Genomic DNA, 230,686 nt, shown 5'->3' on the forward strand with positions numbered 1-230,686 from the left:
CTTCCATATAAATGCTGCTAATCCCGTGACGCACAGCGTCCTGCACCTGATCCATGCGCTTGGTGATATGAGCGCCAAGAACACGCGCGGCCTCTTCCGCATCCCGTTCCATCAACGCCTGCATAACTCGCTTATGCTCCTCTTTTGAACGTTGCACCCGGTCCATACTCATGGAAATCCAACGGATATAGCGAATACGCTCATTGATCCGCGTCAGGGTATGCAACAGCTCCATATTGCCTGACAGTTTGGCAATCCCAAGGTGAAACGCCTCATCCCGGCTGACTGCTTCTTCGACGGTCAGACCAGTGATATCGATGCCCGTTGAGTAAAGCTCATCCCGCAGATTCTGCAGGTCTTTGTCAGAGGCCTTGGAACACGCCGCACGCGCGGCGGCAGTTTCGATAATCTGGCGCAGTTCAAACAGGTCAAACACGCTTTGCGCATCCAACGGACGACAAAAAAACCCTTGCCCCGGGCGAAAATCAAACAACCGTTCTGCAACCAACCGGTTCAATGCCTCTCGTAAAGGGGTCCGGCTGACGCCCAGGTCCTTGGACAGGGCAACTTCGTTCAGGCGATCCCCAGGGCGCAGACGGAACGAGACCGCCATCGCCTTAACCTGATCATAGATGTCGTCGACCCTTGGACCCGCCATTAACCTGCCCTTCCTCTTGTTTGCCACAGGTGCCATAGGCAGCGCTTGAAATCAATATACAAAACTGTATACAGTTCTGCGTACAGCGTGGAATCGAGAGGCTCGTAGATCATGACAGGGACGAATTATCTGACCGGGGCAGAGGCTATGGTGCGTATGCTCGAGGCGCACGGCGTGAAGCACATGTTCGGCCTGTGCGGCGATACCACCTTGCCGTTCTATGACGCTCTGGCGCGCATGGATCACGGTATTCAGCACATTCTGACACGGGATGAACGGCACGCGGCCTATATGGCGGACGGTTACGCGCGTGTGACTGGGAAGCCCGGTGTCTGCGAAGGTCCCTCGGGCGGAGGTGCAACTTACATTCTGCCCGGCGTTGTAGAAGCCAATGAAAGTTCTGTTCCGATACTGGCGATCACCTCGGACGTCGCGACAACCAGCCGGGGCAAATACCCATTAACTGAACTGGATCAGCCCGCCCTCTTCAAGCCCTTAGCCAAGTGGAATACCACGCTGGACGACGCCGCGCGGCTTCCGGCCATGGTGCGGGCAGCCTTCCGGGCAATGACAACAGGCACGCCGGGCGCCACGCATCTGGCCCTGCCGTTCGACACGCAAAAAGCGCAGGTGGATGAGGCCGAAATCTGGGCGGATGACAGACATCGCAGCTATCCTGCCGAACGCTCAGCCCCGGACATGGATGCGATCGAAGCGGCGGCGGATATTCTGGCACGGGCCAAATCCTCTGTTGCTGTCTGTGGCGGCGGGCCGGTTCTTTCAGGCGCAACCGAAGCATTGCGACAGGTCGCAAATTTGTTGGACATGCCCGTTGCCACAACCGTTTCCGGCCAGGGTTCCATCGCCGAAACCGACCCTCTGGCTTTGGGCGTTATCGGGTCTAACGGAGGTGTGCCCGCGACACGTGCTGTCGTGGATCAGGCGGATGTTGTCCTGTTCATTGGCTGTCGCGCCGGCTCGGTCACAACCGAACGGTGGAGAAGCCCTGGGCGTGATGCCACGATCATTCACATCGACAGCGATCCCATGGTGATTGGTGCAAACTACCAGACGGAAGTGGCTATTTGCGCCGATGCCCGACTGGCGCTGGAAGCTCTGGCCCGCGCATTAGAAGGTCGCAAGGATCTGAACACACAAGGCGGGGCGGACAAAGCCCGCGCCGCGTGGGATGCCAAGCTGGCCGCTTTCGCGCCACTGGCCGCAAGTCGTGAAATGCCGATCCGACCCGAAGCTGTCATGGCTGCGTTGATGGATATTCTGGATGACGACGCAATTGTTGTGGCTGACCCCGGCACCCCATGCCCCTATTTCAGCGCGCATTACCGGTGGCGGACATCGGGACGGCAGTTCATCACCAACCGAGCCCATGGCGCTTTGGGCTATTCATTAGGTGCAGCGATGGGGGCACATGTCGGGCGTCCGTCGGTAAAGACCCTGGCCGTCATGGGCGATGGCTCGTTCGGCTTCACATGTGGCGAGTTTGAAACGATGGTGCGGCACAAAATGCCCATCACATCGATTGTCTTCTCAAACGCGGTCTTCGGCTGGATCAAAGCAGGTCAAGATGCGGGCTTTGGTCAAAGATTCTACAACGTTGACTTCAACCGCACAGATCATGCCGCAGTGGCGTCAGCCTTTGGTGTGAAATCATGGACGGTCAAAGACCCCGAAGACCTGCCAAAAATCCTGAAGCAAGCTATCGAACATGACGGCCCCACACTGGTCGATATCCATTCCCAACAACTTCACGAAGCTGCTGCGCCAGTATCTGAATGGGTTGCGTAAGAGGCGATTGACGGGATCAGTTGGTCCAGAAACTCCTGAGCGATCCTGGATAAAGGGCGACCTTTGGCTGTGATGATTGCAAGCTCCAACATGACCGCTGGCTTGAAAGGGCGGGTCTGATATCCGCTCTCTTCATCAAATGTAACGGTAAAGGGATCGATCATGGCGACCCCCATGCCTTGCTTCACAAAGCTCAGTAGGTTTTCAGACAAGTGCGTGTGAATCTGTGTGCGCCATATGCGCCCGGCACGCTGAAAGATGTCACGGGTTTTACGATGCGTCTGGTGTTCCGGCCCCATCACAATAAAAGGCTCGTTCTCCAGAGTTTCCGGCGTCAGAACGTCATACGCCACCAACGGGCTGCCTTCCGGGAAGGTTGCTAGAGTTTCGAACTGAAACACCTGATAATTCAACGTGTCGTGCAGGATCGGCATCTCGACAATGCCGATCTCAAACAAGCCAGACGTCACCCATTCTTGAATCTTGGACGAGTATTGCGACTGAAAGCTAACGGACAGGTTCGGGCGGCTTTCGGCAAACCGCGCGATCTCACGCGGCATGAAACCGAAGGACAACAGATGCGGCGCGGCGACCTGTAACTGACCCGGATGCTTGTTCTGCAAATCTGTCACCGCCTGTGCAACGTGATCCAACCCGCGCACAACCGTGTCGACCTCGCGGTACAACAGCTCGGCTTCGGGCGTGGGCAACAGACGCCCCTTGTTGCGTTCGAACAGAGGTAATCGCGCCTCGCGCTCCAATTGCGCCAAAAGGTTGCTGATGCCGGGTTGCGAGATGCCAAGAACTGATGCCGCGCCGGTCACGGTTCCCGTTTCCATGATGGCGTGAAAAGCTTGAAGCTGACGAAAGCGCAATGACATAGGTATAGTATCATTTTTTCTGATGAACTGTTGAAGATATTGTATTTGAAATGATAGTTCGGTCAAGGCAGGCTGCTGCTCATCCACAGGGGGCGGAATGAGCGATCTGTCACAAAAAATCACTGGCTATGACCTATGGCACCTCAAGCTGCCAGTGACCTCGCGGCGGGATCACGGCATTGGATCCGTCGAAGGCGTTTGTGAAATTGTTATCCTACGGCTGACATCCGAGGACGGCTCTCAAGGGTTTGGCGAAGCATCGCCTTGGTCAGTTTTTACCGGCACGCCAGAGGCAACCTTTGCTGCGCTCGATCGGTATCTGCGCCCACTTGTTTTGGGCGCAAAAGTCAGCGATAGATCCGCGATCATGGCGCGTGCCGCTTACGCTGTGGCGCACTGCACTGAAGCCAAGGCCGCACTGGAAACCGCGCTGCTGGATCTTTCAGGCCGGATCAGCAACGTGCCCGTTTGGTCTTTGTTGGGCGGCAAATGTCGGGATGCAATCCCCCTGAGCTGTTCCATCGCCAACCCTGATTTTTCGCAAGACATCGACCTGTTGGCACGGTTGCAGGACGATGATGTCCGTATCGTGAAACTCAAGACCGGGTTCAAGGATCACGCCTTTGACATCATGCGGCTGGAATACCTGGCCCAGAACTGCCCCGAGTTTTCGGTGCGCGTGGATTATAACCAAGGGCTCAAAATCGAGGATGCACCGGCACAGGTGCGTGACGTCGCCCGGTTCGATCCCGATTTCATCGAACAGCCAGTGCGCGCTCATCACTTCGGCATGATGGCCAAGCTGCGCCAAATGACCGATGTCCCATTGCTGGCAGACGAGAGTGTGTTTGGCCCCGAAGACATGGAGCGTGCAGCCCGCGAAGGGATTTGCGACGGTGTTTCCGTCAAAATCATGAAATCCGGCGGCCTGACACGCGGTCAGACTGTTGCGCGTATTGCGGCGGCTCACGGCCTGACAGCCTATGGCGGCGACATGTTCGAGGCCGGCCTGGCCCATTTGGCCGGCACGCACATGATTGCCGCGACACCAGAAATCACTTTGGGCTGTGAGTTCTATCAGGCGTCATATTTCCTGAAAGAGGACATATTGGAAGAACCGTTCCAGATCAGGAACGGGCAAGTCTGCGTGCCGGATGGTCCTGGGCTTGGCGGCAAACCAGACTTGGACAAACTGAACCACTACGCAGTTTCAAAGGCGGTGGCGGCGTGAGCGAGAAGAAGACCATAGCCATCATCGGAGCTGGAATTGTCGGAGTCTCCGCGGCTATCTGGCTGCAGCGCGACGGTCACGATGTGATTTTGATCGATAAGGCCGGGCCTGGCGAAGGAACCTCTCACGGCAATGGCGGCGTGCTTGCGTCATGCTCTATCGTGCCTGTAACAGTTCCCGGACTACTCGGCAAAGCACCAAAGATGCTTTTAAGCCCCTCTCAGCCGCTGTTCCTGAAATGGGGGTACTTACCAAAGCTGTTGCCATGGCTCAGACAATACTTAAGCCACGCAAATGCCGCAGACGTGGAACGGATCGCTGCGGCCCTGACGCCCATCGTGGGCGACAGCCTGAACGACCACAAGGCGCTGGCCGCCGGAACTGGCGCTGAGAAATGGATCGTTCCAAGCGACTATCTGTTCCTCTATGAAAACCGCGCCCATTTCGAAAGTGATGCCTTTGGTTGGGGCATTCGGCGTAAGCATGGCTTTGCGTGGGAAGAGTTGGAAGGCAAGGCATTCCACGATTACGATCCAGTATTCAGTCAGGATATCGGGCTCGCGGCCAAGCTGTCAGATCATGGTCACATCACCGATCCGGGGCGATATGTCAAAGACCTAGCTGCACATGTTGAGGCGCAAGGAGGTCGGATCATCCAAGCCACCGTCGAAGACGTCACGCGCGAAGGCGGAAGCGTCACAGGCGTTCGCACAGGTGGCGAAACCATTGCGTGCGACACAGCCATCGTGACGGCAGGCGTCTGGTCAGGACCTCTAGCGAAGCGATTGGGTGTTTCTGTCCCACTTGAAAGCGAACGCGGGTATCATCTTGAATTGGTGGAACCTTCTGACATGCCGCGCAGCCCGGTCATGGTCGCATCAGGTAAGTTTGTTGCAACACCCATGGATGGGCGCTTACGCTTGGCAGGCATTGTAGAGTTCGGAGGGCTGGATGCACCGCCCTCTCGCGCGCCGTTTGAATTGATGCGCAAGAATGCCCGGGCGGCTTTCCCGGGCATAACATGGAAGGAGGAAGTGGAATGGATGGGGCACAGGCCCGCCCCGGCTGACTCGATCCCGATCATTGGCGACGTACCCGGCATCAAGGGGGCCTATATGGGCTTTGGGCACCATCACATCGGCCTGACAGGCGGGCCAAAAACCGGACGCCTTCTGGCCCAAATGATCGCGGGCAGAACCCCAAACGCGGATGTCAGCGTCTACGCGCCGTCACGCTACTCAACATAAGAACAAGCTGATGAGAAACATCGGCGTTTCAAAATCCAATAGGGAGAAAACGATGAAAAAACTGACAAACCTTCTGGCAGCGACAGCTCTGACTGCAGCTGCAGCCGCACCGGCCATGGCCGAAAAATGGGACATGCCGATGGCTTATTCGGCGTCGAACTTCCACTCGGCCACAGGCGCGGAATTCGCCAAATGCGTGACCACCGGTACAGGTGGTGAGATCGAGATTGTGACGCACCCGTCCGGCTCGCTTTTCAAAGGTGCCGACATCAAACGCGCGATCCAGACCGGGCAGGCCCCGATTGGTGAGCGTCTATTGTCTGGCCACCAGAATGAAAATGCCCTGTTCGGGTTTGACTCAATCCCATTCCTCGCGACCTCTTTCGACGACAGCGCCAAGCTTTGGGAGGCCGCCAAGCCATCTATTGAAAAAGTATTGGCTGAACAGAACCTAACACTGCTTTACGCTGTGCCGTGGCCGCCTCAGGGCTTGTATTTCAAGAACGAGGTAAACTCGGTCGCTGACATGAAAGGCATAAAGTTCCGCTCGTACAACAATGCAACCTCGCGGTTGGCTGAACTGACGGGGATGCTGCCGGTGACAATTGAAGCCGCGGAAATCAGTCAGGCCTTTGCGACGGGTGTGGCGGATTCGATGGTGTCATCGGGATCGACCGGATATGACCGCAAGGTTTGGGAAAGCCTGAACTATTTCTACGAAGTCGATGCCTGGTTGCCGCGCAACTATGTGATGGTCAATTCTGATGTCTGGTCTGGTGTATCTGATGTCAACAAGAACATCATCAAGGGCTGCGCTGAACTGGCAGAATACGCGGGCAATTGGCGCGCCAAGGAATACACCGGATTCACCCTGCAGGGTTTGCGGGATGGCGGGATGACCGTTGGCCCGGCTTCTGAACAGATGACGAATGAGCTGAAAGAGATCGGCGTGACCATGACCAATGAATGGCTGGAAGCTGCCGGTGACGAAGGCAAAGCCATCGTCGACGCGTTCAACGCGTCACAGTAACCTTTTTGATTTGGGCGGCGGGTCATCCAGCCGCCCTTTTCGCATCCAATCAAAACACAGCGGGGACAGCATGGCGGTTTTGCGAGGGCTTCGGTCCGTACTGGACTTTATATATCTTGCGGCAGGGGTGCTTGCGGCTCTCAGCCTCATTGCGATCCTGCTTTTGATCGTCGTGCAGATGCTGGCCCGCTGGACCGGCGAGGTCTTTCCCGGAGCGCCCGACTATGCTGGCTATGCCATGGCCGCCGCTTCCTTTCTTGCCTTTGCCAATGCGCTGAACAGGGGCAGCCACATTCGCGTGTCAATCCTGTTGAACGCTGTGCCTGATGGTGTCCGCCGCATATTGGAAGTCTGGTGTTTTGCAATCGCCACTGCCGTCATGTGGTATTTCTGCTGGTACGCTTATCGCTTTGTCTACTGGAGCTGGAAATTCAACGATGTCAGTCAGGGGCAGGACCGAACCGCCCTTTGGATCCCACAATCCGCGATGCTGCTAGGCGCGGTCATTCTGGCCATTGCTCTGACTGATCATTTGATCCACGTGCTTTTCAAGGGCGAACACCGCATCGTCCGCGATCTGGCCGATCAGAGTCACGGAGAGTAAATCATGGAAAACCTCTCTGTCATCATTCTCTTTCTTTTTGTTCTCTTCACCTTGCTGGGCACCGGCGTTTGGGTCGGCTTGGCTTTGATGGGCGTTGCCTGGGTCGGAATGGAGCTCTTCACCACCCGCCCCGTCGGGGATGTGATGATCACCACCATCTGGTCGGCGTCGTCTTCGTGGACCCTGACCGCACTGCCCATGTTCATCTGGATGGGTGAAATCCTGTACCGAACGCGATTATCGGAAGACATGTTCAAGGGTCTGTCCCCGTGGATGGCCCCTTTGCCGGGCGGATTGGTGCACACCAATATCGTGGGTTGTACGGTTTTTGCAGCTGTCTCGGGCTCTTCAGCAGCCACGCTGACAACTGTTGGAAAGATGTCGATCCCCGAACTGCGCAAGCGCAACTATCCCGAGCGGATGATCATCGGGACATTGACCGGGGCCGCCACACTTGGGCTGATGATCCCGCCCTCGCTGACCTTGATCGTCTACGGTGTGACGATCAATGAATCCATCACCAAGCTGTTCTTTGCAGGGATTCTTCCCGGTCTGGTACTGGCCGGGATGTTCATGGGCTACGTGGCGATCTATTCCAAACTCGGCAAAGACTGGAGCCCCAATTCCGAAGCCAAACTGAGTTTCTCAGAAAAGATCAAGAACTCTCGTTTCCTGCTGCCTGTAATCCTTTTGATCATGGTCGTGATTGGGTCGATGTATCTTGGATATGCCACCGCAACCGAGGCCGCGGCCTTTGGGGTCATCGGCGGGCTGCTGTTGGCGGCGGGACAAGGGTCGCTAACCTGGAAGACCTTTACCGAAAGCCTGATGGGCGCCACGCGCACCAGCGCGATGATTGCCCTCATTCTTGCGGGCGCTGCGTTCCTATCGCTGTCCATGGGCTTTACCGGCCTGCCGCGCGGTTTGGCCGATCTGATCGCCGGTTGGGAACTGACCCGGTTCGAGCTGCTTATGGTGTTGTTGGTTTTCTACATCATTCTGGGCTGTTTTCTGGATGGTATCTCTTCGGTCGTGCTGACCATGGCCGTGGTCGAACCCATGATCCGCGACGCCGGGATCGATCTGATCTGGTTCGGTATCTTCATCGTTGTTGTTGTCGAGATGGCGCAGATCACGCCCCCGATCGGGTTCAACCTGTTCGTCATGCAGGGCATGACCAACCACGAGATGAGCTATATTGCGCGGGCCGCCATTCCGATGTTCCTGATCATGGTTCTGATGGTCTTCATCCTGATCTGGTTCCCCGACCTTGCAACTTGGTTGCCCGAAAACCTGCGACAAAGTCCGGGCGGATAAGGCGGTTTTGAACCCGCTTCATCTGGCCGGGCGTCATGGCCCTTATGTTCTGATCTGCGGCTTGGCGGCAGGTCTACTTTTACCAGCTCTGGCGGAGCCAATGCGGGATTTGCTTCCGCCTTTGGTGGTGCTTTTACTGTTCGTGACTGTGCTGAGGATGGACCCCAGGACCATTCTGGGATCACTGAGTGACTTGCACAAAGTTGCGTTTACGGTTGTTGGATTTCAGCTGGTGACGCCGATGATCATCGTTGCGCTCGGATACGTGTGCGGATGGATCGGGACTCCCGTGCTTTTGTCCCTTCTTATCATGGCGGCAGCGCCGTCCATCTCGGGCAGTCCGAATATGTGCCTGATGATGGGCCACGCGCCAGAACATGCGATGCGACTGATGGTTGTCGGTACGGCCCTGTTACCTTTGACCGCCTTACCCATCTTTCTCGTAATGCCGCAGTTGGGCGACGTACAATCTGTCTTATGGGCTGGCGTGCGACTGTTGCTCACGATCTTATGCGCAACTGGCGCAGCCATATTTGTAAGGCGCACGGTTTTGCGCAACCCTTCACAATCCATGCTGATGAACCTTGAGGGGATGGGAACACTCACACTGGCCGTATTTGTCATCGGCCTGATGCCGTCGGTCAGCGCAACGGCGCTGGAGGACCCAGCTTTGGCTGCATTCTGGATCGCCTTTGCCTGTCTGGCCAACTTTGGCGCACAGATTGTCATGTTTCGCTTTACACAGGGCAAGCTACCTGCTGCGCAGGCAACTGCGGTGTCATTGATTGCTGGCAACCGCAACATCGCGATCTTTTTTGTGGCTCTTCCAACAGAGGTCACTGCCCCGATAATGGCCTTCATCGGAGCCTATCAAATTCCGATGTACCTGACCCCAATGATAATGCGCCGCCTCTACCAAAAGAACGCGCCATCGTGATCATTGATTGTGTGTGCCTCTGTTTCGTACTGTGCTCTGCCAATCCCGTTTTTGTAAATCGGAACATTCAGGTGATGATCACGGCTGATGGGACTTTTAACAAAAAGTACTTTGATGGGGCGGCAAAACGAAGTGGCGCGAACCGCCAGAGTTGTAAGTCAGGTACAGGATACCTCCCCTCTCAGAGCAGCTACCGCGCGTGCCAATCATCGCATGCATGTGCCAGGATCAGTTGTTTCGCGGTGATTTGAACAAATCTTTTCGCAGTGTCATCAACGCACCGGGGTCGATTTTGGCTTGAATAACCGTTGTTTCATTTGATGCGATTGCTTGTTCCAGCGCAGGACCAACCCCGCCTGGCCCATCGACCCATATACCTTTCCCACCACACAACTCGGCAAACTTGTCGAAACGGGGCGAGCGAATTTCGGCTCCAAGCAGACGGCCTCCGTAAAATTCCTGCTGATAGGCTTTTTCAGCCCCCCAAGCTTCGTTATCCAGAACGATGATTGTGATCGGCAGATAGTGTTGAATGGCGGTCTGTATCTCGATCATCGTATAGCCGACAGCCCCATCGCCCATAATCGCCACGACAGGGCGATCCGGTGCGGCTGCCTTGGCTCCAATTGCAGCGGCAAGGCCAAACCCGACAAGGCCGAAATCCAATGGCGTGATCAAAGACACCGGCGCGTAATGCGCCAACCGGTCTGCCGCCTGAAGACATGTGTTACCGGTGTCCAATGTCACAATAGCATCTTCCGGCAGCGTCGCGCGGATTTCGGCCAGCGCACGGCGTGGGTGCATGGGCAAGCTCTCAAGCTCTGCCTCTGCTGCGCGCTCGGCTGCCAGGGTGGCCATATCGGACCGAAACGCTTCGCGCCACGGGTCGCAATTAGGACGCATTGTGGCATCGATCAGGGCCTCGGCAGTCAGGCGGGCATCGCCTTGCGCTGCGATCTCGGCCGGGAAGTACCGCCCAACCGCCGCGCCTTCGATGTCCACATGGGCGATACGGGTATCAGCACCCACATATTCATTGGAATGAAAGGTCGAGTTGAACCCAAGCCGAGCACCCAATACCACCATGACATCCGCTTCACGGGTTAGCCCGCTGGCGACCACATTGCCCCGTGGGCCGGCCTGCCCGGCAAACCAACGATGCCCATGAGGCATGACGTCGGCATGGCCGGTAGAGGCGACGACCGGTATTTCAAGCTTTTCGACCAGTACCGTCAACGCATCGCGCCCTGCCCCCCATTTGAATCCCCCTCCGGCAAAAATCACCGGTCTTTCGGCCTCTGACAACAGCTTGGCAATGGCGGCAATATCGGCGGGTGCGGCAGGACCGGGGCGCGCGATATTCACCGGTGCAGGCTCAATCGCCGGAATATCGGCGGCAAGCAGATCACGCGGAACATGCAGAACCACCGGCCCCCGTCGGCCTGTGTTGGCCAACCGGATGGCGTCTTCTAGCATCGGCGCCAACCGCGCTGGGTCTGTCACCATCACCGAGCGTTTGGAAATGGGCGCAAACAGCGCCACCTGATCGATTTCCTGAAACGTGTCTTTGCATTGATCGGCGCGAGTGATGGCACCGGCGATCACTACGAGCGGAGAATAGGCCAATTGCGCTTCGGCTACTGCTGTTACGATGTTGACCACGCCGGGGCCGGCCTGCGCACCCAGAACCACACCCGGCTTGCCCGTCATCCGCGCCCAGGCATCAGCCATGTGGCCCGCGGCACGTTCGTCGCGCGCCCCGACATAAGCGATCTGACCGCCCTGATACATGGCGTCATAAAGTTCGAGCATCGAACCGCCCAACAGGCCAAAAACGGTGTCGATGCCGTTGGCTTTCAGAACGCGATAGACGGCTTCTCCGCCAGTGATGGTGGTCATGTTCAGTCTCCGGAAATTTGACGTTCAATCTGCCGGGCAAAGCGCAGCAGCCGGGCGTCCGATCCTTTCGGACCGGTGATGTGAAGGCCCACGGGCATACCGTCCGAAGAACGGCCCAGTGGAATGGAAATCGATGGAAGCTCCATCGTCGGTGTCAGAGTCACTGTACGCCAATCTTCGGTGATTTCTCCATCACGCAGGTCGGCGCTGAACGGCAGGCCGGTGGCGGTGGGCCAGAGGGCAAAATCGTAGTGATTGAAGAATGTAGCGACAGAGTCCCAGACATGACGGCGGATCGTCTGATAGGCGATCAGATCGGCAAGGCTTTGCTCTTCGCCCTGTGCGCAGGCCGTGCGATAGCTTTCGGTGGCCTGTGTCATGTCGGGATTGAGCGCCGCGCGAATTTGCAGAGCGCATTGACCCCGAATGATATCGCCATATGCAAGCAGCGGAACAAGGTCCGGGGCCGTGTCTTCATCGACATGCCATCCCAAATCTCGGCAAAGATCAGCGATCGGTGCCAAGGCAGCCTGAACCGATGGGTCAACACTTGCACCGAGAGGCGAAAGGCTCAATGCCACGCGTCCGGCAGTCAGCGGAGCATCAAGCTCGACCGGGTCCGGGTAAGCGCCGATGAATGCCAAAGGTTGGTTGGGCGTCGGTCCTTGCATCACACTCAGCATCAAAGCGAGGTCCGAAACCGTACGCGCCATCGGGCATGGCACGGACAAACCGTCGAACGGGGCCGGGTTTGGATCCATGGGCACCAATCCCGATGTTGGCCGCATACCGACAACGCCACACCATGCAGCAGGTGTGCGGGCACTGCCACCAAGATCCGAGCCATCAGCAAGGGCAACCATGTTGGTCGCCAGCGCGGCTGCAGCGCCACCAGAACTGCCCGCAACCGTCTTTTCGGGGTTCAATGGATTGCGCGTCGTCCCCGATACAAAGTTCGTGGTCTGGCCAGAAAACGTGAACTCGGGCGTGTTTGTCTTACCAATTATAATAGCGCCGGCCGCCCTCAGACGCGCAACGTGGAGCGCGTCACTGGATGGGACATGATCAGAAAAGCTTTTTGACCCGTGTGTGGTGCGCAGACCGGCGGTATCAAAGCAATCCTTGATTGCGATGGGCAGCCCGTGCAGTGGCCCGGCAATCTGCCCGCACGCGGCCATCTTGTCCAATTCTTCGGCGCGGGCAGTGGCGGCGTCCCAATCCAGCGTGACAAACGCATTCACCCCAACTTTGTCGTCTTCGATGCGGGCGCGGTGCGCGCCCAGAACTTCGGCACTGCTAAGGGTTCGGGCGCGTAGATCAATCGCAAGTTCGGTCGCCGTTTTCTGAATGATATTGTTTTGTTGCGGCAAGTGTCACTCCTCGGATCGCGGTCGCAAATTCTGCGGATCGAAGAGCGCATCTTGATGTACCGTAACCGGGATGTCACGATTCAGAATCCGAACGCTGAGGCCTGTTTGCAGGGTGCCCTTGCGAACGAACAACCACCCCAGGGACTTGCCGATCGTATAGCCATACCCACCCGATGTGGTTAGGCCCACAGGCTCACCTTTCAGCAACACCGGCTCGCCACCATGAATGTCGATGTTTTCTGAATGCAGTTCCGCATAGAATAGCTGCCATGCCGGATCTCGGCTGAGCAGCGCATCGCGGCCCAGAAAATCGCGTCCTTCGCTCACGACAAAGCGTTCGAGGCCGACGTCAAGCGGGCCGACATCCGTGGTCAGTTCCCCGCTGGCGCGATAGGCCTTTTCCATACGCATCCCGTTGAACGCGTAAGAACCCAGATCGGTCAGACCATGTTTGGACCCGGCTTCGAAAAGCGCGTCGTAGATTGCGCCAATCTGATCCAGCGGCGCGTGCAATTCCCAGCCCAATTCACCGACAAACGAAACGCGCAGGGCATAGCAAAGAATGCCTGCCACGCGGATTTCCTGCCCCGACAACCAAGGGAAAGCGCGATTGGACAGATCAACGTCTGTCAGTTCGGACAGGATACGGCGGGTCGCGGGGCCTGACAGCGCCAGCATCCCCCAATCTGCCGAGCGGTTGATCATCGTCACATCCTCGCCGGGTCGGATATGGGACTTGATCCAATCGAAATCCGGTGTGGCGCGGGCAATGGGGGAACCTGTGAAAAACCGGTCTTCGGCCATGCGCCAGATCGTGATTTCTGTCTCGAACCTGCCCTGCGCCGTCAGCAAATGGTTCAGGCTCATCCGCCCGTCTTTCGAAGGTATTCGGTTGGCCGACAGCCGGTCCAGCAAAGCGCCCGCATCCTTGCCCGAGATCTCGAACTGGGCAAAAGCGCAGAGATCTATGACACCCGCGGCATCGCGCGTCGCTTTAGCCTCGGCCGTCGCGTTTGCGTGCCAAGGCTGATGTCCCCAGCCGATCTGTTCAGCCTCGCCTGCTTCTCCGAAATAGCGTGGGCGCTCCCAACCGGCGACTTCTCCGAAAACTGCACCCTTGGCGGCAAGGCGGTCATACAGCGGGTGCTTTTTCAGCGGTCGAAGGCTTTGGAACTGCTTACCCGGGCAAGGCGTATCATGACGGCGCATGAACTCGTCTTTGGTGCGCTCAACTATGAAATTGTCCGACGCAAAGTCCCCATAGCGGCGGGGGTCGAAACCACGCGTATTGATCTCGGCCTCTCCGTGCACCATCCAATCGGCCAATACCTTGCCCGCGCCGCCGCCCCAGGCCAACCCAATAGACGAGCCGCAGGACAGCCAGACATTCGGCGCGCCCGATGGCCCGACCAGCATTCCGCCATCAGGTGTGTGCGTGATGGCCCCGCGCACGACCCGCTTGATACCAAGCTCGGCCAGGATCGGCATCTTGTCGAAAGCAACCATCAGGAAATCGCCAATCGAGTCGTAGTCGGCCTGAAATAGCTCATTCTCCGCTGCCCAAGGCGCACCTTCGGGCATTTCCCAGACCGTCGGACAGACATGGCCTTCGTAAATACCGATCAAGCCGGATTTCTGCTCCTGCCGGATGTACCCGCCATAAGCATTGTCTCGCATCACTGGCAACTCGGGCCTGTCGGCGAACTGAGGGACGGTATCGGTCACAAGGTAATGATGCAAACAGGACACCGAAGGGATTTTCAACCCGAACCACTCTCCCACCTGATTGGCGTAGGACCCAGCGGCAATCACCACATGTTCGGCCAGCACATCGCCTTTTTCGGTGCGCAACAGCCACATATCGCCTTTGCGGGACGCCCCCAGTACCCGGTTGTGCCGTTCAACCCGGGCGCCGCGCGACCGGGATGCAGCAGCCAGCGCCATGGTCACGCTTGAGGGGTCAATGTGACCATCCTCGTAGGTGCGCACCGCAGCTCTAACGTCGTCGACCTTGTAGAAGGGATTAACCTGCGCCACCTCTTCCGGGCCTATCAGATCCATCGGCAGATCCAACAGCTTGCCCACGCCCATGATAGACTTCATCCAATCGACTTCATCGTCGGTGGTCGCAATCCGGATGCCACCGACTTCGTGCCAGCCGATGCTTTGCCCGGTTTCGGCCTCGACCCGTTTATAGGTTTCGATCGAGGTTTTGTTGATCCATCCCATAAGGCGGCTGCCCACCGCATGGGCGATCTGACCGGCCGCGTGCCATGTGGACCCGCTGGTCAATTCGGCCTTCTCGAACAGGATCGTGTCAGTCCAGCCGTTTTCCGCCAGCTGAAACTGCGCGGCCACGCCCATGATGCCGCCCCCAATGATCGCCACACGTGTCGTTTGGATCGTATCGCTCATGCAAAAGCTACCTTTGCGGGTTTGAGAGAAGCTTTGGCCGTGTAACGGGCGCACGCGATTTCGACTTCGAACCCGTCCAAAACGTCTTGCGTTTCAAGCAGGTCCAAAGGCGCTTTGATCAAGCCAAGCGCCACGGAACGACCAAACCGGTAGCTCCATCCGGCTGAGGTGATCTGCCCCACGACCTTGCCGTCAAAGTAAATGGGTTCATCGTGCAGCGGGATCGCTGCGGGATCGTCGAACAGAATCGAAACGATGCGCCGTTCAGGCTTGTGGTCCCGCAAGGCGTCTGCGCCCACAAAACCCGTGCCCATAGCGCAAAACGCACCTAATCCGGCTTCAAGCGGCGTGGTGCCCGGTGTGAGTTCGTGCCCGAACGCCCGAAAACCGCTTTCGATGCGCAACGATCCACTTGCGTAAAGACCTGCATGGCTTGCACCTGCCGCGACCAGCGCCTCATAGGCGGCCATGGCCATATCGGCAGGGATGTAAAGCTCAAAGCCTTCTTCTCCGGTAAAGCTCAGCCGACCTGCCCAACCTCGGGCCAAACCAATCTCGACGGGTGCAAAACAGAACCGCTTGAGGTCCGGGACAGCTGCGTTTGTCGTGGCCTGAAGCACGTCTCGAGCCCGCGCACCAGCAAGGCCCAGAATGGCATACCCGCTGGTAACATCCGTGAACTCAGCGTGGAAGCTGCCCTTCATGCCTCGCATTCGCTGCATCACACGGACGGTCTCATTGGCACCGACAACCAACAGGTAAGCTTCGGACCCATGCCGCTGAACGGTCAAATCGCTTTCTACACCACCGCGCGCATTCAGAATCTGAGTGTAGGCGATACGGCCCTCGGGCACATCCATCTGCGCGGCGCAAAGCCGGTTTAGAAAAGCGCAGGCATCCGGCCCCTGCACCATGATCTTGCCGAAGGCGCTTTGATCCAGAATGGCCGCACCGGTGCGACAAGCTTCAACCTCATGCCCGACCTGTTCGCGCCACGAGGGAACGCCAAAGGTCAGCGGCAGATGGGCGGCCTCACCGCCAAAGTGCACGGCGCGCTCCCAACCTCCGCGGGCTTCGAATTGCGCGCCGGCGGCCACCAACCCAGCATGAATGGGCGAGCGGCGTTGACATCGCGCTGACTGCATCGAGCGTCCGGGAAAAGGGTTGTCATAGTGCCGACCCAGCACTTCAGGTATGCGGGCTTCCAATGCCCCCAAAACGTTCAGTTCGGGGCTGAACCGCCGAATGTCGGCCTCGTTCAACTCCATCGTGGGTTCTCCAGCGATGATCCATTCCGCCATAGCCTTGCCCGCGCCACCTGCCAAAGCGATGCCGGTTGAATTCATCCCACCCATCAGGAACAACCCCGGCACTTCTGGGCTTTCGCCCAGCATGAATTGACTGTCGAGCGTGAAGCTTTCCGGGCCGTTCAGCAACATCCGAACCTCGGCCTGCTCCAATGCAGGAATGCGGCGTAGGGCGTTTTCCATCATCGGCATGAAATGGTCCCAGTCCTCGTCCAACAGATCGAACGAGAATTCGGCCGGCAACCGATCTAGCGGCAAGCCTTTGGCATGGGGTTCGAACGAGCCAACCAACAGCCCTTCGACATCGTCCCGGGCATAAAGGAACGCATCCTGATCGTTCAGCGTTGGCAAGTGCGCGCCCTTGCCCAGGGCCTGAACCTCGGGCAAAGGCTTGGTCAGAATGTAGAAATGTTCACAGGCATAAAGCGGCATATGCGCCCCGGCCATGGCCGCCACCTCGCGCGACCAAAGCCCACACGCAATCACAACCTCGTCGGCTTCAATAACGTGATCGCTGACCTCAACGCCCGATATCCGTCCACCTTTCTTTTGCAGGCCAGTCACGCGCGTGTCTTCAAAGATCTGAACCCCACGCGCCCGCGCGCCCTTTGACAACGCCAGGGCCACATCGGAGGGGTTGACCCGTCCATCCGACGGCGACCAGACCGCGCCGATCACATCATTAACGTTGATCAGCGGCCAAAGTTCCTTAGCGCGGGCCGCATCCACAACCTCGGCCTCAAGCCCAAAGGCACGGCCAAGCGAGACCTGGCGCTTGATATTGGTCAGCCGGTCCTGGTTGGTGGCCAGCGTCAGCGAGCCGGTTTGGGCCCAACCCGTGGCTTGCCCGGTTTCACGCTCCAGTTCGCCATAAAGGTCAATGGAATAGTTGATCAGCTTGGTAAGGGTAGCCGACGGGCGCAAGCGCCGCACCAAGCCAGCCGCGTGCCATGTGGTGCCGCTGGTCAGTTTCGAGCGTTCCAGAACAACGATGTCCTTCCGCCCTTCGCGGGCCAGGTGGTATGCTATCGAGCAGCCGATGACGCCGCCGCCAATGATGACGGTGCGGGCATGGGTGGGCAATGTCATGACAGTACTCCGTCGCGGACCAATTCTGAAACAGTGTCGCTGAAAAGTGCGACCGCCTCGTCGATCAGATCAGGCGTATGCGGCAGGCCAGTGACGCAGGAAGTGAAGGACATGAAATCCACGCCTCTCTCCAGCAACCCGTCACGCAAGCCCTTGACGACGGCAGGCGGCGTTTTTCGAATTGCCGCGGCATCGAGCCCTTCAATGGATCGTCCACCAAAATAGAGGTGACAGGTCGAGCTGTCGCCATAGGCCAGTGCCTGCACGTCAAGCGCCCGGAAGGCTGCGTTGAAGCCATCCCGCAGACGCACGGCCATTGCGTCGGCATGGGCCTGCACGTCACCGGTCGACAAGATCTCCATAGCCTTGACCGCCCCCGCAGCCACCAAGGGGGCCGCGTTGAAAGTTCCCTTGTGGCTGACAGGAGGTGAAAGCCCGTCTCGGGTTTTTCCGGGGCTGAGCAGATCCATGACGTCAGCCCGACCAACAACGGCCCCGCCCGGCAAACCGCCAGTGACGATCTTGGCCAATGTTGTCAGATCCGGCGTCACCCCATCACGCGCCTGACGGCCACCCGGCGACCAGCGCAGACCCGTGATCACCTCATCAAAAACAAGCACATGACCTGTTCTTTCGGTCAGGGCCCGCACCCCCTGCAAAAACCCGTCCGGCAGCGGGACCGAGCCGTAATTTGCGCCGGATGCCTCGACAAAAACCGTTCCGATCTGGAGGTCGCTGTCCAGCAGTTCGGCGACAGTATCCAGATTTGGGGGGGATATCACTGTTAGGTCGGTGACGGCGTGGGATATGCCCAAACTCGGCACTGTGTTGGTGCCTGGTTTGGCCCCCTTGATCAGCATGTCATGCCAGCCGTGGAAATGGCCGTCGATGCGTAGCACTTTGTCCCGACCCGAATGCGCACGGCCCAGCCGCAGGGCCAGCATCGTCGACTCTGTACCGGACCCAGTGAAACGTACCCGCTCAGCTGACGGAAACAAACGATTCAGCCATTCGGCCCATTCGACCTCAAGCGGATGGCAGTCGGCGGTATAGGGCATCCGCGCCATTTGTTGGGCGACAACTTGCGCGATTTCGGGATGGGCGTGACCTAGTATCTGACTGGCCGCGCCCAGTTTGAAATCGATATAGCGCTTGCCGTCCACATCCCATTTCTCGGCCCCTTCGGCCCGTTCGAAATAGATCGGATGCGGAGTTTTATAGCGCAACTCGTGGCTGACACCGCCGGGCATCACGGCTTGCGCGCGAGCGCTGAGGTTTTGACTTTTCATGAGAACCTGCCGGTTTGCTTTCGAGTCAAACGGATATCGAAGCGCGCGCGCAACGCCCGGTCAACGTCATCAGGAATGTGCTGTGGGAACTGGCTGGACAAAATCTCGCGCGCTTTGTCCCGCGCGATGTCGCCCACTGGTCGACTGCCGTCTTCGTGCCATTCCCGCGGAGTTCTGCGATCTCCGATTTCAGGGTAAAAGTAATCGGATTTCATCCGGTTGAATGTATGCTGTTCGCCCAGATAATGCCCTTCGCCCCGACAAACCTCGGCGATCAGATCTGCGGCGATATTCTCTGGCGTGGCCTCGACCCCGCGCAGGGTCCGCAGGATGTTACCCAGCATGTCATTGTCGCTGACATAGGCCGCGTGGCTAACGCCCAATAAACTGGCCTGCATTCCCGCAGCTTGTGTGACGATGTTCGAGCCCGCATGGGCGGCCATGGTCACAGCCAGCGATTTCTCGGCCCCATATTGCGCATCCAGACACTTGGCATCGGTAATGCCCGCGATGGAAGAGGTCGGCAGGTCAAAGTGCCGCCCCATCTGTGCCGCACCGGCCATCAGGATCGCCTGCTCCCCTCCGCCGCCGCACATCGATCCGGTGCGCAGATCTGCCACCAGCGGTTTTGGGGCAAAGATTGCCTTGACCTCTGGATCGACGAGGCGGGCGAACACAAGCCCAGCCAGCGTTTCGGCCACAGCTTGCACCAACGATCCGGCAATGGTGGCAGGACTGGTTGCCCCGGCTTGTCCAGCGCTTATCAATTGAACCGGGAAGCCTGCCAAAATTGCGGCCTCGAGCACTTCACACGCCTCTTCGGCAAAGCGCATGGGTGGAACGACATGGCACACCATCACGGTCAGGAAAGGTCGGGCGCGAAAGGCCTCTTCACTTCCGGCGACGGCATAACACAGCTGGGCAATTGCGGGCACATTTTCAGGCTCGCTGATCGAGATCGACACATGTTTGGACGTGCCCGCCAGACAGGCATAAGCGGTGTTGAGATCCATCACCGCATTGTCTTCGATATCCCGGGCGACAACCGAACGGCTGAAATGGTGGATGTTGTCCATCTGGTCGACAATGCGGGCTGCATCGTACAGGTCGGCCAGGGTTGAATCCCGGTAGTTGCCCGTTTCCAGATCAAACACGCCGGGGGCCGCACCGCCACTGGACATGTGCACGCGGGCTTGGCTGATGTCCAAGTCATGTTCAGGGGTTTGACCGCAAAGGGAAAAGTTTCGCTTTGCTTCAGTGATGGATTGTTGCACCAGCGCGCGGGGGAACAGCAAACGATTGTCGCTGGACAACGAGCCGCCCGCTACAAGTACCTTGTCGATCATCGACGGAATAGCCTGGCTCAGACCAAGCGTTTCCAGCAGCGTCAGCGCCGTTTCTTCAACCAGCGCCACCTCCTCGGGCGAAAGCGGCTTGAAACGCCCACCGTAGACACCCGGCCAAACGGGCGGGTTCGATACGGGTTCGGTTGTTTGGCTCAGACGCTGCTTGCGGCCGCGCCTGCGGGCGGTAGAGGTCATTTTCCATGAGTCCAGATTAACTACCTACAATGATTGCAGCCATAGTGGCCTATTTACAAATGGTCTTTCCTCAGCAACTAGTGAGTTGAACTCATCATTGAGGCTTCCATGCTTCCATCTCTATCCGCGCTGCGCGCATTCGATGCTGCGGCCAAGACTGGCAGTTTTCGTGCTGCGGCCGAGCGCCTTTCTGTGACACCAACAGCCATCAGCCACCACATCCGAGGATTGGAAGAACAACTGGGCACGTTGCTGTTTGAACGCGTAGGGCGCGAAGTCAAACTGACCGAAGACGGAAAGCGTCTAGCCGAGACAACAGCGCGCGCCTTTGGAATGCTGGAGGACACGGTCGGGCGCTTGCGCAGAACGTCACGCAAGGTTGTCCGTTTAGCAGCCGGACCCATTTTGACGGCCCGATGGTTAATGCCGCGCATCAGCGATCTTTGGCAGAGTTTCCCCGGGATCGAACTTGAGGTTGTTCCCTCATACCGCCCGCGCATGGGGGATCAAACGCATGCCGATATCGTCCTGAGCTGGCATCGCCTAGCGGACATGCCACGAGGAGCGCTCAAGTTGCTGGAGCTGCGACCTGTCGCCATCGCCAGCGCGCAATATTTGGACCAATATGGACCAATTAACACTCCCGCAGATCTGCTGGACAAGCCTATTCTGCACCAGCGCAATCACTGGGGTTGGCTGGACTGGTTCGCCGCGATGAACGTGCAGCCCGCATCGCCCCTGATAGGCGTTGTGTTTGAAGATGCAAATATTCTGTTGCGAGGTGCGGCCGAGGGACAAGGCGCGGTGGTGGGCTGGCTGCCGTTGATTGATCAGGACTTAAGAGAGGGGCGTGTGCTGCGCCTGTTCGACCAAGACATCAAACCAACGCATGGCTATTTTGTCGAGGCGCAGGACGGAAGCCGCGACAGACGAGAAGTCCAGAACGTCATCGATTGGTTGGTGTCTCAGAGTTGAAGCTCTGATCAGATGTGCTTCGCAATTCGGTTTGAATGCGCGCTGCCTTTCGCAGTGCGCTGTTTTTGAGTTCAAATATTGACATGCCTCGGGGGTTAGGCGGGCCCATTAGGACTGTGCCTGCGCCAGGACTAGTTGCGAAGCCTGCCACCATTGGGATCGAACGGGGCTTCGGCCAGTACCCGCCCGGTATGCGGTTTACCAATGACCTGAATGATCACCTCATCCCCGGGTTTCGTCACCTCGGGGTTGCGGAACCCAATAGCCAATGATTTCCCGACTGAATAGCCAAACGCCCCAGACGTGACCCGGCCCACTGGCCTACCGTCAGGTGTAAAGATCGGCTCACTACCGGTCGCGTCCGCGTCCTCGGCCACGTCCAGTTCGAAGACGGACAAAACCTCGCGCGGGGCATTGTCCTTGATCGCCAAATAGGCATCCTTGTGCAGGAAGTCCTTGTCCAGTTTGATCAACCCCGCCAATCCAACTTCTTGCGGCCAATATTCCTGAGAATACTCCCGCCCCCAGGACCCATAGCCCTTTTCGATACGCAATGATCCCAGAGCACGCCCACCGACCGGGCCACCACCGCAGTCATTGGCAGCTTCCAGCAACGCGGTGTAAAGTGCGACCTGATCAGCCTCGGCGCAGTGCAGTTCCCAGCCCAGATCGCCGGTAAAACTAACACGGATGGCCAGGCAATCTATTCCTGCAACCGTGATTTTCTGGGATCGCATGAAACGGAATGCTTCATTGGACAAGTCCGCATTGGTCAGACGCGCCAGTGTCTCGCGTGATTTCGGGCCTGCTATGTTGAACCCGGCGATACGATCAGTCGCGACCTCCAGTGTAGTTCCCTCGGGCATTTCGACCATTTGAAAGAAGCGTTGATGGTAACGTTCGGCCATTCCTGACCCGATCATCATGTATTCGTCTTCAGCTAGCTTGGTGATGGTAAAATCACCTGCCACGCCACCGCGAACCGAGATCAGAGGCGTCAGGCAACTGCGCCCAACTTCGGTTGGCACACGGTTGGCCACCAGACGGTCCAGCCAGTCATAAGCACCTGGCCCCTTGATCACGTAATTTGCAAAGTTCGAGATATCGATGATACCCACGCTGTTGCGCAGCATCTTTACCTCGCGCCCAACCGGATCGAACCAGTTTTGGCGGGTAAAGCCGATAGTCTCTTCAGTGTCGGGTTCGTCGGCAAACCATAGCGGGTGTTCCCAGCCGCAGTTCAGACCAAAGACGCAACCCATCTGCTTCTGCATCTCGTATGCGGGGCGCACGCGGGCCGGACGGCCGGCGCTGCGCTCTTCGTTGGGAAAGTGAATCTTGAAGCGATGGATGTAGGAATCCTGCACGCGCGCTTTGGTGAACTTCTTATCGGCCCAGTCGCCAAAACGGGCTAAATCCCAAGCAAACATGTCATATTGCGGCTCGCCCTCGATCATCCATTGCGCCGCCAAAAGGCCCAAACCGCCGGACTGCGAAAAACCGGGGATCAGACCGCCAATCAGGAAATAGTTCTTCAGCTCGGGCACCGGCCCCCACAACATGTTCGAGTCAGGCGACCAGATCATCGGCCCGTTGATGACTCGTTTTACACCGGCGGTTGCTGCGACCGGCACACGCTCTGTCGCGCGGATGACGTTTTCCATGATCCGGTCCAGATCGTCGGGAAACAGGTCATGCGCAAAGTCCAGAGGCGTGCCGTCTTCGGCCCAGAACTTCATGTCTCTTTCATAAGCACCAATCAGCAGCCCGTTGCCCTCCTGTCGGAAGTAATATTCGCCATCCCGGTCCGCGATCGAAGGCAAACGGCGGCCCAGATTGGCAACCTCATCAATGGCTTCGGTCACGAAATACTGGTGCTCGGTGGGTTGTAGCGGCAGGGTTAACCCCGCCAGTGCTGCCACTTCACGACCCCAAAGGCCCGCCGCGTTGACCACCCATTGCGTGTGAATGTCGCCTTTGGGCGTGTGCACGATCCAGCTGCCGTCCGCTTGTTGTTCGGTCCCCGTCACAGGGCAAAACCGTTCAATGGTAGCCCCCATGGCACGCGCTCCGGCGGCATAGGCATGGGGTACACCAGAAGGATCCACGTTGCCGCCATCGGGTTCATACATGATGCAGCGGATGTCATCGAACTGCGCCAGCGGATGCAGCTCTTTTGCTTTTTCACGGCTGACTTCGTGGAAGTTCAAACCGTAAAACCGCGCTTTCGCCTCTTGAAGGCGCAACTGCTGCTCGCGTTCTTCAGTTTGGGCCAGATATAGTGACCCGGGCTGGAACACACCGCAACTTTGACCGGTTTCCTTTTCCAGCTCTTTGTACAGGTTCATCGTGTAATGCTGGATACGGGTGATGTTGTTGTTGTCGTGCAGACCGTGAATGTTGGCCGCCGCATGCCAGGTTGAACCACTGGTCAATTCGTCCCGTTCCAGCAGGATGACATCGGTCCAACCAAGCTTGGCGAGGTGGTACAGAATCGAGGTGCCGGCAAGACCACCACCAATGATTACAGCTTGTGCGTGGGTTTTCATGAAAGGGTTTCCCTGGATGCGGCGCGGCTCAGGCGGCGAATTCTTTCCTGGCGGCGAGGAATTTGGCAACCTCGACTGTTGAGTTGTGTCGGCACATCGAAACCCGCACGCAGGAGACGTAGCCCGACGGAGTAAGAATATTTCCTGAAAAATGATCTTTCCTGCGCAAACGGATGCGGATTTGATCTGGCCGGTCTTCGGATATCTGGCTCATGACAGATGGTGCTTTGTGTTGACTGCGCAGGGTATCGCACAGACCCTAAGACGGTTGTCCCCTCAAGACATGCAAAAAAAACGGGCCCATTGTGGTCGAATTTTCTGCGCCAACCATAAGCCCCGGCTGGCATGGAAACGTGCAGGCGGCAAAGACAACACAGGCCCAAGAGTGAGCCAATCAATCCATCGGGCTCTCTGTTTCGGTTGCCACTTTCAATAACCAGTTCTGGAACAGTCGAACCGCAGGCGTGGCATTGACCTCTCGGAGATTGACATAATAAGCCCAAGGGCTTTCCAGATTCAGATCAAAGGGCTCAATCAGAAGCCCCCGCTCTACATAAGGTTGCGCCAACGACTTCGGGATCGCTACACACCCCAAGGATTTTGATGCAAGCTCAAGCGCTAGGTTCGAGACGTTGGTTCTTGGACCTTCATTCTGGCCAAGATTTTCAAGCCCGAACTCAGCGGCCACCTTGTCCCAATATGCCGAGCGACCCAGAATGTGGATCAGTTGCGCATCGTGTAATTGTTGGGGATCGTTCAATGGTTGATTGCCCACGGTATAGCCCGGAGAGCAGACCACCGTCAGCTTTTCCACCCATAATCGTTCCAGACCTTCAGACGCGTCATCTATGTGATTGATCGTAATCGAGATATCCGAAACATTTGGGTCCACATCCGTCCAGATGGTACCGTGTACAGTCACGGAAATATCCGGATGGCTTTCTGAAAATCCCTGAATGACGTTGGGCAGCCAATTTCCCGCCAGGCTAACAGGGCACGAGACGACCACGGTTTTGGTATGGGGCCGCAGCACAAGCGACTGGGTGGCAACGTCAATTTCCTGCAACGCGTGGCGCACTGAGGGCAAGTACGCTTTGCCAACATCCGTAAGGGACAGAGACCGGGGGTGGCGCACAAAGAGCGGGCGCTTCAGAAATTCTTCAAGCGACCGGACATGATTGCTGACGGCTGATTGCGTGCAGTTCAACTCTTCCGCAGCACTTGTAAAACTAAGATGGCGGGCAGCGGCCTCGAAAGAACGCAGAAACGACAGGTGCGGTAGATTCATCATATGCAAATGTCCCGGGCGATCCACCTGTCGAGTATGGCGTAACTGACCCGGCCTCTTGTTCTTTTGCGACACAAAGACTGTTACGTAAGCGACATGTTTGACTTTGGACCCACAAAAATTCCTGTACCATTGCCCAAAGATTGTTTTCGTGCCGCACAAGTGAATTGCGCCTACCATTCCCACTAAGACCGGTAACAGACTTCAATTGCAAGCAGGCGAACCGTGGCGGACCGATTTCAGAAAATTGCTCACTTTACCCTTGAAACACGCGCCGAGGATATACCGGATAGCACACTAAGGGCCGCGGCCCGGATGACGCTGGACACATTGGGTATCACAATCGGTTCCGGGCCCATGTCAGCCGGAGTAATTGCGCGCGAAACTGCGATGGCATTGTACGGTGCGGGTGACACGGCGTACAGCGCGCGCATGATGTTTGATGGTCGTCGGGTCAGCGCTGCAGGTGCGGCTTATGCCGCTGCAACTCAGACAGACAATTTGGACGGCCATGACGGGTACAACCCAACAAAGGGCCATATTGGTGTCGTGGTCATTCCCGCACTGGCCGCAGTGGCGGAAACGATAGGAGATTTTACGGGACCCGAGGCGCTGGCAGCTATTACCGTCGGCTATGAGATCGCCGGACGGGCCGGGGTTTCGCTGCACAACACCGTCAGCGACTACCATACCTCGGGCGCGTGGAACGCCTTGGGCGTTGTGGCCGTCGCTGCACGTTTGCGTGGGCTGAGTGAGGACCAGATGCGGCAAGCCATGGGGATCGCAGAATATCACGGCCCCCGCAGCCAGATGATGCGCGAAATCGCCAATCCTACTATGTTGCATGACGGTTCTGGCTGGGGGGCATTGGTCGGGATCTCTTCGGCGGTATTAGCCGAAAAAGGCTTTACCGGCGCACCCGCCATCACCATCGAAGCGGACGATGTCGAGCCATATTGGACGGATCTGGGCCAGTTCTGGCAGATGGAGCATCAATATGTGAAGCCCTATCCGATCTGCCGATGGGCGCACGCCCCCATCGACGCCACCCGCGCCTTGATGCGGGATCATAGTCTGTCGCACAATGATATTGCGTCGATCCGGGTCAATACCTTCCATGAAAGCGCCTGCTTGTTTCAGGGGATGCCAGACGACACATCAAAAGCGCAGTATTCTCTGCCTTTTGCCGTCGCCACCATTGCCGCCTATGGGCGGATAGGCGTCGAACACATCACCGGGGCCGGGTTGTCGGACCCTCTCGTCGCGTCGATTGTGGATCGTATTTCCGTTTGTGAAACCGAACGACACTCCAACCGTTTCCCGAAAAACCGAATGGCAGATGTATCCATCACACTAAAAGACGGGCGGATTCTTGAATCGGGCGATGTTCACGCCCGAGGGGGGCCTGAGTCGCCCATGGAGGATGCTGAAGTGGACGAAAAGTTCATGGACTTTGCTGCCCCCTCGCTGGGCAGCGCCCGCGCATCGACCATCCGCGATGCCGTGTGGGGGCTGTGCCAGCCGGGGTCCAAGTTCTCGCACCTTGCCGAGCTGCTCTATGATGCACCGAAAACATAGTCGAGGCTTTTGTATGCTGTTGATGGTGGAATGCGCACGACGTTTGGATGTTGATTTGTTGAACTTCGCCTTTGCGGTTTCGAGATTTAGCATCGCCGAACCGAAAGCCCGTCAAGTGGTCTAGGAATTGAAGAAAGAGACTGCACTGTGAAATCTCCCATTTCCGTTTTGCATGCCGACAATCCCGTTGCTTCGAAGGCCCTGCTGGCTGCCCGTCACCCCGAACGAGGATCCTGACATGGCACGAGAAAGACGCAGCGCGCGGGGAGGCGGTCGACGCGGCAAAAGTGATCGCAGCAGCGCGGCAATTCAGCAGCTGCCCTGGCAGGCTGTAGTCAACACCTCGCCCAAGATGGAATTGCTGAGCGAAGATCAACTGGATCAGCTGCACGCCACTTCGATGCGTATCCTCTCTGAAGCAGGCATTCGTGTCATGGGTGAAAACGTCTTGGCCCTTTTTGAACAGGCAGGAGCGTTGGTAGACCGAGACACCAAAACCATTCGGATTGACGAAAGCATCGTTAACGAGGCGCTGAAAACCGTCCCGAAGACTTTTACCCTAACCGGACGCAACCCGGACAAGCGGATCACTTTGGGTGGGAACAACGTCAATTTTGGCCTCGTCGCCGGTCCGCCGAACGTACACGATTGCATCAACGGGCGACGTCCGGGCAACTATGAAGACTATTGCAACTTCATCAAGTTGGCCCATCACTTCAACGCAATACACCTGATCGGCAATCAAGTTACGGCTCCGCAGGAAATGCCGGCCAATAATCGACATCTGGACACCTACAACGCAAACCTCAGCTATTGCGACCTCAGTTTTCACGCCACAGCGATTGGCCGAGGGCGGGCGATAGATGGCATCAACATGATGGCCATCGCTCGGGGTATCTCTTTGGATCAGATGCGCGCCGACCCGGGACTGATCACCATCATTTCCGTGAACTCGCCCCGCCTGTTTGACGACGCGATGGGCGACGGCCTGATCGCAATGGCCGAGCACGGCCAGCCGGTGACGATCACACCCTTCACTTTGATGGGCGCGATGACCCCCGTCACCCTTCCCGCCGCTTTGGCCCAGCAGAATGCCGAGGCCCTGTTCGGGGTGACGCTAACCCAACTGGTCAATCCGGGAACCCCGGTGATGTATGGTGCGTTCACGTCGAACGTCGACATGCGCTCGGGTGCGCCTGCCTTTGGAACACCAGAAAACACCAAGGCCAATATGATCAGCGGTCAGCTGACCCGCCGTTATGGCATTCCCTATCGAACTTCGAACGCCAACGCCTCGAACGTGGTCGATTTGCAGGCGGTCTATGAGACGATGATGGCCACCTGGGGCGCGGTGTTAGGTGGGGCCAATCTGGTCTATCACGCAGCCGGTTGGCTCGAAGGTGGGCTGACGGCATCTTATGAGAAGCTCGTCATGGATGTGGAAATCCTGCAAAACATGATGGAGTATCTGAAGCCTCTGAAATTTGACGAAGGCGAACTCGCGCTGGACGCGATCAAAGATGTGCCCACTGGTGGCCATTTCTTTGGCACTGAGCACACGATGGAACGCTATGAAACAGCGTTTTATTCCCCCATGCTGTCAGACTGGCAAAATCATGGCGCGTGGGAAGCAGCGGGGTCCAAGACCGCGCTGACCCGGGCGACCGAAATCTGGCAGCAGACTTTGCGCGAATACGAAGAACCGGTAATGGACCCGGCGATCCGCGAGGAGTTGGACGCTTATATTGCCAAGCGCAAAGAAGAAATCGGTTCCGACGAGCCTTAAAGAAAAGGCAGGGTTATCAGGCCCGACCTTTGTTTACAACAGATCGAACAAGCGTCCCGGCACACTGCCTTGTCGGGGCAAGCACAAAGCCCGCATTAGCGCAAACATCATGGCCTGATTGGACGTCACCACAGGTTTGCCCAGCGTGGCTTCGATCCGGTCAACGGCCTCGACCGCGCGCATGTCGGTACAGCTGAGCACGATGGCTTCGGCTTCTGGATGATCGGCCTGACAGGCCAGATCGAACACTTCATCCGGGGTTAGTTCACCCTGCCCGTAATTCCCAAGTTCACGACCAATATCAGCGCATTTGACTGTTGTGATCTGGTTTTTCGCCAGAAAATCAACTGCCTGCGAGTTAATCTCGCCCAGATAGGGTGACGAGAACCCCACTTTGGTTACGCCCAAAGCCTTGATTGCATGGATCAATGATCCGGCGGCGGTAAAAGACAGTGCGCCTGACCCTGCCTTAATGTCCTGTGCCAATTGCTCATCAAATGACGGGCCGTGTGTCAGAGTGGCAGACGTGCAGCCATAGAGCACCACATCAGGCCGCACACCTGCTATCATCTTCAGATCATGGCTGATGTCCGAAGCCCCAAGACCCGCCATTTGATCCGAGCCCGGAATTTCATCGACGTCATACCCGCCCATGCGCTGGAAATGCACGGTCGTGTCCGGGCAACGCATCAGCATCATGTCTGCCTCAAGGTTGGTGTTGGTGAACGGCACCAGCACACCGATCTTGGCCCGTGTTCGGGTCTCATGGGTCATGACGTCACCTCTTTCAAAACGGTCAGGCACCGATCCATTACGGGTTCTTCACAAATGGTGGCGCGCAGACAATCGCCCAGACCATAGCCCCCCATGCCGCGCATCAGTAACCCTTGGGCACGCAGGGCAGCATCTGCCTTTTGCGCCATCTCCACGTCGGCAAAACGGATCAACACGAAATTCGTATGGCTCAGCGCAACCGCCAGCCCCAGAGCGCAGCACCCATTGGCAAACTGATCCCGAATGGCAGCGGTTTTGGAAACCGTATCCAGCATATGATCCTGATCCCGCATCGCTGCGGTCGCCATGGCCTGCGAAGGGATCGAGACATTGTTCGGGTTCAACAGCTTCCGCACCTCACCGGCGATAGAGTCGGGGAACAGACCCCAACCCACGCGCGCGCCCGCCAATCCGTAGGCCTTGGAAAAGGTTCGCATGACCACAGTGTCGCCGCGATCTACCAGCGCGAAGACTTCGTCCGGGTTTTGATCCTGATCGGCGAACTCGGCATAGGCCTGGTCGACCACCAACAACACGTCCGCCGGCAACGCGTTGCGCAGGCGCAGAATTTCGGCATTCGGGATCAGAGTCCCGGTGGGGTTGCCCGGGTTACAGACAAAAGCAATCCGCGTTTGAGGCGTGACAGCGGCCAATATGTCATCAACCGAAACGGTCAAATCCACCTCGCGCGCTTTCACGTAATCGGCCTGCACTTGCGCCGTTGCAGAAGCAACGTAAGCATAGCCATAATCCGTGCCCAGCACCCGATCGCCCGGCCCGGCGAATGCCCGGATCAGGCATCCGATCAACTCCATCGATCCCGCGCCGCACAGGATGTTCCCGGCCTCAACACCATGGGTTTCAGAAATTGCACTGCGCAGCTCTGGCCAGTCTGGGTCGGGGTAAAGTGGCATTTGATCCAACGCCGCCTGCCCTGCCGCAACAGCCGCGGGACTGGCGGGAAAGGCACTTTCGTTTTGGGCCAGAGACACGGTCTCGGGCCCACCCAAATCCGCCAGCGCGTAAGCTGCCATCTGGCGGACATGCTCGACTGCGCGGATCATGATGACGTGTCTCCATAGGCTTTCGCGCCTGCTTCGGTCACAAGGCCGCGTTTGAGATCCAGCGCCAAGGCCTTTGGATCCCGTTCTGACGGATCGCCAAAGCCTCCACCGCCCGGCGTGTCGAAGATCAGGTAATCATCGCCCTCCACCCGCAGTTCTCCTTTGCCGGGTATATCGTCGTTGCCATCGCGGAACCGGATGCGCCCCGGGGCACCGGGCTGGCCGCCCATTCGGCCCAAGGCTGGGAACTTCAGACGCTCGACCGAGAGGAAAACGATGAAAGGCGCGTTATTGGACGAGGTCATCTCAATCCTTTGTCCGAGACCTCCGCGATATTTACCCGCTCCACCTGAATCCGGCAGCAGTTCCCGCCGCCACATCACGACTGGTGCGACGCTTTCAGTGATCTCGACTTGCGAACCGAACACACCAGAAGGATATGCAGTTGCAGACAATCCGTCTGCGTGGGGTCGCGCGCCGGTGCCACCATTGTGGACTGGTTCGATCGCAAATTCCCGCCCTCCATTGGCCGCCACTTCGGGCGCATGACGCATGGGCAGATCGAACATGCACGATGCACCCTCGGCGGGAACCTGATCCGGCAGTGCCTGGTGCAAGCACCCCAGGACCAAATCCGGTGTCACCTGTCCCAGCGTATGGCGCATCGCAACCGGCACCGGGCGTTGCGCATTCAGGATGCAGCCCTTTGGTCCATCGACTGTGAAGGGCTCCAGCGAGCCAGCATTGTTCGGAGTGTCCGGGCCAACGATGCAGCGCAAGGCAAACACCGTGTAAGCCGTTGCATAGTTCAAAGGAACGTTGATACCTTTTTTCGAACAGCCCGATGTGCCGGTGAAATCCACGTGCATCCCGTCCTTGGTAACGGTCAGCGTGGCGTGCAACTCCAACTCATTCTCGTAGCCATCCATCCGCAGAACGTTCTTATAGACGCCTTCGGGCACCTCGGCGATGGCCTCCAGCGCGCCTTTACGCGAAGTGTCGATGATATAGCAGCCCAAAGTGTCCAGATCGTCGATCACGAACTCGTCCATCATTGCAACCAACCGGTTCACCCCGGCCTCACAACAAGCGATCAGGGCATAAATGTCGCCCTCGTTGGCAATGGGTTCGCGCGAGTTGGCACGGATGATGTCCATCAACAGCGCGTTGGGCGTGCCTTCTTCAACCAGTTTGCAGGGCGGGATCAACAGGCCCTCGTCATAGATGTCCGACCCCTCGGGGCCCATACCCAAACCGCCCAGATCCACCAGATGCGAGGTGCAGGAGGTAAAACCAACAACCTTGCCATCCTTGAACGCTGGCATCATCAGCAGGAAGTCGTTCAGGTGCCCCGAAGCCAGCCAGGGGTCATTGGTCATATAGATGTCGCCGGGTTTCATGTCCTGCACCGCAAATCGCTCGCGCAGGTGAAGAACGGCTTCGGCCATAGTGTTGATATGGCCAGGCGTACCGGTCACGGCCTGCGCCAGCATACGGCCATTGACGTCAAAGATACCGGCGGAAATGTCGCCACATTCGCGTACAATGGGCGAGAAGGCGGCACGGATCAGAGTCTGACCCTGTTCCTCGACCACCGCAAGCAGGCGGTTCCACATCACTTGCAAGCGGGCAGGAGAGAGTTTTGGGGAAAGCTCAGCGCTCATTTTGCGCCTCCTTTCTGATCCTGAATCAAGACAAGATTACCAATGGCGTCCAAATGGGCCGAGAAATCGGCAGAGACCAGCGTCGTCGTTTGCGGTTCATGAATCAGCGCTGGTCCCCGAACGCGGTCACCGGGTTTCAAATCAGCGCGGGCGACAAAAGCTGCGTCCTTCGCAGTTCCATCTACGTCGCACGTGACGGGTCGCGTTTCAGAGACTTTAAACACAGAAGGTTCAGGCGTTTCCGGAACTGGTGGAACGGAACGTTCCGGGGTGGCGACACGAACAGCCCAATTGAGAATCTCGATCTGCATACCCGGGACGGGGCGCGAGAATTGCTTGCGGTATTCTTCCTCAAACGCGGCGGTCAAAGGCGCGATATCCTCGGGCGACAGCGCGCGATCCGGTAATGAGATTTCGATCTCGTGCCCTTGTCCGTTGTAACGCATAAAGGCAGTGCGTAGGACTTCGGTCGGCGCATCACCTGCGCCTTGGGCGACAACCTCTTTTGCCTCGGCAATCATTGTGTCGAACAGAGCATTCACATCGTCCATATCCAAGCTGTCCAGCAAAGAATAGCGAGAGCGGACGATCTCAAACGACACAGACGCAAACAGGAAACCAACTGCGGATCCGACCCCCGGATTGGGTGGGATCACGATACGCGACACACCGGCAGATCGCGCAACCCGGCTGGCGTGCAGCGGCCCATTGCCACCAAAGGCAATCATCGTGCGCGGACCCAGATCTTTGCCACTTTCTACGGCATGCATTCGCCCCGCGCTGGCCATGCTCTCATCCACGATCCGACTGACCCCATCTGCGGACCCAATCGCATCCAGGTTCAACCTCTCACCAATCACGCTTTTCAGAGCCGCCTTTGAGCCCTTGGGGTCGAGCTTGATATGTCCCTCGGCAAATGTGTCCGGGACAATGTAGCCGAGTGTGATGTCGCTGTCGGTGACTGTCGGTTCTGTGCCACCGCGCATGAAGGCAACCGGCCCGGGTTCCGATCCGGCCGACTTCGGGCCAACGGTCAGGCGCCCCAGCCGATCGACGCCTGCAATCGAACCGCCGCCCGCACCGATTTCAATCATCTCGATCACCGGAATACGCACAGGCATACCCGAACCTTTGATGAACCGCGCGGCGCGCGCGATTTCAAAGGATCTGGAGGTCTGAGGGCGCGCCTTGTCGATCAGACAAAGCTTGGCTGTGGTACCGCCTACGTCAAACGACAACACCTGGTCCAGCCCGGAGCGCGCCGCAATCCTAGCAGCCAGAATGGCTCCACCCGCCGGCCCGGATTCAACCAGCCGGATGGGGAAGCGTGCCGCAGTTTCCACTGTGCACATCCCTCCGCCCGCAGTCATCATCAGGATCGGGCAATTCACACCCTGAGCTGCAAACTGCTTAATAAACCGGCTCAGGTATGACTCCATCAGCGGCTGAATATACGCGTTCGCGACTGTGGTGCAGAGCCTGTCGAATTCTCGCGCTTCGGGGCTGACGTCGGACGAAATCGAGATTGTAAGATCAGGACGATGCTCGGCCAGAATATCGCGCAAGCGTTGTTCATGCGTGGGGTTGGCGTAAGAGTGTATAAGGCAGATCGCCACCGCCTCTGCCCCGCTGGCGTCAAGTTCAGCCAGCAAGCGTTTTACTTGTGTCTCATCCAAAGCGACCAGGACCTCTCCTTCAGCCGACATACGTTCGCGGATTACAAAAGACCGTTCCCGCGGGACCAGAAGATCAGGTTTCTCCAAATTGATGTCGTACTGGGAATAGCGTCGCTCGTACCCGATATCGAGGATATCTCGGAACCCTTCGGTGCAAATCGTGGCCACAACCGCCCCACGCCGTTCAATCAGCGCGTTGGTCGCAAGTGTGGTTCCGTGGATAAACCCGGTGACCTCCATCAGTGACCGACCCGCCTGCGCCATGACGCGTTCAGCGCCTTCCATGGCACCTTCGGCGGGATTTTGATGCGTGGTCAGGGTTTTCGTTGACGCAAGTACCGTCTCATCCCCAGAGACCAGAACTGTGTCAGTAAAAGTGCCACCAATATCGATGGCCAGGCGTAACGCGGTTGTCATTTAGTATTCCGTTGTCGTCTGAAATCATGCCGTCAGTACGCCCCACAGGGCGATTACTGGCGCGGCGTTACCAGATCACACCCGGTCGCACGGCGATCCAGTCGATTAGGAATACAAAACCGAGTCATAGTGTTTTTTCTCGCATCATCGAGGAACATGCTAGCAAGTTTGCGACATGCGCGACCGCCAGCGACACAAACGATTTTGAGCCAAAGGCGTCAGCTTACATCCATCTCGCGCGCTTGGTGAGTTGGAGTCGCAACCAGGTTGTCGGCAAGCAAGTCATCAACAAAAAGGCTCAAAAGTTGAAGGCGGCCTGATACTCCGGCCTTTCGATAAATTGATGCACATTGTGCCTTGATCGTACCTTGTTTCGTGTCCCGGATTTCGGCGATTTCCGCAATCGCAAATCCCTTGATTGCCAGAATAGCGACATCCCGCTCTGCCTGCGTCAATGACCATGACTGAAACCGCGCCTCAAGCACCTCACCGAACGCGCCCGAGGCGACTTTCATTTGATCCTCGAGCTTGGACTGACGGTTCAGCATGCTGCGCAGCTCGATAGTAGTGAAGGCCAAACCACCAATCAGTGCAACCGTGACCAAAAGTTCAACAAGATCACTTTCCGCCAGAAAGAACGAGGAATTGGGCCAGAAATCCAACACGATATCCAAAAGAAAATAAACGCTGCAAAGAGCTTGCACCGCGAATAAGGACCATAAGAGTGTGGCACGTGTCATAGTTTGGCTTTCGGATTATGCGGGGCGCGTCCAAAGCCGGACACGCCCGTTCATGTCAGCTGTCGTCTTCGTCGTCGGCTAGTTCGATTTCAATAACCGCACCGGTTTCGGGAGAAACTTCGATCTCGTATTTCTTGCCGTTAAGGAAGGCATAGATCTCGATCTCGTCCTGTTCGGTTTCCACCTCGGAAATGGTATATCCTTGGGCCTCCAACGCCGAACGAATGTCAGCTTCTGAGGACCCAAGCACATGGCCTATATTGATCTGCGCCATCGCCAAGCCAGGAGTTACACAAGCCGCCAACACTGCCAGTTTACCAAATTTATTCATTTGCATTCCTTTCATGGATATCAGCCACCGCGAGACTGCGGTTGCCCTGATCTGTGAGGCTTGCAGGAACAACAAAATTGGACTTTTGGCAGAATTCAACCGGCTTAGGCCAAAGGTTTATGCGAAAAATGCCCGGCCTAAGGTTACAAAAACCGTTGAGAAACTTCGAAAAAAAATAAAAAAGCTATGAATATCAAGAAAAAAAGCCCCCGTTTGAAACAGGGGCCGAATTCAGGTTCGTCAAGTCTTACGCTGGGGTGGACAGACCCAGTTGTTCAACGACCGCGCTTGCGGATTTGATCCAGCGCTCGCGTAGGGCACTGTTTTGGGTGTGGCGCAAACCGATCGATGTCAGAAACGCGAACCGTTTCGGATCATCGCCACCGAAAGACAGTGCAACACGCGGCCACCAATAATCCACAGCGCTTTGCATCTGCCTGGCCTCTCCGCCTTCTGCCAGCTTCATGGCACCTTCTAGCGCCAGGGTGCCGTGATGCGCTTCGACAGGGGCGATTTGACGAAAGACTTCTGCGAGAGGCTGATAAGAAACAGTCGAAAATTCGTCCAGCTGCTCGGCCACAGCGCGGCTCATCAAAAGGTTCATGATCACAGCGTCGGTCCAACCCGAGATCGGATAGTTGAACACAGCAAGCCGCATGTCATGCGCGCTGCGCGTTGCGCCGATATCGTCATCGCGATCCAGTCGCGCGGTCCATGGATGGTGCGTGGCGTATCGTTCGGTATCTGCGCCAAACTCGCCCATTATTTTAAGAACGCGATCTGCATGATCGGTTTTCTCAAGCACTATTTTTGCTGCCGCGATCCGTTCCTTGATGCCCGGCCCATGATTGATGATATCCGCAAAACCCGCGGCGCCTGCCAATTCGCTGTCCACAAAGGTAGCCATCAGCTTCATCAGTTCGGCGCGGTAGCGTGGCGGCACATTGGTCGGGTTGGTTAGTACCCCGCCTGCGGCCAGGTAGCTGTCGAGTGTCATGGCTTCGGTCATTGATCCTCTCCCTTTACTGGTCGTAGTCCACGGCCACACGGTCGGTCACCGGATAAGCCTGACAGCTCAGCACATAGCCCTTTTCGACCTCGTAGTCTTCGAGCGCATGATTGGCGAGCATCTCGACCTCCCCCTCGATCACGCGGCAACGGCAGGTAGAACAAACCCCGGCCTTACACGCGTATGGCGCGTCCATGGCGTTTTCCAAGGCTGCGTCCAAAATGGATTGATCCTTGGGCAGGGTCACGGTTTGGGTAGAGCCGTCAAGCGTGATCGAAGCGCTGGTCTGGTTCGCCTGCGTGCCCGTCTCTGCCATGTTTGCCGTGCGCTTTGCCCGGCCAGGTTGGGCGCTGGCAAAAAGCTCGAACTTGATCTGGCTGTCCTCAATCCCATGCTCGCGCAGCGCGGCGGCTATCCCCAGCATCATCGGCTCTGGTCCACAGATAAAAGCCGTATCCACGTTCTTGATGTCGATCCAGTGCTTAAACAGTTCGCCGCATTTTTCCTGCGTCACAAGCCCCGTGAACAAGTCGATCTCCTGCGCGTCGGTCTCAAGAATATGGATCACGTTCAGGCGACCCATATAGAGGTTTTTCAGGTCCTCCAGCTCCTCTCGGAACATGATCGAGTTGATGCCCTTGTTGGCGTAGATCAGCGTGAAGCGGGACTTGGGTTCGCGCGCCAGCGTTGTTTTCAGGATCGAAAGGACGGGTGTAATCCCCGATCCACCTGCAAAGCCGAGGTATTGTTTTTCCGCGCCCGCTTCGATTGGCACGTGAAAGCTGCCCATAGGCGGCATCGCTTGAACAACGTCACCAACGCTCAACTCTGCGTTGGCCCAGCTTGAGAAAGCACCACCTTCGACGCGTTTAATGCCAACTTGAAGAACGCCGTCATCCTTTCCCGCGCAGATCGAATACGAGCGGCGCAGTTCTTCGCCGTCAAAATCACGCCGGAAGGTCAGGTATTGACCCGCGGTGAAATCGAACTGTTCCGCTGCGCCATTCACAGGCTCAAGCGTCACAACAACCGCATCGCGGATGGTTTTGTGGATGTCGGTGACTTTCAGGTCATGAAAACGTGCCATCCGGTGCTCCTCCTCAGATGCACTTGAAATAGTCAAAAGGTTCCAGGCAGTCAGTGCAGCGCCAGTGAGCCTTGCATGGGGTCGAGCCGAACTGGCTGACTTTTTCAACAGCCTTGCTGCCGCAATGCGGACACCGTTCTGGCCCGCCCGCCGGTTGCGGTGGCGCAATGCCATAGTCTTCCAGCTTGGCGCGGCCTTTTTCACTTAGCCAATCGGTGGTCCAGGCGGGCGAAATGCTGGTTTCGATCCTCACTTCGCTGATCCCATGGTCTCGCAGCGCGGTTTCGATATCCATGCTGATGACGGAAGTCGCCGGACAGCCTGAGTACGTTGGTGTGACGGTCACAACCAACGTTCCGGCGTCCCAACGCACACCGCGAACGATTCCCAGATCCACGACCGAGATCACCGGTATCTCGGGATCGGGAACAGCATCCAACCAACTCCAGATCTGATCAGTCGAGGATTGCATCCGCTCTCACCACTTGGCTCCGGGATAGGCGCGTTGCAGCCATTGCATCTGCGTCAGCAGATGACCCAGATGCTCGGTATGCATGCGCCCGTCACGCCCGCCCTTATGGGCAAACTGGCTTTCTGGAATGCTCAGTGTTGCCTGGGTCAGTATCCTTCCGACCAAAGCGTCATATTCTTCTCGCAAGTCAGTCGGATTGGGTGCGATACCTGCGGCGACCATCTGGGCGTCGACTTCATCGCTTGCGAACATCTCACCGACATAGGGCCACAGATAATCGAGAGCTTCCTGCATACGGGCATGGCTTTCCTCTGTCCCGTCGCCCAGCCCCACTACGGTGTCGCCCGAGCGTTCGAGGTGATAGGCAACCTCTTTGCTGGCTTTGGCGGCAATGGCAGCGACACGATCATCCGCGGATGTCATCAAGCGCCCCAGCATAATCGAATGCCATGCGTCGAACAGAAACTGACGCATCAGTGTACGACCGAAATCGCCGTTGGGAACCTCGACAAGCAGTACATTGCGGAAATCCCAAGCGTCGCGCAGAAAGGCCAGATCGTCAGCGCTTTTGCCACCATCAATCTCGCCCGCAAGACCAAGCCACATCTGGGTCTGTCCGATCAGATCCAACGCAGTGTTGGCCAGCGCGATGTCTTCCTCCAGAACCGGCGCGTGCCCGCACCACTCGCTGACCCGGTGGCCAAGGATCAGCGTATTGTCCCCCATCCGCAGCAGGAATTGATGCAAAGCGTCGTTGGAAACAGAAACACTCATTACATCGCCCCCACTTCTTCGGGGATATCGAAGAAAGTTGGATGGCGGTACACTTTGCTTTCGCTGGGTTCGTACAGCGGGCCTTTATCACTGGGCGATGAGGCCGAGATGTTGTTTGCCTCGACAACCCAAATCGAAACACCTTCGTTGCGGCGTGTGTAAACATCGCGCGCGTTCTTGATTGCCATTTCGGCGTCCGGGGCGTGCAGCGATCCAACATGTCGGTGGCTCATACCGTGTTGGCCGCGGATAAAGATTTCCCACAGGGGCCATTCGTTGTTCATCGGGTTTCCTCCTTGGGTTTACTCTGCTGCCAGATTGCCGGATTGCTTCTTGCGGGCGTGCGCCAAAAGACCGTCACGCACCCATTTCCCGTCATCCCAGGCCTTGTTGCGGGCTGCCAGACGATCCACGTTGCACGGCCCGTTGCCTTTGATCACGTCGAAGAATTCCGACCAGTCAGGTTCTGAGAAATCGTAGTGCCCGCGTTCTTCGTTCCATTTCAGGTCTGAGTCGGGAATGGTCAGGCCCAGATACTCGGCCTGCGGCACGGTCTGGTCGACAAACTTTTGACGCAGCTCATCATTTGTATTGATCTTGATTTTCCACGCCATCGACTGGGCAGAATGAACCGAGTCCTTGTCGGACGGGCCGAACATCATCAGGGACGGATACCAGAAGCGGTTCATCGCATCCTGAGCCATCTTGCGCTGCTCGGGCGTACCTTCGGCCATTTTGCGGATCGCGTCGTAACCTTGCCGCTGATGGAAGCTCTCTTCCTTGCAGATACGGATCATGGCGCGCGAGTATGGTCCGAAAGATGTCCGCTGCAGCGGAACTTGGTTCATGATAGCCGCCCCATCCACCAGCCATCCAACAGCACCAATATCGGCCCAGTTCAACGTCGGATAGTTGAAGATCGACGAGTATTTCATACGCCCATCAAGCAGCATCTCGGTGATCTCGTCCCGGCTGACACCCAGCGTCTCAGCTGCACAGTAGAGGTAAAGTCCATGCCCGGCTTCATCCTGCACCTTGGCCAGCAGGATCGCCTTGCGCTCCAACGTCGGTGCGCGGGTGATCCAGTTGCCTTCGGGCAGTTGACCTACGATTTCAGAATGCGCGTGCTGACCGATCTGACGGATCAGGGTCTTGCGATAAGCCTGAGGCATCCAATCTTTTGGTTCGATCTTGATATCGGCATCAATCCGCGCCTGGAACTCTGCCAGTTTCTCCGGATCTTCGTTTGATGCTTCGGATTTAACCATCTGAGCATACATGTCCCGTCTCCTCCGTTACACGCGTTCAAGAATGAGGGCCGCGCCCTGCCCGACGCCCACACACATGGTGCAGAGCGCATAGCGACCCCCGGTTCGCTTCAATTGATAGGCCGCGGTCAGCACCAGACGCGCACCGCTCATGCCCAGTGGGTGGCCCAAAGCGATGGCCCCTCCATTGGGGTTCACGTGGGACGCATCGTCCGGCAGGCCCAACTCGCGCAGGGTGGCAAGGCCCTGAGAGGCAAACGCCTCATTCAACTCGATCACGTCCATCTGTTCGATGCTCAACCCTGCTCGGGCCAGAACCTTGCGGCTGGCGGGCACCGGGCCGATGCCCATGACACGCGGCGCAACACCCGCAACCGACATGCCCACCACACGGGCCATCGGGGTCAGACCATTCTTGACCGCCGCCGTCTCATTCGCCATCAGAATGGCTGCCGCGCCATCATTTACACCTGAAGCATTGCCCGCTGTGACGGTCTTTTCCGGTCCGTTCACCCCTTTGAGACCCGACAGCTTTTCTGCTGTGGTTCCCGGACGCGGGTGTTCATCCGTATCCACAATGATCGGGTCGCCTTTTCGCTGTGGCACCGAAACCGGAGTGATTTCATCGCCGAAAACACCCGCCGCATGAGCGGCCGCCCACCGGGCCTGGCTGCGTGCAGCAAAGGCATCCTGATCTTCACGACTGATGCCATAGTCCTCAGCCACGTTGTCGGCAGTCTGCGGCATGGAATCCACGCCGTAGTCCTGCTTCATCTTCGGGTTCACGAAACGCCATCCGATCGTGGTGTCGTGCACCGCGTTGTTGCGAGTGAACGCCGAAGTTGCCTTGGGCATCACAAACGGTGCGCGGGACATGCTTTCCACGCCCCCCGCAATGGCCAGATCGTAATCGCCTGCCTTGATGCCACGGGCTGCCATTCCAACGGCATCCATACCGCTGGCGCAAAGACGGTTTACCGTTGTTCCCGGAACGTCGATTGGCAACCCGGCCAACAAGGCCGCCATTCGCGCAACGTTCCTGTTGCTCTCTCCGGCCTGATTGGCATCACCATAGATCACATCGTCGACACTGGCCCAATCGACCTGAGGGTTGCGTTCTTTCAACGCCGCCAGTGGCAAAGCCGCAAGATCATCCGTGCGAACCGAAGACAGCGCTCCGCCATACCGCCCAATCGGTGTACGCGTCGCGTCGCAAATGAATGCGTCCATGTCCGAGGTCTCCTGTTCGCGTCAGTATTCATTAACCGTCTGGTCGGTTTTTATTAAAGTAACCGATTCGAGGCAAGCTTTATGTTACCTTTCTTTGACCACGTTCACCATTTTTGTAACATATAAAGTCAGAACTTTATCGTTGCGATATTCGGGGCCGCCTAAGGCGGTGATCCAAACAATACTTAGCTGACCGGGCGACGCTCACGTCCCGCTCGGAATCAATCGTCTAAAACGGCTTCCAGCGACGCAAGGTTCGGGCGAGGCAACCTGTCTAACAGCTGCACCACGGACTGTCGGCACTCCGCACCTTTCCAGTCTTCTGGCAGAAAGGCAGGTGGCAAAGGGGGATGGCGTAGGATAAGCCGCCGCCACCCATGAACGATCAGAACACGCAGAACGGCAGTTTGCAGGGGGTCTTCCATCCCCTTGGTGGGCAAATGATGCTCGACGAACTGAAGAGTGGTCCAGAACTGACTGTAAGCGTCTTTCAGAGGTTCAGGCCCACACAAATCTCGCATCCAATCGGGCACTGATATGGCACTGCTTTCAATCCCCAGCAGGTCTTCCAGCCCATCAGGGGCCGGGCCCGGTGCCATGGCCGTAGAGGCATTGACTGAGATATAGTCACCAATGAGCATCAGATCTGACAGTTCTTTGCGGGAACTTTCAGAACCGCTGGCGATCAGCACATGCCAGATGTCCGGCTTGTCGGTCTCACGGGAATAGATACGCGGCGCGGCGGCGGCACTTTGGCTGCGACCAAAATCCGTCAAGCGGTGCACGCTGGTGCGCCCCACCCGCGTACTTTCGATCCAACCTTCTTTCCGCAGCCGATGTAGTGCAACACGCGTCGCCTCAGACTTGATTCCGGCCAGACTGGTGAGCGCCGTGATCAAGCTGCCACTGACCCGGTCCGATCCGCTGGGCGCCAAATCTCCAAATATCGTAACCAGCACTGACCACACCCGCTGTGTGCCGGTGTTGGTCAGTTGACTGACACAGGTTTCGAACCAATCAGGGCTGATGTCTTTCATACACGAAGTATAATCGGGCCGAAGGGAATTACCATCCGGCCCATCGCAAGCATCCAAGTGGCTAGTAAGCAACCATCGTCAATAGCTCATATTCTGCGACCTGTTCGTCATCTTGCTGAGTCAGCGTGACGTGCCAACGAACTTCGCCATATTCGTCATTGCGCTTAGTTTTGGCCTTGACCGTCAGGCGCACTTTGATGCTGTCACCGGCTTCAACCGGCTTCATAAAACGCAACCCATCCAGACCGGTATTGGCCAGCACCGGCCCTTCATTTGGTTCGACAAACAATCCAGCGGCAAATGACAGCAACAAATAGCCATGGGCGACGCGACCCGGAAAGAACGGGTTCCGCTCCGCCGCCGCCTGATCCATATGGGCATAGAAGGTATCGCCTGTGAAAGTGGCGAAGTGTTCAATGTCTTCCATTGTTATGGTGCGCGGTTCCGTGTGGATGGTCTCGCCAATCGCAAGGTCATGAAACCTGCGCGTGAACGGATGGGCGGGGCCTTTGACCTCGGTCGCGCCGGGCACCCATCTGTTTCCAATCGCGGTCAACAGATCAGGTGAGCCCTGAATGGCGGTCCGTTGCATATAGTGTTTAACACCACGCACGCCGCCCATCTCTTCGCCGCCGCCAGCGCGTCCGGGGCCGCCATGCACCATATGAGGCAAAGGTGAACCGTGACCGGTGGATTCTTTCATCGAGTCACGGTTGTTGAAGTACAAACGCCCATGATACGCCCCTGCCCCAATGGCGACCTGACGCGCCACGTCAGGATCATGCGTGATGACCGACGCCACCAAAGATCCTTGCCCCCGGTTTGCCAGTTCAATCGCATGGTCGAGATCGCGATAGCCCATGACCGTGCTAACCGGCCCAAAAGCTTCGGTATCGTGTACACGCTGCGCCGCGTCAGGGTTGGCACAATGGTAAAGCATCGGCGGCAGGAAGGCCCCTTTTTCAGGATCTGCTCCATCGACCGCAAAATCATCCGGGTTGCCAAAGACACGCTCGGCCTCTTGGCCAATGATCGTCGCCTTTTCCAGAACGTCACGTTTCTGACCATTCGAGACCAATGCGCCCATGCGGGTGGTTTCAAGCCTTGGGTCGCCGATAACGGTTTTGGCCAGCCGCGCGGACAACGCCTCGATCACGGCTTGCACCTGCACCTCTGGCGCGATGATCCGACGGATTGCGGTACATTTCTGACCAGCCTTCGCCGTCATCTCGCGCTGGACCTCTTTGACGAAAAGGTCGAACTCAGGCGTACCCGGCTTGGCATCTGGACCAAGTATCGAGCAATTAAGGCTATCCTGTTCCGCCACAAACCGCACAGAGTTTTCAAGGATCACGGGGTTGGATCGCAATTTCAACGCCGTATCTGCCGAGCCGGTAAAGCTGACCACATCCTGCAGGGTCAAACGGTCCAGCATGTCGCCCAAACCGCCCGACACCAACTGAAGCGCCCCGGCGGGCAAAATACCGGAGTCCAACATCAACCGCACACACAGCTCGGTCACGTAGCAAGAATTCGTCGCCGGTTTAACGATGGCCGGAACACCGGCCAACAGAGTTGGCGCCAGTTTCTCCAACATACCCCAGACCGGAAAGTTAAACGCATTTATGTGAACCGCCACGCCGTGCAACGGGGTGCAGATGTGCTGGCCCAGAAACGTCCCGTTGCGCGATAGTTGCTCAACATCACCGTCCAGATAGACATGCCCGTCCGGCATTTCCCGGCGTCCCTTCGAGGCAAAGACAAACATCGTGCCAATGCCGCCATCGATGTCGATCATATGGTCCGACTGCGTCGCGCCTGTGTTGAAAGACAGATCATAGAGCGCCTGCTTGTGCTGGCCCAGATGCAGCGACACCGCCTTGAGCATCTTGGCCCGCTCATGAAAGGTCATCTTGCGCAGGGCCGGCCCACCGACGTCGCGCGCATAGTCCAGCATTCCTTGCACGTCCAGTTCCGCGTTGCCCGCAGTTGCAATCACCTCGCCCGTTACGGCGCTGGCAATATTGCGCGCCCCGGCACCAGGCGGCACCCATGCACCGGCGGCAAAGCTGGATATCTGTTGGATGGTCATGAGCGTCTCCTCATCAGTGTCTGGATCCTCACATCACCTAGCCGAACGTGTGAGGTCATATCTTTAACCGTACGGTCGGTCGTTATTTTTGCACAGCAACAACATAAACCGTACCCTTCAAAACTGCGCGGGAAGTCGCGCGAAACCCCGAAACCGGATACGGCCACCGCGTTCAGCACCATCGGTGATGCAATAATTCGGGAAGCGAGCCAGAAAACGCCCGACCGCCACGCGGCCCTCCATACGGGCCAAGGTCAGGCCAACGCAGGTGTGGGGTCCACCAGCAAAGGCGTGATGTTTATTGCGGCGTCGGTCCAACTTCATTTCATCGGGCCGCTCAAACTGTCGCGGGTCGCGGTTGGCGGCTCCGATGCAAAGATGGATATCTGTTCCGGCGGGAATGGTTTGGCCGTGGAAGATGACATCCTCGGTGGTCAAACGGTTGCCGAATTGGTTGGGGCTTTCCAACCTCAGAAACTCGTCCACGGCTGTGTTTATGAACTCTGGGTCGGCCAGCAACTCGGCCCGCTTGTCACGGTGCCGGTCCAGCAACTCCAGCGCGTTGCCGATCAGATTGGTCGTGGTCTCATGCCCAGCATTCAGGATGAAGATGCAGTTTTGGTACAACTCGACCTCGGTCAACCCGCCATCGGTGTCATCCTGCATCAATCGTGTCAGCACGTCCGTTGACGGGTCACCTGGATTGGCGCGACGATCATCTATGATGTGGCGCAGGAATGCTTTGAAGTCAGACACCGCACGGTTGCCCCAGTCTTCTTGGTCCGGAGTTAACTGAGGCTCCAGCGCGCCCAAAATGGCCAGAGACCAATCCCGCAGGGGCCCGCGCTCGGATCGGGGAATGCCTAGTAAGTTGCCGATAATCTCAATCGGGATGGCCCCGGCAAAATCCCCAATCAACTCAACGGTGCCCTTGGCCTGCATCTGGTCCAGCAAGCCGTCGACAAGCTGCACAAGGCCAGGCTCCATCTGCGCCAGTGCCCGCGGGTTCATCGCACCGACCATCACCTTACGAACACGGGTGTGCAAAGGCGGATCATTGAACACCAAACTGGTCGTGTGATGTTCGTATAAAGGGCTGTCGACCCCGTATTTCGGCCCGAAAACCGCCTTCTTGTCCGAAATGAACCGTGTCGTGTCCCGATACACCAGATCCAGATCGTCATAGCGCGAAAGGATGACAGACCCATCGGCTTGAAAGCAGACAGGCGTGTCTTCGCGCAGCGCGGCATAGGCCGGGTAAGGGTCCGCGTGAAAACCGGTTGGAAGTTCGGTCAGAGAGAACATCAGTGACCCATCGCTCCCATATGTTCCGGCAGAACCAGCACCAGCCATGGCACCAGAACGATCAGCGCCAGGCGGAAGATATCCGCCACCCAAAACGGCGTGACGCCCTTAAAGATGGTCCCGGTTGAGACATCCCCCACCACACCTTTCAGAATGAACACGTTCAAACCGACCGGGGGAGTGATCAAGCTGATCTCAGTCACGACAACGACAACGATGCCAAACCAGATCGGATCATAACCCAGCGATGTCACCAGCGGGAAAAAGATAGGCACTGTCAGCAGCAGCATCGACAGCGATTCAAAGACACAGCCCAGAATGATGTAGATCCCGAGGATCATCAGGATCACCATAAACGGCTCAACCTCATAGGCCGTCACCAAAGCGATCAGTGCCTCGGGAAGGCCAGCCAAGTTGATGAAATTCGAAAAGATCTGAGCTCCGATCAGAACCGAGAACAGCGCCGCAGCAGTGAAACTAGTCTCTTTCAACACTTCAAAGATGGAACCAAGGGTTAGCCCACCCCGAGACAGCGCAATCAGGAAGGCACCCATTGCGCCCATGCCAGCTGCCTCGGTCGGGCTGAAGGTCAGGTTCAGCGGATAGAAGTCAAACACCCCGTACAACCCGCCGATCACAAGGAAGAACAGCAGCAGCACGGCCCAGACCGAGCGCAGAGCCGAAAGGCGTTCGCCCCAGCCATGCCGCTCTCCTGCTGGTCCGGCGTCGGGTCTGCGCCAAACGGTCCAACGCACCGCCAGCAGATAGAACAGGATGCCCAACACGCCGGGAATTATTCCCGCAACGAAAAGCTTGCCAATCGAGGTTTCGGTCAAAAGGCCATAGATCACCAGTATAACCGATGGCGGGATCAGAATGCCCAGTGTTCCACCCGCAGCAATCGACGCCGTCGACAACTCATCCGAGTAACCGTAGCGGCGCATTTCCGGCATCGCGACTTTCGACATCGTTGCCGCTGTGGCCAGCGACGAGCCACAAATGGCAGAAAACCCACCACAGGCTGCAACCGTGGCCATGGCGATGCCGCCGCGGAAATGGCCCAGGAAGGCATTCGATACCGCATAAAGTTCACGCGCAAGGCCACCCTTGTTGACGAACAGGCCCATCAGGATGAACAGCGGCACAACAGACAGCCCGTAATCCTGCGCCGTATCGGTGATCTGGCGGCCTACCATGGACATCGCAGCCTTCAACCCACGTTCGGACAGGATGCTGCCGCCGCGTTCATATGCAAAGCCAAGCGTCCCAACTAGCCCCATCGCAAACACAATGGGCAGGCGCAGCAGCACAAGAACAAGGACAAGGGCGAAACCGATCAAAGCTGCAGTCATCAGGAGTGCTCCGACAAGGCTTGGGGGGCAAAAATGTGCAAAATCCCGGTGATGATCATCGCGATAGCAGTGATCGCGGTGAAGGCAGCGATGAACCAACCCACGTAGAAGACAGGAATCGACAGGTATTCGGTGACATCGCCGTAGTCCCGCGCCCGCTCTGCCAACACCCAGACACGCTGAATTGGCCAGATCAGCATGATGCCGGATACCAGATACACAATCGCGTCCCGCACCCGGCTCAGCCGCAGACGTGCGAAAATCCCGTCTGTCAGGTCCACGGCGATCTGTCCGCGTCCGGCCGATATTATGGGCAGGACCGAAAAGACAAGGATCGCCATCAGAATACGTGTCAGCTCAGTCGCAGCCTCGATTGGCGCGTTGAAGACAGAACGCAAGATAACGTCGAAAAAGGTCATCACCATCAGGATGAACAGCGCCACACAGGCCAGCTGCGTCGGAACGACACTGATGCGTCGCGCAAAGGTCACGAGTGAGTGCATGATTGGTCCCCGTCGGGTGAAAAGGGCTGGCGGGTCATGCCCGCCAGCCGGGCTGCATTACTGCGAAGCCATTTCATTTACGATCATGTCATAAGCGGCTTGAGCGTCGATGCCCGCGTCGTTGACTTCGTCAATGACCTTGGCGCGCACGTCGACGGCAATCGTGTTGAATTTCTCAAGATCTTCAGCAGATGCCGCGTTGATCGCGTTGCCCTCGGTGGTTTCGGTTGCTTCGCGACCGATGGCGTCGATCTCGTCCCAGATTTTGCCAATCTCGCGGCTCAGCGGTTCACCAAAGACGTTCTCTTCCAAAGCAGCCTGCAGATCTTCGGGCAGATCGGCAAAAGTGTCTTCGTTCATGATGAAGGCAAACGATCCGCGATAGAGACCACCTGGAACTTCGTAAACATTCTGTGCCACTTCCGTGAGCTTGAAGCCCTTGCGGGATTCAAAGGGCATCACAACCCCATCAGCAGCTTTCGAGGCCAGGGTTTCATAGACTTTCGGCGCAGGGACCTGAATGCCGGTCGCACCCAGAGCCGTGCCAACGTCCCCCCCAACGCCACCCGGGATACGCACCTTGAGGCCCGACACCTCATCCAGCGTGGTCACAGGGCTGCTGGAATGTAACTGGGCAGGGCCATGCGTGTGCAGAGCGATCACCTTCACACCGCGATGTTCGTCTGCCTCTTTGAGGAACTTGTCATATGTGCGCCAATAAGCGACCGAGGCGTCCTCGGCCGAACCCTCGTATCCGGGCAGTTCGATCATCTTGGTGGTGACAAAACGACCGGGTTGATAACCATGGAAGATGATCGACGCATCAGCTGCACCATCCATGATCAAGTCCATCTGCGCCGGTGGCGGCGCAATGCCCAGCTTGAGTTCTGCCGTAACCTTACCGTCTGTCGCCTCTTCAACCATCTCCACGAATTTCGGCCACATCTTGGCGTTGATGCCATGGGTCGGCGGCGCCCAGCTTGAAATGGTCAGCGTATAATCCGCAGCCAGTGCCACTGTGCCCGAAACGGCCAACGCGGCCGACGCCAATAATGTGCTTAGCTTGGTGAATTTCATGGTTCTGTCTCCTCCCTGTGAAACATGACTCGAGAATGCGTTAATGGTCGCTTTTGTAACCATCAACATATTAAAGATCCCCCGAATGGTCCGCGATCCTCCAAGAGCCGGGGTTTTCGTTCGCAACTGTCAACATCGTTGCACGCGAAATTGCGATGCCGATTTCCTTGCTGTAGTTCATTGGCCCGCCACGCCACCGCGGGAATCCATATCCATGGATTTGCACCATATCGACAGATTCCGCGTTTTCCGCGATGCGTTCCTGAACGATTAAAGCGCCCTCGTTGGCCAGAACCGCTAGAATACGCGAGGAAATGTCCTGCTCTGTAAAGCTTCGGCGGGTTATGCCCTGTTCGGCCGAGTAGGTTTCGATCAACGCCTCAACTTCCGGGTCGCGGACCGGTTTACGGTTGCCATCTTCGTACCGGTACCATCCTTTGCCCGTACGTTGGCCAAGCCGCCCCATCTCACACAATTGGTCGGCGATGGTGACATAGCGTTCATCAGGGTTTCGTGTTTCGGCGTTGCGCTTGCGGTTGGCCCAGGCGATCTGAAGACCGGTCAGATCCTGCAGCTCATAAGGTCCCATGGGCATCCCAAACGCGCGCATCGCTTGATCCACCTGATAAGGCAGCGCCCCATCGGCCAGAAGATAATCAGCCTCGCGCCGATACGCCGCCAGCATGCGGTTGCCTATGAATCCATCGCAGATACCCGAAAGAACCGACACTTTCCGCAGCTTTCTGCCCAAGGCGAAACCTGTGGCCAAAACTTCGGGCGACGTATCAGGCGTATGTACGATCTCAAGCAGCTTCATCACATGGGCCGGGCTGAAGAAATGCAGGCCAATGCAGCGAGCCTTGTTTTCTACGTCCTCAAAGATGTCTACCGGATCTAGGTAGGACGTATTCGTGGCCAGGATTGCATCCCGGTGCATATGGCTGGCAAGCTCCGCAAACACCGATTGCTTGACGGACAAATCCTCAAATACAGCCTCGATTGCCAACTCGGCATCTGCAGCAACGGCATAGCTCTCGGCAGCCTGAAAACTTGTCAGACGATTACGCAACTGCGCTTCAGAAATCTTGCCCCGTTTGACGGCCCCGTTCAGCAGAGATTCAACCCGCTGCTGAGCGGCCGATGCAGCCTCAGCGTTTTGCTCAATCAAAGTGACCGACAGCCCGCCATTCAGCGCGGCCGTCGCAATGCCTGCACCCATCAGCCCACCGCCGACAACAGCTATCCGAGTGATGTCACGGGCTGTAGAACCCTTGATCAAAGCAGGCTTGGATACGGTGCGTTCAGCAAAGAATGCGTGACGTAGCGCCCTGCTTTCAGCGCTTTGGCGCAAAGCCAAGTGGCGGGCGCGTTCTTTCGGTTGCCCCTCGGCGAATGGCTCAACGGACCAACCGAGAGCGCTCAGGTTTTCCAGCGGCGATGGCTGCCCTTTGGCGCGTTTCCGCAACGCCAGACGGCTTGTTTCAAACAGATCGGGCGCAAAGTCCGGTACAGTGCGCTGACTGACAGGCAGTGGACGTTCAGGCAAGTCGGCAACAAATCCCGAAACTGCATCCAATAGGTCGTCGGCGATCAAATCAATGCCCCCGATTTCCGCCAGCGCTTCAGCTTTCATGATCTTGCCGGAACACGCCATGTCAATTGCAGCTTGCATCCCCACAAGACGCGGCAAGCGTTGCGTGCCACCTGCCCCGGGGATCAGTCCCACATTGACCTCGGGCAAACCAAAACCGGTATCCCGCGCTGCGATCCGCCACGCACAGGCCATCGCTATCTCAAATCCGCCGCCCAGCACGTTGCCGTGCATACAGGCGACAAATGGCACTTTGCTGTCTTCGATCTTCTGAACAACATCCGGTAAATGCGGCTCAATCGGCGGCACATCAAACTCGGACATGTCACCACCAGCGATGAAGGTCCTGCCAGCGCAACACAACACCGCCACGCGCGCGCCCTGAACCGCATCAACAGCGTCGGACAGCCCCTGTCGAACACCGGTCGAGGTCGCGTTCACTGGCGGGTTGTTGACCGTGACCCAAGCCACGTCACCCTTTAATTCAACACTTACCAGCGACGACTGCAACATCGACAACCCTTTTGATCGATCCAGATTCGGTACTGGTTTATATATTGACCAACCGTTCGGTTAATGCAATGATTAAGTTGGAACGAGGCCGGAAGAGAACGTCATGAGCGATACAATACTTGTAGAAAACAACGGGAACTGGGTTGAAATTACCCTGAACCGCCCAGACAAGTTGAACGCGTTCAATGAAGACATGCACGCGGCCCTGCAAGACGCATTGAAGACCGCACGCGACAACGGGGCCCGCGCAATACTGCTGACCGGTGCCGGGCGCGGGTTCTGCGCAGGTCAAGACCTGGGCGATCGCGATCCATCCAAAATGGATGGCCCTCCGGATCTGAGCAAAACGGTACGAACGTTTTATGCGCCTCTGGTCCGGTTGATCCGGTCCTTGGAGTTCCCGGTCATCTGTGCCGTAAACGGAGTCGCCGCAGGCGCAGGTGCAAATCTTGCGTTGGCCTGTGACATGGTTGTGGCTGGGGAAAGTGCCAAATTCATTCAGAGCTTTTCCAAGGTCGGCCTGATACCGGATACGGGTGGCAGTTGGCATTTGCCGCGCCTGTTAGGTGAAGCACGCGCTAAGGGGTTGGCTCTGACCGCCCAACCCCTTTCAGCCAAACAGGCAGAGGATTGGGGACTGATCTGGAAAACACTGCCCGACGATCAACTGATGAGTGAGGCACGCACGCTTACCGCGCAGTTGGCGAACGGCCCAACACTTGGGCTGGGCCTGACAAAGCAATGCATTCAATCTGCGGCCACCACATCGCTTTCGGATCAGCTTGAGATTGAGGCGGACGCGATGAAAACCTGCGGGGAAAGCGTGGATTATGCCGAAGGCGTATCCAGTTTCCTTGAAAAACGCGCGCCAAACTTTCAGGGGCGGTGACGATGACACCAAAGGAACGCGCCGAAAAATCCGCCGCTGCAATGTGGGCAAATGACGAGGCAAGCAAATGGTTCGGCATGGAGCTTGTCGAGATTGACGAAGGCCACGCAGTTCTGGCACTGACCGTCGCCAGCCATCACTGCAATGGTCATGGCACATGCCATGGGGGCGTCACCCACGCTCTGGCCGACAGCGCCTTTGCCTTTGCCTGCAATAGCCGAAACAAGGCAACCGTCGCGCAACACACAATGATCAGCTTCCTCGCCCCCGGAAGCAAAGGCGACCGCCTGACAGCCACCGCGACAGAGGTCACTGTGTCCGGACGCAGCGGTATCTATGACGTTCGCGTCACAAACCAAGACAACACTCTGATCGCCGAGTTTCGCGGCATGTCCCGCGCAGTGGGCGGTCAGAATTTTCAAGAATAGCTTCGCGACTGGAGGAGTGACGCGATGGAAGACCTTTCCCCAAACAAAGCGGATCTTGACCCGATCGAGATCGCCTCGATCGACGAAATTCGCGCCACACAGCTTGAACGGCTCAAGTGGTCCGTACGCCACGCATACGAAAACGTTGCGATGTACAAACAGCGGTTTGACGAAGCCGGTGTGCATCCCGACGATCTGCAGCAACTGACCGACCTTTCGAAGTTTCCGTTCACATACAAAAACGATCTGCGCGACAATTACCCTTTTGGCTTGTTTGCAGTTCCGCGCAGCGAGATCATTCGTCTTCACGCGTCCTCGGGCACGACTGGTAAACCGACCGTGGTGGGTTACACCAGGAATGACATCGACAACTGGGCGGATTTGGGCGCGCGTTCTCTGCGTGCTTCGGGACTGCGCAAAGGCGACATGGTCCACAATGCCTATGGTTATGGGCTGTTCACCGGCGGGTTGGGCGCCCATTATGGGATTGAACGCCTTGGCGCGACCGTTGTTCCCATGTCCGGGGGGCAAACCGAGAAACAGGTTAACCTGATCAACGATTTCCAGCCTGACGGGATCATGGTGACGCCGTCCTATATGCTCAATATCCTAGAGCAGTTCCACAAGGCCGGTCTCGACCCCCGAGAAAGCTCTTTGAAAGTTGGTGTGTTTGGTGCTGAACCCTGGACTGATGCGATGCGGGCCGAGGTCGAAGCCGCGTTTGATATGCATGCGGTCGATATCTATGGCCTGTCCGAGATCATGGGTCCTGGGGTGGCCAATGAATGCGTTGAAACCAAAGACGGTCCGGTGATCTGGGAGGATCACTTCCTGCCGGAAATCATCGACCCCGTGTCCGGTGAGGTCCTGCCCGATGGCGAAACTGGTGAATTGGTGTTCACAACCCTGACCAAGGAAGGGCTGCCAATGATCCGTTATCGCACGCGCGACCTGACATGCCTGCTGCCGGGAACTGCACGTTCCATGCGCCGGATGGCAAAGATTACAGGTCGCAGCGACGACATGATGATCCTGCGTGGCGTAAACGTCTTCCCCAGCCAGATCGAAGAACAGGTCATGGCGACGGGCGGGCTTGCCCCGTATTATCAGATCGAATTGTATAAGTCGGGCCGCATGGATGCGATGCGTGTATTTGTTGAATCCTCAACCGATTCCACCGACGAACTCTCCAAAACTGCGGCGGCGCGAATGCTGACCAAGCGGATCAAGGACGTTGTTGGCGTTTCAACGGAAATTGTTGTAGGTGACCCCGGCGACGTCGAACGCTCTCAGGGCAAGGCGAAGCGCGTCGTCGACAATCGCGATAAGGAATAGACCGTGGCCCGAACAATCGCCAAAGACCACGACCAAAAGCGGGAGCAGATCCTGAAAATGGCGGCCAAAGTGTTTGCCGATCAGGGGTTTGATCGCGCATCGATGACATTGCTGGCCAAAGAATGCGGGATCTCGAAGGCCAACATCTATCACTACTACGACAGCAAGGATGCCATCCTGTATGACATCCTTGAAACATACCTGCGCGAGTTAAGGGATCGGATCTGTAACGTGGATCTTAGCGGTTTGAACCCCGAGCAGAAGCTGCGCACAGCGGTGCGCGAAATCCTGTTTGCTTATCAGGGCGCAGATGACGAGCACCGCGTACAGATCAGCGGCATGAGCGCGCTGACAGACGAGCAGCAGAAACTCCTGCGGGGCTATCAGCTTGATTTGGTGAATTTTGTGCGCGACATCCTCAAAGAGTTGTCTCCCGAAGCTTTCGACGATGCCAAAGACAAGTTGCGCGGTGCCACGATGTCGGTCTTCGGGATGCTGAACTGGTATTATATGTGGAATACCGGCGCGGGCCCCAAAGCCCGCGAAGACTATGCCGATCTGGTCAGCACGCTGACAGTGCATGGCGTGCAAAAGCTTTAGGCGCACAACGCTGCACACAAAACGTTATGTCGCGGCTTTAGACCTATCCAGATAGGCTTGCTTTGCGATCATGACATCCTCGTCCGTCATGTCTGATCGGTTCAGTTCTAAGAAATGTTCTGAGGCCCCAACCGGTTGAACATTCAGGTTGCGGACGGGTGTCAGATCATCCGACCGTACATTCAAAATCGAAAGCACCTTGGTGACGGGAAACAAACGATCGCTCAGACCCGAGGTGTTCAGAGAGATAACGTCAGCTCGTGAAGACATATGCTCGGCGACCCGAGCCACCACGCCATCAAGGTCCGCGCCCGGGTTCAGCAGTTCAGTGTATTCGCACAGGTCTTCTTGTATTCTGTTTCCGCGAATGTTCTGCCAATACACGCTTTTGATCCAATCAGTAGTATCTCTGGTCGTGTAAAAGAATGTGATCCGCGCCTTGTTGTCTGTGAGTCTGTTGATTTCCTCACAGATAACTTCGGCAAGGATGTGCGTTTGGGCATAGGACCACACACCCTTGCGTCCCGGGATCATGCCTGCAAACTCTTCGCTGCTGATCAGCAACGGCAAGTCAGAGTGGCCATCCAACGACAGCAGAACCTGACGGAATTTCATGCGAAATTTTTCAAGCGTTCTTTCTTCCGATACCACTGAAAAACGGCGCGCGGCAACGCCAGCGTCTTTCAAATTCCGTGGCACTAAAGCATTGACTCGGGTCTTTAACCGGAAACGGTTCCTGTACAGCATCGTTTGCAGGGTTCTGGTTCCGGTTTTGTGAAACCCCTGATGGACAACAACCTTCAGCATCGAACCTACGACTCAATCAACGTGCAACTTCGGAAGTTAGAGCCACCGCATCGAAAACTTCAAGCGGTCCAATCGATGCTCAGTTCTTCTCGAAAGGCAAAGCGGGTCAAATGCGCCTCGATCACCTTTTGCCAACGACGCAAATCGCCACGCGGGCCGGTTGTGGCGGTCACCGTCAAAGTGGTTGCATCTGCTGTCAATGTCACCCGATCGCCGTCAGGGAAAGACGCGCTGCCCTGCGTTCCATCAAAGGAGACCTCGGCCTTGTGCGACCAATGTTTGCAGAGCTGCTGCAGGTATTTTGAGGCCGCGCTCGTTTGCGCAATGCCTGTTGCGGTCTGATCAGGCAACAGGCTCAGACCCGCGACAGCGGCAGACCGGATTGATTTGGCAAACAAGGTCACGTCAATGTTGGTGGCCACAAACGTCGCGCCGAGATCCAGACACTTACGTTGAAGGTCTGGATCCAGCGTCAAAATCCCGGCCGCTTTACCTGCTGCCACGATGCGGCGGATTGCATCCAGCACTGCGGCAACCACCTCAGGGTGGTTCGCATCCCCTAGATGGCCCATGTCAGCGGCGAGGTCGGCGGGACCGATAAACACACCGTCCACATCAGTCGCCAGAACATCGTCCAGCGCGTCCATGCCCTTGTTGCTCTCGACCTGCACAAGCAGGCAAATCTGTTCGTCGGCGGATTTCAAATAATCGGGTATCGCAGCGAAGCGTGACGCCCGCGCCAGCGATGATCCAACCCCACGAACGCCATGCGGCGGATATTGCACGGCCCGGACCAGTTCGCGCGCCTGATCGCCGCTTTCGACCATCGGCACCAGAATATTCTGCACTCCTGCGTCGAGATATTGCTTGATCATCCAGGTTTCGCCAATCGGCAGGCGTGCGACCGGCACACTGCCGGACCCCTCAATCACGCGCACCTGCTCCAGGATCGATTGCAGATCGTTAGGCGCGTGTTCGCCATCGACCAGCAACCAATCGAACTGCGCTGTGGCAGCGATCTCGGCCGCATAGGCATTGGCCAAACCAACCCAACATCCGATCTGCGGAGAGCCGGCCGTCAGCGCAGCCTTGAATGCATTTTGTGGCGCAGGCATTAGTTTTCCTTTCAGGCGAAATTGATATCGACTGAGCCAAACGGCCCGAAATCCGCGTGAATTTTGGTGCCCGAGGGGCATTCGACGGGGCGGATGAAACTGCCGGACAAAATGATCTGCCCCGGCTCGATGCTCTGACCGTATTGCGCCATCCGACGTGCCAACCAAACCACACTTTCGACAGGGTCGTTCAACACACCAGCACCTAATCCGGTTTCCTCAATCTCGCTATTGCGGAAAGCAATCGCCCCAACCCAGCGCAGATCAAGAGCATCCATAGAATGACGCTCTGCACCCAAAACGATGCCTGCATTGGCGGCATTGTCGCTGATCGTGTCAAAGACCGTGCGCGCTTTGCCGGTTTCAGGGTCCACTCTTTGAATACGAGTATCCAGAATTTCCAGTGCAGGGGCGACATAGTCCGTAGCGGCGATAATATCGTCGCGAGATACGTTTTCGCCGCCAACGGCGGACTTCATAACAAAGGCGATCTCGGCCTCAATCCGGGGCTGAATGAAACGGCCTGCCGGAACGGTCGCGCCATTGTCGAACGCCATGTCGTCAAACAAAATTCCACTGTCGGGAATGTCGATGTTCAAGGCATATTGCATCGCCTTCGAAGTCAGCCCGATCTTCCACCCGATCACCTTGCGCCCTTCGGCCAGTTTCTGGCGATAGATGGCGTTCTGAATCTCATAGGCATCATCCATACCCATCTCGGGGTGGCACAGACTAAGCAGGCCGATCTGTTTGCGCCGGCGTTCGGCCTGCAGCAGTTCGGCGGCGGCTCGGGCGTGGTCTTCGGGCGTCATACCTGTTCGTCCTCCACCGTGTTGCGCAGGGTTCCGATACCTTCGACGGACACCTCGACAACATCTCCGGGCATCAGGTACTTCGGCGGGTCGAACCGTGCCCCTGCCCCGGTTGGTGTACCAGTGACAACAATGTCGCCCGGCTGAAGCGTCATAAAGGTCGAGATGTATTCAATCTCGCGCCGGATCGGGAACATCATGCGGTTCAGCGTGTCGTCCTGCCGAAGCTCACCGTTCACGCGAGTTTGGATGCGGGCATCATCCAGTTGGGCCGCGTCCGTAAACGGCACCAGCCATGGGCCAATGGCCCCCGACTTGTCCCAGTTCTTGCCTTGCGTGACATTGAACTTTGCGTGCCGCACCCAGTCGCGAATGGTGCCTTCATTGCACAAGGTCAGCGCGGCGATGTGATCATAAGCGTCCTCCTGCGAAATGCGGCGACCAGCCTTTCCTATCACGATGGCCACCTCGCCTTCGTAGTCCAACGTATGGTTTTCAGGCGGTCGGATCAGCGGGCGGTCATGGCCGGTGAACCCACTGGCAAAGCGCGGAAAAAGCGACATGTACTTGGGCTGTTCGCTGCCGTCCTTGTATTCTGCATTCCGGTCAGGGAAGTTCACGCCGACACACAGGATACGGCGCGCATCCGGCATTACCATGTCATAGGTGAACTCAGTGTGGGTGACAGGTTTGCCCTCGGCAGCTTTTGCCAGTCGATCGAACGCCCCGTCGGCGATCACCTCGTACAGGCTGTCATGGTCCGGGAACACTTGGTTCAGTGCTATTGCACCGTCGTCAGTGATTGCTCCGAAAAACCGTTCCTCACCCGCTAAGAAAGTTCCAAACTTCATTCAAGTGTCTCCCACACGTCACGAATCACGTCGGCTGCTAACATCACGTCGTCCCGAGAGGTATCGAACTGCCCAACCTGAAAGCGGATGATCTTGCGGCCTTTGAACATGCCTTGGGTGAGATAAATCCGCCCATCATCGTTCAACGCGTCGACTAAACGCTGCTGCATTGCATCGTCTCCCGGACACCGGAACGAAAACAGGCTTAAGATCGGGCCGGTCGTGATTTCGAACCCTTCCATCGCTCCGATCCGATCAGCGAGCTCCTGTGCCCAAGTCACATGATTGCGGATGCGTTCGCGCAGTCCTTCCAATCCGTATGAGCGCAACAGAAACCAGATCTTTAACGCCCGGAACCTGCGCCCCAGAGGGATCGTCCACTCCGAGTAATTCGTCACCTCTGCTCCGGTTGTCTTGAGGTATTCCGGCTCGATCTTCAGCGTGTTGAGCTGTGGTGCTGCATCCCGCAAGAACTGGATGGCGCAATCGAATTGCGCGCCCATCCATTTATGCGGGTTGAAGACAATGCTGTCATAGCGGTCAGCACCCCTCCAAAGGGCTTCGCGAAATTCGGGGCAGATCATGGCTGATCCGGCCCAAGCTGCGTCGAGATGGGTGTAAAGGTCGTGTTTTTGCGCGATATCCGCCACGGCCACCAAGTCATCACAGGCCCCAACACCGGTTCCACCTGTGATCGCAATAATACCGGCCGGAACATGACCGGCTGCGATATCGCTTTGAATGGCGGCTTCAAGTGCAGAGGCATCAATCGCAAAGTTGGAACCCAAGGTCGGCAGCTTGACCAGATTGTCCTGTCCAATCCCCGCGACCCAGCAGGCCCTGTCGATGGACGAATGCACTTGATCCGAGCAATAGATCCGCAGCGCGCCCTTGGTGTTCAAACCTTCGCGGTTGCCGGTAAAGCCCGTGGCCCGTTCCCGCATGGTCAGAACCGCCGATAACGTGGCGGATGAGGCGCTGTCCTGAATAACTCCGGTCATACCTTCGGGCAGTCCAAGTGACTGCCGCAACCAGTCAACCATGACGCCCTCGACTTCAGTCGCGGCGGGCGAGGTTTGCCACAACATGCATTGCGCCGCGATTGTTGTCACCAGCATCTCGGCCAGCATCGACGGAGGAGCAGCATTGGCTGGAAAATAGGCAAAGAAGCGTGGGTGTTGCCAATGGGTGATACCTGGCATCACGATCCGTTCAAAATCGGCCATGATGGCATCCATCGGTTCACCCGCCTCGGGTGGGGTTGCCACAAGCTGGGCTGCAATTTCCCCCGGTGCGGTCTGCGCGCGCACGGGGCGTTCCGCAAGTGTCTTATGGTAATCGGCCGCCCATTTTGAAATGTACTGACCCCAATGCGAAAACGTGTCCCAATCCATGCGTTAACCTTTTGTTGTCGCTGAAAGATCAGCCCGCCCGGTCCCCGCAAGATGCAGCACCACAACGAACGAATTTTCTATGTTATAAAACAGTTCCGATTGTCCGATGTCAGACCGAGAAACTGACATTCGCCTGACCGGTGCCGGAACTGCCGAAATATGGGGTATAGATGTCGATTTTGCCCTTGTAGCTACCCCAACCCAGCGCTCCGAACAGCAGGGCGGTGTCGTTCATGGCACATTCTCCGGTGCATTTCTTGGCGTAGTCAGGCAGCATTTCAAGGAACTCTTCAAAACGGCCCTGTTCCCATAATTCCAACACGCGCATGTCCATCTGGCGGTTGAACTCGCCATTCACCGCGTTCAGCCCCTCGACCGATCGTTCATTCGGGGTGAAATCATGGCTGAGAGACCCTGATGCCAGAACAGACACATTGCGGTCAGAACGCCGGATGCCTTCGGCAATGGCCTCACCCCAAACCCGGTTTTCCGCAATCGATGAGAATTGATTGACAGCCACAGGCAAGACCCGCGCATTCACCCCTTCGTTGATGAAATGCATGGGCAACAGGGTTCCGTATTCCATACCCATATCCGGGTGCGAATGACCCAGAGCACGCTCTCCACGCTCGCGCAGCACATCAAGGATCGTTTCCCCCAACTCATGATCGCCGCGATAGTCGAACTCCATATCAGCCAACATATGCGGCAGCTCGTGGCTGATGAAGCGACCTGTGTGATGCTCTTTTGTGTTCAGGTGAAAGCCCTGATTGGTGATCCAATGGGTATCGAACACAATGAAGGTCTCGACTTCGCGGTCTATCGCGTCCTGACGCAGGCGGGCATACCCATCAATGGCAGATTGCCGGATACCTTTGTATTTCGGCATCGTGTGGGACATCCAGATGCTGGGTACATGCGTTATTTTCGCGGCCTGTACGATCTTTCCCATGACGGTTCCTCCTAATGCGTTCTGGTGGTCCCAGTTCGGGGGAACCACCTGAGGCGATTATTTCCCCAATTGCATGATCTTGTGCTGACCGGTTGCGAAACCGATGTGCTTTTGTTCCATATAGAACTCAAAGCTCCAATCCCCGCCGTCGCGCCCGATTCCAGACGCTTTGACCCCGCCAAAGGGCGTAGGCAGGTGACGCACGTTTTCTGAATTCACCCAAATCATCCCAGCCTCCAGCTTGTCTGTAAAGCGCAAGGCACGGGTCAGGTCATTGGTCCAGACATAACCCGTCAAACCATAGGGCGTGTCGTTGGCAATCTGAAGCGCCTCGTCCTCGGTTGCGAAGGGGATCGAGGTCAGAACAGGGCCAAAGATCTCCTCGCGCGCGATGCGCATCTGGTTGGTGGCGTTGGTGAACAAGGTCGGACGGATAAAGTAGCCTTCATTGCCCACCTTGACCCCACCGGCAGCGACGGTTGCACCGTCCTTTTTGGCGATGTCGAAGTAGCTGGTGACTTTGTTGTAATGCTCCTCGGTCACCAATGGCCCAATCTCGGTCGCCGGGTCCAACGGGTGGCCCACCTTGATGTTGTTCACACGTTGGACCAGCTTTGCCTCGAACTCTTCTTTGATCGTATCCTGCACCAGCAACCGCGAAGATGAGGTGCAGCGCTCGCCATTGATCGAATAGATCATGAAGATCACCGCATCCAGCGCGCGATCCAGATCGGCGTCATCGAACACGATCACAGGGTTTTTTCCGCCCAACTCCAGATGGTTGCGCTTGTGCGTGTCCGCGCCTTGCTTGACGATCAGACTGCCGGTGCGGCTTTCGCCGACAAACGCAATCGCCTTGATCAGCTTATGTTCGCACAAAGCTTTGCCTGCATCAGGGCCAAACCCATTTACCGTGTTCAGCACGCCTTTGGGCAGCCCGGCCTCTTCGGCGATCTCCACCAGCAGGCGGGCCGTCAGCGGAGAGTCTTCAGCAGGCTTGTGAACCACCGTGCAGCCCGCAGCCAATGCTGGTGCGATTTTCCAGGTCGACAGCATGAACGGTGTGTTCCATGGGGTAATCACACCGACCGGGCCAATTGGAACGCGCGTGGTGACGTTCATCAGCGTCGGGGATTTCAGATGTTGCCCGTCGCGCGCCTGAACCACCTGATCTGCAAAATACCGAAAATTCTCTGCCCCGCGCAACGCGGCCTTGGACATGAAGCGAAGAGTCTGGCCCGTGTCCCAGCATTCACACAGCGCGATTTCCTCGGCCCGCGCTTCGATGGCATCAGCAACGCGCAACAAGATGCGGCGGCGTTCGGTGGCAGACATGTCGCGCCATTCAGCAAACGCGGCATGGGCGGCCTTGGCCGCCGCATCAATATCATCAGCCGTGCCATGTGCAACGTCGCAGATCACAGATTTGTCGACAGGCGAAGTGGATTGGAACACACCGCCAGACCCGTCCCGGTCTTCGCCAGCGATACGATTGAGAATGCCGGCTTCCTTGAACCGGGCCAGAAAGCTCGTCAGTTTTTCAATATTCGTATCCAGCGCACTCATATTTCAGGTCTCCTGCGAAGTCGCGGCCAGATGGTCGCGGATCGTGCCGGTCTTGGGCGAAAGCTTTGGGTCAATGTCGCGCATCTCAAGCGACAGAGCGATGGAATGCTGCGAAAGAGCCGGCGCCAGATAGGCTTTGACCGCGTCAAATATACGCCGCGTCGCGTCCTGCTTGACGTCTTCCGACCTCCCTGCACGCAGGCGGATCGAGATATCAACAAACCCATGGCCCGGATTTCCATCCGCAATGGCATAGTGGTCCACGCGCGTTGCGCGCACGCGAATGCCCGGCATCGGAAAGGTGTCGATCTCGGCAGCTGTTGCCCTTATGCATTCGCACAGGCCACCCATGTCGATCTTGCCTTCCAGGTTCCCGGAATATTCGACGTGGAAATGTGGCATGATTCCTCCTCTATTACTTAACATGTTTAGTTTTTTGCCAGCCTCACGTCAAGAGATTGCTTTGTTAATCTTTGCAATTTCCGAACCACCGCTCTAGAAGACCGCATGACCACTCAAAGCCATACCAAAAGCACCGCCCGATCCCTTCCTATCGCGCTGCTGCGTGCCCGTGAAACCGTCATGGCCCCGATCCGGGATATGCTGCAAGGCATCCAGATAACCGAACAGAAATGGCGCATCTTGCGCGTCCTGGATGAGCTGGGCGAAGTGGAGCAAAGCACTATTGCGCACGAGGCTTGTCTGCTGCTTCCAAGCGTGACCCGCATCTTGCGCACAATGGAGGCTGATGCCCAGATCACCCGCCGCCAGGACAGTGACGACAAGCGCCGTACCATGGTCACGATCACGGATGCAGGCCGGTCGATCCTTAGGGAAAACCTGGCCACGTCACTTGCGATTTCCAGCAATATCGAGGCTCAGATGGGTCGTGAAAAGCTGGACCAATTGCTGGACCTGCTAGAGGAATTGCAGGCGGTTAAAGTCTGACCCTGCCTTCAGTCGACAGGGCAGACCTAAAGCTCAAAGAGTCGACAGACCAGTATCCAACGCTGACAAAATCTTGGACACATCGTCTGAGGTGATAACCAGCGGGGGCGACAGAATGATGTTGTTTCCGGATACTCGTACCATCACGCCATCTTCGTAAGCCGCTTTTTGAACCTGCAACAGCAGGTGCTTAGCGATGGGAGCTTTGGTCGCCCGATCGGAAACCAGTTCCAACGCGCACATTAATCCCTCGCCACCGCGTACGTCGCCGATCGCGTCGTGTTTCTCGGCCAGCTTCCGCAACCCGGCGAATAATTCACCCCCTCGCGCTGCGGCGTTTTCCCAAACCCGCAGCCGGTTGATCTCGGACAGAGCAGCCAGTGCCGCCGCTGCCCCAACCGGATGACCGGAGTAGGTGTAGCCCTGATCGACCGATGCCAGCCCCGTAGTGTCCTTTTCGAAGACTTCAGCGACAGAGCCCGAAATCATTGCCGCGCCGAACGGAAAGTACCCGTTGGTGATCGCTTTTGCTGTTGTCATGATGTCCGGCTGAACGCCCCAATGTCGCGCGCCGCTTTCGCTGCCAGTTCGACCAAATGCGGTAATGATTTCGTCAGAGATCAAAAGAATACCGTGTTTGGCACACACCTCACGCACCATGGGCATGAAGCTTTTGTGCGGTGGGATCACACCCCCTGCCCCCAGAACCGGCTCCATGATAAACGCCGCAACCGTGTTCGCCCCTTGAAAGGCGATCTCGGCCTCCAACGCATTGACGCAAAGTTGCGCCAGACGCTCGGGGTCCGCCTCATCAAACGGGTTGCGATAGGTCCAGGGTGCGGGCACGTGGAAACAACCCGGCATCATCGGCTCATAGACCGCGCGAAACTTTTGATTGCCGTTGACGGATGCAGCCGCGAAATGTGTGCCGTGATAGCCCTGCTTAAGGCTGATGAACTTGGTGCGACCGGCATCGCCCCTCACCTTGTGATATTGCCGTGCAAGCTTCAGCGCAATTTCGACAGAGTCCGATCCACCCGACGTAAAGAACGCGCGGGTCAAACCGTCAGGTGCGAAAAACTGCGCCAGCTCATAAGACAGCTCAATGGCTTTGTCATTGCTGGTTCCGCGAAAGGTCGAGTAATAGGGCAACGCGTTCAATTGATCGGCAATGGCCTGTTTCACCGGTTCGCAGGAATAGCCCAAATTGACGTTCCACAGCCCCCCCACGGCATCCAGCGCTTTGTGACCATCAACATCGATAATGCTTACACCTTCACCGCCATTCAAAATGGTCGGCGGGTTCTTTTGACTGTCGGCAGGATGTGCCATCGGGTGCCAGAAATAACGGGCGTTGTTTTCCTTCAGAAAGTTCGAGTCTTTCATGGTGCGGGCCTCCGGAAGTATCGCTTACCCTGGGTCACGGGTGGAATTCGGTTGGAAAGGTGTCGGGCAACTGACCGCCAAAATCTGCGGTCAGGTCCGTCGAAAGATTGTGCAATGCAGACAGAATGGATGGCAGGCGGTCGTCGGTGGCGCGACCTTCAGGCACAGCAATTGCAATGGTCCCCAGAGCGACTTGATCAATGCCAAAAATCGGCGCGGCGTACCCAAAGACGCCCTCTTCATAGCTGCCGTTGCTGTTGGCCCAGCCTAAGGCGCTGATCCGCGCAACCCGTTCTTTGATGATTTCAGGATCAATGAGCGTGGCGTCCGTGAAGCGCGCCTGCTCTTTGTGATCCAAATCTTCCATCAGACTGGGTGGGCCAAAACTGAGCATACAAAGACCCGAGGCCGTTGCATTGATCGGCAGGATCTCACTGGGGTCAAGGCTGACGCGCACGCTGTGCCGCGTTGTTTCAACCACCAATGCGGTTTGCAGCCCGGTCTTTTCCAACAGTGACAGATGCAGACTTTCCCCAACGCGTTGCATCGCCATTTGCATTTTCTGGCGCGCACTTTCGATGCCTGGCCGCGCGATTTCACGCAGCGCTGCCAGGCGCAAGGCCGCCGGTCCGATAGCATAGGACTTGGTCATAGGATTCTGTTCGATCAGACCGTATTCCTCAAGCGCACGCAGGTGGCGCAGCGCGGTTGCCTTGTTCAATCCGGACAGTCGCGCAAAGTGACTCAGCCCGATTTCCGGTCGCGCGCTTGAAAAGTAATCCAGCATTTTTAAGGCATTAAGGGCTGTGCCCATTTGTTTCACTTCCTCTTACTCAGGGAATACTTGACAGAACTAACTTAACAAAGCAACATAATTATTGTTAACGCGGATCAAATAATGAACCATGTATGGGAGGAGTCAATGAAGAAATTTCTTACTGCTGCGGCTTTAGTGGCATCAGCTACCGCTGCACTGGCCGAGTACCCCGAAAAGCCGGTCAGCTTTGTGGTGCCGTGGCCTCCGGGCGATCTGGAAGATGTTCTGACGCGAATGATCGCCGATGAATTTCAAGCCATGTACGGCGTTCCAGCCGCTGTCGTGAACAAACCCGGTGGTGGCGGTGGTCCGTTCCCGGGTGCCGTCGAGGTGGCAACCGCCCCTGCGGACGGCTACACCATCGGGTCTTTTGTCATCGGCGTGCCGGTCATTGGTCCCGAAATCGGCATCCCCGAACTCAACCCCAACCCGTTTGATCCCATCGGGATCTTCCTGACCTATCCCTTCGTGATCGCAGCCAGCAAGGATGCGCCTTTCTCAAGCTGGGAGGAGTTGGCGGAACACGGCAAGGAAAACGACGTCGCACTTGGCCATTTCGGTTCCGTTTTACCACCGACCCAGGTGACCTTTGCCGCAGCCGTCAGCAGCGGGTTCGATTTTGCCAGCGAAGCGGCGTTTGATGCGCTGGACTGCAACACTTTGGCATCGGGCGACGTCGACGTGATCAACACCACCCTTCAGCTTATCCTGCCCTGTCTGGATCAGGTGAACGTCCTTGCCAGCATCGGCGGCGAGCGGATTTCGCTGGTGCCCGATACACCAACAGTCGTGGAACTAAACCCGGATCTGCCTTTGGCCCTGTGGAACGGATTGTTTGTCCACAAGGACACCCCAGCGGACGCCCGCGAAAAGATTTCGGCGGCGGCTCAAAAGGCGCTGAGTTCTGACAAGGCAAAACAATTGGCCGAGGAAACCGGTGCCCTGATTTATTGGCAGGATCCGGATGCCTCCAACGCTCAGATCGAGCAGGACAAAGCCTCGTTCGCCAAGATCGAAGAGATCCTGGGCGAATAAACCGGAACGGGCCCGGCACATTTAACACTGCCGGGCCTATTTCCATCCAACAGGAGGCCACGATGATTGCAAAGACCTTGCAAGACATGTTCCGGCGCTATCGACGCCCCGGGGACATCGTGTTTGCCACTATGTTCTTTGTGTTCTCGCTGTTCCTTCTCAGCCAGCTTGGAAGCGAAACTCAGGTCGTCAAACGGACAAAGTGGTTTGCGCAGCCTGCTTTGTGGCCAACTATCGCGATCTGGGGCATGGTTGTGTTCAGCGGTCTGCATTTGCTGAGCTCATTCCTGTCACCACGTATTCCAGGCCGTTTGCGAGAGATCACGTTTTGGCTGAAATCGCTCGAATATGTTGTCTATTTTCTGATTTACGTTGTTGCTGTTCCATGGCTTGGGTACCTGCCCTCCACCATGCTGTTCGCCGCCCTTTTGACGGTCCGCCTAGGGTTTCGCTTGCCCGGGGCCTTTTGCATTGCACTCATCTTCGGCGCGGTGGTCGCAATCGTCTTTCGGGCGCTGCTGCAGGTGAACATCCCCGCGGGTCGCGTTTATGAATACCTGCCCGACGGGCTGCGCGCCTTTGCGCTGACCTATCTATGAGGCCGCAATGGACGATCTGATTTCCGGCTTTGCAATTCTTGCCCAGTGGCAAGTCATGGTGGCGCTGATTATCGGCTCTGTCGGGGGCGTTATCATTGGCGCCTTGCCCGGCGTGGGCGCCGCCGTGGCCATCGCGATCCTTCTGCCTGCTACATTTGCTTTCGAACCCATCGTAGGTCTAACCCTTCTGCTGGGCATCTACGGGTCGTCCATGTATGGCGGCGCAATCCCGGCCATTCTGATCAACACCCCAGGCACGGCCGTGAACGCCCTGACCACCTATGACGGCTATCCCATGACCAAACGCGGCGAAGGCCATCGGGCCTTGTCGCTGGCCTATTCAGCGTCGTTCTTTGGTGGCATTTTCTCGATCCTTTGCCTGATCGTCCTTTCGCCCGTTCTGGCCTGGGTTGCCCCGCATTTCGGCAGTCGCGAGATTTTTCTGGCCGCTTTCATGGGTATTTTACTCGTGATCCTGGCCCATCGCGGGCAGACTTTTTCCGCCGCCATGCTGGCGTTTTTCGGAATTTTTCTGAACACGGTGGGGCTTGAGCCTGTCAAATACACGCGACGTTTCACCTTTGACCAAACCTGGTTATCGTCGGGCGTCGATCTGATCGTTGTTGTATTGGGCCTGTTTGCCATCAGCCAGGCGCTGCTTTTGCTGGTCGACAAGGAACACGCCCCCGGCGAAGCACATGTTCGCGGCAATATATTTACCGGCCTGAAAGAGCTTCTGGGCCTGAAGCGCATCGCCACCGTGTCGTCATCACTGGGCGTTCTCATGGGTATGGTGCCGGGCACCGGCGAATTCACGTCCCAGTTCCTGTCTTACACCTACGCTCAGAAGACTTCGAAAAATCCCGATGCGTTTGGCAAAGGATCACCCGAAGGCCTGGTGGCATCTGAGGCCGCCAACAACGCCGTTCCGGGGGCTGCAATGATCCCGCTTTTGGCTCTGGGTATTCCAGGTGAGGCACTGACGGCGATGATGCTATCGGTTTTCTACGTTCACAACGTGATCCCAGGCCCTCAACTGTTTGCAGAACAGATGGATTTTGTCATGGCGCTGTATATGGCGTTGATCCTTCTGAACGTGGTCGTTCTGATCTTTTTACTGTTTTCAACCAATCTGCTGCTGAAAATTATCCAGATCCCTACCCGATTTCTGGGCATTATGATCCTGACCCTTTCATTTGTGGGCGTGTACAGCCTGCGAAACTCGATCACGGACTGCGCGATTGCTGCCGGGTTCGGTGTTTTCGGCCTGATCCTGAAACGCCTGAACCTGCCGATCGTGCCCATCATTTTGGGTATGGTTCTGGGTGGGATCATGGAGGTCAAACTGCGCAGCGCCATGGCTCGGGTGAAATCACCGCTTGATTTCATCGACCGGCCCATAGCGGCAATCCTGTTTGTGATGATCCTGGGGATCATTCTTTTGCACATCCGCTCTCTGATCCAGGAACACAAAGACCGCGTCAAACCGCAACCGGTTCTCGACGAAGACACTACTCAGCAAGGATAACGCCTCATGGATCAGTTCTCGATTGACGCGCTGCGCACTCAGGAAATCACTCCGCGCGGACATTTCATAAACGGCCGCTTTCAGCAAAGCGAAACCAGCGCCCAGCATCAAGTTCATTCACCGATCAACGGTCAGCCACTGGCACTGATCGCCGAAGGCAGTGCCGCAGATGTCGACGCCGCCGTACGTGCGGCGCGGGTATCGTTTGAAGATGGGCGTTGGTCACGAATGGCCCCTGCGGGCCGTAAGAAAGTGCTGCTGAAGCTTGCTGATCTAATCGAATCCCAAGCGCTGGAGATTGCTGTTCTGGGTGTTCGCGACAACGGGACCGAGATCAACATGGCCTATAAGGCCGAGGCGCTCTTGGCTGCGGCAACGTTCCGGTATTATGCCGAAGCCATCGACAAACTGTACGGCCAGATCGCCCCCACGGGCGACGACGTTCTGGGTCTGATACATCACGCACCCGTCGGCGTTGTCGGCGCGATTGTGCCGTGGAATTTCCCTTTGATGATCGGTAGCTGGAAAATTGCCCCGGCGTTGGCGGCAGGCAACTCCGTGGTCTTGAAACCCGCAGAAAGCGCTTCGCTCAGCCTGTTGAAAATCGCCGAACTGGCAGCTGAGGCCGGGGTGCCAGACGGCGTGTTCAACGTGGTGACGGGGCGCGGGCCAATTGTGGGCGAAGCGTTGGCGCTGTCGATGGATATCGACATAATTGTCTTCACCGGGTCCGGCGCGACAGGAAGGCGGCTTTTGGAATATTCCGCACGCTCCAACCTAAAGCGTTGTTATTTGGAACTGGGGGGCAAATCGCCGAACATCGTCTTTGCCGATGCCCCGGACCTTGCCGAAGCGGCCAAGGTTTCAGCCGCTGGTATATTCCGCAATTCGGGCCAGGTCTGCGTCGCCGGATCGCGCCTGTTGGTCCAACAGGAAATTTACGAGGACTTCGTCTCCGAAATCACCCACCACGCCTCAGCCTTTCGCGTTGGCGATCCGTTGGACCTGAACAGCCAGATCGGCGCGGTTCACAGCCTGTCCGAGTTGCAGGCCAATCTGGATTTCGTGACCAAAGCCGAAGCGGAAGGCGCTGAGCGCCGCACAGGTGGCGCCCGTATTCTGACCGAGACTGGTGGTTATTACATGGCGCCGACCGTCATGGCCGGGGTGAAAGAAACTGACACGCTGTTCCAAAACGAAGTCTTTGGCCCTGTTCTGGCCGTCACGCCCTTCAAGGACGAAGAAGACGCGATCCGTCTGGCAAACGCGACCGTTTACGGGTTGGCTGGTGGGGTCTGGACCTCGAACTTGGGCCGCGCACATCGCATGGTCGCAGGCATTCGTGCCGGGGTTGTCCATGTGAACACCTATGGTAGCGCAGACCTGACTGTTCCCCTTGGTGGCGTGCGCCAATCCGGCAACGGACACGACAAGTCGCTGCACGCGATCGAAAAATACTTCGACCTGAAAACCGCCTGGATCAAACTCTGATCGCTGAGGGGTAAGGGAGGCACAAATGACAAATAAGACTATCCTGTTGATCGGCACCTATGACACCAAAGAACCCGAAATGCGGTTCATCGAAGAGGCAATTCAAACGCAGGGTGCCGATGTGTTGACGATGGATGTGTCCGTTCTGGGAGACCCCTCTGCGCCAGTTGACATCTCAAAACATGACGTGGCCGCGGCTGGTGGCATGACAATTGATGAGGTCATCGCCCAGGGAGACGAAAACAAAGCCTTCCGCATCATGTCTGCCGGGGCCGCTAAAGTGGTTGCGCGGGCCTATGCCGACGGACGGTTTGACGGGATGCTGGCCACCGGTGGCACAATGGGCACCGACCTTGCGCTGGATTGTGCGCAGGCGCTGCCGATGGGTATGCCGAAATACATCGTCTCAACCGTCAGCTTCTCACCGCTTATCCCACCACATCGGCTGGCACCCGATATTCAGATGATCCTTTGGGCGGGCGGCCTCTACGGCATGAATTCAATCTGTCAATCTTCGCTCAGTCAGGCGGCTGGAGCCGTGGTCGGCGCGGCAAAGGCTGCGATCGTACCGGACCGCAGCAAGCCGCTGGTTGGCATGACCAGCCTGGGATCATCCTGTCTTCGGTACATGAAGACCCTCAAACCAGCACTGGAAGAGCGCGGTTTTGAAGTGGCCGTGTTCCATTCCACAGGAATGGGCGGCATGGCCTTTGAAAAACTGGCCAGCGAAGGCGCGTTCGCCTGTGTGATGGATTTCTGCATGCAGGAATTCGGAAACCTGATGGCGGGTTCTGTCGTGTCCAGCGGTGAGGACCGGGTTACCAATGCCGGGCGCATGGGTATCCCGCAGATGGTCGCCCCCGGCGCGTTGGACTTGCTGGATTTTGCGGGCTGGCAGGACATCCCCGAACACTATGCCGATCGCCCTTTTCATGAACACAACCGGTTGATCAAAAGCTCGGTCTTCAACGGGGCCGAACGGCGTGCCTGGATTCGGGAACTTGCCAATCGATTGGGCGCGGCCAAGGGGCCTGTGCATTTCTTTTTGCCGCTGCAAGGCATCGAGGCCTGGGACAAGAAAGGCGAAGAGGCGCATGACCCACAGGCCCTGGCGGAAATGATCGACGAAGCTCGCCAAGTGATGCCGGATCAGGTGCCAATGACTGAACTGGAAGCCCATATCAACGATACGGCGTTCTGCGACGCCGTTTTGGCGCTTTTCGATGAGTGGGTCGAACGTGGCATCGTGACATCCTCGCCTTAGCCTTCACGACCAACGCAAGTGCCTAGACCACTGGTTTGATGCAGTTTCGCTGGCGATCAGGCCCTTAAAGCACACGCCCACTTTGCATGAAATTCATTCACAAAAATCGGCTAATAATGGAATTGAGCTAAAACTTGACCCTTTCTAAGATGCGCGGGAAAACACCTTATCTAGGACGCGCTTATGCGGCGAACACGATCAAGAAGGGCCCCCGGTTCCGAAACTCCAAAGCTGACAACGCCGCCCGTCGGAGGGCGGTTCATGCCACTGGACAACAGCAAACTGGCCCATATCACCGATACGGCGTTTGATATTCTGGAACGGATTGGTGTGTCCGGTGCGCCGGAGGACATTCGCGTATTGGCGTTGGAGCATGGCGCAACGGAACGGGACGACGGGCGCATCACCTTTTCGCGCTCTTTGGTTGAAGACATAATCGCGGGGGCGTGTAAACGCGTAGAACTGCCCGGATTCATTCGGGATCGCGGGATCGAGATTGGAGGCGGCCGCGTCCATATCGGTACCGGCGGTGCAGCGGTGCAGGTGCTGGACGCCGCTACAAATTCGTTTCGCGACAGCACGTTACAAGACTTGTACAGCCTGATGCGCATCGTTGATGCCTGCAACAACATCCATTATTCCCTGCGTCCCGTTGTGGCGCGGGATCTGGAAGACCCGCTGACGCTGGATATCAACACGGCATTTACCGCGATGAAGGCGACTTCGAAACCTATTGGCACAAGTTTTTTCGAGCCCGCCAACGTGCCCTCCGTGGTTGAAATGTTCGACGCGGCTTTGGGCGGCGACGGAGCCTTCAAGGCGCAACCCTTCTGCTTTGCGTCCGTCTGCCACGTGGTGCCACCGCTGACGCTGGCCGAGGAAGCCTGCGGGGTGATGCGTGAATGCGTGCGACTTGGAATGCCGCTACAAATCTGTTCCGCAGCGCAAGCTGGGGCCACAAGCCCGGCCGCGCTGGCTGGCGCCTTGGCGCAGGGTTTGGCGGAATCCTTGGCCGGTCTGGTGCTAGTCAACATGATGCAACCGGGCTTTCCCTGCATTCTGGCCTTCCTGCCCTTTATCTCTGATCTGCGCACCGGCGCCATGACCGGCGGTTCGGGCGAGGCTGCGGTCGCCAACGCTGCTGCGGCGCAGTTGCTATTGAACCTTGGCCTGCCTTCGACCGTGTCAGCAGGTATGACAGATGCCAAGACAGCCGATGCACAATCGGGCTATGAAAAGGGATACACTATCGCGCTCGCGGCACAGAGCGGAGCCGATATGATCAACCTGTCTGTTGGTATGCTGGGCTCGATCATGGCCGCCAGCAATGAAGCACTGGTCATAGACAACGACATGTGCGGGGCCATCCTGCGATCGGTGCGCGGCGTGGAAATGTTCGAAGGCTCGATTGATCTGGACATGATCGAACAGGTCGTGACCGGCGAGGGGCACTTCCTCGGCACTGCTCAGACCCTGGATCTGATGACCAAGGAATACGTCTATCCGTCTTTGGGCGACCGCCAGAGCGTCAATGACTGGCTTGAAAGTGGTGCGCAAACTGTCTGGGACAAGGCCATAGCCCGCGTTGCCGAGATCGAAGCACAGCCCGCACCGTCCCATCTGCCCGCCGACATCGAGGCCGCCCTGCGCGCCCGCATGCCTATCCACTTGAAAGACTAAGCACATGAAAAGCCAAGCCAAAGTTGTGATCATCGGGGGCGGCGCGGTTGGTGTCTCGACCCTTTATCATCTTGCCAAAGCCGGGGTGACCGACACACTGCTGATCGAAAAGAACGAATTGACCAGCGGGTCGACCTGGCACGCAGCGGGCAACATCCCCACCTATGCCAACAGCTGGGGCGGGATGCGCGCGGGCAATTATGCTTGGCGGCTGTATAAGGATCTGGCGGAAGAGGTCGATTATCCGATCACCTACCGCCACACCGGCGCGTTCTGGCCCGCCCACACGCCCGAACGCATGGACCTGTTCCGCCATCTTGTCGGGGTTTCCAAGGGTCTGTGCTATGACATGGCGATGCTCACCCCGTCCGAAATGGATGACATGCACCCTTATTTCAGTTCAGGCGACAGCATCATCGGCGGCATCCTTGACCCCTATGAGGGCGATGTGGACCCTTCGCAACTGACCCAGGCCCTGGCCAAAGGCGCTCGGGATAAGGGCGCGGCGATTGCGCGGTTCACCACAGTCACCGGCATCTCACGCCGCGCTTCGGGCGAGTGGGAGGTTCAGACGGACAAGGGCAATGTTGTCTGTGACATCGTGATCAACGCCGGGGGCTATTACGGTCGCCAGGTGGGTGAGATGGTCGGCCAGAAACTGCCCGTCGTAACGCTGGAACACCAATATTTGGTCACCGAAAGCCTGCCGGAACTGGAAGCGAACCCGGAAAACTTCCCCCTCGTCCGCGACCCGGACATCATGTATTACCTTCGGCGCGAGCGGAACGGGTTGCTGCTGGGCTCTTACGGACACGAAGGGCGGCCCGCGTGGCTGGACGGGATGCCCGATTGCTTTGCCAACCAGCTTTATCCCGACAGCGTCGACGACATCGCCGAAATCCTCGAAGCCGCGCTGGAACATGTGCCGTTATTGGGCGAGGCCGGGGTCAGCCGCTTCGTGAACGGCCCGATACCTTACAGCCCCGATGGCGCGCCGCTCTGTGGTCCGGCCTTTGGTCTGCCGAATTTCTACCACGCTTGCTGTTTCCCGGTGGGTATCACCCACTCAGCAGCAGCGGCGAAAACCCTGACCGAGTGGATTACCGAGGGCGAAACCGAATGGGACATGTCCTTCTGGGATCCCCGCCGCTTTGGCAAGGAATGGGCGACCTTCGATTACACCGTCAAACGCTCGAGCGAGTTGTACGAACATCAATACGCGATCCCCTACCCACATCGTATGTGGAAATCGGGTCGTCCGGTGCAGACCACGCCGCTTTACGATACGCTCAAAGACAAAGGCGCTGTGTTTGGGCAGATTGCCGGATGGGAACGCGCTTTCTGGTTCCAGACAGATCAAATCAAGAATGACGGGCAGCTGGGTTTCCATCACGAGGTCTGGCACGATGCGGTCAAAGCTGAATGCGAAGGCGTGCGGGACCGGGTTGGTGTGATGGATCATGGCGGCTTCACTCGGTATGAAGTCGAAGGACCAAAAGCCACCGAGTTCCTGAACTACGTCTTCTGTGGTGCAATGCCTGGCGTGGGCCGGGTCAAGCTGTCCTATATGCTGACGCCCAAAGGCAAGATTTGGTCCGAAGCCACCATCGCGCGGCTGGATGAAAACAAATACCTGCTCTGCGGCCCGACTCTGGCCGATCAGCGCGATCACGACTGGATGTCGAAATTCCTGCCGGGCGTGGGCGTGACCCTGACCCGAGGTTCGGATTTTGACGCTGCCCTAATGGTCATGGGGCCAAAATCCCGCGACGTCCTGCAACCCCTGACCCAGGATGATCTATCAAAAGAAAACGCGCCTTGGATGTCAGTTCGCGAAATCACTGTTGCGGGTGCTTCGGTCATTGCCCTGCGCGTGTCTTATGTCGGAGAGCTGGGTTGGGAGCTGCACATGCGCAACGCCGATCTGGTCCGCGTCTACACCGCCATAATGGATCAGGGCACTGAACACGGTATTGTCGAGTTCGGCTCTTACGGGCTGAACGCCATGCGGCTTGAGAAAGGCTATCACGGCTGGCGCGCGGATTTCGGTATCGAATACACCGCCTTTGATGCAGGGCTGGATCGTTTTGTCAGTAAAAAGAAAAACAGCTTTGTTGGACGCGACGCGTTTCTGGCGCAGGCTGAGCAGCCGAAGGATTACCATTTCACCGCCTTCGTACTCGACGGCCACGGCGCCGACGCGCTGTCTTCCGACCCCATCTGCCGCGACGGCAAGCCCGTAGGCTATGTCAGCTCGGGCGGCACCGGGTTCCGCATCGGCAAGCGGGTCGCTCTGGGCTATTTGACCGAGGCGGCGCAGCCCAGTGATTTATACCAGATCGAAGTGCTTGGCGTTCCGGTCAATGCGACTGTGGCGACCGTGCCGTTCTACGATCCTGAAAACGACCGGTTGCGGGGATAAAACCCATGGCGAAATCTCTTCCGACGGACGTTCAGGTCGCCATCATTGGCGGCGGCATTGTCGGCTGCGCGACCGCTTATCACCTTGCCAAGGCAGGCTGGTCCGCCGCCTTGTTCGAGCGTAAGAAACTGACCAGCGGAACGACATGGCACGCCGCAGGTCTGGTCAGCGAAACGCAGGGGGTTCCGGTCACGTCGGCGCTGGCGAAGTATGGCCTCGACCTGATGGAAAGCCTTGAGGATGAGACCGGGCAGAAAACCGGTTTCAAGCGCAACGGCTCGATGACCGTGGCGCTGACCGAGGCGCGTATGGAGGAGTTGCGGCGCAAGGTCGACTATGCCCATGGATGCGGGTTGCGCGCAGAAGAGATCAGCCTGACCGAGGCGCAGGATCGCTGGCCTCTGCTGTCCGTCGACGGTGCAAAGGGCGCGTTCTGGTTTCCCGGCGACGGCTATACCAATCCCATCGACACGACGATGGCTCTGGCCAAGGGCGCGCGGGCCCACGGCGCGCAGGTTTTTGAAGATACCAAGGTCACCCGCGTTGTGATCGAAGGCGGTCGCGTTGTCGGCGTTGAAACCGCCGAAGGTCTGGTCAGCGCCGAGCATGTGGTCAACGCCACCGGCATGTGGGCGCGCGAGTTTGGCCTGACTCATGGGGTGCAGATTCCGCTGCATTACACCAACCATTACTACGTTGTGACCGACCCGATTGAGGGTGTGACCGGTGACTTGCCTGTCCTGCGGGTGATGGACGAATACGCCTATTACAAGGAAGAGGCGGGCAAGCTTCTGATCGGTTGTTCCGAGCCAAACGCAACACCGTGGCTGCCCAAGGACGGTTTGCCCGAGACGTTCGAATTCGACGAACTGCCCTGCGATGAGGAACACCTTTTTCCCATCCTTGAAGCCGCGATGGAGCGGGTTCCAGCCTTGGCTGAGTCCGGTATCCGCAAGTTTTTCAACGGGCCGGAGTGCTTTACCCCCGACGCCAAACACTATCTGGGCCCGGTTCCGGATGCGGCGGGCTATTGGGTCGCCGCGGGTTTCAACTCAACCGGAATCCAGAACGGCCCCGGCGCGGGCATGGCGCTGGCCGAATGGATCATGGCCGGTCACATGACCATGGACCTGACCGATGTGGACAGCCGCCGCATCGTGCCGGGCCTGAACGCGCGCAGCTATACCGCGACCAAGGCGGCCGAAACGCTCGGCCATGCTTATGAGATGCATTGGCCCTACTTGCGCAAAACACAGGCGCGCGGTCTACGCCGGACGCCTTACTACACCCACCTGCGCGACGCGGGCGCACAATTCGGCAGCGCCAATGGCTGGGAACGTCCGCTCTACTATGGGCGCGAGATGACGGATGGCTTCGGATGCGAGCCGTGGTTCGACGATTGGCAGGCCGAACATCAGGCTCTGCGCACTAATCTGGGCTGCATCGACCTGACCTTTGGGCGGTTCATCGTCGACGGGCAGGATGCCGAGGCACAGATGCAGCGGCTCTGCGGGGCTAATATGGCCGTGACACCAGGCGCGCTGGTCTACACCCATATGTTCAACCCGCAAGGCGGGATCGAGGCAGACGTAACCGTCGCACGCCTGAATGCAAACCGCTACATGGTCATGGCCTCGGCCGGGGCTGAGCCTCAGACGGACTACTGGCTGAAAAAGCAGCTGGCAGGTACGGATGTATCCGTGGTCAACGTGACCTCGTCCGAGGCAACACTGGCCCTGATGGGACCGCGCGCGCGGGACTTTTTAGCCAAGCTGACCGATGCCGATTTGTCGAACGACACGTTCCCCTTTGGAACATGGCAGGCATTGAATGTCGGTCATGCTCCGATCCGGGCACAGCGGATCACCTATGTAGGTGAGCTGGGATGGGAGCTGCATGTCCCTGCCGAGTTCGCCCAGCAGGTGTTCGAAACAATCATGGCTGCGCCCGATGCACCGCGCTTATGTGGCGGCATGTCAGTTGACTCATGCCGCATCGAAAAGGGCTTTCGCCACTGGGGCCACGACATCGGACCACATGACAGCCCGGTCGAAAGCGGCCTGACCTTTGCCTGTGACTTCGCCACCGAGTTCACCGGCAAAGCCGCCATCGAAGCCCGCAAATCTGCGGGGTCTGCAAGCCGGTTGCTGTCTTTCCGGTTGGAAATCCCAGAGGCGCTGGTCTTTGGCAAAGAGCCGATCCTGTGCGACGGCCAGATTGTCGGGCGTTTGACCTCGGCCAGCTATGGGTGGACCGTAGGCGGTGCGATTGGCATGGGCTATGTCACACGTCCCGACGGGATGGCCATGAAAGAGCTTGCCAAACGCAGCTATCAAATCATGGTTGCAGGAAAAACCATCGCCACAACGGCGAGCCTGCGCGCACTTTATGATCCCGGAAACGAAAAGATGCGCGGTTAAGGAACCGCGCATCTCCAATATCTAACGCTGTAAACCTGTGGTGTCAGCCGTCCTGACCCATCTCTTTTACGGCAGCCAGAAGGCGCGCGATCTCTTTTTCGGTGTTATAATGGCAGAACGAGATGCGGATACAATCCGGCAAACCCAGCGGATTCAGTACGTTGCCGGAATAATGATCGGCCTTGCGCACATGGGTTCTGATACCCTGCGCGTTCAGAGTGGCGACCACATCCTCGGATGAATGGCCATCAACAACGATCGACACCAGACCTTCGCGCGCGGGGTTGTCCGCTCCGGCCAGAATTGTGACGTGATCCATATCGCGCAGACCTGGCAGGTTGCCAGTGCCATTGATGGCAGTGTTGGTCAGATGCGTTTCGTAGGCATGGATGGCTCGACCCGCAGCTTCGATCCGTTGGCGGGGTTCGGTTTCATCCGAAACCTCTCCACCCAGCCAGTCGAAATACGACACGACATCAGAAACAGTAGCATAAGAGCCGGTGTCTCGTGTGCCGAACTCCCAACCGGTTGCAGGAGCGTCGATCAACATGTCGTGCGGAACAGCACTTAGCTTGTCGGAAATCCACGCAATGCCATATCCGTGGCGTGAGAAAACTTTGTACGGTGAAATCGCATAGCCATCGACATTGTAGGCATCCAGATCCAGCTGCCCATGAGCTGCGTGCTGAATGCCATCCACGATGATCAGGCAATCCGGCGCAACTGCGCGAATCGCGCTCGAGATTGCGGCAACATCCATACCCATACCGGTCACGGGCGACGCATGCAGGATCGTTGCAACCGCCACGTCCGGAGTCATGAGTGCAGCATAGTCCTCGGGCGTGACCAAACCGGTATCGTCGTCATGTGCAACATTGACATAGTCCAGCCCGGCGATCCCGGCCCACCGGCGCGCAGCACTGCGAGTGGCGGGGTGTTCGATGGACGACCCGATCACCTTTGCCCCCTTTGGAGCGGTCAAACAGGCGGTTCGGATCAAGCGGAACAAAAGTTCTGTCCCGCTTTCCCCTGCAAAGAACTGACCCGATGACGCGTTCATGAAGACGGTCAGGTCTTGCTTGGCCTTGTTGATCACGTTCTGGGTACCCTGCCCCGCCGGGTTGATGCGACCTGGGTTGTCGGGGATTGCGGCATAAAAGGCTGAGGTTTCAGCCACGGATTTCAATGTCAGCGCACCACCAGCGTTTTCGAAGAAAATGCGCTCGCCCTGAAACGGGCAGCTGTCGACATGAGCAAAACGGTCACGGATTGCGTCGATAAGGGCGGGATTGTCTTGGATCATAGTTTAGTCCTGTGAGTTGTCAGAGCGCGCGGCTCACGATCGTGCGGCAAAGCTCGGCCACCGCGACATGGCTTTGGCGGGGAAACCCATCGACGCTGTCGTCGACGATCCCGTGGGTTGAATTGATCAGGCCGTTGGAGACCATGGTGTCCAGCAGAAGGGTTTCTCGGTTTGGTGTGTGCAGAAGTTTGGCGTTGCCCGCACGCGCTGCCATGGCAGCAGCAATCGCGGTACAGCCCCAATTGGAACAGGCAGCCGTCACCAATACATCACAGCCTGTCACAGCGCCGATCCCACCACCGCAACCACATTGGCATGTGTCTCCGTAGGGGACATGTGCCTTCACATGGTCGGCGACCTTACCCATGCCGATTTCGTTGCCACCATCGCCAACCGCCACTACTGGAATGCCGCGCTCAAGTGCCAGATCGAACAGGAAATCGACACGCGCGCGACCCATGCCATAGTCGATACCGCGCATTGAGTGATAGACGCCAAATTCATTGCGCCCGACACGCTCGGTCGAGAACAACAGATCAGGGTTCAGCTTGGCCAGAAGGGTCTCGGCCTGCGCCTTCCCGTCCGCATCATCGGTGGCGTAGGGAAGCATAACAATCGTGGCAAGGCTTTTGTCTGCCTTCGCAATCGCCGCCTGTTCCACCGTGACGGGAAAAAGCCCGGCAGCCTGACAGGTGTTCTGGATCGCAGGCAGCAGAGTTTCCTCGCACAGCATGACGCAGGTCACATTGCGGGCCAGTACCAGCGCGCGCGCAATCGCTGCCGCACCCGAGGGGCCATCGTTTTCACCCAGATCAGGCGTGATCCAGGCCCGCGAGACCGATCCGGTAGTCAACACAACTGTTCCACCCTCTGGCACTGCCATCAGCGCATCCGCAGCCGCCCCAACCAGCGACCGGCCTTCCAGCGCACGGGCTGCCTCGAACAGGTGCTCAAGGCCGCGTTCGCCCATATCGATGTTCACAAGCTGTTCCAGTCGATTATCCAGCCGGGTGATCAAAGCCGTATCGGCCATTCACGTGTCTCCAAACAGTGTTGCCGCAAACCATTTCTTGTCGTGCAAATGCCGCGCAGTCTGGCGCATTGCCGACATCAAACAGTCAGCCACCGCCATTGCACCCCCAGCCCTCGCCACAGCACCCGATGTCGGTTTGAGCCGGATCGAGACACGCCCGCCGGGTTGCCCATGGGTGTTGACCGTGACAATCCCTTTGCTCTGCAGCATTAACATACCAATGGCCGCGGTCACCTCGGCTGGCACCAATTCTGACCTGTCGGCCCCGGCCATGCCCAGAACAATCTCCATCGCTTCCTGTTCATCGATCTTTGGACCAAGAGCCGACCGAGTGATGCGCCCTTGCCCCAGCACGCTGTCCAGCGCGTCGGCCAGGTCCTGACCATCCCGCGCCTCTTGCAGCAACAGATCGGGGGTAAATCCTTGCAGACTACGCATTGCACCCACGGCGACGGGGGCACGAGCCTCCATCCCAAGCTCACTCGCTTTCGCTTGCACAGGAACCAACGCCGCAGCCTCACCACACAGGACACCAGCGCGCGGGCCAGACAGGCCAGCCTTGTCTGCATTGGTGATAATCAAATCAGCCCCAAAGGACAGCGACGCTCCACCGCCGTACAGCACCGGGCGGAACCGCGCACCATAGGCGTCATCCAGGAACGTGACACAGCCCGCCTTGTTCCCAGCCGTAGCGGCGTCGCGGATCAGATCATCGCCAAGCATCGACAGTTCCGAGGTGACAGGCGTGATCACGAATAGCGCCGGGTTGTCTTCTGCCAGAGCCTTTTGCACTGCGTCCAGATCATGAACCTCTCGCACCGGCACGCCAGCCAGCCGTGCCCCGCGCAGAAGCGAGGCATGGCTGCGGTCGCCTGCGGCCACCAAAGAAAGCACCGGGTTGCCGCCTGAATGCGCCAACACAGTCGCCACGATCCCCGCGCTAGTGCGATTGACCACTGCCGCCGCCTCATGCCCCTGTCCACCCAGATGCGCGATAGCAGCCTTGCGCAGCTCTTCCCCGAACAGGCCAGGACCAATCCATTCCTCACACAGCAGGCTCAGATCGTCCGGTGTGGCGGGAAAAAACCGCAGGTTACCGGTACAGATAGCGATCTTGTCGATGCCTTCGCGGGCCACGAAATCTCTGGCCACGCGACCGGCCTGCGCCAACCTGCGCACCTCATCCCCCGAGCCCCGCAGCAGCGCCCCCCGAGCATATCCCACGCCCGGGTCAATTGCATTGCCGAACCGGTCCGTGCTCACGCGCCGCCCTCGATATTGATTGTGACGCATTTGCGGTATGTATATGCCTCTAGCGCTCCCTCAATCGAGTATTCGCTGCCCATACCCGACTGCTTGGTGCCCCCGTAAGACATCCCAGGGATTTGCCCGCCGCCCTGATTTACCTGAATCCAGCCTGCATCGATAGCGCGCGTCAGGCGCGTTATGCGGCTGACGTCATGGGTGAACAGGAAGGCTGCAAGACCATAGTGAGTGTCATTGGCCATAGCGATCACCTCCTCTTCGGTCTCGAAGGGGATCGCGACCATCACCGGGCCGAACACCTCTTCACGGGAGATGCGCCAATTGTTATCAACGCCGGTGATGATGGTGGGGTTCGGGCAGAAACCCGCCGGGTCTTCCGCTGGCGTTTCGCCGATCAGGAAGGTGGCCCCTTCTGCCTCAGCTTCGGCCACATAGGCGCGGATTTCACCATAGCGTTCCGCGTTAACCACCGCGCCCATATCCACGTCTGGATCCAGCGCATCACCCACTTTCAAAGCTGCCGATTTCTCGGCGACCTTCGGCATCAACTCATCCCAGATATCCTTGTGCACAAACAGGCGCGATCCGGCGGTACAACTTTGGCCCTGCCGCATGAACCGCATCGCGTTTGCCACCTGCTGCGCGGTGCTGTCCAGACGGCCATCGGCGATGGCGTCAGGGAAGACGATGGTCGGGGATTTCCCGCCCAGTTCCAGAGTAAGTTTTGCAATGCGATCAGCCGTGGCATGGCCAATTAACTTGCCCACATCGCTTGAACCGGTAAAGGACACCTTGTCGATACCCGGATGCGAAGCAAGCGCTGCACCAGCTTCCTCTCCCAACCCAGTGACCACATTAAAAACACCCGGTGGAAACAAGCCATCCGCAAGTTCAGCCAGTTTCAGGATTGCCAGGGGCGCATCTTCGGCAGGTTTCAACACCAGGCAGTTGCCGGTGGCAAGCGCCATCGAAATCTTCACCGCACCAAGCTGCAATGGAGAATTCCAGGGGATGATCGAGCCCACAACCCCATGTGGCTCGCGCGTCGAATAGCTCAGCAGTCCCGGGCCGAGCGGCAGGGTTTCGCCCTTTTGCTCAACCGCCACACCACCATAATACTTCAGAACGCCCGCCGCGCCCAATGCCTCTCCGCGTGACTGGGTTTTGATCGCATTCCCGCTTTCAGCAGCCAGCACGCGGGCGACTTCTTCGACATTTTCTTCCAGGCGACGGCCGAGTTCGGTCAACAGTTTGCCACGCTCGCTTGCCGCCAAAACGCGCCACGCTGGGAGCGCGGCACGGGCGGCTTCGACGGCCAAGTCGACCTCGGTTGACGTGCCGCGACCAACCTCGCAGATGGGTGCGCGACGCGAGGGATTTTCGACCACTAGTCGCCCTTCGGGCCAGTGCCATGCCCCGTTGATATAGCTTCCGGCCAAACCCGCTTCGGGCAGTTTCGGTTCCAGGTGTGTCGTCATCCCTGTTCTCCTTGGCAGGCTAGAGGTATTTCAGAATAAGTCGCGCCGCCTGGAGGGAGTTCAGCGGCGCAGCGACCGGGTGAGAGCTTGGATCTGACCCTAAAGCAAATCAGATCTTGGTGCGGACCACGGCCCACGCGTCGTCCAACGCGCCCTTGAACCGTTCAGTCGCAACATCAATCTCATCCTCATTGATGATCAGCGGCGGCATAAAGCTCATCCGGTCGCCAATCGCCCGCAAGTACAGACCCCGATCATGGGCAAAGTTCTGCACAAGTTCGCCCACTTTCCAAGAGGGATCGAAAGGTTCGCGGGTTTTGGCATCCTTCATCAGTTCGAAACCGCAGAACAGGCCAACACCCCGCACCTCGGCCACAAGCGGGTGATCCGCCATAGCGTGGCATTTTTCCAGGAACCGGGTCGAGACCCTGCGGACATGGCCGACCAGATCCATCTCGTCGTATATATCCAACGCCTCAAGCCCGACGGCAGCACCTACCGGGTGTCCGGCATATGTGTAGCCGTGACCGAACGTGCCAACCTCATCCGAGTTCTTCATCATGTCGGCGTAAATCTCATCCTTGAACATCAGCGCCGAGATCGGGAAAAACGCCGCCGACAGCGCTTTGGCACACGAGATCATGTCAGGCTCTAACCCCCAGGTCTGCGAGCCCCACATATTGCCGGTGCGACCAAAGCCGCAAACGACCTCGTCGGCCAGGAACTTGATGTCGTATTTACGTAGAACCGCCTGCATTTCTCGCCAATAGCCTTCGGGCGGCATCAGTGCACCACCGCCTGAGATGGCCGGTTCGGCAAAGAATGCCGCCACGGTTTCAGGGCCTTCCGCTAAAATCAGCTCTTGAAACTTGGCCGCCATTCTGGCCGAGAACTCTTCTTCGCTCTCACCGTCGATGTGGAAGCGGTAGTAGTTTGGCAATTCGGTGTGCTTGAATTCGGACAGCGGCAGGCCAAATTTGGCATGCATATGCGGTTGGCCCGACAAGGACACGGTGGCTATCGTGTTGCCATGGTAACCGCGTACGCGGCCAATGATCTTACGGCGATTGGGCTCGCCTTTGGCGGTGTTGGCGTACCACAGCAGCTTGATCGCAGTATCGTTCGCCTCGGACCCGGAACACTGGAACATTACCCGGTCCATGTCGACCGGAGCCATACCAATCAGGCGCTCACCCAATTCCGCAACACGTGGGTGCGAACGGTTGTAGAAGGTCGGTGCAAAAGGCAGAACATCCATCTGGCGTTTGGCCGCGTTGGATAGGCGCTCGTTATGGTAACCCAACGAGACGCAACCCAGCCCGGAAAACCCGTCGATGATCTCATGCCCTTCGCTGTCGTAGATGAAGACGCCCTTACCATGGGTGATCATGGTCGGGCCATTCTCGGCATGCTGACGCAAATTAGACTGCGGATGGACGTGATGCGCCTTGTCCTGTTCAATCGCGCGTCGGGCGTCAACGTTCATGGCGTATGCTCCAAAAGAAAACCTGCCGGGACTTCACCTTGTTATTGACTGAATTTCAATTTCGAAGTTTTTTGGTTTTTGTGAATATTTTTCAGGCTAAAAACACATGAAACCTCTCCTCGATCTGCGCCACCTGCAATTGATCCAAGCCATCAATGAAACTGGCCGGATCACTGATGCCGCCAAAAAGCTGGGCGTGACACCTTCGGCCCTGTCGCATCGTCTGCGAGAGGCCGAGCGCAGACTGGATGTGCCTCTGTTCACCCGAATGCACAAGAAACTGCGCCGGACGCCCGCTGCCGACTACATGGCAATCGTGGCCGAGCGCATCCTGACCGATCTGAGCCGCGCGGAAGAGGACGTGCGGCGCATGAATGCCAACGTACAACATGTCGTACGTCTGTCGGTTGAAGCCTACAGCAACTATCGCTGGCTGCCCTCGTTCATCAAGTTCATGAAGGCGCGCACCGACGGGATTGATATCCAAATCATGGCTGGCGCGCGCAGCGACCCGCTGAGCGGGCTACTAAACCGGCATCTGGACATCGCGATTACCTCTGGCACGGTCTCGCAAGCCGGGCTCAGCAGCATCAAACTGTTTGACGACCCTTTGCTTTACATCATGCCACCGTCACATCGTCTGGCGGATCACCCATATGTGGAAGGGTCTGATATCGTGGGTGAGCCATTTATCACCTATACCAAGATCCCAGAGCCTGACCGCGAATTCGCGCTGTTGTTCCGCCCGACGGACAGCTACCCGAAATGGGCTGCAACTGTCGAATTGCCCGAAGCGATTGTCGAGTTGGTTGCCTCGGATCTGGGTACCAGTGTGCTTTCGAACTGGGCGCTTCAGTCAGCGCTCAAAGAAGGCCGCATCGTTGGCGCTCAGGTTACTCGGGACGGTATTTCCGTGCCGTGGCACGCAGTATTAAGGTCAGAGGATATGGAAGATGGTGATCCGATTTTACAAATCGCCAAGTTGTTGTCGGAATGGTGCAGCCTGCCTGACTGTGGGTTTCACATAACCTGACCGCAATAGGTCTAAAGTGCGATGTCAGCTAATGACACAAGGGGTTTCTCGTTCTTGACATGACGGTCAATGAGTTTCCGTTGCTGTTTGCCCGTCGGGATGAACCCGGCAGGCTCTGGCAACACATCCGTTTGTTTCAGTTCTGGGAACAGCACGAAAATCTCTTCTCGCGCCTCAGCGCTAATCGCCTTGAGCGCTTCGGGCCCGGTAAACAGGCTCTCTGACGGCGCGCCTTCAGCAAAGATGATCTCGTGCCGGTCAAACAGCAGGTGGAAGTATTCGACTTCCTGGACAGTCTTGTCCACGTAAACCCCAGGAAGGCTTGTCAATTTGATAGCCGGGACAAGAACCTCTGGGACGCCAAACATGCGTTCGGCAATGGACGAGCGGACAAGCATTCGATGCTGCCGCGATATCAACAGATCCCTCTGCGGAAATCCGTTTCCCAGAGACCCGGCAAGAATTCGAACCGGGTATAGCTTTGGGTTGGCATGAAGCTCTGATTCAGCGACCCGCCGTCTGCCAATCCATCGCACAGGTTGAGGTCCATGTTGACGTGTAAGGACCAGATCCGACAGTGTAATCTGTTCGACCCGCTCTGGCCCGGTCGTCGTTGAAATCAATGTTGACCCGGTGAAACAAGGTACCAGACTGCTCTCATCGACAGGCGGCTGTCCCGAAGACCCTGGCCCTTCTGCGGATGAGATAACCTCAAGCGGCACTCCGCGCGGTGGGAAACTACCAACAAAGGCCACACCTTCGGTGGTGCCAAACGAAGGAGAGGAATTGTTAATGTTGACACCAAGAACCTGATAGGTTTGCCCGGTGCTGTTGTCACGCAGCGTGATGCTGTATTCAGCCTCGATACGCGTCCCATCGGCATAGGTCGTACCATCAAAGCTCTGAGCACCGTTTAAGCGCTGGTTCCCGTCATTGTCGTCAAAATCGGAGTCCGATCCGGCGTCTGACACGTTTAGATCCGTCAGCGGGCCATTGCCGATCGTTATAAATTGACCGACAAGGTTTGACCCATCACCCTGGGTGATACCGCTCAGGCTTTCACCTCCAGTGATCGAGACCTGGCTGGCAGCCAAAGCGTGTACGATATAGTCAGCCATGTCCCCTCAGCTCACTTGCGGAACGCTTTTTCAGGCTAAAGGATTGTCGGCTTCTTGCAAACAGGCACAACAGATAAACATTGACGGATTCGCTATTGACGGACATTTCGCCCAAAGCAGCGCTACGTGAAAAGAGTTACAATCCACGGTCTGGTATGCTGCGGGCAAGCACATTCTCCAGCGCCTCAGCGGCAGCCTCCAGATTAGTGCAGGCAATGACCCCGATCTCGGTCAGCTGATCGGTCACATCCACAGGCAGGCTTGTATTCGTGCCTTCTGGTATCTCGTTCAACCGACCGCCGATCAGAACCGGCACATCCAACCCGGCCTCTTCCAACTTTTGCAACAGTGTTTTTGAGTACCGCAACGCCACGCCATTATACGTGCTAAGTGCAATGGCATCGGCCGCGTTTTGTTTGACCAAGGCCACAATGTGATCCGGGTCGCTTGAAACGCCACCATCTATGACAACAAATCCTGCTTTGCCGAACACCAGATCCAAAAGCATCTTCCCATGCTCGTGCACATCTGTGGTTGCAGTCAGAATACGGGCAGAAGACTTGGCCAAATGGGCCACTGCCCGACCGGCTTCAGAGGACATGAAACGCGCGGCGGCTTCTTCTAGTTCGCGATATGTTGTAGCGCTTACAATGGGGGTTCTGCGACGCGGCGCATCTGGCCTTTCTTCACCTCCGCCAAAGGCTTGCTCCAAAGCGCGCCCACCGATGCGACGCAGGGCCAGCAGCATCTCAAAGGGATCGTCTGTATTGATGCCACCTTTTGACAATCCAGCAAGAACCCGATCTGCAAAACGCTGACCTTCGCGTAGCAGCATATCGCTGATCCGATCAATCTCAGTCATGTCAAACAGGGGCAGATACCCCTCTGCCAGCTCGGTCAACCTGCTCAAATGACATTGTGCGTCGCAAATCTCGGTCACGTCGGGGATGCGCTCATTCTCGCTTACTGGAACCGGGTTCAGCGCGTGCCCGCTTGGTCGCAACCGCTGCGCCACAATATCGGACAAAAGATACGAGGACAGCCCTGCATAGTTTTCGGCACGCGATCCTTTGTAAAGCACCGTTGCGCCATAGATCTGCGACCCCGGAACCCCATCGCTGATCTGCGCCAAGGCGCGTTGAAATGCCAGACGCGTCAGGGGTTCGGTAAAGTGATGGCCATAGCAAACAGCATAAGGCGCGCCGATCAGCCCGGTTACAATGTGCTTCTCAAGCAAAGCCTGACCCAAGACCGAGGTCAGGTCCTCGAATATTGCGGCGTATCCGTCATCCAGATTTGAGTGCACCAATACAGGAACAGGTTGCGCGGCAATCAGGCCAAGCGCCTTAACGGTAGCTTTTGTGGTCTCTATATCGTCTTGGTAGCCCGGCAGACGAAACGTGAAATACTGCCCCAGATTGCCGATCGTTGTGGCCCCAGCCGCAAGTGCAGCGCATGTGTTTTCCAGAGCTGCCGGAAACCCCAGCATGAAATCACCGAAATGCATCGCCGCGGGGCTGGCTTGTGTAAGACGCGCAAACGCGTCCGCGTCCTTTAGGATAACACCTGTTCCACGCACGTTTTCGGTTCTTTGATGTCTCGGAAACCCCATCGACCAATCCAGACACATACCAAAGCGATCAACCCGTGCACCGCGCTGGGCGCAGGTATCATACACCCTTCGGATGGCATCAATACTGTGGGACACGTCCCGAAATCCAAGATGCGCATGCTGCATAACCTGCCCGGACCGGATCATGGACTTCTTGTAGTCAATCTCGTTCTTGTACCCGGTCGCGACCTGGAAAGCACTGCTGCCGACACGCCAGTCCGACACCATTTTTTTACCACAGCTCAACAGCTCTGGGCCGCTGATCAGGTCCTGCTCTGGCAGAAGCGCCGCTCTGTCAATTCTGAGGTTTCGATCGTCCATTTCGCCACAATGGCCAATTCAGTGCAGCAGGCAAGTCTATTAACCCCAGCGATTTCCGGTGACGAAGGCACCTAGATACTCTCCCAAGGGAAACTGTCCAACCGTTCAATCCCTGTTTCGGTTACCAGCACCTGAGTTTCCAGTTTGACACTTTCCGAGCCCTCTTCCCCAACAAGACTTTCGACGCAGACGACCATTCCCGGCTCGATTACGCCCGACATGGCGGTCTCATCGAAATCGACATGCAACGGGATGACAGGCCATTCATCTGCCATGCCCACGCCATGGACCGCCAGCGAATATCGATAGTCAACATGCCGTTCAGGAATGCGCCAGCTTCTTTCGTTAAACTCGGCAAATGTCATCCCCGGCTTCAACACATCCAGGTTATGGTAGATCTGATCCACAGCCGTCGCATAGATCCGCCGCTGCGTATCCGTCATCGGGGTATAACCACAGGTCCAACTGCGGCTGAGGTCCGCGCAGTAACCGTACGGGCCAATCATATCTGTATCAAACGATATCATTTCACCCAATCGGCATACCCGGTCCGAACATTCTTTGTACCAAGGGTTTGTATTAGGACCGCAGGTCAAAAGCTTGGTTTCAAGCCAATCTCCGCCCGAACGTGCATTCTCAAAATGAAGATGGGCCCATAGCTCGCGTTCGGTTACGCCGGGAACTGAATGTTCGTAGATACGTGCCATCCCAGCTTCGCAGACGCGAATGGTCCAACGCATCAGTTCGATTTCGTCAGGGGACTTGATCGAGCGCGCGCGCTCCGTCAATTCACCCCCTTCCACGAAAGTTAGACCGCGCTTTTGAAGCGCGTGAAGTCCCGGGCCGTCCAGCCTGTCTGCAGCAAAGCGGCGATTGCCACCACCATGTTGGCGGATTACGTCAGCTATTTCATCAGCCCAACCTTCAACGCCAACAGGGGCTTTGTCGCCCTTTGTCATGAACATCCATGACACGGCGGTTCGAATTTCGTCGATACCGGGCAAACCATTGTTCAGGTGTTCACAGCCCTTGAACTCCCACAGGATTGCTGGGCCGCCCGCCAGGATCATCGCATAACGAACCGGATTGTGGCCCGTCCAAATCTGCATGTTCGAGCTGTCGACCGCATAGCGGATATTAATCGGATCATAGAGCAACAGACCTGCCACATCATGCTGTGCCATCTGCTGTCGCAATCGGGCCAATCGATAGGCACGGGCCGCATCCAGAGTGGCCTGTGGGACTGGGCTGATCAGCGGCTTATCCGCACCGTCGCGGTTCAGGTAGGTTAGCTTGCGCTCATCCTTGAAGGCAGGGCGCACCTGAGTCATGACACGGAACGCCCATAGAAACCAATTTGTTCTTCGGCGGAAAAATAAACGCCAGGGGTCTCATAAAACGAGAAAATCGCGATCACGCGTTCGGTGTCGCCTTGAACAGGTACAACACGGTGCGGTGTATTCACCCCACGGAACACATTAAGCGCGCCGGGCAACGGCATGATCCGTTTTACTTCCGGGTCCTTCCCGGCCAGAACAGCGACAACACCTTCATAGTTTTGGTCATCCGGCGTGCGCAGGTCTTTGCGATACTCAAGCTCACCGCCCACCTCAGGGGCCTGCAACAAGATCGTCGTCGTGAATTCCGAGCGGTCGAAATGCCAGTTCAACCCTTCGCCATCCCGTGTTGCCTGCACGTTCACACGCGCCATGGGGTCATCCATCTGATACAGCTTTTCTTTGCCCATTGTTGCAGCCAGAAAGTCGGCGAAGGGTTGCCATTCGTATACATCGATCACCGGGTTGCCCTCTAGCTGATCGGCGCACAGTGTATGGTTGACAGTCTGCGATTTGACCATCGCCGGATGCGCATCGTCGATGCCGGGCATATCATCTTTGAAGTAGACGTTGTGTTTACGCGCATGCCTGAATGAGACTGTGTCCAACGCGGGTTTCGCCGCATCTGCAGCTTGCTGTGCGATGCCAGGCTTAAAAAATCCTGGCAGGTTGAACATGCCGTCAGATGCCAGGTCTGCCCGACACTTTTTCACCAGTTTCTCGTATTCCCGGCTGTCAGGTCTGTGCAAAGGGTATTTTTCAAGATCCAGCAAGTGCTTCATCGCGCGTCCTCCTTTACTTCATTGAAGTTCAGTTTATGACAAAAGCAACCAGGAAAATTATTGGGTATCATAAGTTTTACTATGGGCTATGGGCACACTCTTCCGCCTCTGACCGCGTTGCGCGCCTTTGAAGCCGCAGCCCGATGTGGCAGTTTCGTATTGGCTGGGAAAGAACTGAGCGTCAGCTCGGCCGCGATCAGTTTACAGATCAAAACCCTTGAGGATCATCTCGGCAAAAAACTGTTCGTCCGCAAAGGCAACCGGATTTCGCTGACGGATGCGGGTGAAATGATGTACCCCAAGCTCGCTCGTGCCTTTGAGGAAATGTCTGAAGCCGCTCGGATCGTACGCAGCGATACGTCAACCCGGCAGTTGGTTGTCAGCGTGCTGCCGGCATTGGCTGAGTTGTGGTTTCTGCCCAAAGCCATCACGTTTACCGAAGAAACCGGAATATCGCTGGATGTTCGCGTTCAGGAAGACCCGATCGACTTTGAACGTGAAGCCATCGACATACGTCTGACCTATGGCTCGGCGCTTTATCCGGGTTACCGGGAAACTCGCCTGTTTTCAGATGTTGCGATACCGGTCTGCGCCCCCTGGTTCTGTGAAGCATATCCCAACATGGATGAAGCACTGACAAATGTCCCGGACAACAAATTCATCCACAACAAATGGGGCTCAAACTATGCAAGCGAGCCACTTTGGTCGGATTGGAGGCGCCAGGTCGAGTCTGATGCAACGCCGTTTTCTGATGCGGGTTTGACGATCAACGATTTGACCTTCGCCATCGCAACAGCCAAGCGGGGGGCCGGTATCGCGCTGGTGCCTTCCGTCCTGGCCAAAACGGACCTTGCATCGGGGCTACTCGTTATCCCGTCGAAACATGCCTTGAAAATGAAAAAGGACTATGTTTGCGTGATCCCGCATGCGCGTTTCGATACCTCTGCCGTCCGTCAGTTCAGCGCGCATCTGGCACTGAATTGGGCATGAGCGAGCACCGGCACACCGCTAGTTAATCAACGCTTGATCGCTTAGATGATGGTCTTTGCCCAGGGCAAGTCCCTGAGTATTTGTTTCGAATGTCACGTTCATAGCGCACAAAGGCAGAGGCTGCTCAGCGCGGCTGACCACCGATTGCCAATGTAATTTCGTGCGCCGCCTCAAGGACCATTTCGCCGAAGTAAGCAGCGTTCGCTTTGTTGATCCGCGCAGTGGGGCCAGAGACGGAAATACCCGCACATGCAACGCCAAATTGGTTTTGAATTGCCGCTCCGGTGCAGGACATTCCCTCGTAACGCTCCTCATCATCAAAGGACCAACCGCGTTGTCGGATCAGTGTAAGATCTTCAAACAGAGACGCCGTCGATCTATGCGTGCGATCTGTGTAAGGCTCAAACGTAAGGTCCGACGTCAGCCTGCCCAAGGCATCCTGGCTAAGCTCGGCCAGCAATGCCTTTCCGGTCCCCGACGCGTACATCGGCGTCCGCGCGCCGGGCGGGAAAAAGGCCCTGATCGGATTGCTGGTTTCGATCTGATTGACGAATACCACATGGCTTCCATCTGGCATTGCCATATTCGCCGTCTCACCCGAGTCGCGCATAAGCCTGCGCAGGATCGGTCGACCAATCTCAACCACGCTGTTGCGGTTCAGATAAGACGCACCAGTCCGATACGCCTCGATCCCGATCATCCATTCCTGGCGTTGCTCATCAAAACTGACATAGCCGCGGTTGGACAGCGTCGTCAGTATGCGATGCGTCGTAGCCGTTGGCACGCCCGTCTCGCGACTGAGGTCGCTCAGCGTGCAGCGTTCCAGCGTCGCCAGGGTCGTCAATGTCTCCAAAGCCCGGTCCAGGGATTGCAGTGTTCCGGCTGAACTTTCCTTGAACAGTGACTTGGGCCTGCCGCGCGGCTTTTTATGATTCTCCATGGGGATTTTCCTATGTGGTCCACAGCTCGCTTTTAGGCTTCGCTGCAGAATTTTTCAAATTTGAAAAATTTCCTCTCCAAAGTGAAAAACGATCTTACCCATGTGTTTCAATGCGCTAGGTAATTTTTTCGCTATGTGAAAAACATTTTCGAGAAAATTGCAAACCCCAAGCATTGGTAACATCATATTACCAAAGAGGAGGGGCAAGCCATGTCTCAACAAAACCCAGTTTTTATTCCGGGGCCCACAAATATCCCCGATCGTCTGCGTCTTGCGATGCAGGTTCAGACGCAAGACCATCGTGCGCCCGATTTTGTTGAAACGTTTGCCCCTGTGTTGGAAGACACCAAGCGGGTATTTGGGACAACCTCGGGCCAGGTCATTACCTTCCCGGCCAGCGGGACAGGCGGTTGGGAGGCCGCGATGACCAATACGCTCAGCCCTGGCGATGCCGTCCTCGTGGCGCGCTATGGCATGTTCAGCCATCGCTGGATCGACCTGTGTCAGCGTCACGGGCTGGATGTCCGGATCATCGAATGCCCATGGGGCAGCGGTGCTCCGGCGAACAAGTTCGCCGAGGCTCTGGCCGCCGACAAGGCCCATGAGATAAAGGCGGTTTTGGTCACCCATAATGAGACGGCGACTGGCGTACGTTCGGATATTGCAGCGGTACGTAGGGCAATGGATGCCAGCACTCATCCGGCGATGCTGTTTGTAGATTGCGTCAGCTCGCTGGCCTCGATGCCCTTCGCGTTTGACGACTGGGGCGTTGATATCGCGGTCTCGGGCTCGCAGAAGGGCTTCATGCTGGCCACCGGAATGGCGATCTTGTGTGTCAGCCCCAAGGCGCTGGCGGCGATGGAGACGGCACAACTGCCGCGCACCTTCTTTGACTTCCGCGACATGATGAATGCCAACGCGTCGGGCGGCTTTCCCTATACCCCGCCGCTGCAGCTGATCTATGGCATGCGCGAAAGCCTGAAAATGCTGTTCGAGGAAGGCTTGGACAATGTCTATGCCCGCCACTTCCGTCTCGCCGAAGGTGTGCGCAAGGCCACCTCGGCCTGGGGGTTGGAGCTGGTGGCGCAGTCGCCGGATCTCTACTCTGACACCGTCAGCGCGATCTATGTACCCGACGGCTTCGACAGCAATGCGCTGACGGATCATGCCTTCAACACATATGGTGTCAGCTTTGGCATCGGGTTGGGCGAGATGAACGGCAAGGCCTTCCGCATCGGCCATCTGGGCAGCCTGACGGACGTGATGGTTCTGTCCGGTCTGGCCACGATCGAAATGGCCATGGCCGATCTGGACTATCCGATCGAGCTGGGCCGCGGCGTGGCCGCAGCGCAGGAATACTTCCGCGCGGGCCGTGCCACACCCATGCAATCTGCAGCGTAAGGAGGCTCTGATGTTGGATGCAATGACCACAGCCGATTGCCTGACCATCGCCGATATGCGCGAGGCGCATGAGCGGATCAAACCCCATATCAACCGCACCCCGGTGTTGCGGTCGGAGTATCTGGACGATCTGACCGGCGCGCAGCTGTTCTTCAAATGCGAGAACTTCCAGGAGGCGGGCGCTTTCAAAGTGCGCGGGGCCTGCAATGCGGTCTTTGGCCTGAATGACGAGGCCGCCGAGCGCGGCGTCTGCACGCATTCTTCCGGCAACCATGCGCTCAGCCTGTCTTATGCGGCGGGCCGCCGGGGCATTCCCTGCAACGTGGTGATGCCGCGCACGGCACCGCAGGCCAAGAAGGACGCGGTGCGCCGCTATGGCGGGATCATCACCGAATGCGAGCCCTCGACCACCTCGCGCGAGGTGGTGTTTGCCGAGGTGCAGGCCCGCACAGGCGGCGAGTTCGTGCACCCGTATAACGACCCGCGCGTGATTGCGGGGCAGGCGACCTGTTCGGCGGAGCTGCTGGAACAGACCGACGGGCTGGACGCGGTGGTTGCGCCCATCGGCGGCGGTGGCATGATCTCGGGCACCTGCCTGACCCTGTCGAACCTGGCGCCCGAGGTGCAGATCTATGCCTCGGAACCGGAACAGGCCGATGACGCCTATCGCAGCTTCAAGGCTGGTCACATCATCGCCGACGACGCACCGATCACCATCGCCGACGGGCTGAAAGTGCCGCTGAAAGAAAACACCTGGCACTTTGTGTCGAACTTTGTGCGCGACATCCACACCGCCAGCGAAGACGAGATCATCGCCGCGATGAAGATCACCTGGAAATACCTGCGCATCGTGATGGAGCCCAGCTGCGCCGTTCCGCTGGCGACGATCCTGAAACACCCCGAGGTGTTCAAAGGCCAACGCGTCGGCGTGATCATCACGGGTGGCAACGTGGATCTGGACAAATTGCCCTGGACCCAGGGCTGAGGAGGAAGTGAGATGAATATGCCTGTGAATATCGACCAGCTTGAGGTTGGCTATGACATCCCCGCCGCCATCGGCATGGACGCATCCGAGATTCAAACCCCGGCTCTGGTGCTGGATCTGGACGCGCTGGAGCGCAACATCAAGAAGATGGGCGATTATGCCAAGGCCCACGGCATGCGTCACCGGGTGCATGGCAAGATGCACAAATCTGTCGACGTGGCGCAGCTGCAGGTCGAGCTGGGCGGGGCCTGTGGCATTTGCTGCCAAAAGGTCTCAGAGGCCGAGGTCTTTGCCCGTGGCGGCATCAAGGATGTGCTTGTGTCTAATCAGGTGCGCGACCCGGCCAAGATCGACCGTCTGGCGCGGATGCCCAAGCTGGGCGCGCGCACGATCTGCTGCGTTGACGATATCGACAATGTCGCCGATCTGTCCGAGGCCGCGCAGCACCACGGCACCCAGATCGAATGTCTGGTCGAGATCGACTGCGGCGCGGGTCGATGCGGCGTAACCACCACGCCAGAAGTGATCGCGATTGCCAAGGCCATCGACGCGGCCCCGGGGCTGAAGTTTGCGGGCATCCAGGCCTATCAGGGCGCGATGCAGCACATGGATCTGTATGAGGACCGCAAAGCCAAGATCGACATCGCCGTGGCGCAAGTCAAAGACGCCGTGGGCGGGCTGGCCGCCGAAGGGCTGGACTGTGACATCGTCGGCGGCGGCGGTACCGGGTCTTATTACTTCGAGAGCACTTCGGGCGTGTATAACGAACTGCAATGCGGCTCCTACGCCTTCATGGATGCCGATTATGGCCGCATCCTGGATGAAAACGGCAACCGCATCGACCGGGGAGAGTGGGAGAACGCCTTCTTCATCCTCACCAGCGTCATGAGCCATGCCAAGGCCGACAAGGCCATCGTGGATGCCGGTCTCAAGGCCCAATCCGTGGACAGCGGCCTGCCGGTGATCTTCGGGCGCACGGATGTGGAATATGTCAAATGCTCGGACGAGCACGGCGTGGTCGCCGACCCCGACGGTGTTCTCAAGGTCAATGACAAGCTTCATCTGGTGCCCGGTCACTGTGACCCGACCGCCAATGTGCATGATTGGTATGTGGGTGTTCGGAACGGCAAAGTTGAAGCGCTTTGGCCGGTCTCCGCGCGCGGCAAGGCTTACTAGCCGCCGCACATGCGTCCCGGGCGGCAGTTATCCCTTCCCCTGCCGCCCGGACCTGCACCCCAAAGCTCAAGGAAAAGGTCATGAAAGATATGACAGACAAACCCCTGCTGATCGTTGGAGAAGACCTCTGCCAGCAACTGGTCGGACGCCGCGAGGCCTTCGACGCGGTTCAGGACGTCTTTGCCGCCATGGCGCGTGGCGACGCCTATAACTTCCCCGTCATTCGTGAGGCAATCGGATATGCTGATGCGCTTTATGGCTTCAAATCCGGCTTTGACCGAGCCGGTCAAGTGCTGGGTGTCAAATCCGGCGGCTACTGGCCCGGCAACATGGACAAGGGCTTGACCAATCACCAGTCCACCGTCTTCCTGTTCGACCCCGATACCGGACGGCTCTCGGCACTGGTCGGCGGCAATTACCTGACCGCCGTGCGCACCGCTGCATCCTCGGCCGTGTCGATTGCCCATCTGGCGCGCAAGGATGCCAAGGTGCTGGGCATGGTCGGCGCAGGCCACCAGTCGACCTTCCAGCTGCGCGCCGCCGCCGAGCAGCGCGACTTTGAAAAAGTCGTCGCCTGGAACCCACACCCCGAGATGCTGCCCCGCCTGGGCGCGGTCGCAACCGAGCTGGGTCTGGAGTTCGAGGCCGTCAGCCCAGAGGACCTGGGTGCACAGGCGGATGTCATCATCACCATCACCTCGGCCTTCGAGCCACTGCTGATGAAAGACTGGATCAAACCCGGCACCCACCTAGCCTGCATGGGCACCGACACCAAAGGCAAACAAGAGGTCGACGCCGCGCTGGTCGCAGCCGCCACAGTCTTCACCGACGAGGTCGCACAGTCCATCACCATCGGCGAGGCCCAGCACGCTATTAAGGACGGCACTCTTGCCGAAGACCGGATCACCTCAATAGGTGCGGTCATCAACAATGATCATCCCGGAAGAACTTCCGAAAACGAAGTCACCCTTTTCGATGGCACTGGCGTCGGACTACAAGACCTCGCCGTCGCCAATGTCGCAGCTCGGATGGCGGAAGAGACAGGAAACGTAACACGCGTGGTACTTTGAAATAGGCCCGATTACGCCTCTTCAGCCGCGCGTTTCGAGGCGATCATGTCCAAAAGTTGTTCTTTGGTTCGCCGTATGTGGCGGACCAAAACATCGCAGGCTTCATCAGTTTTGCCTTCTTGCGCCAACTGCAGCAGGTCGCGGTGGTCCTTCTTTGCCGGTTCACGCTGTTTCATCACACTCAGATGCATACGAACATAACGGTCAGATTGAAGATTGATGCGGTCCAACAATTCATTGGTCAGTTTACGTTGCGAGGCGGCGTAAAGCGCCGAATGGTATTTGTAATTCAAAATGCCCCACTTACCCACGTCGTTTTCGTCATAAGACGCTTCCATCTGGGTCAAAATCTCATCGCACCGCGCGAAATCAGCGGATGTCATATTCGGAATGGCACGGCGAAACAGATCCACTTCGATCAGGATGCGCAAATCGAAAATCTCGCCTATTTCACTGAGGGAATGCTTGGTGACTGAACCGCCTCGGTTGTTGGCCCATTGCACCAGACCTTCGGCATTCAGACGTTTAAGCGCTTCACGGATCGGCATCCGTGAAACATCATATTCTTCGGCCAGAGCTTCTTGCCGGATCGTTTCACCCTCGGAGAGATCACCGCTCAGGATGCGTTCACGCAGGTCATTTGCAATAACCTCCGGTAAGCTCTGCTTGGTGATTGCGCGTTTACCTGCCATTTCAGATTTTGCCCTGCAGTATTTCAGATAGGGGTACCCATTTTTTGCAGCCTCTCCAAGCCGAACCAAAGAACTGGCATCGGCGGGACGAATCCGCGTGAACGGATACGGGATCGGAGATTGCGCATTCAAACACCCCAGGTATCCGACAAACGATACCCGCCTGGCCACGGGTCGTCGGGATCAAGCATGTGCTGATGAATACCAGTGATCCAACCGCGCCCGCTGATCTCTGGTATGATCGCCGCGCGATCCCCAACCTGCGCCGTGCCGACGATCCGCCCGGTGAAGCGCGACCCGATGATCGAGACCGCTTCGAAACTCTGACCAGGCTTCATCAGCCCTTTCGCCGCCATCAGCGCCATCCGTGCCGACACCGCTGTTCCCGTGGGCGAGCGGTCAACCTTACCCGGCTGGATCGCCACCGCAGACTTTCCGGAGAGGCCCGTTTCGATTTCACTGAGCGGGCCGCAAAAGGCGCAGAACGAGATATGGTCCCAATCCGGGTTCTCGGGATGCGAAAACCCAAGCTGTTCATTTGCGGCATTGGTGATCTTTACGCCCAACCGGGCGATATCGCGGGCTTCGTGCTCAGCGATTTCAAATCCCAGCGCCTTTGCGTCGACAACTGCGAAACTGTCGCCGCCATAGGCTGTATCCACGATGATCGTGCCCATCCCCGGCACCTCAAGCGGGACCGACAGTTTGTCGGCGAAACTGGGCAGGTTCTGCACGAAAATGCGCTGCGCCTTGCCGTTGCTGCATTCCGCCCGCACCCGGACCAATCCACCCGGGGCCTCAAGCACCATGTGCGTTTCGGGTTCCTGCATCGGAATGATCCCGCCATCCAGCAACACAGTCGAAACGCAGATCGAGTTCGATCCGGACATGGGTGGCGTGTCTTCGGGTTCCATGATGATCCACGCAGCATCAGCTTCGGGGTGTTTCGGGGGCACCAGCAGATTGACATGGCGGAACACACCACCCCGCGGTTCGTTCAGCACAAAGTTGCGCAGGGTTTGGTCCTGCGCAATGAAACTGCGTTGCGCCCAAACCGTGTCGCCGGGTGGCGGGCTGACGCCCCCAACAATCACATCCCCCACTTCGCCTTCAGCATGAGCCGAGATCACATGTATCGTTTTGCTGCTACGCATTTGGTTCCTCAGTCATGGTATGCGACAGGCGTTCGGCGCCTCGAATTCGAATTGACGGCAATCGCCCATCTTCCGGGTCAAAACCGTGTGGATGCATAAGGCGTCACATCAAGCGACGGTTTCCCATCAATGGCCAGATCTACAATCAGCTCAGCCGTGCCTGCGGATTGAGTAAGCCCCAGATGGCCATGGCCGAAAGCATAAAGGACCTGCGGTGCCCGCGCCGCGCGGTCGATAACCGGCAGGCTGTCAGGCAGAGACGGACGAAAACCCATCCATTGCTTGCCCCCTTCCAAGTTGAGCTTGGGCAGGAACCGTCCGGCTTTGGCCAGCAACGTGTCGGCGCGTTTGTAATTCGGGGCGAGTTTCAACCCTCCGAGTTCGACCGCACCGCCGACACGCACACCGTCGTTTATCCGTGTCACAACAAATCCGTGCCCGCCAAACGTTAGATGCGTACGCAGGTCAAAGGCTCCTTTGGGCAGGGTGGTATTATACCCGCGCTCTGTCTCAAGAGGAATGTGATCCCCTAGCGTCTTGGCCAATTGATGTGACCACGCCCCTGCCGCCACGATCACCTGATTGGCTGAAACTTCACCGCTGGCAGTTGTCAGGCGAACCCCCGCTTCGGTTGGCGTCAGAGAAGTGACACCTGCAATCTCAACACGACCTCCTCTCGCGGTGAACTTCGCCGCCAGATGGCTGGTCCAAAGGGCCGGATCGACCGTATTCATCCAGGTGGGCGTAAAACCTGCATGGGTAAACCGATGATCAAGACCGGGCTGAATCTCGGCAATTGCATCCGGACTGTCCAACAGATCAAAGGGAATGCCATGGTCCCGGCGCAAGTCCCAAGTGGGCAAGCTGGCACGGAACTCGGCTTCGCCTTCGAACAGCTGCAACTGACCATCGCGCTGCATTAGCACCTCGCCATCCACGTCTTTGATCTGACGCTCCAGCGCCGCCCGGCAATGGTCCATCAGCGCAGCTTGCGCCGACAGCGACGCGTCGTAGTGGTCCCGACAACTGGCCCGCCAGAACCTCAGCATCCAGGGTGCGATATTCAATGCATAAGCGGGCGGCACCGACAGCGGACCCAAAGGATCGAGCAGCCATTTCGGCGCTTTGCGCATGATCCCGGGCGTGGCAAGCGGCACGATATCGGTAAAGGCAAACGCCCCGGCATTGCCTTTCGACGCCCCTGCCCCGATACCTTCGCGGTCCAGCATCAGAACCTGCTTGCCGCGCTTTTGCAGCTCCAGCGCAGCGCTGATTCCGACGATACCCGCGCCGATTACAACAATATCCGCTTTTATGTCTTGCTGCATGGCCAGATGTTCTCAAATCTTGCTTCATGTCCGGGGACCGAATTACACCGGTCCCCGGTTTTTATGTCACAGGTAGATCCCAGCGCAGAACGGATCGTTCTGAGCGAAGATCAATTTACCCTCAGCCATGACATGGGCCTGCCCCGTCAGGGTCGGGATGACTCCACCGTTAGGACCGGGTTGGTAGCTCAGCCGGTAGGGGCTGCCGATCACACTTTCCTGTATGATCTCCTCCCCCGGAGCCAGCACCCCATCAGCAGCCAAACAGGCCAGACGCGCCGAACTGCCCGTGCCGCATGGGGACCGGTCGTATTCATCGTCCGGGCACAGCACAAAGTTGCGGCTGTGAATACCTTGCGATGGGGATTTGCCCTGCAAGATCACGTGATCCACGTCTTCTCCGTTCTCGCCGGTCACACCCTGCGCGATACAGGCTTCGCGGATGGCAATGGTCAGATCCGTCAGAGCGCGGATGTTGCCGGTCTCAACCGCAATCGGGCTGGGGTCGACAATAAAGAACCAGTTTCCGCCATAAGCCAGATCACCCGTCACCTGACCGTGGCCTTCAACTTCAATCGAAACCGACGCCCGAACTCGGCGGCTTTCAATATTGGTGACCCGTACAGTATTGGCGTCCAGCAGTTCGACCGAGATCAGACCCGCCGGAGTTTCGATCCTGTGCGTGCCCGGCGTAATCCGACCCAGATGCGCCAGCGTCACCCCCAGCCCGATGGTGCCATGTCCGCACATGCCTAAAACCGCGTCGGCATCGAAATAGATCACACCGGTTTCACAGTTCGGGTCTTCGGGGGGCACCAGAAGCGCGCCCACCATTCCGGGTTGTCCACGTGGCTCCAGCAGAACCGATTTATAGAACGCCTCATGCTCGGTGGCCAACAGACGGGCACGCTCGGCCAGCGGCCCCGATCCCAGATCAGGGCCACCATCCAAAATCACCCGTGTGGGCATCCCACCGGTATGGCTGTCGATCACATGCATTCAGCAATCACCCCACCCTGGCTTGACCAGTCGGCAAACCAGGTGCGGAAAAGGTTGTATTGCTGTTCGCAATAATTGCGCTGCGCATCCGACAATTCATCGGTTTCAACAAAATGCAGGCGGTATTCCTCTTCCCCGTTCAGAACCAGCAGATGCTTGTAATACAGCACCAGATCAGTGCCCTCGTCAAAGCTGGCCAACACACCAAAGGCTTCTTCCAACTCGCGCGCACGCTGACGGGCGTCGGCATGACCGGCCGCTGCTTTCTGGCACAAGGCGGCCAATAGCAGCGCCTCTTTCGGCAGCGCCGTTCCAATCCCGGTGATCGAGCCGGTGGCCCCGCAATTTACAAAGCCATGATAGACTTCGGTGTCTACACCCACCATCAGCGTAACCTGATCGTCTTGCGAGGTGATATGCTCTGCCGCATAGCGCAGGTCATCCTTGCCACCGAATTCCTTGAACCCTACTAGGTTAGGATGTTCGGCCCGCAGGGCAAAGAACAGATCGGCCCTTGTGGCAAATCCATAGACCGGGCTGTTGTAAATGATGGCCGGAACGTCGGGTGCTGCGGACAGTATGGCCTTGAAATGATTGCGCTGTGCCGCGACAGAGGACCCACGTGACAGTACGCGGGGGATAACCATAAGCCCCGCCGCGCCCACCTTTTGCGCGTGCGCTGCCAGTGCCACGGCGGATTTCGAGTTGATCGCGCCTGTGCCGACAACCACCGGCAGACCGGCATCGACCAAACGTTCCACGCCTTCCATCCGTTCAGCATCAGACAGCAAGGGCCAGTCACCCATTGAGCCGCAATACACCACGGCAGACATGCCTGCCGCAATCATTTCCTTACCCTTTTTAACGAGGCTATCGAAATCCGGCGTTCGATCCGTTTTGCACGGGGTCATTAGGGCGGGCATGGTACCAGTGAAGATGTTTTGAGACATGAAGATAACGTTCCTCAAGGTTGTAGGGGTGTGAGCGCTTTGCGCGTGTATGCTTGGTGTTTACAGGTGGCTGAGACATTTCCCGTAGGTTTCATTGGCTCAAGCGAAATGTAAAATGCGACCCCTTTCGAACATGTCCGAAGGCTCGGAATTTGTGGCACAAGTCTTGGGTCACTATAGCCGCAGGGTTTCAAACGCAGTCCTCCTGAATCATCTGACAGTGATGCCGTATCGGATTTTGTATCCAAAATCCAGTTCTGTTTGACCGAAGGAAGCCACATCCTGGAATTCAGCACAGGTAAGCACGTTGCGTTTCGTGAACAGGCTTGGAGCAGTCATTGTAATTAAGCCCATGGCTGTCCATTAAGTTCTGCAACCAGCGCCCCGTGCACCCGAATAGTCAGTTCCGACGGACTGGAAAAAATGCCGCCCATCGGCAACAGGCTTTTTTTGTCGGTGAACTCCGTAACGCGACATGGACAGCATCAGGCAAATAATGAGACAACACCGCAAACCGGTACCTAAGACAATCCACCTGGCAAAAGCCTGTGTTCTTTCGGCTTTGTCGGATTGGTCCCAAAGATACCTTTTGTGGAGCGCGCCATCCAAAAACGCGGCTTCGGATGAATTGACATTGAAGGAGAGACCGATGGAAATCAGGCCTTTCGGCGTTGAGATGTGGATGAATGAGTTCGAAACCAAGTGCGATCTCAACCTGGCAGAAACCTGTGTGGAGTCCATCACACTGGGTGAGCTGTTTGAGATGGCTGGCCAGCATAATCATATTCTGAATGATCTGTCGGCCCTAAAGATGACATATGGCGCAATCGAAGGATCTCATCGTTTGCGTGACGCTATCTGCAGTCTGTATGAAAATCAGACCCGCGACAATATCCTGACGACCCATGGAACAATCGGGGCCAATTCACTGGTACATCAAACATTGGTTTCGCGCGGCGATCATGTGATTTCGGTGATCCCAACCTATCAGCAACATTACTCGATCCCCGAAAGCATCGGCGCTGATATCGAACTCTTGCACCTGACACCGGAAAACGCGTTTCTGCCCGATCTCGACAAGCTCCGCGCTATGGTTCGACATGACACGCGGTTGATTGCAATCAATAATCCGAACAACCCGACCGGCGCTTTGATAGACCGCACCATGCTGGAACAGATTGTCGAAATAGCGCGCAACGTCGATGCGTGGCTCTTATGTGACGAGGTGTATCGCGGCACCGATCAGAAGGGTGATGGATTTACGGCCGCCATAGCCGATCTTTATGAAAAAGGGATCAGCACGGCGGGTATGTCCAAGGCGTATTCGTTGGCAGGGTTGCGGGTCGGTTGGATCGCGGGACCGAAAGAGATGCTGCATGACGTGATGATCCATCGCGACTACAACACTATCTCGGTTGGGAAGGTTGACGAATTGCTCGCGGCCATGGCGCTTGAGAACCGTGACAAGATTCTGGCCCGTGCCCGACGGATCACCCGTGAGAACCTGCGTATCGTAGAAAATTGGATCGCAAACGAACCATTGCTGAGTTGGGTACCGCCAAAATCAGGTACCACCGCGCTACTCAAGTACGACCTGCCGATGTCTTCACGCGACTTGTGTGTTACGCTTTTAGAAGAAGAAGGCGTGATGCTGACACCTGGCAGCGCGATGGATATGGAGGGCTGGCTGCGGCTTGGCTACTCCAATCCGACGGCGGATCTTAAAGCAGGGCTGGAAAAGTTCTCAGGCTTTTTGGCGCGCCACAGCACGGCGAAAGATGCAGGGCACTGACGGCGCTTGGCATGGCTGGCTGTTCGGCGACCCCTGGATAGTACGCCCCGACGCATTCAGCTTTCGGACTTCCTGGCGCTTTTGCCGACGGAATTCCCCGGAGCGATAGAGAAAAGCTGGCGGCAACGTGGTCTTAGCGCAACTCGCTCATTAGCCGTTGTTGCATCGCCAAGCCGATCATTTTCGGCCCATTTCGCATTCCTGCTGGTGTCCAGGCGATGTAACTGTTTCGATCGCCTAGACACGTTACTCGGGTTGTAACGAGCCAAATGCTTAAGCAACAAGCCCATTTGCCCGGTTGCACAAAGCCCGCCCTCAAGCTCAGCGTTACCGTTTACCCGCAACAATGCGATCCAAGATCAGCGCACAGAACAAGATTGCAAGGCCAGCAAGAATACCCTGTCCCGCCGCCGCGTATTGCAAGGCTTCCAATACGTCTTCGCCCAAGCCCTTTGCCCCGATCAGGGAAGCAACGACAACCATGGCAAGTGACATCAGAATGGTTTGGTTAACACCAGCCATGATCGTTTTGTGGGCCAGCGGCAAATCCACACGCCAAAGCAGGTAGCGAGGCGTTGCGCCAAACGCCAGCGCTGCTTCTCGAACAGTTTCTGGGACCTGCTGAAGACCCAGCACTGTAAAGCGGATAACCGGTGGGCTACCGAAGATCATGGTTGCAACAACGCCCGCGGGCTTGCCCGATCCGATGAAGGCCACAACTGGGATCAGATAAACGAAGGATGGCATCGACTGCATGAAATCCAGAATGGGACGAACGATGGCAAAGGCACGTGGGCGACGAGCGCAATAAATGCCCAATGGAATTCCCAGGGTAATCGAGATCAGCGCCGCCGCGCCCAGCAGGGCAATCGTGGTCATCGCTTTTTCCCAAAAATCCAACAGACCCAGATAGGCAAGCGCAGCACCGGTAAAGATGGCGACCCGGGGACCGGCTGACAGGTACGCCAGCATGATGATCACCAGCGCGACCACCGGCCAGGGGGTATCAACCAGTACAACCTCGATCCAATCCAGAAGGGTGCGCATTCCATAGGTCAGTCCATCGAAAAAGCCGCGCCCGGCGGTTTTGGTCCATTCGAACACCGCCTGCACCCCGTCACCCACGTTCAAACGCCAGTCGCGATTGGTCGGGAAGGTCTTGAGCACAGCCAACGCGTCCGGCTGGGCAAATTTGATCATCGACAAAATCACAACCACAGCGGTCAGTGCCGTGGCAACAATCAAACGTGTACCAGACCAACCATGCGCCACGCTGGGATCAGAACGCCATCGTGCAAATTGCCCCTCCAATGTCCAGTTGGCTAACGACGCGGCAAGGAACTTGACGGCCAACAGAAGGACGACCCCGATAATCAAGTAAGTTATACCGGTCGAATCCGCCGTGCGTGCCGCCTCCTGCGCATTCGCAAGAGCCCCTTCAAGAGATTCCGATGCCCGTTTCAGGGAGTCCAGCGAGGCCGAGCCGGATTGTTCTGCCGCAGCAATTTGCTGGCGGCGCAGTTCCAGCGTCTGCTCGATCTGTTGCGCGCGCTCGCGGAAGTCCCGTCCGAGATCGCCAAAAAGTCCAAGCCCAATCTGGATAAATGCCAGCGTTTCCAGCACCAAGAACCCCAGAAACCACGACCAAAGGCCGCGTGCCCCGAACCAGATAGGACCCAGAATCGCTGCCGCTTTGTTCAGTGTGAAACGATAACCGGGGGCCTGCATCATATAGGCAAATGTCTTTTGGTAATAGGACTGCCCCTGCCCTACAAAATCGCCGATCAGAGCGTTCAGACGGTCGGCGGTTTCCGGTTGGATCTGTTGCACATCAACATGTTTCATATCGGTCCCCCTATGCCTGACTGTCCTGAATCGCGCGGATCAGACCCGCACGGTTGATTACGCCCACGGTCTTGCCATCCTGCGTTACAGCCACAACACCGTGGCCGTCGACACATAGGTTCATCAGATCGGAAAGGTCCATGTCTGGATGCGCTTCTTTGGCGTCGTTGGGAATTTCGCCGTGATGCGCCTCGAACTCGTCCACAGGTTTCATCACCGCATGGGCGAAGATCATGTTGAGCTTGGAAATCCCCGCCACAAAGTCCGCTACATAGTCGTCTGCTGGGTTTAAGATAATCTCTTCTGGCGTGCCGATCTGAACGATGCGCCCGTCCTTCATAATCGCGATGCGGTGTCCGATGCGGATCGCTTCGTCAAGGTCATGAGTGATGAACATCGTGGTCTTGTTGAGCTTATGGCTGAGCTCCATGAACTGATCCTGCAACTGCTTTCGGATCAGCGGATCAAGGGCCGAAAACGGTTCGTCCATCAACAGGATTTCCGGGTCTGCAGCGATGGCGCGGGCCAGACCCACGCGTTGCTGCATCCCGCCCGAAAGCTCGTGCGCGTACTTATCTTCCCAGCCGTTCAACTCGACCAGTTCGAGCACCCGGTCCGCCTCTTCCCAGCGACGGGCCTTGCCGGTGCCCCGGATTTCCAGCGGCATCGCCACATTGTCGCGGACAGTGCGGTGAGGCATTAGGCCAAAGTTCTGAAACACCATCGCAACGCGCCGGTTGCGCAGATCTCGCAGGCCCTCGTCATTCAAGCCCATCACGTCTTCACCATCCAGATAGATATGGCCGTCTGTGGGTTCCAGAAGGCGGTTCACATGGCGCACAAGGGTCGATTTGCCCGAGCCCGACAGGCCCATGACGCAGAACAGCTCACCCCGCTCGATCTCGAAGCTGGCATCGGCCACGCCGACAACGCAGTTGAAGCGCTCCAGTACCTCGGCCTTGCTCAGCCCTTCGCTGTGGATGGCGTTTAACGCCTCCTGCGAGCGTGCACCAAACACTTTCCACACGCCTTTTGCGTCGATTGCAATATCCGCTGTCATATTGGCCTCACCGCTGTAGATTGTGTTGAATGGCGCCCCTGCAAAACAGGGGCGCACAGGCTTCAGTTGGTGGCCAGTCCCAACCAGCTGTCGACAGTATCGCCGTTTGCCGCGATCCATTCTGCCACGACCTCATCTGTGTCGCGACCCTTGACCACGACCTCATAGGTCAGAGCGCTCAGTTGCCCTGCATCCATGTCGATATTGGCAAGGAAAGATGCCGCTGCTGGGTTGCGCTCTTCCAGTGATTTTGAATGCGCCACGGTCACGGTTTTGACCGGCTCGCCCGTGCTGACATGGGATTTGTTATACCAGTCGGCATCTTGATCGGGCTGCACCATTTTATAGGTGGCCGCGTCATGTTCTGGCTCTTCCAAGATGGTCACATCGTAGAGCGCATGGACGTAGTGCGGCGCATAACAATAAAAGGCTGCACCTTTCTTCTGGTCAATCTGATCCTTCAGTCGCGAATAGAACACAGTTTCGTCTTCGGTGGTCGGCGTTAGGAAAGTCTCAATCCCGTAATCCCGAACCCGCACTTTAAAGGTGTTGGTCGAGGCCCATCCCGAAGCACCAACCCAAACCTCGCCCAGGCCGTCGCCATCCGAGTCGAACAGTTCTTGCGCTGCGGGTGTGGCCAAATCGTAGATTGAGCGGATGTTGTGATCCTCAACCATGTAATTCGGCACGCAAATCCCGGCACGACCCTCATAGCTGCCCGAAGACAGTGCGACAGTGCCCTTTTGATCCACGTATTCGTCCGTGAATGAGGATTGGTTCGGCAGCCAGACATCCGGGTGAACGTCGATATCGCCACGTCCGCCATCCATGGCCGCAAAGATCACCGCGTTGGCACCGGGGGCATAACCAGCCTCTCCTCCCAGACGAGTTTCGATCACCTGCCCGATCACCCGGCTCATGATTTTGGCGCCAGGCCAACTGGGCTCACCCACCATGACCTTTTCCTGCGCCATCGCAGTTGTTGCACCCAGCGCCAGCGCCAAGGTTGCGGTAAATGTCAGTTTCTTCAAGTCTATTCTCCCTTTGCTGTGAGTTACTTACACCGTCAGGCGCGCGCCCGCTTTCGTTGCGGGTCTAAGAAAGGTGTGTCCGAGACAGTGGCGCGCAGTCGTTTCATCCGCCCGTCAAGCTGGCCAACATCCAATTGAGTGCCGTTGTCCGCGTGTTCAACGGAAAGCCGTGCCATCGCGATCGCGTGTTCCAACATCGGCGAACGTGTCGCTGAGGTGACCACGCCCACTTGTCGCTCGCCCGCATAGATGGGTGCACCGTGGGCGGGCACATCATCACAGCCGATCAACAGCCCCTTGAGCACTCGGCGTGGTTCGCGGGCATTGCGTTCCAGTGCGGCCTTGCCGGTGAATTCGGTTTTGGTCAGATCGACGGCAAAGCCCAAGCCTGCCTCGAACGCATCTACACCCGGTGCAAATTCTGCGTTGGCAGCAGCCAGCCCCGCCTCGATCCGAATGATATCCAACGCCGCAGAACCCATCGGGGTGATCCCGAATTCTTCGCCGGCGGCCATCACCGCATCCCAAATCGCGACCGCATCGGATTTGGTACAAAAAATCTCGTACCCCAATTCGCCGGTATAACCTGATCGCGACAGCATGAAAGGCGCGCCCTCACGGTCATTCAGACGCGCAATGGTGACACCAAACCATTTCAGATGATCCAGACTTGGCACATGCGGCTGTGTGAAGGCGATCTTGCGCAGCAGGTCGCGGGATTTCGGGCCTTGAATGGCGAGGTTCGGCATCGCACCACGCAGCGCATGAACCCGTACTTGCAATCCGCGTGAATCTGCCAGTTCCTGCAAAGCGCGCCCGCTTTCCTCCGATCCACAGCACCAGCGGAAAATTTCAGGCGCGAGGCGGAACAAGGTGCCATCTTCGATGACCGAACCGCTCTCGTCACACATCAGCGTGTAAGAGCCGCGCCAGACCGGCAGTTTCGCCACGTTGCGTGTCGTGGCCAATTGCATCAAAGCCTCGGCATCTGGGCCGACAATGTCGAATTTGCGCAAACCGCTCATGTCCTGCACAGTCACGGCCTCACGACAGGCCCAGTATTCACCCAAGCTGCCATAAGCGGGGTAACTGACGGGTGCCCACAGATCACGCGCCGGGGCGAAATGCTGTGTCAGCGGGGATAGCCGCTCGTGAAAGGCGGATTCCTGACTGATCGACATGGGGGCGTCTTCCTTTTCGCGATAAGCAACCGCTCGGCGGATCGGTGTTTCAGGGCGGTATATACGCACGTGCACGTCCGTTGGGTTCCAGCCATTGATCGGATCGATATCATCAGGGCAGGCCGTCGAAACACAGACCAAGTCCTCAAGCGCCCGCAATGCAACATAGTCACCTGAGCGCGAGTAAGATTCTTCGGTCAGAATGTGATGTGTGACCGGATCAATCCACGTGTTCCAAAAGAAATTGATCGCAGGCCAAGCCGCCCGTCGCGCCACCCCATATGGCGCCAGCGCATTTGTCATGTTGTCCGAGCAATTGAGATGGCCGGGGAAGCCTCGCTCTTCATAGCCGCGTGCGGTGCAAGCCAACCCGAAGGTATCGTGCCGCCCACATGTGTCTTGAAGCACATTAAGCAACGGACGCATTTCACGGTCAAAAAACTTGTCCAGCAATCCCGGCCCCGGATAAGACCGCCGCACCATCGATCGGGTCGCGGTCGAGTCGATCATCCACTCGTGTCCACATTCCAACCCATCAGCTCGCAGCGCCATAAAATCAGAGCATTGCTGACCTTCGACATCAATGATCTGAACAAACTCCCCGGCCTGAAGCTCATAAGCAATCGCGCTGCCGCTCGGCACAGTGAATTCATCCCGTGTGTCCCCCAACAAAGGCGGCAACTGCGGCGTTTGGACTTTCGCAACTTTATGTAGAACCGTAATGCTTCCGGTCGCCCTGCCCTGGATCAGTTCGTCGATGTCGGAGACGTGAATCACCCAAAGCGTAATCGCGTGATCCGCTCGTAGAATCAGGCAATCCGACGTCTTGTCCAACCGGCAACAAGGAACCCGCTCGTCTCCGCCTCGAGCAGCGATCCAGCCTGCAAGTTGAGCGCTGTCAAATGCACCCCAGTTGACCGCCCCGTTCTCTGTCAGGTTTAGCGCCGCCAACATCGGTTGCCCATCATCAGCGAGGGCCACCACGTCCAAAGGCTGTGACGGCCCAAGCCCTTCTATCGAAAGCAAATCTCCTGGCTTCACAATCAGGCGGACAGCCTCGCGCGGGGCAAGTGTATATGTGCAAGCACCAGAGGCTTTTGGAAAACCCGGAAACAGGCGACCCGGGCCGTCGAGCCCTGCGTTGTTGAACGTATGTAATACAGTTGATCCCTGCATTTCGCCGAAGGAGTCCCGAAATGTAACTAGTTACAGAGGTTGATGAAACTAGTTACATATGTCAACTCTTTCTTAAGGAACCTGAAAAATGGACCGAAAAAACAGAAATGCAAAAAGCCTCGGAGCCTAAGAAACGCGCAAACCTCAGAGATGTGGCAAAGGCTGCGGGCGTGTCTGTTGCCACTGTGTCTCGCGTCTTGAATGAACCAGGCTTGGTTAAAAAGGACACATTAGAGAAAGTTCAGGCTGCCATTGCCACGCTGAAATTCGTTCCCAGCGCCGCGGCCCGAGCAATCAATTCCGGCCGAACCCGATTTGTCGGCGCTCTGATCCCCACGTTGGACAATGCGATCTTTGCCCGGTTTCTTGCGGCGCTTGAACGAAAACTGTCGGAGCACCAATTATCGTTGGTCGTGGCAACAACAGATTCGAATCCCGACACCGAGGCAGAGAAAGCAAAAAGTCTGATCGATATCGGAGCGGAAGGCTTAATTGTCACCGGAGCTACGCATTGCGCAGCTATGCACGACTTGCTCGAGCGTACTATGATTCCGACCATCATCACGTCTTTCTATGAGTCAGATAACGCCCTGCCAACGATCGGATACGACAACGCGGCCGCAGCGCAACTTGCATTGCATCACCTGGCCGAACTTGGGCACAAAGACATCGCTGTAGTTCACGGGCCAGTTCGCGACAACGACCGAACAAGAGCGCGCCTTGATGGCCTTAAGACCTATGTGTTTGACGGCAAGCTAACAACGTTTGAAACTCAGATCAGCCATCAGGGCGGGGCGAACGTTGCCGATCACATTTGCAGCTTACCTCGTCTGCCGGACGCCATCTTATGCCTTTCCGATGTTGTGGCATTAGGGGTATTGCTCGGCCTGCAAGCCAGCAAGATTTCAGTTCCAGAGCAGGTTTCGATGATTGGCATCGACGACCTACCAACCTCGGCTGTCACGGTACCACCTTTGACCAGCGTGCACCTGCCCGTGTCCCAGATGGGTGAACGTGCTGCAGATGGATTGGCGCAATGGATCACAACGCAACAAGCGCCTCATTCCGAAAAACTGCATGCCCGCCTCATCGTCAGGAACTCCACCCGGTCCCTGCTCTGACTAGCTTCAATGCCACTGTGCCATTCGGTCAGATCTAGCAGCCCTAAAAGCGGCGTCTTTTTGTTCAAGTTCTGTTCAATTCGCGAATTAAACGCCTGCGCGCCGATAGTCTAAAGGCAGCACCTTGCGACGCAGTTGTTTGGATAGCTCAACCCGGTGTGGAGACGGTCTGAGAACCAGGGGTTACGGTTTATAGAGAAGTCACTTCTTCTCTAGCCGCGGCGCATTTCAGCGCCAGTTTTCACGCAGGGTCAATACAGCACAAACGCTCTGTGAGTGCGTTGAGGGTATCAGCGTGCACGGCTCAACGTTTGATAGTTCTTGTTTCGCGAACAACGTTAACCGAACATGAACAATGTATTCTCAGTGTGTTCAACCAAGATTAGGCATAGTGACCATGTTGGATCGAACGAAGTGTGTTTCGTTTGGTTGAAATAAGGGGAACAGCATGAATAAGCCTGCCTTTATGACTGAAGACTGTGGCGCAACAGCTGCGATGCAGACTTCTGGCAAATACGCTGAAGAACGTCTGCAAACCAAGATGAAACCGAGCAATGGTCGCTTCCCTCCTATTGAAAATGCACTAACAGAAATCATAAAAAACAAGCGGCTATCCGAGGCTCATAGCGCCGTCTGAAGGCAAGTCAGCTGGCGCCCCCGAACAATTCTCGATATTCGTCCTAAAGATCAGAATTGTAATCGAAATCCCGCCCCATTTTGGGGCGGGATTATTTTTTGAAAGCCGCAATGATCGAAACGGCAGATCAATTTAATTTGGGCCAGCCGCGTTCACGTCGGTGATACGGCTGGCCCAGCTTCAATACGTCCGCGAGTGATCGATAGCGCGTGAAGCCTAATATTAAAGTCCCAGAAGCGATTTTACTTTTTCTTCGACCTCGTCAGTGACAGGCTTGTTGGCTGCAGCTTCAAGCGCTTCTCGCTCAGCCAAATCTTGCTCTTCAACACGCTCCGCCAGTTCTCCCAGGTCTTCGACGGCCTCGTTGTAGTCGATAGCAGCCTGTTTTTCGTCATTCAGATCTTTAGCCGCATCAACTGAGGTATCCAGGTCCGCTTGCGCCTCTTCCAGGTCTGCTTCTATGTCTGGGTCCATGCCACCGGCATCTTCCAACGCCTGCTCAAGCTCTTGAACCCTATCGCGATTGTCCTGAACTTCACCCAAAGCGGCCTCCAAATCATTCTCGATTTCCGACAACGTTCGCTCTGGCGGATCCAAATCTTCAAGTTCCTCCAGTTGTTCGGCCAAATCCTCACGCAAGGCCTCTCCGGCAAGTACAGTGTCCCGATAGGCGGCAATTCTGCCGACTCGGGAATTCGGAGCGGCATTTTCCAGCGCAGTCGGGCTTGCATGGGCCGCATTCAGTGCACCCAGCTCAGAGGGATGAGCTTCAAGCTCTTCTTCGACATGGTAACGTTTGGGGCGGGTGACCGGGCGTTTGGACTCTTCCACACTCGTGGACCGATGAGCCGTCTTGGTGTTGTGCGTGCCGCTTGTTGTTACACGTTTTGGCGAAGACGCCGATTTGCGTTTGGTCCCTTTTCCAGTGAACAGGCCCTTCAGGGAAAACCCGCCACCCTTATTTTGTCCGGAGTGGGCAGATTGCGATTTTGATTTGCCACTACCAGATTTCCCGGCTCTGGTGCTGCCACGGTTTGAATCGGCTTTGTTCCCACGGCTGCTGTTTCCGGCCGCGCTGCGATCACCGCTATCTCCTTTCGCGCCGTTACCATTGCCGCCGCCGTTGCCACCACCATTCCCGTTGCCTTTTCCGCCACCGTTACCACCGCCATTTCCTTTGCCTTCCTTGGCATAGGCAAAATCAGGAGCTGCAACTGTGGCAACAACGGCCGTGGAGCCCAATAGGGCAATCGCAACTGTGGAAGCCTTAAGCAATCCGCGACTGGTGGTTTTCATGACAATCTCCTCAAGTCATGTGCGAACAGCTTACCAAGGCTGGCCGCCGCATTCTATTAGCTCGAACCGCAATCGAATCACTGATCGTTCTTGCCATTTGACTTGAATGCACTTGAACGCAGGGCTAACTGCTTGTTCATCATCGGTTCACGTCCACCCATGTAATCTGGTTCGAAACTGTTTGAGAGTCCGATGCAGACCAGAGCTATAATGTTGGTAGCGGCGTTACTAACCGCTTTATCCGCCGGGAAAGCGGCGGCTGACGCACGCGAACTCAAACAGACCGAGTTGCGCAAGGCGACGTTGTCAGGAAACGCGATCCGACTGAAGCGTGTCATCAAGGGTGTGGAAAGTGCATTCGGCGGAACGCCAGTTGACGCGCGAGCGTTCAAATCAGGCGACATATACTACCGCATTCTGGTGAAGAAACCGGGCGGAAAGATCGTAAGTGTAATCGTTAATGCCAGGACCGGCACGGTGGTCTCGAACCGCTCGAGTGTTGGCCAACAGATCTCCGAGGCCGCGCGCTCCAGTTCGACCAGAACAAAAAGCAGCCAGAGCGCTTCGACCACCCGTGGAAACAGCGAAAACCGTGGTAACGGTGGCGGCAATGGCGGCGGCAACGGTGGCGGCGGCAATGGCGGCGGCAATGGCGGCGGCAACGGTGGCGGCAATGGCGGCGGCAACGGTGGCGGCAATGGCGGCGGCAATGGCGGCGGCAATGGCGGCGGCAACGGTGGCGGCAATGGCGGCGGCAATGGCGGCGGCAACGGTGGCGGCAATGGCGGCGGCAACGGTGGCGGCAATGGCGGCGGCAGAAAATAGTGTGATTTCGATATCAGATTGGCTGTAGTCTCTGGTTATGCGAATCCTTCTTGCTGAAGATGAACCTCAGCTTTGCGAGCAAATCAAAAAGCTATTAGTGGCGGAAAGCCACGTTGTGGATGTAGCCCATAATGGCTCCGACGCCCTGCATCTGGGAGCGACTGAACCCTACGACATGATCATACTGGATATTGGCCTGCCAGAGCGTGACGGTATCTCGGTACTCCGCGAATGGCGCAGCGCAGGCGTTACGACTCCTGTATTGATCCTGACTGCCCGAGATGGCTGGAGCGAACGCGTCGACGGCTTGGACGCAGGCGCGGATGATTACATGACCAAGCCCTTTCACATGCCGGAATTGGCCGCACGGGTTCGAGCAATCCTGCGGCGGCAAAGTGGCCAGTTGAACCCGGTGATCGAAATGGGCGATGTGTCTCTGGATACGCGGAACGGCAGGGTCAGTATCGGGGGCATACCTGTCGATTTGACCGCGCAGGAAATCGCGGTTCTGACCTATCTGGCGCATAACATCGGTCGTATGGTGTCACGCACCGAATTGTCCGAACACATCTACGAATATGACGGGGACAGGGATTCCAACACAATCGCAGTGTTCGTCACCCGCCTACGCAAGAAACTGAGGCCAGATCTGATCACAACTGTCCGAGGGCGTGGCTACATGATTGATACGGCCTGATGCTATCGCTTCGTCAACGTGCGTTGCTAGGTGGCCTTGCATCCGGCGCGTTGTCCGTGGGTGTTGGTACCCTGGTTGTTTTCTCATACATCAACACGCGCGTTCTGGATCAGTTTGACGGTGCGTTGCGAGACCGGCATACCCAGCTTGTCGTTGGTCTCAGCGCCACTACGGATGACCCCGAATCTTTGCGCGAATTGATATTCGACCCGGCTTATAGCACCCCGTATTCTGGCAGATATTGGCAAGTGACAGACGGCGACGGAGCCGCTTTCACCTCAGCCTCGCTTTTCGACGAAACGATTGCAGAGCCTTCACAGACCAGCGACGAGGCAACAGTTTGGAATACCACGGGCCCGGACAATGAGGGCGTTCGCAGCGTCTATCAGAAGATCACATTCGAAGACGGAACAGAATGGGGCGTAACCGTCGCCGAAAGCAGGCAGGTACTCATCAATGAACGCAAAGATGCGCAAAGCAACTTGCTTCCGGTTTTTGGGTTGGTCGGCTTGATCGGAGTGGCCAGTTCCCTTTTGCTGATGTCGGCCATCGTCGGCCCCCTCAGAAAGCTGCGCGCGGATGTGGCCCATCGCTGGGACGAGGGCGACGACCTGACCCCCGAAGATTATCCGGAAGAGGTTTCGCCGCTGGTAGAAGACCTGAATCAATTGCTGCACAGAAACCGAGAGATTGTCTCCAGTTCCCGACGGCAGGCGGCGGATCTTGCGCATGCGCTCAAGACACCCACGGCCATTCTGCGCAACGAGCTGACGGACTTATCTCAAAGCGGTGCACAAACCGAACCCGCAGAAGAGGCACTCAGCAGAATTGACGCTCAGCTTAGCCGGTCGCTTGCACGCATGCGCGCAGCAAATACCGGAGAGTTGACGCATTCCCGAACAGATCTTTCAAACTCGGTCGAACGCTTGTGCAGGTTGTTTTCATCCATGGCAGAGCGGGAGGGAAAAACGCTCATTTCGGAGTGCGAGGCTGGACTTCGTGTACGAATGGATCCCCAGGACATTGAAGAAGTGATCGGAAATCTTCTCGACAATGCCCTCAAGTGGTGTCGCACAGCCTTTCAAATCTCTGCACAGCGGACCGAAAATGGCATCGAAATTCGCGTCGAGGACGATGGACCCGGAATTCCAGAAGACGCCCGACCAGAGGCCATTCGCTCCGGTAGCCGGCTGGATACTTCTGTGGGCGGAACCGGTTTGGGCCTGGCGATTTCCGTCGATTTGCTGAACGCTTATGATGGACATCTGGAATTGGGGGCTTCTGAAAGCCTTGGTGGTTTGTCCTGCAGAGTTCTGATCCGCGCTTAAAATGCCGTATGCCCAGGCCATGGGAGTACTGAACATTCACCATTCTCCGCGGCATGCGCCGGGTTTGTGAGTGTTGGAAACTGGTTTTGCTAATGGCTCTGCCACGAAGGAGAGCAGAACACGCATTATCAGATGACACTCTGGGAGTTGGAAATATTGGTTTTACAACCAGAACCTACCGGAAACCAACCATTGCCGAATACACAACACGACTTCGTTCAATAATATCAAACGAACCCTCAAATCGTTTGGAATCCAGTCAATTTTCACACCAAAGCGATTGACCCATGCGTTTCGGATAACGTCCGACCCCTGATTATTCCGCAAGGAAAATGACGTATTTGCGTTGACTAAAAGACCGCAACCGGACCCGTTGTTCCTCTGACGATGCGCTCTAATTCGCAGCAGATTCTAAAAGGCTCAGGATCATCTGAGGTAATGTAATCGGTAAACCTCTCACCAGCGAGTTTTCCAATGGTTTCTGCTGGGATGCGAATGGTGGTGAGCCCAGGTTCAACATCCGCAGATCCTTTGAAGTCTCCTATGCCGATGATGGATAGGTCGTCGGGAACCTTCAAGCCAAGACTTTGGGCTGCAAACAATCCACCCTGCGCAATAACGTCATTTCCGCAAAGCAGCGCCGTCGGGCGAGCATGTTCAGTTAAAAGAGACATGGCGGCCTGCTTAGCCTGAGAAACACTGTAGGGAGCTTCAGACTCATGTTCGCTGGGAACGGAAATACCTTTTTCGTTAAGCGCTTCGCGGACGGCAGAAAGCCGATTTTGAGCCCGATCGTTGCCTGTGGTTTTCGGAAAGATCAACCCAATGTGACGGTGGCCCAAGGCCAATAGGTGCTCGGCTGCAAGGTGCCCTGCCAATCGATTGTCAGCCCCAACACAGGGCAGCGGACAGTCCTCCGAGTAGTTCCATATGGCTAGCGCTGGTGTTTTCTGCTGCTCGATCAGCCGGGTCGTAGCGTCGGAATGCTCCAATCCTACCAGCGCTACTCCGTCCACGCGATGCTCTAAAAACTTGCGGACCATCGCGTATTCACGATCGAGGTCATAACTATGGGACGCCAATAGCAAGCTGAACCCGGCTCTATCGATGGTCTCCGAAAAGGCCTGAATGACTTCGGCAAAAATGGCGTGGTTAATCGTCGGGACAACAAGACCGATTGTACCGGATCGTTTGCCATGCATCGTCTGCGCCGCCCGGTTTCGAATATACCCCAGCTTCTGCACTGCTCGGTTGATCTTTTTCCGAGTCGCGGGACTGACCAAATTCGGGTGATTGAAGGTGCGTGACACCGTGGACGGTGACACTTTTGCAGCCTTTGCAACCGCCACTATATCCACCTTACCCTTCTGATAATTATCCATTATCTTCTTCCGATTGGTCGAATTTATGAAAACATTTGCAATACTATTTTCATCGCCTAACCTGATTTGTCAACAAAAGGTAAAGTTTGGCCCAACGGGTTGGGAGGCCCTGAATGGAGTTCATATATTATTTCGGAGAAGTGTTCACGCCGCTGTCGTTTTTGCTGCTTTTGGGCGGCACGATCGGAGGGCTGATCCTGGGCGCGACGCCCGGCTTGTCACCCACAATGGCGGTCGCATTGCTGATTCCGTTCACCTTCCAACTTGAAGCGGCGCAGGGGTTGATCCTCCTGGGTGCTGCCTACACCTCAACTGTAGCAGGTGGTGCGGTCAGTGCAATTTTGCTCAAGATCCCTGGTGCACCAGCCAATATTGCGACAACTTTGGACGGGCACACCATGGCCAAGCAAGGTCAGGGAGCACGGGCATTGCAGCTGTCATTCCTCGCCTCGGCCGTGGGCGGCGTCTTTGGTGTTCTGCTGTTGATCTTCTTGACCCCGGTTCTAGCAAAATGGGCCTTGGCCTTCGGCCCCTCGCACCTGTTCTGGCTGGCCATTTTGGGTGTGACAGTGATCGGGACGTTGGATTCCCCCTCGGTGGTCAAAGGTTTGCTGTCAGGCTGTATCGGGTTGTGGCTGGCTACCATTGGATTTGACGACATCATGGGAGCACAGCGCTTTATCTTTCACCCCGCTTTGGGCGGAGGCATCAATATCATTGCCGCGCTGATTGGCCTGTTTGCGATCCCTCAGGTATTGACGATGTTTGCGAAGGGTCGCCACAACAAGGGTGCCGAAGTCATCGAGGTTCAGCGCCATTCGATCCTGGCCGCGATTCGAGAACTGACCAGCCGAACCCGTGCACTTGGCATCGGCACATTGACCGGTTCGATCATCGGCCTGATACCCGGTGTTGGCGGACAAATCGCTGGGTTGGTCGCCTATGATCAAACAAAGAAGTTTTCAGCTGAAAAAGACAAGTTTGGCACAGGGCATTCCGAGGGTGTGATCGCTGCGGAATCCGCCAATAACGCGATGGTCGGCCCGTCTCTGGTGCCGCTGCTGACCTTGTCGATCCCGGGCAGTCCAACCGCCGCGGTTTTGCTGGGTGGGTTGCTGATCCACGGGATTTTTCCAGGCTCGGACCTGTTCGACAATCACCCGGACGTAGCGTGGACTTTCATCAACTCGATGCTGATCGGACAAGTCCTAATGTGCATTTTTGGTCTCTATGTTGCCGGTCTGGCCGCACGTGTCGCGCAGGTACCGCAGTCGGTCATGGCGGCCATCGTTCTGGCGCTATCGGTCTTCGGCGCCTATTCGGTTCAGGGCTCAATGGGTGATGTCTATGTCATGGCCTGTCTTGGCATTAGCATGTTTTTCTTGGAACGTTTTGGCTTTTCTGCCGCTCCTCTTGTTCTGGGTCTGATCCTGGGACCCATCGCCGAGGCCAACTTCATTCAAGGCGGGATGATCGCCGACGCGACGGTGGGCAAAGCTTCGTATTTCCTGACCGGTGGATTGAACCTGCTGCTGATCGCGGTGGTGCTGGCTTCAGTAGCTTACTCGGTTTGGATGGAACTGCTCCATCGTCGCTACACCACCAAAGAGGAGGCGCAGGCATGAACCGTTCGCAGCATGTAATTGGGTCTGGTGTGGTCTTTGCAGTAGGTCTTTGGGTGACCTGGGTCAGCTATACACAGCAACCCGCCGAAGCGTTCTTGTTTCCACGTCTTATCGCATCGGTCTTTGTGGTTCTGGCTGGCTGGACTTTTGGTAAGGCAGTCATGGGACTGTCCAAGGTCGGAAACGGCATGACACGGACGATGTTTATTAACATGATGCCGGGGCTGATCGTGACGCTGATCTACGTCTTTTGGGCGGCCAAGTCATTGGGCTTTTACACAGCGACCGCAATCACGTTTTTTGCTCTACTGTCGATCTACGATCCAGCCTCACATTCCGAAGCCAAAACCTGGGTCAAACGCGGCGCCATCACAGCGATCTTTGTGACCGTGATGTACGGCCTCTTTGCCATGCTTCTGAACGTCTACACACCAAGGGAAATTCTGTTCTGACCGCACGAGAGATGCGGGTGGACTAAAACAAGGAGGAAATGCAAATGAAACGAATGATTGCAGGGATAGCCTTGGCTCTTATGAGCCTGACGGGCCCGGTGGTGGCCGAGGAATTCCCCGAGCGACCGATCATGATGATGGTTAGCTATGGCGCAGGTGGCGCTACAGATTTTCAGGCGCGGATTGTCACAATGACGTCCGGAAACGAGGACGCGTTGGGGATGCCCATCGCCATCATCAACAAGCCCGGCGCAGGTGGACGCGTGGGCTGGAACTGGTTTGCGACGCAAGCTGAGGCTGATGGCTATACGTTGGCGGCCTATAACGTACCACATTTTATCGCACAGTCGATCAAGGGCGGTGTTGAGTACTCAACCGACAGCTTCGAACCCATCGCAAACTGGGGTGCCGACCCGGCAGTGTTTGTGGTTGGGGCAGACAGTCAATTCAATTCGATGGAAGATGTCGTCGCCTATGCCAAGGAAAACCCTGGCAAGTTGACTGTTTCCGGTGCAGGCCTTTTCGTGGGCCACCACATCGCAGCCTTGCAGATTGATAAGGCTGCGGGAACCAAGATGGCCTACATCCCAACCAAAGGCGGCGGGGCCGCAGCCATGAAAGCAGTGATTGCAGGTGAAGTCATGGGAGGCATCAACAACCTGTCGGATGCGTTCAGGGCACAAGAGGCGGGCAACGTCAAAATCCTTGGTGTCGCTGATCTTGAACGCAGTTCATTCCTGCCGGACGTTCCGACAATGATGGAGCAAGGGCTGGACGTCGACAATTCATCGGTCAACTTCCGGGGTGTGATGGTGCCCAAGGGGACACCGCAAGACGTAATCGACAAACTTGCAGCAACGGTCCCAGAAATGTTCGCCAACGACCGTGTGACCAAAAAGATGAAAGCCGGTGGATCACCGATGCACATCATGACGCGCGATGAAGTGAAAGAGATGTGGGCGCAACGCCAGCAAACTCTGAACGAATTGCTGGCTGGTCTGTGATCTGAACAACATTTGCGGGGCGGAACCGGTCCGCCCCGAATAAACAATTGAGGACCAAGATGAACGCTCGGGACGGGATTTACCCAGAAATCGCTGAAGTGGATCGTATCGTGACGCGCGCACGAACGGCTCAGGCAGTTTACGAAAAAAAAGGCTGTCAGGCTCTTTATGACAAAGCAGCGTTGGCGGCTGGTTGGGCAATTATGGAACCTACCCGCAATCGGGCGCTTGCTGAGATCGCGGTGGAAACAACCGGTCTGGGCAATGTGCCCGACAAGATCACAAAAAACCACCGCAAGACATTGGGCCTGCTGCGAGATATAGCCAAGGTGAAAACCTACGGTGTCATCAATAACGATCCGGCGACCGGTATGACCGAAATCGCTCGTCCCATCGGCGTAATAGGCGCAGTCGTGCCGTCGACCAACCCTGCTGCGACGCCCGCCAACAACATCATAAACGCACTTAAAGGCGGCAACTCCATCGTGGTGGCGCCATCGCCTAAAGGCGTGGCGTCTTGCGAGATGCTGATTGGTTACATCCACGCTGAATTCGACAAGCTGGGCTTGGATCGTAACTTGGTTCAAATGATTCCTGCTCCGGGTTCAAAGGCCAAAACCCAGCGACTGATGGAATCTGTTGATCGGGTGATATGCACCGGTAGTCAAAACAACGTTCATCGCGCGCAGTCCTGTGGCACGCCAGCTGTCGCAGTTGGTGCTGGCAATGTGACTGTGATTGTGGATGAAAGTGCAGACTTGCAAGCAGCTGCAGCCAAGATCACGGCCTCGAAATGTTTCGACAACGCGACGTCCTGCTCATCTGAAAATGCTCTGGTCTTGGTGGATGCGATCTATGACGCGTTCGTGGCCGCAATGGCCGCTGAAGGCGGTGCCTTAGTGCCTCATTCCGAAGCAAGTGGCATCATCGCCAGGCTTTGGCCCGATGGTCATCTCAACCGTTCAGCCATAGCGCAAGATGCGGATAAAATGCTCGAAGCTTTGGGAATGGCAGGAAAAGTGCCCGAAGGGACCAAGTTTTTGGCTGTAGAAACCGATGGCATAGGACCCGATCATCCATTGTCCGGCGAAAAACTCAGCCGAGTTTTGGCGCTGTACCGCGCGGCTGATTTTGAAGAGGCCAAGGTTATTGCCACACGTATTCTAGAACATCAGGGGGCCGGGCATTCCGTCGGCATTCACACCAAGCACGACATACGCGCCGTTGGATTGGGACGTGACTTGCCCACCTGTCGGGTCATTGTGAATCAGGCGCATACCTTCGCAACTGGAGGCAGTTTTTCAAATGGCTTGCCGTTTTCACTCTCAATGGGTTGCGGCAGCTGGGGCGGCAATGCCATCGACACCAACCTGCACTGGAGACATTTCGTCCAGACCACTAAGATCGTACGAGAAACACCCCCGCTTGAGCCCGGACTAGAGGAAATTTTCAGCGACTACTGGTCGGAGGTCGGCCAATGATGGAACCACCCAAGGGAACCGTCCGTGATTGGTTGGACCTAAGAGCAAGCCAGGGGGGAACTGGTTTTGTTTTCCCGGACGGGGCACCTGATCTTAGCTGGAGTGAACTGCGCGAAACGGCCCAACGTATTGCTGTCATGCTAACGGGAATGGGTGTGGCAAAAGGCGAGAGCATTGCGATCCTCTATCCCAATTGCCGCGAAGCGCTTGAGGTCTTGTTCGGTGTTCTCTACGGAGGATTCCGCGCAACGATGATTAACCTTGTCGCCGGTGACAGCGCCATCGCTTATGCACTGGAGCACAGTGGCTCACGCTATGGCTTTGTGCACTCCAGCCAAACGCAATTGTTCGAACGAACAGCCGATCCCAACAGAATTACCCGGTTGCAGGTTACAGATGCCGCCGATCCCAAAGTCGAGCTTCACAGCGTTTCGCCCGACAGCCATGCGCTGTTAATGTACACGTCAGGAACCACCGGGCGCCCCAAAGGTGTAGTTCACACACATTCCAGCCTACTGGCAGGCGGCTGGACGACGGCGGTCGCTCATGAGTTGTCCGAGGTCGATCGCGGATTTTGCGTATTGCCGATCTACCATATCAACGGGCTCTGTGTGACCGTCATGGGAACGCTTGTTTCAGGTGGTTCGTTGGCCATGTCCGAACGGTTTTCGGCCAGTCGGTTCTGGGACAGTCTGAGCAAGTCTCAAGCGACCTGGTTTTCAGTTGTACCTACCATCATTTCTCACTTGTTGCACTCAGACACTAAGCCGGATGCGTGCACTCGTCAGCGCGTGCGTTTTGGTCGTTCCGCATCTTCGGCTTTGGCACCAGATGTACAGCGGGCCTTTGAAGACCGTTTCGAAATCGCGATTGTGGAAACGATGGGATTGACTGAAACCGCTGCTCAAATTTTGTCCAACCCCTTGCCACCCGGTGTGCGTAAGATTGGTTCACCAGGTATCCCCTATGGAAACGAGGCCGCCATTTTTGATGCGAACATGCAGCCCGTTCCGCGTGGGATAGAGGGCGAACTGGTCATTCGCGGGCCAAATGTGATGCTGGAATACCTCAACGACTGCGACGCAACCGCAGGCACGTTCAGTTCTGACGGATGGTTAAGAACAGGTGATCTCGCACGGATGGATGACGACGGATATGTTTTTGTCACTGGTCGACTGAAAGAACTGATCATCAAAGGTGGTGAAAATATTGCGCCGCGTGAGATAGACGAAGCGCTCTATTCTCATCCCGATGTCGTCGAGGCCGCAGCGTTTGCCCGACCCTGTGACAGCTACGGGGAAACTGTCGAGGCAGCCGTGAAAATTCGCGAAGGTTCTCAGCTAACACCGCTGGGTTTGTTACAACTATGCGAAGTCCGATTGGGCCGATTCAAGTCACCCGACGCAGTTCACATCTTGTCTGACCTTCCAAAGGGGCCATCTGGGAAAATCCAGAGAAACCGAATCCTCGAAATCGTTGACGAGGAGGCATGACTTTGGGATGTGACTGCCCTTGCCTTCAGATCGATTGAATGCCCAACAGCCGTTTTTTTAAGGAACGCCACAGCAAAGCAAGCCTAGCTTGCGCGGCACGACAAAATTGAGAAACCTGACGCCGAAAGCACAAGATCCATTCGTCACATCAAACACCTATCAAAACACCGTACATGTCTAAGGGTCGAGTCAAACAGCAGTGATGTCACACGGACTTAAGTAGTAAGTGATAATATTGGGGCTGACCGCCTTGTCACGGTCAGTCTCTGCCGTCACGCTCCGCCCCTGAAGCATTGCTTCAATGTGTTTCTACCGGTTCCTCACGGATCACCGGACTTCCCCAAACTTCTCGCATTGTGAAGCATTGAAAAAGTGTGGCACCTCGTCTCGAATCATCCTGAAATGGCCTAACGTCAGACCATACGGACGACCCGTTCAACGAAGTGCCACCGGGGGAGAACACCCTATAGTTGGCTCGGCACCACAAGGACTGGAATCGTGGATCTGCGCAACACCCGTTTCACAACAGTGCCTAGGAATGTATGTGACGTGCCATGCTCGTGCGACCCCATCACGACCAAGTCGCAATTCAGGTCTCTGGCGCGTTTCAGAATCGATTCCGCAGGATGCCCATCGATCAATTCCACTGAAGTCACGGCAGAGTAGTTCTCTTGATCTTCAGGGGTCAGAGACTTCAGGAAATCATGCTGATTGTCCGTGAGCAGCGATTTAACCGCTGCATGCCGGTCCTTGATGGCCTGCTTGCGGGACTTATCGTCCTGGATGAACATCCTCATGGTGACGATGGCATCCTGCGACAACGGTTCTGTAACATGCAGCACATGGGCTTTGGCCCCATGTGCTATTGCAATGCTCAATGCGTGCCGAAGCGCGTTGTCTGCGTTTTCCGAAAGGTCCGTCGCGACCAGAATGTTCTGTATTTTGGGTAACATTGTCTTCTTCCTCCGTTTCGCGGATCAGTACCCAAAGAACCTTGGGAGCCACAACGCTATTTCAGGCACAAACGCGATGATGAAGATCGCCACAGTGTTGATGAAGGCAAACGGTAGAGCCGCCACTGAAATGCGTTCGATCGAGATATTGGAAATACCTGACGCGATAAACAGGTTCTCACCCAAAGGCGGCGTCTGGAAACCGATGCCCAGCGTACAGACCATGACTACACCAAAGTGAATCGGATCGATCCCCATACTGTAGGCCACTGGTAGCATCACCGGAACCAGGATCAGAATGGTTGCCAATGTCTCCATGAACATGCCGACGAACAGCAGGAACAGGATCACCAACGTCCAGATGATGTAGATGTTGTCGGTGATCGACAGCATCCCGTCTGCAATGATGGCAGGGATCTGATTTTCAACCAGCAAGCGGCCAAACACCGTCGCCGTGAACATGATCAGCAGCACGCGGCCGGTCAGCCAGGTTGTCGTCTCCAGCGAGGTGAAAAGCTTTTCCCAGGTCAGTTCACGATAAATGAACGCACCCACGATCAGCGTGTAGAAGATGGCTACGATCGCAGCTTCAGTCGGAGTGAAGAAACCCGAATAGATGCCGCCCAGAATGACCAGCGGAGCCATAAGCGCCCAGAAACCCCGATACAATTCGCACCAGATATGGCGGGCAGACCAACCTTCCGTGGTACCTTTGTAGCCGTGCTTTCGGGCCAAAATATAGTTCATGATCAGTAGGCTACCGGCAATCAGGAAAGCCGGGAGAAAGCCCGCGATAAACAGTTTCGGGATCGACACGGTTTGGAAAGTGCCATGTTCAGCCACCGCCTCGGGTGGGGGCGGCATGCCGAGGGCCGCGATGCCGAAGATGATCAGCGGAATCGATGGCGGGATCACGATGCCCAAACCACCGGATGAGGCCGTGATAGCCGACGCATAGTCTCGGCTGTAGTTACGCTGGATCATCGCAGGGATCATCAGCATGCCCACCGCCGCTGTTGTCGCAGGACCTGAGCCCGAGATTGCACCGAAGAACAGACAGGCAAAGACCGCTGCGGCAGACATGCCACCAGTGAACGGGCCAGCAAAACTTTCGGCTACGTTGATCAGCCTGCGGGACAGGCCCGACGCCTCCATCAATGCACCAGCCAGAATGAACGCGGGTAGCGCCATCAGCGGAAATGAGCCCACCGAAGTAAAGGCAATCTGCACGAACTTGATTGGGTTTTCATCCAGTACAAGGAAGGTAACCAGCGTAGAAACGCCCAACGCAACTGTAATCGGCGCGCCGATGAACAGCAGCAGAAGAAACCCGCCGAACAGGATATAGATGATTTCGGTGCCCATTACTTGCCCCCTTCTTCACCGAGCTCAGCGCGGACCTCGTCCAGATCAACCTTGTCCGGATCTTTTAGATCTTCGCCGAGAATGATTTTTTTGTAGTTCACCTGAATGATGCGAACGGTCATCAGGGCAAACGCGATGGGCAGAACGATGTAAACCCAACTAAGGTGAAACCCTAGCGTCTGTGACGACTGAAACTTGTTCATCCGGTTGAAGATGAAGTCCAGCGCCAGATAGACGAAATACAGGTTGAAGCAGATCCAGAACAGATCGGCGAACGCTTCGATATATTTGATCGCACGGTCCGGCAGGAATTTGAACTGAAACGTCACCCGGTTGTGGGCGCCCATCTTGGCCGCATAGCTCGCACCGAAAAACACGAACCAGACGAACATGTAGATAGACAGTTCTTCCACCCAGGAAAACGAGAAATTGAACACTGTTCGGACGACAACCTGTAGGAACAACAAGCAGACAAACGTCGCAAGCAGAAAGCGGCAAAGGTAGCTTTCTATGTTGTTGAGTATCCCTAAAAAGGTTTTCATATGCCCCTCCCTAGAAGTGAGAGAGCGCCACTCGGGCGCTCTCTTGTTTTTGTTTTATTTATTCGGAAACCGGGTCGCGACCGATTGCAGCCAGAACGGCGTTCAGCTTTTCAACGCCGCCGATGCTTTCATAGAACTTCGGCCAAACAGCTGTGGTTGCCAGCTCGATGAACTCGGCCTCGTCGTTTTCAGGGACGTGGATTTCCATGCCTTTTTCGACCAGCAGCTCTTTGATTTCAGCTTCCTTGTCGCGCAGGAACTGTGCGGAAGCCTGAGTCGCGGCTTTGCCTGCTTCCAGAACAATCTCTTGATCTTCGGCGGACAGACCTTGGAAGACCTGCTCGGACACGATCAGCGGCTCGATCGAGAAGATGTAACGGATTTCAGTTACATAGTCCTGAACTTCGTAGAACTTCATCGCGTTGATGGTGGTGTAGGGGTTGTCCTGACCGTCAACAACTTTGGTCTGCAGACCTGCGAAGGTTTCCGACCATGCCATCGGAGTCGGGCTGATGCCCCACGCCTTGTAGGTGTCGATCATGATCTCGTTCTTGGGAACGCGGATGACCAGACCTTCAAGGTCAGCAACCGACTTCACAGGTTTCTTCGAGTTCGTCAGAACGCGGAAGCCTGTGTAGGTCCATGCGATGATGCGAACGCCAGCGTCGTTGATGGTGTTCTCGGTCAGTTCCTGGCCAATCGGACCTTGGGTCAGCGTTTCCGCGTCTTCCAGGCTGAGAATCACGTAAGGCAGCGTGAATACGCCAACCGTCGGCGAGAACGGAGTGACGTTGTTGATCGCCAGCAGCGACATGTCCAACGTGCCGATTGCTGCTTCGTTGACGGTGTCCTGCTCTGAGCCGAGCTGACCATTCAGGAACAGTGTCGCGGTGTGCTTGCCGCCTGACAGTTCTTCAAGTTTCTCCTTGAATGCAAGGCCTGTTGCTTCCTGGCTGGAACCGCCGCTGTCACCGACAGCAATCTTAAAGTTCTTGGCGCTTGCCGGTGCGGCCAATGCCAATGCGCCGAGCGACGCAGCCGCCGCAAATGTTTTGATACTTTTGAGCAGAGTCATAAAACCTCCTCCTGTTCGTTGGTTTTGGAAAGTGTTCCGACATGAACAATTGCCCACCAGACCCACTTCGCACGAACACTAGGTTGTTTGGGTTGTGCAATTAATATAAAGTAGTCGAAGTAAAGGTGCAGAAAAATACACGTAAAAAATGCCACAGAAAAAAGCAATCACCAACATCTCTGACGTCGATATAAGGCTCCTTCAGGTATTCCGTACGGTCGTTTCGTGTGGTGGCTTTACAGCCGCAGAATTTGAACTCAACATCAGCCGATCAACAATCAGCAAGCATATTGCCGATCTTGAAACGCGGCTGGGCACAAAACTTTGCCACCGCGGCGCGGCAGGCTTTTCTCTGACATCGGACGGCAAACATGTGCTTGAAGCGTCGAACGAGTTGTTCTTGGCCATAGACAAATTTCAGAACGGATTAGGAGATGTTCGGTCGGAATTGACCGGTAAATTAAGGATAGCACTATTTGATCATTCCACTTCAAATGAGGAATCCAACCTCGATGAAGCGATCAAACGATTCATCGACAAAGCGCCCGGCGTGACACTGGACATATCCATGGAACCGCCGAACATTATCGAAGAAGGCGTGATTAATGGGCGCTTCAACCTCGGTATCGTACCCTTGCACCGACAGTCACCGATGCTGTCTTACTCAGAACTTTATGTCGAAAGAATGCGGTTGTTCTGCGGTCGGGACCACGATTTGTTTCAGTCTGCGTCTGACGACGTCCCTCTAAGTAAACTTCGGCGGTACAATTATGTCGGACTTAGCTTCAACTCACCCAACATGGCTGTTCACCAAAAGTTGATGCTCAGGAAATCCGCATTTGTACAAAACGAAGAGTCTTTGATGCTTTTGATTCTATCCGGCCGGTACTTGGGATTCGTGCCAACGCATAAAGCCCGCACTTTGGTTAAAGAGGGGCACCTCAAACAGATCAATTGCCCTGAAGCCGAGTTTTCTTCGACCATGGCTGCGATTGTACGGAAGAGCGCATCAAAAGGTCGTCGTTTGAACTTGTTTTTGGATGTTCTGCGTTCGTCTCACGGCTGACAGAAGTGTTTTGTCGACGCACTCAGGTTTGTTTTCAGCTCTGGAATATCGAAGCGTAGCGATCCCTTGATGCGCTTCTCGCTTTGTGAAGCAGGCAGTCGTATTCTGTTCTGTGTGAGACCGGGCAACGTAAGCCTTTGCGTATCGTTAAGATAATACCGCTGAACTGCTCTGCCAGAGAGCGAGATGCTTTCCGTCGGATTTCGAGAAGATGGCCACAGAAAGCTGGAAGAAATCACGCGGTTCAGTGCACATTTTTCAAAAGCACGGATCACGCCGCAACGCGGGCCTCAATGTCGCCTGACTGTCTTTGCTTCCTAGAGTTGGGCCACTATTTTTGCCGAGAAAAAACAATGACGAGCTAAACTTCAAAGAGTTTGCAGGGGAAGGCATGGGCTGGGTGACAGGCCAACTGCATCGGCGAGGGCAACGTTGGTTATATTGCCTTGCTCCTGCAGCGTAGACAGAATGTTTATATCGATCCGGTCAAGCTTTGCATTGTCTATCATGATGTCGTCTCCTGAGCGTTCTACTCAGCCAATTCTGCTTGATGGGCCTTGGCCATGTCGATCATGCTGTTGAACTGGAAGTCGTACTTTGGCATTTCACCAGGGTGCATGGTTGCGCCAAAGCCTTTCTTGTCATGCCGACGATAGATCCAGCAATTCGCCAAGCCAAATTTGTTTGCTGGGGCGTGATCATGGAACATGCTTTCTGCGGTATGCAGAATTTCATGCTTTTGAATGCCCTGACGAGCCAGCATTTCGATCATGTAGTCAAAGTTCCGATCAAAAGGTTTGTAGCTCCCTACGTCCTCTGCTGTATAAACACCGTCAAAATGCACGCCAAGACGGGTGTTTGCTGCGGCAAAGGTCGTATTGTCCGTGTTGGTCAGAACAAACAGTTTGTAGTGCTTTTTGAGATACTGCAGCGCTTCGATAGTGTCGTCAAACGCTTTCCAGTGACGCGCATGTTCGCCATACGCAACGCACTGCTCCCAAGTTACCTCAACGCCCCACTCTTCGGCCAAACGGCGATAAACGGTTGGCAGCAATTCGTGATACTTCTTCGCGGGTGTATAGCGCTGCGAAGTGCTCTCGTAGAATGCATGAGCCTCAAGGATTTCGTCGCGCGTCAGGTTACGGCTCACAAGATCAGTAAGTGTTTTCAAACCGTCGATCATGCCGCCTTCCCAATCGAGAAGCGTTCCATACACATCGAATGTCAGGGCTTTGTAATCGCTAAGTTTCATCGGTTTATCCTTCCATATCCGATACTGCATCCAGAGTCGCGCGAAGCCGGTCAACCAAAGGTCTACTTCGCTCTCGGTTAGGGGGCAACACAAGCTACTGCGGAGGCGCGACGCCTAGTGCACAAGGCGATCAGTTGATCATCAGTATGCAAAGGATGAACGCAATTCGCGAGGTTGATGCCAATAACCTCTCGATGACAGTCGAAGCAGGATGTCTGCTTTCGGAAATACAATCGGCGGCGGCCTCTGAAAACTTATTCTTTCCGCTTTCACTCGGATCGCAAGAGTCCTGCCAAATCGGTGGAAATATCTCAACCAACGCTGGCGGTGTTTCAGCTGTACGCTATGGTATTACAAGAGATCTGGTCCTCGGGTTGGAAGCCGTTCTTCCTAATGGTGAGATCCTGAACAACCTGTCGCCACTACGCAAAGACAATCGTGGGTACGCGCTACATCACATGTTGATTGGGGCTGAGGGTTCACTGGGAATAATCACGGCGGCATCCCTGCGTTTGCTTCGTGCACCCTTGTCACAAGCGACCGCATTTTTGGCTGTACGCGACATCGGGGATCTGATGCCCTTGCTGGCGATGGCCCAAAGTGCCACAGGTGAGGCCGTCACGTCCTTCGAGTACATATCGAACTCGTCTCTACAACTTCTGCTGAACAAAGTGCCGGAACTACGGCGTCCGACAGAGGAGCCAGCGGAGCACTATGTACTGATCGAAGCTGCGACATCCTCAACTATTTTGTCCCTTGATCCCGCAATGGAAGCGTTTTTCGAAGCAGGGATGGAACAAGGTTTGATCCTTGACGGGGCAATTGCGTCCAGCGAACAGCAGCGCAAAGATTTTTGGAATCTCAGAGAACATATACCTGAGGGCGAGGTGCTCAATGGTAGCTCTGTCAAACACGATGTGTCTGTAAGAGTCTCGCATGTCGGGCGCTTCATTGAACTTGGGTCAGCATTGGTAAACCAGTATGGGCAAGGTGCTCGTCTCTCCATCTACGGACATGTTGGAGACGGAAACATACACTTTAATCTCTTGGCGCCAGAAGGTGCAGACAATGCAGCATTTCTTGAAATGCTCCAGACTGAGATATCTCCTCGGATTTATGACCTTGTCGCAAAAATGGATGGCTCATTTAGCGCAGAATACGGGTTGGGGCAGGACAAAATTCAACTCAACGAAGCTTTTGGGGACCCTGTTAAGCGTGCGCTCATGTCGACACTTAAAGAGGCGATTGACCCCAATAACATAATGAACCCAGGTAAAGTGGTTCGACCTGGCAAACTCGGTTCAGAGGCCGAGGCCTCAAGCGTGTAGAGGTCGAAAATAAGCTGCAAACAAAACCCTCGTGTTGAATCGTGAGCCGCACTCATAAATCAAGTTGGCCGAGAGAATCCTCGGCCGCTTGGTTGCGATGCGGAATTGTTGCTGATGCTGAAAAGCGTTGGTTGCCTGGCACCAGCCAAGTCGACAGGGTGGAAATACCTCAAGTTGTCGTTTTACAAAGCCACCGGTTCATCAAACGCCAGATTAGGCCGATCTTGGGTTTCAAGCCTTCTGATTCCGCGGCATCCGCTCTGGCCGGAATTGAACGGACTAATATGATCCGCTAGCATCAATTCAAGCAAGTGCTCGCGTCGTTTCAACAATTTGCGCAACGATTTATATCCGCAAACCGTTGAACCTATGTTCCAAGGATTCCTGCTGATTTCGCCCAATTGCGCGGATTATAGCATACCGCGTTCTTCCAGCACTTTACGTGCAACCCGAAAACATTCCAACGATTGCGGAACGCCGCAATATATGCCGATCACGTGAATGATCGAGCGGATTTCTTCTTTGGTTACGCCGTTGTTCAAAGCGCCATTGCAGTGAATTTCCCATTCATGCATTTTGCCCAGAGCGCCTATCATGGTGAGGTTCAGCATCGAACGAGTCTTGTGATCGATTGTGTCGTCACCCCAGCCAAAGCCCCAGCACCAAGCGGTCATGGCTTCCTGAAACGGGCGAGTAAAGTCGTCGGCGGCTGCCAGGTTCTTTTCGACATACTCGGCGCCCAGCGTCGATTTGCGCTGTTTCAAGCCGTGTTCGAATAGGTTGTCGTCCACGTTATTCTCCTTTGATGAAAAGGGCGGTCCTCCAGTTTGACCGACCCGATTGAGTTTTGTTGTTCCGACAGCGTCGTTGAGACATTGTTATCTTCGCAAATCGGAAAGTTCAGGTAACAAATGCGCCGACCAGCCGCTTGGTGGTATTAATTAGGTCCTTTGTGAAGCCACGACAGAACCCGACTTTTTTTGTGAGTTCGGTCACGCATGGCTTAATCGGCACTTGGTTTGCTCCTCATCGTCGATGGTTTTTTCCGCTGATCAACTCCGCAACCGGATGGCCACGTTTTTGGTCTGGACATAATTCCAAAGCGCTTCGCGTCCTTTTTCGCGCCCGTACCCGGATTTTCCATAGCCGCCGAATGGCGTTTCCACCCCGCCTGCATACCATTCGTTGACAAAGACCTGACCAGCACGGATCTGCCGTGCGGCCCGCGTTGCCCGGTCGATATCGCGTGTGAAAACACCGCCGACCAGCCCATAGGGTGTTCCGTTTGCAATCTCGATAGCCTGAGCATCATCACGGAATTTCAGAACCGAAAGGACCGGTGCAAAAGCTTCTTCATTCGCGATGTTCATCTCAGGTGTGACGTTGGTCAGAAGGGTTGGTTCCAGAAATGCGCCGGGGATATTCATTTTACGACCGCCGGTGGCTACCGTGGCCCCCGCCGCGATCGCATCAGACACCATACCAGCCGCACGATCACGCTGTGCCTCGCTGACCATCGGACCCATATTCGGGCCAAATTCACCACGTTCGATACCCGGACCGACGGAAAGGTTGCGTGCGACATTCGAAATGCGTTCGACCAGCTCGTCATGGCGACTTTCGTGTACGATCACGCGGCTCATGGCTGAACACACCTGACCCGCGTTGAAGTAGATCCCCCAGCGCACATCGCTTTCAAAGGCGTCCAGATCAGCGTCATCATGCACGATGGCTGCGGATTTTCCCCCAAGCTCCAATACACAGGGAACCACATTGCGCGCGGCTGCGCTGGCGATTGCGATACCGGTCGGTACAGAGCCTGTGAAGACGATTTGATTGACATGCGGATGCGCCGACAGCGCCGCACCAGCCTCGTGACCCAAACCGCACAGGATGTTTACGGCGCCTTTAGGCAAGCCAACAGCTTCGGCCGCGTGGGCGAACCAAGCATTGGTCAAAGGTGTCAATTCAGGCGTCTTGATCACTACGGTGTTGCCAGTCGCCAGCGCGGCCGAAAGGGAACGCGCGGTCATTTCAACCGGGTAGTTCCAAGGAATGATTTGAGCGGATACCCCAAATGGCTCATACGTGGTGAAATCGAAGTAGTTGGCGCCAAGCGGGATGGACCGCCCCTCGACCGTTTCAGCCTGATTTCCGTAATATTCGAAATACCGGGCCGCGCCTTCGATCTCAACGCGCGCTTCCCAGAGCGGCTTGCCCTGTTCAAAGGTCAGAACCGGGGCAATCTTGTTTATGTTATCCAGCAGGTACCGGCCCATAGCCTGTACCATGCGGCCACGTTCCACGGGGCGCAGTTCGCTGAGCGCACCTGAAAGATGCACGCGGCGGGCCGCCATTACAGCGCGATCCACATCCCCGGCATCAGCCAGCGCCTGTTCGGCCAGCTTTTTGCCTGTCCCGGGGTTGAAAACATCGATCCGACCTGCACCACCATCGATCCAGGTGCCGTCCACGTAATTCTGCCAATAGGGCTTCACGTCGTGCATTTCGCGCATCTCCAAAGCTTCGGAGGGCAAAACACCCTCCGAAAAAAGTTGTTTAACTGTGCTGGGCTTTATTCCACCGCCTCACGCATCCATTGCTGGAGCTTGGCGATGGAATGTTCACTCATGACGCCGCAGGCGGGGTCCAGAACCAGCGGGCCGGGAACGTAGCCTTTGGATTTCAGCCCGCGGTGAACGGATTCGACAAGGCGGATGTCTTCTTCGACCGTTGTTTGGCGGTCTTGTACCGCGAGCCCCCGGATAACATCGCTTTCATGACCGCCTTCGGTGTACCAGCCGCGCCATACGGTGCAGGTGTCCACAGTGTTGGCACGCCAGTGATAGGTGTTCAGCACGTTACCCGGATAGCACTGGAACGAGAACATCGGCCACAGGAACCACGACTGATAGTCGCCTGCATGCGGAACTGACATGTCGATCGGATAGGTCATCTTTTCCAACGCCTGACATTCAGTGGTGTGACGCAACACGTAACCGCCGCCCACGTCGGGTTGAATGTCGTAAGTTTCAGGCTTTACAACGCCTTCTGCAAAAGTGGGGTGGTTAGAGGGGCAGTGGTAGCATTCGGAGTAGTTTTCGATCGAAACTTTCCAGTTGCAGTTTTCCGGAATCTCGACCCATTCCAGCGGTGCCAGGTCGTTTATACCAGGCACGTATTCCGAAATCTCTTCCCTCACGCCGGGATACCATTCGTCCATGGGGGCGGCATCTTTGTCGAGGTTGACGAAGAGGAAGCCCAAAAAATCTTCGGTGCGAACCTCGGTCAGGCAGATTTTTTCGCGCTGAAAGCCGGGAACGTTCTTTACGTTAGGGCCTGCGCGCAATCCGCCGGTCAATTCATAAGACCACTGGTGGTAGGGGCACACCACTACGCGGGTATTGCCGGTGCCGGTAACCATTTCATGAGCCCGGTGCTGGCAGACATTATAGAATGTACGAATGACGTTGTCGCGCCCACGGATAGCAAACAGGTTCTGACCGGCAATCTCAAACGCGAAATAATCGCCGACATTGGGGATGTCGTTGGCGTGACCCGCAAATTGCCAGGTCCGCATCAGAAGACCATTCATCTCATTTTCAAAGACTTCCGGGGCGGTGTAGAATCTGGCGTCCAGCGAATGGGTCAGCGGGGCGTTCATGTGTGTTCCTCCTGGTAAAGGCCAAGCTGATGACGGCGTATGTGAAACTCTTCGACCCGCTCGACGATTTCATCACTCGACACAGCAACAACAAAGCTGAGCAGTGTTTCTAAAAGTGCAATGATAGACAGGGAAGAAGGATAGAATTGAGGGGTGTCTACCGAGACAATGAAACTATGCTGTGCCGACAAAATTATCGGGCTGGCGGGCGAGTCTGATATTCCAATGACAGTGACACCTTGCTTTCGCGCGATGTCCACTGCCTCGACGACTTCAGTACGATAGGGATGACACGTGATGGCAATCAGCACATCCTTCTCATCTGCCCAAGCCAGGTCATCAATAGCCGTTGATCCAGGCCGGGGGATCGCATGAAAGTCTGTCATCCCCGTGCGGGCCAGATATGTGAAGTTTGACGCACTCGAGTTGTTTATTCCAACGCCGAGGGTATAGACGGAACGTGCCGACCAAATAACTTCTGCTGCGGATTGGAGCTGTTCGGCATCAATTTCTGCAAAGGTTTCTTCTATGTTCCGAATGGCGGAATCCAACAGGTCGGCATAGAGTTCTCCAAGGTCACCAGTGCGCCTGATTCCCTGCAGCCAACGCGCCCGGTCCGGGAAAGAAACGTCACTTCGACGAATCTCATCACGAAATGGCTCGCGAAAGTCTCCATATCCTTCAAAACCGATTTGCCTGGCCATTCGCACAACCGTGTTTGGTTTTACTCTGGCAGCCTCGGCTATCTCACGCACGGTGGAAACACCAACTTCCCGTGGGTTTTCCAAAACATATCGCGCGGCTTTCTGAGCTTCGGGTGTCAAAAGCGTCAATTCCTCTGACAGGCGCCCCAGAACCCCAGTTGAAACATCTGTACCATTCATTGCGAGTCTCGGTATGTACATTTGTGCCGTTAGACATTGACACTGGTACATATGTGGCAATAGGAAGTCCATAGAAATCTGCGACTCTCGAACAGGAATTCTTGCGATGTCCACAAAAGAACTGCCCGAACGCGCCAAGGTCGTCATTGTTGGTGGCGGCGTTATGGGATGCGGCCTAGCGTACCACCTAGGTCATGAAGGCTGGGGGGCTGAGACCGTCCTGCTGGAAAAAGCAGAACTGACAAGCGGGTCGACTTGGCACGCCGCAGGTCAAATCACCCATTCCACCAGTTCTTATGGTTTGGGCCGCATGGTCGACTATAACATCGGCCTGTATTCAAAGACGCTTGAGGAAGAGACGGGGCAAGCCGTAACGTGGCACGGCTGCGGTTCCTTCCGTCTAGCCTACACCGAAGACGAAATGGATTGGCTGCGCCACACCCTGTCGGTGGGTCGTTCGCTCGGCTTCAACATTGAACTGGTGGGCCCGGACTTTATTGCCGCGAAGCACCCGTTCTATAACCTCGAAGGCGTTCTGGGCGCGCTTTACACTCCGGATGACGGCCACGTTGACCCGTCGAACGTGACCATGGCCATGGCCACAGGTGCCCGTCAGAAAGGCGTGAAAATCTTCCGTCACTGCCGCGCCACCAACATCACCCAAAACGATGCAGGTGATTGGGTGGTCGAGACCGAGAAGGGCACGATTATCTGCGAGCATGTGGTCAATGCTGGCGGCACTTACGCTCGTCAGATGGGCGAATGGTCGGGCCTGCAACTGCCGATGACCTCGATGACGCACCACTATTTCGTAACCGAGAACGTACCTGAGTTTCAGGATCTGGACACCGAACTGCCGGTGATCCGCGACGACAAACAGGTCTCAGGCTACATCCGGATGGAGCAGAAAAAGGGCCTGATCGGGATTTACGAAAAAGAAAACTCGAACTCGGTCTGGCATGACGAATGCCCATGGGAATACGAGAACTGGCTGTTCGAGGCCGATTATGACCGCGTGATGCCCTGGCTGGAAAACTCGCTGGAACGGATGCCGATCTTTGCTGAACTCGGCATCACCCGCGAAGTGCATGGCGCGATCAGCCATCCGCCGGATGGCAACCCGATGGTTGGCCCCGCTCCGGGCGTCAAGAATTACTGGTGCTGCTGTGGTACACAGATCGGTATCGGTTGGGGCCCTGGCCTGACCCGTGAACTGGCCAAGTGGATGGTTAATGGGGCCGCTGACATCTCGATGCGTGACTACGACCCGCGCCGCTTTGGCGCCTATGCAAAGAAAGACTGGCAGGTCATCAAAGCGCACGAAGATTACAAATTGCGCCATGAGATCCCCTTCCCGCACTTCAACCGTCTGGAAGGCCGCCCGATCAAGCCGTCGCCGCTATATGAACTCCTCAAGGACAAAGGCGCGGTCTACGAAGAAGTCTATGGTTTCGAACGTCCCCGTTGGTTTGCAACCGAAGGTGTCGAGCAGCACGATCACTACAGCTTCCGCCGCAACGTGGTGCATGATGTGGTCGGTGCCGAGGTCAAAGCCGTCCGCGAAAACGTCGGCATCATGGATGTGACCGCTTTCACCAAGGTCGAGGTTTCGGGACCGGACGCCTATGCGTTGTTGGACCGTCTGACCGCCAACAAGATGCCGCAGAAGACCGGCTCGATCACGCTGACCCATATGCTAAACCGCCGGGGCCGGATTGAGTTGGAAACCACTCTGGTGCGGATGGCGGATGACCGCTTCTATCTGGTCTGCGCGGCCTTCTTCGAGCAGCGCCTGCTGGACCACCTGAACCACAACCGTGCCGATGAGAATGTGACCATCACGCCACTGTCCGCTGGCTGGTCGGCCCTGTCGCTGAACGGTCCGAAATCGCGCGAAGTTCTGGCACAGTGCACCGATGCGGACCTGTCCAATGCCGGTTTCCGCTGGCTGTCGGCTCAGGAAATCACCGTGGCCGGTCACAAGGTCTGGGCGTTCCGCATGTCCTATGCCGGCGAGCTGGGTTGGGAATTCCACATGCCGGATGAGGCCTGTGTGGATGTCTATACGGCCCTGTGGGCTGCTGGCGAGCCGCATGGCATCGTCAACTATGGCTCTTTTGCCATGAACGTGATGCGGATGGAAAAAGCCTTCCCCGGCGCGGGCGAACTAACCAACGAGGTCACGCTGCCCGAGGCCAATGTGGGTCGCTTCTTCAAGCTGGACAAGGAGTATCTGGGTGTCGAAGCCACACGCGTAAGCGCCGAGCAGACCGAGAAAGGCGAAATGCCCTGGGTCTGCGCCTATCTGGAAATCGAACCAGACGGGATCGAAGACGGACATGGTGGCGAGGCGATCAAGTTAAACGGCGAGATTGTTGGCGCGACAGCATCTGTTGCTTACGGCCACACGGTCGGCAAGATTCTGGCCTTTGCCTATGTCAAGCCGCACGCCAACGTGCCGGGTCAGGAGATCGAAGTGATCGTCGCAGGTGAACCCCGTAAGGGTCGCATACTGGGCGAGCCTGCCTACGACCCACAGAGCAAGCTGCCTCGCACCGACGCACCCGTTGCGGTTCCAGCTTAAAACAAAACCGGCGGGCATAAGATCAGGTGCCCGCCACCCAATACCGACAACTCAGATCAGGACACTGACCGTTTGGCAACATCGTAGTAACGCCCTGAAGCATCCTGCGACCCCAATAGAAAGACCGAAAAACCTGCCATTTGCGCAACGGGTTAATGAAAGGAAACCTGACGTGAAGATCACCCGCATTGCTGCCTGGGAAGTCCCGCTGACCAGCCATGAAACATATTACATGGCAGATGGGAAAACCTGTGACACGACCATTTCGGTGGTTTTGCGTTTGGACACGGATACGGGCTTGTCCGGCTGGGGCGAAGTCTGCCCGATCCCGCATTACCTGCCCGCCTATGCCAAGGGCGTGATCCCGGCCATTGCCGAATTGGCTCCGGTGCTCATTGGTGCGGACCCGGTGGGGCCGGAAACCGTCATGGAGCAGGCCAACAGGTATCTTCACGGCCATGGTTACGCAAAATCCGCGCTCGATACGGCGCTGTGGGACCTGACCGGCCAAGCCGCCGATCTGCCGGTGCATCGCCTGCTGGGAGGTCGGCAGGTCAAGGACATGCCGCTTTATCACTCGATCACATGTGTGGCGCCGGACGAAATGGCGCGCATGGCACAAGATGCTTATGACAATGGGATGCGCCAGTTCCAGGTCAAGCTGGGCGCTGATGGCGACTGGCAAACGGATGTCGAGCGACTGGCCAAGGTGCGCGAAACCGTGGGTCCGGGCCCGCTGGTTTATGGCGATTGGAACTGCGGCACTGACGCGTTAACCGCGATCCGGGTTGGTCGTGCTGCGGCCCATCTGGATGTCATGCTGGAACAGCCCTGTGCCACGCTTGAGGAATGCGCCCACGTGCAGCGGACCACAGGCCTTCCGATGAAGATTGACGAGAACGCGCATGACATCGCCTCGATCTTCGCCGCGCATCAGGCCGGATGCATGCAGGCCGTGGCATTGAAACTATCCAAGATGAGCGGCCTGTCTGCCATGCGGCAAATCCGGGATTTGTGCCTGACGCTGGGCACCCAGATGTGTATCGAAGATACCTGGGGCAGCGACATCACCACCGCCGCGTTGCTGCATCTGGCCGCGTCCACACCTGCGCGTGGTATCATGAACACGTGCGACCTCAGCCACTATGTCGGCCCGCGTCTGGCCCCCGATGGCCCTGTACGCGAGAACGGCCGCATCACACCACCAGAAGGGCCGGGTCTGGGCGTCACACCTGATGCCGACGCTTTGGGCCAGCCCGTCACCATTATCGATTGATCCAAACCTCATCCCGCCGAGAGACCTGTTATGGAAGATTTCAGCAACGCCTTCCCCTCACATGATCCTGAATGGGTCAAGGACATGCATGCAGATCACTATCTGCAAAGCTGGTCGAAGCAAGGCAGCCGCCCACGTGTCATCACCGGCGCGCAAGGCAGCTGGTTCTGGGACAGCAACGGCAAACGCTATCTGGACTTTCAAAGTCAATTGGTGAACGCCAATATGGGTCACCAGCACCCCAAGATCGTACAGGCGATCAAGGATCAGGCGGACAAGCTGTGTTATATCGGCCCGGCGATGGGTTCGGATGTGCGCTCGGAAATGGCGGCGATCATGAACGAGATCACGCCTGAAAACATAACCTCGACCTTTTTCACTACCGGAGGTTCGGCGGCGAACGAGACTGCGATCCGTCTGGCGCGGCACTATACAGGCCGGACCAAGATCATCGCGCGCTATCGCTCGTATCATGGGGCAACCGGGGGCACACTGTCCCTGACAGGCGACCCACGCCACCACCTGACCCGCGCCGATATGCCGGGCGTGGTGAGGATGCTGGACCCTTACGTGTATCGCCTGCCGACAGGCCACACCGATCCGGCGAAATGCCCGGTGGCCCAGGGCGGTCCGCATCTGGAAGAGATCCTGATGTACGAAAATCCCAACACGGTGGCGGCCGTCATTCTGGAACCGATCGTGGGCACCAACGGCATCATCGTTCCCCCGGATGGTTATCTGCAATCGATCAAGGAAACATGTGAAAAATACGGCATCCTGCTGATCGCAGATGAGGTCATGGCCGGGTTCGGTCGTACCGGAAAATGGTTCGCCGTCGATCACTGGGGTGTACAGCCGGACATCATCACCAGCGCCAAGGGCATCAACTCGGGCTATGTACCACTTGGTACCATGTCGGTCTCAACCAAACTGCATGACTGGCTGCGCGACTACCCGATGCCAGGAGGTCTGACCTACGCTGGGCATCCGCTGGCCTGCGCCTCAGGCATCGCTGCAATCCGCGCCATGCAGGACGAAGGCGCTCTGGAAAACGCAACCCTCATGGGTGAAAAGATGCGGGCCGAGCTGGCCAAAATGGCAGAAAAGCACCCCAGCATCGGGGATATTCGCGGTAAGGGCATGTTCAACGGCATCGAACTGGTCAAGAACCGCGACACGCGCGAACCATTGGTGCCGTTTGCAGCGAAGGGCCCGGATGCCAAGCCAATGTCGGATATGATGAGCTTTGCGATGAACGAAGGGCTGTACCTGTCCTTCTATTCCAATGTCGTCCGCCTGACCCCACCGCTGAACATCAGCGAAGAGGATCTGATGACGGGTCTGGAGATCCTGGATCGAGCCCTCGATATCGCGGACCGCGAATGTGTTTGAGCGTGACTTTGCGAGGTCAATGAAATGACCAACTATGGTGTCATCATTGTCGGGGCGGGGCAAGCGGGTTGCTCCGCCGCAGTCAAACTGCGCAATCTTGGCTATGACAAGCCAATCGCCCTGATCGGAGAGGAGGCGCACCCACCCTATCAGCGCCCGCCCCTATCCAAAGCGTATCTGTTGGGCAAGCTGCCTCGGGACCGCTTGTTCTTGAGGCCCGAGAGTTTCTTTGATGAGCATCAGGTTGACTTGCACCTGAATCAGCGGGTGACGGACATTTCTGTGGACGATCAGACACTTGTCTGTGACGATCAAACACTGGCCTTTGAACACCTAGTCCTCGCGACAGGCTCAACCCCCAATCGTTTGCCCGAGAGCATAGGTGGAAGCCTGACTGGCACCTATACGATCCGAGGGATTGCCGATATCGATGCAATCGCACCGGAATTCAAGCAAGGTCGAAAGGTTGCCATCATAGGCGGAGGCTACATTGGCCTCGAAGTCGCTGCCGTTGCGGCAAAGCTGGATCTGGATGTGACTCTGATCGAAGCTGCACCGCGCATTTTGCAGCGTGTCGCGTCACCGGAAACCGCCAAGTATTTCCGCGAGCTGCACGATGCCAACAACGTCCGAATTCTTGAAGGTACCAAGATCGCACGCGTCACGGGAGAGGGCCGCGCAGACGGTGTCGAACTCGCCAACGGGGACGTTGTCCCTGCCGATTTTGTTGTTTTAGGGATTGGCATTACCCCGAACACGGCACTTGCCGAGACAGCCGGAGTTACCGTCGAAAACGGCATCAAAACCGATGCGTTGGGCCGCACCTCGCATCCTTGTATCTGGGCTGCGGGGGATTGTGCGACGTTTCCCCATGGGAACGCCCAGATCCGATTGGAGAGCGTTGGCAATGCCATTGATCAGGCCGAAACGGTAGCCGAAAACATCATGGGTGCCACCAAACCCTATAAGGCGAAGCCCTGGTTCTGGTCGGATCAGTATCACGTCAAGCTTCAAATCGCCGGATTGAATGCCGGCTATGATCAGGTCGTCTCACGCGAAGGTGACGATGGGTCGTACTCGGTATGGAACTATTGTGAAGGGAAACTCATTGCGACCGACGCAATGAACGACCCGCGCGCCTACATGGTTGCAAAACGGCTGATCGAATCCGGCAAGTCCCCGCATCCCGAGATGGTTGCAGACAGGGGTACTGATCTCAAATCCATTCTAAAGGTCTGAGGAAAGGCAAGGCAGCGTATGTATATTGAGTCCAAACCCATCACCCGTTGCCGGGGGGGTGAAAACCCAAGCGCTGTCGGGCATTCAGAAATCATTGCCCAAAAGCGCCACTTTTACTTTCTGCTGCTTCCAGGCACCAACATGTTGGATTTCGCGGCGGCAATCGAACCTCTGCGGGCGGCCAATTTAGTGACAGGTGAAACAGAATACACCTGGTCGGTCATGACCGAAACAGGCAGCAACGTAATGTGCTCGAACGGGATCGAAATCCCGACAGAGACCGGCCTTTCTATGACGCGGCATGCAGACTACGTGATCGTGTGCTCGGGGTACTCCGGCTATCTCGACGCTCTCCCTGAAACTCTGCAATGGTTGCGCAGACATTCCAGATTTGGCGGTCGGGTCGCGGCGATCGGAACCGGTGCATTTACCTTGGCGCGCGCCGGGTTGGCAACCGAAGCGCAACTGACGCTCCACTGGTCTCTGGCGCCGGTTTTTGAAGAGATGTTTCCAAAACTTGACTGCTTGTTGGTGCGTGTTGTGGCTGATGACAGTTTGGCGTCAAGCGCCGGGGGCACTGCCAGCCTGGACTTGACGCTTTCCATCATTGAATCGGACTTCGACAGTGGCACTGCCCAGAAAGTGGCGGACCATTGCCTCCATAACTTTGACAATCACAGCAACCGATCGCAACGCCAGACAATGTCAAAAATGGCTGGATCCCGAAACCCCGCTTTTCTGAGCATTCTCAAGAAAATGGAAGACTCACTTCAGGATCCGATCCCGGTTGATGAATTGATTCGAGAAGAAAAAATCTCGAGGAGGCAGATCGAACGGTTGTTCAACAAACACTTGAAGACCAGCCCGTCACGACACTATCGCAATCTGCGTCTGGACCGTGCGCGCGTGTTGCTGCATGGAACGGATTTGTCCATCATTGATGTTGCCGTCGCAACTGGGTTTGCCAGTATCGTCAATTTCTCAAAAGCCTACAAAGCGCGCTTTGGTGAGCGCCCAACCGCCGACCGGTCGATAGCACTGGCGTACAGCTGACCTGAGATGACAGCTCAAGGAAGCGAAACCAACGCGAAACCCGATATGCTGATCCGTTGGCTGGACGTTAAAGAGGGCAAGCGTTGTCATCCGCCCCCTCAATCGATCAGTATGGCGCGGCGTTGCACCCTGCATTCGCGTGACCAACGAAGAAGGATCCGTATTGATGCCGCACGACGTCGACTCTTGGATCGGACGCTCAGAAACGCGTACGGACACTTTGCGCACCGAACCTGCCCGGTTTATGCAGGCCACAATTGGCCGCGAACCGACATTGCAATGCGGCGACGCACTTCCACCTTTGTGGCATTGGCTTTACTTTCTCGAAGCAAAACCGCTGGGCGAACTGGGTCGTGATGGTCACCCAAAGAAAGGTGGTTTTCTGCCTCCGGTCGCTCTACCTCGCCGAATGTGGGCTGGCGGACGGTTCAAGTTCAAGGCAGCTGTCCCACTGGGCTCCCAGGCTAAGAAACGCTCTACGATAAAAAAGATAACCGAAAAGATCGGTCGCAGCGGGCAACTGTGTTTTGTGACGGTTCTACACGAGCTTTTTTTGAACGACGGAACGCTGGCCATAACTGAAGAACACGACATCGTTTATCGGGAAGACCCGCATCCCAATGCTCAAAAATCCTTGCCTATTCCTGCTCCGATCAATGCCGAAGTCTCTGAAATAATATCGCCGTCGCAAGTTATGCTTTTTCGCTATTCGGCCCTGACCTTCAACGGGCACCGGGTCCATTATGACGTAGACTATGCGCGCTCAGTCGAGGGGTATGACGGGTTGGTCTTTCATGGGCCGCTTACGGCAACGCTACTGGTTGATCTTGCGCAACGTACCATGGGAGCGACACCAAGAATCTTTGAATTCCGTGGAACTGCTCCTCTGGCGGGGATGACTCCGTTCCATATCGAAGGAACGCGTGAAGACAACACGATGCAGCTATGGGCTCGCCGCTTCGACGGGGCCAAAGCCATGCAGGCAAAAGCTACTTTCTAAGTTCCAGGACACTTGGCCAACAAACAATGTGGGCTGCGATAGCGCCTGCAGACTGGAACACCTTCGGGCAACTGTCATACTTTGGCTGTCGCAGATGGCGTGCAGTTTCCTGTTCCTTGATCATTTGGGTGATCTTTTTCTGGGTGCATCTGGTCTTTATTTGCCCATCCCTCAGTTGAGCGGACTAAACACTAATTTGGAGGAGATTCTGGGGCTCAGGCCAGGTGACTTGAACACACAACTTTGACGACAAAATATTGCCTGATGGCTCGATACGATTTGTAGCATGACCGAGTCTGAATTCTGAGCCTCAATGATCCGAACATAAGTTTACCCATGGTGGCGTACCGCCACAGTCACCAACTAGGCTTACTCAATCTGCTAACTGTGATCCCTTCAAAAGCAAAAGACACTTTTGCGCCATTGGGTTCCTTTGCCCAAATCGCGTTAACCGAGCATATACCTTGGTGGATGTTGAATGCCAGTCAACTGGCATCTCAACCAGATCACCACGCGCTAGGTAAGGGTCAATGAAACTAAGCCAACCCAAACCCAAACCCTGACCGGATGCCGCCGCTTCTAACAGATAGACATAGCTATCGAATTCTCCACAGATCGGCCAATCCGCATACTCGGGGTGCGCATCCCACCAGTCAATCCAATCCAACCAACCATAGTTCTCTTTCTGCAATCTCAGTAGCGGCGGTGCTTCGCATTCTCCCGACAGGGCGCTGACAGCGCGCCTAACCATTTCGGGCGTCCCAACCGGTTTGACCTTCTCTTCACATACCACAACATGTTCTGTGTCAGGCGCTGTTGCAGAGTATTCAAAAACAATATCACCGCCCGAATCGACTGCAGCTTGAACCAAATTATATTCAGCAGTCATGACACGCAGTTCGGCCTCATTTCCCAAAGCGTTCCGAAGGTATCCAAATCGCGGCATCAGCAACAAGTGCGAAACTGAATGAGAACATACCAGGGTGACCCTGTTATCGACTTGCTTCAAATCCTGAACCGCATTTTGCAATGCATCGAAACCTTGAACCACGCCGGCGTAAAACTGACTGCCTTTGGATGTAAGCGCTATCGGGTTTTTGTCGCGATCAAAGAACTCAACACCATATCGGATCTCCAAGTTTCGAATGTGGCGACTGATAGCGGGCTGTGACGTGTTCAGCTCTTCGGCGGCACGTGCGAACCCCTGCAGTCGCGCCACCGCCTCAAAGGCAACCAGCGAGCTTAGAGAAGGGATGTTGTATCTGCGATTAGCCATATCAATTCAGTTATGGCCGTGAGCACTTCAAAGCAATGCAAAACACAAGCGCCCGCAATCAATCCGGTCAACCGAGTTCGAAACCGGATTCAGTTGGGCAGACAATGAAAGGCTGTATAAAGCCTCTGTAATGCACAAACCCTAAGTTTCAGATTGTCCGGGTTTGCTTCACTTGTCCTTCGCATGAATTTGGCGCGGGGCTTGCTTGCTGGCACCCGTCAAAACACTGACCGTTCCGACTGGAATGCGCCTCACTCCTCACCCCGCTCAGACCTTTCGCGGGCGTTGCATAAACGCTGCATTACGCTGTCCAGCCCTGTCTTTACGGCCTCTGTACCTCCTGCTTCAACAAAGACCTGAAACAATTGTGCGTTCAGCCCAGCCGGGGTCGAATGCTCGATCCGCTGCGCGTCATAGGATTTTTCACAATCCTTCATCGCGGTCTGCGCCAGCGCTGCAAAAACGCCATTCAGGTAGCGTTGCGAATCCACCTGCTTAATTCCGTTTGATTGCATCCAGGCCGAAGCGATATCCAAAATACCAAAGTACGTTCCCATCAGCGCACTTGCGGCGGCAAAGGCATCGAATTCTTCCACTGTCTGGGCACTGACCACAGTTCCCAAGGGGTTAAAAAGCGCCTCGCCTATCGGGTCATGTGGAAACAGGACAGTCACTCCGCGGTGCTGTGCGACTGCGGGCAATGGGATTGCTCGGAACAGTCGTACAGGTGCGCCAATCCAGTCTTGCAAAGCATCATGCGTCAACGTGGCGATCAGGCTGCAGACGTGCTGACCCTCGGAAAACGTGAGCGGGCGCAACACCGCTTGGGCATCCTGCGGGCGGACAGCCAAAAACACCAGATCCGAATTATCAACAACCGATTGCGCGGAATCGCAGATCTGCACAAGATCGCTAGTTGCAGCCAGCCGCGCGGACGCTCGGCGATTGCGTTTGGTCACATGAACCTCAGCAATCTCCAGGTCGGTCGCCAAAAGGCCGCTTACCACCGCCTCGGTGATCACGCCCGTTCCGATAAATCCTAGTCGCATATGCGTTGCCCTATTTCTTTTAGATCGCCACGAGGGGGCTGGATCTTTCAAATAATGTGAACAGATTGACCCCAAGCCACCTGTTCAAGCCACAAACTCTCAAAATCTCGCCGGATATCACCTTCAAACCCACCAGAAGAAGGGCGGCAGCTAGCCTCCCCAAGTGTCCGATAGTGTGAACCCATTCTGAAACGGGTCGGTAGGATCAAGACCAATTTGGCTCAGGCCATAAATCCAACATTGACCGGAAACGCGGTTTTGCGTTGCAGGGTAGCTTCCAATGACTGCATCGGAGATAAATTCCGTGGTGAATTCCCCGCCAATTATGGAGCGCGAAACCAGTTTGTCGCCCGGTTCCACAAATCCGCCGGCATGTCGGGCAGCCATGTTTGCATTTGACCCGGTGCCACAAGGAGACCGATCCACACGCCCGGGACGCATCGTCGTGCAGGTTCGAATGGCCCCGTCATCGTCTTCGCCACGGAACATGACATAAGCCAGCCCATCCAGAGCTGGCGTCGTTGGGTGTTTCACCTCGATGCTGGACGCGATCCGTTCCCTCAAAGATACGCCGTTCATGGCTAATGCGCGTGCATTCTCAGGTGATATGGTAAGCCCCATTTGTTCCACATCTACCAACGCATAAAACACGCCGCCAAAGCAGATATCATACGTGATCTGCCCCCGATCGGGTGTGTCGATGACAGCAGCTTTGGTCAAAACGAAGGAAGGCGGCATGTCCAGCGCCACGTTGATGACCTTGCCATTCTCGCATCGGGCGATGGCACGCACTAACCCGGCTGCGGTATCCAGCACGACCTCGGTCTCAGGGTCAACCATCTGTTTCATGCCGGTTTCCAGAATGGCCGTCACGGCGCACATTGCATTGGAACCTGACATCGCGTGTGCCTGATCGGGCTGCAAGACGATAAAGCCTGTATCGGCCTCCGGTTTAGTGGCTGGAAGCAACAGAACCACAGAGCGCGCAGGGCCTGAACGCGGCTCAGAACACAACAGTCGGCGCAAGTCGTCATCCACCTTGTTGATATAGTCAAGCTTGTCAGCCATCGTCGCGCCGGGGATGTCCAGCATGCCTCCTGTTACCACACGGCCAATCTCACCGGCGCAGTGCACGTCGACCAATTGCAATGTTCGTGTCCAACGCATCGGGTCCTCCTTTCAAGCTACGGCCTGAGCGCCCGGAATCTCGAAAACGGATCCGCACAAATACCCTGCCCCTTCGGACCACACAGATCAGAAAACTGCGCAGCAGTACACATGCGCCTGTGCCCACCAGTTCGTGGGTGGTTGCCGATCCAACGAACTCTATTGTCGCCGACAAACGCAAGGCTCGAGCGCGTCTGAATGCCATGCCTCGACCTTTCAGATAACGGCGCGATGGTTTGGAACGACCATATGTCGTGACCTGCTCTGTCTCGAGGCAATTATTTAACCGCCACTCTTCCAACAATCCGTCAACACCAGACTGCTTGTATCTGCCTCAGGGTGCCTGGGTGAAGGTTGGTCGCGAGGCTCCTTAAGAAAAGAAGCGGTCACGCAGTACTGGTTGCCAGTTCCATTTCAAGCACAAGGCTTCGTTCAGCGAAACACCCGGCAGACTAACTTGGTGCCTGGAAAACCGGGTCAAAAAGCGTAGCGTGTGCCGGTTTCCGTATAATTCTGGTTTAAGTTTAGGTCTGCTTTCCTGCTGTTGCGAATAACAAGCTGGGCATTGGGCAGATCGTTAGATTTAGCACGTCGAAGCGCGGATTTTGGGTCAAATCCATGCTTTATCCATCGCTGTTGCAGCCTGCTTTCGAGTTCTTCCAAAGTTGGGCTTATGAAAACCGTTGCAGCATACGCATCCGCCACTGTCCTCCACGGGTCGCTGTCCATCAGAAGGTAGTTTCCTTCTACAACAACAACTGGCGTTTCAGGGTGAACAGCAATCGCGTTTGCGATGGCAATATCCATATGGCGGTCGAATTTTGGGTAAAAGAGCTCATGCCGTGCAGACTGAAGCCGTCTGATTGCATCGCAAAACCCAATACCGTCGAAGGTTTCTGGCGCGCCTTTTCTCGGCAGCAGACCGCGCGGTTCGAGTACACCGTTGTCCAAATGGTAGCCGTCCATCGGGATCAGAGTCGCAAACGGAACCACCGAGTTTTGCTGAGTGTTCAGCGATTTTACAACGGTTTCTGCCAAGGTCGATTTACCGGACGCAGGAGGGCCGGCAATTGCAACAATCGTCCGGACCTCAACCTGCCTCCGGGAGGAAATCAAATCGCAAACGCGCTCTACGTCCTGCTTGATCACGCGGCGTCCTCTTTCGGGGGCTCTTTGGCGCCGGTCATGAAGGCGACGGCGTCGGACATCGTATAGTCCTTGGGATCGATCGTGCAGAGCCGTTTGCCTAGTCGGTGCACATGGATGCGATCTGCAACTTCAAAGACATGCGGCATGTTGTGGCTGATTAGGATGATCGGAATGCCACGCGCGCGTACATCCTGAATAAGTTCAAGCACCTTGCGGCTTTCCTTGACCCCCAAAGCAGCCGTCGGTTCGTCCATGATAATGAACTTGGTCGCGAAGGCGGCTGCGCGGGCAACGGCAACACCCTGGCGCTGTCCACCCGAAAGCGTCTCAACCGCTTGGTTGATGGATTGAACGGTCATCAGCCCAAGCTCGGTCAGTTTCTCACGAGCGAACTTTTCCATTGCAGGTCGGTCAAGCTGACGCAGGTATTTGCCCATGAAGCCCTGTTTGCGGATCTCGCGACCCATGAACATGTTGTCCGCAATGGATAACGCCGGGGACATCGCAAGCTGCTGATAGACGATCTCAATCCCCATGTTGCGAGCGTCGATCGGTGAGGTGAAGTTGACTCTCTTCCCTTCGATCAAGATCTCACCCTCATCCGGGATCGTAGCGCCGCAAATCGCCTTGACGATAGACGACTTGCCCGCACCGTTGTCTCCGATGACCGCAAGGATTTCACCTTGGCGCAGCTCAAAGTCGGAATGGTCGATGGCGGTGACGTGGCCATAGCGCTTCACGATCCCGCGCCCTTGGACGACTGGAGTTGTGTCTGACATCAGCCCGATACCTTTCTGATCCACTGGTCGACTGCGACTGCTGCGATGATGAGAAGCCCGATAAGCAAGAAGGTCCACTGCGCATCTGCGCCAAGCAACCTCAGCCCGAGGGTGAAGACACCCACGATCAGCGCCCCGAACAGGGACCCCAGAATGGAGCCACGGCCGCCGAACAAAGAAATACCTCCGATCACGACAGCGGTGATGCTTTCAATGTTGGCCAATTGGCCGGAGGTTGGTGAGACCGATCCGATGCGCCCGATCAAAGCCCAGCCCGCAAAAGCGCAGATCAGACCGGACAGCATGTAGACGGACATTAGGGTTCTGTGGACGTTGACACCGGACAGCTCGGCGGCCTCGGGGTCATCCCCTACGGCATATACGTGTCGGCCCCACGCTGTGTGTTTGAGCGCATAAGCCAGCACAAAGATAAGCGTGAGCATGAATATGACGCCAACGGTAAAAGTCGCCCCGCCAATGCTGAACTTTGTTCCGAAGAACTGAAGGAAGGGGGCGTTGGCTTCGATATCCTGACTGCGAATGGTTTCGTTCGCAGAGTACAAAAAGTTGGTCGCAAGAACGATCTGCCACATCCCGAGTGTGACAATGAAGGGGGGCAGCTTGACGCGACTGACAAGCCAACCGTTCAAAGCTCCGATCATCGTGCCAACGGCCAGACCGCACATGACGGCAATTGGTACCGGAATACCGTAGCGGAAGGTGAATTGCCCCATAATGACAGAAGAAAACACCATGATCGCCCCGACGCTTAGGTCAATGCCGGCGGTCAGAATGACCAAACTTTGCGCTGCGGCGACGATACCTACAATCTGAACCTGTTGCAGGATCAGGGTCATTGCGAAGGGCGAGAAGAATTTTGAACCCAATAGCAAGCCAAAGATCAATATTGCTCCGACCAATACGATCAAAGGCACAAAAGATGGGTTGACGTGGAGAAGGTGCTGTAACTTCCCCAACATGCCGCGCCGGTGGCTCTCAAATTCAGCCACGGTCTCTTTCGGACTGGCAGCAGTCTCAAACTCCTGGGCGCCTCGTTTTGCTTCAGACATCTCTCCCCCTTCCCTAGCGCGCATCGCAGCCACGAGATCAGTTTAAAGGAAGTTTCGGTTTTTCGGTGAACAGAAAGGATGAGGCGCTGCGACGCGCCTCATCCAATTGGTGCTTGCTTAGCCCCAGCAGAGATCCAGGCCTTCGGCGACCGAAATAGACTCGACGCCGTCAACTGGTTGGTCGGTAATCAGTGCAACGCCGGTATCGTAGAAGTCTTTCCCGGGCGTATTTTCGGGCTTCACACCTTCGTCCGCCCATTTCTTGATGGCTTCGACACCCAGCGAGGCCATTAACAGCGGGTACTGCTGACTGGTGGCACCAATGACACCTGCCTCTACGTTTTGGACACCGGGGCAGCCGCCATCAACCGAGACGATCAGCACGTCGTTCTCACGTCCGATAGACTTCAGAGCTTCGTAAGCACCTGCCGCTGCTGGTTCATTGATCGTGTGAACGACATTGATTGTTGGATCTTTTGCCAGAAGGTTTTCCATTGCACGTCGGCCACCTTCCTCGTTGCCGTCGGTTACATCGCTGCCAACCAGGCGCGCATCGGTTTCGTCACCGATCACGTTGGGGTCGGCCAAGTCTACACCGAAGCCATCCAGGAAACCTTGGTTGCGAAGAACATCCACTGTTGGCTGGCTGACGTTCAGATCAAGTGTCGCAATTTTGGCGTCGGCAGCTGCATCACCCATTTTGGCCTTTGCCCATTGTCCGATCAGTAAACCAGCTTTGTAGTTGTCCGTGGCAAATGTAGCATCCGCCGAGTCAATTGGGCTCAGCGGTGTGTCCAGCGCAATCACCAGAAGTCCAGCGTCGCGCGCCTGCTGAACAGCCGGTACAATCGAGCTTGTGTCAGACGCCGTGAGCAGAATTCCCTTTGCGCCATCAAGAATGCAGGTTTCGATCGCCTGAACCTGAGTTTCGTGGTCGCCGTCGACCTTACCTGCAAAAGCCTTAAGCGTCATGCCAAGCTCTTCGGCTTTGGCTGTGGCACCTTCCTTCATCTTTACAAAAAATGGATTGGTATCCGTCTTGGTAATCAGGCAAACGGTTTCACCAGCCGCTTGGGCGGATGCTGCGGCCATCGTAAGCGCAGTCGCTGATGCGGCAATCTTGAATAGATTTCTCATGTTGTCCTCCCAGAAAATTGTTGTTGCCTCGCACGGCATGCCAGCAAGACCCGACCTCATCCTCCAATGAAGGTCTCAATCAGAGAACAGTGATTCTGGCCTCTCTGTCAATAAATAAATAAAGTTTATTTATTAATTTGCGCGGATGTCTTTTCATAAGAAAATAAGGCGTTTATGTTCAAACTTATGGAGAAAGAGGCTCTTAAATCACTGACCGGCGGGGTAAGTCAAAGCGGGGTTCGCGATCACAACGAACGTCTGATTTTGACGGTTTTACAGCGACATGGGCCCACCGCTGGCGCGGACGTTGCGCGGTTAACAGGCCTGTCTCCGCAAACTGTATCAATAATTTTGCGCAAACTTGAAAAGGACGGGATTCTCAAACGTGGAACCCCGTTGCGCGGCAAAGTGGGGAAGCCCTCAATCCCCATGGAATTGAACCCGGAAGGCATCTTGTCGGTGGGGATGAAGATTGGACGGCGTAGTGCCGATCTGCTGTTGATCGACTTTTTGGGCACGCCGCGCCGCCAACTCTCCACCACGTATGACTATCCGCTACCAGAGGTCATTTTCGGCTTTCTGGAGTCTGGGCTGGAGACGCTCCTCTCACACGAACCTCGGACTCTTCGGGACCGAGTGTGCGGTATCGGAATCGGTACTCCGTTCGAACTTTGGAAGTGGCATGACCTGTCAGGGCTTGCAGCCAAGAAATTCAGGTCGTGGAAAAACGTGAATTTCTTTTCCGAAGTTGCCAAATTCAGCGATCTTCCGGTCTTTGTCGTTAACGACGCTACTGCCGCGTGTCACGCAGAGCATCTCTATGGTCGCGGGGCCGAGTATCGCGACTATTTCTATTTCTTCATCGGCTCGATGATCGGCGGTGGCGTCGCGTTGAACGGCACGGTGTTCGAGGGCAACCAAGGCAATGCAGGTGCCTTAGGCGCGATGCGCACAACAGGCCCATTGGGTGAAAGCCAGCAACTGATCGACACTGCATCACTGTTTCTGCTCGAGGACAGGCTGATCGAAGCAGGTGTCGACCCTGGGGTTCTTTGGAGAAAGCCGCAGGATTGGAGCAGCATTTCCCGATATGTGGATCCATGGATCGGCACCACTGCGCAGGAATTGGCAAAAGCGGCATTGTCCATCTGCGCTGTCATCGACTTCGAAGCAATATTCATCGATGGCGCATTCCCACCCGAAGTGCGGGATGAACTGGTCGCCCGGGTTCGCCGGTATCTGGTCAATCAGGATAAACGGGGGTTGATCCCTCCGGTCGTCGAAGCTGCGGCGGTCGGAGAGAACGCGCGCGGAATTGGCGCGGCAAGCAGCCCGATTTTCCGCCAATTTCTTTTGAACACCAATGCTGGGCTTTCAAGGATGTAGCGAGCTCATCTCGCGATCATGCTTCGTGGCCCTTCAAGATACCCGGAAGCTGTCAAAGGCGATTTGGAGTTCCTTATTGCTACCGACAATTAACGCGTGTCCGACGGCAGGTTCTTATCTGGTACGCCGGGAGACACGCTCGCATTCAAGGCCCTGGACACCAGCCGCGACGAGATCGTGCGCTATATCGTCGAGCAAGGCATAACCAACCCCAAAGCACTCGCAAACTGGTCCTTTGCGCCGCTCGGCAACACGACAGTGTTGTTTGAAATCGGACCAAAGGCACAAGATTATCAAAACGATGTCACAGGGGGCACGATCGAGGATGCCGGAGACGGCACGGAAGGAAATTTGCATCCTAACTGTCATCTTAGGTACTGATCATTCCGCTAACATCGCCGAAAGCTCTTTCGCCCCTTTTTGCAGCGTGCCCAGAAACGACATCAGGCTTTTGACATCGTGACGTTGTGTCGGGGCATGAACCGAAAGCGTTCCAGCCAACCTGCCCTGCCCATCTTGAATCGGCACAGCAAGAGCTGTCATTCCGGCCATGAACTCCTCGTCATCTGTGGAAAAATTGTTTTCGGATATACGCCGGATTTCCGCTTGCAAAGCTTTGGGATCCGTCAACGAGTGTTCGGTCTGCGGCCGTAAGTTTCCTGCTGAAAGAAACCCATCCAGCGTTTTCTGCCGCAGTGTGGACAGATACATCTTGCCGCTTGCGGTGCAATGGAAGGGTACTTGCGTACCGACAGGCAACTGAATGCGCAAAGGCCACTTCGTTTCGACCCGGTCAAGATATATCATTCCCTCGCGGTCCGGGATAGCCAGATTGCAGGTCTCGCCCACTTCTTCCGCGACACTGCGCAAGATTGCCAAACGTGCTGTTCGCAGATGCTCTGACGACATCGTATTGACCGAAAGCAACCGTAACCGGCGACCTGGCCCATAAGAGCGACCGTCCAGATCGCGTTGCAGGAAACCTTCGGCTTCTGCTGTTTGCAACAAACGATGAATGGTTGGCTTGGCCAGCCCAAGTGTTTCGATCAAGTCCGATGGTTTGACGGCCACACCGCGCCGCGCCACCTCCTCAAGTATGAGAAGAAGGCGCAAGTTGGTCGGGATCTGAGTTTCTTTCTCTTGTGTTTCCGTTTCAGCCATCCCGTAACAGTCTAGCTATTTGGAAGTAGGATCAAGGCCAGATCGGGCACAAGCGACACCAAAATCCAAACCGACAGCAACGCCACCAGATACGGCACCGTGTATCGCAACAACCGGAAATAGGGTACGCCTGTCACGCCCGAAGCTACATAGAGATTTAGACCGTAAGGTGGTGTGATGAACCCGATAGATGCCCCAACCAGGAAGATCACCGAAAAATGAACCGGATCGATTCCAACCGAAGCTGCAATCGGGGCAAGGATCGGGGCAAGGATGATTGTGACTGGCAAACTCTCCAGCACCATGCCCGAAAAGAAGACGATGACCATCGAAGTGAACAGAACCGCATAATAGCCACCCATTGAAGTCACGAAATCGCCAATGGTTTGCTGCGCCCCTAGCAAGGACAGGATCTGTTGCATCACCACAGAAACAGCGATCAGCGGCGCAAGAATGCCGGTGATCTGCGCCGAACGGATCACGATCGACGGGATCTCGGGGATTGTGAAACCTTCAACCACGAACATTTCGGCAAAGCTTTTCTCGGTTGGTGGAATGTCATTCCGTGCGCCCATGATCCGATTGATCGGATAGCTGACCAGACCGGCAATGACGCAGAAGCCAACAGTTACACCTGCGGCCTCGGTCGGGGAAAACTTGCCTGTGTAAATGCCCCATAGCACCAAACCAATGGCGAAGAAACCAAGCCAAGCGCCAAACGCCGTTTTCAGGACACGGTTCAGCTGCAACGGGATCAGGTAGCCCCACCCGTTCATGCGGCAGATAATCCAGCAAGCAAATTGCATCCCGATAACCATCAGTGCGCCGGGTAGAATCCCTGCCACAAAAAGTTCGGAAATTGGCAGATTCATCAAAAACCCATAGACGATGAAGATGATTGATGGGGGAATGATGATCCCCACCGTGCCACCCGCTGCCGCAGTGGCCGCACTGAAACGTTCATCATAGCCGCCCTTGACCATCTCTGGATGCAGCATCGAGCCGATTGTCGCCGTCGTCGCCGAGTTCGACCCCGAGATCGCCGCAAACAACCCGCATGCCCCAAGCGAAGCCATTGCCAACCCGCCGCGTATCCAGCCCAGACAGGCGTAGGCAAAGTCACTGAGCCTTCGGGCAATGCCGGATTTGTTGATGAGGTCACCGGTCAGAATGAACAGGGGCATCGCCAAAAGAGCAAAGCCCTTGTTGAAGACATTGAGAAGCTCGGCACCCATGTTGTCCAGGGTGAGACCCAGCACAAAGGAGCAACCGATCACCCAATATCCAATGACCAGAAAAACGGGCACGCCCAGCATGAACAGAAAGGTCACGCCCAGCGAGATTAATGTCACCAAAGTTCCGTCAGCCATCAGTCTGCCCCAATCACGGCCTGCTTGATAAGCGGCTCACCCGTTTTCCAATTGTGAAGATCATCTGCCAGGTTCTGAAAGACCCGCCCAACCATCAGAAAGAAAGACAGCGGCGCAGCCAGAAGGAACCACCACTGCATGATGTTGTCCGTGCCCAGAACGATCTGGAAATTTGACGCCGACAACGCCACCAGACGCGTGGTGGTCACGATCACGATTACCGCAAAGCCAAACCACAAAATCGCATCAAGGATCAGACAGGTCAGCTGTCCGCCACGGGGCATAGCGGTTCGAAATTCGCTAAAGCTCAGATGAGTGCGCAGACGGACATTATAGGACGCGCCAAACCACGCCATGACCATGAACAAGAGCGGCGGGATGGTCGTCGACCACGGCTCCTGATCGTTAAAGACGAACCGATCAATAACACCCCAGAAGATGATCAGCGCGATAGCGAGATAGGAATACACCATCACCGACCGCTCCAGATGGCGTTCGACAAAGGGCACTGCCCGATAAATCAGCATGATCGCGACCCCGCCCAGGGCCGCGACGACCGCGCCCAATACCCAGGTCGCGTTCGATTCCAGCGCAGATTGAATCTCGAAGGAATCCTGGCTGAGAAAGGCGCTGAATATCGCGCCTGTTTCTGCCCAAAACGACATGTACCCCGTCCTCCCAGTCGGTTTTGCATCGAACCGGCCCGCTATGGGCCGGTTCGCAGAAGCTTATCAGGCCTGGCCCATCCACCAACGGCGTGGCTCGACATTCTCCGGCAGCATGTCTGCTGGAATCTCACGCGCGATGTCGTAGATTTCCTGATAGGTGTCGATGCCACCGGCCCATTTGTTCAGACGCTCACGCCACTGCGCCCAAGGTTCAGGGTTATAGTTGGGGGCACACATCTCTTCGGCCAGTTTGATCTGATCGTCGGGCAGGAAGGCCGGACGCACACCGTTCTCAGCAAAGATCGTGTTGGGCAATTGCGGCTCTGAGAACCCAACTGTGTTCAGCAGCGCGGCCTCGTTCGCACCCTGAATCAAAGCCTGAGTGAAGTAAGAGGACTCCATCACTGCATCCTGCAACTCGCCGCCCAAACCGTCAAAGACCTTGGCCGACATCGATGTATGCTCGGTTCCGCAGAAGAACTTCAGGTTGACCGACTGAGATACGACCGGCGCCATATTGGCGTAGGCTACAGCCGAGGCCCAAGTTTCGGCGCCGTCGATCAGACCGGTTTTCAAAGCGTCCAGCGTTTCTTCCCATGCCACCGGCACCGGATTCAGATTCAAGAGCTGCATGGCGATGCGGCCAAGCTGCGTGCCCGTCACGCGGTTCTTTGTGCCAAACAGCTCTTCCAGCTTGGTCACGGTCGGCTTGTCCGCAAAGGTCGAACCCATTTGCAGACCGCGTAGTTCGCAATGGGTGAACAGGAACTTTAACCCGTGCCGTTTTTCCAGGGGATCCCGCAGGATGCGCTGGCTCGCGGGGCTGTAGAAAAAGTGATACTGCGCCGCGCGGCTCGGGAACATGTAAGCATAATCCAACACGTTCAGGTAAGGTGCGCCACCGGCCGAGTTCTGGGTCGAGGCCGCGTAAATGTCGACGATCCCCTGCTGGGTCTTCTCGACACAGCTCAGCTGTCCGCAGATCTGATTGTCGCCGATGAACTCAATCCGGATCTCTCCGTCAGTGCGTTCCTCAAGATCACGCGCGAACTCGATCGCACCGGCGCGTTCGATCAGCAGGTTGCGAGTGTTGAATCCAGAAGCACCAAACTTCAGCGTGTGTTTCGGCTCTTTAGAAAAGCGCTTTTCATAGGTTGATTCGGCGGCCTGAGCCAGATTCGCCAAACTCATCGCTCCACCGAACCCGCCTGCTGCCAACAGTGTCGAGCTCATGCCGTAACGGCCCGCCACACGGAAGAAATCCCGCCGCGAAATACCACTCAGTTTCTTACCGATCTCCATTGCTTACCTCCCTGATTGCAATTATTGAGACGTTTTGTATCAAAAAAGGCTAGTATAATTCCTCTATCTTGCATAGAGTTTTTTTCAGCGGCATTGGGAGGAGGCGATAATGGAAGTGGATTATGCGATTGTCGGGGCCGGTTCCGCAGGCTGCGTGATTGCCAATCGGCTCAGCGCCGACCCCAACACGAGTGTTGCATTGCTTGAGGCTGGTGGCCGCGACAGCAACCCGTGGATTCACATCCCCGTTGGCTATTTCAAAACCATGCATAACCCCACGGTCGACTGGTGTTATCGCACCGAACCTGATCCGGGGTTGAACGGGCGCTCGATCGACTGGCCACGCGGCAAAGTGTTGGGCGGCTCATCCTCGTTGAACGGGTTGCTATACGTACGCGGTCAAAAGGAAGACTATGACCGCTGGCGGCAAATGGGCAATGAAGGATGGGGCTGGGATGACGTCCTGCCTCTGTTCAAACGCTGTGAAGATCAAGAGCGGGGCGCAGACGAATATCACGGTGTTGGCGGGCCTTTGTCCGTGTCCAACATGCGTATCCAACGTCCTATCTGCGACGCGTGGGTCGCCGCTGCACAAGCGGCAGGCTACCCGTTTAACCCCGATTACAACGGTGCCAAACAAGAGGGTGTTGGGTATTTTCAGCTGACTACGCGCAACGGCCGCCGATGCAGTGCCGCCGTGGCCTATCTAAAGCCCATAAAAGGCCGCCAAAACTTGAACATCATCACAAACGCGTTGGTGTCACGCGTGGTCATAGACAAGAAAAAGGCGACCGGTCTGGTATATCGGGATCGCTCTGGGGTCGAGCAAACGCTGAAAGTCCGTCGCGAAATCATTCTGTCAGGCGGCGCGATAAACTCACCACAGATTCTAATGCTTTCAGGGATCGGAGACCCGGACCACCTGAAAGAAAACGGTATTGAACCGCTGCACGCCTTGCCGGGTGTCGGCAAGGGCCTGCAGGATCACTTGCAGGCACGGCTGGTATTCAAATGCAATGAACCGACATTGAATGACGAAGTCCGCAGCCTCATCAATCAGGCGCGCATTGCCCTGAAATACGCGTTGTTCCGCGCAGGGCCAATGACCATGGCCGCAAGCCTCGCAACCGGATTCATGAAGACCCGCCCGGATGTTGAGACCCCCGATATTCAATTCCACGTTCAGCCCTGGTCCGCCGACAGCCCCGGCGAGGGCGTGCATCCGTTTTCCGCCTTTACAATGTCGGTTTGTCAATTACGCCCGGAAAGTCGGGGGGAATTGCGCCTTAACGGCCCGGATCCGTCTAAACATGTCAAAATAATTCCAAACTACCTGTCTACAGAAACGGATTGCCGCACAATTGTGGATGGTGTGAACATCGCGCGTAGGATCGCTAAACAGAACCCTCTGGCGTCAAAAATTTCAGAGGAGTTTCGACCAACGGCAGAGTTAAGCCACGATGACTATGAAGGCACGCTGGATTGGGCCAGATCGAACACTGCATCAATCTATCACCCAACCGGCACCTGCGCGATGGGCAGCACCAAGACATCGGTTGTTGATGCAAAGCTAAAGGTGCACGGGATACAAAACCTGCGGGTGGCCGATTGCTCGATCATGCCGGAAATCGTCAGTGGCAACACAAATGCACCAGCGATCATGATCGGAGAAAAGGCCAGTGATTTGATAAAGGCGGATGCATAACAACTGATCCTCCAGCCCCATAGTTCGGCTTGGCAACGGTGTGGGACAACAACGTTGTATTAAGTTGAGAGGCAGGAGTTGGGGATTTGAATTATCCTCCGAGTATTCGAACCCCTGATCGCAGCTTTGTATAGTTTACATCTTTGAGTTCACAGGGAAACTGCCCCGGCGCGGCGCATAACAGGACGTCTTGCGCGATGGGTTCAAAATCAGCTCGGAAGTGGGCTGTGCTTTTGACGCAAATAATCCGTGCCTGTTCAGGTTCGAGATTGAACAGCCGAATTTGCGCCAGATCCAGACATTGATTTCGAATGCTGGTTACTATGACATGAATTTGCGTTCCAATCAGCTGCAATGCCGTCGAGGGGCCCAGCGTTGCAATCCCGCCGCCATACATTTCGCCCGTGTAACGACATTGGCCATCGCTCAGATGATGCACACGCACATTTGCTAAATATGGCGTGTCACCGGGGCCGCGACCGCCAATTTCTGCCTCAAATTCTGCACCTGGACCCCTGGCATGGGCTTTTGCTGCCAATTGCGGATCATGCAACAGCCCAAGAATGGAAAGTGGGGTATTCTGAATAACAAGTTCACGCAGCAGCCCAGTGGTGTCCGCCGACGCACCGGCACCTGGATTGTCCTGTACATCCGCAATCACAACAGGCCCAGCGCCAGTTGCCTTTTGGGCGGTTTCGACTGCGTCCTCTGGCGTTAGCAAAGCTGTTTCAAACTGTGTTTCAGCAGCCTGCAACTTTGCAAAAACATGCCCGGCCATTGCCTCGGCGTCGGGCTGAGAGGAACTATACGCCAGCACGGATGGACCACAATCAGCTGTGTCCGCTGCGGTAAATCCCATGGCAAGTTCAACCAGTCGCGTGCCGGGTCCGTCGAACGCCTTCAGAGTTCCATACAGCGTTTGGGCTGGCGCCACTTCTGTATACTGGATGTGCAGCGGGATCAGATACTCCCCTTGTCTCCACGATTTCGCGGGTCGGCCATTTGCATGGATTTCGCGTATCATCCGATACGCCCGTGCGCCTGTGGCAGCCATATCAAGATGCGGGTAGGTGCGGAAAATGGTCATTGCATCCGAGTAATTCACCATTTGTTGCGAGATATTGGCATGCATATCAAGGCTTGCAACAAGCGGAAGATCCGGCCCAATGATCTGTCTGATCCGCGCCAAAAGCTCACCCTCGCCATCATCCCATGACTCTGTCACCATGGCACCATGCAGGTCCAGGTAAACACCGTCGAGCGGTGTCATTCCCTGAAGTTTGTCAGTTATGAGCCTCGCGATGGTGTCAAAGGCGCGGTCTGTTACCTTGCCGCCCGGTTCTGCTGCGCACCACAGAATGGGTAGTAATTCCACGCCTTCCGCCAACGCCGCCTTTGCGAATCCGGCGATGGGCAGATTCATACCATCGGTCACGCCCAAAACGTCCCGCCCCCGCAACAATTCTGGCCAGCTATCTGCCCGTTCAAAATCACTCAGTCGCGTTGGGCTTTCCACGAAGGTGTTGGTTTCGTGCTGAAATCCTGCAATTGCAATTCTCATCTAACTGGTCAGCCGTTTACTGCTGCACCAATTCGGCGCTTAAAATCTCGCGTAGTTTTTTCGCTACGACGTCAGGTTTGTGGCGTGTCATGGAAACATGTCCCAGCCCTGGGATCTCGTGGAATGTTCCGTTCTGCGCCAGGTCCGAAACAACCTTGCACATGACTGGAGCGGTCTGAACATCCTCAGAGAAAGCGACTACATGCATAGGGACCGGGCAGGTTTTCAGATCTTCGCGGCAATCGAAGTTCAGGCACGCTTCCCATTGATCGATTGTGGCTTGCGGATCGCGGTCGCGGAAGCGTTCGGTGTAAGATGCCTTGAGCTGTTCCCACAGTTCTGGTTCGTGCAGCGCTTTGGCTGGAAAGGCATAGACCGCATAGTGGGGGGCAAGAAAGTAGTCGGGTAGGGTTATGCCATCTTTTCGAAGGTCAATCTCGGCTTGCATCCAGTCGCGCGTGAACCCATCGATATAGGCGGAAGTTCCCATGGGAATGGCAAGTTGAACCTTGTCAGGAAAGTCGATCGCAGTTTGCTGTGTAACGAGGCCACCCAACGACAAGCCACATACAGTTGCGCGGCCACCCGCAAACGCATCGATCACCGCCGCACAGTCGGCAGCATAGTCGTTCATCGCCCAGGGAGGCGGGGGTGATTGGGTCTCGCCCGCACCGCGAGGATCATAGGTGATGCAACGAAAGCTGTCGGATAAGCGCGAGAACTGTTCTGAATAGGCTTCAGCAGTTTGGTCCCCACCAGGAACAAATACGATAGCAGGCCCCTCACCTTCGGTAACAACGCGCATGGTCACACCCCCGACCGATAGTTGATGAGTCTCGGCCCGCGGTCCAAACTGCAAGAATACCGACATCCTTCGTCTCCTGTTATTATACTGCTGACAGCAGCCTGTTTGGCCCGATACTTGGTTGGGTTTTAGTGGCTACATCCCGTTACGAGGGATGACGTGCACATTCTCTTCCTCATAGACAAGTTCGGTTCCGGCCCAAGCCTTGAGGCGTGAAGTTAAATGAAACTCCGTCGGTGTCGCTGTCTGTTCCGAATAGGTCCAAATCTTGGCCGACCAGCCTTCGCGGTCGAAACCGGCCGTCTGCTCCATCGTTGCGGTGGCCGAAAGTGGATCGCTGGGATGGATTGTGTAACGCCGATCTGAAACGTCGCTTAACACCGTTCCAATATCGTCGAGGCGGAAATCGCCCACTGGCCCGAAAACGCCACCATCAAGGAAAAACCTGTGAATGGTTTCTCCGTTGGTCAGATCAGTGCGGATAGAGCGTTCCATTGAACCTGACCGCACTTTCGTTTTTCGGGGCGCCGTTTGAGGCTTGCTTGGCTCGGGCAGCGCGCGTGGTTCCGATGCTTGCCCCTTTTGCGTGCGAACAGGCAGATGCAAACACGATGACCCTGAGCGGATCGTCAGCGTTACGGGTGCAGGTGCGGGCCAAAGCACGGGCCAATAAGCCGAGGCGATCTGCACTACGATGCGATGACCGGGCATGACACGGTAACCGCTGCCGTAAAGCGGTATGGTCACGGTCATGTCCTCGCCCGGCACAATTGCGGTCGGGTTGGTGTCACCAATCCGATGATTCAGATTGCAGAACCCCCGAGAAATCAGGGTTTGCGCACCGTTGGGGGCTTCGTCGACCAACAAAGCAGCAACGAAACCTTGCTCCTGATCCGCAGAAACTGTGATTTCGACAGAGGGCTGGCCCAGAACGTCAACCGCTGCTTCCAGAGGATCACCTTTGAATTGCAGTGCCCCTGCCGCATCGATCCGGCAATCTTCAGCCATGTCGCCGGGTATGGCAAACGAACACATATCGCCTGCAGCGGCCCCAAAGTTCTGTGGCGAGCAAATGGACATTGTAGAGCCAGTACGCGGCTTAATGTCCAGAGTACCGTCGTTTAACCACATCGAATAATCTTTGACGTTTGGCGAGGGCCAGCTTGGTTCTTCGACCCAGCGTCCTTCACGTTGCAGATGAGTTCCACTTGGTGCCGCGCTTTCCTGCATGAAGAACCGCAAGAGTGGTTCATCCATTAATCCGGTGTCGATACCCTTTAACCAATGGTCCCAGAACCTAAGGACTTCCCCTACAAAATCGGCCTTGGGGCCCGGCACCCCTTCATGTGGATACAGGTGGGCCCAGGGCCCCATCAGGATTTTCACAGGACCGCTGAGATGTTGAGCGATACGGAACGGGGTGTCGCGATAAAGGTCCATCCACCCGCCGAAAAAGTAAACCGGAACCTCGACGTCGGCGTAGTTTTCGCAAATCGAGCCGCGTCGCCACATCTCATCATGGGTTTGGTGTTCCAGCCACACGGCAGGCCAGAAACTGGCCCCCTCCATACGTTCGCGCCACATGTCGATCCAGCGGTCTTCACCTACGATCTCGGGATCGGGCGGCATCGCATTGTAGAGCTGCATGATGGAGCCCCACCAGAAATTATCGTTGGCCAGACAACCGCCGTAGAAATGGATATCCTCGCGCCATCGATCATCCGTTCCCATCACCGGCGCGATAGCCTTCAAGGCCGGGGGTCGTGTTGCCGCGACTTGGAACGCATTATATGCCCCCCAACTTTTTCCGAACATTCCCACATTTCCATCACACCAGTCCTGATCTGCGATCCACTGGATGACGTCGTGTCCGTCTTGGGTTTCCTGATGTGAATACTCGTCTTCAGCAATGCCGTCGCTATCCCCATAGCCCCGAATATCCACCCGAATCGAAGCATACCCAGCGGCTGCAAAATGCGGGTGCATACTTTCGTCGCGCATTCGCGTGCGGTCTCGACGACGGTAGGGTATGTATTCAAGGATGCAGGGCAGCGGAGTGGTTTTCGCCGCTTCGGGCAACCACAGTCTTGCTGCCAACTGCGTTCCGTCAGGCATTGGTATCCAGACGGTTTCGATGACCTCAACATTACTCATGACAAGACGCTTTCTTTTTGCTCAGGCGGGCGGGCCCCAGGTGCCAGCGGGAAGTGGCATGCGATTACCCGCTCATCCGTAACATGTCTTTCAGGAGCATCAAAACTGCACTGCGATTGAGCCCAGGGACAACGGGTGTGGAACTCACAACCCGACGGTCGAGCCAACAGCGAAGGGACTTCAGCCGGCAAGGTGATCCGGTCGTGGGTCTTGTCCGGATCAGGCTCGGGGTTGGCCGAGAGCAGTGCTGCGGTATAGGGATGCTGCGGCGCGCTGAATACCTCTTCGGTTTCACCAGCTTCTACAAATCGACCCAGATACATTACGGCAGTTCGATCCGCCACATGATGCACCACGTGCAGATTGTGCGTGATAATCACCATTGCCAGCCCAAGACGTTCCCGCAAATCGTTCAGCAGGTTCAGCACCTCACCCTGAACCGAAACATCCAGTCCCGCAGTCGGTTCGTCTGCGATAATCAACGCCGGGTCCAATGCGATGGCTCGTGCCACTCCAACCCGCCGAGCCTGCCCCCCTGACAACTGATGCGGGAAGCGCGAGTCAAAGCTTGTGGGCAAACCGACCAGCGTCAGCAGACGCTCGGCTTCATCCCGCAGATTACGCCCTTCGATGCCGTGAATGCGGAATGGTTCCGTCACCAGATCACCCACGGTCATACGAGGTGAAAGGGATCCTACTGGGTCTTGAAACATCATCGACATGCGTTTGCGGACAGGCTTCATCGCCCTTGGGTCTAACTCGTCGATACGTTGATCTTCGAACGTTATGGATCCTGCGCTAATTTCCTGCAGACCATTCACAGCCCGCGCGAGGGTCGTTTTACCCGACCCGCTTTCTCCAACGAGTGCAAAGGTTTCGCCTCGGTTAACTTCAAAACTCACCCCGGCCACGCCCAGGATCGAGTTTCGACGCCCGAACCCACCGACTGGGAAAGAAACCTGGACGTCTTCAACCTTGAGAATGGGATCGCTACTCATGCAGTCACTCCGGTTTCCTCGGGACAATCTGCAATAATGCAGCGCGCGACATGACCGTCTCCGATGTCTTTGTCGGGCGGAGGGGCCGAGCAGGCGTCGCTCACGAGATCGCACCGATTGGCAAAGATACAGCCTGCGGGCCGCGCGCGCAGATCAGGGATTTCTCCGGGGATTGTCGGCAGATGCCGGGTGCGTTCGCTTTGCCGCGCCGGGTCGCATTCAAGCAATCGCGCTGTGTAAGGGTGGCGAGGGTCTTGGAATATCTGGCGGACGGTGCCGCGCTCCACCACTTCACCCGCATACATGACCACAACGTCATCACACAGTTCGGCGATGACACCCAGATGGTGCGAAATGAACATGACCGAACAGCCGATTTTCTGCTGCAAATCCTTGAGCAACTCGATCGTGGTCACCTCAAGTGTCGCATCCAACGCCGTTGTGGGTTCATCCGCGATTAGAAGGGCGGGTTCCATCATCAGCGCCATGGCGATGGCAATCCGCTGTTTCATCCCGCCCGAGAACTGATGCGGATACCGCGCCAGCGCCGCGCGGGCATCAGGAATGCGGACCAGTTCCAGCATCTCGACAGCGCGGTTCATCTTTTCGTCTTTCGACAAAGTCGAGCGATACTGGATATTCAGCATCTGCTTTCCGACCGAGATGACCGGGTTCAACGCGCCCATCGGGTCCTGAAACACGGTGGCTATGCGCGGGCCGCGCAGGTCGCGCATCCGCGACGAGGGCAGGCTTGTCAGTTCATCCTGCCCTTCGAACAGGATCGAGCCACCGTCGATGCTACCATTGTCTGCCAGCAGGCCCAAAATGGCGTTGATCAACGTGGATTTCCCGCAGCCGGATTCGCCCACGATGCCGACGATCCGGTTTTCCGGTACATCGAAGCTGACGTTTTTCAACGCATGCAGCGGCCCGGCTTCGGTCGAGAAGCTGACGTTCAGGTTGTCTATGCGCAGCGTGGTCATCAGCGTCCTTTCAGCCGGGGATCAAACACGTCCCGCAGCGTCTCACCCAGGAAGGTAAAGCCCAGCGTTGTGATGATGATCGGCACACCGCCGGCAATCGCGATCCAGGCGGTGTCGCGGATATTGGTGAACCCGTCATTCAGGATCGAGCCCCAGCTTGGGGTTGGCGGGCGAACACCAAGGCCCAGAAAGCTCATGCCCGCCTCAATCCCGATGACGACCGGAATGTCCATCGACGCGAGGATAACCAGCGGCCCGATCACGTTGGGCAGAATATGTACCCGCAGGATACGCGCCGATGACGCGCCCATACTTTGCGCTGCCGTGACGTATTCCGAGGTTTTCAATGCAATGGTCTGGGTTCGGATGATCCGCGCATATCCAGGCACGGTGACCAGAACGACAACAACCATCACGGCGGTCAGTGACGGCCCCATCAGCGTCACCAGCGCAAGGGCCAGCATGACGGTTGGAAAGCTCTTCATTGCGTCGAACAGCAGGATCATCAGGTTATCCAGCCAACGCGGCCCGTAACCTGCGATCAGACCGAGAACGATGCCGATCACCAGCGAAACCGCCGTCGAGACCAGCGCGACAAACAAGGCAATCCGTCCGCCGTGTAGCACGCGTGCAAACAGGTCCCGGCCCAACTGATCCGTACCCATCAGGTGATTTGCGCTTGGTCCCTGAAATCGGTCCCGCGGATTAATCTTGGTCGGGTCCCAACTGGTTAACAGATCGGCGAAAACGGCGCCGAAGATGACAAACAGGACAAGGAACAATCCCAGCGCGCCCAAAGGTTCTCGCAGGATTTTGCGGATCGGGCGCCACAGTTCGGCCATGCGCCCGGGGGCGGGATTAGAAACTGCTTCTGACACGGGGATCCAAAGCTCCGATAATGAGATCTGCCAACAGGTTGAGCAGAACGAAAAGGACGGTGGTGATCAGCACAGTGCCTGTCACGATGGGGAAGTTGCGCGTCAGGATGGCGTCATAGACCAGCTTGCCGACGCCGGGGCGGGCAAAGACGATCTCGGCAAAGACGGCCGAGGACAGCATCTGGCCGATGCCCACGCCCAGCAAGGTGACCGTGGGCAGGATCGCAATCGACAGGGCATAGCGAAAGGTGATCGTCCTGTCTGGCAGGCCAAAGGCGCGCGCGGTACGGATATGACTGGCCTCTAGCACTTCGAGCATCGAGGCGCGGACCATGCGGGCGATATAGCCAACCCAGCCCAGACCAACCGCCAGCGAAGGCAGGATCAGGTGGGTCAATTGATCGCCCAGATCGCCGGGTTCGCCCGCGCCGATGGCAGGCAGCCAGCGCAATTCAACAGCAAAGATCAGCAGGGCATAGATCGCAATGACAAAGGATGGCACCGCGATTACCGCCACAGAGAGGATACCTACAACCCGGTCAGCCCAGCTGCCGCGGCTGACTGCTGCCCAGCAGCCCAGCGGGATACCAAGCGCCACCGACCACGTGATGCCGCCAACGATCAGGGCCAGAGTGTAGGGCAGTTGTTCGAAGACAACCGTGGTGACGGGGCGGCCTGATAGAACCTCATCCCCAAGATCACCGGTCCAGGCGCCGATGTAGAAATTCCAGAACTGAACCAGAACCGGCTGGTTCAGCCCCATCTTTTCGCGCAGGGCGGCGCGCATTTCCTCGGTTGCCCGAGGGCCCAGTGCTACCGAGGCCGGATCGCCTGGGATCAGGTAGATCATGCAAAACAGCAGGAACATGGCGACCGAGACAATCGCAGCAGCCAGTCCAAGCCGTTTGAAAAAATAGCTTAGCATACGTGCCCCCTATTGGCGGACGGGCGGCATTTGGATGCCGCCCGTTTGCGTGGATCAGGCGGGTTTGAACAGCGGCAACAACGGCTCGCCATTCGGCTTGAGGCCCGGATCGACCGTATCCTTGTGGATCAGGCCAACTACCTCATGCGTCAGGAAGACGTAGCAGCCGCTTTCATCCATGAGACCCTGCATCTTCTTGTAGATCTCATCACGCTTGGCCGCATCGCTTTCGACCAGACCTTCTTCGTGCAGCGCTTTGTATTCCTCGTTGTTGAACCGTTCCCAGTTCCAGACGCCGACTTGTTCCGGCGTGAACCAGACGGTCGCCCAGCTTGGGTCAGGGTTCATCGAGAACCGGCTGAGCACCAGCTGCAGGTTCATGAAGTAATCGCCATCCTTGGACCCCAGCGTCCAGAACGTACCGCTGTCATTCTGTTTGATCTCGCAGGTGATCCCAACATCGGCCAGATTGGCCTGAATGACCTGCGCTGCCGTCAGACGTTCCGACTGGTTCAGGATGTCCAGGGTAACGGTCATGCCCTCGGCGCCTGCCTCGGCCAGCAACTCGCGCGCCTTGTTCGGGTCATAGTCATAGGTGACACTGTCGCGGCTGCCCGGCAAACCCGGTGCGATAATGCCGTTGCCCACGGCGGCAGCGCCGAAATAGGCCGCATCGACAACCGTTTGCCGGTCAATCGCGTGCTGGATAGCCCGGCGGATACGAACGTCTTTCAACGCTTCGTTGTCCTGATTCATGCCCAGCCAGACATAGGCCAACGATGGTTTTTCTTCGACGACCGACCCCGCAGGTGGGTTTTCCTTGAGCCGCGGCAGCGAGGAAACCGAAGTCCAAGTGTAATCCAGATCACCAGCTTCGAAACCCAGCTCGGCGGTCGAGGGGTCTTCGATCGGCAGGATGTGAATTTCCTCGTATCCGCCCGGCTCATACGCCCAGTCCGGGTTGCGTTTCAGAACGGTTTTCTGTTTGGGCACCCATTCGGTCAGAATATACTGGCCGGATTGCGCCACCGGCTCAGACCCGATCTTGCCGCCGATTTCCCCGACAGCCTTGCGCGACACGATGCAGGACGCAGGTGTTGGCAAGGTTGTCGTCCAAAGCGGAACGAATTTGTTTTTCAGATGGATCAGGCCTGAGAGGTTGTCCTTGACCTCAACCTCTTTCAGCGCGCTCCAGTCGCCAGCGTATGGACTTTCATTGGCTGGATCAGCAATCCGCTCGATCGAGAACTTCACGTCGTCAGCCGTCATTTGGCCAAAGCCGTCCGTAAAGCCGATATTGTCGCGCAGCTTGAAGGCGATGGTCAGGTCGTCCAGCTGTTCGATGCTTTCGACCGCAACGGGGCGCCAGTTCCAATCGTCGCCTTGCTGGTTCGACACCAGTGGGGCATAGATCGACCGCATGATATCGGCTTCGGGCAGCGCCAGCCAAAATGCGGGGTCCAACACTTGCAGGTCACTATAAGACCGGATGGTCAGAACCGTCCCATCGGCGCTGACGGCCATATGCGGAAAGGCAAGGCTGGCTGCGCCCAATGCGCCAGCTCCGGCCAAAACGGAGCGTCGGGAAACGTCCCCTTTGAAAATCGAACTCATTTGCTTACTCCCTGTTTGTCTTCGTATCCGGGCATCTGTCCGGCGTGGTTGCTTGCGGGCAGAGCCCGCGACTTCAGGTGCCAGCAGGCGTTATCCGTTCTTTTTCTTGTGTGACTGTGGCAGTTGCTCGTCAGCGCCAAGCGCTGAGAATCTTGGAATGATCACGGGTGAGTTCACCCAGATCATACGCGCAGGTTGGTCAGTTACGTTGCGCAGGACGTGCAGGATTTCACCGGGAAAGCTAAAGCTGTCACCCGTGCGCAAGGTGACGGTTTCATCTTCCATCACCAATTCCAATTCACCATCCAGAATGACCCCGTGCATCTCGCCATCGCGCGAGAAGTACTGGTCAACAACCTGCTCGGAATAGGGGCGATAGTCCGACACGCCCAGACAGAACCCGCCACCGATAGAGCTGGACAGCAACTGATCTGCATAGCCCGACTGCTCGATGGGCTCATCATACAGCAGGTTCAGATTGCGGCGGTTGGACTGCCGCACAACATAGGCGCGCTCTAACGGGCCGGATCCGGGGCGGTGATTGAAAAACCATTCCTCTGGCACGCCCAGAGCGTCCGCAATTCGCGAGATTTTGTTGAGCGAGGCGCTGACCGTTCCGCGCTCGATTGCGCTGAGATGGCTGATCGAAACACCGCTGCTGGTCGCAAGCTCGGCCAGTGTCATCTGACGTGCTTTGCGCAGCTGACGTACCTCGGCCCCAAAGGCCGCCAGGCCCTCTTCGCTCGCAGTACGGCTGTATTTTCTTGATGCGCCCTGGCTCACGAATCCTCCCTTCGGTTACTAGGTGCTTCAGGAATGCTACGACAACTTTTCTTTTTCGCAAGAATTTTTGCTAATTTTTCCTTTATTGCTTTTCAAACTCGTCTACAAAACTTGGTTTTGCACGCATGTCACCACCGAATTCCAATCCGCAGCGCGTCATAGATTGCAGCGTGAATGTTGCGTGCCGATACGGCGTCTCCGATACGATAGAGGTCAAATTCCGCCTCGGGGTTTGACTGTGGAAACAATTGGCCTGCGCCCGAGACAAGTGCGCCTTGATCTACGGCACCCCTATTGCGCGAAAGCGGTTTGAGATCAAAGTAAAGGTCGCCCAGCGGTAGGGTGCCCTGATTGACAACTATCTGATCGTAATACTGTTTCTCTCTCAGGTCCGAGTAATCGGTACCGACATGGGCCAATAGCTGATTGCCGGATTTCTCGATCGCGTTCAGTGTACGTGTCACCGTGAAAACGGCGCCGGTCTTTTGCAGCGCACGCATATACGGCACCAGGTTCATCGCCATCACTTCCGGCGCGAAACTGCGATCACGTGTCATGATTTCGACACGCGCGCCGGTGGCGGCGATAACTTCGGCCGCCATCAGCGCAGGATGGTCCCCCGCATCATCATAGATCAGCACGTTTTCACCCGGCTGCACATCGCCAGACAGAATGTCCCAAGCAGAAATCGCCAGTTCATTGCCCGAATCGAGGATCGTCGTCTCGGGCAAACCACCCGTTGCGATCACAACCATGTCCGGCGACAGCGCGGTTACGTCCGCGACATCGGCGAAGGTGTTAAAATGAAATTTCACGTCCCGCGCCGCACATTGGGCCATGCGCCAGTCGATGATCCCGATCATTTCGGCCCGGCGTTTGGATTGCGCGGTCAGGCGCACCTGTCCGCCGGGTTCAGGTGCGGCCTCTAGAACGGTGACTTCATGCCCGCGCTCTGCTGCAACGCGCGCTGCTTCAAGCCCACCCGGACCTGCGCCCACAATGACCGCGCGACGACGTGTTTCAGCCACCGGTATGATATGTGGCATGGTCAATTCGCGCCCGGTTGCCGGGTTGTGAATACATAATGCTTCACCAGCCTGATAGATGCGATCCAAGCAATAGGTCGCCCCTACGCAAGGTCGGATGTCATCCTCCTGCCCGGCTTGTATCTTGGACACAATCAACGGATCTGCCATGTGGGCACGGGTCATCCCGACCATATCCAATAGGCCCGAGGCCACGGCATGGCGCGCCGTCGCCACATCTGGGATGCGCGAAGCATGAAAAGTTGGCATTCCAATCTCGGCCCGCACGCGCCCGGCAAAATCCAGATGTGGCGCACTTTTCATGCCCTGCACGGGGATCACATCCGTCATGGCGGGGTCGGTATGAATGCGCCCGCGAATAACGTTCAGAAAGTCAACCTGACCGCTATCGCGCAGCCTGCGCGCGATTTCCAACCCCTCCTCCTGAGTAATGCCGCCCTTTTGGACCTCGTCGGCGGTGTAGCGCACCCCTACGATAAACTCTGGACCCACACGGTCGCGAATTGCATCCAAAACCATGAAACCAAAGCGCAATCGATTGTCGAGATTGCCCCCAAACGGCGCCTCCATCGTGTTGGTCAGCGGCGACCAGAACTGATCCAGCAGGTGCCCGTAGGCCTGCAACTCGATCCCGTCCAACCCAGCAGCCTGCATCCGTTCGGCGGCGTCGGCATAATCGGTCACAATCCGCTCAATGTCGAAGTCTTCCATCTTTTTCGGAAAGGCCCGATGCGCAGGTTCACGATAATGCGACGGCGACAGAGACGGCAGCCAATCGCCCTTGTTCCAACCGGTGCGCCGCCCCAGATGGGTCAGCTGGATCATCACGGCACAGCCATGGACATGGCAGGCGTCGGTCAGTTCACCCATCCAGCGCACGACCTCGTCCTTGTAGGCAAGGATGTTGTTGAAGACTGGCGGGCTGTCCCGGCTGACAGTGGCAGAACCTGCGGTCATCGTCATGGCAACACCCGCTTTCGCACGCATTTCGTGATAGGCGCGGTAACGTTCCTTGGGCATTCCATCTTCGGGATATGCTGGCTCATGACTGGTAGTCATGATCCTGTTTTTCAAGGTCAGGTGCTTCAATTGGTAGGGCTGTAACAGAACATCGCGGGTCATTGCCGCGTCTCCTGTTCCGCAGCATTGGTCACCGCGACATCCTTTGGAATGACCACTGGTGAGACTGCCCAGATCAGGCGGCAGACCCGGTCTGTTCGATTGCGGGCATGGTGCGGAATACGTGCGTCAAAACTGTAGCTGTCCCCGGCGCGCAGAGTAATGAATTCATCACCGATCCGCATTTCCAACTCGCCCTCAAGAACCAACCCGTGTTCTTCACCTTCGTGTTCCTGCAAAGGATCCTCGGGGCGTTCTGAATGCGGCGCATAGACCGCCATACCCATGTAAAACTGCCCACCAATCGAGCTGGACAACAATTGGTCGGTATAGCCAAGCTCTGCCGCATCCTGACCGTAAAGTGTATTAAGGGCACGGCGGTTCTGAGCACGCACAACAAACGCTTGCTCCATCGGTCCAGCACCGGCGCGTCGGGCAAAAAACCAGTCAGGCGTGACGCCTAAGGCGCTCGCAATGTCTTGCAGGACGTCAACCGAAGGTTTGGATACACCGCGTTCAATCGCCGACACATGGCTGAGCGAAATACCCGCCTCTTCGCTCAACTGTTTGAGAGTGAGTTGGCGAGCCTTGCGCAACTGTCGAACCTCACTGCCCAGCGAAGAAATTGCAGATGGCAAAGCGACGACATTGTCAGATGGCATTTGGCTCTCCGGATTTAGGTCAAGCGATCTATTTTCTCCAAAATTGAAATCAGACTGGAATTTTAAAGTCAAATTCTATTTTCAAATGAATGAATGTACTGTATTGCAAATATTCTTGGGATTTGCAGAACTGGCTCGAACACAAAACGCATGTGGCGGATCACTATGGCGGACCAAACCGAACATCCTTTTGACGTTACAGAGATGGACCATCTGTGGATCAGAATGCCGGATGGAGTGCGACTGGCCGCCCGGTTGTGGCGCCCTGTGACGCAAAGGCCTGTCCCCGCCATCTTAGAATACATCCCCTATCGCAAGACAGACATGGTGCGCGCGCGCGATGAACGGAACCACCCTTTTTTTGCTGCCCATGGGTATGCATGCATTCGGGTGGACATGCGTGGGTCTGGCGACAGCGAAGGACATATGTCGGATATGTACGCGCCAGAAGAACTGGATGACGCGCGACAGGTCATCGATTGGCTGGCCGCGCAGCCCTGGTGCAACGGCCGCGTCGGGATGTTTGGTACGTCGTGGGGCGGCACGGCCTCGCTGCAGGCCAGCGCAAATGCGCCAGACGCTTTGAAGGCGACAATCGCTGTTTGCGCCACACATGACCGGTTCGAGGACGACATCCACTATATGGGTGGATGCGTTTTAACGGATACGTTCGAATGGGGTGCAACCTTGCCATCCATTCTGGCCTCACCTCCGACACAAAACGTTGGGGCAGGCTGGAAAACCTTGTGGCAAGAGCGCATTGAAAACCTCTCCTTTCCTTTGGAAAACTGGCTACGCGAGGACGCACGCGGTGCATACTGGCGACATGGGTCTGTAATTCACGAGACAGATGCGTTTTCCGTACCGATCCTGTCCGTAGGGGGTTGGAGCGATCGGTATTCAAACTCTGTCATGACAATGGTCGATGCGCGCCCTGACCTGGTGTGGGGGGTGGTGGGCCCTTGGGGGCACCACTATCCCGATCACGGCGCACCGGGACCGGCGATTGGGTTTCAGCGTTTGGCACTGGATTGGTGGGATCATTGGCTGAAACCAGACACTCCGAAAACACCGGATTGGCCGCGGTTGCGAGTCTGGCTGCGCGAATTCGATACGCCGGGCGATACGCTGGTTGAACGGCAAGGCAACTGGATCGAAAGCGGCCCGACGATCGAGCATGTTGACCCTCAGACAGTCTCTTTGACCAGCCTCGAGTCGTCTGCAGGTCACGAGCCTTGGGTGCTACCAAACTCGCGAAACGTTGGGCAGATGTCCGGGGACACGGGCTATTTCGGACGCGCAGGTGGTTTGCCTCTGGACCAGTCCGACGACGACGCACGGTCTTTGGTTTTTGAAACAGCCCCGCTGTCCGAAGATCTTGTGCTGTGCGGCGCAGTGGACTTGACCCTTTCAGTTGACGTAAAGGGCTATCCTGCGGTTGTCGCAGCCCGGCTAAGCGACGTCAACGCAAGCGATGAGGTGGCACGGATCAGTTATGGCGTGCGCAATCTGGCCCTTGATGAAAACCTGGACAGTCGATCGCATCCCGATCAAACGGGCCGGGTGGATTTTTCGATGCGCCTGCACACGACAGCTTATCGCGTTCGAAAAGGGCACCGTCTGCGGCTTGCCTTATCTTCGGGCCTGTGGCCGCATTTACATTTGCACGCACCACCGCAAGATATTGTAATACAAGATGGTGCGCTGAAATTGCCTGTTTTTAATGGTGCCACCATGGACTTGTCAGCGCAATTGCCGCCGCCTGAACCGCTGCCAAAAAAGCCTTCGCACAAGGTTGTTACGTCAAACAATCTGGTGCGTTGGAATAAACAAATAGCCGGCAGTCACGAGATTGGATGGCATCAGCCGATGATGCTGGTTTTCTATCCAGACATCGGGACAACATTTGGGTATGAGACGCGCATGTCCCACACAACGTCGCTGGATTCGCACGAACACCAGCGAACCCAAGTCGATCATCGGATGGTGTTTGAGCGCACGGACGGAACTGCCGATGTTCGCGTGTCCCTTCTTGCAAGCGCATCACGTGGCGTTACTACTGTTCATGCCAACCTTACGGCAACTTGGAATGGCGCTCCATTCGCGGCACGGACCTGGACTATTCGCCACCCTGCCAAGGGGGGCATTCCAGAACGAGACGATGACAGTTGAGCAAACACTTTTGTCCGCGTGAAGCACGGATCAAGCACTAGCGGTCACCATCATTCAAACACCAAGGTACTTGGTGAGGATCGTTCCATCCTGAGCGACATTCGCAGGTGCAACGGTTTCGCGATCCTGACCGTTTTCAATGAACGTGATACGGTCTGCTATCGACAAAACCGCATCAATCCGCTGCTCTACCAGAATGATGGCATAGCCTTGCGCCTTCATTTTGACGACCACTTGTCGGATCTGTTCGATTATCGAAGGTTGCAGACCTTCGGTCGGTTCATCCAGTAGCAGGACTTTAGGGCGCAGGCACAGCGCGCGGGCTGTTGCCAGCATTTGCTGTTCGCCCCCCGAAAGCGTGGTAGCGACTTGGTCCAGGCGCTCTTTCAGCCGAGGGAAAAGTTCCAGAACCCAGTCTCGAGTGTTCGCGCCTTCGCCGCGTGCCATCAGACCCATTTCGATGTTCTCTGAAACAGTCAGCTCAGGGAAAAGCCGCCGACCCTGCGGGATGTAGCCTATGCCGCGTTTGGGCACGAGGTGCGCCGGCAAGCCACTGAGACGTTCCCCATCCAGCGTGACTTCACCTTGGTTCAAGGGTAGTTGGCCCATAATGGCCTTGAGCAGAGTCGTTTTCCCGGCCCCGTTGCGGCCCATGAGACAGTGTATTTCCCCGGCCTTGACCGACAAAGACACACCGAAAAGAACTTTTACCTGACCATAGCCGGTGTGAATATCAGTGACCTCAAGCATTGGCAGTTGTCCCGAGATATGCGGCTTGCACCGCCGCATTCGCGTGGATTTCGTCAACAGTTCCCGAGGCTAAAAGGCGACCTTGATCCAGCACAGCTACATGGTCGGCGGTCTCGGTGACTACACGCATATTGTGTTCGATCAGTAGGATTGTTGTCTCTTTGGCCATTGTCCGCATCAGCGTCACAAATGCATCCACTTCGCCTTCGGCCAAACCCTGTGTCGGTTCGTCAAGGATGAACAGCTTTGGGTCTTGCGCCAGACCCATAGCAATTTCCAGCACCCGTTGATGGCCATAGCTGAGATCCGAGGCAACCTGATCAGCCCGGTCCCCCAATCCAATCTTGTCCAGAACGGCGGCGGTCTTTTGAGCATGGGCCGTCTTGTCGTGCGCCAGCTTCCGGCCTGCCGCTAGGGCGACGTTGTCTTCGACCGTCAGCCCGGGAAAGATCGATGTAATCTGAAACGTGTAAGCCATGCCCAGTTGTATACGTTTATGTGCAGGCAAACGGCTGATGTCCTGGCCCTCAAAATAAACGCTGCCACTTGTCGGTTTCGTGCGCCCGCTGACCATACCAACGAAGGTCGATTTGCCAGCCCCGTTGGGACCGATCAACGCAGTTATCGCATTCCGCCGCAGGGAAAAATCTATGTCGGTGTTGGCCTGAAGCCCGCCATAAATCTTTGTCAGGCCTTTGGTTTCGAGGATACTTACGGCAGCCATGACACAGCTCTCTTGCGCAATGTGCCCGCAATGCCTTGCGGGGCGAACAGGGTAAGAAGAACCAAAGCAATGCCGGCAACCAGCATATAGGCATTGGTAAAGCTGCTAGAGACATCGATCAGGTAGAACATGAAGATCACCCCGATAAGAGGGCCGACCGTAGTTCCAGCGCCACCAAGCAGGACCCAAAGCAGCGGAAAGATCGAGTAATGGACCGCTGCAAAGCTGGCCCCGACATAGCCGAACAGCATCGCATAGGCAGCGCCTGCCACGCCCGAGAACAATCCCGATACAACCAGCGCGGCAAGCTTCAGCCGCCCCACGTCATAGCCCAGCATCCGGGCACGTTCCTCATTTTCCCGAATGGCGACGAGGCGCTTGCCAAAAGGGCTTTGCACCAAACGCGCCATGGCGAGAAAACAGATCGCGAACAGGATAAATGCCGTGAAATAGCGCGCCGTTTCCGTGGTCAGGTCAATTCCAGCGATGCTGCGTTGCGCCTGTTGGATGATAAAGCCCTCGTCGCCGCGAGTATATTCTCCAAAATAAAGGATCACGAGATAGAAGGTTTGAGCAAACATCAGCGTCACGATCATGAACGCCACACCAATGGTGCGCAACGCCAAAAAGCCAACAGCGACGGACAACAGCCCTGCGGCGGTAACTCCGACAGCAAAGGCGGGCAGAACAGTCAAACCGCCAAAATTCATGCTCAGCCCAAAGCCGTACATTCCGGCGGCAAAAAACATGGCGTGGCCAAGGCTCAGCAGGCCGGTATAGCCAAAAAGCAGGTTGTATCCGATGGCATAAATCGCCAGCACCATGATCCGCGAGAATGCACCCACGTGATAGGCGGGAAGCACGAAGAAAAGCGCCACAAGCGCAAGCAAAACGCAAGAATGCAAAGCGGCTGATCTGAACACCACCATCAGGCCGCCACCCGCCCCATCAGGCCCTGCGGCCTGAATACAAGCACCATTGCCACAAGGAAAGTTGCGATGATTTTAGCCAGGGTCGGCGAGAAAAAGACCGAGATGATGCCGTCACTCATTCCGATCAGAACAGCTGCAATCACCGTGCCGGGCAAACTGCCAAGACCGCCGATGATCACCACGATAAACGCCAACAACAACGGATCTCCGCCCATTAAATAGTGGGCCTGTTGGATTGGAACGACCAGCACCGCGCCCAGCGCGGCAAGCCCTGCTCCCAATCCAAAGACCCAGGAGTAAACGCGATTGACAGGCACTCCAAAGGCCTGCGCCATTCCGCGGTCCTGCTGGGTTGCGCGCATGATCAATCCGATCTTGGTGCGCGTCAGTACGAACCAAAGCACCCCCAGCACCGAAATTGCGGCAAATATCACGAACAACTTGTATGTCGTAACGCTCAGCCCCCAGGGCCAGATCATCTGGAACCCGTCCGCGCCAAACTCGAACCACGGAAGAGCCAGGCGGGTATTGAAGGGCGGCTCAACCGGCCGCGCCTCTGGACCGTACAGCATCAGCGTCGATTGTTGCACGATGTACAAAATGCCGATCGTGGCCACGATGGTCCGATCCACGTCATAGTCGATCCGTTTGAGGATCAACTGATCCACCCCCGATGCAATACATCCGACCAGTACCGGCACGATAAGCAAAGCAGCCACGAAGCCAAAAGCCGCATGTCCACCGATCATCGTGCTGACTGCCCAGGCGAAAACCGCACCCAACATGAAGAATTCGCCATGGGCGACGTTTACAACGCGCATGACGCCAAACACGATGCTGAGCCCCATCGCCGTCAGCACAAGAATAGCCGAGATGACCGCCCCCTCGATGGAGGCGAGCATCAGGTGAGGGCCGAAGTCCATACCCTGCCTCGCTTTTGCCTGTTGATGGGATCAGAAGGATCGCGTGGTGTAATCCACCTCATCCTCATACAACCCGTCCTCGATCGACGCCGTATGCACCACATCCAGCCGGCCGTCACCGACCTTTGAGATAAACTGTTTGCCAAAGGCCTGATGTGTCTTGCCGTTGAAGACTTTATCGCCCTGCGGGTGTTCGATGGATTCAGGCATGTCGCTCATTGCCTCGACCGCTTCGATCAGTTTGGCGCGATCTGCAGGGCCCTGATAATCCGCCGCTTCCATACCGGCTTTGATGACATGCAGCGTTTCCCAACACCCGAACATATGGGCGTAAGTGGCGACGTTAGAAGGGTCATCTATTGCTGCACCACTGTCATTGACACCAACGGCGGCACGATAAGCCGAGGCCGCCTCGGATTCGTTGGCCTGCTTGTAACGAGGCATACCTTCCCAGAAATATGTACCTTCAAGGAACTCCAAACCCGGGCTTTGGATATCAACCGCTTCAAGACTGTCGATAAACCCAAAAATCTCGGGTCGGCTGGGCCCAAAGAACTCGCCCATTTCCTTGACGAAGGTCAGCACGGCCGGTCCTACCATCACGTGATAAATCACCTCGGTCTCGCGAGGGATGTTTGGAAAGTAACGCGTGAAGGTCGTCTCGGTGGGTGGGATCGCAATCTTCGCAACAACCTCACCACCCTGCGCTTCGATCGCTTCCGAGAAAAAGTCGCGGTGATCGTGGCCAAAAGCAAAGTCAGGATAAATCATCGTGACCTTCTTGCCCAGATTGTCAGCCACAAAAGGCGCCATCGAAATGACCTGGCTTTTTACATCTGTAATACCGGGTTGCAGCGTATACCGGTTTAGCATGCCGCTGGCCACGTGGTGACCTTCGGAGACAACAAAATAGGGCAGTTTCAACTCGCCCGCGCGGGGTGCAGACCCGATCACGACGTGGCTGAACAGAGTGCCGAAGGCAACGTCAACTTCGTGCTGGTTGGCGAATTTTTCTAACACTTCGGCACCGCGACCGGGGTCGGTCGCGTCGTCTTCGGTGATGATCTCGACAGGACGCCCATTGATACCACCCATCTCGTTGATGCGCGCAGCAGCGGCGGTCGTCGCAACGTCATACCATCGTCCATATGCCGCACCGATGCCGGTCGCGTGCTTCTGGAACCCAATCTTGATCGGAGCCGAGCTTTGCGCTTGCGCAAAACCAAGCGAACCGGGCAGCACACCGCCTGCCGCCAAAGCTCCTGCACCGGCCCCCAGACCCAGCAATGTCTTGCGGCGACTGATATTTGAAGTCTTTGTCATGACGTTCATCTCCTCTGTTGTTTATAGGGCGGTGCTTCGCCTCTTTTGTGATCAGTTTGTATGTATGCTAACGAGTTGTCTACTTTTTTAAGCGCCGCGTGGACTTGCTAGTAGCCACAACCCGAAAATCGTATAGCAAATCATCAGGATAGACAGGCCCAATTGCAACACAAGTATGTCCCGGCGCGTGTGGCAAAAGGTTTCAGCCGTCCGGTGGCTGAGTATGACCGCCAGCACATGGGACATCACCACGACCCCGGCCTGAGTGAGCCAAATGGCCTTCACAGTGCCGGGGACCGTCAAAAACCCAACCATGACCCGACGGCTACCAAGCCCGAACAGGTTCCAGCCAAGCGCAAAAGGGTCCGCCAATGTTGCGATCACAACCTGTATTTGCACAAGGAACGTCACGAAGTAGTGGGCAAAATGATAACCAATCGCAATCGGCAGCAAAGTGATGGAAAAGTGAATGAACGCGTTTTTGAAGGGTATTTTCTCGCGCACCAGTACGGTTCCTGAAAACACGGCAAATCCAAACACGCAACTCAGCAGCAGGACGCTGCCATAAAGGCCCACCGTTGTCGGCCAGATCAATGCCGTCCGGCCCGGGTACTCCAACGGGTTGACCCCAATCTGCGCCAACCACCAAAAGGTCTCGTACAGGCCGTCAAAGCTGCCTGCTGCCAAGGTTACCAGAACCAAAGCTGCATGGCTCAGATCGAACCTACTGCCTTGAAACACCTGCCACCCCGGCAGACCAAACGCTCCGGCGCGCGCGATCCTCATAGTGCCGATCAAGTTGAACAAAACCGAAAAGCACTCGACTTGCTCCAGCCAAGGTCTGCGCCCAAACAGGGTCATTCCCGCCAAGGTGAACATCCAATACCCGAACGCGAAACGCGCAAGTCGACCGGGGTCATTTGGTGCCGCATCGGCCAGAACAAATCCTTGAAACGCCGCCATCAGAATAACCGCCGGCCAGATCGAAACCTCTTTGGGCAGCCTAAAAAGCGCTTTGTGATCCGGGGCCAGAAGGCGATGCAAACCCGGCCAGGGATTGACCCATTTCCAGACATCAAAAACCAGCGCCTGCACAACAAACAACAGCATCCACCATACTGTCCACAAAACCAAAGGCATCAGGTTCGCTTGTGGATCCGTCGGCCCTCGCAAGCCAATCAGGATCAACCCCGCCAGGCACAGGGACGCGGCAATCTGACCCCAATGGTGCCATGTGCTGTCTCCTCGCCCACGGTTCAGAACAATAGGCCTGAGCACAGTTGCAAGCTGGCCGGGCCTGAGGCAAACAAGAAGCAGGATCGTGATTGTTACGGTCAATGCTCCGCCGGTAATGTAGGCGGTAGTAGGCAACAAAAGAACAAAGCCCTGATCCGCCGCATGGGCAAAAGCCGGTTCCACGCTCGATACTGCAATGAGAAACGCGGCGAGAAGGGGCTTCAAAATCGGCGCCATTTTGTTAGCATACACACAACTTCGTTCAAGGAGGCAGATTAAATGAGAAAACGCTGGTTCGCCGTGGCAGGCATCGCGGCTGCGTTGGGTCTCGTTTACATGTTCACTGGTACGCCGCAAACCACAATGAAGGTCAGCGACGGACGGGCCATCCCGATGGGAGCCTCGGGATCGATGTTCATGGTTACGCTGAACCTGCAAAACGATGGTGAACCTCGCACTCTTCTAGCTGTCACGTCGCCTTCCGGAGGCCAAACATCCATAATGAATCCCGGACGTGACGGACCACTTGTAGTGCCCGGAAGTGATACGGCGCAACTGGCAATGGATGGCGCTCATGTCATGTTGCAAGTCCCGGAGGGCGCGTTCCCCGAAGGTACGTACCATGCGCTTGCGCTGGAATTTGATGACGGCACCGAAGTTGTCACCCGCATCTTGCACCCCGAAGCGACCGGTGGCGCGAGAGGAATGGATCACAGTATGTCCAACGGGATCGCTGTTTCACCCAGTCCAACCATCGAGCTGGCGCAAGATCCAGATGTCAGCACAGACGGGTTCGCCATTGAAATCAGTGTTGAGAATTTCGAGTTTGTCCTCATTGAGGATAGCGCACCACATGTCGATGGTCAGGGGCACGCGCATATCTATCTGAACGGTTTTAAGTTGGGCCGCCTTTATGAAGAGCGCTTTGAGATCGGCGCTCTTGCGCCCGGCGACTATATTCTTACCGTCGCACTGAACTCCAACGACCACCGCCCTTATGTTTTCGAAGCAGCACCTGTTGCTCTGACCTACAGCTTCGGCCTTTAAGAACTTGGTATGAGATAGGGGCTGTCCCTGATCGACACACAGCGCTCCGTTTTTTTCAGATGCACTTCAGACTGGTCGGCTTATTATTCGCATACTAATGACTGAGTTTCGATACACCGCTCTGCCAATTGCTTTGCGATGTTTAAGGCTCGTTCCAGAATTTTCTTGACGCGCGCTTACATCCTATATTCGTATACTAATGAATATCGGGAGGATCTTATGGAAAAACTGGTCATCAAGAACATCGGTATGATCCTGTCCGGCAAGATGGAAGACCCAATCTTTGACGGCGATTGTTTGATTGCGATCGACGGCAAGATCGATGCGTGGGGTTATGAAAAGGACCTTGATACAGACGACCCGACCTCTGTTGTTGACGCGCATGGAGTGACGCTGGCCCCCGGTTTGATCGACAGTCATGTGCATCCGGTTGTCGGCGATTACACCCCGCGACAACAGCAACTCCACTGGATTGACTCCACCCTGAATGGAGGCGTGACCACGATGATCTCGGCCGGGGAGGTCCACATGCCCGGCCGACCCAAAGATGTGATCGGCCTCAAAGCGATGTCGATTGCAGCACAGCGTTGGTACGAGAATTTTCGCCCCTCAGGCGTCAAGGTTCACGCAGGTGCCCCAGTGATCGAACATGGTATGGTCGAAGAGGATTTTGCAGAGCTGGCGAATGCTGGCGTGAAATACCTGGGCGAAGTTGGCCTGGGGTCGGTCAAAGATGGCAAAACCGCGAACCAGATGGTCGAATGGGCCCGCAAATACGGCATTCAGTCAACAATCCATACCGGGGGGCCGTCCATCCCCGGGTCTGGTCTCATTGACGCAGATATGGTGATCGAAACGGGTACGGATGTGATCGGCCACATCAACGGCGGTCACTCGGCGCTGCCAGATGACCAGATCATCTGCCTGTGTGAAACCTGCACCAAGCAAGCCTTTGAAATCGTGCATAACGGTAATGAACGCGCTGCTGTGCTGACCGTGAACACAGCGCGTGAACTTGGCAAGCTGGATCAGGTGATCCTGGGCACTGACGGGCCAGCAGGGTCAGGTGTACAGCCCCTTGGCATCCTGCGCATGATCGCGATGCTGTCAGCCTTTGGAAATGTCCCGGCCGAGATCGCCTTTTGCTTTGGCAACGGCAATACCGCACGACAGCGGGATCTGAATGTGGGCCTGATCGAAAAAGGCCTGTGCGCCGATTTTGTTCTTATGGACCAGGCCCAGCACGCACCGGGGAAAACCATGCTGGAAAGCGTTGCGCAAGGGAACCTGCCCGGTGTCGGCATGACGATCATCGACGGTGTGATCCGCTCGGAACGTTCACGCAACACACCTCCAGCGCAACGCCTGCCGGAACGCATCCTCTAAGCACGACGGAAGGTCAGGTGATCTTTCTGAGCAATGTCAAAAGCGTTTTTTGTTCAGATTTCTTGAGCGGCGCCAGAGTTTCCTGTGAGATCCCTAACCCATCTGCATAAAGCTGGTCTATCAATTGCGCACCCGCATCGGTCAATGAAATGATCGAGCGTCTTTTGTCTCCGGGATCGGCAGTCGCTTGCAACAGACCCTTGGCCTTCAGCCGGTCGACCACCCCTTTGATCGTCGCGATATCCATTGCCGCAAGTCGGCCCAGCTGATTTTGCGAAACCTCTTTCTTCTCGGCCACGCGGATCAGCGTGGAAAACTGAGTGGGCGTCAAATCTCTGGAGATACGGTTCTGAAAGATGATCGAATGGCGTTGGCTGGCCAACCGCAAAAGATATCCGACCTGATCTTCTAGACGGTAGGGATCGACGCTGTCTGACATAAGTGCTCCTAACGAAGCCCGTCTTTGCCTTCTGCGTCGTCATGGGTCAAGCCACCAACTCGCGGTAGCGGCCGCCCGCTGTCAGTCACTGCCACAGCTACCATAATCTCGTTTGCGCGCGGCGCATCATTCAGGCGCACTTCAATCCCGTCGAAATGGCTGCGCACATAGGCCGCATCCTTGTGTCCAAGAGGCACATCCAGCACCTGACCCGGAGATCCCATCTTTTTCGAGGACGGCACCAAGGCCGCTCCTTTCTCTACTTCTTTCCGCAGTGGTGCGCCGAGTTTAGGATGCAGAATTGCAGCGGCGTGTTCCAACTCGCCATTCTCTCCCACCATGGCCGACTTACCATAGCTTTCAGCTTGTTCGGGCGCGATACCAAGGGCTTCGACGCATTTGCGACCCAACAACGCACCCAATTCCGCGCCTATCTCCATCAGCGCACTCAGGTCTTCCTGATAAGCACCTGCAAACGGGTTCTCGATCACGGCCACTGCAACTGCTTTGCGCGTGGCCGGGTCGATCTTGCGCCCGATTTCGGTATGGGTTTCTTCGATGTTCACGGCAATTTTGCGGATCTTGGCATTCATCTCAGCCCATCCTCTCCTTTGATGTCTTTTGCAGCCAGGCCACCAGCCCGGTCGTGGATGCGGGGCCCAGTGCTCATGACAAGAATAACGGCCATCTCGCCCGCCTTGGGTGCGTCATTCAAGCCAACTTCCATGCTGTCAAAATGGCTGCGCACGTATGAAGCATTGATATGGGTGATCGGCACATCCAGCCGCCCACCCACACCGGCGACCTTTTTGGATGAGGGCACAATCGCATTCGAGTTGTCCAGAAGCTCGCGCATCGCGTATCCGCCGGGCGCGTGCCACAGTGCACCATGCTCCAACTCACCGGCCTCTCCAATCATTGCGCCTTTGCCATACCCTTCGATTTTGTCAGCGCCTCCCAGCATCTCGACCAGACGCTTTGCCATTTTCAATCCCAGCGGCTTGAGGTCCTCCATGAACCACTGAATGTCGGGCTCGTACCGCCCTGCAAACGGGTTCTCGATGATCGCGATCGCCGCCGCCCGGCGCAAGGGTGTTGCAGGGACAGGGCCACCTTCGTGGAAAATCTCCTCAACGGAATAGGCGGTCTTTCGGACGTTAAGTTGGGACATTTTGGATCTCGTGTTGAATGGGTAAAATATGTGCGCCGGTCGTGACGGCGTGGCCTTGAAGGAACAGTGCCGCAGTTCTAAGGCAACCGTGGGTCTTTAACGATGTTGCGCGACGGACGCCGAAGGCCAATGCTTGCTGGCACTCGCTGGCCGATAAAGCGCCACAACCGACAACCACAGGCAAGCCCCCAAGATCGCTGTTCTCGTCAACCCCGCTGGCTGCGCGACGGCTGACCGAAGGGTGCCCTGGCACATCCACTGCATTGGCAACAAGTGTTGCTGCGGCATCAGCCTCGGCGGCAGAGTTAGCAAGAACTGTCACGCTGTCTGCTATACCCAACGACAGGCTACGCCCGTGGCGGCCCGACGTCGCGATACCGCCAATTCGATCCGCACCTGTGACCTCGATCCGGCCCAAATCGCTACCGTCATGGGCCTTGATCGCTGTTTTGAACGAGGTCCCCGGCGTCAGATGTAAGGCAATGTCGCCACCGTTATTGACATAAGCGCGGGTGATATCCGCGTTTTTGGTCATGGCCGCAAGAACCTCGTCTGCTATGCTTCCCGCCACGGCGGCCATCCGGGTTAGATAGCCTACATTCATCAAAGGCAGACACGCATCATGCATTCGGCGTGCCACCGCGCCCATGGGGCGGTTGGTAAATGGTGACAACATCGCACGAAGGTCAGGCAGCTCCTCGACCACCTCGGCAATAATGGTTTCGAACCGACGCATTGCGGCCCGATACGCGTGATCCCGCGCGCCATCCGCCCATACGATCAGATCGCTGGGGCCATGCTGCAAATGCAAGCGCTGGCCATCGGGCAACAGGCGCGCGTGCGGTTTCATTCCGCGTCTGCCTTCCAGCGGTAGTTGCCAAGGTCCATTGGATTCCCCGCTTTGGGATTTTGCCGCACATGACGGGCCTGATCAGAGTTTATGTCACTCACCTGCCGCATATGGTCGACGTGCCCGCCCAACGCGGCATAGTCGCTCACGCGCAGGGTGAACTCGATAGGCGCGACCAGAGCAGGCGTTGGAACGTAGCCAAAAGAACTGGTTGGCATGTCCAGAACGTCCACCATCACAGTGATACCGCCGCCGGGCCAAACATAAGCATCCGCCCCACCGCAGGACACATGCGTCAGCGCCTCCTTAACCGATTTGGTCAGACGCACTGGGTTTTCTGTGACACCCGCCCGCAGCGATCCCCCTGCCCCGCCCATGAACAGGACCGAGCAAACCGATGGTTCGCAGTTCTCCGCGATCAACGCCGCCGAGGACGCAAGTTTCGCGGGCACCTCTCGCTGTTGCGGAACAAGATCAGCATCAAGCTCGTAATATGAGAATTGCTCACCGGTGGTCGACACCATGAACAACCGCAACCCTTCCCAGGCTGTTTTGGGATTGAACGGGCCGAGGATCGCCAGAGGATCTTCAATATCCGTGCCGCCCCACCCTGTTCCGGGTTCTGCCACCTGAAAATACCGCCCCGGCGTCGAGCGGCGCCCCTTGATCTTGATCCCCGTCGCCGGCACGTCTAGCTGCTTGCCTGTTTCGTGCTCACTGAGAACACCGGTTATGTGATCGTCCACCACCACAACGTCGTCCACATGGCCGATCCACTGTTTCGGAAACATGCCAATGGTGGCCGAGCCGCAGCCCACGCGCATTAGGCTTTCGGTAACGCCATTTATGATCGGGGGTTGACCTGCCTGCACCACAACTTCTGTCGCGTGATCCTCTTCGCCGATTATCATGGTCACTGGTTCTCGGTTGCACAGCCGCAGCAGCGCGTCACAAGTCACACGGCCTTCTTTCTTACTGCCACCCGTCAGGTGCTCGACACCGCCCAAAGACAACATCTTTGACCCGTATTCCGATGTCATTACATGGCCGATCGGCTCGCCATCCACGCGCACAACATCGCGTTCGTGGCCAATATGGCGGTCGGTGTCGATTTTTACCTTCACACCGCAATAGCTAAAGATCCCCTCGGTCACGACCGTGACCATATCGACACCTTCAACCTTCTGACTGGCGATGAAGGGGGCGGGCTTGTAATCGGGATAGGTTGTTCCTGCGCCAACGGCAGTAACAAACTGACGCTCTCCTTTGAAGATGTCACCATCCCAATCCGCGGACGCGCCCTCTCCCATAAACGGTACAAGATCCGGCCCGCTTTGGATGATGGTCAGCGGATCCAACCGTACCAGTTCACCACCATGGTTTGCATAGCGGTCACAAGCGCCGGACTTGCCGTCGGCGATGTAACACATCACCGGGCAGGCATCGCAGCGGATCTTTTCGGGCTTCGAAGCATTGGTCATTGCATCACGCTCTTCTTCAGGGCCTCATGAACGACGCTGGGGGTCGCAGGGCCTTTGTACAACCGCACCCCGGTTGCGTGTTTGATCGCGTTCAAAAGCGCAGGCGCGGTGGGGATCAAGACGTGCTCTCCCAGACCCTTGGCCCCGAAAGGCCCATGCGCATCAGCCTCTTCGATGATGATCGCTTCAATCGGAGGGATATCCCCAATGGTCGGGATCAGATAGTCATGCAGGTTCTCAGTCCGGCCAGGGATGTATTCTTCCATCAGCGCCATGCCAAGTCCCTGAGCAATCCCACCGTGAATCTGCCCTTCCACAAGCATCGGATTGATAGCCTGGCCGACGTCATGAGCCGCGACAAATTTCACAGGTCGGACAATGCCCAGCGCGGTATCTACCTCGACCACGGCCAAATGCGCGGCATAACCGAATTGGGCGTAAGGATGCCCTTGCCCGTTGTCGTCCAGGGGTTTTGTCGGAGGATCATAGCTTTCTTCCGCACGCAGAACAAAACCGTCTTCATCGGCTGCAAGCGCAGACAGGGTCAAAACATGAGATCCTGCGGCATCGGTTGCATGGATTTCTCGGTCTCTGAAGCCCAGAACTGCATCCTCTGCCACATTCAAACGCTCCAGGATCGCAGCCCGCAACGCTTTGCCCGAAAGCCGCGCCGCATTACCCGAGACAAAAGTCTGGCGCGAGGCCGAGGTTTTGCCCGCGTCAGGTGTTACATCCGTATCCACGCCAACGCGCGTGATCTGACCTGCTTCGACCCCAAGCGCGGTTGCAAATATCTGCGTGATGACGGTGTTGGCCCCCTGACCAATATCCATCGCACCTTGATGCAGCACCACCGAGCCATCTGCGCGAATACCACATTTGATGGTTGACGGGTTGGGCAAAGATGTGTTGCCGCACCCGTACCAGCCACTTGCGATGCCGACGCCGCGTTTCAGCTTTTCGTTGCGGGCGTTGAACCCCTCGGCCTCTGCACGTTCTAAATCCCAGGCAGGCCGCAACGCCTCAAGACAAGACTTGATCCCGACGCCCTGATCAAAAACCTGCCCGCACACGGTCGGCACATCATTGTCCAATGCGTTCGCTATGCGGAATTCCAGCGCGTCCATTCCCAATTTCTCGGCCAGTTCGTCAAAAAGACTTTCTTGCGCGATGGCCGATTGCGGCACGCCAAAACCACGAAACGCACCGGATGGCGGGTTGTTGGTGTGAACGCCCTTGGCCTGCGCTACATAGTCCGCAACGCGATATGGACCCGAGGCATGGACCGGAACCCGGTTCGCCACCGTTGGCCCCCAACTGGCATAAGCACCAGTGTCGAAGCTGCCGCGAAAGTCAAAGCCGCACAGCTTGCCATCTTCATCAGCTCCGATCCTGAGTGTGATGTCGCACGGGTGCCGCTTGGTCGAGCTTTGCATGGATTCCGTGCGTGAATAACAAAGCCGTACCGGCTTGCCTGTTTTAATCGCCGCAAGCGCCAGATAAGGCTGAACGCTCATATCCAACTTGGCACCAAATCCGCCGCCAACAGCAGTAGGAACCACCCGGATTTTGGCGCGATCCAACCCCAGAACAAGCGAAAGCCCGTCAAGATCCATCACCGGGGCCTGCGTGCAGGCATGCACCTCAAGACGACCGTCTACGAGTTCTGCAAACCCCGCTTCTGGCTCTATATAGGCATGTTCCACAAAGCCGCTTTGAAATCGGCCTTCCACAGTCACATGGGCACGCTCCAGCGCCGCCTCAGGGTCGCCGCAGGTCACAAACCCGGTGCACATCACGTTGTTATTCCGCCCCTTATGCAACTGTGCCGCAGAGACACTCTGAGCTGCGCCCATGTCCTGAGCTGCAGGCAACTCAGTCCAAACGATCGGCAATACGTCAGGATCAATCGCGCGCAGAGCATCCCGCGCGCCGACCAGGGCAGCGACCGCCTCACCCCGGAACCGAGTTTCTCTCTCGGCGAAAACGGGCTGATCCTCAAACCCCGGAATGACACCAAAGCAATTCTGGCCCGGAACATCCGCCACCGTCAGGACCGCGTCCAGCCCAGCCGCCTGCGCAAACCCCTCAAGATCACCGATTTCGAAGGTTGCCCGCGCAAAGGGCGAGCGGATTACCATAACCTCAAGGCACCCGGCCGGCGCCACGTCGTCCCCATATTTCACGACAGCTGAGACCTTTTCGATCCCATCCAAGTGTTGGATCGCGTCACCCACCTGGCCTGCTGTTTCGGTTGCCATGGCAGGCGCGCCCATGACAGCGTCGATGATTTTGCGGTAGCCCGTGCAGCGACACAGCACGCCACCCAAAGCGTCTTGCACCTGCGTCTCGGTGGGCGCAGGCACATCTCGCAAAAGCGCGACAGCGGACACGATCATACCCGGCGTACAGATGCCGCACTGCGCCGCCCCATGATCCAGAAAACTCTGCTTTAACCTCGTGGCAACGGGGTCTTGGGCGTTCAACCCCTGCACAGTCTCGACCTTGCGCCCTGCAACCTGATGCGCCGGGGTCAGGCAGGCGCAAACTGGGTCACCATCGATCAGTACGGTACACGCCCCGCAATCCCCTGCGTCGCAGCCGATCTTGACATCACGCTGACTCAGACTTTCACGCAAAACCTCGGACAATCGTTGGCCAGGTGCGACGAGTGGGGCCGCCTCTCGACCGTTCAGTTGGAATGGAACCGGGGTATCTGACAACGCTTTGTTCATGACGTAACCGCCTTGTGAATTGCGCGCTGAACTTGATGACGCACCGCGTCGAACCGGTACGATGCCGCCCCCCGGACGTCATCAATGGGCGTCAGACTCGCGATGTCGTCCTGCGAAATCCTTAGTTTATAGGGATCCTGCCCGATCAAACGCGCTTCCAGCGCTGTCAGCCGCTGCGCCACAGCGGAACAGGACCCTACGGCGACGCGGGCATCTGCGATTTTGCCCTGTGCATCCAGCAGGATGTTAACCGCCGTCATGGCAATCGAGATGACCAAATAGCGGCGGCTGCCTAGCTTCTCAAAGCCGGATGTCATGCGGACATGTTGTTTTGGCACAATGATGGCTGTCACCAGCTCATCTTCTCTAAGCACCGTTTGCCGCACGCCCGTAATAAATTCGCCCAACGGCAGAATGCGTGTCCCTCGCGCTGCGCTGGCAAGCTCAACCTCAGCGTTCAAGGCCAGCAGAGGCGGAACACCATCTGCCGCCGGTGACGCGTTGCAAATGTTCCCGGCAATCGTGCCCGCGTTCTGGATTTGCAGGCTTCCGACCTCACGCGCTGCCTGTTTCAAGGCGTCAAACGCTGCGGGCAAATCCGCTCTAACAACATTCGACCAAGTAGCAGCCGCACCAAACCTTGTGGCGTCTTCCGTTTGCTTGATGTCAGACAGGCCACCGACTCTGGTTATGTCTAACACATTCTCCGTCTGCTCACCCGGTCGTAGTGCCGGATAAAAATCTGTGCCACCCGCGATTACACGAACCCCAGCCTGCTTACGAAGACACAGCGCATCCGACAGCAAGCTTGGTTGTGAGTAGGCCATGCACAAATCCATTTTCGTTAGCGTACTAATGATAAGAGGGAGTTTCCACTAAAGTCAACATGACTGGCCAGGGAACGAAGAAGAACGGGATGCGTTCCGGGCAGTCTGTTGGTGTCGCATTCACTGGAACCCCGAACTGCACACGTCTGTGTTGACAGAATTCCGAAGCTGGCTAGGGAACATGACGCAACAAGTGCTGAACAGATCGGCGCTCCGAAATCGGTGCGGGTCGCCCTCACGCTAGAGGAGGGGATCCGATCCGGCAGGCTGGACAAGGGTGCGCCGCAGGCCAGTGAGAACACGCTGAACAAGCGGTTCTAGGTCAGTCGCAACATGGTACGAAAAAGCCTGGAGATCCTCAGCCGCAAGGGCCTGATCACAACGAGGCGCGGGGTTGGATCATTTGTCACTTTCGGCGGCAAAACCGTCGACGATCACACGGGATGGAGCGTGACATTGTCCTCAGGTGAAACCGAACTCGCCACGCGCGTCTTTCGTTTAGCGCGTGGAGAAATGGATCTGGTAGGTGCACCTGATACGGCTGGCACCGATGTCCTGATGGTCGACCGCCTGCGATTTCGGGCAACCACTGGCCAAAGCGTCTCACTGGAACGCAGCCGCCTTCCTTGGCGTGCAGGATTCTCCGAGATTCTTGAAAGCGGGCTGAAAAAGTCGATCAATGAAAATCGGCGCACCATCTGATGTTGTACTTCAGACTTGCCTTCGAATATGACCCCCTTAACCTGCCTCGCTTTGTTGCTACCATGGAAGCTTTGGCAGTTTGCATGGAAACTTTATTCAACGAAAATGATTGAATTTGCGTCGCGTGGAAATCCTCTAACAATTGTCCGCGAAGTTCAAAATCGAGCAATAGTAACAAACCTAAACAAGCAAAAAAATGATTGATTCCTGTTTGGTTGTCCGCCCATCAAGTGTCTCGCCACGATATTTAGACCGGCTCTTGTTTTTCAAGCCCGACAACGGCGATGGAATTCGCCTGGCTGGTTATATTCACGTTCCGAAACTAAATAGGGTCGGTCGGTATCTCACCCGCCGTCCCTTTTTCCATTTTGTGGGCGATCTCAGCGTCCAGCGAGTAAAACAACCCTCACCGTGCAGCCAAGATCCTAAAGCTGAACCCGCTTTGAATCCGCTGTTGGTCCAGCAAATTGGTGTATTCAGCTATAAGCAACCGTGTTTTGTTGCTGTATGCCGAGGCCTTCGATGGAAAGTCGAATTTGTTGACCTTCTCTCAGAAATACCGGTTCAGGCTTTTGCCCCATACCGACGCCCGGAGGCGTGCCGGTGGAAATGATATCGCCAGGCTCCAGAGTCATAAACCGGCTGCAATAGGAGATGAGTTCTGCCACTCCAAAGATCATTGTTGAGGTCGAACCATTCTGATATCGAACGCCGTCCACTTCTAACCACATGGCAAGTGCCTGCGGATCCGGAACTTCATCCCGAGTCACCAGCCATGGGCCAATCGGGCCAAATGTGTCACAGGATTTTCCTTTAACCCACTGACCGCCCCGCTCGATTTGAAACTCGCGTTCAGAAAGGTCATTTACAACGCAATATCCCGCGACGTACGAAAGGGCATCCGCCTCGGAGACATGACGAGCAGTTTTTCCAATCACGACCCCGAGTTCAACTTCCCAGTCAGACTTTTGAGAGCCTTTTGGGATAATGACATCATCAAAAGCGCCGACGATGGAACTGGTCGCTTTCATAAACAGGATCGGCTCACTAGGGATCGGCATATTCGCTTCCTTGGCATGATCGCTGTAGTTCAGCCCAATGCACAAGAACTTCCCGATACCGGATACACAGGCCCCCAGACGAGCCCCTTCTTCTGCTAGCGGAAGACTGGAGACGTCCGCGGACCGAAGAACTTCAAGCGCGGAATCGGTAAGCACGTCACTGTTGATATCAGCGACAACTGTCGACAAGTCGCGGATCCTTCCTTCTTCGTCTACAATTCCCGGTTTTTCCTGGCCCGGTGAACCAAATCGCACAAGTTTCATTTCATCTCCGATTTTATGCTAGAGCAGTTGGGCTATAGCCCTAAGCCTAGATTTCGATGCGATGGTGTGGTCAATTTCATCGTTATGAACATAAACCAGCTCAAAACGCTACTCGCGGTCATTGAACAGAAATCTTTTGCTGCTGCAGGGGAAGTCATCGGGCTGTCGCCTTCGGCTGTAAGCCTTCAGATAAAGGCCATGGAAGATGAGTTGGGCGTACAGTTGTTTGACCGTATCAAGCGACCCCCTGTACCGACGGCGCGGGGACGCGCTCTGGCAGAGCACGCGCAACAGACTCTGACCCTCTTCGAAGCGTCGGCGCGTGTAGCACGGGGTGAGATCGTCAGATCAAGATTGGCGATTGGGGCTGTCCCCACGGCCTTGGCAAGCTTCCTTACGGTTGGCCTGAAGGCGCTGCAGACGACCTATCCCGCCTTGCAGGTCGAGGTAAAAAACGGAAGTTCATCTGCATTGGCCCAGAAGCTCACGGATGGGCATGTAGACGTTGCGATATGCACCAAACCTGTGAACCCGATCCCCGGTCTGGATTGGCACAGTGTCGCGATTGAACCTTTCGTTGTTGTAGCTCCAGCGCATGCCAAGGGCGACAAATGGCAGGACTTGCTGCGCACGCAACCGTTTATCTGGTTCAACCGTAAGACTTGGGCAGGCCAGAGCATTGAAGAAGAACTGCGTGCTCAGAACATTGACGTGAAAAGTGCGATGGAGATCGACTCACTGGATGCAATTTCCAATCTTGTCAGTGAGGGGCTCGGGGTTTCGATTGTTCCGCTCTGCAAAGGTCGTCGGCCATTTTCGAACCGCCTGCGCACGCTTCCTTTTGGGGATCCGCCGTTTTCCCGAGAGATCGGAGCTTTCACAAACTCCGACGGCCGGGCAGATCTTGTAATCGATACTTTCATAGGGGCGCTGCAGTCTTCATGAGGAAACCTCATGCAAGAAACAAGAAATTGAAACTAACATAAATTTTTTTGGCGATGCTATGCTGACTTTATCAACAAGGCGAGCGCACCATGCTTCAAGACGCTAACTATTCAGCAACCCCGTCATTCGAGCTATCCGTCAGACAACGCGAAATTCAAAACAAGGCTCGGCACATCGCCGAAACCGTCTCCGGCCCGCTTGCTGCAGAAACTGATCGTTCCGAGAGGTATCCGGTCCGCGTTGTCGAAGCGATGACCAAATCGGGGCTAATGGGCATGAGCGTTCCCAAATCGCTTGGCGGTCCTGGTCACAGCTATTTTGACGTCGCACTTGTTGTTGAAGAGTTGGCTGCAAAATGTGGAGTATCGGGTCGGATCGCTGTTGAAGGAAATATGGGAGCCGTCGGCGCGATTATCACCTACGGATCACACGACCAAAAGAAAAGTGCGGCAGCGCATGTGTTGGCCGGTGACAAACCGGCAATCTGTATCACAGAGCCTGATGCAGGAAGCGCCGCGACCGAAATGACCACTACAGCGGTGCGCGAAGGCAATGCATGGGTTTTGAAGGGAAAGAAACACTGGATCACGGGAGGTGGCGTCTCGCAGCTCTATTTGATCTTTGCCAGAGTTATTGAAGAGGGCGAATTCAAAGGGATCGGTGGCTTTATAGGCTATCTGGGCGAAGACGGGCTGATGATCGGCGCGCGTGAGCCGACGCTGGGCCTTCGTGGCATCCCGGAAACCGAGGTCATTCTGGATAATCTGCGCCTGCCCCTGGACCGGTTGATTTCACCGCCCGACGGGCTGAAGCATGGCTTTTCCGCATTGATGAACGCCTACAATGCGCAACGCGTCGGGGCGGCGGCGGTCGCGCTTGGGATCGCACGCGGAGCGTATGAGGCAACGTTGGCGTTTGTAAAAACGCGCGAGCAGTTCGGTCGCCCGATTGCCGAATTCCAGGGTCTGCAGTGGATTATTGCCGATATGTCGATGCAGATTGATGCCGCTCGGATGATGATCTGGCGCGCAGCGGCCAGTGCAGACCGACAGCACTTAGGTTTTCCTGATCCCATGTTGGCGGCGCAAGCCAAGGTCTTCGCCTCGGAAATGGCGGTGAAAGTGACCAACGACGCGTTGCAGTTACACGGCGCACGCGGGTATTCGCGCAACACTCCCATCGAGCGCATGATGCGTGATGCACGAATGTTCACAATAGGCGGCGGCACGGCGCAAATGCTGCGCAACCTCGTGGCTGGACAGGTTTTGAAAATGAAAACCCCGCAAACACGGGGTGGATATCTTCCGAAAAACGAAAACGCTTGAAGAAACAATCAGAGACCAAGACGTATTGGACAAAGCGCATCCCCTGGCTTTGAAGCGGCGCGGAAGGCGTGACGTTTCCCGGAGAATGCACAACCGACGGCGTGAGCAACTTAGACTTGCAATTGGCTTAGCTTTCCAGCGGAATACCTTCACCTTAATTTCAGCTTTTGTTGGAAGGAGTGCGCATGACGGCCGTATCTGAAGTCTCACACAAACGGGCAACTTTCACCGATTGTCGGGGCGTGCCAATCTCGTATAAAGACTCCAAGGCCATTGACGGATTGGAACGCGCGATTGAGATGTCGTTGTCTTTTCGGGGCGACGCGATTGCGGAAATCGACGCGGTTCTGGCCGAGCATCCTGAATTTATCATGGGTTGGCTTTTTAAGGCCGGTTGGCTGACCCAATCCATGGAAACTCGCATCTACAGCGAGATGGTCGCGGCTTTGGACGAGGCGGGCAAGCGCCTCAAATCCGCCAATGATCGCGAGATTGGCCATTACGAGGCGGTCAAAGCCTGGGTAAATGGTGATTTCTACGGTGCGGTGCAGAAATGGGAGGCCGTGCTGGTAAAATACCCCATGGACCTCTTGGCAATGGAGTTGGTTCACTACACCGACGTTCTTCTAGGAGACGTCGCTGGGCAGCGCGACGTGGTCGCCCGCGCCTCCACGCTCTGGGAAGAAAGTATACCCGGATACGAATTCGTGCTGGGTTTCTATGCTTTTGGCCTCGAAGAGAACCGTGACTTTTCCCACGCCGAACAATTGGCGCGTCAGGCTTTGGCCATTCGCCCTGATCACCCCTACGCCGTGCATGCTGTCGCCCACGTTATGGAAATGCGTGGCCGCCAGATGGGCGGCGTGCGGTTCATGCAAGAACGCGCAGGTGAATGGGGCACGTCCAATTTCGCCAATCACCTTTGGTGGCACACCGCACTCTACCACCTTGATATCGAGCAATACGACAAGGTGTACGAAATTTTCGATGCGCATTTGGACTCGCGCCAGAAGGACGGCAATAAATATGAGGAACTGGACGCTTCAGCCTTGCTGTGGCGCATCAACCTTGTTGGCCAAGAGTCTGGCGACCGATGGAAACACCTCGCGGACAAGTGGGAGCCCGCCGCGCAGGACACGCTTTATGCGTTTAACGATGTCCACGCGATGATGACCTTTGTGTCAGATAACAGGGTCGAGGCACAAGACAAGCTATTGACGGCCAATGAGCGATATCTAGAAAACGCGTCTGATGCCAACGTCGCCATGAGCCGTGAGATTGGTATGCCTTTCTGCCTGGCCATGCGCGATTTCAAGAATGAGAAATATGGTGATTGCGTGGATCGGCTTTTGCCCGTCCGCTACCTGACCCACCGGCTTGGCGGATCCTTTGCTCAGCGTGACATCATCGGTTGGACATTGTTGGAGGCCGCCTTACGTGCGCGTCGGTTTGATCTTGCACTGGCCTTGGCCAACGAGCGCACCGCACTCAAACCAACCTCGGCGCAGAACTGGCGGGCCGTAGCGCGGGCGTTCAAAGGGTTGGGCGACACTTCCAATGCTGATCGGGCGATAGCCAAGGCGCAATCCCTAATCCTTGCGTGATCGGGCCAGACCCTTTCGGTTTACATATGAAAAGGCCTTTAAGCGCCCCGACCGGTGACGCTGTGCCGCCATTGTGAAGTGAACTTACTTACCTATTGGGTGGTCAGGTTCGTACTTGAAAAACTGAGAGCCAACATTAAAAGCGAAACGGCACCCAACCACGCTGCAATTACACGGAAAGAAATTCCAACCCACGGCCGTGTAAAGTGCTTCCCGACCAAAAAGCAAATACCCACAAGATACAGCAAACCTAAGTTGGCACCGATCATCGAACCGGACATCGTGAACACCCTGTCTTGGGATGGGCCATCGTCCGGCACCGAAGCATCACCGATCAAAAATGCACCCAGCCCGATCACTAAGGTTGCAAGAAGCGTAGGTTTTCCGGGAAAAAGTGCAGCCGTTGAACAAGCCAAAAAGGCCATTGCAAACATCATTGAATCGATTTCAGCAAAGCCAATCGCGAAAATGAGGCCAGCTAGGCTGGTGACAAAAAAGCTTACAAGAAGAAATCTCGCATGTGCTGGTTTGAACCCGCCAGCAAGCAAACGCAGGCCAATCATCAGCAGGGCTTGCGGTGGCGTTGAAAAGGGGTGGATTATTCCAACGTAAAACCCCTCGATACCCGGCAGGGAACTATGTGCCGACGCCGGATCGGCCACCAACACCAATGGGACAGATGCAAGGGGTTTGGGTTCGTTCATCCTCAGGCGACACCCGTGAGAAACGCAATCCCGGCAAAAGCAATCAGACCACCCGCGCCGCAAAACCACCACCATACCCATCGCCGGAGTGGGCGTACGCGGCAAATGTAGTAAGAAAGTATACCAAAGAAATAGCAAGAAGGCTGTGCACGATACGAGTAGGGAAAACAATTACCCCTTTGAAAAGGGGCCCTTCATTATTGGTAAGCTACGTATTCGAATGATTAAACGTGAGATGATCCAAGCGTTGTCTAAGCGTATGCCGCCCCGCGCAGTTAGGCACTACTATGCCTCCCCCTCTGTTCTGACAATACTGGTGCTGGGATTGGCAGACACATCCTCAAGCATCGCAAGGACTTCAGATTTCCAGCCCGCTTTGATGTTCAGGGCCAACTGTGAAGGAGGGCGGTGTACTGGCTCTAATATCGCGTATTCATACCTAAGTGGGCTTTCGATGGGCAGAAACACGACCTTTCCGCCAGACAGCTGCAATTCCCGTTCGGTTGCAACGGTCAGAGGATCCACGATTGTGCAACACTGCCCCGAACTTACGAAGGGGATCAGGGGTAAAAAGTACTGACAGGTCACCGTCGAGTTATACTGAGCAGAGGCCCCTTGGAACTGTGCCCTTATTTTGCGCTGAAACGGGTGCGTCTCATGAAGACCACCCATTGGAACCCCGTCGAGATCGGAGACCGAGATGCGATCACGTACGGCAAGCGGGTTTTCTCGGTCAATGGCACAGAAACAATCCGCCATAATCAATTCGACGGAATACTGCGGCCCTTTACCGTTGGAATGTTCGAAATCCGCAAAGCCAAAATCGATATTCTGTGTTCCCGCAAGCTCGATAATTTGCGGTGAGCTGCGCGTTGACAAAGTGATTTTAATGTCAGGGTTTTCACCAACTGACTGGCTAATAAACCGCGGAAACAAAAAGGCAGAAGGACCGGGCATGGTTGCAATATTCAGGCTGCCTGAATGCCCTTTAATAAGCCCCTCCATTGTGTTGGAGATCGCAGCTAGACGGTCCAAGATACCAGTCGTCTCAGCAAGCAAATAATGCGCTTCGGGGACCGGCACCAACCGCCGCCCTTTACGCTCAAACAATGTCAAACCCAGAGTTTTTTCCAGGTTCTTCAGTGCCAAGCTGATCGCTGGTTGGGTGCGGTTCAGCTTTCTGGCCGTCTGAGCGATGGAGCCTGTTTCCATAACTTCGCGAAAGACTGTGAGCTGTGTCAGGTTCATAACTCATATATAAGCTAAACTTTAGTTTTGTGAAATATAACAAATTTGTATTAATGAAATTTGTCTTTACGCTCTCAGGATCGAGGTTCGGGAAAACCGAATCCCACGATCCAACAACGGAGACGACTATGAAACTAGTGAAATGTCTGACGGGTCTGGCTTTGGCTGGTGCGCTGGCCGCACCGGCGCTGGCGCAGGATCCGACCTTTTTCCGCATCGGCACCGGTGGAGCTGGTGGAACCTATTTCCCCATCGGTGGCACCATTGCGAACGGTATCTCGGCCCCTCCGGGCTCGCGTCCTTGCGAAGAGGGTGGCCAATGCGGCGTACCAGGACTCATCGCGATTGCACAATCGACAACTGCGTCTGTCTTTAACAATGCTGCCGTACAGAATGGCGAGCTTGAGGCCGGTCTTGCCGCAGCCGACGTGACCCGCTCGATGTATCTTGGCGAAGGCAAATTTGAAGGCAAACCCCACCCCAACCTGCGCATCGTCGCAAACCTGTTCCCCGAAGACCTGCATCTGGTGCTTCCAGCCGGTGAGACGATCAACGATCTGAGCGATCTGGAAGGAAAACGCGTTGGTATTGCGCAGGCCGGTTCTGGTACGCAGGTTGCAGTTTTGCAGATGTTGGACGCCTGGGGCGTCAACCGCGACAACATGGAAGAAGCCGAGCTGAACAACAGCCAAAGCGCCGAGCGTCTGGCAGATGGTCAGTTGGACGCCTATTTCTACGCTGCAGGTTGGCCTGTTGCCGCGATGGTGCAGTTGTCTTCGACCAAAGGCATGAACCTGTATTCCTTCAGCGACGAAGATCTGGCGAAGATCAACGAGATCATCCCAGCCTATATCCCGTCCGCCATCCCTGGCGGCGTTTATGAAGGAATCGACGCAGAAACCAAGACCCCTGCGGTCAGCGCGATGCTTGTGGTGTCCTCTGAGTTGTCGGAAGACCTAGTTTATCAGTTGACCAAAGCTTTGTGGAACGACAACACCCGCAAACTGCTGGACAATGGCCATGCAAAAGGCAAGCAGATCACGCCTGACACGGCGCTGGACGGTGTCGAAGCCTTGGGTGTTCCGCTGCATCCGGGTGCCGAGAAATTCTATAAAGAAGCCGGTCTGCTTCAGTAAACGAACCCAATTGAAACCTGTCGCTGGTGCCCCTTATGCGGGGCACCGCACTCTGGAAATTTGCGAAATCGGGGGGCCATCATGTCCGAGACCCAGAAACTTGATGACCACGAACTGACGGCCGAGGAACTGGCGGCCATCGAAGAACAGTTCGATGAAGGTGCTGCCGTCCGGCAAGTCACGCCCACCACAGGCAAGGTGCTGCGCGTTGTCGCCCTGATCTTTGCGTTTTATGAATTTTTTACTGCCGGATTTGGCCTGCCCGCCGACCATTGGCATATGGGTATCTATTTGGCGCTGCTGTTCATTCTTGTCTACGCCACGATCCCGATTGTCGGGGCCAAGAGCCTATATGCCCTTAAGGTCAGCCGGTTCCGCATTGGGAATATCCCCCTCTATGACCTGGTTTTCATGGCGCTTGGCATCACGGCCGCGTTGTATGTTGGTCTTGCCTGGCGCGGCATCCCGTTTCTGGGAATCGAGGAACAGACCTTCCGAATGGGCAATCCCAACGGATATGATGTGTTTCTTGGCGTCATCATCATCCTGCTGGTGCTGGATATAGCCCGCCGCACGTTAGGGTGGGTGCTTCCGCTGATCATCTGTGTCTTTATCTCATACGCCCTGCTGGGGCCGTACTTCCCCGGGTTGTTGCAACATCCCGGCGTGAACTTCAAAACCTTCGTTTCGTCGATGTACTTCCCGCAAGAGGGTATCTACGGGGTCACTCTGTGGGTTGTTTCAACCATCGTCTTTCATTTTGTCCTGTTTGGCGTCATCGCCCAGCGCACCGGATTGGGACAATTGTTCATCGACAACGCTACAATTTTGGCGGGCCGCTATACAGGCGGTCCGGCAAAAGTGTCGGTGGTGTCCTCGGCCTTCTTCGGCACGATCTCGGGGTCTTCGGTGGCCAACACCGTATCAACCGGCGCGCTGACAATTCCCAACATGAAGCGCCTAGGATACCCCGGCCACTTTGCCGGGGGTGTCGAGGCCGCGTCTTCGGCTGGTGGACAAATCACCCCACCGATCATGGGGGCCGCCGCCTTCATCATGGCCGAATTTCTTGAAGTTCCTTATACCACAATCGTCATCGCGGCGATCTTCCCGGCCATCCTCCACTACGTAGGCGTCTTTGCCGTGGTGCATCTGATGGCACGCAAACTGAACCTACAGGGCCTTGCCAAGGAACAACTGCCGCAACTCAAAGCCGTCTGGGCCGAAGGTTGGGCCAATATCGTGCCTCTGATTGGACTGCTTGTCGTATTGTTCACTGGCTACACGCCGTTCATGTCAGCTTTCTGCGGAATCTCACTTGCGGTCATCGCAGGCATGTCGCGGCTCAGGCAACCTCCAACCTTGATTTACGCGGCAGCCTTTTTGGCCTTTGTGCTTTGGAAATTCTCGGACGGCGGATTCGACCTGAACATGACCCTGATCTTATGTGGGCTTTCAGCAGTCGCAACGTTGAACCCCCAGAAACGCATCGAAGTACCTGAAATGCTGCAAGCGGTCGAACTGGGCGTAAAATACTCACTGGCCGTGGGTGCTGCGGCGGCCGCGGTTGGCATTGTTGTCGGTGTGATCAACACCACCGGCATCGGCTTCCGCATCGGATTCATGGTGACGCAGGGCGCGGGGAATCTGGCGGCTGATCTTTACAACATGATCTCGTTCGGCAGCTTCCAGTTGTTTGCCATGGAAGACCTTCAGCTGTTTATCTCGCTTGTTTTCATAGCCGTGGTGTGCATCCTGATGGGTGCAGGCATTCCCACCACTGCACTATACATCATGCTGGTCTCTGTAGCACAGCCAGCACTGGCGCAGTTGGGCGTTCCACCCATCGCAAGTCATCTGTTCGTGTTGTACTATGGTGTTGTGTCCGAGATCACACCTCCGGTCTGCACCTCAGCCTACGCGGCAGCGGCCATTGCGAACTCCAACCCATTCCGAACCGGTTTGTCCGCCTTTACCCTTGGGCTGGGCAAGGTGATCGCGCCAATGGCTTTTGTCTACGCTCCGGTGCTGTTGTTTGTATCCTCAACCGGTTTTGATCTGTGGGAGTTCACGTACACTGCGGCCAGCTGTATCGCCGGTGTCATCGCCCTGTCCGCAGCTGTGGTCGGTTACTGGCTGAAGTCATTGAACATAGCGTCGCGTATTTTGATGGCGATCGCGGGGGTGATCTTCGTCGCGCCAAGCCTGACAGCGGACCTGATCGCGTTGGCAGTGGCCTCGCCAGTCATCATCACCCAATTGATCGCGCGCAATCGCACCCATTCTCCGGCCTGACAGGATGACACAACAAGTTACCATCATAGGCGCTGGCATCGTCGGAATTTGTTGCGCGCTGTCGTTGCAAGAGCGGGGCATACCGGTCCGTCTTGTAGACCGGGGTGAGCCAGGCCAGGAAACATCATTTGGCAATGCAGGCGTGGTGTCACCCTGGTCGATAATTCCTCAGGCAGTTCCTGGAATTTGGAAGAAACTGCCACAAATGCTGTTGGATCCGAAAAGTGCGCTGTCGGTACGGGCGTCATTCTGGCCGAAGATGATACCTTGGGGGATGCGCTTTCTGGGAAAATCCGGCGAAAAAACCGTTCGTGAAGTCTCGGATGCGATGGAGCTTTTGTGCCGTCCATCCATCGATTTGTACCGTCGGCATCTGCACGGCACCGGGCATGAAGATTTAATTGCCGACAGTTATTACATCCACGCTTTCCGCAATTCTGATCAGGCCAGCCTGGACGAGCTTGGTTATCGGATCCGCCGAGAAAAAGGCGGGGAATTGGAGCGTGTCGACAGCGCCGAGTTGCGGCGCCTGGAACCTGCGCTTTCAAAAGCGTTCAAGGCCGCAATTGTGATCAAAGGCCAGGCGCGCGCGATCTCTCCGGGACGCTTGGGCACTGTGCTTGCAGAAAAAGCGCGCGCGCAAGGGGCCGAATTCGTGCGAACCGAAGTCGCCAAGCTGACACAAGCCGAAGGAGGCAATTGGCAGCTTGATACTTCGCAAGGCAAAATACATGCACATCATGTCGTTCTTGCCGCCGGGGTATGGTCTGCCGACCTGCTGAAGCCATTAGGACTTCCCGTACCACTTGTGGCTGAACGGGGTTACCATGTTGAATTCCCTAACCCCTCTGCGGTGCTGAACAATTCGGTCATGGACGTGGATGCAAAGATCGTCGCAAGCTCGATGCAAGGTGGATTGAGAGTTGCTGGTACAGCCGAGTTCGCAAGCGTCGATGCTCCAGCCAATCCACGAAAAGAAAAGATTCTGACCGAGCAAGCCAAAGCATTGGTGCCGGAGCTTAATACAGGCGAACCGCAGTTTTGGATGGGCCGTCGCCCCTCTTTTCCCGACAGCCTGCCTGCGATTGGGCCGCTGAAGGGCAAAGACGGTTTATTTGCCGCGTTTGGACACTCTCACTACGGCCTGATGATGGCGCCGAAGACTGGGGAACTTGTGGCAGACCTTGTGTCTGATCGCAGCCCAAATATCGATTTGGCCCCATTTTCGCTGGACCGTTTCTAAATCTCCAATTCGAAAGGACCTGAGCACATGCCAATCTACAATGGCGGTCAAAACATTTGCGGGGCTTCGATCGGGGTTTTGTGCCTTGAAAGTTATTTCCCCAAACCCCCAGGACACATCAAGAATCCGTCCAGCCTTCCGTTTCCGGTGCTCTACGAAATGATAAGCGGGATCACCGTCCCTACCCTTCTAAACAACCCAACGCCTGAGTTGCTGGCTCCATTTATTGAGGGCGCAAAACGCCTTGAAGCCGAAGGTGTTCGGGCCATCACCGGAAGCTGCGGTTTTCTGGCGTTGTTCCAAAAAGAACTGGCCGCGGCTGTTTCTGTACCTGTCTTTGCATCCAGTCTTATTCAGGTGCCTCTGGCCTTTCATATGACCGGAGCAAGTGCTCCAGTGGGCGTGCTGACTGCAGACGCTTCAGCGCTGACAGCGAAGCACTTCGAAGGTGTCGGAGCAGCTACCATCCCCGTTGCAGTGCAAGGTTTAGAAGACACCAATGAATTCGCAGAGGTGATCTTACGGAACACGCGGACACGCATGGACACCGACCTGATCGAGGCCGAAGTTCTGGAAGCTGCGCGAAAGCTCATACAACGTGCACCTGATATTCGGTCGCTGGTTTTGGAATGTACCGATTTGCCGCCATATGCCGCGCTCCTTCAGGAAGAGCTGCGTCTTCCAGTCTTCGATTTGACGACATTGGCACAGATGGCGCATACCGTTGCCACGCGCAAAACTTATGGAGGCCTCATGCCTTGGGCGTAAAAGCGCCTGCAGTATCATGAGGGACAACGGGGAAATCAGTGTCCGTTGACTATTCTATCTTGATGGTCGCCATAGGCCTTGGTGCTATGATGCAGGTCGGTGTCGGCATCGGATTTAGCATCATTGCCGGGCCACCGATGATGATCCTTCTTGGAACGGCAACAGCAGTTCCGATACTGCTACTTTTGAACACTGTCGTTTCAGCGGTCGCAACAGACCAACGGGTGCTGAAGAGCGACAAACAGACAATTCGCACGGCAATCATTGGTTGCCTCGTCGGAGTGGTGTCAGGCCTCTCGATCTACCCCTGGCTAAGCGAAGCGTTTGTCCTTGTTCTGACGGCCAGCCTTTTGCTGATTGGGCTTCTTACGACTTTGCTGCCCGTTCGTTGCTCAATTGGTACAGCAGGATTTTCAACCGTTTCCGGTTTGTCAGGGGTGGCAACCGTTTGGGCGGCGACGCCCGGCCCGCTAATGGTTTTCGGATTGATTGCGAAAGGCCATTCCGCCAAAGAGGTTGCAAAACTGGTGCAACCCATTGCGCTGGTGGCGTACGGTATCGCTTTTGTTTTACACTGCCTGACAGAGACTCAGATGCTCAGTTTTGGCCCGCAACTTTGGGGTTTTATCGCGCTCACACTGACAGGCAGCCTGCTTGGTCGCACTGTAGGCCCCCACTTACCGCAGACACTGGTCACGACTGCCATCCGCGTGATTTCCTTTATCGCCTGCGGTGTTCTTTTTCATCGCGCATTGACGATCGCGTAACTTCGAAGGTCAAACCATGATGCAAAAAAACATTCTGGACAGGTTCCCTAGAGCCCAACTCATGTCTGGCCCTACACCCTTGGAGCGGTTGGACAGGCTGTCTTTAGAACTGGGTATAGACCTATGGTTGAAACGTGATGATCTGACAGGTCTTGGATTTGGCGGAAATAAAACGCGGCAACTTGAATTCTACTTTGGCGATGCTGTTCGACAAGGCGCCGACACTATTCTGATCACTGGCGCTGTTCAGTCTAACTTTGTTCGATCTGCGGCAGCTGCGGCTGCCAAATTGGGCATGCAATCCGTGCTGCAGCTGGAAGAGCGTGTACCAGATATGGGTAAGGAGTATTACAGGTCCGGGAATGTGTTGCTTGCAAAGATTTTAGGTGCGGAACACTTGAGCTTTCCCGAGGGCGAAAACGAAGTTGGTGCCGACGCTGCGTTACACGCGCGGGCCGAAGAACTGAGAGTGCAAGGACGCAAACCCTATGTCATTCATCTGGGTTTACAACATCCACCTTTAGGTGCCTTGGGCTACGTCGCTGCCGGACAAGAATTGTGCCAGCAGATGTCGAATGTTGACGCGGTCGTCGTCCCTTCAGGTAGCGGCGCAACACACGCTGGTATATTGGCAGGCCTCGCGCTGGAAAAGAATGCCTGTTCTGTGTTTGGGGTTTGCGTTCGCCGAAATCAACACAAGCAAAAAACCCGAATGAACACTGTCCTGCAGAAACTAGCGGATTTGCTGGAAATCGACGCTGGGCCCTTGCAAGACAAGGTCACCGTTCTGGACGAGGTGTTATCCCCTGGCTACGGCAGACTAAGCGAAGTGACCCGTGCAGCCTTGGAAAAGATGGCGCGCACCGAAGGAATATTCCTTGACCCCGTTTATTCCGCAAAAACATTTGCGGGGTTATTGCACCTGCTGAGTAAAGGAGACATTCAGCCCAGGCAAACGGTTGTTTTGCTGCATACAGGGGGGCTACCTGCGCTCTTCGGATACCAAAACGAACTGGCAGACAACATGGAATCAAGCCAACCAAATTAGTCTCAATAGCCTGCCGACTTGCGCGGCAGATTTATTGTTGCTGAACGCGATTGACCTCAACGGCCATCTGCTGTTTGGCGTCGACAAGCACTCAACTCAAGCTTCCTCAACTGGAAAGACATAAGAAATGACCATTACTCGGATCGAAACCGCCCAGCGCATGAGCCGGATCGTTAAACACAACGGCGTCGCCTATCTTTGCGGGCAAACCTCGGACGCAGCTACTGTCGCTGAACAAACACGCGACATCTTGGCCAAGATTGAAGACCTGTTGACCAAAGCAGGCAGCGACAAGAGTCGTATTTTGAGATGCGAGATTTGGCTGGCCGACATGGCAGACTTTGCTGAGATGAATGCTGTTTGGGACGCTTGGGTGCCCGAAGGTCACGCTCCTGCCCGCGCCTGCGGAGAGTCCAAACTCGCCCGCAGCGTCTTGAAGGTGGAAATGATTGTGACCGCAGCCTACGACTGAACCGAAACCCAGGGGTGTAGACGAGATCAGCTATACGTTTTGACGGCATGGCAGCATACGTCCCTGGCTATCCAACAAACGTCAAAGCAGCCGCACAGTTTGGCCAATCCAAGAACCGCGGGTCAGTCCGAGTGTGATCTCCAATCCAAACCTTTAGGATGAATGTATTGACGTAAACTCCGGCATGCCCGCCGGTCAGATGGGTTGCCGGTTTTTCAGCACCCAGTCACGAACGGTTTCCGCTTTGGGCGTCAACGACCCGATCTTGGACCAAACCAGATAAAACCCGTTTCCAGTTTTCCAGGCCCATTCGGGACGCCCCGCCAACAAGCCCTTTCTCACGAAAGGATCGACAAGGTGGTGCCGACCGAAGGCAAACCCCTCGCCCGCAATGGCGGCCTGCAACACAAGAGCGTAATCATTCAGTCTCAGCCCGCCACTTGGCGGCATGTCCTTAACACCAAATTCGTGAAACCACTGCTGCCAGGATGGTCGTTCGCGGATCGGTTCCTCCAAGTGAATCAAACGTTGGCTCAGTAACCCCGGTACGTTTTTCAGGTTTACGGCCGCAGCCATCACGCGGGGCGCGGCGACCGGGTATATCACTTCTTCGGCAATTAAAGCGCATTCGCATTCCGGCCAAGATCCATTGCCACGACGGATGGCCAAACTAATCGTCTCAACACTAAGATCGGATTCCCGATCACTCGATTGCAGACGCAAGTCGATTTCAGGGTGATTTTGCTGGAACGAACCAAGGCGCGGCAAAAGCCAGTAATTGTTGAAGGCAGACGATGCGCTGAGGGTGACATGGTCGCTGCTTGCGAATTGTCGGATCGATGCTGCGGATTGTTCCAATTGGGTAAACGCCCGGGTCACATCTGAAAACAAACGGCTTCCAGCATTGGTGAGAGTGATCTTTCGGTGGCTACGCTCAAAGAGCACAACACCCAATGACACCTCCAATTGTTTGATTGTCATGCTCACTGCAGGTTGCTGAACATTTAGTTCCTGCGCGGCATTCGTGAAGGATTCCGTTCTGGCCGCCGCTTCGAAATATACCAGATGACGCGGTGAAGAAAAATGAGACCAGAGGTTTTGCATAAGCTCCACTTATCCAAATCATATATTATTTCAAGCGTCACAAAGGCGGATTCGAAAGCTATTTTCTACGTACTTGCTTAAAGAGGGGTCCAATGGCTCGTAGGTCACGCACATCAAGGGCACGAAACGCCGTGCAAACCGGCGCTGCTCCGTCTCCCTTCATTCGCCGAACACTGCCTCATTACGACGTGTTGGACGAGGATCAGATCGCCCGGCTAGAGGAGCAGGTGGATTGGATATTGCAAGATGTCGGCATCGCCTTTCGCGACGACCCAGAGGCGCTGGAACTTTGGAAGCGCGAAGGTGCAACCGTCAACAAAGACATCGTGCGCGCGCCGTCCGATTGGATACGCAATCTCTGTGCCAAGGCTCCACGCGAATTCACCCAACTGGCGCGAAATCCTGAACGGTCCGTTCAGATTGGCGGGATGAGCCAGGTTTTTGCTCCGATTTACGGCGCGCCCTTTGTACGCGACGTTGAGGGCGGGCGCCGGTATGGCGATCTTGAGTCATTCGAAAAGCTGGTCAAGCTGACCTATATGCATCCAAACCTGCATCATGGCGGTTTTGTCACCTGCGAACCCTGTGACGTTCCGGTCAGCAAACGGCACCTCGATATGCTGTTCGCGCACATGACCCTCAGCGACAAGCCGCATCTTGGCGCCATTACCGAGATGAGCCGCGCACAGGATAGCGTCGAGATGGCCGAGATCGTTTTTGGGGCCGACGTGATGGCAGAAAACTGCGTCATAATGGGTAACGTGAACACGAACTCACCGCTCTTGGTGGACCGGGTGGTAACAGAGTCGGCCCGCGTCTATTCGACCCGCGGTCAGGGTTTGATTGTAGTGCCCTTCATCCTGTCCGGTGCCATGGGGCCGGTCTCGACGGCCGCATCCGTGGCCCAGGCCATGGCCGAGGCGATGATGGTCTGTGCCTACGTGCAATTGCTGCGCCCGGGTGCGCCTTTCGTACTAGGAAATTTCCTTTCATCAATGTCGCTGAAATCCGGTGCACCGACCTTTGGCATGCCCGAACCGGTGATTTCCAACTATGCGATCGGCCAGTTGGCGCGCCGTGCCGGACTACCACTGCGTTGCGGCGGATCGCTGACCGCCTCGAAGATCGAAGATGCGCAGGCCGCCTACGAATCCGCAGATTCTATGCATTCCACAATGCTGGCCGGAGCGAACTTTGTACTGCACTCCGCGGGCTGGCTTGAGGGCGGGCTGTGCACCGGCTTTGAAAAGTTGATCATGGATGCCGATCGACTGGGATCTTACCAGAAGGTGCTGGGTCAGGGTCTGAACACCAGTGACGAAGCCTTGGCCCGCGACGCCTATGACGAGGTTGAAGCCGGAGGTCACTTCCTGGGCTGTGCCCACACCATGCGTAACTATCAAACGGCATTTTATGAGCCGAAACTCAGCGACAGTGAGAATGTCGAAAGCTGGGAAGAAGGTGGCTCGAAAGACATGCGTCATCGCGCTTATGAGCGCTGGAACCAGATGCTAAACGAATACGAACCGCCCGCGATGGATGAGGCCAAAAAAGAAGAGTTGGCCGCCTATGTTGCGCGCCGTAAAGAGGAAATCCCAGATGCATGGTATTAGGCTCAGGACCCGTTGATTTCCGTTTGGCTGCGTGATTCATCGCGTTCAAAACAAGCGGTGAACATATCTGATCTTTTCTGGTTGAGCGACGAGCAAATGGCGCGTCTGGCGCCGTTCTACCCAGAGTCTCATGACAAACCTCGCGTTGATGACAGGCGTGCCTTGAGTGGGATTATCCTCGTCAACCGCAGCGGGTTACGTTCGCGCAATGAACCCAGGAAATATGGACCACACAGTTGAAGGGGACCGCGGCCCCAAGGGGGCCGCGAAAGCCCTGGAAACGCTCTACAATCGTTGGAAGCGGTGGAGTGACAAAGGTATCTTTGCCCGGATTTTGGTTGGCTTGGCTGCCAACCACGGCGAAGAAAAGACGGTCATGATCGATGCTAAACACCTGAAAGTCCATCGCACAGCTTCCAGTCTTGCCGTGAAAAAGAGGCCCTGGACTTCTGATCGGGCGCACCAAGAGCGGCATGAACATAAAGTTGGATGCAGTTTGTGATAGTCAGGGACGCCTTTTGAACCTGTTCTTCACTGCTGGTCAGGTCAGCGACTACATTTGTGCTAGGGCATTTGTCAGCAGTCTGCCAAATGTCGAATAGTTGCAGGTTGATCGCGGCTATGATGCCGATTGGTTCAGAGAAGGGCTAAAAATCCAAGGGATACGCGTGTGTATCCCAGGACGCAAACAGCGCAAAACAACCGTCCGATACGACATGCGCCGCTACAAACGCGCAATCGGATTGAGATCATGTTTGGCAGATTGAATTGAAGGACTGGGGGCGTGTCGCGACGCGGTACGACAGGTGTCTCACAGTCTTCCTCTCAGCCATCACTCTCGCCGGTATGGTCATCTATTGGCTATGAGTTCTGCCCCTAAGTCCGAGAGGCTTCGAACGCCGTCCATGCTTTTTCAAAAGTGTCGAAATCGAACCCTGTTGCGCGGGCGGGTTCAAGGATCAGTTTTTCGGTTTCAAGCAGCTTGATGATCGCCTGCTCTAGATCGTCCACCACTTCGGGTGGGACAACAAGGGCACCATGCCGGTCGGCATGCACAAGGTCTCCATCTTTGATCACAAGGCCGTAGATTGTCACCGGTGTGCCAACTTCTTTCACGTGCACGAATCCGTGGCTTGGCCCGACAGACCCGGCAACTACCGGAAATCCATCCGGCAGGTCGCCGAGGTCTCGCATCACGCCGTTGGTCAGGGCGCCGCTGATGCCGAAACCCTTGTGTACGGTCGTATTGATCTCACCCCAATAAGCGCCGATGCAGTTGGGGTAGTCCGTGTCTTCCACAACGGTCACAGATGGGCCACTGCCCGAGGCCATGTGCCGGTAATAGTCCATTCGGCGCGCGCGGATCACGTCGGGGGCCTCGGTCGGCGGATTCACGGCGGCAATCTTAGCGGTGCGGGCATATCCCACCATCGCGCCTGCATCGGGATCAGAGCACAGCATTGTGCCCCGGGTAAAATCATTGAATCCGCGCTTGCCCTGGGCCACTTCGATGGCGTTGCAAACAGTCGGCGTGTCGACCTTTTTCAGCAGGTCCAGCAGGGATTGTTTCATATCAGCTCCAGCCAGCGGGTCAGAGCCGCCGTGGTTTGTTGCGGTTGTTCCAGTGTAGGCAGATGGCCGGCGTTTTCGATAATCTCCAACCGGCTCTGCGGCATCAGATCGTGCATCAACTCATGCCTTGAGACGGGACACAGGGCATCGTCGCGCCCGCACAGAACCAGTGCTGCGCCGGTAAAGTCCCGCAGGGTATTGCTCTGATCGGGGCGATCACGCAGAGCATTGGATTGATTAATGAAAACGCCCGGCCCAAGTCCCATGGCCATATCCATGCACAAATCCAGAATGGCGGCGCGGCGTGGGCCGTCAGTCAGGTAGTTCGGCTTCATCTCTTCGGCCATCACCTTGTGCAGGTTGCCGCGTTCGACGGCATCGATCTGAGGACTGCGCCTCGCCCTGACCTCGTCCATCTCTGCCATCGGGTTGGTGTCCATCAACGCTATACCAGTCACACGATCCGGTGCTTGACGTAGGATTTCCATCGCCACGATGCCGCCCATAGAGAGCCCGGCCATAGCAAATCGTTCAGGCGCATAGGCCAGTACATCGGCGGCCAGCGCTTGTATCGTGTCCTGTCCGCCAATGGGTGCAGACAGGATCGGGTATTTGCCTGACAGCGCGTCAATCTGCGGGGTGAACAACCGCGCATCGCACATCATGCCGGGCAGAAGGATAAGAGGCGTCATTTAACCAATGCAGCCCCTTCAGCAAGCGCACGCAGCTTGGCATAGGCGATATCCGGGTCGACCGCGCCAAAGCCAGCAAAAGTGCCAAAGCCACAATCCGATCCGGCAATCACCCGCTCAGACCCAACAATGTTAGCAAACCGCTCAACACGCTGCGCGATCAGTTCCGGGTGTTCGATAAAGTTGGTCGTGGTGTCGACAACACCGGGCACCAGAACTTTGTCATCGGGAATCTCATCCTTGCTGTCGCGGAACACCGTCCATTCATGCGCATGTCGCGGGTTCGAAGTTTCAAACAGAACATAGCGGGACTTGGTGGACATCAGCGTTGGAAACACCTTGTCCATGCCGATGTCACAGCAATGCGGCCCCTCGTAATTGCCCCAGCAAATATGGACACGCACTTTGTCAGAAGGGACGTTTTGCAGCGCGTGATTCAACGCCTCAACATGCATGTCGGCGATTTTCACGAATTCATTGTCAGAAAGATCATTGAACAGCATATGACGAGACAGCGCGAGGTCAGGACAATCGAGTTGCAAATCCAAACCCGCACCAACGATGGTCTCATATTCTTCCTTCATCGCGTCGGCCAGCGCGACCAGATAAGTCTCACGCGTTGGGTAGTAATCATTCTGCAAAAACAGGGAAATCACCCCAGGGCTGGCGGCATTCATAAAACCGCGCTCAACCCCGTGTTCCGCCATCGCGGCCTTGAGATTATCTATGTCCTTCTGCAATTCGCCCTGCCCCTTCGAGCGCACCTCACCTACGCACATGGGCCGCGCATATTGCGGCGTTCCGCCGTCATCTGCCAAACGCTGCAGAAAACCCGGAAACATCTTGAGGTCCGCCGGCGCGTTGCGTGGGCTGTCACCGGAAAAGCCGGTATAGCGGTCCTTTACATAAGTGGCATATGAGATTTTTGAGGTCTCGCCGTCTGAAACGATATCAATTCCGGCATCGGCCTGTTTGCGCACCGTCTCAGACACTGCGGCGGTCATACAGGCATCGAATGCGGCTTGATCGAACGGTTCCTCTCGCTCGCGTGCGAAGATGAAGTCAACAACCTCCTGACTGCGCGGCAGGCTTCCCACATGGGTGGTTGAAATGCGGGTCATGTATTCATCTCCCTTCAAATCTTGTTCCTGCGCCGGGCCGGAAACCGGGCGCAGGATGTGCTGAGCATGTCCCGATTGATTTCGGGAGACGCAATTTTGGCGTTATGCCCCTGTCCAGGTTGCGCCAGCCGGATCGTCGGTGGCAGTGATACGGTACAGACCCGCTTCGCCGGTCATCGACGGCTCGGCGCTGTAGCTTTCACCGGGCAGAACCAGCGCGGTATCACCGTTGGACAGGGTGGTTTCGACCTCATTGATTTTGATGCGCCAATGACCGCTGGCCGGCATCAGAACCACAGGTTTTTTCGCTATGACCTGTTTACAAACGGCGGAACCGCGTGTCAGGAAATCCACCTCAAAGCCGGGCTTGTCCTTGATCAGACCATTTTCGCCAATCACGACCGCCGGCTTGTCCGCCGCCAACGCCATCAGGTCCCAGTACCGGGCGACATATTTGCCGATCACCGCATCAACGGGAACCTCGGGGTACGCTTTCATCTCTTCCTCGGTTAACAAGGGCATGGGCTGCACGTTGTGCGGCAATTCCTCGCCCTTTTTGCTGTCATAGAGCACCCCGTTATTGCCTAGAACCAAGCCATGGGCCTGCGCGTCCTGAATAACTTGCGGAGCCCAGGTCACACCGCCACCTGCGTCATCGCCGCCCAGCATCGACATGATCATGCCATAGTCCTGGCCGACATTCTCGAACCCACGGAAGATGCCTGTCGGGATGTTGAAGATATCGCCTTCCTCGGCGATAAACTCTCCTGCGGTCCCGTATCGACCCCAGAAGAACCGCCAGCGGCCTTTCGCAACAAAGAAGACCTCGGCTGTGGTGTGGCTGTGCAGCGAGTTGCGGCATTTCGGAGGTTGTCCCGCTGCTCCGATGTTGAACCCGATCTTGTCGGTGATGTGGACGTGCTGATCGGGGCTTTCGCTGACGCCGCCGCCGATGATGGTAAAATTCTCTTTCTGGTCCGAGCCTGGCGTGTGCGCATCGATGAACGCGGTCTTACAAGGTTTCAGCTCGCCATAACGGACGATGCGGCTTTGAATTGTACTCATATCTTTTTTCCTTTTGATTTGCGTTTGATCGGATCAAACCAAACCTCCCGGCGGGCGATTGTTCAGCCGCCGGGCGCGCAGGCTGGCGCGATGGGCGTGGAACCGCCGTAACGCCTGCCCGGTATCCAGATTTGAGATACGGTGCGGCATTCTAGAGATCGCCGGTTTTCAGCAGAATCTGTTTCCAGATCGAGGTTTCGTCAAACAGGGTGTATTCCTTGCGCAAACCCCAGGGACCGAATTCGGCCTGGCTGATACCCAGCACAAAAACCTCGGCCCCTGTCGGCACACCAAAGACGCCCCAACCGTCATGCTTGCCGTGCAGCGTCCAACGGATCGCGGCACGCGGGGGCATCATCGGATCGTCGCGGCCAATCTGGTGCTGAACTTTGAATTCTGCGTTCGGGAAAGAGGCGCGCAGGCCCATCCAGAACCGATCCACTGGCCCCCAACTATGCCCCGTGGTACCGCCGGGATATTCCGAAAGGACCGCGCGATCATACTCTGCCTGGATTACACCCATATCGGCATTCATGATCCGGGTCAGGATCTCAGAGTATTTCTGGCCCCACTCATTATCGTTGCCATGGCCTTTATAAGGACCGGGCTGATCGTTTGCGGGCGTGTAGGGCTGAACACAGGCGTCGGGTCCGCCTTCGCGTGCGATCAGGTCGCGGGCATATTCCTTGGGATCCCAACCCATCTGCTGGACGATCGCGCTCTGGTCGCGGATCAGCCATTCGTCGTTGATCTGGTTGTTGATAGCGTGGCAGTCGGCGAGAATGCGATAAACCAGCTTTTTAGCGGTTGCATTGCCATAAACGCCGTCGCCCAAATGTGTTGCCGTGGACAGCAGCCGGTGCGACGACAGCATGCCCTCTTCCGGTGTGCCCGACCAGATCACATCCTCGCCGAGCAATGTACGATCCGGAAACTCGGCAAGAGTCGCCATCGTGGCGGCGATAACCCCTTGATTGCCAACCACAACCGAAGCGGGCGAACGCACCACAATGTCCGGCGCATAATAGTGGTGCAAAGTGGCAATGCCGCGATCTTCCCAAATCTCTTTGGTGATGCCGATGATATAGTCGGGAAAATCTTTGAATTTGGGATCAAATCCCTTCATGTCTTCCATCCTTCAGGTATGCGGGCAGAGCCGCGAACAATTAGCGGTCCGTCAATCTCTAACCGGCGCGGACCGACGTCCGGGCCTTCGATTTTGCTCAGTAAAATGTCCACGGTTTCGGCAACCATACGGTTGGCGGGTTGCCTCACAGTGGTCAGGTCATAGGTGGGCCATGCAGCCACGGCCACGTCATCATATCCAACGACAGAAACATCATTGGGCACGTGCAGCCCCAACTCAAACCTCAGAGTATCCATTACCGCAATCGCCATATGATCATTGGCGACAAACACGGCGTCAGGCGGATCAGAGGTAAACATCTCGAGGGTCGCCTCGCGCGACTTTTCGCTGGAAAAGTCACCAACCCCGCGCGCGTGCAACGCGACGCCCGCTTTGTTCAACGCAGCTAAAAATCCTGCTTCGCGGTCCCGTTGGGTCGAGGCCCCTTCCCAGCCCGCAATGTACCCGATTTTCTTATGACCGCCTGCCAGAAGAAAATCAGCCACCTTACGGCCTCCGGCAATATTGTCAGACGAAACCGCTGACATCCCCGGATCGTCCTGAGCCCGGTTGAACAGCACCACCGGAATACCGGCTGCCTGACACCGATCAGACAGATCAGACGACAATGCAACCGACGCGGCAATGATCCCATCCACTTGGAAATCAAGGATTTCCTCGACCACCTTGTCGATGTTCTGCGCCGAGTTCGATGCCATAAAGACCAGCACGTGATAGCCACGTTCCTGCAGCGCGTTCGTCAGCTTTTCCAGGGCTTCGGGGTAGAACTGGTTGTTCAGATACGCCACGACCAAACCAATGATCCGGCTTTTTCCAGAAACAACTGCGCGGGCCAGTACGTTGGGTCGGTACCCCAGCTCGTCCGCCGCCTTGCGCACTTTCTCAGCTGTTTTCTTCGACGCGGATGCGCCGGGCGTAAACACCCGGCTGACCGCAGATTGACTGACCCCAGCCAAACGGGCAACGTCCAAGGATGTGATCTTTTGCCCAGGCATCAGTCTGCTGTCCACCCACCGTCAATCATCATCGCAGTCCCGGTCACAAGCGCTGAGGCGTCTGAAGCGAGATAGACCACAGCCCCCATGATGTCTTCGATTTCACCGGGGCGACCCAGTTTGATCTTGTCCAAAATCCAGGCGCGTTTGTCCGGGTCATCGAAGGTCGCGCGCGTCAGGTCCGTCAGGATAAAAGTTGGGCAGATCGTGTTGACCCGGATTTTCGCGGGCCCGAACTCTAACGCCATCGCCTTGGAGAACCCTTCAACGGCGAATTTCGACGCGCAGTAAACGGCGCGTTCGCGGCCGCCGACATGGCCCATCTGACTGGAGATATTGATCAACGAACCGGAGCGGCCAGCATCGAGCAGGCCCTTGGCGACGGCCTGGGTCAGGAAATAGGCACCTTTGACATTGACGCCCATCACGGCATCAAAATCTTCCGGCTGCGTGTCCACGGCCTTGCTATGGCGGGCAAGCCCGGCCGAGTTCAGCAGAATATCAAAGGGCCCGCTCTGCGCCACGGCTTCAGAAGTTGCTGCCACGTCCGACACATCCAGTTCCAGAACCTCTGCCAACCACCCCCGAGCCGACATGTCCTTTGCAATTTGCTGCAGCGCGCCAGTACGGCGCGCCGCCAGAGTGACCTCAGCACCATGTTCCGCCAGCGCCACAGCGCAGGCCATGCCGATGCCGGACGAGGCTCCGGCAACCAGCGCGCGCTTGCCGCGTAGTTTGAAACTGGGTGTGCTGGGGAATTGGGGCATATCAGACCTCGCCGACCGGGAACGCAATTGTGCCCGGAACGCGTGCCTTGTTGAACTCACGCAGGCGGGCAAAGACATCTACGCCCAGTTGGCGGTATGCGTCCAGCAGATCGACCATGACCCAGTTCTCGCGGATCAAACCACCTTCGAGCCGCCAGAAATCAAGGCTACGCATGGTGATCCGCTTGCCAGAGGGTGCAATGCCCATCCAGCCATCGTGGGTGACAGTCTGGATCATGTCGGGCCAGCCGGTCACAGCTGCATAGTCGCCATCGCCAAAGAAGTGATAGGTGATTTCATCAACGAATTTACCGCGGTCGGGCATGCCGTTCAGAAAGGGTATCTGGTGCCAGTTGCGGAAGCCCGAGATGCCGCGCCCGGTTCCGATCCCGGCAGGGCCATACCAGTTCATGCGCGGGTGCCAGAACTTTTCCATCTCCATTACTTCGGGCCCACCCTGACTGGGGTGTTTCTTCAGGTGGTTCAGCATGTCGACGATATGGTTGCACGAGGCCTGTGATGTCGCCTCATCCCACGGTCCGGGCACGATCCCGTCCAGTGTCACCGGGCCGGGAATGCAGAACTCCAATCCCAGTGATGGGGCCATCGGCCAGGCCTTCGCCTGCATCATCACTTCGGGAATGTCCCAGAGCGTCTGGATCTCGACAACCTTGCCATTTTCGAAGCGGTAGAATTCGTGGAACCGCATATGGGTCAGGTGCCCGGTCGGCGGGATGTCCAGCCAGGGGGCAACGAAAGTACCAACGTAGTGGCCACCACAGCCGATCCAATCATTGCCATGTTCCGTGGGTCCACCCATCACGATCCAGTCGCGACGTTCCAGATCTGGCATGGATGTCAGCAGCGGCGCATAGCAGGTATCGTAGAGCTCCTGCGGGCCGGTCAGGTCACCGAACGGATGCGGCATGTGGATGACGGCGTCAGGCGCAACCACAGCGCCCAAAGCGGCCCGAACGCCGGTTTCGTCAAAGTTGTACATGGCTTCGCGCAAGGGCGCGATCAGAGCCTTGTGAGTAGAATGTGTGTCCATTGCGACATCTCGCATTGTGTTATCTGCTTCTCTTTCAAAATCCGTAACACCTGGTCGATCCCGGGCGCATGTTCTGTGGCGGTTACCTGGCGGTCACGAAGACGCCTCGGCGGCCTCGCGATAAGCCGCGCCTTCACCGTAGGGCACGTTAATGCCCCCATAACGGCGAACTCGGATGTTGCATTGCTCGGCATGGCCAACAAAGCCCTCCAGCATACACAGGCGCGAGCCGTATTCGCCGATCATCGCCGCAGCCTCGTCAGTGATGACTTTCTGATAGCTGTGCGTTTTCATGAACTTGCCGACCCAGAGCCCACCTGTATAGCGACCGGCTTTTTTGGTTGGCAGGGTGTGGTTGGTGCCGATCACCTTGTCGCCGTTGGCCACGTTGGTGCGTGGCCCAAGGAACAACGCGCCGTAGCAGGTCATGTTTTCCAGGAACCAATCGTCGCGGTCTGTCATCACCTGAACGTGCTCGGACGCGATGTCATCCGCCAATTGCAGCATTTCCTCATAGGTATCGCAGACGATGATCTCGCCATATTCCTCCCAACTGACTTTGGCTGTGCTGGCGGTGGGTAGGATACCGAGGATACGGTCGATTTCGACGAGTGTTTCCTCAGCCAGCTTGCGCGAGTTGGTGATCAGGACACATGGGCTGTTATAACCATGTTCGGCCTGTCCAAGCAGATCAGTCGCGCAGAGCTCGGCATCGGCTGCGGTTTCATCGGCGATGACCATTGTCTCTGTCGGACCCGCGAAAAGGTCAATGCCGACGCGGCCAAACAACTGGCGCTTGGCTTCGGCCACAAAGGCATTGCCTGGTCCCACCAGCATGTGAACAGGGTCGATGGTCTGGGTCCCTATCGCCATTGCGCCAATCGCCTGAATACCGCCCATGACATAGATTTCATGCGCGCCGCCCAGATACATGGCCGCGATCACCGCCGCGTTTGGTTTACCCTGAAAAGGTGGTGTGCATGCGATAATCCTGGGAACGCCCGCAACTTTCGCCGTTGCCACTGACATATGCGCCGAGGCAACCATCGGGAACTTGCCGCCTGGCACGTAGCAGCCCACGGACTGCACCGGGATATTCTTGTGACCCAGGATCACACCGGGCAGAGTTTCAAGCTCGATATCCAACATCGAGTCGCGTTGCGCCTGAGCGAAGTTAATCACCTGCTTCTGAGCGAACTTGATGTCGGCCAGCTCGCGTTCAGTCAACGACGCGATCAGGTCGTCGATCTGCCGTTGGCTCAGGCGGAAACTCTCAGGCGAGTAGTTGTCGAATTTCTCCGACAACTCGCGCACTGCGATGTCACCGCGGATTTCGATATCTTTCAGCGTCGCCTCGACGACGGTACGGGTCTTGGCATCGTCTTCGGCCCGGTCGGCCTCGGGTTTGCCGCGTTTCAGATATTCGATTGCCATTGTCCTAATCCTCAATTGTCGGGGCGGGGCGGAGTTTTCTCTCCCCGGTCAAATGTTTCCCAGCCTTCACCATTGAACAGATCAACGCCAAGCTGTGCGGCGACATGGGCAAAATCGACGTTCACCCAGTTGTCGACGATTTTGCCGTCAACGACTTTCCAGAAATCCATGTATCGGATTTCGACCCGCTTGCCGGTCGGGGCGATGCCCAGAAATTCGCCCGAATGCGTCGCCTCCTGTCGGCCGAAGGCCGCAGCCCATTCGCCCATGTAAAGCCGGGCCTCGTCGATGCAGGTCTTGTCTGAGAACGCCGCCTGAAACGGGCGTTGCCAGTTTTCCTGAAACTCTTTCAACCCGGTTTTGGTGCCGCAGCCCTGGTTGCCCAGCCAGCGGAACCCTTCCGAAAAGAACTCGCCTATATCGTCGATGCGGTGGTCGTTCAAACCATCGACCATCCCCTCGATCACGGCGCGGGTCTCGTCGGTTTTGCTCATGTCCGTGTCTTTGGTCAGCACGGCCTGTTCGGGGCGGGAGCCCTTCATGTGTCTCTTCCTTTTTAGGTGCGTGAGGAATCTTCTGATGTGAACCGCGCGGTTAGCGCGCCGACAAAAAATCCCTCGGCATCCGGTTGAGCGCTGGGTGACGCGCAACAAAACTATTTCTTGCAGCCGAGCTCATGCCGCTTCCTTCATATCGCTTAGGGCGGCCATACGGGCGAACACGTCCACACCCAGCTGTCGGTAAAGATCAATCATATCGACCATGACCCAACATTCTTGAACCAGATCATTCTCGATGCGCCAGAAATCTAGACTGCATCGCGTGACCCGACGACCCGTCGGGGCAAGCCCGAGGAACCCGTCTCCGGAGTGAGTGGCGGTGCCAGATGGCCAACCGGTGAAGGCCACCAGATTGCGGTCACCGAAAAACACCCCATCTTCTAAATGGCGCGTATTGTCTGACAGTCCCTGCCGAAAGCCTCTAAAGATTCTGTTCCGAATTCCTGCGTGACCGCGTGCTGTGCCCAACCCGGTTGGGCCAAACCAATAGGCATTGTCGCTCCAATACCCACCAAGACCACGACCCGGGGACGTCGCATCGCCTTGCTTCAGGTCATGCAGCATGTCCCAAACGAGGTGTACTGACGCATCAGTCATCGCCTTGTCATTTGGCGCAGTCACCACGCCCTGCCCATCCGCCGGTCCGGGGCACATCCATTCGACACCCAACTGTGGAGCCATGGGCCAAACGCCAGCCTGAAGCATAACTTGAGGAATGTCCCATAGACCTTCCATCTCGACGACTTGCCCGTCTTCGACGCGCAGATATTCGTGGTAGCGCATGAAAACAGGCTGGCCAGTCGCTGGGATACCCAGCCATTTCGCGTGCAACGTGCCAACAAAGTTACCGCCCAAGCCGACCCAGCTACCACCGGCGGAGCCACCCCAACGCGGGCCTGCCATGACAATGAAATCTCGGCGTTCCAGATCGGGCATAGCAACCAGAAGCGGGCGATAAACACGGCTCCACAGTTCCTGAGGGCCTGTTATTTCGTCGAACGGGTAGCCAAGTCGGATCCTCGCGTTAGGCGCGAAAATCCGCAGGATTTCCTGCTGCATCCTTTGCGGATCGCCGGCCCTAAACGCAGCCCGCAATGGCTGTAAGAGGACCTTGTTCTGATCGTGAATCGTCTCCATGATCAGCCCTTTACGGCTCCGGCGGTCAAACCGCTGACGATCTGGCGCTGGAAGAACAGGATCAGGACGAACAGCGGGGCAGTCGCCGAAACCACGGCGGCGACCGCATACATGACCTTGCCTTCAACCTGAGTGGTGCCCATGAAACTGTTGATCGCAGGTATGATGGTTTCATTCTCTTCGCTCAGCAGCATCACCGCGACGGTAAAGTCGTTATAGGCCAGCAGGAAACTGAACAGGCCAGTGGTGATCACGCCGGGCCACATGACCGGGACGATCACGTGCCGGAAGGCCTGGAACCGGGTGCAGCCATCGACCATGGCACTTTCGTCCATGTCTTTCGGGATGTTCTTGAAGAATGAATGCAGCATCCACAGCGTGAAAGGCTGATTGATTGCCACAAGCACAATGATGGTCGTTGGCAGAATGCCCCAGACGTTCCACTCGAAGAACCACAGCAGGTAACCAGAGACCAGCGTGATGTGCGGCATAGCGCGGAACACCAGCGCGGCCATAAGGATCCAGAATGCATAGCGAAAGCCGGAACGGGCCAACGCGTAACCGCCCAATGTTCCGAAGGTTAGCGAGATGACTACTGTGAAAAACACCACGATGCCGGTGTTCTTGAAGTTGAACCAGAAGTCTTCTTCAATCCACGCGCCATAGTAACCCGCACCGGTAAATGCGCTGCCGGTTTGCTCGATCGTGTTAGTGCCGCGCAGTGCATTCATCCAATCGGCCTTGGACAGGAAGTCAGCTTGCACCTTGAAGCTGCCCCAAAAGGTCCAGAAAAAGGGAAACGCAGCAATGATCAGCCAAAGGGCCACAAAGCCAAAAGAGAACAGCTTTAGCGGGGTCATGCGGGATTGTGCTTTGGTCGCCATGTCGTGTCCTCAGTGAGATTTACGGGTGAAGTCGCGCCAAGTGCGCACCAGTACCGGCATCATCAGAATGACAACGATGATGATGGTGATCAGCGAGGTCGCTCCAGCCGAGGCATAAAGCGGATTGCCACTTTCGCGCAGGTCGTTGAAGATAATCCAGCTCAGCGAGCGCGCATGGGCCTCGGCTTTGAAGCTGACGATGGGTTCAAAGACACGCAAGTTGTCCATGATCATCATAAGGGTCACAAACGAAACCAACGGCATCAGATGCGGCACGACCACATGGATCATGCTTTGCCATTTGCTGGCACCGTCGATCTGCGCGGCTTCCATCGTGTCTTCGGGCACGGTCTGAAGCCCGGCATAGAATGTAATGAAGCTGAACGGCAGGGTGTGCCAGACACCGTAAACCATCAACATGATCCACATCAGCGGCGTGGACGCCTTCAGGCTTAGGGTTGGATCATTGAAAAGCCGTTGAATTGTTGCTCCGATCACCCCGTCACCGTCGACCATCCAGAACAGGATCAAGGAACCAACCAGTGGGGTTACGAGGAATGGCAAAAGGGAAATGAAGATCGCAAGGCCCTTCAACGCGCGTGGCAGGTTGTTGACCCCAACCGCAATCGCCAGACCCAACACCAAGACCAGAGGCGTCACAATGAAGGTATAGGCCAGCGTGAAGGTCAGAGCGTTGTAAAATGGCAGGTTGTAAACCTTCGACCAGAACTCACCCAGGCTTTCTGAAGTTGCCCATGCCTCCCCAATGTCGGCGAGGGCCAGGTGTGACCTGTCGAAATACGTGCCCAGACCGTTGAAACGGCCCAGCGGTTGTTCTTCCCGCAGCTTCTCGGTCGCTTCGATATCGACTGTCGTTGTCGGGTTGCAACCAAACGGACCGCAACTTTCCGAGACGACCAGAACCTGTTCGTGTTCGACAAAAAGCGACTGGATAAACACCGACACGATCGGCAGCGCGATGAACAAAATCATCGCTGACAATGTCGGCAGAACAAACCAGAAGAAGGTGCGGTGTTTCATGACATGCGTCCCGATTCAAATTCGAGAAAGAGAGGGGGCCGCGACAGCCCCCTCAAGTCGGGGAGATTTACTGGAGGAAGCCAGCCTCTTTGGCGGACGTCCGGTAAGACGCCTCAACATCAGCGAGCGCCTGTTCAGCGGACTCGTCGCCCTTCAGGAAGTCAGACAATTCCTTGCCAAGCGCGGCATGCAGAATGCCGATCTGCGGGATCATCGGATACGGTTTGGCACCGCCCTGCGCCGTCGCCGAAACACCAGCAGCGGCTGGGCCAGGCTGATAGCCATTCAGCAGCCAGACGGCATCATCGTTGTTTGCCGCCACCATCTCCGGTGTCAGGGCGCTGACCAATGCCGCAAAGGTGGCTTCAGCTTCTTCGTCTGATACGTTGGACGCGATCGAGATTCCGTCCCACCACAGCGTTGCAGCCGGGATCGAACCACCGCCAACGGTCGGCGCCGCGGACAGAACCGTGTTCGACGTCACTTCTTCCGAGGAACCCTCGTCATCCAGGATCGGCGCACCGCGCGAGCCCCACATGACACCAAGTGCGGCCTGACCAGCTTCCCACAGGCCTTGGGTTTCGTTCGAGGCATGGGTCAGGTGGTCGGGATGCGCATATCCAGCAAGCGCCTTCATAACTTCAAGCGTAGCCAGACCTTTTTCGTTGTTGATCGCAGGCTCGGCAGTGCCCGGTTCAAAGAACTCTCCACCATGGCCAAGGTAGATCATGTTGAACACCTCGGCGAGGTTCCAGCCACCGTCACCGGCGCTCAGGTTCATCACGATCGGATGTTCCATGATACCGGCGGCACGGATCATCTCGGCGGCCTCAAGGACTTCCTCATAAGTCGCTGGAATACCCTCAAAGCCGGCCTGCTCGAGAATGTCGGTCCGCGAGAACAGATGCTGCGAGTTGGCCATAAAGGCCACAGCCATGACATTGCCATCGATGGTGATCAGCAAGTTCGGCGAGATGTTTTCGCCGTGTTTTTCAACCAGATCATTCAGCGGACGCACAAGGCCGTCATTCATCAGCTGAGTCAGCGTCGAGTTGGCCAGAATAACCGATGTGTATTCAGACGGGTTCGGCGTCAGGGCCGCGTTCATGATCTGGCGCGCCTCGGTTGTGTGGTTTGTCGAAAACTCAGACGCGCCACCTGCGCAATTTTCCTCGGCGGTGCCTGCAACGGCGTGGATGGCCGGGAAGTCACTGGCCAGAATTCGGATGGATTGACCTTCGGGACCGCAGTTCGCCGCATACGCAGCCGAACCCATCAATCCGACGAAAGTGGTTACGGTAGCTAGCTTTCTCAGAAACATCTCATCTCCCTGTTTCTCTGAAGTGTCGTGCGCGCCCCTGTCGCGCACAAAGTTCGGGCCCCGGGGCTGATCCCCGGTGATTTGCGGGGCTACTTTCAGATCCGTTCGCCGGTTTGGCCGTCAAACAGATGACAGATTTCGACCGGCACCGAGATCGACACCATGTCGTCAATTTCAGCCCGGAAATTCTTGTCGGCCTTCACGGACACCAGCGCTCCACCAACGCGGACCGAGATCATCGTCGCGTCGCCCAGCAACTCCTGGGTATAGATCGGAGCATTGATTTGCCCCCGCCCGTCTTCGGCAAGCGTGGCGTCTTCCGCACGGAAGCCGAGCGTAAGAGGACCGTCAGGTGCGTTGATATTCGCGATTTCCACGTGGTCGGCTAGAAACGTGCCGTTGCGGACTTGGCCTTCCATCAGGTTCATGGCCGGGTTGCCGATAAAACTGGCCACAAAGGTATTGGCCGGGGTGTCGTAAATTTCGGTCGGGCTACCCACTTGCTGCACGACGCCTTGTTTCATGACAACCACGCGATCGGCAAGCGTCATCGCTTCGATCTGGTCGTGGGTGACGTAAATTGTGGTCACCGCCAATTCGTGGCTTAGGTTTTTGATCTGTGCCCGAGTGGACACGCGTAGCTTGGCATCAAGGTTGGACAGCGGTTCGTCCATTAGGAACACATTGGGTTCGCGAACAATGGCACGGGCAAGCGCAACACGCTGGCGCTGACCTCCCGACAATTCTGCTGGCTTGCGATGCAGGAAGTCGTCCAGTTCGACCATGGCGGATGCGCGACGCACTTTTTCGTCATGCGTAGACGGGTCGATGCCGCGGACTTTCAGCGGGAACCGGATATTTTCGTAGACGTTCATGTTCGGATACAGAGCGTACGACTGGAACACCATCGCGACGTCACGATCCTTGGGCTCCATATCATTGACCCGGGTACCGTCAATCAGAATGTCACCTTCACTGGCGTCCTCTAGGCCGGCGATCATGCGCATGGTCGTCGTTTTGCCACAGCCTGATGGGCCGAGAAGAACCAGAAACTCTTTGTCGGAAATCGTTAGATCGAAATTGTCGACCCCGACAAACGAACCCCAACGCTTGCCAACGTTGCGAAGTTGAATCTCGGCCATTGAGTCCCTCCCTGCGGGTCGTCATGCATACGTTTGCAAAAAGCATAGACAACAAAAGAAACATCTGGCAAGCTTTTTTTGCATGCGCATGCAAAAGCGGATTTGCCCCTCATAAACTGCTCTGATGCAACAGTTAAAGCACTGAAAGAAATTGATAATGTCTTACGATGCCGAAAAAACGATCGTTCTTGAGTACTACGAGGCGCTAGGCAACGCAGATGAATCGGATGTCACTGACACGATGTCTAACTACTGCGCGGAAGACTACCTGTGGCGCGGATTCCATCCGTTTGATGAACTGCACGGCTCTGAAGATGTGGCCCAGAAATTCTGGCACCCTCTGAAGCACAGCCTAAAGCACCTGCAACGTCGGATGGACGTGTTCATGGCCGGTAAAAACGAGATCGACGGGTTCAGCTCGATCTGGGTCGTGTCGATGGGTCACCTCATGGGCCTTTTTGACAATGAGTGGCTGGGTATCGCCCCAACAGGCAAGATGGCGTTTCTGCGCTACTGCGAATTCAACAAGGTAGATAATGGCAAAATCAGCGAGACGGCGATGTATTTCGACATCCCTCACCTCATGATGCAGGCCGGGCTTCAGCCCTTCCCGCCACAGACCGCAGCCCATCTTGTTCAACCCGGACCGATGACGCATGACGGGCTGATGTTTGGCCCGCAGCCCGCCGAAGAGGGCAAGAAAACGCTCGGCACGATTAATGCCATGATTTCCGATCTGGGCCAATGGAACAGCGGCCTGAGCCTTGTGGACGAATTGCACCAGACATGGTGCGAAGACATGATCTGGTGGGGTCCTGCCGGGATCGGTGCGACTTATACGATCGAGCGCTATGCAAAGCAGCACTCGGGCCCGTTCCGCGCATCCTTCACGGACCGCTCAAAGACCAAACATATCTGCCGCATGGCTGAGGGTCAATATGGTGGTTTTTTCGGCTGGCCGAATTTCACGGCGCGACCCACCGGCGGGTTCATGGGCATGCCCGCCACCGACAAGGCCGGTGAATTCCGAGTTATCGACATATATCGACGCGACGGTGACAAACTGGCCGAGAATTGGATTTTCATCGACCTGCTGCATTTCTGGAAACAACAGGGGGTCGATATTCTGGCCCGTATGGCGAAGGTACCACGGACATGATTGGCTGTGTCGACGCGCATCACCACCTATGGGACCTTGAGACAGTGCACTACCCTTGGCTGATGGCGCGCGGTGTGGATAGGTTCTTTGGCGACCCGACGCCAATCCAGCGGGACTACCTGCTAGATGAATTCCGGTCCGAGGCCGCACCCAGCAGTGTACGCGCTTCGGTCCATATTCAAGTTGGGGCCGAAAACGGTCTGGACGAAGCTCGGTGGGTCCAATCCGTTGCCGATGCCAATCCAGATTGGCCGATGGCGCAGGTTGTGTTTTGTGACCTGACCTCAACCGACCTGCCCGCCCAACTCGACAGGTTTCAGACCCTCCCGACTGTTCGCGGCGTGCGCCAGATCGTTGGCCGCGCACCCGGAGAGGACGCGCAGACAGGCACCAATACCCTACTCGACGACCCACGTTTTCTGATCGGCTTGCAGGAAGCAGGGCGGCGGGGTCTCAGCTTTGATCTGCAACTCATCCCTGAACTGATCGAAAAAACCGCTCGAATTCTAGCACGGGCGCCGAACACGCGGATCGCGCTGTGTCACGCAGGCTCACCGCATGATCGCAGCGCGGCAGGCCTGAACGACTGGGCTCAGAGACTGCATGCGCTGTCTGATCTGCCGCATGTCTCATGTAAATTGTCTGGCCTGGGCATGTTCGACCACAAATGGACCGCGGAAAGCGTACGCCCAATTGTGGATGAGTGCCTCGCCCAGTTCGGAGCGAATCGAGTCATGTTCGGTTCAAACTTCCCGGTCGACAAGCTCTACGGTGACTACGCCTCTCTGATGCAGGCTTACCACGATCTGGTGCCCGCTGAGGTGCACTCGGCAGTGTTCAGTCAGACCGCTGCGCGTTTCTATGATCTTGAGCTGCCAGAAATCTCTGAGCTTGCGACGGTAACTTGAACCGTCCCACGATCTTCTGTCGTTTTCGGCCCGTTAGATGCGTTTGTTCTGCACGGTTGCTCAACACTTTGTGGGATCGGTATTTGGCTGACGGCGCAAGACTCTTTACCGGCTCGAAATAGCCGCGCAACTTGTCCGATATGACAACAAGCGGGTCTTCATATGCACTTTTGAAACGCTGTAGAAATCGCCTGGCTGCCTTTGCATTGCGCTGCTTCTGGACCAGAAGATCAAGCGTGTTGCCATATCCAGATGCCACTTGTCACTATGCCCGGGACGGTCACGTTTGATGCAACTCGCAAAAGGGCGGCCAAACCGGTTCACCCAAAGCCGAACGGTTTCCCGACTGGCAGCCACACGGCGTTCGGCATACAGGTCTTCAACATCAGCCGTACTAAAAGAAAACCGATGATACGCCCAGATCACATACGCGATCAATGCGCGTGGAAAGCGGAAGCCTTTGAGGTCGGGCATATCTGTTGGTATCTTCATCCAAATGCTCCAACCAACCCACCCTAGAAATTCAATTTGGTAATGCCACGCCCACCTCTGCGAGCGCGCATTCCCACTCCTGCGCCGACGTCGCAATAGCTATCGGGATATGGCAGATGCCCAGCCCCTGCTTTCAATGGCGCAGCATGCTTGTAGTGTTCGGGACGACCCTCATTCGCGTAGTTGCGCGCTTGTGTTTGAAGCCACGGCTGCCCAAGTTCAGCGTCAGGGTCAGTCAACAGGCAATCAATCATCATCCGCGAACTGAGTGCCGTCGCAACGCTGGTTCCGTTCATCGCCAGCGCCGCGCCGTCCCGAGGCCCGGCCCCCAGGATGCCTGATTTTGTGTCACTGTCGTCGCACGGGAAAATAACATCAACATCCGATTGACTATTGAACGCAGGCGGGGCGTGATACCCGGTGGCAGAGTATGTCGCCGGACGACCGTCAGAGTTGCGATACCCTCCAATCATAGAAACATAGGGGGTTGAAGCGAGCGCGTTATGGGTTCCCACCCGGCTGATTGGCCCGTTATCAAGGGGTTTGTCAGGTTCGCAATACGAATAGCTGTCACGCACATGTCCGCTTTCCAGGTAGTCGCGGTAAAGCCTGTGGTCGAAATACGCGCGCCTTGCGTTTTGCGGCAACGGACCGCCAAACAGATCAGCCTGAATGTATGCGTCAAATCGCAGAGTGTTTTTTATCCCTTTGAAAGTAAATTTCCAACGACCAGCGGGGGCAAGCTTTACCGTTGTGTTCCGGCGTTGGTTTTTCATCGGGAAAAAAACCAAAGTCGGCGCAAGGGCAACAACAACACGCAATCTAACTTGATCCTTGGCGCGCAAAGGCGACTGGTTCAGATTATAGTAGACCCGCCCGATCTGAGCTGAATTGTCCGGCGAACTTATTTGCCGCACTTCCGGAGCTCCGCGCCCTGGGTTTTTTAGACCGATTGGAATTTTTCGGCCGTCGGGAAGATCGATTTGAAGTTCAAGCCGCTCCAAGTAACCAGAACTCTTGTTGAAAGGTTCTGACCAGAACTCGACATAGGTTGAGGAATGATCGCTGGGCTGCACAATAACTTCGAAAGGCTCATGACCGTCCGGTTTGACCAGATCACGCCCCGAAACACGCATCAGGTTAGAGTTCCCTGCCGGCATGTTGACGAAGGTCTTCACCTTCCGTGGCCTACATTTCCGTTTGCGGTTCTTCAACGGCGCGTCATCGTCAAAATCACAGGCCCTATTGCGAATTTCGTTGCGGATCACCTGTTCCATCTCCAATGAACCATCTTTCGGCCCGGCTTCAAAACCGAATGAAAAGTTCACAACAACAGGAAACTGGTGATCTGCGTCAAAACCAGGACACTTAGCTTTGTGTTTGGCCGCGGAAATTGCATCAGCGAGGCGAATAATTCGGATCAAACCCAGAACTGCATGATATTGTAGAAAGTTCCCCGCGTGACCGTGAAGGAAAAGTGGTGGCAAGGATATAGCCACCAAATGGCAACGTGGGCGCCCATCGTCCAAACTCGCGCCCAGCGCGCCTGGGTTTATTCCACCCGCCACATCAAGAATATGCGTACCATGAGAGGCAGAAAGTTGAAGTTCTTTGGCGCCTTCCCAACTTGGCTTATCCGCGTCTACAGCCCCAGTCGCACGGTTAAAGCTTTCCTGATTCAAAGGGTTCTTCAAGTCTCCGCCGCTGTGTTTGCGAAGTTCTGCTTCGATCTGAACCGTTGAAAATTCGCGCCCGAACGGAAGATGCCGCGCACCTTTTTTGCGGGCATCTGCGCCTTGCAGCCAGGCCGCCAACAACCGCGACTGTCCGTTCTCAAACCGAAGCCGTTTCTGGCCCAGTGCAAAACTTGTATCAATCACTCCCAGAATAACGTCATCGGTGCGTATATGGGGGTAATCTTCCGCGTTGGCTTCCCAGGACTCCCAAGCATTGGGACTGAAATCCGTGTTGGTCGCGCCTTCGGGTAAAGGAACTTCAATTTCGCGCTTTTTCTTATCGTGCAAGCCAAAGATGTTCCGCTCTAACGGCTGAATGTCGATCCGGGTGCAGTCGTCGGAGCGTTGTGTCCTGCTGCCTTCTGCCAAGGCCCACCAATCCACGTAGGGGTCGGAATAGTCAGGCTGCAACAAGCTGGAAGGTGATGAAGTGGGTTTTCCCATATCACCACTCCTGATTTGCTTCATTCCAAAGGTGACGCGCTATGGATAGCGGAGCGAAGCCGCCTTTTAGTTCGGTCACATCTTTTTCTTGGGACAGTTCTAAAAACTCACTCGGAAGAAAATCCGGCGTGCTGTCTGAATAGCCCCAATACCTTCTGGGATTTGATTTCTGAACTCTGAGTTTCCGCGGCGCTTCGGCTTTTGGGTCGTTCGCGTCTTCACAAGCACTTGCCCCCAGATTGTAGATCAACTCTCCTAGAATGACGCCGATATAAGCGCCTGCTCGGCAATCAATTGGGAAATGCACCCCAGAAACAACTCGGTTTACTCCGATCCGATGGGCCAACAGGAAAGGTAATGGGGCTTCCTCTGTCCCGAATTTTACTTTCCCGATGTCGCCAGCAAGTGAGCGCTTCATGAAACGATGTAAAACCGTGGCCACCGCAAATGCTTCGATCGAATGACCGGCCGGAAAAGTCGAATGATCAGGGGTTTGAATAATTGGCTGAACTTCAGCAGCATAGTCTATTGGGCGTTTTTGGCGAAGGTTGTACTTCATCAATGCAGCCACATGGATTGCGACTGAAAGTGTAACGGACAAATACAAAAGCGTTTTACTGCGGCGCCCGTTGTCCAGATATGCATGTGCACCAAAGAAAGACAGCATATCGCTCAATTGAACCTGAATTTCTGGTATCCGGTCGGCCCTCAGGTCGGCATATGCACGGACCCAACGCAACTGATCTTCAAAATACTCTTCTCTAGGTCGTTTGATATTGACCAACATCTGAGACTTTGGGGTCCCTTCAACGTCATGCAAATACACAAGTTTGGCTTTGCCATCGGTGAAGCCGCCACTTTCGTTGGTCGCCCCCAGAACAGCCAAGCGGCTGCGCAATTCGCTATCGAGGATCATCGCCTTGGTTGGGTTTCGGACGTGCTCCAAGTAAGTCGCGTCAGTCGGGAACGGAGTCACCGGACTGCCACGACCAGTCCAATAGTTAATCAAGCCGTCACGAGATGTATTTAGCGCGGCGCTCAGAAGCGGGGACGCAGGTGAGCCCGCGTGCCTGCTGATAAAAACCTCGCCTGCCAGACCAACGTCACCAGCACTACCTGCACCCGGTCCGGTTCCGGGGCCCGTGCCCGGTCCGGTTCCAGGCCCGGTACCCGGCCCTGTCATACGTGTCATAACAATCCCCCCTGAGCTGCTAAGCTTAACAACAGTCAGCGCAAAATTGAGTGAGTCAATGCTGCAGCTCTTGCGCGGTGGCATTTTTGACGCATTAATAACGGTAGCCGATCCTAAGC

The 230,686-nt window shown here is 56.3% G+C and carries 194 protein-coding genes and 4 pseudogenes (1 of these 198 running past the window's edge); 70 read left to right on the top strand and 128 right to left on the bottom strand.

Features of this window, described 5'->3' with window-relative positions; genetic code table 11:
- A protein-coding gene (locus I9187_RS08605) for a GntR family transcriptional regulator (protein ID WP_171238044.1) crosses the window boundary here: on the bottom strand, nt 1–658 show its 5' portion. Its footprint begins 47 nt before the window's first position; only the first 658 of its 705 coding nucleotides appear in the window; its start codon is at nt 656–658; its stop codon lies off the left edge, out of view.
- Nucleotides 659–769: 111 nt separating this feature from the next.
- On the opposite strand from I9187_RS08605, the gene I9187_RS08610 reads away from it, so the two are divergent.
- Nucleotides 770–2,464, top strand: a complete 1,695-nt coding sequence (locus I9187_RS08610) for a thiamine pyrophosphate-binding protein (RefSeq protein ID WP_171238043.1) — start codon at nt 770–772, stop codon at nt 2,462–2,464.
- Here the strand turns inward: I9187_RS08610 and I9187_RS08615 are convergent.
- On the bottom strand, nt 2,425–3,345 hold the full coding sequence (locus tag I9187_RS08615; RefSeq protein ID WP_171238042.1) for a LysR family transcriptional regulator: 921 nt from the start codon (nt 3,343–3,345) through the stop codon (nt 2,425–2,427). The two genes, I9187_RS08610 and I9187_RS08615, sit on opposite strands and share 40 nt — an antisense overlap.
- Nucleotides 3,346–3,442: 97 nt before the next feature.
- Here I9187_RS08615 and I9187_RS08620 point away from each other — a divergent pair, with 97 nt between their 5' ends.
- From I9187_RS08620 to I9187_RS08645, 6 genes are all read left to right on the top strand, one after another.
- Nucleotides 3,443–4,576, top strand: a complete 1,134-nt coding sequence (locus I9187_RS08620; protein WP_171620859.1) for an enolase C-terminal domain-like protein — start codon at nt 3,443–3,445, stop codon at nt 4,574–4,576.
- Complete coding sequence (locus I9187_RS08625; protein WP_171238040.1) at nt 4,573–5,823, top strand: FAD-binding oxidoreductase; 1,251 nt, start codon at nt 4,573–4,575, stop codon at nt 5,821–5,823. The genes I9187_RS08620 and I9187_RS08625 overlap by 4 nt, the downstream gene beginning before the upstream one ends.
- A gap of 52 nt (nt 5,824–5,875) precedes the next feature.
- Complete coding sequence (locus I9187_RS08630) at nt 5,876–6,853, top strand: TRAP transporter substrate-binding protein (RefSeq protein WP_209940141.1); 978 nt, start codon at nt 5,876–5,878, stop codon at nt 6,851–6,853.
- Between the two features lie 70 nt (nt 6,854–6,923).
- The gene (locus tag I9187_RS08635; protein WP_171176690.1) at nt 6,924–7,457 is read left to right on the top strand and encodes a TRAP transporter small permease; all 534 of its coding nucleotides are present in this window, start codon (nt 6,924–6,926) and stop codon (nt 7,455–7,457) included.
- 3 nt (nt 7,458–7,460) lie between these two features.
- Nucleotides 7,461–8,774 (top strand): TRAP transporter large permease subunit, encoded by a 1,314-nt coding sequence (locus I9187_RS08640; RefSeq protein WP_171238038.1) that lies wholly within the window; start codon nt 7,461–7,463, stop codon nt 8,772–8,774.
- 7 nt (nt 8,775–8,781) lie between these two features.
- The gene (locus I9187_RS08645) at nt 8,782–9,711 is read left to right on the top strand and encodes a hypothetical protein (RefSeq protein ID WP_171235840.1); all 930 of its coding nucleotides are present in this window, start codon (nt 8,782–8,784) and stop codon (nt 9,709–9,711) included.
- Between the two features lie 228 nt (nt 9,712–9,939).
- Here the strand turns inward: I9187_RS08645 and I9187_RS08650 are convergent, their stop codons facing one another.
- Genes I9187_RS08650 through I9187_RS08675 form a run of 6 tightly spaced genes read right to left on the bottom strand, consistent with a single transcriptional unit; the run spans nt 9,940 to nt 20,621 of the window.
- Nucleotides 9,940–11,610: a thiamine pyrophosphate-binding protein gene (locus I9187_RS08650; RefSeq protein WP_171620857.1), complete on the bottom strand. Its 1,671-nt coding sequence runs from the start codon at nt 11,608–11,610 to the stop codon at nt 9,940–9,942.
- 2 nt (nt 11,611–11,612) lie between these two features.
- Complete coding sequence (locus tag I9187_RS08655; RefSeq protein ID WP_209509380.1) at nt 11,613–12,980, bottom strand: amidase; 1,368 nt, start codon at nt 12,978–12,980, stop codon at nt 11,613–11,615.
- Nucleotides 12,981–12,983: 3 nt separating this feature from the next.
- Nucleotides 12,984–15,395, bottom strand: a complete 2,412-nt coding sequence (locus tag I9187_RS08660; RefSeq protein WP_171238034.1) for an FAD-dependent oxidoreductase — start codon at nt 15,393–15,395, stop codon at nt 12,984–12,986.
- Nucleotides 15,392–17,791: an FAD-dependent oxidoreductase gene (locus tag I9187_RS08665; protein ID WP_171238033.1), complete on the bottom strand. Its 2,400-nt coding sequence runs from the start codon at nt 17,789–17,791 to the stop codon at nt 15,392–15,394. The genes I9187_RS08660 and I9187_RS08665 overlap by 4 nt, the downstream gene beginning before the upstream one ends.
- A complete protein-coding gene (locus I9187_RS08670; RefSeq protein WP_171238032.1) occupies nt 17,788–19,080 on the bottom strand; it encodes an aminotransferase class III-fold pyridoxal phosphate-dependent enzyme in 1,293 nt (430 codons plus the stop codon). The genes I9187_RS08665 and I9187_RS08670 overlap by 4 nt, the downstream gene beginning before the upstream one ends.
- Nucleotides 19,077–20,621 carry a trimethylamine methyltransferase family protein gene (locus I9187_RS08675; RefSeq protein ID WP_171620853.1) on the bottom strand — a complete coding sequence of 515 codons (1,545 nt, stop codon included), beginning with the start codon at nt 20,619–20,621 and terminating at the stop codon, nt 19,077–19,079. The genes I9187_RS08670 and I9187_RS08675 overlap by 4 nt, the downstream gene beginning before the upstream one ends.
- A gap of 108 nt (nt 20,622–20,729) precedes the next feature.
- Here I9187_RS08675 and I9187_RS08680 point away from each other — a divergent pair, with 108 nt between their 5' ends.
- Entirely contained in the window at nt 20,730–21,596 is an 867-nt protein-coding gene (locus I9187_RS08680; protein WP_171238030.1) for a LysR family transcriptional regulator, read from the top strand.
- 131 nt (nt 21,597–21,727) lie between these two features.
- Here the strand turns inward: I9187_RS08680 and I9187_RS08685 are convergent, their stop codons facing one another.
- Together I9187_RS08685 and I9187_RS08690 are read right to left on the bottom strand one after the other, a co-directional pair.
- On the bottom strand, nt 21,728–24,145 hold the full coding sequence (locus I9187_RS08685) for an FAD-dependent oxidoreductase (protein WP_171176680.1): 2,418 nt from the start codon (nt 24,143–24,145) through the stop codon (nt 21,728–21,730).
- Between the two features lie 394 nt (nt 24,146–24,539).
- Nucleotides 24,540–25,436 (bottom strand): LysR substrate-binding domain-containing protein, encoded by an 897-nt coding sequence (locus I9187_RS08690; protein ID WP_171176678.1) that lies wholly within the window; start codon nt 25,434–25,436, stop codon nt 24,540–24,542.
- A gap of 222 nt (nt 25,437–25,658) precedes the next feature.
- On the opposite strand from I9187_RS08690, the gene I9187_RS08695 reads away from it, so the two are divergent.
- Together I9187_RS08695 and I9187_RS08700 are read left to right on the top strand one after the other, a co-directional pair.
- Entirely contained in the window at nt 25,659–27,011 is a 1,353-nt protein-coding gene (locus I9187_RS08695) for an MmgE/PrpD family protein (protein ID WP_171721298.1), read from the top strand.
- A gap of 238 nt (nt 27,012–27,249) precedes the next feature.
- Entirely contained in the window at nt 27,250–28,797 is a 1,548-nt protein-coding gene (locus I9187_RS08700) for a trimethylamine methyltransferase family protein (protein WP_171238027.1), read from the top strand.
- A gap of 33 nt (nt 28,798–28,830) precedes the next feature.
- On the opposite strand, the gene I9187_RS08705 is transcribed toward I9187_RS08700, so the two are convergent.
- From I9187_RS08705 to I9187_RS08800, 20 genes are all read right to left on the bottom strand, one after another.
- Nucleotides 28,831–29,571, bottom strand: a complete 741-nt coding sequence (locus I9187_RS08705) for an Asp/Glu racemase (protein ID WP_245223160.1) — start codon at nt 29,569–29,571, stop codon at nt 28,831–28,833.
- On the bottom strand, nt 29,568–30,635 hold the full coding sequence (locus I9187_RS08710) for a histidinol-phosphate transaminase (protein WP_171235816.1): 1,068 nt from the start codon (nt 30,633–30,635) through the stop codon (nt 29,568–29,570). Before I9187_RS08710 ends, I9187_RS08705 begins: the two co-directional genes overlap by 4 nt.
- Nucleotides 30,632–32,299, bottom strand: a complete 1,668-nt coding sequence (locus I9187_RS08715) for a hydantoinase B/oxoprolinase family protein (protein ID WP_171235815.1) — start codon at nt 32,297–32,299, stop codon at nt 30,632–30,634. Before I9187_RS08715 ends, I9187_RS08710 begins: the two co-directional genes overlap by 4 nt.
- Nucleotides 32,296–34,392: a hydantoinase/oxoprolinase family protein gene (locus I9187_RS08720; protein WP_171176666.1), complete on the bottom strand. Its 2,097-nt coding sequence runs from the start codon at nt 34,390–34,392 to the stop codon at nt 32,296–32,298. The genes I9187_RS08715 and I9187_RS08720 overlap by 4 nt, the downstream gene beginning before the upstream one ends.
- A 218-nt stretch (nt 34,393–34,610) precedes the next feature.
- On the bottom strand, nt 34,611–35,132 hold the full coding sequence (locus I9187_RS08725) for a LuxR C-terminal-related transcriptional regulator (protein ID WP_171176664.1): 522 nt from the start codon (nt 35,130–35,132) through the stop codon (nt 34,611–34,613).
- Between the two features lie 55 nt (nt 35,133–35,187).
- Nucleotides 35,188–35,463: a PepSY domain-containing protein gene (locus I9187_RS08730; protein WP_171176662.1), complete on the bottom strand. Its 276-nt coding sequence runs from the start codon at nt 35,461–35,463 to the stop codon at nt 35,188–35,190.
- A 247-nt stretch (nt 35,464–35,710) separates the two neighbouring features.
- Nucleotides 35,711–36,472, bottom strand: coding sequence for a Phenylacetic acid catabolic protein (locus tag I9187_RS08735; RefSeq protein ID WP_171176660.1), 762 nt, complete (start codon nt 36,470–36,472; stop codon nt 35,711–35,713).
- Nucleotides 36,473–36,485: 13 nt separating this feature from the next.
- Nucleotides 36,486–37,559 (bottom strand): 2Fe-2S iron-sulfur cluster-binding protein, encoded by a 1,074-nt coding sequence (locus I9187_RS08740; protein ID WP_171176658.1) that lies wholly within the window; start codon nt 37,557–37,559, stop codon nt 36,486–36,488.
- 13 nt (nt 37,560–37,572) lie between these two features.
- Complete coding sequence (gene paaD, locus I9187_RS08745) at nt 37,573–38,031, bottom strand: 1,2-phenylacetyl-CoA epoxidase subunit PaaD (RefSeq protein WP_171176656.1); 459 nt, start codon at nt 38,029–38,031, stop codon at nt 37,573–37,575.
- Between the two features lie 6 nt (nt 38,032–38,037).
- Entirely contained in the window at nt 38,038–38,805 is a 768-nt protein-coding gene (paaC, locus tag I9187_RS08750) for a 1,2-phenylacetyl-CoA epoxidase subunit PaaC (protein WP_171176654.1), read from the bottom strand.
- Complete coding sequence (gene paaB / locus I9187_RS08755) at nt 38,805–39,089, bottom strand: 1,2-phenylacetyl-CoA epoxidase subunit PaaB (RefSeq protein ID WP_170404692.1); 285 nt, start codon at nt 39,087–39,089, stop codon at nt 38,805–38,807. The genes paaC and paaB overlap by 1 nt, the downstream gene beginning before the upstream one ends.
- 18 nt (nt 39,090–39,107) lie before the next feature.
- Entirely contained in the window at nt 39,108–40,085 is a 978-nt protein-coding gene (paaA, locus tag I9187_RS08760) for a 1,2-phenylacetyl-CoA epoxidase subunit PaaA (protein WP_171176652.1), read from the bottom strand.
- 15 nt (nt 40,086–40,100) lie between these two features.
- Entirely contained in the window at nt 40,101–41,303 is a 1,203-nt protein-coding gene (gene pcaF, locus I9187_RS08765; protein ID WP_171176650.1) for a 3-oxoadipyl-CoA thiolase, read from the bottom strand.
- A gap of 221 nt (nt 41,304–41,524) precedes the next feature.
- On the bottom strand, nt 41,525–42,340 hold the full coding sequence (locus tag I9187_RS08770; protein WP_171176648.1) for a PaaX family transcriptional regulator C-terminal domain-containing protein: 816 nt from the start codon (nt 42,338–42,340) through the stop codon (nt 41,525–41,527).
- 61 nt (nt 42,341–42,401) lie between these two features.
- Nucleotides 42,402–44,432: a phenylacetic acid degradation bifunctional protein PaaZ gene (gene paaZ / locus I9187_RS08775; protein WP_171176646.1), complete on the bottom strand. Its 2,031-nt coding sequence runs from the start codon at nt 44,430–44,432 to the stop codon at nt 42,402–42,404.
- 117 nt (nt 44,433–44,549) lie between these two features.
- Nucleotides 44,550–45,737 (bottom strand): cytochrome P450, encoded by a 1,188-nt coding sequence (locus I9187_RS08780; protein WP_171176644.1) that lies wholly within the window; start codon nt 45,735–45,737, stop codon nt 44,550–44,552.
- Nucleotides 45,737–47,089, bottom strand: coding sequence for a TRAP transporter large permease (locus I9187_RS08785; RefSeq protein ID WP_171176642.1), 1,353 nt, complete (start codon nt 47,087–47,089; stop codon nt 45,737–45,739). Before I9187_RS08785 ends, I9187_RS08780 begins: the two co-directional genes overlap by 1 nt.
- The gene (locus I9187_RS08790; protein WP_209509384.1) at nt 47,089–47,592 is read right to left on the bottom strand and encodes a TRAP transporter small permease subunit; all 504 of its coding nucleotides are present in this window, start codon (nt 47,590–47,592) and stop codon (nt 47,089–47,091) included. The genes I9187_RS08785 and I9187_RS08790 overlap by 1 nt, the downstream gene beginning before the upstream one ends.
- A gap of 57 nt (nt 47,593–47,649) precedes the next feature.
- Nucleotides 47,650–48,669 carry a TRAP transporter substrate-binding protein gene (locus tag I9187_RS08795; RefSeq protein ID WP_171176638.1) on the bottom strand — a complete coding sequence of 340 codons (1,020 nt, stop codon included), beginning with the start codon at nt 48,667–48,669 and terminating at the stop codon, nt 47,650–47,652.
- A gap of 70 nt (nt 48,670–48,739) precedes the next feature.
- Entirely contained in the window at nt 48,740–50,773 is a 2,034-nt protein-coding gene (locus I9187_RS08800; protein WP_209509385.1) for an FAD-dependent oxidoreductase, read from the bottom strand.
- A gap of 103 nt (nt 50,774–50,876) precedes the next feature.
- On the opposite strand from I9187_RS08800, the gene paaG reads away from it, so the two are divergent.
- Genes paaG through I9187_RS08820 form a run of 4 tightly spaced genes read left to right on the top strand, consistent with a single transcriptional unit; the run spans nt 50,877 to nt 54,025 of the window.
- Nucleotides 50,877–51,662, top strand: coding sequence for a 2-(1,2-epoxy-1,2-dihydrophenyl)acetyl-CoA isomerase PaaG (gene paaG / locus I9187_RS08805; RefSeq protein ID WP_171176634.1), 786 nt, complete (start codon nt 50,877–50,879; stop codon nt 51,660–51,662).
- 2 nt (nt 51,663–51,664) lie between these two features.
- Entirely contained in the window at nt 51,665–52,090 is a 426-nt protein-coding gene (gene paaI / locus I9187_RS08810) for a hydroxyphenylacetyl-CoA thioesterase PaaI (protein ID WP_171176632.1), read from the top strand.
- A gap of 24 nt (nt 52,091–52,114) precedes the next feature.
- Nucleotides 52,115–53,425, top strand: coding sequence for a phenylacetate--CoA ligase PaaK (gene paaK / locus I9187_RS08815; RefSeq protein WP_171176630.1), 1,311 nt, complete (start codon nt 52,115–52,117; stop codon nt 53,423–53,425).
- A 3-nt stretch (nt 53,426–53,428) separates the two neighbouring features.
- A complete protein-coding gene (locus I9187_RS08820; RefSeq protein WP_171176628.1) occupies nt 53,429–54,025 on the top strand; it encodes a TetR/AcrR family transcriptional regulator in 597 nt (198 codons plus the stop codon).
- 24 nt (nt 54,026–54,049) lie between these two features.
- Here I9187_RS08820 and I9187_RS08825 read toward each other — a convergent pair whose 3' ends face one another.
- From I9187_RS08825 to I9187_RS08860, 8 genes are all read right to left on the bottom strand, one after another.
- On the bottom strand, nt 54,050–54,640 hold the full coding sequence (locus I9187_RS08825) for a hypothetical protein (RefSeq protein WP_171176626.1): 591 nt from the start codon (nt 54,638–54,640) through the stop codon (nt 54,050–54,052).
- A gap of 251 nt (nt 54,641–54,891) precedes the next feature.
- Nucleotides 54,892–55,947 carry an aldolase/citrate lyase family protein gene (locus tag I9187_RS08830; RefSeq protein ID WP_171176625.1) on the bottom strand — a complete coding sequence of 352 codons (1,056 nt, stop codon included), beginning with the start codon at nt 55,945–55,947 and terminating at the stop codon, nt 54,892–54,894.
- An 11-nt stretch (nt 55,948–55,958) separates the two neighbouring features.
- Nucleotides 55,959–56,759 carry a 2-oxo-hept-4-ene-1,7-dioate hydratase gene (gene hpaH, locus I9187_RS08835; protein ID WP_171176623.1) on the bottom strand — a complete coding sequence of 267 codons (801 nt, stop codon included), beginning with the start codon at nt 56,757–56,759 and terminating at the stop codon, nt 55,959–55,961.
- Nucleotides 56,756–57,610, bottom strand: coding sequence for a fumarylacetoacetate hydrolase family protein (locus I9187_RS08840; RefSeq protein ID WP_171176621.1), 855 nt, complete (start codon nt 57,608–57,610; stop codon nt 56,756–56,758). The genes hpaH and I9187_RS08840 overlap by 4 nt, the downstream gene beginning before the upstream one ends.
- Complete coding sequence (locus I9187_RS08845; protein WP_171176619.1) at nt 57,607–59,004, bottom strand: pyridoxal-dependent decarboxylase; 1,398 nt, start codon at nt 59,002–59,004, stop codon at nt 57,607–57,609. The genes I9187_RS08840 and I9187_RS08845 overlap by 4 nt, the downstream gene beginning before the upstream one ends.
- 109 nt (nt 59,005–59,113) lie before the next feature.
- Entirely contained in the window at nt 59,114–59,956 is an 843-nt protein-coding gene (gene hpaD, locus I9187_RS08850) for a 3,4-dihydroxyphenylacetate 2,3-dioxygenase (RefSeq protein WP_171238023.1), read from the bottom strand.
- A 57-nt stretch (nt 59,957–60,013) separates the two neighbouring features.
- A complete protein-coding gene (gene hpaE, locus I9187_RS08855; RefSeq protein WP_171176615.1) occupies nt 60,014–61,522 on the bottom strand; it encodes a 5-carboxymethyl-2-hydroxymuconate semialdehyde dehydrogenase in 1,509 nt (502 codons plus the stop codon).
- A gap of 3 nt (nt 61,523–61,525) precedes the next feature.
- Nucleotides 61,526–61,924: a 5-carboxymethyl-2-hydroxymuconate Delta-isomerase gene (locus tag I9187_RS08860; protein WP_171176613.1), complete on the bottom strand. Its 399-nt coding sequence runs from the start codon at nt 61,922–61,924 to the stop codon at nt 61,526–61,528.
- Nucleotides 61,925–62,029: 105 nt separating this feature from the next.
- On the opposite strand from I9187_RS08860, the gene hpaR reads away from it, so the two are divergent.
- Nucleotides 62,030–62,470, top strand: a complete 441-nt coding sequence (gene hpaR, locus I9187_RS08865; protein ID WP_171176611.1) for a homoprotocatechuate degradation operon regulator HpaR — start codon at nt 62,030–62,032, stop codon at nt 62,468–62,470.
- Between the two features lie 33 nt (nt 62,471–62,503).
- Here the strand turns inward: hpaR and I9187_RS08870 are convergent, their stop codons facing one another.
- Both I9187_RS08870 and I9187_RS08875 read right to left on the bottom strand, forming a co-directional pair.
- A complete protein-coding gene (locus I9187_RS08870) occupies nt 62,504–63,856 on the bottom strand; it encodes an aminotransferase class III-fold pyridoxal phosphate-dependent enzyme (protein ID WP_209509387.1) in 1,353 nt (450 codons plus the stop codon).
- 34 nt (nt 63,857–63,890) lie between these two features.
- Complete coding sequence (locus I9187_RS08875; RefSeq protein WP_171176607.1) at nt 63,891–64,670, bottom strand: IclR family transcriptional regulator; 780 nt, start codon at nt 64,668–64,670, stop codon at nt 63,891–63,893.
- Between the two features lie 108 nt (nt 64,671–64,778).
- Between I9187_RS08875 and I9187_RS08880 the strand changes: the two genes are divergently transcribed.
- From I9187_RS08880 to I9187_RS08915, 8 genes are all read left to right on the top strand, one after another.
- A complete protein-coding gene (locus I9187_RS08880) occupies nt 64,779–65,708 on the top strand; it encodes a tripartite tricarboxylate transporter substrate binding protein (RefSeq protein ID WP_171176605.1) in 930 nt (309 codons plus the stop codon).
- A gap of 62 nt (nt 65,709–65,770) precedes the next feature.
- Nucleotides 65,771–66,307: a tripartite tricarboxylate transporter TctB family protein gene (locus I9187_RS08885; protein ID WP_171176603.1), complete on the top strand. Its 537-nt coding sequence runs from the start codon at nt 65,771–65,773 to the stop codon at nt 66,305–66,307.
- Nucleotides 66,308–66,314: 7 nt separating this feature from the next.
- Entirely contained in the window at nt 66,315–67,835 is a 1,521-nt protein-coding gene (locus tag I9187_RS08890) for a tripartite tricarboxylate transporter permease (protein ID WP_171176601.1), read from the top strand.
- 6 nt (nt 67,836–67,841) lie between these two features.
- Nucleotides 67,842–69,326, top strand: a complete 1,485-nt coding sequence (locus I9187_RS08895) for an aldehyde dehydrogenase family protein (protein WP_209940142.1) — start codon at nt 67,842–67,844, stop codon at nt 69,324–69,326.
- Nucleotides 69,327–69,351: 25 nt separating this feature from the next.
- Nucleotides 69,352–70,590 carry a Tm-1-like ATP-binding domain-containing protein gene (locus I9187_RS08900; protein ID WP_171176597.1) on the top strand — a complete coding sequence of 413 codons (1,239 nt, stop codon included), beginning with the start codon at nt 69,352–69,354 and terminating at the stop codon, nt 70,588–70,590.
- A 261-nt stretch (nt 70,591–70,851) separates the two neighbouring features.
- Nucleotides 70,852–72,270: a trimethylamine methyltransferase family protein gene (locus I9187_RS08905; RefSeq protein ID WP_171238020.1), complete on the top strand. Its 1,419-nt coding sequence runs from the start codon at nt 70,852–70,854 to the stop codon at nt 72,268–72,270.
- 4 nt (nt 72,271–72,274) lie between these two features.
- Nucleotides 72,275–74,692: an FAD-dependent oxidoreductase gene (locus I9187_RS08910; RefSeq protein ID WP_171176593.1), complete on the top strand. Its 2,418-nt coding sequence runs from the start codon at nt 72,275–72,277 to the stop codon at nt 74,690–74,692.
- Nucleotides 74,693–74,697: 5 nt separating this feature from the next.
- A complete protein-coding gene (locus I9187_RS08915; protein WP_171176591.1) occupies nt 74,698–77,112 on the top strand; it encodes an FAD-dependent oxidoreductase in 2,415 nt (804 codons plus the stop codon).
- A gap of 43 nt (nt 77,113–77,155) precedes the next feature.
- Here I9187_RS08915 and I9187_RS08920 read toward each other — a convergent pair whose 3' ends face one another.
- From I9187_RS08920 to I9187_RS08940, 5 genes are all read right to left on the bottom strand, one after another.
- Entirely contained in the window at nt 77,156–78,415 is a 1,260-nt protein-coding gene (locus I9187_RS08920; protein WP_171176589.1) for an aminotransferase class V-fold PLP-dependent enzyme, read from the bottom strand.
- 19 nt (nt 78,416–78,434) lie between these two features.
- Complete coding sequence (locus I9187_RS08925) at nt 78,435–79,448, bottom strand: glutamate cyclase domain-containing protein (RefSeq protein ID WP_209509390.1); 1,014 nt, start codon at nt 79,446–79,448, stop codon at nt 78,435–78,437.
- Nucleotides 79,449–80,711 (bottom strand): aminotransferase class I/II-fold pyridoxal phosphate-dependent enzyme, encoded by a 1,263-nt coding sequence (locus I9187_RS08930; RefSeq protein WP_171176585.1) that lies wholly within the window; start codon nt 80,709–80,711, stop codon nt 79,449–79,451.
- Nucleotides 80,708–82,192: an aldehyde dehydrogenase family protein gene (locus I9187_RS08935; RefSeq protein WP_171176583.1), complete on the bottom strand. Its 1,485-nt coding sequence runs from the start codon at nt 82,190–82,192 to the stop codon at nt 80,708–80,710. The genes I9187_RS08930 and I9187_RS08935 overlap by 4 nt, the downstream gene beginning before the upstream one ends.
- Before the next feature lie 109 nt (nt 82,193–82,301).
- On the bottom strand, nt 82,302–83,678 hold the full coding sequence (locus I9187_RS08940) for an aminotransferase (protein ID WP_171176581.1): 1,377 nt from the start codon (nt 83,676–83,678) through the stop codon (nt 82,302–82,304).
- Between the two features lie 106 nt (nt 83,679–83,784).
- On the opposite strand from I9187_RS08940, the gene I9187_RS08945 reads away from it, so the two are divergent.
- Nucleotides 83,785–84,711: a LysR family transcriptional regulator gene (locus I9187_RS08945; RefSeq protein ID WP_171176579.1), complete on the top strand. Its 927-nt coding sequence runs from the start codon at nt 83,785–83,787 to the stop codon at nt 84,709–84,711.
- Nucleotides 84,712–84,722: 11 nt separating this feature from the next.
- Here I9187_RS08945 and I9187_RS08950 read toward each other — a convergent pair whose 3' ends face one another.
- From I9187_RS08950 to I9187_RS08965, 4 genes are all read right to left on the bottom strand, one after another.
- Nucleotides 84,723–85,829, bottom strand: coding sequence for a Hint domain-containing protein (locus tag I9187_RS08950; RefSeq protein ID WP_171176577.1), 1,107 nt, complete (start codon nt 85,827–85,829; stop codon nt 84,723–84,725).
- A 136-nt stretch (nt 85,830–85,965) separates the two neighbouring features.
- Nucleotides 85,966–87,762, bottom strand: a complete 1,797-nt coding sequence (locus I9187_RS08955; protein WP_171176575.1) for a cobalamin-dependent protein — start codon at nt 87,760–87,762, stop codon at nt 85,966–85,968.
- 71 nt (nt 87,763–87,833) lie between these two features.
- Nucleotides 87,834–89,093: a Xaa-Pro peptidase family protein gene (locus I9187_RS08960; protein WP_171176573.1), complete on the bottom strand. Its 1,260-nt coding sequence runs from the start codon at nt 89,091–89,093 to the stop codon at nt 87,834–87,836.
- Nucleotides 89,090–89,881, bottom strand: a complete 792-nt coding sequence (locus I9187_RS08965) for a 2OG-Fe(II) oxygenase (protein ID WP_171176572.1) — start codon at nt 89,879–89,881, stop codon at nt 89,090–89,092. The genes I9187_RS08960 and I9187_RS08965 overlap by 4 nt, the downstream gene beginning before the upstream one ends.
- A 60-nt stretch (nt 89,882–89,941) precedes the next feature.
- Between I9187_RS08965 and I9187_RS08970 the strand changes: the two genes are divergently transcribed.
- Nucleotides 89,942–90,871 carry a LysR family transcriptional regulator gene (locus tag I9187_RS08970; RefSeq protein WP_171238019.1) on the top strand — a complete coding sequence of 310 codons (930 nt, stop codon included), beginning with the start codon at nt 89,942–89,944 and terminating at the stop codon, nt 90,869–90,871.
- 124 nt (nt 90,872–90,995) lie between these two features.
- Here the strand turns inward: I9187_RS08970 and I9187_RS08975 are convergent, their stop codons facing one another.
- Nucleotides 90,996–91,811, bottom strand: a complete 816-nt coding sequence (locus I9187_RS08975) for an IclR family transcriptional regulator (RefSeq protein WP_171176568.1) — start codon at nt 91,809–91,811, stop codon at nt 90,996–90,998.
- Nucleotides 91,812–92,021: 210 nt separating this feature from the next.
- Here I9187_RS08975 and bhcA point away from each other — a divergent pair, with 210 nt between their 5' ends.
- The 4 genes from bhcA to bhcD all read left to right on the top strand — a co-directional run bounded on the left by bhcA (nt 92,022) and on the right by bhcD (nt 96,443).
- Nucleotides 92,022–93,212, top strand: coding sequence for an L-aspartate--glyoxylate aminotransferase BhcA (gene bhcA / locus I9187_RS08980; RefSeq protein ID WP_171238018.1), 1,191 nt, complete (start codon nt 92,022–92,024; stop codon nt 93,210–93,212).
- 10 nt (nt 93,213–93,222) lie between these two features.
- Nucleotides 93,223–94,197 carry a beta-hydroxyaspartate dehydratase BhcB gene (gene bhcB, locus I9187_RS08985; protein WP_171238017.1) on the top strand — a complete coding sequence of 325 codons (975 nt, stop codon included), beginning with the start codon at nt 93,223–93,225 and terminating at the stop codon, nt 94,195–94,197.
- A 12-nt stretch (nt 94,198–94,209) separates the two neighbouring features.
- Nucleotides 94,210–95,373, top strand: a complete 1,164-nt coding sequence (gene bhcC, locus I9187_RS08990; protein WP_171176562.1) for a 3-hydroxy-D-aspartate aldolase BhcC — start codon at nt 94,210–94,212, stop codon at nt 95,371–95,373.
- An 80-nt stretch (nt 95,374–95,453) separates the two neighbouring features.
- On the top strand, nt 95,454–96,443 hold the full coding sequence (bhcD, locus tag I9187_RS08995) for an iminosuccinate reductase BhcD (RefSeq protein WP_171176561.1): 990 nt from the start codon (nt 95,454–95,456) through the stop codon (nt 96,441–96,443).
- An 11-nt stretch (nt 96,444–96,454) separates the two neighbouring features.
- Here the strand turns inward: bhcD and I9187_RS09000 are convergent, their stop codons facing one another.
- The 5 genes from I9187_RS09000 to I9187_RS09020 all read right to left on the bottom strand — a co-directional run bounded on the left by I9187_RS09000 (nt 96,455) and on the right by I9187_RS09020 (nt 101,566).
- Complete coding sequence (locus I9187_RS09000; RefSeq protein WP_171176559.1) at nt 96,455–97,135, bottom strand: GntR family transcriptional regulator; 681 nt, start codon at nt 97,133–97,135, stop codon at nt 96,455–96,457.
- Between the two features lie 128 nt (nt 97,136–97,263).
- On the bottom strand, nt 97,264–98,289 hold the full coding sequence (locus tag I9187_RS09005) for a proline racemase family protein (RefSeq protein ID WP_171176557.1): 1,026 nt from the start codon (nt 98,287–98,289) through the stop codon (nt 97,264–97,266).
- 77 nt (nt 98,290–98,366) lie between these two features.
- A complete protein-coding gene (locus tag I9187_RS09010) occupies nt 98,367–99,617 on the bottom strand; it encodes an FAD-binding oxidoreductase (protein WP_171176556.1) in 1,251 nt (416 codons plus the stop codon).
- A 66-nt stretch (nt 99,618–99,683) separates the two neighbouring features.
- Nucleotides 99,684–100,616, bottom strand: coding sequence for a proline racemase family protein (locus I9187_RS09015; protein WP_171176554.1), 933 nt, complete (start codon nt 100,614–100,616; stop codon nt 99,684–99,686).
- Nucleotides 100,607–101,566, bottom strand: a complete 960-nt coding sequence (locus I9187_RS09020) for a dihydrodipicolinate synthase family protein (protein ID WP_171176552.1) — start codon at nt 101,564–101,566, stop codon at nt 100,607–100,609. The genes I9187_RS09015 and I9187_RS09020 overlap by 10 nt, the downstream gene beginning before the upstream one ends.
- 649 nt (nt 101,567–102,215) lie before the next feature.
- Between I9187_RS09020 and I9187_RS09025 the strand changes: the two genes are divergently transcribed.
- Nucleotides 102,216–103,358 carry an aminotransferase gene (locus tag I9187_RS09025; protein WP_209509393.1) on the top strand — a complete coding sequence of 381 codons (1,143 nt, stop codon included), beginning with the start codon at nt 102,216–102,218 and terminating at the stop codon, nt 103,356–103,358.
- Nucleotides 103,359–103,685: 327 nt separating this feature from the next.
- Here the strand turns inward: I9187_RS09025 and I9187_RS09030 are convergent, their stop codons facing one another.
- From I9187_RS09030 to I9187_RS09045, 4 genes are all read right to left on the bottom strand, one after another.
- Complete coding sequence (locus I9187_RS09030) at nt 103,686–105,203, bottom strand: ABC transporter permease subunit (RefSeq protein WP_171176548.1); 1,518 nt, start codon at nt 105,201–105,203, stop codon at nt 103,686–103,688.
- 10 nt (nt 105,204–105,213) lie between these two features.
- A complete protein-coding gene (locus I9187_RS09035; RefSeq protein ID WP_171176546.1) occupies nt 105,214–106,263 on the bottom strand; it encodes a glycine betaine/L-proline ABC transporter ATP-binding protein in 1,050 nt (349 codons plus the stop codon).
- Between the two features lie 62 nt (nt 106,264–106,325).
- Nucleotides 106,326–107,294, bottom strand: a complete 969-nt coding sequence (locus I9187_RS09040; protein WP_171176544.1) for a glycine betaine ABC transporter substrate-binding protein — start codon at nt 107,292–107,294, stop codon at nt 106,326–106,328.
- 35 nt (nt 107,295–107,329) lie between these two features.
- The gene (locus I9187_RS09045) at nt 107,330–109,651 is read right to left on the bottom strand and encodes an aminomethyltransferase family protein (RefSeq protein WP_171176542.1); all 2,322 of its coding nucleotides are present in this window, start codon (nt 109,649–109,651) and stop codon (nt 107,330–107,332) included.
- A gap of 107 nt (nt 109,652–109,758) precedes the next feature.
- Here I9187_RS09045 and I9187_RS09050 point away from each other — a divergent pair, with 107 nt between their 5' ends.
- Complete coding sequence (locus I9187_RS09050; protein WP_171176539.1) at nt 109,759–110,772, top strand: LacI family DNA-binding transcriptional regulator; 1,014 nt, start codon at nt 109,759–109,761, stop codon at nt 110,770–110,772.
- 448 nt (nt 110,773–111,220) lie between these two features.
- On the top strand, nt 111,221–111,409 hold the full coding sequence (locus I9187_RS09055; protein WP_171176537.1) for a hypothetical protein: 189 nt from the start codon (nt 111,221–111,223) through the stop codon (nt 111,407–111,409).
- Nucleotides 111,410–111,631: 222 nt separating this feature from the next.
- Here I9187_RS09055 and I9187_RS09060 read toward each other — a convergent pair whose 3' ends face one another.
- On the bottom strand, nt 111,632–112,705 hold the full coding sequence (locus tag I9187_RS09060) for a hypothetical protein (protein ID WP_209940143.1): 1,074 nt from the start codon (nt 112,703–112,705) through the stop codon (nt 111,632–111,634).
- A 192-nt stretch (nt 112,706–112,897) separates the two neighbouring features.
- On the opposite strand from I9187_RS09060, the gene I9187_RS09065 reads away from it, so the two are divergent.
- The 3 genes from I9187_RS09065 to I9187_RS09075 are packed head-to-tail and all read left to right on the top strand — an operon-like array spanning nt 112,898 to nt 115,555.
- Nucleotides 112,898–113,530 (top strand): hypothetical protein, encoded by a 633-nt coding sequence (locus tag I9187_RS09065; RefSeq protein WP_209940144.1) that lies wholly within the window; start codon nt 112,898–112,900, stop codon nt 113,528–113,530.
- A 37-nt stretch (nt 113,531–113,567) separates the two neighbouring features.
- Nucleotides 113,568–114,227 carry a response regulator transcription factor gene (locus I9187_RS09070; protein WP_171176532.1) on the top strand — a complete coding sequence of 220 codons (660 nt, stop codon included), beginning with the start codon at nt 113,568–113,570 and terminating at the stop codon, nt 114,225–114,227.
- Nucleotides 114,227–115,555, top strand: a complete 1,329-nt coding sequence (locus I9187_RS09075; RefSeq protein WP_209509395.1) for a HAMP domain-containing sensor histidine kinase — start codon at nt 114,227–114,229, stop codon at nt 115,553–115,555. The genes I9187_RS09070 and I9187_RS09075 overlap by 1 nt, the downstream gene beginning before the upstream one ends.
- Before the next feature lie 350 nt (nt 115,556–115,905).
- Here the strand turns inward: I9187_RS09075 and I9187_RS09080 are convergent, their stop codons facing one another.
- Nucleotides 115,906–116,937: a LacI family DNA-binding transcriptional regulator gene (locus I9187_RS09080; protein ID WP_171176528.1), complete on the bottom strand. Its 1,032-nt coding sequence runs from the start codon at nt 116,935–116,937 to the stop codon at nt 115,906–115,908.
- A 113-nt stretch (nt 116,938–117,050) separates the two neighbouring features.
- Between I9187_RS09080 and I9187_RS09085 the strand changes: the two genes are divergently transcribed.
- The 5 genes from I9187_RS09085 to I9187_RS09105 are packed head-to-tail and all read left to right on the top strand — an operon-like array spanning nt 117,051 to nt 122,992.
- Complete coding sequence (locus I9187_RS09085; protein ID WP_171176526.1) at nt 117,051–118,562, top strand: tripartite tricarboxylate transporter permease; 1,512 nt, start codon at nt 117,051–117,053, stop codon at nt 118,560–118,562.
- Complete coding sequence (locus I9187_RS09090; protein ID WP_171176524.1) at nt 118,559–119,014, top strand: tripartite tricarboxylate transporter TctB family protein; 456 nt, start codon at nt 118,559–118,561, stop codon at nt 119,012–119,014. Before I9187_RS09085 ends, I9187_RS09090 begins: the two co-directional genes overlap by 4 nt.
- Before the next feature lie 44 nt (nt 119,015–119,058).
- Nucleotides 119,059–120,018 carry a tripartite tricarboxylate transporter substrate binding protein gene (locus I9187_RS09095; protein WP_171176522.1) on the top strand — a complete coding sequence of 320 codons (960 nt, stop codon included), beginning with the start codon at nt 119,059–119,061 and terminating at the stop codon, nt 120,016–120,018.
- 59 nt (nt 120,019–120,077) lie between these two features.
- The gene (locus I9187_RS09100; protein ID WP_209509396.1) at nt 120,078–121,499 is read left to right on the top strand and encodes an aldehyde dehydrogenase family protein; all 1,422 of its coding nucleotides are present in this window, start codon (nt 120,078–120,080) and stop codon (nt 121,497–121,499) included.
- Nucleotides 121,496–122,992 (top strand): AMP-binding protein, encoded by a 1,497-nt coding sequence (locus tag I9187_RS09105; RefSeq protein WP_171176517.1) that lies wholly within the window; start codon nt 121,496–121,498, stop codon nt 122,990–122,992. The genes I9187_RS09100 and I9187_RS09105 overlap by 4 nt, the downstream gene beginning before the upstream one ends.
- Nucleotides 122,993–123,456: 464 nt before the next feature.
- Here the strand turns inward: I9187_RS09105 and I9187_RS09110 are convergent, their stop codons facing one another.
- From I9187_RS09110 to I9187_RS09125, 4 genes are read right to left on the bottom strand one after another with little or no spacing between them, the layout of a single operon-like run.
- Nucleotides 123,457–123,945, bottom strand: coding sequence for a universal stress protein (locus tag I9187_RS09110; RefSeq protein WP_171176515.1), 489 nt, complete (start codon nt 123,943–123,945; stop codon nt 123,457–123,459).
- 24 nt (nt 123,946–123,969) lie between these two features.
- Nucleotides 123,970–125,310: a TRAP transporter large permease gene (locus I9187_RS09115; RefSeq protein ID WP_171176513.1), complete on the bottom strand. Its 1,341-nt coding sequence runs from the start codon at nt 125,308–125,310 to the stop codon at nt 123,970–123,972.
- Nucleotides 125,310–125,852, bottom strand: coding sequence for a TRAP transporter small permease (locus tag I9187_RS09120; protein ID WP_171176511.1), 543 nt, complete (start codon nt 125,850–125,852; stop codon nt 125,310–125,312). The genes I9187_RS09115 and I9187_RS09120 overlap by 1 nt, the downstream gene beginning before the upstream one ends.
- A gap of 58 nt (nt 125,853–125,910) precedes the next feature.
- A complete protein-coding gene (locus I9187_RS09125) occupies nt 125,911–126,927 on the bottom strand; it encodes a TRAP transporter substrate-binding protein (protein WP_171176509.1) in 1,017 nt (338 codons plus the stop codon).
- 148 nt (nt 126,928–127,075) lie between these two features.
- On the opposite strand from I9187_RS09125, the gene I9187_RS09130 reads away from it, so the two are divergent.
- Nucleotides 127,076–127,993: a LysR family transcriptional regulator gene (locus I9187_RS09130; protein ID WP_171176507.1), complete on the top strand. Its 918-nt coding sequence runs from the start codon at nt 127,076–127,078 to the stop codon at nt 127,991–127,993.
- 389 nt (nt 127,994–128,382) lie between these two features.
- Here the strand turns inward: I9187_RS09130 and I9187_RS09135 are convergent.
- Together I9187_RS09135 and I9187_RS09140 are read right to left on the bottom strand one after the other, a co-directional pair.
- A pseudogene (locus I9187_RS09135) lies at nt 128,383–128,502 on the bottom strand (winged helix-turn-helix transcriptional regulator); the annotation flags it as partial.
- A 20-nt stretch (nt 128,503–128,522) separates the two neighbouring features.
- Nucleotides 128,523–129,245 (bottom strand): haloacid dehalogenase type II, encoded by a 723-nt coding sequence (locus I9187_RS09140; RefSeq protein WP_171176505.1) that lies wholly within the window; start codon nt 129,243–129,245, stop codon nt 128,523–128,525.
- Nucleotides 129,246–129,259: 14 nt separating this feature from the next.
- Between I9187_RS09140 and I9187_RS09145 the strand changes: the two genes are divergently transcribed.
- Together I9187_RS09145 and I9187_RS21915 are read left to right on the top strand one after the other, a co-directional pair.
- The gene (locus I9187_RS09145; RefSeq protein WP_348540083.1) at nt 129,260–130,573 is read left to right on the top strand and encodes an FAD-binding oxidoreductase; all 1,314 of its coding nucleotides are present in this window, start codon (nt 129,260–129,262) and stop codon (nt 130,571–130,573) included.
- Nucleotides 130,574–130,735: 162 nt separating this feature from the next.
- Nucleotides 130,736–130,869: pseudogene (locus I9187_RS21915) on the top strand (IS6 family transposase); the annotation flags it as partial.
- Between the two features lie 114 nt (nt 130,870–130,983).
- Here I9187_RS21915 and I9187_RS09150 read toward each other — a convergent pair.
- The 4 genes from I9187_RS09150 to I9187_RS09165 form a co-directional block, all read right to left on the bottom strand.
- Nucleotides 130,984–131,364, bottom strand: a complete 381-nt coding sequence (locus I9187_RS09150) for a carboxymuconolactone decarboxylase family protein (protein ID WP_171176503.1) — start codon at nt 131,362–131,364, stop codon at nt 130,984–130,986.
- A 261-nt stretch (nt 131,365–131,625) separates the two neighbouring features.
- Nucleotides 131,626–133,080 carry an aldehyde dehydrogenase family protein gene (locus tag I9187_RS09155; RefSeq protein WP_171176501.1) on the bottom strand — a complete coding sequence of 485 codons (1,455 nt, stop codon included), beginning with the start codon at nt 133,078–133,080 and terminating at the stop codon, nt 131,626–131,628.
- Nucleotides 133,081–133,148: 68 nt separating this feature from the next.
- Nucleotides 133,149–134,237 (bottom strand): aromatic ring-hydroxylating dioxygenase subunit alpha, encoded by a 1,089-nt coding sequence (locus tag I9187_RS09160; protein WP_171176499.1) that lies wholly within the window; start codon nt 134,235–134,237, stop codon nt 133,149–133,151.
- Nucleotides 134,234–135,121 carry a MurR/RpiR family transcriptional regulator gene (locus tag I9187_RS09165; RefSeq protein ID WP_171236318.1) on the bottom strand — a complete coding sequence of 296 codons (888 nt, stop codon included), beginning with the start codon at nt 135,119–135,121 and terminating at the stop codon, nt 134,234–134,236. The genes I9187_RS09160 and I9187_RS09165 overlap by 4 nt, the downstream gene beginning before the upstream one ends.
- Nucleotides 135,122–135,227: 106 nt before the next feature.
- Between I9187_RS09165 and I9187_RS09170 the strand changes: the two genes are divergently transcribed.
- From I9187_RS09170 to I9187_RS09195, 6 genes are all read left to right on the top strand, one after another.
- Complete coding sequence (locus tag I9187_RS09170; protein WP_209940145.1) at nt 135,228–137,705, top strand: FAD-dependent oxidoreductase; 2,478 nt, start codon at nt 135,228–135,230, stop codon at nt 137,703–137,705.
- Between the two features lie 172 nt (nt 137,706–137,877).
- Complete coding sequence (locus I9187_RS09175; RefSeq protein ID WP_171176495.1) at nt 137,878–138,981, top strand: mandelate racemase/muconate lactonizing enzyme family protein; 1,104 nt, start codon at nt 137,878–137,880, stop codon at nt 138,979–138,981.
- Between the two features lie 30 nt (nt 138,982–139,011).
- Nucleotides 139,012–140,373, top strand: coding sequence for an aminotransferase class III-fold pyridoxal phosphate-dependent enzyme (locus I9187_RS09180; RefSeq protein WP_171176493.1), 1,362 nt, complete (start codon nt 139,012–139,014; stop codon nt 140,371–140,373).
- Between the two features lie 24 nt (nt 140,374–140,397).
- Nucleotides 140,398–141,612, top strand: a complete 1,215-nt coding sequence (locus I9187_RS09185; protein WP_171176491.1) for an FAD-dependent oxidoreductase — start codon at nt 140,398–140,400, stop codon at nt 141,610–141,612.
- 18 nt (nt 141,613–141,630) lie between these two features.
- Nucleotides 141,631–142,665 (top strand): GlxA family transcriptional regulator, encoded by a 1,035-nt coding sequence (locus tag I9187_RS09190; RefSeq protein WP_171176489.1) that lies wholly within the window; start codon nt 141,631–141,633, stop codon nt 142,663–142,665.
- A gap of 166 nt (nt 142,666–142,831) precedes the next feature.
- A complete protein-coding gene (locus I9187_RS09195) occupies nt 142,832–143,665 on the top strand; it encodes a MaoC family dehydratase N-terminal domain-containing protein (RefSeq protein WP_171236240.1) in 834 nt (277 codons plus the stop codon).
- 373 nt (nt 143,666–144,038) lie between these two features.
- Here the strand turns inward: I9187_RS09195 and I9187_RS09200 are convergent, their stop codons facing one another.
- From I9187_RS09200 to I9187_RS09230, 7 genes are all read right to left on the bottom strand, one after another.
- A complete protein-coding gene (locus I9187_RS09200; protein WP_171238008.1) occupies nt 144,039–144,941 on the bottom strand; it encodes a LysR family transcriptional regulator in 903 nt (300 codons plus the stop codon).
- A gap of 251 nt (nt 144,942–145,192) precedes the next feature.
- Nucleotides 145,193–145,990: a pyrroline-5-carboxylate reductase gene (locus I9187_RS09205; RefSeq protein WP_171176483.1), complete on the bottom strand. Its 798-nt coding sequence runs from the start codon at nt 145,988–145,990 to the stop codon at nt 145,193–145,195.
- A 150-nt stretch (nt 145,991–146,140) separates the two neighbouring features.
- Entirely contained in the window at nt 146,141–147,157 is a 1,017-nt protein-coding gene (locus I9187_RS09210; RefSeq protein ID WP_209940146.1) for a proline racemase family protein, read from the bottom strand.
- Nucleotides 147,158–147,634: 477 nt separating this feature from the next.
- Nucleotides 147,635–148,108, bottom strand: a complete 474-nt coding sequence (locus I9187_RS09215; RefSeq protein WP_171176479.1) for a hypothetical protein — start codon at nt 148,106–148,108, stop codon at nt 147,635–147,637.
- Between the two features lie 194 nt (nt 148,109–148,302).
- Nucleotides 148,303–149,085 carry an ATP-binding cassette domain-containing protein gene (locus tag I9187_RS09220; RefSeq protein ID WP_171176477.1) on the bottom strand — a complete coding sequence of 261 codons (783 nt, stop codon included), beginning with the start codon at nt 149,083–149,085 and terminating at the stop codon, nt 148,303–148,305.
- Nucleotides 149,085–150,155, bottom strand: coding sequence for an ABC transporter permease (locus I9187_RS09225; protein WP_171176475.1), 1,071 nt, complete (start codon nt 150,153–150,155; stop codon nt 149,085–149,087). The genes I9187_RS09220 and I9187_RS09225 overlap by 1 nt, the downstream gene beginning before the upstream one ends.
- A 117-nt stretch (nt 150,156–150,272) precedes the next feature.
- On the bottom strand, nt 150,273–151,247 hold the full coding sequence (locus tag I9187_RS09230) for a sugar ABC transporter substrate-binding protein (RefSeq protein ID WP_245223183.1): 975 nt from the start codon (nt 151,245–151,247) through the stop codon (nt 150,273–150,275).
- A gap of 231 nt (nt 151,248–151,478) precedes the next feature.
- On the opposite strand from I9187_RS09230, the gene I9187_RS09235 reads away from it, so the two are divergent.
- On the top strand, nt 151,479–152,678 hold the full coding sequence (locus tag I9187_RS09235) for an ROK family transcriptional regulator (protein WP_171177281.1): 1,200 nt from the start codon (nt 151,479–151,481) through the stop codon (nt 152,676–152,678).
- Between the two features lie 96 nt (nt 152,679–152,774).
- Complete coding sequence (locus I9187_RS09240; protein ID WP_171176471.1) at nt 152,775–153,059, top strand: hypothetical protein; 285 nt, start codon at nt 152,775–152,777, stop codon at nt 153,057–153,059.
- On the opposite strand, the gene I9187_RS09245 is transcribed toward I9187_RS09240, so the two are convergent.
- The 4 genes from I9187_RS09245 to I9187_RS09260 all read right to left on the bottom strand — a co-directional run bounded on the left by I9187_RS09245 (nt 153,060) and on the right by I9187_RS09260 (nt 157,179).
- The gene (locus I9187_RS09245; RefSeq protein WP_171176469.1) at nt 153,060–153,839 is read right to left on the bottom strand and encodes an IclR family transcriptional regulator; all 780 of its coding nucleotides are present in this window, start codon (nt 153,837–153,839) and stop codon (nt 153,060–153,062) included.
- Nucleotides 153,840–153,850: 11 nt separating this feature from the next.
- On the bottom strand, nt 153,851–155,209 hold the full coding sequence (locus tag I9187_RS09250; protein ID WP_171176467.1) for a TRAP transporter large permease: 1,359 nt from the start codon (nt 155,207–155,209) through the stop codon (nt 153,851–153,853).
- The gene (locus I9187_RS09255; RefSeq protein ID WP_171238007.1) at nt 155,209–155,874 is read right to left on the bottom strand and encodes a TRAP transporter small permease subunit; all 666 of its coding nucleotides are present in this window, start codon (nt 155,872–155,874) and stop codon (nt 155,209–155,211) included. Before I9187_RS09255 ends, I9187_RS09250 begins: the two co-directional genes overlap by 1 nt.
- A 66-nt stretch (nt 155,875–155,940) precedes the next feature.
- Entirely contained in the window at nt 155,941–157,179 is a 1,239-nt protein-coding gene (locus tag I9187_RS09260) for a TRAP transporter substrate-binding protein (protein WP_171176463.1), read from the bottom strand.
- Between the two features lie 109 nt (nt 157,180–157,288).
- On the opposite strand from I9187_RS09260, the gene I9187_RS09265 reads away from it, so the two are divergent.
- Nucleotides 157,289–158,884: a choline dehydrogenase gene (locus I9187_RS09265; protein ID WP_171176461.1), complete on the top strand. Its 1,596-nt coding sequence runs from the start codon at nt 157,289–157,291 to the stop codon at nt 158,882–158,884.
- 91 nt (nt 158,885–158,975) lie between these two features.
- Here the strand turns inward: I9187_RS09265 and I9187_RS09270 are convergent, their stop codons facing one another.
- The 11 genes from I9187_RS09270 to I9187_RS09320 all read right to left on the bottom strand — a co-directional run bounded on the left by I9187_RS09270 (nt 158,976) and on the right by I9187_RS09320 (nt 172,412).
- Nucleotides 158,976–160,445 (bottom strand): M81 family metallopeptidase, encoded by a 1,470-nt coding sequence (locus I9187_RS09270; RefSeq protein ID WP_171176459.1) that lies wholly within the window; start codon nt 160,443–160,445, stop codon nt 158,976–158,978.
- A 16-nt stretch (nt 160,446–160,461) separates the two neighbouring features.
- A complete protein-coding gene (locus I9187_RS09275) occupies nt 160,462–161,316 on the bottom strand; it encodes an alpha/beta hydrolase (protein ID WP_171238006.1) in 855 nt (284 codons plus the stop codon).
- A 69-nt stretch (nt 161,317–161,385) separates the two neighbouring features.
- Entirely contained in the window at nt 161,386–163,404 is a 2,019-nt protein-coding gene (locus I9187_RS09280; protein WP_209509402.1) for a CocE/NonD family hydrolase, read from the bottom strand.
- A complete protein-coding gene (locus I9187_RS09285; RefSeq protein WP_171176453.1) occupies nt 163,401–164,402 on the bottom strand; it encodes an ABC transporter ATP-binding protein in 1,002 nt (333 codons plus the stop codon). Before I9187_RS09285 ends, I9187_RS09280 begins: the two co-directional genes overlap by 4 nt.
- A complete protein-coding gene (locus I9187_RS09290; RefSeq protein ID WP_171176452.1) occupies nt 164,399–165,385 on the bottom strand; it encodes an ABC transporter ATP-binding protein in 987 nt (328 codons plus the stop codon). The genes I9187_RS09285 and I9187_RS09290 overlap by 4 nt, the downstream gene beginning before the upstream one ends.
- The gene (locus I9187_RS09295) at nt 165,385–166,263 is read right to left on the bottom strand and encodes an ABC transporter permease (RefSeq protein WP_348540080.1); all 879 of its coding nucleotides are present in this window, start codon (nt 166,261–166,263) and stop codon (nt 165,385–165,387) included. The genes I9187_RS09290 and I9187_RS09295 overlap by 1 nt, the downstream gene beginning before the upstream one ends.
- Nucleotides 166,244–167,188: an ABC transporter permease gene (locus tag I9187_RS09300; protein WP_171176448.1), complete on the bottom strand. Its 945-nt coding sequence runs from the start codon at nt 167,186–167,188 to the stop codon at nt 166,244–166,246. The genes I9187_RS09295 and I9187_RS09300 overlap by 20 nt, the downstream gene beginning before the upstream one ends.
- Before the next feature lie 54 nt (nt 167,189–167,242).
- Nucleotides 167,243–168,802 (bottom strand): ABC transporter substrate-binding protein, encoded by a 1,560-nt coding sequence (locus I9187_RS09305; protein ID WP_171176446.1) that lies wholly within the window; start codon nt 168,800–168,802, stop codon nt 167,243–167,245.
- A gap of 90 nt (nt 168,803–168,892) precedes the next feature.
- Entirely contained in the window at nt 168,893–169,585 is a 693-nt protein-coding gene (locus tag I9187_RS09310) for an XRE family transcriptional regulator (protein WP_170572598.1), read from the bottom strand.
- A 128-nt stretch (nt 169,586–169,713) separates the two neighbouring features.
- Nucleotides 169,714–171,753 (bottom strand): NADH:flavin oxidoreductase, encoded by a 2,040-nt coding sequence (locus I9187_RS09315; RefSeq protein WP_171176444.1) that lies wholly within the window; start codon nt 171,751–171,753, stop codon nt 169,714–169,716.
- Nucleotides 171,750–172,412 (bottom strand): helix-turn-helix domain-containing protein, encoded by a 663-nt coding sequence (locus I9187_RS09320; RefSeq protein WP_171176442.1) that lies wholly within the window; start codon nt 172,410–172,412, stop codon nt 171,750–171,752. The genes I9187_RS09315 and I9187_RS09320 overlap by 4 nt, the downstream gene beginning before the upstream one ends.
- 165 nt (nt 172,413–172,577) lie before the next feature.
- Here I9187_RS09320 and I9187_RS09325 point away from each other — a divergent pair, with 165 nt between their 5' ends.
- Entirely contained in the window at nt 172,578–174,584 is a 2,007-nt protein-coding gene (locus tag I9187_RS09325; RefSeq protein ID WP_209509405.1) for a CocE/NonD family hydrolase, read from the top strand.
- A 54-nt stretch (nt 174,585–174,638) separates the two neighbouring features.
- Here the strand turns inward: I9187_RS09325 and I9187_RS09330 are convergent, their stop codons facing one another.
- The 6 genes from I9187_RS09330 to I9187_RS09355 all read right to left on the bottom strand — a co-directional run bounded on the left by I9187_RS09330 (nt 174,639) and on the right by I9187_RS09355 (nt 180,697).
- The gene (locus tag I9187_RS09330; RefSeq protein ID WP_171176438.1) at nt 174,639–175,334 is read right to left on the bottom strand and encodes an ABC transporter ATP-binding protein; all 696 of its coding nucleotides are present in this window, start codon (nt 175,332–175,334) and stop codon (nt 174,639–174,641) included.
- On the bottom strand, nt 175,327–176,058 hold the full coding sequence (locus tag I9187_RS09335; RefSeq protein WP_171176436.1) for an ABC transporter ATP-binding protein: 732 nt from the start codon (nt 176,056–176,058) through the stop codon (nt 175,327–175,329). Before I9187_RS09335 ends, I9187_RS09330 begins: the two co-directional genes overlap by 8 nt.
- Complete coding sequence (locus tag I9187_RS09340; protein ID WP_171176434.1) at nt 176,046–176,987, bottom strand: branched-chain amino acid ABC transporter permease; 942 nt, start codon at nt 176,985–176,987, stop codon at nt 176,046–176,048. The genes I9187_RS09335 and I9187_RS09340 overlap by 13 nt, the downstream gene beginning before the upstream one ends.
- Nucleotides 176,987–177,913 carry a branched-chain amino acid ABC transporter permease gene (locus tag I9187_RS09345; protein ID WP_171176432.1) on the bottom strand — a complete coding sequence of 309 codons (927 nt, stop codon included), beginning with the start codon at nt 177,911–177,913 and terminating at the stop codon, nt 176,987–176,989. Before I9187_RS09345 ends, I9187_RS09340 begins: the two co-directional genes overlap by 1 nt.
- Nucleotides 177,914–177,943: 30 nt before the next feature.
- Nucleotides 177,944–179,236 carry an ABC transporter substrate-binding protein gene (locus I9187_RS09350; RefSeq protein WP_171238004.1) on the bottom strand — a complete coding sequence of 431 codons (1,293 nt, stop codon included), beginning with the start codon at nt 179,234–179,236 and terminating at the stop codon, nt 177,944–177,946.
- Between the two features lie 87 nt (nt 179,237–179,323).
- A complete protein-coding gene (locus I9187_RS09355) occupies nt 179,324–180,697 on the bottom strand; it encodes a hypothetical protein (RefSeq protein WP_171238003.1) in 1,374 nt (457 codons plus the stop codon).
- Nucleotides 180,698–180,751: 54 nt separating this feature from the next.
- Here I9187_RS09355 and I9187_RS09360 point away from each other — a divergent pair, with 54 nt between their 5' ends.
- Both I9187_RS09360 and I9187_RS09365 read left to right on the top strand, forming a co-directional pair.
- Nucleotides 180,752–181,519 carry a copper chaperone PCu(A)C gene (locus I9187_RS09360; protein ID WP_171238002.1) on the top strand — a complete coding sequence of 256 codons (768 nt, stop codon included), beginning with the start codon at nt 180,752–180,754 and terminating at the stop codon, nt 181,517–181,519.
- Nucleotides 181,520–181,738: 219 nt separating this feature from the next.
- The gene (locus tag I9187_RS09365) at nt 181,739–182,905 is read left to right on the top strand and encodes an amidohydrolase family protein (protein ID WP_171176424.1); all 1,167 of its coding nucleotides are present in this window, start codon (nt 181,739–181,741) and stop codon (nt 182,903–182,905) included.
- A gap of 13 nt (nt 182,906–182,918) precedes the next feature.
- Here I9187_RS09365 and I9187_RS09370 read toward each other — a convergent pair whose 3' ends face one another.
- From I9187_RS09370 to I9187_RS09400, 7 genes are read right to left on the bottom strand one after another with little or no spacing between them, the layout of a single operon-like run.
- On the bottom strand, nt 182,919–183,344 hold the full coding sequence (locus tag I9187_RS09370; RefSeq protein ID WP_171176414.1) for a MarR family transcriptional regulator: 426 nt from the start codon (nt 183,342–183,344) through the stop codon (nt 182,919–182,921).
- Between the two features lie 8 nt (nt 183,345–183,352).
- Nucleotides 183,353–183,937, bottom strand: coding sequence for an amino acid synthesis family protein (locus I9187_RS09375; RefSeq protein ID WP_171176412.1), 585 nt, complete (start codon nt 183,935–183,937; stop codon nt 183,353–183,355).
- On the bottom strand, nt 183,934–184,515 hold the full coding sequence (locus tag I9187_RS09380; protein ID WP_171176409.1) for an amino acid synthesis family protein: 582 nt from the start codon (nt 184,513–184,515) through the stop codon (nt 183,934–183,936). The genes I9187_RS09375 and I9187_RS09380 overlap by 4 nt, the downstream gene beginning before the upstream one ends.
- Entirely contained in the window at nt 184,502–185,365 is an 864-nt protein-coding gene (locus I9187_RS09385; protein ID WP_171176407.1) for a UPF0280 family protein, read from the bottom strand. Before I9187_RS09385 ends, I9187_RS09380 begins: the two co-directional genes overlap by 14 nt.
- Nucleotides 185,362–186,846 carry a 6-hydroxynicotinate reductase gene (locus tag I9187_RS09390; RefSeq protein ID WP_171176405.1) on the bottom strand — a complete coding sequence of 495 codons (1,485 nt, stop codon included), beginning with the start codon at nt 186,844–186,846 and terminating at the stop codon, nt 185,362–185,364. The genes I9187_RS09385 and I9187_RS09390 overlap by 4 nt, the downstream gene beginning before the upstream one ends.
- Nucleotides 186,843–189,581, bottom strand: a complete 2,739-nt coding sequence (locus tag I9187_RS09395; RefSeq protein ID WP_171176403.1) for a molybdopterin cofactor-binding domain-containing protein — start codon at nt 189,579–189,581, stop codon at nt 186,843–186,845. The genes I9187_RS09390 and I9187_RS09395 overlap by 4 nt, the downstream gene beginning before the upstream one ends.
- A complete protein-coding gene (locus I9187_RS09400; protein ID WP_171176402.1) occupies nt 189,578–190,408 on the bottom strand; it encodes an FAD binding domain-containing protein in 831 nt (276 codons plus the stop codon). The genes I9187_RS09395 and I9187_RS09400 overlap by 4 nt, the downstream gene beginning before the upstream one ends.
- Before the next feature lie 333 nt (nt 190,409–190,741).
- Between I9187_RS09400 and I9187_RS09405 the strand changes: the two genes are divergently transcribed.
- Nucleotides 190,742–191,110: a hypothetical protein gene (locus I9187_RS09405; protein ID WP_174827339.1), complete on the top strand. Its 369-nt coding sequence runs from the start codon at nt 190,742–190,744 to the stop codon at nt 191,108–191,110.
- 476 nt (nt 191,111–191,586) lie between these two features.
- On the opposite strand, the gene I9187_RS09410 is transcribed toward I9187_RS09405, so the two are convergent.
- Nucleotides 191,587–192,435: a fumarylacetoacetate hydrolase family protein gene (locus I9187_RS09410; RefSeq protein ID WP_171176400.1), complete on the bottom strand. Its 849-nt coding sequence runs from the start codon at nt 192,433–192,435 to the stop codon at nt 191,587–191,589.
- Nucleotides 192,436–192,501: 66 nt separating this feature from the next.
- On the opposite strand from I9187_RS09410, the gene I9187_RS09415 reads away from it, so the two are divergent.
- From I9187_RS09415 to I9187_RS09425, 3 genes are all read left to right on the top strand, one after another.
- Nucleotides 192,502–193,380, top strand: coding sequence for a LysR family transcriptional regulator (locus I9187_RS09415; RefSeq protein ID WP_209509406.1), 879 nt, complete (start codon nt 192,502–192,504; stop codon nt 193,378–193,380).
- Nucleotides 193,381–193,469: 89 nt separating this feature from the next.
- A complete protein-coding gene (gene acdA, locus I9187_RS09420) occupies nt 193,470–194,705 on the top strand; it encodes a 3-sulfinopropanoyl-CoA desulfinase (RefSeq protein ID WP_171176396.1) in 1,236 nt (411 codons plus the stop codon).
- Nucleotides 194,706–194,890: 185 nt separating this feature from the next.
- The gene (locus tag I9187_RS09425) at nt 194,891–196,309 is read left to right on the top strand and encodes a tetratricopeptide repeat protein (protein ID WP_171176394.1); all 1,419 of its coding nucleotides are present in this window, start codon (nt 194,891–194,893) and stop codon (nt 196,307–196,309) included.
- 92 nt (nt 196,310–196,401) lie between these two features.
- On the opposite strand, the gene I9187_RS09430 is transcribed toward I9187_RS09425, so the two are convergent.
- Together I9187_RS09430 and I9187_RS09435 are read right to left on the bottom strand one after the other, a co-directional pair.
- Nucleotides 196,402–197,013: a hypothetical protein gene (locus tag I9187_RS09430; protein WP_209940147.1), complete on the bottom strand. Its 612-nt coding sequence runs from the start codon at nt 197,011–197,013 to the stop codon at nt 196,402–196,404.
- Between the two features lie 285 nt (nt 197,014–197,298).
- On the bottom strand, nt 197,299–198,261 hold the full coding sequence (locus I9187_RS09435) for a LysR family transcriptional regulator (RefSeq protein ID WP_171176390.1): 963 nt from the start codon (nt 198,259–198,261) through the stop codon (nt 197,299–197,301).
- Nucleotides 198,262–198,389: 128 nt separating this feature from the next.
- Here I9187_RS09435 and I9187_RS09440 point away from each other — a divergent pair, with 128 nt between their 5' ends.
- The 7 genes from I9187_RS09440 (at nt 198,390) to I9187_RS09470 (ending at nt 205,990) form a co-directional block, all read left to right on the top strand.
- The gene (locus tag I9187_RS09440; protein ID WP_171176388.1) at nt 198,390–199,397 is read left to right on the top strand and encodes a TAXI family TRAP transporter solute-binding subunit; all 1,008 of its coding nucleotides are present in this window, start codon (nt 198,390–198,392) and stop codon (nt 199,395–199,397) included.
- An 81-nt stretch (nt 199,398–199,478) separates the two neighbouring features.
- Nucleotides 199,479–201,692, top strand: a complete 2,214-nt coding sequence (locus I9187_RS09445) for a TRAP transporter fused permease subunit (protein WP_171176386.1) — start codon at nt 199,479–199,481, stop codon at nt 201,690–201,692.
- A gap of 4 nt (nt 201,693–201,696) precedes the next feature.
- Nucleotides 201,697–202,935 (top strand): FAD-binding oxidoreductase, encoded by a 1,239-nt coding sequence (locus tag I9187_RS09450; protein ID WP_171176383.1) that lies wholly within the window; start codon nt 201,697–201,699, stop codon nt 202,933–202,935.
- A 27-nt stretch (nt 202,936–202,962) separates the two neighbouring features.
- Nucleotides 202,963–203,703, top strand: a complete 741-nt coding sequence (locus tag I9187_RS09455; protein WP_171176381.1) for an aspartate/glutamate racemase family protein — start codon at nt 202,963–202,965, stop codon at nt 203,701–203,703.
- A 38-nt stretch (nt 203,704–203,741) separates the two neighbouring features.
- Nucleotides 203,742–204,470 carry a hypothetical protein gene (locus I9187_RS09460; RefSeq protein WP_171176379.1) on the top strand — a complete coding sequence of 243 codons (729 nt, stop codon included), beginning with the start codon at nt 203,742–203,744 and terminating at the stop codon, nt 204,468–204,470.
- A 61-nt stretch (nt 204,471–204,531) separates the two neighbouring features.
- A complete protein-coding gene (locus I9187_RS09465; RefSeq protein ID WP_245223162.1) occupies nt 204,532–205,518 on the top strand; it encodes a D-cysteine desulfhydrase family protein in 987 nt (328 codons plus the stop codon).
- Nucleotides 205,519–205,645: 127 nt separating this feature from the next.
- A complete protein-coding gene (locus I9187_RS09470) occupies nt 205,646–205,990 on the top strand; it encodes a RidA family protein (RefSeq protein ID WP_171176377.1) in 345 nt (114 codons plus the stop codon).
- Between the two features lie 195 nt (nt 205,991–206,185).
- Here I9187_RS09470 and I9187_RS09475 read toward each other — a convergent pair whose 3' ends face one another.
- Nucleotides 206,186–207,094, bottom strand: a complete 909-nt coding sequence (locus I9187_RS09475; protein ID WP_171176375.1) for a LysR substrate-binding domain-containing protein — start codon at nt 207,092–207,094, stop codon at nt 206,186–206,188.
- 92 nt (nt 207,095–207,186) lie between these two features.
- Between I9187_RS09475 and I9187_RS09480 the strand changes: the two genes are divergently transcribed.
- Nucleotides 207,187–208,707, top strand: a complete 1,521-nt coding sequence (locus tag I9187_RS09480; RefSeq protein WP_171176373.1) for a trimethylamine methyltransferase family protein — start codon at nt 207,187–207,189, stop codon at nt 208,705–208,707.
- A gap of 63 nt (nt 208,708–208,770) precedes the next feature.
- Nucleotides 208,771–209,574: pseudogene (locus I9187_RS09485) on the top strand (IS5 family transposase).
- A gap of 9 nt (nt 209,575–209,583) precedes the next feature.
- Here the strand turns inward: I9187_RS09485 and I9187_RS09490 are convergent.
- From I9187_RS09490 to I9187_RS09560, 15 genes are all read right to left on the bottom strand, one after another.
- On the bottom strand, nt 209,584–210,279 hold the full coding sequence (locus I9187_RS09490; RefSeq protein ID WP_171176371.1) for an RraA family protein: 696 nt from the start codon (nt 210,277–210,279) through the stop codon (nt 209,584–209,586).
- On the bottom strand, nt 210,276–210,971 hold the full coding sequence (locus I9187_RS09495; RefSeq protein WP_171176369.1) for an alpha/beta fold hydrolase: 696 nt from the start codon (nt 210,969–210,971) through the stop codon (nt 210,276–210,278). Before I9187_RS09495 ends, I9187_RS09490 begins: the two co-directional genes overlap by 4 nt.
- Complete coding sequence (locus tag I9187_RS09500) at nt 210,968–212,092, bottom strand: cobalamin-independent methionine synthase II family protein (RefSeq protein ID WP_171176367.1); 1,125 nt, start codon at nt 212,090–212,092, stop codon at nt 210,968–210,970. The genes I9187_RS09495 and I9187_RS09500 overlap by 4 nt, the downstream gene beginning before the upstream one ends.
- A gap of 102 nt (nt 212,093–212,194) precedes the next feature.
- On the bottom strand, nt 212,195–213,157 hold the full coding sequence (locus I9187_RS09505) for a cupin (RefSeq protein WP_171176365.1): 963 nt from the start codon (nt 213,155–213,157) through the stop codon (nt 212,195–212,197).
- Between the two features lie 151 nt (nt 213,158–213,308).
- On the bottom strand, nt 213,309–214,283 hold the full coding sequence (locus tag I9187_RS09510) for an ester cyclase (protein WP_171176363.1): 975 nt from the start codon (nt 214,281–214,283) through the stop codon (nt 213,309–213,311).
- Nucleotides 214,280–215,299 carry a LacI family DNA-binding transcriptional regulator gene (locus I9187_RS09515; protein WP_171176361.1) on the bottom strand — a complete coding sequence of 340 codons (1,020 nt, stop codon included), beginning with the start codon at nt 215,297–215,299 and terminating at the stop codon, nt 214,280–214,282. Before I9187_RS09515 ends, I9187_RS09510 begins: the two co-directional genes overlap by 4 nt.
- Nucleotides 215,299–216,066, bottom strand: coding sequence for an SDR family oxidoreductase (locus tag I9187_RS09520; protein WP_171176359.1), 768 nt, complete (start codon nt 216,064–216,066; stop codon nt 215,299–215,301). The genes I9187_RS09515 and I9187_RS09520 overlap by 1 nt, the downstream gene beginning before the upstream one ends.
- 1 nt (nt 216,067) lies before the next feature.
- Nucleotides 216,068–217,132, bottom strand: a complete 1,065-nt coding sequence (locus I9187_RS09525) for an ester cyclase (protein WP_245223163.1) — start codon at nt 217,130–217,132, stop codon at nt 216,068–216,070.
- Between the two features lie 78 nt (nt 217,133–217,210).
- Nucleotides 217,211–218,551 carry a histidinol dehydrogenase gene (gene hisD / locus I9187_RS09530; protein ID WP_171176357.1) on the bottom strand — a complete coding sequence of 447 codons (1,341 nt, stop codon included), beginning with the start codon at nt 218,549–218,551 and terminating at the stop codon, nt 217,211–217,213.
- A gap of 11 nt (nt 218,552–218,562) precedes the next feature.
- Complete coding sequence (locus I9187_RS09535) at nt 218,563–219,093, bottom strand: ester cyclase (RefSeq protein ID WP_171176356.1); 531 nt, start codon at nt 219,091–219,093, stop codon at nt 218,563–218,565.
- Between the two features lie 132 nt (nt 219,094–219,225).
- Nucleotides 219,226–220,248: an ester cyclase gene (locus tag I9187_RS09540; protein WP_209940148.1), complete on the bottom strand. Its 1,023-nt coding sequence runs from the start codon at nt 220,246–220,248 to the stop codon at nt 219,226–219,228.
- Between the two features lie 2 nt (nt 220,249–220,250).
- Nucleotides 220,251–221,132 (bottom strand): carbohydrate ABC transporter permease, encoded by an 882-nt coding sequence (locus I9187_RS09545; protein WP_170575797.1) that lies wholly within the window; start codon nt 221,130–221,132, stop codon nt 220,251–220,253.
- Between the two features lie 9 nt (nt 221,133–221,141).
- Nucleotides 221,142–222,173, bottom strand: coding sequence for a sugar ABC transporter permease (locus I9187_RS09550; RefSeq protein ID WP_171176352.1), 1,032 nt, complete (start codon nt 222,171–222,173; stop codon nt 221,142–221,144).
- Between the two features lie 67 nt (nt 222,174–222,240).
- Nucleotides 222,241–223,494 carry an extracellular solute-binding protein gene (locus tag I9187_RS09555; RefSeq protein WP_209940149.1) on the bottom strand — a complete coding sequence of 418 codons (1,254 nt, stop codon included), beginning with the start codon at nt 223,492–223,494 and terminating at the stop codon, nt 222,241–222,243.
- Between the two features lie 95 nt (nt 223,495–223,589).
- Complete coding sequence (locus I9187_RS09560) at nt 223,590–224,636, bottom strand: ABC transporter ATP-binding protein (RefSeq protein ID WP_171176341.1); 1,047 nt, start codon at nt 224,634–224,636, stop codon at nt 223,590–223,592.
- Nucleotides 224,637–224,793: 157 nt separating this feature from the next.
- Between I9187_RS09560 and I9187_RS09565 the strand changes: the two genes are divergently transcribed.
- Nucleotides 224,794–225,795 (top strand): ester cyclase, encoded by a 1,002-nt coding sequence (locus tag I9187_RS09565; RefSeq protein ID WP_171176339.1) that lies wholly within the window; start codon nt 224,794–224,796, stop codon nt 225,793–225,795.
- Nucleotides 225,792–226,703: an amidohydrolase family protein gene (locus I9187_RS09570; protein ID WP_171176337.1), complete on the top strand. Its 912-nt coding sequence runs from the start codon at nt 225,792–225,794 to the stop codon at nt 226,701–226,703. The genes I9187_RS09565 and I9187_RS09570 overlap by 4 nt, the downstream gene beginning before the upstream one ends.
- Here the strand turns inward: I9187_RS09570 and I9187_RS21920 are convergent.
- From I9187_RS21920 to I9187_RS09585, 3 genes and pseudogenes are all read right to left on the bottom strand, one after another.
- Nucleotides 226,660–227,195: pseudogene (locus I9187_RS21920) on the bottom strand (DDE-type integrase/transposase/recombinase); the annotation flags it as partial. The gene I9187_RS09570 and the pseudogene I9187_RS21920 sit on opposite strands and share 44 nt — an antisense overlap.
- Nucleotides 227,196–227,218: 23 nt before the next feature.
- Nucleotides 227,219–229,375 (bottom strand): hypothetical protein, encoded by a 2,157-nt coding sequence (locus tag I9187_RS09580; RefSeq protein ID WP_209509407.1) that lies wholly within the window; start codon nt 229,373–229,375, stop codon nt 227,219–227,221.
- Between the two features lies 1 nt (nt 229,376).
- Nucleotides 229,377–230,261 carry a phosphatase PAP2 family protein gene (locus I9187_RS09585; RefSeq protein ID WP_209509408.1) on the bottom strand — a complete coding sequence of 295 codons (885 nt, stop codon included), beginning with the start codon at nt 230,259–230,261 and terminating at the stop codon, nt 229,377–229,379.
- Nucleotides 230,262–230,686: the final 425 nt, after the last annotated feature.

The organism is Ruegeria sp. HKCCE4148, from assembly GCF_017872495.1.
Taxonomy (GTDB): domain Bacteria; phylum Pseudomonadota; class Alphaproteobacteria; order Rhodobacterales; family Rhodobacteraceae; genus Ruegeria.

What these genes read in the sequence shown, in the direction of transcription:
- I9187_RS09325 (WP_209509405.1), top strand. Translation starts at nt 172,578, where the DNA reads ATGGCGGACCAAACCGAACATCCTTTTGACGTTACAGAGATGGACCAT.
- I9187_RS09140 (WP_171176505.1), bottom strand. Translation starts at nt 129,245, where the DNA reads ATGAAACTTAGCGATTACAAAGCCCTGACATTCGATGTGTATGGAACG.
- I9187_RS09505 (WP_171176365.1), bottom strand. Translation starts at nt 213,157, where the DNA reads ATGAGTACAATTCAAAGCCGCATCGTCCGTTATGGCGAGCTGAAACCT.
- I9187_RS08860 (WP_171176613.1), bottom strand. Translation starts at nt 61,924, where the DNA reads ATGCCACATTTCCACGTCGAATATTCCGGGAACCTGGAAGGCAAGATC.
- I9187_RS08900 (WP_171176597.1), top strand. Translation starts at nt 69,352, where the DNA reads ATGACAAATAAGACTATCCTGTTGATCGGCACCTATGACACCAAAGAA.
- I9187_RS09200 (WP_171238008.1), bottom strand. Translation starts at nt 144,941, where the DNA reads ATGGCTAATCGCAGATACAACATCCCTTCTCTAAGCTCGCTGGTTGCC.
- I9187_RS08870 (WP_209509387.1), bottom strand. Translation starts at nt 63,856, where the DNA reads ATGAAAGACTCGAACTTTCTGAAGGAAAACAACGCCCGTTATTTCTGG.
- bhcD (WP_171176561.1), top strand. Translation starts at nt 95,454, where the DNA reads ATGAAAGATATGACAGACAAACCCCTGCTGATCGTTGGAGAAGACCTC.
- I9187_RS09000 (WP_171176559.1), bottom strand. Translation starts at nt 97,135, where the DNA reads ATGGCAGGTAAACGCGCAATCACCAAGCAGAGCTTACCGGAGGTTATT.
- I9187_RS09010 (WP_171176556.1), bottom strand. Translation starts at nt 99,617, where the DNA reads ATGCAGCAAGACATAAAAGCGGATATTGTTGTAATCGGCGCGGGTATC.
- I9187_RS08670 (WP_171238032.1), bottom strand. Translation starts at nt 19,080, where the DNA reads ATGAAAAGTCAAAACCTCAGCGCTCGCGCGCAAGCCGTGATGCCCGGC.
- I9187_RS08905 (WP_171238020.1), top strand. Translation starts at nt 70,852, where the DNA reads ATGCCACTGGACAACAGCAAACTGGCCCATATCACCGATACGGCGTTT.
- I9187_RS08630 (WP_209940141.1), top strand. Translation starts at nt 5,876, where the DNA reads ATGAAAAAACTGACAAACCTTCTGGCAGCGACAGCTCTGACTGCAGCT.
- I9187_RS08965 (WP_171176572.1), bottom strand. Translation starts at nt 89,881, where the DNA reads ATGAAGCACTTGCTGGATCTTGAAAAATACCCTTTGCACAGACCTGAC.
- I9187_RS09305 (WP_171176446.1), bottom strand. Translation starts at nt 168,802, where the DNA reads ATGAGTTCGATTTTCAAAGGGGACGTTTCCCGACGCTCCGTTTTGGCC.
- I9187_RS08720 (WP_171176666.1), bottom strand. Translation starts at nt 34,392, where the DNA reads ATGACAACCGCGTTACGCCTGGCCATCGATATTGGTGGCACTTTTACT.
- I9187_RS09100 (WP_209509396.1), top strand. Translation starts at nt 120,078, where the DNA reads ATGAACGCTCGGGACGGGATTTACCCAGAAATCGCTGAAGTGGATCGT.
- I9187_RS09190 (WP_171176489.1), top strand. Translation starts at nt 141,631, where the DNA reads ATGTATATTGAGTCCAAACCCATCACCCGTTGCCGGGGGGGTGAAAAC.
- I9187_RS09345 (WP_171176432.1), bottom strand. Translation starts at nt 177,913, where the DNA reads ATGGACTTCGGCCCTCACCTGATGCTCGCCTCCATCGAGGGGGCGGTC.
- I9187_RS08955 (WP_171176575.1), bottom strand. Translation starts at nt 87,762, where the DNA reads ATGGACGATCGAAACCTCAGAATTGACAGAGCGGCGCTTCTGCCAGAG.
- I9187_RS09050 (WP_171176539.1), top strand. Translation starts at nt 109,759, where the DNA reads ATGCAAAAAGCCTCGGAGCCTAAGAAACGCGCAAACCTCAGAGATGTG.
- I9187_RS09005 (WP_171176557.1), bottom strand. Translation starts at nt 98,289, where the DNA reads ATGCGTAGCAGCAAAACGATACATGTGATCTCGGCTCATGCTGAAGGC.
- I9187_RS08940 (WP_171176581.1), bottom strand. Translation starts at nt 83,678, where the DNA reads ATGAACGTTGACGCCCGACGCGCGATTGAACAGGACAAGGCGCATCAC.
- I9187_RS08840 (WP_171176621.1), bottom strand. Translation starts at nt 57,610, where the DNA reads ATGAAGTTTGGAACTTTCTTAGCGGGTGAGGAACGGTTTTTCGGAGCA.
- I9187_RS09265 (WP_171176461.1), top strand. Translation starts at nt 157,289, where the DNA reads ATGGAAGTGGATTATGCGATTGTCGGGGCCGGTTCCGCAGGCTGCGTG.
- I9187_RS09015 (WP_171176554.1), bottom strand. Translation starts at nt 100,616, where the DNA reads ATGCATGTGATCGACAGCCATACCGGTGGGATGCCCACACGGGTGATT.
- I9187_RS09185 (WP_171176491.1), top strand. Translation starts at nt 140,398, where the DNA reads ATGACCAACTATGGTGTCATCATTGTCGGGGCGGGGCAAGCGGGTTGC.
- I9187_RS09500 (WP_171176367.1), bottom strand. Translation starts at nt 212,092, where the DNA reads ATGACCCGCATTTCAACCACCCATGTGGGAAGCCTGCCGCGCAGTCAG.
- I9187_RS08920 (WP_171176589.1), bottom strand. Translation starts at nt 78,415, where the DNA reads ATGATCCAAGACAATCCCGCCCTTATCGACGCAATCCGTGACCGTTTT.
- I9187_RS09070 (WP_171176532.1), top strand. Translation starts at nt 113,568, where the DNA reads ATGCGAATCCTTCTTGCTGAAGATGAACCTCAGCTTTGCGAGCAAATC.
- I9187_RS09130 (WP_171176507.1), top strand. Translation starts at nt 127,076, where the DNA reads ATGCCACAGAAAAAAGCAATCACCAACATCTCTGACGTCGATATAAGG.
- pcaF (WP_171176650.1), bottom strand. Translation starts at nt 41,303, where the DNA reads ATGGACGCATTCATTTGCGACGCGACGCGTACACCGATTGGGCGGTAT.
- I9187_RS09425 (WP_171176394.1), top strand. Translation starts at nt 194,891, where the DNA reads ATGACGGCCGTATCTGAAGTCTCACACAAACGGGCAACTTTCACCGAT.
- I9187_RS08665 (WP_171238033.1), bottom strand. Translation starts at nt 17,791, where the DNA reads ATGACATTGCCCACCCATGCCCGCACCGTCATCATTGGCGGCGGCGTC.
- I9187_RS09110 (WP_171176515.1), bottom strand. Translation starts at nt 123,945, where the DNA reads ATGTTACCCAAAATACAGAACATTCTGGTCGCGACGGACCTTTCGGAA.
- I9187_RS09545 (WP_170575797.1), bottom strand. Translation starts at nt 221,132, where the DNA reads ATGGCGACCAAAGCACAATCCCGCATGACCCCGCTAAAGCTGTTCTCT.
- I9187_RS09410 (WP_171176400.1), bottom strand. Translation starts at nt 192,435, where the DNA reads ATGAAACTTGTGCGATTTGGTTCACCGGGCCAGGAAAAACCGGGAATT.
- I9187_RS09475 (WP_171176375.1), bottom strand. Translation starts at nt 207,094, where the DNA reads ATGCAAAACCTCTGGTCTCATTTTTCTTCACCGCGTCATCTGGTATAT.
- I9187_RS08660 (WP_171238034.1), bottom strand. Translation starts at nt 15,395, where the DNA reads ATGAGCGATACGATCCAAACGACACGTGTGGCGATCATTGGGGGCGGC.
- bhcC (WP_171176562.1), top strand. Translation starts at nt 94,210, where the DNA reads ATGAATATGCCTGTGAATATCGACCAGCTTGAGGTTGGCTATGACATC.
- I9187_RS09255 (WP_171238007.1), bottom strand. Translation starts at nt 155,874, where the DNA reads ATGTCGTTTTGGGCAGAAACAGGCGCGATATTCAGCGCCTTTCTCAGC.
- hisD (WP_171176357.1), bottom strand. Translation starts at nt 218,551, where the DNA reads ATGGCAATCGAATATCTGAAACGCGGCAAACCCGAGGCCGACCGGGCC.
- I9187_RS08640 (WP_171238038.1), top strand. Translation starts at nt 7,461, where the DNA reads ATGGAAAACCTCTCTGTCATCATTCTCTTTCTTTTTGTTCTCTTCACC.
- hpaD (WP_171238023.1), bottom strand. Translation starts at nt 59,956, where the DNA reads ATGGGAAAGATCGTACAGGCCGCGAAAATAACGCATGTACCCAGCATC.
- I9187_RS09380 (WP_171176409.1), bottom strand. Translation starts at nt 184,515, where the DNA reads ATGTCCCAACTTAACGTCCGAAAGACCGCCTATTCCGTTGAGGAGATT.
- I9187_RS09570 (WP_171176337.1), top strand. Translation starts at nt 225,792, where the DNA reads ATGATTGGCTGTGTCGACGCGCATCACCACCTATGGGACCTTGAGACA.
- I9187_RS08770 (WP_171176648.1), bottom strand. Translation starts at nt 42,340, where the DNA reads ATGAAAGACATCAGCCCTGATTGGTTCGAAACCTGTGTCAGTCAACTG.
- paaB (WP_170404692.1), bottom strand. Translation starts at nt 39,089, where the DNA reads ATGAACAACGAATGGCCCCTGTGGGAAATCTTTATCCGCGGCCAACAC.
- I9187_RS09210 (WP_209940146.1), bottom strand. Translation starts at nt 147,157, where the DNA reads ATGCGTTGGACACGAACATTGCAATTGGTCGACGTGCACTGCGCCGGT.
- I9187_RS09260 (WP_171176463.1), bottom strand. Translation starts at nt 157,179, where the DNA reads ATGGAGATCGGTAAGAAACTGAGTGGTATTTCGCGGCGGGATTTCTTC.
- I9187_RS08635 (WP_171176690.1), top strand. Translation starts at nt 6,924, where the DNA reads ATGGCGGTTTTGCGAGGGCTTCGGTCCGTACTGGACTTTATATATCTT.
- I9187_RS09400 (WP_171176402.1), bottom strand. Translation starts at nt 190,408, where the DNA reads ATGGCCTACTCACAACCAAGCTTGCTGTCGGATGCGCTGTGTCTTCGT.
- I9187_RS09370 (WP_171176414.1), bottom strand. Translation starts at nt 183,344, where the DNA reads ATGTCAGACAGCGTCGATCCCTACCGTCTAGAAGATCAGGTCGGATAT.
- I9187_RS08790 (WP_209509384.1), bottom strand. Translation starts at nt 47,592, where the DNA reads ATGCACTCACTCGTGACCTTTGCGCGACGCATCAGTGTCGTTCCGACG.
- I9187_RS09395 (WP_171176403.1), bottom strand. Translation starts at nt 189,581, where the DNA reads ATGAACAAAGCGTTGTCAGATACCCCGGTTCCATTCCAACTGAACGGT.
- I9187_RS09115 (WP_171176513.1), bottom strand. Translation starts at nt 125,310, where the DNA reads ATGGGCACCGAAATCATCTATATCCTGTTCGGCGGGTTTCTTCTGCTG.
- I9187_RS09060 (WP_209940143.1), bottom strand. Translation starts at nt 112,705, where the DNA reads ATGAAAACCACCAGTCGCGGATTGCTTAAGGCTTCCACAGTTGCGATT.
- I9187_RS08825 (WP_171176626.1), bottom strand. Translation starts at nt 54,640, where the DNA reads ATGAAATTCCGTCAGGTTCTGCTGTCGTTGGATGGCCACTCTGACTTG.
- bhcA (WP_171238018.1), top strand. Translation starts at nt 92,022, where the DNA reads ATGTCTCAACAAAACCCAGTTTTTATTCCGGGGCCCACAAATATCCCC.
- hpaE (WP_171176615.1), bottom strand. Translation starts at nt 61,522, where the DNA reads ATGAGTGCGCTGGATACGAATATTGAAAAACTGACGAGCTTTCTGGCC.
- I9187_RS09455 (WP_171176381.1), top strand. Translation starts at nt 202,963, where the DNA reads ATGCCAATCTACAATGGCGGTCAAAACATTTGCGGGGCTTCGATCGGG.
- I9187_RS08735 (WP_171176660.1), bottom strand. Translation starts at nt 36,472, where the DNA reads ATGACCGAAGCCATGACACTCGACAGCTACCTGGCCGCAGGCGGGGTA.
- I9187_RS08620 (WP_171620859.1), top strand. Translation starts at nt 3,443, where the DNA reads ATGAGCGATCTGTCACAAAAAATCACTGGCTATGACCTATGGCACCTC.
- I9187_RS08925 (WP_209509390.1), bottom strand. Translation starts at nt 79,448, where the DNA reads ATGGCCGATACGGCTTTGATCACCCGGCTGGATAATCGACTGGAACAG.
- I9187_RS09445 (WP_171176386.1), top strand. Translation starts at nt 199,479, where the DNA reads ATGTCCGAGACCCAGAAACTTGATGACCACGAACTGACGGCCGAGGAA.
- I9187_RS09330 (WP_171176438.1), bottom strand. Translation starts at nt 175,334, where the DNA reads ATGCTTGAGGTCACTGATATTCACACCGGCTATGGTCAGGTAAAAGTT.
- I9187_RS09195 (WP_171236240.1), top strand. Translation starts at nt 142,832, where the DNA reads ATGCCGCACGACGTCGACTCTTGGATCGGACGCTCAGAAACGCGTACG.
- I9187_RS08680 (WP_171238030.1), top strand. Translation starts at nt 20,730, where the DNA reads ATGCTTCCATCTCTATCCGCGCTGCGCGCATTCGATGCTGCGGCCAAG.
- I9187_RS08780 (WP_171176644.1), bottom strand. Translation starts at nt 45,737, where the DNA reads ATGTTCTCTCTGACCGAACTTCCAACCGGTTTTCACGCGGACCCTTAC.
- I9187_RS08715 (WP_171235815.1), bottom strand. Translation starts at nt 32,299, where the DNA reads ATGAGCGCTGAGCTTTCCCCAAAACTCTCTCCTGCCCGCTTGCAAGTG.
- I9187_RS09155 (WP_171176501.1), bottom strand. Translation starts at nt 133,080, where the DNA reads ATGCACGACGTGAAGCCCTATTGGCAGAATTACGTGGACGGCACCTGG.
- I9187_RS09105 (WP_171176517.1), top strand. Translation starts at nt 121,496, where the DNA reads ATGATGGAACCACCCAAGGGAACCGTCCGTGATTGGTTGGACCTAAGA.
- I9187_RS08880 (WP_171176605.1), top strand. Translation starts at nt 64,779, where the DNA reads ATGAAGAAATTTCTTACTGCTGCGGCTTTAGTGGCATCAGCTACCGCT.
- hpaH (WP_171176623.1), bottom strand. Translation starts at nt 56,759, where the DNA reads ATGACGCCCGAAGACCACGCCCGAGCCGCCGCCGAACTGCTGCAGGCC.
- I9187_RS09275 (WP_171238006.1), bottom strand. Translation starts at nt 161,316, where the DNA reads ATGTCGGTATTCTTGCAGTTTGGACCGCGGGCCGAGACTCATCAACTA.
- I9187_RS09540 (WP_209940148.1), bottom strand. Translation starts at nt 220,248, where the DNA reads ATGGAGACGATTCACGATCAGAACAAGGTCCTCTTACAGCCATTGCGG.
- I9187_RS08610 (WP_171238043.1), top strand. Translation starts at nt 770, where the DNA reads ATGACAGGGACGAATTATCTGACCGGGGCAGAGGCTATGGTGCGTATG.
- I9187_RS09025 (WP_209509393.1), top strand. Translation starts at nt 102,216, where the DNA reads ATGGAAATCAGGCCTTTCGGCGTTGAGATGTGGATGAATGAGTTCGAA.
- I9187_RS09350 (WP_171238004.1), bottom strand. Translation starts at nt 179,236, where the DNA reads ATGACAAAGACTTCAAATATCAGTCGCCGCAAGACATTGCTGGGTCTG.
- I9187_RS08795 (WP_171176638.1), bottom strand. Translation starts at nt 48,669, where the DNA reads ATGAAATTCACCAAGCTAAGCACATTATTGGCGTCGGCCGCGTTGGCC.
- I9187_RS08730 (WP_171176662.1), bottom strand. Translation starts at nt 35,463, where the DNA reads ATGAATAAATTTGGTAAACTGGCAGTGTTGGCGGCTTGTGTAACTCCT.
- I9187_RS08615 (WP_171238042.1), bottom strand. Translation starts at nt 3,345, where the DNA reads ATGTCATTGCGCTTTCGTCAGCTTCAAGCTTTTCACGCCATCATGGAA.
- I9187_RS09340 (WP_171176434.1), bottom strand. Translation starts at nt 176,987, where the DNA reads ATGGTGGTGTTCAGATCAGCCGCTTTGCATTCTTGCGTTTTGCTTGCG.
- I9187_RS08960 (WP_171176573.1), bottom strand. Translation starts at nt 89,093, where the DNA reads ATGACTCAGGTGCGCCCTGCCTTCAAGGATGAGCGCAAGCTAACCTAC.
- I9187_RS09225 (WP_171176475.1), bottom strand. Translation starts at nt 150,155, where the DNA reads ATGTCTGAAGCAAAACGAGGCGCCCAGGAGTTTGAGACTGCTGCCAGT.
- I9187_RS08725 (WP_171176664.1), bottom strand. Translation starts at nt 35,132, where the DNA reads ATGACACGTGCCACACTCTTATGGTCCTTATTCGCGGTGCAAGCTCTT.
- I9187_RS09270 (WP_171176459.1), bottom strand. Translation starts at nt 160,445, where the DNA reads ATGAGAATTGCAATTGCAGGATTTCAGCACGAAACCAACACCTTCGTG.
- I9187_RS09375 (WP_171176412.1), bottom strand. Translation starts at nt 183,937, where the DNA reads ATGAATGCCAAGATCCGCAAAATTGCCGTGAACATCGAAGAAACCCAT.
- paaI (WP_171176632.1), top strand. Translation starts at nt 51,665, where the DNA reads ATGACACCAAAGGAACGCGCCGAAAAATCCGCCGCTGCAATGTGGGCA.
- I9187_RS08875 (WP_171176607.1), bottom strand. Translation starts at nt 64,670, where the DNA reads ATGGGCACAGCCCTTAATGCCTTAAAAATGCTGGATTACTTTTCAAGC.
- I9187_RS08915 (WP_171176591.1), top strand. Translation starts at nt 74,698, where the DNA reads ATGGCGAAATCTCTTCCGACGGACGTTCAGGTCGCCATCATTGGCGGC.
- I9187_RS08785 (WP_171176642.1), bottom strand. Translation starts at nt 47,089, where the DNA reads ATGACTGCAGCTTTGATCGGTTTCGCCCTTGTCCTTGTTCTTGTGCTG.
- I9187_RS08975 (WP_171176568.1), bottom strand. Translation starts at nt 91,811, where the DNA reads ATGGAGAATCATAAAAAGCCGCGCGGCAGGCCCAAGTCACTGTTCAAG.
- I9187_RS09365 (WP_171176424.1), top strand. Translation starts at nt 181,739, where the DNA reads ATGGAAAAACTGGTCATCAAGAACATCGGTATGATCCTGTCCGGCAAG.
- I9187_RS09230 (WP_245223183.1), bottom strand. Translation starts at nt 151,247, where the DNA reads ATGGCCGCAGCATCCGCCCAAGCGGCTGGTGAAACCGTTTGCCTGATT.
- I9187_RS09075 (WP_209509395.1), top strand. Translation starts at nt 114,227, where the DNA reads ATGCTATCGCTTCGTCAACGTGCGTTGCTAGGTGGCCTTGCATCCGGC.
- I9187_RS09090 (WP_171176524.1), top strand. Translation starts at nt 118,559, where the DNA reads ATGAACCGTTCGCAGCATGTAATTGGGTCTGGTGTGGTCTTTGCAGTA.
- I9187_RS09520 (WP_171176359.1), bottom strand. Translation starts at nt 216,066, where the DNA reads ATGCCCCAATTCCCCAGCACACCCAGTTTCAAACTACGCGGCAAGCGC.
- I9187_RS09360 (WP_171238002.1), top strand. Translation starts at nt 180,752, where the DNA reads ATGAGAAAACGCTGGTTCGCCGTGGCAGGCATCGCGGCTGCGTTGGGT.
- I9187_RS09480 (WP_171176373.1), top strand. Translation starts at nt 207,187, where the DNA reads ATGGCTCGTAGGTCACGCACATCAAGGGCACGAAACGCCGTGCAAACC.
- I9187_RS08945 (WP_171176579.1), top strand. Translation starts at nt 83,785, where the DNA reads ATGAAACCTCTCCTCGATCTGCGCCACCTGCAATTGATCCAAGCCATC.
- I9187_RS09525 (WP_245223163.1), bottom strand. Translation starts at nt 217,132, where the DNA reads ATGCGAGATGTCGCAATGGACACACATTCTACTCACAAGGCTCTGATC.
- I9187_RS09495 (WP_171176369.1), bottom strand. Translation starts at nt 210,971, where the DNA reads ATGACGCCTCTTATCCTTCTGCCCGGCATGATGTGCGATGCGCGGTTG.
- I9187_RS08885 (WP_171176603.1), top strand. Translation starts at nt 65,771, where the DNA reads ATGATTGCAAAGACCTTGCAAGACATGTTCCGGCGCTATCGACGCCCC.
- I9187_RS09290 (WP_171176452.1), bottom strand. Translation starts at nt 165,385, where the DNA reads ATGACCACGCTGCGCATAGACAACCTGAACGTCAGCTTCTCGACCGAA.
- I9187_RS08935 (WP_171176583.1), bottom strand. Translation starts at nt 82,192, where the DNA reads ATGACGACACACCTGGAACCGAAACTGCCCGAAGCGGGTTTGGCCGGA.
- I9187_RS09125 (WP_171176509.1), bottom strand. Translation starts at nt 126,927, where the DNA reads ATGACTCTGCTCAAAAGTATCAAAACATTTGCGGCGGCTGCGTCGCTC.
- I9187_RS08690 (WP_171176678.1), bottom strand. Translation starts at nt 25,436, where the DNA reads ATGATGAATCTACCGCACCTGTCGTTTCTGCGTTCTTTCGAGGCCGCT.
- I9187_RS08950 (WP_171176577.1), bottom strand. Translation starts at nt 85,829, where the DNA reads ATGGCTGACTATATCGTACACGCTTTGGCTGCCAGCCAGGTCTCGATC.
- paaZ (WP_171176646.1), bottom strand. Translation starts at nt 44,432, where the DNA reads ATGACCATCCAACAGATATCCAGCTTTGCCGCCGGTGCATGGGTGCCG.
- paaA (WP_171176652.1), bottom strand. Translation starts at nt 40,085, where the DNA reads ATGTATGCTCAGATGGTTAAATCCGAAGCATCAAACGAAGATCCGGAG.
- I9187_RS08685 (WP_171176680.1), bottom strand. Translation starts at nt 24,145, where the DNA reads ATGAAAACCCACGCACAAGCTGTAATCATTGGTGGTGGTCTTGCCGGC.
- I9187_RS09045 (WP_171176542.1), bottom strand. Translation starts at nt 109,651, where the DNA reads ATGCAGGGATCAACTGTATTACATACGTTCAACAACGCAGGGCTCGAC.
- I9187_RS09490 (WP_171176371.1), bottom strand. Translation starts at nt 210,279, where the DNA reads ATGAAACAATCCCTGCTGGACCTGCTGAAAAAGGTCGACACGCCGACT.
- I9187_RS08845 (WP_171176619.1), bottom strand. Translation starts at nt 59,004, where the DNA reads ATGGATTGGGACACGTTTTCGCATTGGGGTCAGTACATTTCAAAATGG.
- I9187_RS09385 (WP_171176407.1), bottom strand. Translation starts at nt 185,365, where the DNA reads ATGAAACCGCACGCGCGCCTGTTGCCCGATGGCCAGCGCTTGCATTTG.
- I9187_RS09205 (WP_171176483.1), bottom strand. Translation starts at nt 145,990, where the DNA reads ATGCGACTAGGATTTATCGGAACGGGCGTGATCACCGAGGCGGTGGTA.
- I9187_RS09280 (WP_209509402.1), bottom strand. Translation starts at nt 163,404, where the DNA reads ATGAGTAATGTTGAGGTCATCGAAACCGTCTGGATACCAATGCCTGAC.
- I9187_RS09405 (WP_174827339.1), top strand. Translation starts at nt 190,742, where the DNA reads ATGGTACGAAAAAGCCTGGAGATCCTCAGCCGCAAGGGCCTGATCACA.
- I9187_RS09315 (WP_171176444.1), bottom strand. Translation starts at nt 171,753, where the DNA reads ATGACCCGCGATGTTCTGTTACAGCCCTACCAATTGAAGCACCTGACC.
- I9187_RS09515 (WP_171176361.1), bottom strand. Translation starts at nt 215,299, where the DNA reads ATGCCTGGGCAAAAGATCACATCCTTGGACGTTGCCCGTTTGGCTGGG.
- I9187_RS09020 (WP_171176552.1), bottom strand. Translation starts at nt 101,566, where the DNA reads ATGTCTCAAAACATCTTCACTGGTACCATGCCCGCCCTAATGACCCCG.
- I9187_RS09435 (WP_171176390.1), bottom strand. Translation starts at nt 198,261, where the DNA reads ATGAACCTGACACAGCTCACAGTCTTTCGCGAAGTTATGGAAACAGGC.
- I9187_RS08705 (WP_245223160.1), bottom strand. Translation starts at nt 29,571, where the DNA reads ATGACCCATGAGACCCGAACACGGGCCAAGATCGGTGTGCTGGTGCCG.
- hpaR (WP_171176611.1), top strand. Translation starts at nt 62,030, where the DNA reads ATGACCACTCAAAGCCATACCAAAAGCACCGCCCGATCCCTTCCTATC.
- I9187_RS09300 (WP_171176448.1), bottom strand. Translation starts at nt 167,188, where the DNA reads ATGCTAAGCTATTTTTTCAAACGGCTTGGACTGGCTGCTGCGATTGTC.
- I9187_RS09165 (WP_171236318.1), bottom strand. Translation starts at nt 135,121, where the DNA reads ATGAATGGTACAGATGTTTCAACTGGGGTTCTGGGGCGCCTGTCAGAG.
- I9187_RS08650 (WP_171620857.1), bottom strand. Translation starts at nt 11,610, where the DNA reads ATGACCACCATCACTGGCGGAGAAGCCGTCTATCGCGTTCTGAAAGCC.
- paaD (WP_171176656.1), bottom strand. Translation starts at nt 38,031, where the DNA reads ATGCAATCCTCGACTGATCAGATCTGGAGTTGGTTGGATGCTGTTCCC.
- I9187_RS09085 (WP_171176526.1), top strand. Translation starts at nt 117,051, where the DNA reads ATGGAGTTCATATATTATTTCGGAGAAGTGTTCACGCCGCTGTCGTTT.
- I9187_RS09580 (WP_209509407.1), bottom strand. Translation starts at nt 229,375, where the DNA reads ATGGGAAAACCCACTTCATCACCTTCCAGCTTGTTGCAGCCTGACTAT.
- I9187_RS09535 (WP_171176356.1), bottom strand. Translation starts at nt 219,093, where the DNA reads ATGAAGGGCTCCCGCCCCGAACAGGCCGTGCTGACCAAAGACACGGAC.
- acdA (WP_171176396.1), top strand. Translation starts at nt 193,470, where the DNA reads ATGCTTCAAGACGCTAACTATTCAGCAACCCCGTCATTCGAGCTATCC.
- I9187_RS09030 (WP_171176548.1), bottom strand. Translation starts at nt 105,203, where the DNA reads ATGAAACATGTTGATGTGCAACAGATCCAACCGGAAACCGCCGACCGT.
- paaK (WP_171176630.1), top strand. Translation starts at nt 52,115, where the DNA reads ATGGAAGACCTTTCCCCAAACAAAGCGGATCTTGACCCGATCGAGATC.
- I9187_RS09320 (WP_171176442.1), bottom strand. Translation starts at nt 172,412, where the DNA reads ATGCCATCTGACAATGTCGTCGCTTTGCCATCTGCAATTTCTTCGCTG.
- I9187_RS09065 (WP_209940144.1), top strand. Translation starts at nt 112,898, where the DNA reads ATGCAGACCAGAGCTATAATGTTGGTAGCGGCGTTACTAACCGCTTTA.
- I9187_RS09285 (WP_171176453.1), bottom strand. Translation starts at nt 164,402, where the DNA reads ATGAGTAGCGATCCCATTCTCAAGGTTGAAGACGTCCAGGTTTCTTTC.
- I9187_RS09465 (WP_245223162.1), top strand. Translation starts at nt 204,532, where the DNA reads ATGTCTGGCCCTACACCCTTGGAGCGGTTGGACAGGCTGTCTTTAGAA.
- I9187_RS08800 (WP_209509385.1), bottom strand. Translation starts at nt 50,773, where the DNA reads ATGTTGCAGTCGTCGCTGGTAAGTGTTGAATTAAAGGGTGACGTGGCT.
- paaG (WP_171176634.1), top strand. Translation starts at nt 50,877, where the DNA reads ATGAGCGATACAATACTTGTAGAAAACAACGGGAACTGGGTTGAAATT.
- I9187_RS09180 (WP_171176493.1), top strand. Translation starts at nt 139,012, where the DNA reads ATGGAAGATTTCAGCAACGCCTTCCCCTCACATGATCCTGAATGGGTC.
- I9187_RS08700 (WP_171238027.1), top strand. Translation starts at nt 27,250, where the DNA reads ATGGCACGAGAAAGACGCAGCGCGCGGGGAGGCGGTCGACGCGGCAAA.
- I9187_RS09235 (WP_171177281.1), top strand. Translation starts at nt 151,479, where the DNA reads ATGGAGAAAGAGGCTCTTAAATCACTGACCGGCGGGGTAAGTCAAAGC.
- I9187_RS08740 (WP_171176658.1), bottom strand. Translation starts at nt 37,559, where the DNA reads ATGGCACGTTTTCATGACCTGAAAGTCACCGACATCCACAAAACCATC.
- I9187_RS08895 (WP_209940142.1), top strand. Translation starts at nt 67,842, where the DNA reads ATGGATCAGTTCTCGATTGACGCGCTGCGCACTCAGGAAATCACTCCG.
- I9187_RS08830 (WP_171176625.1), bottom strand. Translation starts at nt 55,947, where the DNA reads ATGCCTGCGCCACAAAATGCATTCAAGGCTGCGCTGACGGCCGGCTCT.
- I9187_RS09470 (WP_171176377.1), top strand. Translation starts at nt 205,646, where the DNA reads ATGACCATTACTCGGATCGAAACCGCCCAGCGCATGAGCCGGATCGTT.
- bhcB (WP_171238017.1), top strand. Translation starts at nt 93,223, where the DNA reads ATGTTGGATGCAATGACCACAGCCGATTGCCTGACCATCGCCGATATG.
- I9187_RS09170 (WP_209940145.1), top strand. Translation starts at nt 135,228, where the DNA reads ATGTCCACAAAAGAACTGCCCGAACGCGCCAAGGTCGTCATTGTTGGT.
- I9187_RS09055 (WP_171176537.1), top strand. Translation starts at nt 111,221, where the DNA reads ATGAATAAGCCTGCCTTTATGACTGAAGACTGTGGCGCAACAGCTGCG.
- I9187_RS09035 (WP_171176546.1), bottom strand. Translation starts at nt 106,263, where the DNA reads ATGACAGCGGATATTGCAATCGACGCAAAAGGCGTGTGGAAAGTGTTT.
- I9187_RS08710 (WP_171235816.1), bottom strand. Translation starts at nt 30,635, where the DNA reads ATGATCCGCGCAGTCGAGCATGTCCGCCAGATGGCAGCTTACGCGCTG.
- I9187_RS09390 (WP_171176405.1), bottom strand. Translation starts at nt 186,846, where the DNA reads ATGACCAATGCTTCGAAGCCCGAAAAGATCCGCTGCGATGCCTGCCCG.
- I9187_RS09510 (WP_171176363.1), bottom strand. Translation starts at nt 214,283, where the DNA reads ATGAAGGGATTTGATCCCAAATTCAAAGATTTTCCCGACTATATCATC.
- I9187_RS09160 (WP_171176499.1), bottom strand. Translation starts at nt 134,237, where the DNA reads ATGAACGCCCCGCTGACCCATTCGCTGGACGCCAGATTCTACACCGCC.
- I9187_RS09095 (WP_171176522.1), top strand. Translation starts at nt 119,059, where the DNA reads ATGAAACGAATGATTGCAGGGATAGCCTTGGCTCTTATGAGCCTGACG.
- I9187_RS09080 (WP_171176528.1), bottom strand. Translation starts at nt 116,937, where the DNA reads ATGGATAATTATCAGAAGGGTAAGGTGGATATAGTGGCGGTTGCAAAG.
- I9187_RS09450 (WP_171176383.1), top strand. Translation starts at nt 201,697, where the DNA reads ATGACACAACAAGTTACCATCATAGGCGCTGGCATCGTCGGAATTTGT.
- I9187_RS09560 (WP_171176341.1), bottom strand. Translation starts at nt 224,636, where the DNA reads ATGGCCGAGATTCAACTTCGCAACGTTGGCAAGCGTTGGGGTTCGTTT.
- I9187_RS09220 (WP_171176477.1), bottom strand. Translation starts at nt 149,085, where the DNA reads ATGTCAGACACAACTCCAGTCGTCCAAGGGCGCGGGATCGTGAAGCGC.
- I9187_RS09245 (WP_171176469.1), bottom strand. Translation starts at nt 153,839, where the DNA reads ATGGCTGAAACGGAAACACAAGAGAAAGAAACTCAGATCCCGACCAAC.
- I9187_RS09335 (WP_171176436.1), bottom strand. Translation starts at nt 176,058, where the DNA reads ATGGCTGCCGTAAGTATCCTCGAAACCAAAGGCCTGACAAAGATTTAT.
- I9187_RS09550 (WP_171176352.1), bottom strand. Translation starts at nt 222,173, where the DNA reads ATGAAACACCGCACCTTCTTCTGGTTTGTTCTGCCGACATTGTCAGCG.
- I9187_RS09555 (WP_209940149.1), bottom strand. Translation starts at nt 223,494, where the DNA reads ATGTTTCTGAGAAAGCTAGCTACCGTAACCACTTTCGTCGGATTGATG.
- I9187_RS09440 (WP_171176388.1), top strand. Translation starts at nt 198,390, where the DNA reads ATGAAACTAGTGAAATGTCTGACGGGTCTGGCTTTGGCTGGTGCGCTG.
- I9187_RS08910 (WP_171176593.1), top strand. Translation starts at nt 72,275, where the DNA reads ATGAAAAGCCAAGCCAAAGTTGTGATCATCGGGGGCGGCGCGGTTGGT.
- paaC (WP_171176654.1), bottom strand. Translation starts at nt 38,805, where the DNA reads ATGAGTGTTTCTGTTTCCAACGACGCTTTGCATCAATTCCTGCTGCGG.
- I9187_RS09565 (WP_171176339.1), top strand. Translation starts at nt 224,794, where the DNA reads ATGTCTTACGATGCCGAAAAAACGATCGTTCTTGAGTACTACGAGGCG.
- I9187_RS08890 (WP_171176601.1), top strand. Translation starts at nt 66,315, where the DNA reads ATGGACGATCTGATTTCCGGCTTTGCAATTCTTGCCCAGTGGCAAGTC.
- I9187_RS09250 (WP_171176467.1), bottom strand. Translation starts at nt 155,209, where the DNA reads ATGGCTGACGGAACTTTGGTGACATTAATCTCGCTGGGCGTGACCTTT.
- I9187_RS08675 (WP_171620853.1), bottom strand. Translation starts at nt 20,621, where the DNA reads ATGACCTCTACCGCCCGCAGGCGCGGCCGCAAGCAGCGTCTGAGCCAA.
- I9187_RS09430 (WP_209940147.1), bottom strand. Translation starts at nt 197,013, where the DNA reads ATGAACGAACCCAAACCCCTTGCATCTGTCCCATTGGTGTTGGTGGCC.
- I9187_RS09120 (WP_171176511.1), bottom strand. Translation starts at nt 125,852, where the DNA reads ATGAAAACCTTTTTAGGGATACTCAACAACATAGAAAGCTACCTTTGC.